The organism is Mastigocoleus testarum BC008 (genome assembly GCF_001456025.1).
In the GTDB taxonomy this organism is placed as follows: domain Bacteria; phylum Cyanobacteriota; class Cyanobacteriia; order Cyanobacteriales; family Nostocaceae; genus Mastigocoleus; species Mastigocoleus testarum.
In genome coordinates this window covers 1-165,914 of sequence record NZ_LMTZ01000083.1, presented here as the reverse complement: position 1 = coordinate 165,914, position 165,914 = coordinate 1, and the positions used below count along the sequence as shown (strand labels likewise).

The following is a 165,914-nucleotide window of genomic DNA, read 5'->3' as shown; positions in this document are numbered from 1 at the left end:
TTTTTTACTCTTTTATTATTGATTTATTTAAGTAATTACCGATTGTGACAGTTAGAGTGCGGAAGATGGGTTTTATCATATGAGCTAGAGATAGCACGCTTGCCATCAGCTGTAATTGCCAAAGCATTTATCCAATCAGTATGCCCGAACAAAAAACTTTGATACTTGTCTTCTTCTTTATGCAAATTCCATAACTTTAAATTGTTATCGTTTGTAGCACAAACAACCCATTTCCCATCTGGTGTCATTGCTATTGCAGTAATTGTCTTAGCTTGAGTTTCCAGAACTCGTTTACATTCCCCATTTTTTAAATCCCATAACCTAAGCGTGCCATCCTTTGAAGCAGAAATAGCTTGTCGACCATCTGCTGTGACAGCTAAATCTGTAATCATATCGCTATGAACTTCGGGAAGGAAATTACATTCCAAATCATTTAAATTTATAAGCCATAAAATGTTATCTGATGCAATGAGAATAGATTCTTCACTATTTGTTATAAAAGCGATGCTAGTGGCTGGAAGGCTTTGATGAATAGTGAGTTTGCATCTGCTATTAGTTTTATGTCTCAGATCCCATACTTTTAGTTTGCCATCCAAGGAAGTTGAGACAGCTTGTTTCCCATCTGGAGTTAAAGCAAGAGCAGTAACTATGTCGTGGTGACCAGTGAGTTCAAGTTCACACTTCCCGCTACCTATATTCCATAATTTGAGAGTTTTGTCCTCAGAAGCAGAGATAGCGATAGCCTGTTTACCATCTGCTGTAACAGCTAAAGCCCTGACTGTATCATTATGTCTTTCAACAGATAATTTGGACTTTTGATTGCTTAAACTCCATAACTTCAAAGTGTAATCATCAGAAGCAGCAATTAAGTCTTCACTGGTAGGAATTATTGCGACGGCGTTTGCCCAATCGCTATCCTTGAGTATGAGTTCACAATTTCTTTGTTTTAAATTCCATAACTTGAGAGTTTTATCTGTTGAACTTGAAACAACTCGCATCTGGTCAGTTAAAAATATTACAGAGCAAATCGAACCTTCATGAGCCTTGAATGTATGTAGACATTCAAAATTTTCCAAGTTCCATAATTTTAAGATTCCTTCTGCTGAACCGGAAATAACTTGTTTGTGTTTCTGGAGTACTGCAACAGTTTGAATTGCACCCTGATGACCTTGGAAAGTACCAATACATTTCCGATTTTCTAAATCCCAAAGTTTTAGAGTTGAGTCAGATGAGGCTGAAATCGCTTGCATTTGTTCGGGAAGCACCGCTAAAGCATTGATAGAAGCTTCATGCGCCCTCAAAGTGTATTTATATTCACGTTTTTCTAAATCCCATAATTTAATATTTCCGTCTGCTGTTCCTGAAATTGCTTGCATTCGTTCAGGTATCAACGCCACAGTATACACAGAACTTGTATTTTCTTTAAAAGTATGTATACATTCCTGTTTTTCTAAGTCCCAGAGTTTAATACTTCCGTCTGCTGCTCCTGAAATTGCTTGCATTCGTTCAGGAATCAACTTCACAGTATAAATAATCGCATTATGACCATCAAGTGTGCATATTTGTTCGCCTGTATTTAGATTCCATAGCTTCAGACTTGTATCAGATGAACCAGAAAGAACATACTTACCATCAGCAGAAACTGCCAAGGTTTTGACATGATCGGAGTGACCAGTAAAGATACGTAATAAAGCAGTGTCAGCTTGGTGAAGGCTAGGAGTAAGAGTACGAAATAGAGGAAAAGGAGGTTTCTGTTGGAGAAGGGTCTCGATCGTAGTAGATGTGTCTCTCATCAAGCGACCCTGTAGTTGACTCCACAATTGTTTGCGATCTTGCTCTAAGATGTGGGCACTGAGTACAAGAGCTTTTTGTATTAAACGTAGTTCTACATCATCTAAAAGATAATTGAAATCAGCAATCAAAGCATAAGTATTTATAATCTCTAATTTTTTCTGTAGCCAGTTAAAATCCAGCAACAGTTCTCGTAAATCTGTCTCACGACCAGCACTAAATAAATGATATGCAAGATACTTAAAGAAATAGCCATCATCCGGAACTGTATGCCAACCATTAGTAGATTTACTCCAATATGCTGCTAAAAACTCCTCATTTAAAGCTTTTAAATCGCTATCGCTAACTAAGCTACGTAAATATTTATATAGTAAATTGTGCATTGAAACTAATTGCTCAGCTGCATTACCGGTTCTTCGCAATAAGTCTTTGCGGGTCAATATTATAATTAAAAAATCCACATCTGGCTCTTCCATATCATGATGAGTTTTTTGCCACAGAGTTGCAAGTGCTGCTTCCGGAATAGATGAGCCTGAAGGAAATATACATAATTCCCGATAGCACTCAGCATATGTTTTATTTTCATCTGCTAAGGCATCGATGCTAATTTTAAGTAATTGATAAATGCTACCACCTGGACGATTCAGACGTTTTAACTTGGTTTCTTGTAAGGCATCCCGCAAACTTTTCCAGCGCATACCGTCTTTTATTTGCGCTCCACAAAGAGATAATGCCAAAGGCAAATAATCACATTGTTTTGCCACTTCTCGTGCCACGTTTGGTAAAGTTTCTACTTCTTGTCCAACCCATTTTGCTAATAGGTCTAATGCCTGTTCGTTGTTGAAAAAATTCAGTTTATACTCCACAGCACCTAAATCAGTGATGATTCTGGCATCACAAGTGGTAAACAAAAGACAACAGCCTTCTCCCAAATCATTAAACGCCTTCACTTGCTCTACACGCGACACATCATCCAAGACAATTAAACAAGCCTTATCTTGCAAGCCTTGAAGTTGCAATTCATGCAGGGAATTCTCTTGTCTCATGTCTAACCAGAATACCCCATCAGAAAATTGCTGTTGCACCTCCTTGTCACGAACTAGTGCAGATGCTAATACTGTTTTACCAATACCAGCCATTCCATGCACACCTACTTTATGAGATGATTGCAAATCAGTCTGTTTTTTTGGTGTAATTAATTGTTTAAGCCTTTCTATTTCTTGAGTACGCCGTATAAAATGAGGTGGTAGATCTGGGTAATATTTTTTATTCGATGTCTTTGGATGCTCCTCTAAAGCTTTAAGGAAAACCTTTCGAATTACCTCAGCATGTATCGTCTGATAAGTAAGATCACCAATGTGAATATCCTTACCCTGCCCAATATTGACAATGGAATTACCATATTGAAACGATATCCTTTCACTACCTTCGTAAGCTTGACGCAGGATTTCAATATCTTCATCGGTTGCAGTACCTGCTGTAAGTTTTTCAAAAATAACCTTAATTTCATCGGGGGTAGGCATTTATTATCCTTGTCACTTTACAGTAGTTATTTGTGATAAACATCACCAATGTGAAGACCGTGAGCTTCATTAATATTAGTAATAAATTTTCCATGCTGGTTTATAACATCAGCAATTTTATTTATCTTTTGCATCGCCTCAGATTTAATTTCATCCCATCCCTTATCGGGTAAACCTTTACCACCCCGCAGTTTTGTAATGACAAAATCTCCTGCATCCATATCAAAATGAGGGGTTTGCTTTGCGTCATATAACTGACGCGCACTTTCTGGTACAACCTTACCCAGATGATTCATGATGTTAGAAACTCGAACTTCTGTATCACCTGGTTTGTTACCCGCACCTTGCAAAGCTTCGAGAAAATGATAAGTGTAGATACTGCTAGAATCATCTTTAATCCAAGATTTTTGCTCGCCTTCCGATGATGTAAAAACGACTCTACCTTTACCTTGTTTCAAATTATCAATTAAGCTTTTGGATGGTGGAACTTCTACAAAACCTTGAGGAAGTTTAAAAGCAGGGGTAGTTTTACCTTCTTTAGATGTTGCCATACCTGCAGCATGACAGCTATCAATTACAACTAATAAACGTTCGGCTTGAATTTGGCGTAATGCATCGGTGAAAGTTTCAGCAGCTAATGCAGATTCTGTTAAGTCGAAAGGATCGATATCATGTTGTATCAGATAGTAGCTATTGTTATTCTCTTCGAGCCAACCATGTCCTGAATAGTAAACAAACACGGTAGCTTGAGAGTCAGAATCTGCTTTTGCTTTTAACCAATTCAGTCCTTCTAAAATACCTTCTTTCGTCGCATCTTGATTATTCAGCACCCGAATATGTTCTTCGTTATCAGGATAAGCACATAGTTCCGGATCGATTAAAGCTGCATAAATTGCTTGAGTATCTTTTACGGTTACTGGTAATGACAAATTACTATAAGCAGATTCCCCGACGCCAATTAATAGTGCATAACCGTGAGTAAATTGTTCGCTCATTTCTGTGTTACTGATTAAGTTTATTTAGTTTTTTGCTCTTTCCAATGCTTTTACCCAGAACTAACTGAGAAGTTACATGACCTATATATAATAAATAATACAAACAGCTAACAGCACTTTTGATTGTTGTCATATCTCCCAACGTTTAGCAAAATGCATGACTTGTGTAGATATCAATGAGTTCTAATGAAGAATTAAGAGCCATTTTTGACCGTATCGCTGATGGGGAAGAAACCGAGGACGATATAAAGACCCTGCGGAGAATTTTGCGCTTGCGTGACGGTTCAATACAAGTGGGTAAGGATATCGTCAATATTGCAGATGGTAGAAATATTCAGATTGGCGATCGCATTTATTACGGTACAGATGCTGAAACTATCAAGGAAGTATTGCATTTAGTTCTGCAAGAAAAGCAAAAAGCTAAACGTCCCCGAAATGAAAAACTGTTGCTCCAAGCAGTGAAAGAAGAAGTTAAAGCCCGACTAAAGGGGTCTTTACACAATGCAGTATTAATAAATTTGGGTAAGGAAGCTCAACCGGAACAAGTAAAATGTCCTTGGAGTTCAGATATTAAAATTGGGAACCGCAAGCGTGAACCTATCCCCCACAGTACCAGTATTTTAGAAGTTTTTGAGCAAGAAGAAATTGCGGATCAGTTACTGATTTTGGGGGATCCTGGTGCTGGGAAAACTACTACAATGTTAGATTTAGCTGAATCTTTGATTGTACGAGCTCAAAAAGAAGCTGATTATCCAATTCCGGTGCTGCTTAATCTCTCCAATTGGAAAGATGACGAACAGTCGATCCATAAATGGTTAGTATTAGAACTAAATTCAAAGTATGGGGTGCGTCAGGATGTTGGTACTAACTGGGTAGATGAGGCTAAATTGCTACCAATGCTTGATGGTTTGGATGAATTAGAATCAATTCGTCAAGAACCATGCGTGCAGAAAATTAATGAATTTTTGCAAAGTGAATCGCGATCGCAGTATTTGGTTGTGTGTAGTCGTCGAGAAGAGTATGAGAAAGTTGTTCGACAACAAATAGAAAATGATGAGCAGGATTTAGAGGAGACTTCACCAAAGCAGGAGACACGCTTACATCTGAATGGAGCTATTGTGCTGCAACCACTTACAGATGAGAAAATAAAAACATATTTAGCGCAATTAAACCAAATAGAATTTTGGGAAACCCTGCAAGATGATGCAGAACTATTAAGACTCCTAAGAAAACCCTTATTTTTGTCGATTTTAGGATTTATTTCCTTTGATAAAAATTTATCTCTTTATGAATGGGGAAAACTGACACCAACTAAAGAACGAATTCAATCCCTTCTCGATGCTTACTGGGAAACTGCTATTGGTAGAGAGCTTGTAACATCACAAATGGAATCGCAGGGACTTAAGAGTCTTAGTTATCGAAATAAAAATCCTCCCAGTAGAAGGAAAACCCGTAAATGGCTAGTTTATTTGGCGCAGCAGTTACAAGAAGAGTCCCAAACTGAGTTTTTGATTGAAGAAATGCAGCCTTATCTTTTTCTTAAAAAAAAGCATCATCAATGGCTGTATTGGTTTCTACTTTTTGCTATTAATACATTATGCGTCGGAATCATTTCTACAAGTGCTTTATTACCATATTTTCAGCCACCTAATAATTTCGTAATTATCCAAAATATCTTTATCGGCTTGTTTGGCGTTTTCATGTTGACAGCAGAAACTAAAGCAGATGGAGTGCGGTTAATAGAATATCCTTGGATTCATCTATTTTGCTGGCTCTTCAAACGAGATTTACCAAAAGAATTTAAGCAGCACGTACCTATAATTCATGATATCGATCTTTCTCAGAAATTAAAGATAAGAATTCCATCACTACAAGAAATTGAAAGATATTTTATATTTCCACTGAAGGGATTGTTCTTAGTTCATTCCAAATTTTCATTGATGCCGATAGTAGTGTTGATGTATGGAACGCATATGATGTCAGCCAAAATAATGTATGTGATTGGAGCAAAAAAGAGAGGATTAAAACAAAGAGAAGATATTGTACAGATAAGTCTAAATGTTAATTCACAAATGAAAGAGTTCCGCCAATCATCTTACTCTCATCATTATTTAATATTTTTATTAACAATCAATTATCTTGAATTTATTGAGCAACAAGGAGGATTTTTACTAAACTTTATATTGAATCTCATAGGAAAAATATTTTCCGTATTTTCCTGTGGATTAATCGCTCCTTTTATCTTTATATCTTTATTTTTAGTCAAGCCAATTGAAAACAGTAATATTCCAAACCAAGGTTTCTACGAAACACTAAAAATTGCATTAATTGTAACCTGGATTCAGGGTTTTTATATTTACTATATTATCTCCTCGAATATAAAACAAAATATTTGGAGTACAGCTATTTCTTTTACTCTTTGGATTTTGCTAAGTTTTAGTTTCTCATCTTTAGCTAAACATCTTTCTCTTCGCACCATTCTTTACTGCAATGGCTACATTCCCTGGAACTACGCCCACTTTCTCGACTATTGCACCGAACGCTTATTTCTCCAACGTATTGGTGGACGCTATCGCTTCATTCACCGACTACTACAAGAGTATTTTGCAGCAATGACTTTGTGAAAATTACCCAGTTATTGTAAATAAAAGTTTATTTTTTATTCCCAAATTTTTTGCATATTAAGTACAAATCCAGATAATACACTTTCCCCCGACAAAGTTTGAGGTAACTTTAAAATCTCAATATCTTGTCCCGGACGATAAATTTCTACTTCCTGTTTTTTGCGATTTATCAACCAACCCAAACGACAACCATTGGCGATATATTCTTGCATTTTGTTTTGAGTTTTCTTCAAACTATCATTAGGTGAAAGTATTTCAATCACAAAGTCAGGACAAAGGGGAATAAATTTTTCTTTTTGTTCTTTACTCAAAGTATCCCAACGAGATTTTTCCACCCAAGAAACATCGGGAGAACGGTCAGCACCTGATGGTAAAGTAAATCCAGTTGATGAATCAAAAACTTCCCCAAGTTGCTTTTGTTCGTTCCATAACCATATCTGAGCATTAATATTGGAGTTAGTTTTTCCTGTTTCTCCTCCCGTAGGTGGCATTATAATTAAATCTCCTTGGGTATTGCGTTCTAGTTTTAAGTCAGGGTTTGCTTGACACAGTTTATAAAATTGCTCTGGGGTGAGCTTAATTACAGAATTTAAGTTTAATGTGAATGATGTCATAGCAGTCTTTCCTATCTTTTTATTGGCGATGAATGCGATCGCTAAAAATCTACCTTTATTTTGTTCTAGATTTTTTAGGACTTACGCACTCGTTAGGAATTTTCATTAGCGGATCCGTAAGGTAGCGGCTCCGTAGGTAGCGCAGCTATAGCTATAGCGTGACCGCAAGGTCATTGGTTTGGGATTGCTATTTCCTAACGGAAACGCTATAGCTGCGCTACGTACCGAGCTGCTAACCTATCGTCGCAATGACTACAATTAAGTTGTCTGTGGGTAAGTCTTATTTTTGTTCTGAGGGGTATCGACATTATCCTTCATCCTGAACGAACGAGGTTTACTGCATTTAAACTTTCTTAATTTCTCATCAAACACATCTTTTTCTGCACGAGCTATACTCGTAATGAGCATGGCTGTAAGTAGTAAGGAGAAGGAATATGACTGAGTCGGTGGTTCGCTTCATAGATCAAACCCTGAAAATACGGCTTACAGAGGTTTCTGCATTTACACAGACTTTCTTGCATTAGACATCCATAGAAAATAAATAATGTAGAGATGTATCATGCTACGTCTCTATCAGGATTTTGTGGGAAACGTATAATTCTTTTCCTGCAGATGTCTTTTGAGTTGCGAATGTAGTCTGAAGTTAAAATACCTCTGTACAGCCATCTCTACAAAAGGCTTTACATAGAGGAAAACAATGAATTTAGAACTACTTGGCTGGAGCAATTGGTTTGCTTCTAGCTTTGAGCAATTGGCTATGGAAGGATATTTTCTGGCTAGAGTTGCTCAAGAATATAAAGGTGGCTATCTTTTATATGCAGAATTTGGTGAAATAGCAGGTGTACTAGCAGGTAAACTTCGACATGAAGCGACATCTTCTCAAAATTTACCAGCAGTGGGTGACTGGGTTGCTGCTACCCAACCAAATAATTCGACTCAAGCAATTATTCACCAAGTTTTACCCCGTAAAAGTAAATTCTCCCGCAAGGTTGCGGGTGCTAAAACACAAGAACAAATGATTGCAACCAATATTGATACGGTATTTCTCGTATGTGGGTTGGATGATAACTTTAACTTGAGACGGATCGAACGCTATTTGGTGCTGACCTGGGAAAGTGGTGCAAATCCAGTCATTATCCTCAATAAAGTGGATCTATGCGAATTTTGGGAACAAAAAGTGCTGGAAGTAGAAGCGATCGCTCCAGGAGTTCCAATTATTGCAATCAGTGCTATTACTTTGCATGAACGAGGATTGGAAATATTGCAACCTTACCTACAGCTTGGACAAACCATAGTTTTACTTGGTTCTTCGGGTGTGGGTAAATCAACTCTAACCAATCAAATTATTGGAAAAGAGGTTCATGTGGTGCAGACAGTGCGTCAAGGTGACAGCAAAGGTCGACATACTACCACTAGTAGTGAGTTACTTTGTTTACCTTCTGGAGCATTATTAATAGATACACCAGGAATGCGAGAACTCCAATTGTGGGATGTACAAGACGGTTTGCAAGAAACCTTTGCAGACATTGAAACACTCGCGGAGCAATGTCGTTTTCGCGACTGTCAACATCAACATGAACCGGGTTGTGCTGTTCGAGAAGCACTTGCAGAAGGAATTTTAGACCAGAAGCGTTTTCTGAATTACCAAAAACTGCAAAAGGAAAAAAATTACCTCGCCAGAAAGCAAAATCAGAGAGAATCTCTCAACACCAAAGCCAGATGGAAGCAGAGAACTAAAGCAATACGAAACCATCACAAACGGTGAAGTCAGTTATCAGTGAACAGTTAACAATAATCAAAAAACTGATAACTGACAACTGATAACTGATTAAACCTTCGCAGGTTCAGCAAAGCGGATTTTCAGATAATCTTCTTCCATTTTTGCTCCTGCAGGTTGTAGTGCAGCTAAAGCCTGGGGTAGAACTAAATTGCGTCGATGATTACCAATAGTAATATTTAATTCATCGGCGCTTTTACTCAATTGCACTTGCTCTTTGGGAATCCCAGGTAAGTATAATTCCAAAGTATATTGTTCGTTATTTTGCACAACTCTGATAGTAGTTTCTTTGTAATAAACTTGGGTGGGATCTTCTTCTTTATAAAGAGTTTCTTTGAGTCTTTCTAAAGCAGCCATACCACACATCTCTTCCGAGAATAGAGGAACTTCTTTCACCGGTAAAGGAAGGAAGTTATCGTGAATTTCCTGACGATAATGTTGCTGATTTGCTTTCCAACGTTGGAAAAATGGGTCTTGAACTTCGTCAGGAATAATCCGATTTGCAATCACTAAATCTGTTGCTACATTGTATAAACTTAAATAAGCATGGGCGCGCAATGATTCTTTGATGACCATTTTTTCTGGGTTTGCAACCAGACGTACTGAAGTTTGATTGTTATCTGTTAACACTTTTTCTAGTGCTTCAATTTGCTCGTAAAATTCATAAGGAGCATCCATAACTTCTTTATCTGGTAGGGAAAACCCAGCAATCGGTTTAAACAAAGGTTCAACCAAAGGTCTGAGTGCTACCGAAATATTTTGGAATGGTTTGTAGAAACGGCGCATGTACCAACCGCCAACTTCCGGTAAACTTAATAGCCGCAACGCCGTACCTGTAGGAGCGGAATCAATAATTAGTACATCAAAATCACCTTCATCATAATGACGCTTCATTCTTACCAAGCCGAAGATTTCATCCATTCCCGGTAAGATTGCTAATTCTTCCGCTTGTACCCCTTCTAGACCCCTTGCTTGTAAAACTTGGGTAATATAACGCTTTACAGAACCCCAGTTTCCTTCTAATTCTTGCAATGCATCTAATTCCGCGCCCCATAAGTTGGGGCGAACTTGCTTGGGTTCATGTCCTAGTTCAATATCAAAACTATCTGCTAAGGAATGAGCCGGATCCGTACTTAAAACCAACGTTCGATAGCCAAGTTCCGCACAACGAAGTCCAGTCGCAGCAGCAACGGAGGTCTTACCCACTCCTCCTTTACCAGTCATCAGAATTACGCGCATGAATAATTTGCCTGAGATATCGTTTACATTTATTTACATTATCGACTGTTTAAGGAAAAGAAATGCTGTTTTAGTACATCAAAACGCGAACAATACCAATAATCAATATGAGAAACGATTAAATTTTCCGAATTTGTCTTTAATTCACTCCAGCCAGAAATTGAAATTCGGGGTTTCCAAGGTAGGGGAGTATTCCAGCTTAAAGTCCACTCAGTTTTAATAAAATCTTTCTCTTGGCGGATGCCATGTACGTCCATTTTGATATTTAAAAACCAAGTTTGAATAAACTGAATCATTTTTTTATAGCGTTCAAGACCGCGAAACTTGGTCATCGGATCTTGAAAATAAACATTATCAGCGTAGATGCTATAAGTTTGATCTACAGGAAATTTTTTGTAATCTGCTTTGAGGGTTTCAATGATGTCCATGATTTTGGGGATAGGGGATTGGCGACTGGGGATAGCACTGCATGCCCCCGCGACTGGAGCTTGGCTATAGGGGATTAGGGATTGTGACGCGACAGCGTCATATGATAATGAGTAATTGATCGCTGTTAAGTAAGTAGGCAAGAAAAAAGTAAACTATGTAAAGAAATATAAAATACTCGTATTTGGCTCGTAGTAGCGCTTTAGCGCTAAAGCGCTATTACAAACAAGTTATGATTTTTCTTACTAACCTACTTAACTGTTAACTGTTAACTGACAACTGATTTCAATCCACATCGTTCCAAAGTTGTTCTAATCGACGTCGCCAAGCCCCCAATACTTGTTCTCGTTCCTGTGAAGTTTGTTCTCGATCACCCATCAAACCTTCAGCATAAAACCGATCTAAGGTTTGCATTGTTGCTTCTAACGACTGTCCTTGAATTTTTGCAGTTGCAATAATTCGCCGGATACGGCTTTCAATCAGATTATTGAAAACATCATTTATACCAGCCTGCTGCAAAGAAACAAGACGCGTAACAGCACTCTTAAAATCTTCAACAGTCAAACTTTCCCTGGTGTGCTGAAAAACTCCCCAAATTACACCTTGATTTAAGGCGTAACGAACTTCCTGGGTATCATCGAAGTTTGCTTCTAAAAATTGTTCTAAAAAAGGCTGTGCTTCCTGAAATGTCAAAATCGGTAACAGTAGTCGCAACCAACTTTCATCTTCAGAAAGCAAAACCAATAGGCGAAAACTAGGCATTTCTACTTGCCAAGAGCCGCGTTCAACTACATTGACTGTAGTTGTACCAAATAACTCTTTGAGAGTATCCGTAATTTCTGAAGGTGTCATATGATGCTTACTTGTTCCTACCTCCAGACTATCGTTAAAATTAACCTATTTATCATCTTTATCTTTTTAAAAGTTATACAGTAAACTCAAAATTCAGGGCTTCAGTGATGGGATAAAGTAAACAGAAAACAGAGAAAATAAATAACAATTAACTCCATCGCCTATCACCTATCATCAGTCATTCAGCCTAACTGTTTCTTTTATAAATCAAAAATACTGAACCAATTGGACCCAGATTTTCTAGGTAAACTTTATTGTTGTAATAAAGTCCTGGAGACATTCCACCATCAAATAGCATTCCCTCTTGAATCTTGCCTAAACAGTTATTACGAGCAATACCTTTTAAAACATCATCAAACATATGAGGTAGAAGTTCTCGATTCGATGAGGATATTTCAATGGATGAATTTGCTTTAGCATCGTTTACTAACAAAATGACATAGCCTTTATTAGTAATCGCAGCCATCGAGCGATTTATTGCTCCCTTACAAGCTAGTTCCCCTAAAGCCTGACAAATATCTTTAAATCTACCGTTAATGTAAAATCTGCCATTTCCCCCAACTACATTGTAATTTAAACTTTCACTGTTTCTTCTACCAACTTTTATCGTTGCTCTTCTCTGGCTTGGCTTCCCCCCTGAAATTCCAAAGGAAGAACGTTTATTTTTAAATGCTCCAGAATATTCTACTCCCCGGGAGATGTTTAATCCTTGGGGTTTATTTTCAGTATCAATATAGTCAGCATTAATAGCTGCTAGAGGTAATCTTCCATTTAATTTGGCGTTTTCCTCATTGACAAGCTCATAAAATAATTTGGGTACATATTCTTTCTTAATTTTACCGTGATTAGTTTTGCTATAAATTTTATGGTTTAAACCAACATTAACTTTAAAATCTAATTCCTCAGACTTGGGATTTAAAATAATTACATGATTAATTCCTTTCTCATATTGCTCGCCCAAATTATTGGTTTTTATGAAGGCAATGCTAGAATTTTTATCCTTACCAAAACAATATTCTTTTGAATCTTTTTCTTGAATTTCTTCTTGATTATTTTCTTGATTGCTTTCTATCACTTCTGTTTCAATCGGAGCTTTTTGAATCCCTTGACTGTCAGCAATTTCAATATTTTCAATATTTTTACAACCTGTAAATAAATTTAGGATAACTGCTGTTATCAACCATGAATAAAATATATTTTGCTTAGACATATATTAATTTTACTGAGAGATTAATCTAAAGATTTAGTTATTGCACAGAGGTTTAGCATTTTAAGTATCTACACGATCTATGGATGATAATACTAATTGAGAAATTTCTAAATAAAAAAATATACTTATTTATTCAAGAAGGCGTAGGTCGATGTGCTGTTACAGGTAAAAATTATCTTATTGTCAGTTTCTCTGTGGAAATCCAAGTCTTGAGGCTCTGATTTAACGAAGGAAGAAGGAAGGAGGAAGAAGGAACCCCATTAATAAATTAAGGGGATTTGATAAGGAAAAAGTTTATATTTCTCCAGAGGCGAAGCCGTCGCCGCAGGCTCTTAATAGAATTAAGGGGCTTGTATCCCTTTTGGTCGTAAGAAAGAAGGATTAATTTACATACAAATTTATTACACTTCTTCCTTCTTCCCTCTTCCCTCTTCCTTCCGACGTAGTCGGTCATGTTCTCTTAATTACTTATTATTAAATCTGCAGGGGAGAAAGGAACAGTGATGCATCAGCAAAACGTCTCCCTAAGCGAGAACCCAAAGCCCCCCGTCCGGCGTAGCCACCCTGCAGGGTGGGAATACGCACCAAGAGAGGGCAAAAAGGAAGAAAGAGTTTCCAGTTTTTCGCACATGTATAGGAATTATAAGTATTTACCGAACTCTTTACTTGCGTATAACACCACAGTATTTTCTATTCTTATGTAGAAAAATGTGAGAAAACAAAAACCGCTACAAAATATTCTGTAGCGGTTTGAAAATAAAGTTCAATATCTGAATTTTTGTTAATCTGAAATCTCAAATTTTAAATCTCAAATCTCACATTCCTTCAGCAAAAATTAGGAAAACCATTCTAAAACAGCTTCTTCCTTAGTATTGGTGTGACGCGAGGGTGTTTCACGATTGAACTTCATGTGAATTGAACGGGTTTGTTCACCATCAACTGCAACAGCTTTAATTGGATAGTCAATTAAACCGTCTTGGAAGGACATCTGGAAGCGGAAAGTTCCGTCGGGATTGAGTTGAATTTGGCGATCACCAATGGTTACTGTAGCATCAGGTTCGGTAGCACCGTAAACAATCAACTCCGCATCAGCAATTAACCAGAACTTGCGGGGACGAACTGGTGGTGCAGAAGCAGAAAAACCAACACCAGACATATTTAAGCCTGATACATTAGGCTGCGCCCACATACCAACGCCGGAGGGGAAGATGTAGGAACTAATTGCTTGCTCTGGAGCCATTGAGCCAGGTACGTGGTGCATAGAACCAAAGATAGAACCAGCAACTCGCATTGCTTCAGCAGATTCTGCCATACCAAAGATTTGGTCGTAAATCTGGTTACCGGTAGTAACACCAGGTTCTGGTTGTTTCTTGGAAGGAGGTACGAGTTCGTATTTAGTCTGACCGCGTAAATCTTCTTCGAAGTCAACGGTAATGAAAATATCTTCAATCCAGTCGGAGGGATAAACAGGAGGAGTGTGGACTGTTGCAGAACGAGCCAATACTAACCAGCGACCGTCAGCACAACGATAACCAATGTCAATCACATAATCGCGATCGCTTACTGGAATAGGTATGTACCATTCTCTCGCTAACTCATCAGAAGGATATTCCTGAATGCTGTGGGGGCTTTGGTGTTCTAAGTCGATGTCGGTAACATCATAAATTCTTAGGGCGAGTTGTTGTCCTCCCTGTCTTCTCAATTCTTCTTTATGCTCGTTGGGTACATCCCAGTAAGCATAAGCCCATTGAGGATCGCGAGGCATTAAAACAATTCGACTTTCGCCGTAACCTGCGGGTAAATCGTTTAGTCCTTCATCAACATCAGCAAGGTTACCACCAGTGCGATCTACTTGACCCAACTCAAATTTTGCTGCTTCCACGGTTTCTTGTGCCTCCGGCGAACGAGATTGATTAACAGAAATCTTTTTGCGTTCTACTTCTTGAACTGCTGCTAATAGCTGCGCTTTTCGCATCCTGCTGTAGCGGGAGACGCCATATTCACTGGCAACTCTACGTAGTTGCCTCAATGTCATCTCTTCTAATGGTGGGCGTTCTTTTGCCATGAATTCGGTCTCCAGTATTTTAGGAACGGTAAATTCGTTATTATTTACCCCAGTTCAGCATACTTCGATAGATTTTCCATCTATCTCAGATAAACTCTCGATTTGACGAATCCTGGTTTTTTATGTGCTTATTTTAGATAGGCTTATAAATCGGCAAACTTTTAAACTAGGTGTCTAAAGTTACTAAGTATTAGGTGCCATCCAACCTGTTTGCGGTTTCTTAACTAGAGATTAATCGCCCCCATATCTCCTTTCATCAACCATCTTTAGTGCGAACAGGAGTAGAGTTTGTATATTTTCTCGGTTAAGGATTTACTCTTTTGTGATTCCTACTGATGCCAAAATTAGCACTTCACTTTCAGGAACGGAGTAAAACTGTCGTTAAATAAATATTAACCAGCAATGCCACCGAGGGATCAAGGGGGTTGAGGAGTCTTTTTGACTCCTTGAACGGACTTATAAGCCCTTGAGGGATTGTTAAGTCATCAAATCATGACATTTTATCCCTTGAAAGCTGACTAAACACCCCTGAATAGCTTAATTTGTCATGATTGCATGACAATAATAGTAATACTGCGGTTGCGAGGGCGGAATCACCTAGTATTTACCAGTGATGAGATGGCGATCGCGCTACTTTATTATTTGATGATATATTTGCCGCATTAATAGCAGTAATAATACTAACTAATGTATTAACGAGGTATAAAAAATACTTGTAATTTGAGTCGCCTAATTTAACCTAGTACTGTCAAAACTGGAAATTTAAAAATCGATAGCTTATTTTCTGCAAAAAAATCGAGTCGCTAGACAGGGGCAATAAGGAAAAAAGAAAGGAATGTAAAGGAAAACCTAGAGGCATAAAATACTACAAAAAATCATTCCCAAACGCGCAGACTACACGAAAACTGAAGTCGCCGTTGGATTTGTCGCGCCCAACAGATCTATTGACGTTGAGGCGGAACGCGGAACGGCAGTAATTAGGATAGTAGATCCAGGAACCGCCCCGCAGTACGGCACGACCTGTTACCCGAGAAAAATTATTATTCTCACTTAGCCAAGCACTACCATCTGTCGGCGCACCATTATAGTCTAAATGCCAATCATCAAGACACTATTCCCAAACGTTACCGTGCATATCGTATAGCCCAAAGGCATTAGACACAAAGCTACCCACAGGAGTTGTTCCTTGTCCAACAAAGGGAATTAATGATAATAATGATGCCTCAATGTTAGGCTGACAGCTTGCCAACTCAGTTGTAATTGTTTCGCCAAAGTTAAATGGAGTAGTTGTGCCTGCCCTACAAGCATATTCCCATTGTGCTTCACTGGGAAGAGAATATTGTCTTCCAGTATGATTTGACAGTCTGGCACAAAATTCAACAGCGTCATACCAGGAAACTTGTTCTACTGGTCTGTTATCACCTTTGAAATGAGAAGAATCTGGTTTTAAATCGCAGTTAACTCTGGGTAATCCTGCTACGGCTTTCCATTGTTTTTGAGTTACAGGATGTTTACCCATCCAGAATGATGGAACTCTTACTTCGCGTTGTGGGCGTTCCGAATCACCGCTACCTTCTTCCGTTTTTGGTGCACCCATTATAAAACTACCACCAGGAATCCAAACCATTTCTAAAGAAATTTGATTCCCCAGTTTTTCAGTAAAATATTGATTTCCGTGGTAATGATAATTAATTGATTTTGTTTCTTTTGTGATGGTTGCAAATTTAAATGTAAAAGTATTTATTTGAGGAGAATTTTCAGCTTTCCCTAATACTTTCGAAGATTCTGTGACAGGTTGATAATTATTGATTTGGGGGAAGTTTTCAGGTATTTCTGGGACTTTTAGAGATTCTGTAATGGGTTGATTCTTTTGAGAATATTGTGTATTAGATTTTGGATTTTGATTATTATTTTGCGTTAATAAATTATTATATTTTCTCTGTACTTCTTGCAATTGAGGATTACCACTATTTTGTTTAATTGCACCAGAAATCAGTTCTGTTAATCGACCTTGTGCCTCAAAAACTTTCACTAAGTTAAAAGCGATCTCAATTTAAATCTTCACCCCCAGCCATTTCATGTAAGTTCTCACCAAATCGATCTTGTAGCATTATCGCTAATTTAGTTTCAGTGAAAAAAGCACTGCATAATGCTTCTCTTATTTGTTTGAGGAGATAACCAGGAACTTTTACATAATTCATTGATAGCTACTTGAATATCTATAAAAATATCAATTACTACTGTAACTGTATTTAAGTAACTACATTACTTTGAACAAAATTTTCACAAACTTTGCTTTCGAGTTTTATATTCTGATTATCTGAAAAGCTTTTGAAAAATAGTTTTTGTGTAATTATTACAATTATTCTTGTTTTTTAAACCGATATTGACCCTTGTAAAGAATTTTCAAATTGAATCGCTACTATAACTTCATTAAAAACTCTTTGAAACATATCTTGGTCATTTAATATTTGTTTTTAGCCTAAACAAGTAGGTGATAAAAACAGGTGTTTATTTCCCTCACAGTCATCCCATCCATTTTTTAATTCTATCCGTTGCTCAATCTGTCCACATTTACAACGAACCACTAAAGAAATGTTATTAGAAAATTTATTAGTTACTTTTTTCTAAATTATTGATAACCAAATCATAAAATACATTAATCAATCATTCTTGCTCACAGTACTAAGCACTGACATCTCTTGAATTCGCCATGCATTATTGACCTTTACCAAATCATATTTAACACGGATAGTTTCGTTGTAAGACTGTCGGTTATTGATTTGACCGTTTTGATAAAACTTGGCTGCTTCGGTCACCGATGCAACGACACTAGCATTCTTTTCATCAATAGGAGTGACTTTTAAACTAGTTGAATCTAATCTGTGTTGGAACATTCGATAGCGATTCGCTGCTTTCTCCTGACGCACGATTCTTTCCCATTGCGACAACGACTGACCAGTCAAAGCTTGTCTTAAACTATCAATATCGTGTCTTTGTCCCAAAGCACGGGTTTTTGCAAGTAACCAATTACGAATTACAGTTTCAGCAGTACTTTCGCTAAAATCTGGTGACTTGGGTTCCTCGTTTAAACGGGGAATTTCTACAGGTGGTTGATTAATTGCAATTGCTAACTGTTCTTCTGGTTTAGCTGTTGGTGGAGGCAAAATCTTTTTTATCCATCCCAAAGCAGTACTTCCCAACAAGAAAATTAAAGCTACTCCAGCAACCGAAGCTAATAGCAATCTAATTCGGCGATCTATCCCAACCGAAATGTAACCAGAATTTGGTCTTTGCAAATTACCCTGATGGATATTTCCTTGGTGAGTATCTGAGGTGCGGGAATTAGTTCGAGTACGCTGACGCCTGGATGTTGCAGTTGCTCCAGAATTTGTATTCTTTGAACTGTTTAAATGCGAACCGTTTAAGTGGGAACCATTTAAATGTGAACCGGAAATGTTTGAATTTGATTGAGTTTCCCGACTAAATCGCTCTCGAGTATCTGTAGGTACAGATGTTCTGTGTATGTTACCGTTGCCGTTATTTGTCTGTAATGATTTTCTTGAAGAATTGGAAGAATAAGAATTAGAAGAATAAGAATAATCTTGTCTTTTTGAATTTTGATGTTCGGAAAATCTCTGGCGATCAGAGTTATTAATCTCCTGGGATTGTCGATAATTTACATTTCTACTATTGGGACCTTGAGAAGTATTTGCTCGTGCAGTTTTATGGGTTGAATTTTGATATGTGGAATTTTGATGTTGAGAATTTTGATATTGAGGATTTTGGTGTTGAGAATTTTGATTATTAAGCTTCCACTCTTTTCTTACTTCTCGTTCCACAGGTAAAGCTTCCAAATAAGCTTGCACTTGTGAATCAGCAAAATAATCTTTCAGGGAAAACTGTTGTGTTACTAGGTCGCGAAAATGGGCAAACACTTCATTTTGTAACCATCGCTCGCTGTAAAGACAAAGCCCTGGTAACAAGTCAGGAGAGTTTTGGGAATTCTCGCGGATAAAAGCTAAAGCTTCATACTCTTGAGAAAGTTCTAAAGCATAAATTGCTTCTTCTGTTTGTCCCAATAATAAAGCACATAGAGATTGCTCCAAATGCACATCTTGACGCTTTCCCAAACTCATCAGCATTTTCTTTCCTTGACGAATCAATGCTGGTTGACGTTGGGCAAATCCGCGTGCTATCAAAGCATAAACAGCTAAGTAAGTTGCTACTGCAGAAGGACGCCTACTTTCGGCCTCAAATATTTTTTGTTGTTCGGCAGCCGTTAAATAATGACGTAACTGCTGAATAAAACGTAGGAAATCATCAATATTTAATCCAGATCTATCATCCCCATCGCCGTCTATTCCGTGACGTTGCTCTAAAACCTCTTCTAATAACCGCAAACCCTGCTGTCTTTCGGCTTTTTTCTCTAAAGGTAAAGCTAGTAACTCCAGAATTCGATAGGGACATAACCGGTCGAGATCCGATTGAATTTCCGCTTGAATGTTAGGGAACATATTTTCCCGATACAGAAGTTCTCTACCTGTTTCTAAAGAAGTCGCAGCATTTTCATGATTACCTTGTTGCCATTCTTCCCGACCTAATTCCAAACAAGCAAGAGCAACAGTGAGGACAATATCAGGACGTTCACCGGGATCGAATCTGGGTGTATCTTGAGTTAATTGTCTATCTAAAGCTTGGGATACTGAATTGTTAGTTATATAAGGACTACCCAACTTTAAAACAAGTTCGTATTCTCCTAACTCTTGAAGAATCAATAAAGCACCTACGAGTTCATCTTCGGCAATTTCTATATTTAAAGATTGAGGTTCTGTATTGCCAATATTATTTTGTAGCCGTTCCTCAACAGCCACTGTACCGTCGGTTGTATCATCCGGATAATATGAATTTGATAGATATAGTCGATCGTAGGCTTTACGATCTTTCGGATTAGATAAAACCACGTAAGCTTCTTCTATGAGTTGTTTGCGAGAATCTATTGCTGCTTGGGAGTATTCGCGACGTGGTAATCCGACCATACGATCGCTATAAGCTTGCCGCAACTGTTCCTCACTTGCCGCCAATGGTAGTCCTAAAATTCGGTAGTAATCTAGCGGAATTCGCACAGCCTATTTCCCCTGCAGCGCGATCGACATAAAAAATTTACCTATAGTCTTTTTGGTTTATAAAAATTTACTTTGTTACGCCGTGCCACAATAATAACGCTTTACCCACGTATCACAAGTATTTACTGTAACAACCTCATATTCATTGCTACTTGAAAAATAATTAATCTGGATAGTACGTGGAAGCCTTATGTAATGGTGTATGGCGTTCATTTATCTAGATATTTTATTTATAAAAAACTGTGGTTACATAACTTTCTTCGAGAATTTCATAATTTCATAATTTCATAATATTTACCTCCTGCAGTTTTTCAGCTTACGGTATAAATAATGCACTTACATAAGTATGGTTATATATTTTTGAGTTGATAGATATCTAGATTTCAACTGTGAAGCTGAAGCTTGATATAGCGTACTTTTAACTCAGGGAACATCAGGATAAGTTTACATAATTAAAGCTGATGCTATGAGAAACAAATATTACCATTTAATGAAGTGCTGCGCAATCACCTAGAGAGGTATCTAAATTTTTGCTAGTATTTTTAAGGCTTTTAGTCTCTGAAGCTCTGAGGGTTTGAGGTTTTTGGGAAGGCAAGATTGAAATTTTAATATACACGATTTAAGTTTTATGACTTGAATCTGCCTATTCAAGCTTGATTACTTGTTGCTTAAATTTATAGGTAGTTCAAATTTATAGCTTCAAAGGTTGACTTAAAGATTTACAGATAAAGCTGAAATTACCAAAGCTCTTAAGAATAAACAAAAATGCGATTGACGATGATTCTTAAGAGCATTGAGATAAAAATACTGAGTTTAATCTATATCAGATGGGAAATATGACTGGAGCTAAATAATTTATGACTTAAATTTATGACTTAAGGTTTGTGAATTAAGGTTTTAGCTTAAGGTCTTATAGCGGATTGCAACTAAGTGAGGTACAGTTCAAAAACTGAAAGTCAGTTATAAAGCAGATTCTACTCCTGACTCCTGTCTTCTGACTCCTGAATTCTGCTGTATATTGTTCCAAAACTTTTATTGGAAGTAAGGTTTGCGTAAAAACCGATGGAAGTGAAGACGGACATTCGTCACAATGCGTCGTAATTCTTCATTCAACTGCAAGTTACTTCCCTCAAGTCAACTCTTGTAAATATATTGCATACGACTTGACGATCATTTTTTCTTATCTCAATTATTAAGCCAAACTAGATTGAAAAAACAAATAAATAAATTATGATTGATAACTACAATTGATTGAAACGGGTCAAACTGTGGGAAATCGCAGCTAAAAATCAATAAAATTAGTTTATCTAAAATGGTAACTTTAAATTTTATAGGGGAACTGGAGAAATAATGGTTCAAGAACGCACACTACCGAACTTTAATGCAGCCACAGCCCAGATAACCAAACAGGAAGGATTGCGGTTATACGAAGACATGGTTTTAGGGCGTGTGTTTGAAGATAAATGCGCTGAAATGTATTACAGGGGCAAAATGTTTGGTTTTGTCCACCTTTACAACGGTCAAGAAGCGGTTTCAAGCGGTGTTATTCAAGCAATGCGACCCGGTGAAGATTTTGTTTGTAGCACCTACCGCGACCACGTACACGCCCTCAGCGCCGGTGTCCCAGCAAAAGAAGTCATGGCAGAACTTTTTGGTAAAGCCACAGGCTGTTCTAAAGGACGGGGTGGGAGCATGCATATGTTCTCTGCTGAGCATAAACTCTTGGGAGGTTACGCCTTTGTCGCCGAGGGAATTCCCGTTGCTGCAGGTGCAGCCTTTCAATCTAAGTACCGGCGTGAAGTTTTGGGTGATGAAAATGCCGATCAGGTCACAGCTTGCTTTTTTGGCGATGGGGCTTGTAACAATGGTCAGTTTTTTGAAACCTTAAATATGGCAGCATTATGGAAACTGCCAATTATTTTTGTGGTAGAAAATAATAAGTGGGCAATTGGTATGGCTCACGATCGCGCTACTTCCGACCCAGAAATTTACAAGAAAGCCAGCGTATTCAACATGGTTGGAGTGGAAGTCGATGGAATGGATGTCTTAGCAGTCCATGAAGTGGCAAAAGAAGCTGTTGCTCGCGCTCGGGCGGGAGAAGGTCCTACACTAATTGAAGCTTTGACTTATCGTTTCCGGGGTCATTCCTTAGCGGATCCAGATGAAATGCGGACCCAAGACGAAAAAGAATATTGGTTTTCCCGCGATCCAATTAAAAAGTTTGCAGCTTATCTTCAAGAGCAAAATTTAGCTTCTCAAGGAGAAATCAAAAGTATTGATAAGAAAATTCAAGAACTTATTGATGAAGCAGTAAAATTTGCTGAAAGTAGTCCCGAGCCAGATCCTAGTGAACTATATCGCTTCATATTTGCTGAAGATAATTAAAAAATTGGGTAATGGTTAATTAATTGGTAATGGGTAATGGGTAATGGGTAATTGGTAATTTGTAATTACCAATTCCGAGTCTGTGCTCCCTAATCCCCAATCCCCAATCCCCAATCCCCAATCCCCATATGCCGCTTGCGGCGCACGCAGTGCTATCCCCAATCCCTAATCCCCAATCCAAAAAAAAATCGTGTTTTCTATTTCTCTTCAACAGAAACAGTACAAAACTTATATCCTCAGCGATCGGACTACTGATTCCGAGTTGGAAGTTGTTCCGGAACGTGGTGGTATCATCACAAAATGGCGCGTTGGGGGTAAAGATATTCTTTACCTGGACGAACAAAGATTTGTAGACCCACAATTAAGCGTGCGTGGTGGAGTTCCAATTTTATTCCCCATTTGTGGCAACTTACCCGATAATACCTACACTTACGAAGAGCAACAGTACACCCTCAAACAACATGGTTTTGCTCGTAATTTACCTTGGAAAGCCCAAGGAATTGTTAGTGATGAAGGAGTAAGAATTAAACTAACTCTCAATAGTTGTGAGCAAACAAGGTCAGTTTATCCATTTGATTTTAGCTTGTGCTTTACTTACAAAATTCATGGTGAGACCTTAGAAATTCAGCAGTGCTATTCTAATCTTTCTAATTCTGCACCAATGGTATTTTCCACTGGTTTCCATCCATATTTCCTAACTACCGATAAAACTCAGCTACAGTTTGAAATTCCTTCATCGGAATATCAAGACCAAAATACCAAGGATATTCACAAGTTCAACGGAAAATTTGACTTCGAACGAGATGAAATTGATGTGGCGTTTAAGCAATTAAATAGTCAATCAGCTACTACTATCGACCATAGTCGTAAATTGAAATTAAAATTCGATTACGATGATACCTTTTCAACTTTAGTTTTCTGGACCCTTAAGGGTAGAAACTTTTATTGTTTAGAGCCTTGGAGCGCTCCACGTAACTCTTTAAATACTGGTGAAAGTTTAATTACTCTGGAGCCAGAAGCTGACTACTTGGCTACTTTTCGCTTGACCGCAAATTTTTTCTAGATTTTTTTCAAAATCTTTTACCAAATTTGAAAAGTTTATGCTATTATTCGATAGTCGCTGGTTGAAAACGAGAAATCAATTGAAACCAAATAGTACCATATATTTAATGGTAACTATTATGAAAGTGACAAATTCAGATCTAATAGATATAAATTTAATAGGTCAACGGGTCGCTAACTCAACGGTAGAGTACTCGGCTTTTAACCGATTAGTTCTGGGTTCGAATCCCAGGCGACCCATATGAAAATCAAATCCAAACTATTTGTTTTGAATTAATTGTGATTTTAAGATATTGATAGTTTTTAAATATTCTGATTTTGCGTATTTTTAGGCCAAAAAACATTAATTTTGCAAGGTTCTAATTATGTAAGAGTTTTGAACTAGAAAATTTTAATCTGGAAAATATGAGTTCTACAGAAAATAAATTTACAAATATGAATCTACAGAAATAAATCTATAAGGTTTTAAGGGGTCGTCAAAGCGTTTATCCTTGTCCAGCTTAAACTTGCTTAACAGAAGTACACGTGACTAGTTATAATTTCCTATAAGTTGAAAATTATCTTAAGATAAACTTAAGTATTACGCTCGTCTTATAAGGACTAGCTAATCACGACATTAGGAGGAATATTTATGGCGCTCGTACCAATGCGGTTGCTGTTAGACCACGCTGCGGAGAATGGTTACGGCATCCCGGCTTACAATGTCAACAACATGGAGCAGATCCAGGCAATTATGCAGGCTGCTAACGAAGCAGATAGTCCAGTAATCCTCCAAGCATCTCGCGGTGCTCGGAAGTATGCCGGAGAAAACTTCCTGCGTCATTTGATTTTAGCAGCAATCGAGACCTATCCACATCTTCCCGTTGCTATGCACCAGGATCATGGTAATAGCCCAGCGACTTGCTACTCTGCAATTCGCAATGGCTTTACCAGTGTGATGATGGATGGTTCCCTCGAAGCTGATGCTAAAACACCAGCAAGCTTTGAGTATAACGTCGCAGTCACCGCCGAAGTCGTGAAAGTGGCTCACTCGGTTGGTGTAAGTGTTGAAGGAGAATTAGGCTGTTTGGGTTCTCTGGAAACCATGCAAGGAGACAAGGAAGATGGACATGGTGCTGAAGGAGTTCTCACCAGAGAGCAACTACTTACCGACCCTGATGAAGCAGTTAGCTTTGTTGAGCAAACACAAGTTGATGCATTAGCAGTTGCAATCGGTACGAGCCATGGTGCTTACAAATTTACTCGTAAGCCCACTGGTGAAATTTTAGCAATCAGCCGAATTGAAGAAATTCACCGTCGTTTACCCAATACTCACCTCGTGATGCATGGTTCCTCTTCCGTGCCTCAAGAGTGGTTAGATATGATTAACCAGTACGGTGGTAAGATTCCTGAAACCTACGGCGTACCTGTTGAAGAAATTCAAAAGGGTATCAAGAGTGGTGTGAGAAAAGTTAACATCGATACTGATAACCGCTTAGCTATCACAGCGGCGTTTAGAGAAGCAGCAGCGAAAGATCCTTCTAACTTCGATCCTCGCCACTTCCTCAAGCCTTCAATCAAGTACATGAAGCAAGTTTGTCTCGATCGCTATCAAGCGTTTGGTACTGCTGGTAATGCTAGTAAGATTAAGCAAATCTCTCTAAATGATTTTGCAGAGAAGTATTCTAGCGGCGAACTTGATGCTATAACCAAGAAAACTGCTAAAGTTTAGCTTTCGCCGTACTTAGGTAGGTAGAGACACTCGATTGGTAGTGTTTCTACTTCATTGAGGATTTAAATCTAATATTTGAGCAAACCTGGAAATTTTGAAGTTCCCGGGTTTTTTGTTTTTTATTAAAGGGAACAGGAAACAGCGCAAATACCTCGTGCCTTTTCAAAGAAGTGCGGAAAAGAGTCAAGTCAGAATTTCCTGTTCCCAGTTCTCTATTCCCAGTTCTCTAAAACTTCAGTAAATCGCTACGAATCCAGCCTTGATTTCCTGAATCCTTAGATTCTACTTGAAACCAAGCATAGCCATCATCACTTCTCTTTTGTTGAAGAATTTTAACTAGATCGCCATTTTTGGCTGCATAGAGAATAGGAGACTGAATGGATGGATACAAACGAACATTAACTTTTTGTCCAGAAGTTTGGGTAGAAACAGATGCGGAAATGTTGGATATAGTTTCCCATCTCAATACAATTTTGGGCGAATCCTCTCGATCTGCTAAATATGCTCTTCCTGAAATCTTAGCTGTTGAAGATATTAAGCCACCTTTGATGTATTTATTACCACTAAATCGGGCCAATACGTATGTCGGTTGACCTAGATAATGTTTTTTACGTGGGAGAATCAAATTATGCCAGCCATTTGTTTTGCGATCGCTGACAATAATCGAACTCCCATATACACCACCGATCTGGGATACTAAGCGATAATTATTTCCTACTGGCTGAAAGATAAAAATATGACATTCATCAGAATTACACAACTCAAGATTTTCTAAATAAACAATAGCTTCTTTTTTACCATCACCATTTAGATCTACTTTGTTGTAGCTGTATTCTACACTTTCTTCTAAAGGAGTTATTACGTCTTCGTTTAATAGAGCTCTATCTAATCCATGTTCTCGTCTATTCTCAGAGGTGTAAGATGTGATGTTGAATTTTTGAGCGATAAGATTCTGTTCATGGAAAGAATTAATTGTATTTATTAAATCTTCTACTTTAAAATTTTGTTCAGTGTTACTACTAGTTACTGCTTGACTTGCTCGAACATTACCCAAGAAACTAGCTAGAACGCCCAGAGTAATAAACTTAGCCTTTGCAGATAACCTTAGAATCATGAAGTAATCGTAAAATAAATCACAATGTTATTTTATGTGTTAAAAAAAAAACAACAAGTATTCGTAACAACATTTATACAATCCTTTAACTTTAGTTACCAGTTAGTATTTATCACTGGACTTTTAAATAAATAGAGCTTAAACGAAGATAATGAGGAAAAAGTACTAAAAACTATCCCATATGCCGCTAAGAACGCGCGACATTTAGCTGTTAGCGGCTAGCGTAAGCCTACCGGACCCGCAGGTAAAGGCTCCGGATCCGTAGGTAGGCAGCTATAGTTATAGCCTCTAGCTATGGGTATTGCACCATGTGTTCACGTAGTGCCTTCAAAACGCGTGGCGTAGCCAAGTTCAGCAAAGCTGCCTCTTATACCAAATCCGATTTTTAAAACCCCTTTATATTTTTTGGGATTTCCCCCACACTTCTCACACCTCCCACACTTCCCTCTCTCATTCTAAAAAGGGGTAATTAACCCGGACTTAGTATTACAGGGGGCAAAGCTGCGGCGGCACGCAGCGCTATCACCGAGGGGAGGTTAGACTAGACGCCCATGTTCAGCTTTGTCTATATTTCTAGTAGGTATTTAAAATTTCTAGAATACACGATGTTGTAAACTAGGCATTTGTCTGCGTACCTGTTCAATTCTGGCAGGATTAATTTCAGCAATTGCAACTCCTGGTTTTTCACCAGCATCAGCTAAAACTATTCCCCAAGGATCGATAATCATCGCATGTCCGTGGGTTTGACGACGGGCATAGTTAATTCCTGTTTGGGCTGGAGCGATTACATAACAGGTATTTTCAATTGCGCGTGCTTGTAATAATACTTGCCAGTGGTCTTTGCCGGTAAAAGCAGTAAAGGCTGCCGGGACAAAAATAATATCCGTACCTTTTTCAGATAAGTGTCTGTATAATTCAGGGAAACGTACATCATAACAGACAGATAGTCCGATATTGCCAAGTGTTTCAGAAGAATAAACAGAAGGCAGTTCGGTCCCCGGCATTACTGTAATCGATTCTCGGTAGGTGTTACCATCAGGAACATTCACATCGAATAGATGAGCTTTTTGGTAGCGGGTTAGTTCTTGACCGTTAGGATCGATTAATAATGCTGTATTGAAAACTTTGTCTTTCCCTTCCACAGGTACCGGAAAACCACCACCCAATATGTTAACTTGATACCGCTGTGCCATTGTTTTGAGAAATTTCTCGGTTTCCCGAGCAATTGTTTCGGCTTGCGCTAGCTTCTTTTGATCTTCTCCCATAAAAGAAAAATTTTCTGGTAAGCCAACAAGTTGAGCGCCTTGACGAACTGCTATTTCAATTAATTCTTCCGCTTGTACCAAATTTTCTTTTAACTCAGGTACGCTGGTCATTTGAATGGCGGCGGCGAGATAAGACTTCATAGATCGAATAATTAAAGCGTGGAATATTCAAGAAATTATTCTTAGGACTTATGCCACCCAGGAAGCGTCCTAACAGAGGATGCTCTATCGAATATCAAGGGTTATATAAGGTTTTTGCTTCTCCCAAGCCCTCATATTTATTCGACTCTGTGCATAAGTCCCGATTATAAGAGAATATCCTTAATTTAGAAATTTTCCGAACTTGAAAATTGGGGATCGACAATCGGTACAGACAGACTACAAATTGTGAAGGAAAAATGAATAATTATAAATTAGTTATTCAAAGATTTAATTTTTCTGGTTACCTGATATTTTCTAGTGTCGTGATTTTCACTTCTATTTTCAATTTTTATGCGATTATCATTCGAAGAGTTCATATTTAATTCTGCTAATATATCTTGCTTGATTTTTTCCATCTCATCTCTTCTCACAAATTTTCTCACTTCAACAATTTGAGTATTATCCTTTAACAAAATATAAACAGTCAGAATTCCATATTCTTTACTCATTTCTTTTAGTCTCTCCAAACTACTTGGGATTCTGCTATTTGGTTGATAATCCCTTGAGTTGAAATGCTCAGTAGTTTGAAAATCAAAGCGAATAACTTTAATCGAATTTACTTCTACGAGATTATCTATGACTTCAATAAACATTATGTTAGCCTCCCGCGCTCCCTGTAGATTTGTATGGTATAATATCCACACTTAAACACTACAAAAGACTGCATTTATATTAATTTCTTCTACATCAACATACCTTATTTTGTTAACAGAGAAAATAAGGTATGTTGTAAATAAAAGTAACTATTTTGTTTAGATAAGTAGAGTTAATCAAAAATTTAATAGGAAGTGTTTTGATTTTGGGATGTATTTTAAAAATTAATTGATATCTGCAACTTACATAAAGTAGGTATTCATTCGAAATATCTGGGATAAAAATTGTTTCCTGTTAGGATTAATTTGCTTGTTATTATTCACCATCCGGTTTATGGGAATACTAGATTTCAGAAACAACAGCTAACAAAAGTAGTAGTTTGGGGTAAAGGTCTAGGGTTATTTGTGAGTTATTCAATAGTCTAAAAACATAGTGAGATGTGAATGTATCTTCCAAGCCAGAGGAAGGAACTGAATTTGAGATTGTATTTCCGCTCCAATGTGCACAGCTATTTTAATAAAGCCAAGCCAAATAGTGAGTGTTAACGAATATCTAATTTGTGGGAATCATAATGAGGTGTAGAATTACTGCGCACTGCTTCTATGAGAGAAGTACATGGCTAAGCTGCAACAAGGTAAAGCATAAATGAATATTGTGTGTCGTTCTCCGATTATTCCCGGATATCAAATTCGCGAACAACTTTATGCAGGTTCAAGAACAAAAGTATATCGAGCATTGCGAGAACAAGATTCCTTGGCTGTAGTTATAAAACTCCTCAACTCTGAATATCCAAGCTTCAACGAATTATTGCAATTTCGTAACCAGTATGCGATCGCCAAGAACCTCGATATTCCCGGTGTCATTCATCCTTTATCATTGGAAACTTTTGGTAATGGTTATATTCTAGTGATGGAAGATAAGGGGGAGATATCATTAGATGAATATATCAAAACCCACAGACTTTCCTTAGTTGAATTTTTGTCTTTAGGAATCCAGTTAGCTGATATTCTCCACAATCTTTACCAAAACAAGGTAATTCATAAAGACATCAAACCAGCAAATATTCTCATTGACCCCGAAACGAAACAGATTCAATTAATTGACTTTAGTATCGCTTCATTACTTACTAAAAAAACCCAAGAAATCAAAAGTCCTAATCTATTAGAAGGGACTCTGGCGTATATTTCTCCGGAACAAACAGGAAGAATGAACCGAGGGATAGACTACCGTAGCGATTTTTATTCCCTTGGAATAACCTTGTTTGAAATGCTCGCCGGACAGTTACCATTCATATCTGACGACCCGATGGATTTGGTACATTGTCATATCGCTCAACAGGCATTTAGAATATCAGACATTAAATCAGAGATACCAGAAGTCATCAGTGAAGTGATTAGTAAGCTGATGGCGAAAAATGCCGAAGATAGGTATCAAAGTGCTTTGGGGTTAAAGCACGATCTAGAGACTTGTTTGTACCAATTAAAGGATAGTGGTGAAATTAGATATTTTGAAATTGGTCAGCGGGATGTGTGCGATCATTTTTTAATTCCCGAAAAACTTTACGGACGGGAAGTGGAAGTTCAAGAATTATTAGACGCTTTCAAGCGTGTTACCAATGGTAGTTCAGAAATAATGTTGGTAGCTGGATTTTCGGGCGTTGGTAAAACTGCAGTAGTGAATGAAGTTCATAAACCAATGACCCACCAACGAGGTTACTTTATTCAAGGAAAGTTCAACCAGTTCAATCGCAATATTCCTTTTTCTGCCTTTGTCCAAGCCCTACGAGATTTGATGGGACAATTATTATCAGAATCAGATTCCCAACGACTCAGATGGTGTACTCAGATTTTAGAAGCTGTTGGTGAAAATGGCCAAGTTTTGATTGAAGTGATTCCAGAACTTGAAGCTCTAATTGGTAAACAACCACCTGTATCGGAACTATCGGGAGCAGCTGCACACAATAGATTTAATTTGTTATTCCAAAATTTTATTGCGGTTTTTGCAAAAGCCGATCATCCACTGGTGATATTTTTAGATGATTTGCAATGGAGTGATGCAGCTTCAATGGAGTCCATCAAAATTCTTATGAGCAATAGTCATCTGCTGCTGTTAGGAGCTTACCGGGACAATGAAGTCTCTTCCGTACATCCATTAATGGCCCTGTTAGAGAAGTTCAAACAAGCAGAAGTGGTCATTAATACAATTACTCTCCAATCTCTTAGCTTTGATGATACAAGTCGCTTAGTTGCTGATATCTTGAATTGTTCAACCCCGTGCACGGATAAGTCAGTTTCGGCGCGATCGCGTCCCCTTACTGAATTTATTTTTCGTAAGACACAAGGTAATCCCTTCTTCACGACACAGTTGCTCAAGGCTTTATATCAGAACGGAAATATTAAATTTAATCGCGATGACCACTATTGGGAATGGGATTTGACGCAAATCGATGCATTATTCCTTACCGATGATGTGGTGGAATTTATAGCTGCTCTATTACAGAAATTATCCCCAGAGACACAAAAGGTTCTTAAATTAGCAGCTTGTATTGGCAATCATTTCGATTTGGAAACATTGTCAATTGTTTATAAAAAATCATACTATCAAACTGCCAGAAATTTATGGGAATCACTGCAAGAAGGATTAGTAATACCTCAGGGTGAGATTTATAAATTTTTTTCAGATGATTTTTTTACATTTGAATTTGACACAGAAAAATATGTTAATCAAGAAAGGTCAGGGAAAATTTTTTACAAATTTCTACACGACCGAGTACAACAAGCTGTCTATACATTAATTGAAGATAATCAAAAGAAGTCAGTTCACCTAAATATTGGCCGTTTATTACTGTCAAATCTTCAGTGTAAATCTCAAGAAGAAAGACTATTTGAAATAGTAGATCATTTAAATTTGGGACACGAATTAATTACTGAAGAACGCGATATAATCGAACTGATAAAATTAAATATTCATGCAGGTGAGAAAGCCAAAAAATCAACAGCTTATGTTGCATTTAGAGATTATTTGAGAATTGCTCAAGAATATATTGGGAAGAGTGGATGGGATGATAACTATGAACTATCTTTCAATATTCATAGATTACTAGCAGAAGCTGAACAACTAAATGGTAATTTTCAGGAGTCAGAAAATTTAATATTATTATCCTTAGAAAAAGCACAAAAAAAATTAGAAAAAGCTGATTTATATAATCTTTTTATAATTCAATATACCATGATGGGTCAAGGTATCATGGCAGTAGATATTGGAAGAAAATCACTGCATTTATTCAAAATAAATTTACCGTCGACAGAAAATATTGAAAAATCTCTGCATAATTCTTTCCAGAATGTAACTTCAAAAATTCGAGATATTTCTTTTCAATCTTGGCTTGAATTACCAGAATCCACTGTTCCACAGCAAAGAATATGTCTTCAGTTATTAAATAGTCTTTTAGTCCCTTCTTATATCTCTCAACAAGAAAAGCTACATTTTTGGTTAGGGACGAAAATTGTAGAACTTTCTTATCAATATGGTACAGTGCCTGCTTCTGCTTACGGCTTTATTGTTTATGGAATGTTTTTAGGAACGGCTTTAGCTAATTATAAATTAGGGTACGATTTTGGATTATTGGGATTAAAATTGAGCAGAAAATATAACAAGTTAGATGATATTACCCAAGCTTGCTATATCTTTGGCAATAACGTCTATGCCTGGAATCAACCCCTCCAAGGAAGTGAGAAAATATTTGATGAGGGAATTCAAGCTGGACTAGCATCTGGAAATTTTCTATTTTTGGGCTATATTCTGATTTATAAGCTATTAAATCCATTTTATCAGGGAAAAAATTTAGAAGAAATTATATCTAATTTGCCAGAGTGTTTGTTATTTGTGCAAAAAAATAATCATCAGGTTGGAGAGGATTCAATCCTGGCACTCGATATGATAATAATGAACTTACTTGGACATACAAGTTCATTGGAATCATTCGATATTGATGGCTGCAGCGAACAAAAGTATCTAGAGAAATGTCAGAATAATCAAAGTACTTATGCACTCTGTCATTACTATATATTGAAGTCAATGTTGCTTTATTTATATGATAGAGTAACAGAATCCCTCTATTATTCTGAAGAAACAAAAAAAATAATTGCAGTCTTAGCCGCCAAATATCAGGTTGCAGTTCATATTTTTTATTATTCTCTAAATATTATCAGTCTTTATTCAAAAGCTTCAAAATCTCAACAAGAAAAATATTGGCATAAATTATCTGAGAACCAAGAAAAAATGAAACTTTGGGCAATGAATTGTCCAGAAAACTTCCAGCATAAATTTTTGTTGCTTGAGGCAGAAATAGCCCGTGTTACTGGGAAAAAAATCAAAGCAGTAAATTTATACGATCACGCCATTGGTAAAGCCAAAGAAAATAAATATCTTCAAGAAGAAGCTTTAGCTAACGAATTAGCAGCTAAATTTTACTTGAGTTGGGGTAAGGATAAAATTGCTGCGGTCTATATGCAAGGGGCCTGTTATTGTTACTCCCGTTGGGGTGCAAAGGCTAAAGTTGACCACTTAGAACAACAATACCCCTATCTGCTAGCAACTATCCTTAAGACTAATAACCTCAATATTAAAAATAGTGCAAACATAACTTCTACATCTATCGAAAATGTAATTAGAACTAGTAGCAGCCAGAATTTATCGTTAGATTTTCCGTCAGTAATGAAAGCAGCACAAGCTATTTCACAGGAAATTGAGTTAGAGAAACTGTTAACAACTTTAATGGAAACAGCGATCGCAAATGCTGGAGCCCAAAGCGGTCACCTTATTCTTTGTCAAGATGATAATCAATGGTTTGTAGTTATTCAAGCTGATAATAAACCTAAGCAAGTAAGTACATTTCAAGAGCAAGTACAAGGAGAACAGATACAGCATTTAGAAATCCCCCTCAAGCGATACCAGAAAATTCCCCAAAGTTTAATTGATTTGGTTAGATGCACCCAAAAAACAGCTGTTTTTGAAAACTTGAGTTCAGTAGTCCAATTTGCTGGCGACCACTATATAGTTACCCACAAACCCAAATCAGTTTTATGTATTCCAATTATTCGGCAAAAAAAACTCATCGGTATTTTATACCTAGAAAATAATTTGACCTTGGGTGCTTTTACTCTGGATCGAATCGAAATCCTTCAACTTTTGACTAGTCAAGCTGCAATCTCCATTGAAAATGCCCGGTTGTATCAGAAAACTGAAAATTATTCCCAAATTCTCAAATCCGAGGTGAAGCGAAAGACTCGAGCTTTGAACCAAAAAGCCCAGGATTTAGAACAAGCTTTGAGAACATTGCAGCGAACTCAAGCACAACTAATTCAAAATGAGAAAATGTCATCTTTGGGTCAATTAGTTGCAGGGATTGCTCACGAAATAAATAATCCCATTAGTTTTATTGAAGGTAATCTAAGTTATACAAAAAGTTATATCGAAGAAATGATAAGTTTGCTGGGACTTTATCAACAGGAATATCCCCAGCCAAGTTCGGTAATAAAAGGAAAGTGTGAGGAGATTGACCTGGATTTTCTATTTGAGGATGTGACTAAAATCATCAAATCTATGGAATCAGGTAGTAATCGCATCAAGCAAATAGTTTTGAGTTTACGTAACTTTTCTCGTTTGGATGAATCTGCAATTAAAGCAGTAGATATACACAGCGGGATTGAAAGTACTTTATTAATTTTACAAAATCGTTTGCAAGGTTCAGAAAATCAGAGAGAAATTAAAATAATCAAAGAATATTGTCATAATTTACCAAAAATAACCTGCTATCCCAGCGAACTCAATCAAGTTTTTCTCAATATCATCAATAATGCAATTGATGCGATTCGAGACAATACTCAAAGGGGTGAAAATCCAGAAATAGGGATTCGTACTAAAGCGATAGATGAAAAGTGGGTAAGTATAGGGATTGCTAATACAGACAGTACAATTCCAGTGAATATTCAAGAACGCATTTTTGAACCGTTTTTTACAACAAAAGCAGTTGGTCGGGGTACAGGTTTGGGGTTATTTGTGAGTTATTCAATAGTCCAAAAACATGGTGGAATTGTGAATGTATATTCCAAGCCAGATGAAGGAACTGAATTTGAGATTATACTTCCGCTCCAATGTGCACAGATCTGAGTTTCCAAGTATTGTTAGTAAACATATGTGTCATGGGAACACTAAAAAGGTGTAAATATGCTTCATCCAACTTCTTTTGGAGAAGTAATAGTCAAGCAGTAACAGAATTAAGGTATCAATGACTACCGTACTGTGTTCCCCAATTATTCCCAAATATCAAATTTGCGAACAACTCTATCAAGGTTCGAGAACAAAAGTATATCGAGCAATCCGAAAGCAAGATTCCTTACCTGTCGTCATCAAACTTCTTACCTCTGAATATCCTAGTTTTAACGAATTACTACAATTTCGTAATCAATATTTTATTACAAAAAAACTCAATGTTCCTGGCATAATTTCCCCTTTATCATTAGAAACCCATGGGAATGGTTATATCCTAGTGATGGAAGATAAAGGAGAAATATCTTTACGAGAATATATCAAAAATAATAATTTATCTCTTATAGAATTTTTATCAATTGCAATTCAGCTAACTGATATTCTCTACCAACTTTACCAAAACCTTATTATTCACAAAGATATTAAACCTGACAATATTTTAATTAATGCGAAAACAAAACAGGTTAAATTAATTGATTTTAGTATTGCATCTTTGTTATCAAAGGAAACCCAAGAAATAAAAAATCCCAATATTTTAGAAGGAACTCTCGCTTATCTTTCTCCAGAACAAACAGGAAGAATGAATCGAGGAATTGACTACCGTAGTGATTTTTATTCTTTAGGTATAACATTTTTTGAATTATTAACAGGAGAGTTACCATTCAAATCTGATGATGCAATGGAACTAGTGCATTGCCATATTGCACAAACTCTTCCTTCAATTGACAATGGTAATTTAGCAGCTAATGCTGAAAAGATCCCCCAGGTACTATCAGATATTGTCACCAAGTTGATGGCAAAAAATGCGGAAGATAGATATCAAACTGCTTTGGGGTTAAAGTATGATTTAGAAAACTGTTTGAAACAACTTCGAAGAACAGGAAAAATAAAAGACTTTCCAATTGCTCAAAAAGATGTTTGTGACCGATTTATTATTCCCGAAAAACTTTATGGTAGAGAAGCTGAAGTTAAAATATTATTGGAAGCATTTAACCGAGTTTCTGGGATAGAAAATAACTCTAATAACCATACTCTAGAAAAATATGCTAGTAGTTCTGAACCGAGCGACAGTCAATTAAAAAGCGAACTAATGCTAATCGCAGGTTTTTCTGGTATTGGGAAAACAGCGGTAGTCAAGGAAGTTCATAAACCTATAGTCAAACAACATGGCTATTTCATTAAAGGAAAATTCGACCAGTTCAATCGCAATATTCCTTTTTCTGCATTTGTGCAGGCGTTTCGGGATTTAATGGGGCAATTATTGAGTGAAAGTGATGCTCAATTATCAAGTTGGAAACATAAAATATTACAGGCATTAGGTGAGAATGGACAGGTAATTATTGAAGTTATTCCCGAACTAGAAAAAATAATTGGTAAACAACCTTCCGTACCAGAACTATCCGGTAGTGCAGTACAAAATCGGTTTAATTTATTATTTCAAAATTTCATTCAAGTATTCACTAGTAAAGAACATCCTTTAGTTATCTTTCTAGATGACTTACAGTGGGCAGATTCAGCATCTTTGAAGTTGATGCAATTACTTGTGGGTGAGTTAGAAACCAGTTATTTATTGATGATTGGTGCTTACCGAGATAATGAGGTTTTTTCCGCTCATCCATTAATTTTGACTTTAGATGGATTGAAGAAGACAGAGGCAAAAATTAATACAATTATCTTAAAACCTTTGAGTAAATCAAGTTTAACTCAATTGGTGGCAGATACTCTTAGCTGTAATCCTAAATTAGCCCAACCATTAACCGACATAGTTTACCAAAAAACCCAAGGCAATCCATTTTTTGCGACTCAATTTATCAAAGCACTATACGAGGATGGATTAATTTGCTTCGATTCTCAGGCAGGATACTGGCAATGTGATATTACTAAAGTACGAGAAGTAGGACTAACTGATGATGTAGTTGAGTTTATGGCTACTCAATTACAGAAACTTCCAACCGTAACTCAGGATATCTTGCAGTTAGCAGCTTGTATTAGCAATCAATTTGACTTAGCTACCCTAGCAATGATTTCAGATAAATCTGAAATTGAAGCGGCAGATGCTTTGTGGGAAGCTTTGCAATCGGGATTGATTGTGCCAGAAGGTGAAATGTATAAGTTTTATCTTAGGAATGATGGGGAATATCCACATACCAGCAACACCAAAAAAATCACCGAAAATGTATCTTACCGTTTTCTGCACGATCGCGTCCAACAAGCTGCTTATTCCCTAATTCCTGACAAGCAAAAACAAATAACCCACTACCACATTGGACAGATCCTCCTAGAAAGTATGTCTTCTGAAGCCAGAGAAGACCGGATTTTTGAACTAGTTAATCAATTGAATCATGGAACTGCTTTAATTATTGACGAAAAAGAGCTAGATGAATTAATCCGACTCAACCTCCAAGCTTGTCGCAAAGCTAGGAATGCTAGTGCCTATCAAGCTGGTCTTGAATATGCCAAGATTGGATTATCTTTGTTGGGGGACAAGGTTTGGCAGGGGCAGATTATTCCATTATCTTCATCTATGGATAACCCTGGAAATATCCCATTAACGGAAGATTCCACGATCAAAGAAGGAAAGTATGAAGAGAGTCTAGAATTTCATGAACTCGCTGCTGAATTGGCTTTTCTTTGCGGTGAATTCGAGGTAATGGAACAATTGATTGAGGCGGTCATCAAACATGCCGAATCAATACTAGAACAGGTTAATATTTACTTAATTCGAATTCAGGCAAATATTTCCCAGAATAAATTGACCAAAGCTATTGCGATCGCACAAGAGTTATTGCAACAGTTGGGTGTTAGTTTTCCGGAAACAATTACCCATAAAGAAATTCAAAATACGATTGCAGATATTGATAAACTAATCGACGGTCGAAAAATTGAAGATTTTGCTCATCTTCCAGTCATGAGCGAGCAAGAAAAAATAGCTATTGTTAGGGTTGCTAATAGTGTCATACCTATTGCTTGTATCTGTGGTTCTCCTTTGTATCCATTACTAGTTGTACTGTCAGTCAAACTATCGATTCAATATGGGAATATATCAGCTTCATCTGTTGCCTATGCTAGCTATGGCATTATTGCTTGTACACTCAAACAGGATGTTGATACAGGAGTAAAATTTGGTCAGTTAGCTCTTCAGGTTTTCTCGCAACTGGATGCTAAAGCCATCAAACCTGCGATATTTAATGCAATGGGGTTATTTATCCTACACCGTAAATCCCATCTTAAAGAAACATTACCGCTTCTGCAAGAGGGTTACAAAGTTGCACTCGAAGTTGGAAACCAGGAAATGGCAGGATATAATGCCAAAGCTATTTGTTTTCATTCTTTTTGGTGCAGTCAAACCCTTGGAGACCTAGAGCAAGAAACTCGCGCTTACTGCAATGGTTTGGTGAAATTGAATCAATTAGCTACTGCTGGTTGGTGTCAAATTTATTGGCAAACTATTTTAAATTTGTTGGGTCGTGGAGGACAGACAGCGAATATTTTGTCTGGAGAAGCCCTCCAAGAAGGAGAATTTTTACCTCTGCTAGTAGAAGCCCATGACTTTTTTGGATTATTTATATTCAATTTATACAAACTGATGCTTTGTTATTTGTTTGGGGAAATTGAAGCTGCTCAAAATCATGCAATTGAAGTCAGGCGCTATTTACTTGCTGCAGTTGGAATGGTTGCGGAACCAGCGTTTTATTTCTATGATTCTTTGAGTATTTTAGCTACTTTAAGTTCAGAATTGGAACATAAACCAGAGGTGTTTGTGCAGATAGAAGAAAATCAGACCCAATTGCATCAACAATGGGCACGCTATGCTCCTATGAATCACCAACATAAGGTAGATTTGGTAGAAGCAGAAAAATGCCGAGTCTTAGGACAAAAAGCAGAAGCGATTGATTTATATGACAAAGCAATATCCGGAGCTAAAGCCAATCACTACCTTCAGGAAGAAGCAATAGCTAAAGAGTTGGCGGCTAAATTTTACCTCGACTGGGGTAAAGAGAGAATAGCTGCAGATTATATGCAAGAAGCTTACTATTCCTATGCTCTTTGGGGAGCTAAAGCCAAAACTGATGACTTAGAAAAATGCTATCCCCAATTACTTGTCCCCATATTACGAAAGCAACATAATCAAATTAGATCGAGTGAAGCTACTTTCGAGCAGGGTAATCTATCTTCTTTTATCAATCAAACTCTTCAAACAACCTATTCAAGCAGTAGCACTATTTCCCAAGCTCTAGATTTTGCTACAGTGCTTAAAGCTTCACAAGCATTATCAAGTGAAATTCATACAGAAAAATTAATTTCTAAGTTAATGCAAGTGGTAATGGAAAATGCTGGGGCGCTCAAATCTGCTTTAATATTGCTCAAAGATAGCACTGCTATTCTCAAAGCATTAGCTACCCCTGAGCGGGGTGTAGAATTAGTAAACATACCATATCAAGAAAGTACAGATATTCCTACGACAGTACTTAACAATGTCAAACGTAGCTTAAAAATAGTGGTATTAGATGATGCTATACAACAAAACGATTTTTTGGCTGATTCATACTTAAGACAGCAACAACCTAAGAGTCTACTTTGTATGCCAATTTTGAATCAAAGTAAATTAATTGGGTTGTTATATCTAGAAAATAAATTAACTACTGGCGCATTTACACGGGATCGTGTTTCAGTTTTGAATTTGCTTATAACCCAAGTAGCAATTTCCCTAGAAAATGCCCAACTTTATGGCAAATTAGAAGACTATTCCCATACCTTAGAACAAAAAGTTAGCCAGCGTACCCTTCAACTAACACAAAAAGCAACTGAATTAGAGTCTACCCTAGAAAAACTTTACTCGACTCAAGCCCAACTTATTCAAGCTGAAAAAATGTCTGGTTTGGGGCAATTAGTTGCTGGTATTGCTCACGAAATTAATAATCCGATCAACTTTATTTACGGTAATCTGACCCCAGCAACTGAATATGTAGAGTCATTAATTGAATTAATTCATTTGTACCAAATATCCTATCCTCAGCCTTTACCAACCATTCAATCAAAAATTGCAGATATAGAACTGGATTTTTTGATTGATGATTTACCAAAACTGCTTGCTTCGATGGGAATAGGGGCACGGCGTATCAGTGAAATTGTTCTTTCATTGCGGAACTTTTCTCGCTTAGATGAAGCAGAAATGAAACCCGTCGACATTCACTCCGGAATTGATAGCACTCTTTTAATTCTGCAACATCAATTTACTTCAAATTCCCAACATGCAGAAATTGAAATCATTAAAAAGTACAAGCAAATTCCAAGAGTATACTGTTATGCTTCTGAATTAAATCAAGTATTTATGCATGTTATCAGTAATGCAATAGGTGCTTTGCTCCAAAAAATGGAGAATACCTCAAACTTTGATAAACCAAGAATTACTATTTGCACTTCACTTAAGGAGGACAGTAAGGTATTAATTAGTATTGCTGACAATGGTATTGGTATAAATAAGGCTATTTTAAATAAAATATTCGATCCATTTTTTACTACAAAGCCTGTTGGTAATGGCAAGGGTTTAGGACTATCAATTAGCTATTCAATTGTGGTAGAAAAACATGGTGGTAATTTGAGTTGTATTTCATCACCTTCAGAGGGAACAGAGTTTCTAATTGAGTTACCTCTCAAACAATAAAATACACAAACATATTTAATTTAATTTAATTTAATTTAAGCTTTTGGTAAATAAACCAAAATTGGATTAGCACAATTAACAGAATTACTTCCAATAATACCAATAATAATCGATGAAATATCAAATCATTTAGCCAAAAAATGTAAGTTTTTATGGGTAAAAATTTATGAATCGTTCTAAAAAAATATCTTTGCGACTATTGCTAGTTTTACCCTTTATTCTCCAAGTTTTCGCTGCCGTGACATTAACGGGGTGGTTATCCCTCAGAAATGGACAAAAGGCAGTTAATGAAGTTGCAGGTCAACTCAGAACTGAAGTAAGCGATCGCATTAAGCAAAGAGTTTTTACTTACCTCAACGATCCCCATCTGGTTAATGCTGTGATTGCTGAGGCTATGGAAGAAGGTCTGGTAGATATTAAAGATTTACCTGCCCTAGAGCGATATTTCTGGCGATTGGTAGATAAAAGAATTGTTAATTATCTTCAGTTTGGTAGTGCAGAAGGAAATGTTGTTGCAGTTGAACGCTGGAAAGATAATAAATTAGTAGCTAGATATCGAGATCCTTCCACTGCGCCGATTCGCGAGGTATACAGCCTCGATAGCAAAGGAAACCGTATCAAACTGATAAAGTCTAAAAAATACGATCCTCGAACTCGTCCATGGTACATCAGTACAGTTAAAGCTAACGGTCCTTTTTGGAGTCCATTTTATTCACGAGCAGCAACAAAAACTAAGGATCCTGTAGTTGCAACTTCACCTACTCACCCTATTTATGATAAATCTGGAAAACTGTTAGGGATTGTTCATAATCTCTTTGAAGTTGGTCAAATACGTGATTTTTTAGCAAGTATCAAAATTGGTCGTAGGGGACAAACCATTATTATTGAAAGAAATGGCAATATGGTTGCTAGTTCAAAGATTAAACAACCATATATTGTAAAGGGTAAGAAAGTTGGCAGAATAAACGCTGTAGATTCCAAAGATCCTATTATTAGCGCTACAGCTAAGTATTTATTTCAATACTTTGGTAACCTTAAAAATATCCAAAAAAGTCACCAATTAGAATTTGATTTTCAAGGTGAACGTCAGTTTATTGAGATATTACCTATTAATGATGGGCGAGGTATTGATTGGCTGAGTGTGGTTGTTGTTCCTGAATCTGATTTTATGGAACAAATTAATGCTAATACACGTACGACCATTTTATTGTGTTTTGCTGCTCTGGCTGTTGCCAGTATCTTGGGTATTTTTACTTCACGTTGGATTACAAAACCGATTTTGATCTTGAGTCAAGCTTCAGAAGCGATCGCTGCAGGTAAGCTAGATCAAAATGTTGGTAAATCCCAAGTCAACGAGATTGACATATTAGCCCAGTCTTTCAATCGCATGGCAAGCCAATTGAAATCTGCGTTTAGTGAACTGCACCACAGCAAGGAAGTGTTAGAACAACGGGTCGAAAAACGCACTCAAGAATTAAAAATAGCTAAAGAATCCGCAGATGCAGCCAACCAAGCAAAGAGCGAATTCCTTGCCAATATGAGTCATGAGCTGCGAACTCCTCTCAACGGTATTTTAGGCTATGCCCAAATTCTTAGTCGTGTCAAAACTTTTTCTGAAAAGGAACGGCATGGTGTCGGTATTATCCAACAATGTGGTACACATTTGCTGACTCTGATTAACGATATCCTCGACCTTTCTAAAATCGAAGCCCGTAAGTTGGAGGTTATTCCTAAAGCACTATACTTTCCCTCTTTACTCCAAGGTGTTGTGGAAATTTGTCGGATCCGAGCTGAGCAGAAAGGGATAGATTTTATCTATCAGCCAGATCCTAATCTACCTGAGGGAATTTACACCGATGAAAAACGATTACGTCAGGTGTTAATTAATCTTTTGAGTAATGCAATAAAGTTTACCCATCAAGGTTCCGTGAGCTTCAAAGTCGAAATAACTCAAAAACTCGAAACTAATTCACAGTATATTAACTTTCAAGTTGAGGATACGGGAGTAGGAATCTCCTCTAGCGAGCTAGAACAAATATTCCGACCATTTGAACAAGTTGGTGAGCGGTGTTCTCGCTCAGAGGGTACAGGTCTTGGTTTAGCCATTAGTCAAAGAATCGTTGAATTGATGGGTAGTAAAATTCAAGTTACTAGCCAAGTTGGAGTTGGTAGTAGTTTTAACTTTGAAATTGGCTTAAAACTTGCTGAAAATTGGACACAGCAACTGTCAATTAACCGCAGTCAAAAAATCATAGGTTATAACGGATCGCCTCGTCATTTACTAATTGTTGATGACAGATGGGAAAATCGTTCAGTTTTGATGGAATTACTCAAGCCACTGGGATTTGAAATTAGTGAAGCAGAAAATGGTAGAGAAGCTTTGGTTAAAGCTAAACAGCAGCAATTTGATTTGATTATAACTGACATCATGATGCCAGTAATGGATGGTTTTGAGATGCTCAAGCAATTACGTAATGATGAAGATATCAAACATTTAACTGTGATTGTTTCTTCAGCATCGGTATCAGAATCGGATCAAAATAAAAGCTTAGATGCAGGTGGTGATGATTTCATACCTAAACCTGTTAATGCTGAAGATTTATTTTCGTTATTATCTAAGCATCTCCAATTAAATTGGATCTATGAGGAAAATGAGGTGGAATTCAATTCTATCATCAGCGAAGATGAAGATGATGATGCACTACTTACTGCACCTCCATCGGAGGATTTACAAATACTACTAGATTTAGTCCAAAATGGTTTGTTGCTTAAATTAAGTAAAACTGCCGAACAAATGGGAAAAAATAGCGATCGCTATTTGCCATTTACAAAAAAAATTGCAGAGTTAGCTAAGCAATTTCAAGTAGAAAAACTTGAGATATTATTACAGAAATATATTAACTTGGAAAAATCCTAAAGCTATTCTAATTCAAAATATCAGGGGTTTACTTATAATTTTATCGGGAGTAATAAGATTCAATTTCTGGCTATTGTTAGCAGTTATGTAGTTTATGGGAACAATTAGAGAGTATAGCAACCCTAAATGAATCATGAATGAAATTTTAGTATTAGTAACAAATAGTACTATTATCTTACTCAGTAGCTAATAAGGAGTGAGATAATAGTACTAAATATTTATATATTATTATTTCTCACAAATGATTTAGGATTACTATATAAAGTTGTAAAACTATTGAATAAAATTGAATATAATAAAACCGAAAACTTATTTTAAAATCAAAAAATTAAAAAACAAGCTTATTATAAATAAACTTATTTCAAAGCAAATTTATATTTAATAACTCTTAAATTTATCTAAATTATGACTACAGAATTAATAGAATCAACTGGACTGATATTGATAGTTGATGATATTCCGACTAATCTAGATGTCCTTTCTGAAACCCTCAGTGCGGTGGGCTACGATGTGGCGATCGCTATTAGTGGACAGCGAGCCCTGAAACAATTAGAGCGTAAATTACCAGACTTAATTTTACTGGATATAAAAATGCCTGATATGGATGGTTTTGAAATCTGTGAAAAAATCAAAGCAAATCCCAGAACATCTAATATTCCTGTTATTTTTATGACAGCTTTAACGGACCTAGAGAGCAAAATGAAAGGATTTCAACTAGGGGCGTTAGACTATATTACCAAGCCATTTCAAGAACAAGAAGTATTTGCCAGAATCAAAACTCATCTACAGTTAAGAAGACTAACTCAAGACTTAGAAAAACAAGTTGCTCTTAAGGTCGTTTCATTACAGCAAGCCAAGCAAGCAGCAGAAGAAGCGAATATTGCCAAGAGCCAATTTCTTGCTAACATGAGTCACGAACTTCGTACTCCCCTCAACGCAATTTTAGGGATGACTGAAGGACTACAGGAGGGAGTTTTTGGTGAAATTAATCAGCAACAAATCAAAGCTCTACAAACTATAGAACGTAGTGGCTCCCATCTCCTGGAGTTAATTAATGAAATTCTCGATGTTGCTAAAATTGAGTCGGGTCAGCTAGAGCTAGATTTGACACCCACAGCTATAGGTCCACTATGCCAATCAAGTCTGACTTTTATCAAACAACAAGCTCTAAAAAAATCCATCCAATTGGAAATTAAACAATCCTTTCATTTACCTGAAATATCCGCAGACCAACGACGTATCCGTCAAGTATTAATCAATCTCCTTAGTAATGCAGTCAAGTTTACTTCGGAAGGGGGACGCATTACATTAGAGGTTAGTCTTCATCAGGGTATTGCTGACCCATATATGGCCAATTCCTTGCCTCAAACTTACTTACGAATAGCAGTAATTGATACAGGTATTGGTATTGCCCCAGAACATATCAAGAAATTATTTCAGCCTTTCGTTCAAATCGATAGCGCTTTAAATCGAAAATATGACGGAACAGGCTTGGGTCTTGCACTTGTTAAACGCATTGTTGAACTTCATGGAGGACATGTGGGAGTAACTAGTGAGGTGGGAATTGGTAGTTGTTTTACACTCGACCTACCCTGTAATAACACTTCTATACAATCTTTTACTAATCTAGAAAATTCTAACAGTAGTAGTTTAGGATTCCGCCAGCCCGAAGAGGAACTATCTTCCTTAATTTTGTTAGCTGAAGATAATGAAGCGAATATTAATACTATTGCCAGTTATCTAAAAGCTAAGGGTTATCGCCTTGTTTTGGCAAGAAACGGACGGGAAGCAGTTACTTTAGCCCGTTCGGAAGTCCCAAATTTGATTCTGATGGATATTCAAATGCCAGAAATGGACGGTCTAGAAGCTATGGAACATATTCGTTGCGAACCCGATCTAATCGATGTACCAATTATTGCTCTCACAGCCTTAGCCATGAACGGCGATCGAGAACGCTGTCTCGCTGCTGGAGCCAATGATTATCTCAGTAAACCCATCAAGTTGAAAAATCTCCTCAACAGCATTCAGCAATTGTTATCAAGTAATTAATTGAATATGGAAAAGCAACTTCTAGTAGGTAATTGGATATGAAAATTAAAAACAAGATTATCTACGGTTACGCACTTGCTTTGGGAATAGCTGTCTTGGGAACAGGAACGGGATTATTCGTAGGTAACTATTATCAACAACAAGCATTACGAGAACGACAAAATGCTTCTCAGCAAAGAAAGCTTCTGAGTACATTGGAAGTCGATATTTTATATAATCGTCCAACTAAGCAACTGGTACCCCATCTAAAAAAACCTCAAGCTTTTCATCGGGAAGGTATGAAGCTTATTCAACGAATTGATAAAATTCAGAACACCTTGGCTATCTACAATCAATTCGGAAAATCTTCTACTCTAAAAGGTTTACAACCACTACTTGATGATTATGCAATAACTGTTGAAAAGTTTGCACAGCAATTACGATATTTTGTTCCCAAGGTTAATACCTTATTACTTGCTTCACCAAATAATAGCCAAAAAGCAGAAAAAAATGTCTTAAATTTGGTAAAAAGTAAGGAATTTACAGATTTTATTGAATTTCCCGATCGATTAACAGAGTTTTATGAATTAGCGGAAAAACAGGAAAATACTGCTGAAATTAGTTTGCTAAAAGCTGAAGCAATTCGTACTCAAATTATTATTGCAGGTTTGAGCATCTCAATTGCGATCGCTATTTTCCTTGCCTTACATATTAGTAGAACGATAGCTCAACCAATTCAAACTTTAAATAAAATCGCCTTACAAGTCACAAGAGAAGCTAACTTTGATCTGCAAGCACCCATTGAGACCAAAGATGAAGTTGGATTATTAGCTTCTTCCTTTAATCAACTGATTCATTGTGTCAACCAACTTTTACAGGAACAGCAAATCTATACCAAAAAACTCGAACAAGCAAAAGAGAGCGCCGATGAAGCTAATCAAGCTAAGAGCGAATTTTTAGCTAATATGAGTCACGAGCTTCGTACTCCCCTCAATGGTATTTTAGGTTATGCACAAATTCTTCGTCGTTCTAAAGCAGTAAAAGAAAAAGAACGTCATGGCGTTCAAATAATTTATCAATGTGGCTCCCATTTGCTGACATTAATTAATGATATTTTAGATTTATCCAAAATCGAAGCTCGCAAACTAGACCTTGAACTCAAACAAATTCACCTTCCCTCTTTCTTGCAAGGAGTTGTGGAAATTTTTCGCGTGCGCTCTGATAAAAAAGGTATTGAATTTATTTACCAACCCGATGATAACTTGCCCACAAGTATCTTAGGAGACGAAAAACGACTGCGCCAGGTATTAATAAATCTTTTAAGCAACGCCATCAAATTTACTACGAAAGGTAGTGTAACATTTACAGTTGAGCTTGTGGATAGATGTGCAGGAGAAACACAACAACCTATCGCCTCGATTCGGTTTCAAGTGGAAGATACGGGAATTGGTATAGCTCCTTATGAACTAGAACAAATCTTTCAGCCTTTTGAGCAAGTCGGCGATAAAAAACGTCGTGCAGAGGGTACAGGTTTAGGTTTGGCGATTAGTCAAAGAATCATTGAACTAATGAATAGCAAAATTCAAGTTCAGAGTGAATTAGGTGTAGGTAGTAATTTTAACTTTGAAGTGGGCTTAGCAATTTTTCATGACTGGGAACAACAGATTTCAGTAAGCAATGGGCTACAAATTATTGGTTATGAAGGTCCACCTTACCATCTTTTAATTGTTGATGACCGATGGGAGAATCGCTCAGTGTTGGTGGAGTTACTAAAACCCCTTGGCTTTGAGGTTACCGAAGCAGAAAACGGTCAAGAAGCATTAATGAAAGCTAGACGACAACGTTTTGATTTAATACTAACTGACATTATGATGCCGGTAATGAATGGCTTTGAAATGCTAAAACATTTACGCAGTGAAGATAGTATTAAAGATTTAACTGTCATTATCTCATCAGCATCGGTCTCAGATATGGATAGACAGATGAGCTTAGATGCAGGTGGTAATGATTTTCTACCCAAACCAATCCATACAGAGGATTTATTGACCCTGCTGTCTCAACACTTACGGTTGAATTGGATACATAGTAAAGATGAGAGATATTATACTGCTATTTTCAGTAAAGATGATGATGAGCTAATTGTACCTCCCTCTGAAGATTTACAAATATTATTAGAGTTAGCACAAGATGGTTTGCTATTGAAGCTAGGGAAAATGGTTGACCAAATAGGTCAAAAGAGCGAACGCTATTTACCTTTTACTGAGAAAGTTTCGGAGCTAGCAAAGGAATTTGAAGCAGATAAAATCGAGATACTTATTCAAAAATATCTTTCCCTTGAAAAACCTTTAAATTCTCTCAAATCATGAACACAGAATTGATAGGGCTTATCTAGTTGCTATTAATTGCAAGTATCTATTTTATGTACCTAAATCTTATATAAAAGTTTTGTTCATATATTTTTTATAGGTTTTGTCCGTAAATACTATTTAAAAATACAAGTTAAATACTTTTAGTAATTCAGGATTATAACTCATGGAAAAACCATCTATTTTAGTTATTGACGATGAACCTGATAATTTTGATGTTATCGAAACCCTCTTGAGTGTCAGTATTGATAATGACAAAGCCTCTTTGATAAGTAATCAAGGCTACGATCTAAATTATGCTGCCAGCGGACAAGAAGCGATTGCATCTTTAGACACATTCCAGCCCGATCTGATTTTATTGGATGTAATGATGCCAGGTATGGATGGTATTGAAGTTTGCCAAAGAATAAAAACGATGTCTAAATGGCAAGCAACTCCCATAATTATGGTTACTGCTCTGACTGCTAAAGCAGACTTAGCTCACTGCTTAAAATCGGGTGCAGATGACTTCATTAGTAAACCAGTAAATCCTCTTGAACTACGTGCTAGAGTTCAGTCCATGTTAAGGATTAAACAACAGCATGACGAACTGCAAAACTTACTTAAATTTCGAGAAGATATGGCGAACATGATGGTCCACGATCTACGAAGTCCGCTTACTTCTATTTTATTTGGTTTGGAACTTCTCAAAAATCCACTATATCCTCAGGAACAACATAAGTATCAAATAAATCAAATTCATTCTTCGGCGCGAGCATTGCAAGCATTAATTGATGATTTGCTCAAAGTTGCTCTGTTAGAATCGGGTAAAATTTGTTTAAAGCGTAAAAAAGTTAATATCTATAATCTCGTACAGTCTGCTATTTCAAATTTTAAAGCGATCGCATCTCAAAAAAATCAGTTACTAGTTAGTCAATTGCTAGATAAATCTAATCAGGAAGTCTCTGTTGATTTTGCTATGATGCATCGAACATTAGATAATCTTCTATCAAATGCTATTAAGTTTTCTCCACACAACAGCAAAATTGTAGTGAATGTGGAATTCCCTAATTCTAACAATTGCAGAATTCAGGTTATTGACTCTGGACCAGGTGTTCCTGATGGTTTATCCCAAAAGATTTTTGATAAATATGAGGTCGGTAATTTAATGTCAGGTGTTTCTCAAATAGGATTGGGTTTAGCCTTTTGTAAAATGGTTGTTGAAGCCCATGGAGGTAATATTTGTGTAAAAAACAATCAACCACAAGGAGCTATTTTTGAAATTAGTTTAGCGGCATAGTAGCATTGACTACCATATAAATGGATTAACTTGATATTGATTAAACCTGCTAACGTGTTTATGCTTAACTCATTAACAGGTTTATGGGATGAGTTTTTTAATTTTAGAGTTGTCTGATGCACTAGAAATTTATTTGAGAATTTTCGTCTTCTGGATTAGCTTAACCAATTGCTTTAAGCTCAGATACAACAAATACGTATCTCTTACCAGTTTCAACTCCCTCTACTAATTTGAAACTACCAACAACAGAAACATTTGCATCTTCATTAAATTTATCTTCTAGATTGTTTGTTTTCAGATCTAGTTCGATAGTCGATTCTAAGCCATATCCTGTTGTCTCTCCACCTATTGCGAACAATCTGACTAGGTTTCCTGATAATTTCACTTCTTCTGCAGACATTTTAAATTTTCCCATTTTCTTAGTCTCCTTTTATGTGAATATTTCTAAGGGTATTCATTAAACACTTAAGCGTCTTGGTCCGGGCTCAAACAGATTAGCAACTTTAAAAGATGCTGCACCAATTTCCTTGAGAGAGAAAACAATATCAACGCTGTGTGGAACAACTCGACAAAAATCGGGTTTCACACGGACGAAGGTAACGATTGGAGGAGATGATTCTTGGAGTTGGATTTTGAAGTCGCTTTTGTCGGTGCAACCAGTACTAGTCACTGTAATAGTTGCAGTAGTGTCGGTGAGAACAAGTCCATGTAGAGTTTCAGTCATTTGATTTTCTCCTTAGTAAAAAAGATAGAGCCTGTTGTTGAAAAAAATCCTGGTATCAGGATTCGACTTTTTGAGCAGTTCCATAAAGAAAGATTGATTGATACTGCTGTAGTTGTCCTGTGGTGTTAGTAGGAATAAAACCTGGACGCTGAGATAGGATTGCCAAGGTTGTAATACTACTTGTCAAAGATTTTTCGGGTAAGTTAATCGTTGGTAGTAATAGGGTCAAACTTTCAAAACCTTCATCTGCTAAATTACTTTTTAGTGTGACTGTAACACTCTGACCGAGGTTAGTCTCCTCGCTTCGAATCTCCTCTCCTTTGAAGGAAAGAGTTTTATCGTTTTGAGAATAGGTTAATAGTGGGACTCCAGCAATACTAGTTGCAGAATAGCTGATTTTTGTATTGTAGCCAGTCAGTTCAAAGAGGTTGGGTTGTAAGATATTGTTTTGCTGATTCATGACGGTTCTCCGTCGTTAACGGAGTTTAGAGTATATTTAGCAACACATTTAGCACCTGTAGCGCAGATACAGCGTATTCTTTTTCACGCTGTCTCTATCGGATAGTTTGATTTTTTGTTTGTCCAGTTTAGAAACGAATCGAGAAAAACTAGGGAAGTTAAGAAAGTTAAAAGTTAAGAAAATGGAAATCTTATAGCGCTACGCGCAAGTAAAAAGTAAAAAGTCAGTCTAAGGCTATCACCTCGCTCCGCTAACGTAGCGTGTCCGTAGGACATAAGCCTAATACGTATGGATTTTAGGGTTAATATATGTCCTAACGTAACTTCGTAGTGCTATGCTGCCATAATTTCTGTTCGATAAATAATCCCCACACCACAGATAAATAAAAAGGTTTGGTAAAAAGGTTCACCAAACCAATATTGTTGATATTGCGGCCAAATGCTTGGGTCACTCATTCATAGTTGTTGGTAGTTTGAACTTAGGCAGTTAAGATCGAGAACGGTGTTGGTCTGTCGGTTCTAACTGCTCAAATTTTTTGTTGATTTCCAACTCTTGAGCGCTACAAATAGCTTCTAAATCTATTACTCGTTCCTGTATTGTTCGAAACTTATTGGTTAATTCGTCAATTTCTCCTTTCTGCCGACTTCCACTACGCCAAGCTACTACCGTAGATATGCTAGCCCCTAAAATAACAAATATTGGCAGTATGATAGCGTCGTCTGTCATGTCTATCATCGGAATGCAAACAGCCATCATTGCTGTTGCACAGCCCCAAATAATAGCAACGGTAGCAATTAAGGCGCTATTTCCTCCTGATTGACGTTTCAGATTCATGATGTAAATTATTTTTGTTTTATTTATTATTGTAAAAATTTTATCTGAGACTTACGTCAAGGGGTCAATAACTTTTTTCTCTGATTTACTGTCCTTTGAATCTATTACAGTATTTCATAATGTCGCAGCTTGAAAAATTTGCTCGACAGTTAAATGGCGAATTCTTCAAATGTTAGTGTTTTAGGTAATGTTTGGGTCATGGGTAAGAGTGTTTTTTAATAATTCTAGAATCTTTCATAGCTGGAAACTTATAATATTGGGCTGAAATTTACAATTCCAGGTGGGATAAAGGTTATCAGAATTAACTTGTGTTTTGGCTTTTGTTAAAGATGTTGGTAGTGACAAGCTTTACTCATGAGGGCTTGGGTAAATACATGACAAGTAAAAATTAAATTGCCCAAGCTCCTCCAATTATGCATCATCCATTAGCTCGTCAGTACCAGCTATCGCTTCAGGAAAGGAATTATTCCTTCTAAATTCCTTCATCTATTCCTATCTGATATGTGTGATATATTTATACTGGCAGCATTTTTGCTTTGCCAAAAATATCGAGGAGCAAACTCTCAGGATTGATTGAATTTCATCAACCCTAATTTTTGCTATTCAAATGAAAATGTCCGGTTTCCCGGACTAATCAACGTAAAAAAAATTGAAACTAAAAATGAAGCGAGATAAATTAATTATTCTCTTGCTGGTTATTGCTTTGTCCCCTATTGGCATTGCTCTTATTAATCCCAGCACGAATACTAGGTTATTGAAAATAGAAATCTTGAAACTTGTAAATGTCTACTATGAAGAAGGAGTGTGAAAATAAACATTTAAGGAGGAGTTTAACTTTAAACACTTTTTATCACAACTGTGTATCTGGTGGATGTCCACCACGCAACTTCATTAGACTATATAAGTATAGTCCAATGTATTAACAATCGTCAACAAATATACCTTGCATATGTTCAATAAGGTTAGGTTAGGTAATGCCCACATTGTTGGAGAATAAGGATTTTAGCTCTTATTTCTCTCAATAATTTTGTTATGAAATTTTGAAGTTGTGGCAACCATTTGTGCTTATAAATAATAGCAATGACGAAAATTGAATGATTCTGATAACTTGCAGCAATGTCATTTAGCCCAAATTTCCACCTTGAAATAAATTTCCAGGCTCATAGACTAAGTACGTTAAAACGCACTAAAACCCTTGCATAGTCTGATTTATCAGACTTTATTTATTAGCCTGGGATTTTAATCCAAGGCGGTTATTGAGAATGCTACAAGATATCGCATGATTTGGACTTTAAGGATAAAAGTTCCTCAAGCGGCTATTGGGGCGCTTCTAGCTTATGCAATGGGTGCTGGTACTGTTTACGCTGTAAGCAACAATTCCCAGAGACAAGAATCATTGCAAAGTCAAAAAATTGAGCAGATTATCTGTACTTAGGGAGAATCCCACGGCTGACAACCGTGGGAAGCATCAATCAAATCAGCAATGTGAATTGAATTCGTAATCTCAAATTAATCCAAATCTTTTCGTAATCTCAGATTACTTCCCATTACCATTACTATTACCGTTACCATCACCATTCATCGCCAAAACTCGGTCAGCTAACTTGTCAGGAACCTCTTGTAAATGGTCGTATTCCCAACTGAAAGAACCAACACCTAAAGTTTGCGATCGCAACTCGACGATAAAGTCTTGCATTTCGGCTTTGGGTAAATAAGCAGTAATGCTATCCCAACCTTGCCAATTTCCTACAGCTTCGTAACCCAAGATTTGTCCCCGTCTTCCACTTAATAGTTGGAGAACTTTTGAGGTAAATTCACTGGGAGTATTTACTTTAACTTGCAGAACCGGTTCAAGGAGGGTTGGCTTACATTTCGGCATTCCGGTTTGCATCGCGGCTCGCGCAGCTTGTTTAAATGCTTGTTCGGAACTATCTACACTGTGGTAAGAACCATTGGTGAGAGTTACCGCAACATCAACAACAGGAAAACCTAAAGGTCCATTGCTCAGGAATTCCCGTACACCTGTTTCCACTCCGGGAATATATTGTTTGGGAACTACACCACCAACGATAGTTTGTTTAAAATTAAAACCTTCGCCACGGGGGAGAGGTTTGATATCTAAATAGACATCGCCAAACTGTCCGTGACCGCCACTTTGGTGTTTGTAGCGACCGTGAATAGAATCAACGGGTTTGCGGATCGTTTCTTTGTAAGCAACTTGGGGCATATGTGTAGACATCGGTAAGTTATACTTACGCCGCAAACGGTCTAACGCAACTTGCAAATGAATTTCGCCCTGTCCCCAAAGAATAACTTCGTGGGTGTCGCCATGTTGTTCCCAAGCTAAAGATGGATCTTCTTCTAATAATTTACCGATCGCACTACTGAGTTTAACTTCATCTTTACGATGTTCGGGAGCGATCGCCAAAGCGTAAACAGGTCTAAGAGATTCAGCCTTGGGTAGTTCTTTTACAGATTCTTTATCAATAGATAGAGTATCGCCAGTGTAGATATTATCCAAGCGACTCAGAGCAACAATTTCTCCCGCTTCAGCTTTTCTGAGTAGCTTTTGTTGTTGTCCAGTGAGGCGATAAATTCCGCCAGCCCGAACGCCATTTAAAACCATCCCATCAGTTAAAGTTCCTCGCCAAACTCTAACTAAAGAAATTTTTCCACCTTGGGGAGTGTAGTAAGTTTTTAATACTTGGGCTATGGGAGTATTAACATTTTGCCCAAGTTGGCGACGTTGCGCAGTAGTTTCAGGTTCTGGGGCTTCTTGGATCAACGCTTCCAGTAGCGGGCGTACCCCATAATCCTGTTCTGCAACCCCGAAGAAAACCGGTACAACTAGATCTGCTCCTAATTCTAGTTTTAAGTCTTTAAGGATTTCCTCTTGGGGTGGTTCAATATCTTCTAAAAGTTTTTCAAGTAAATGGTCATCAAAATCTGCTAAGGCTTCTAACATATCTTCCCTAGCAGCGCGTTCTTCTGCTTTAAGTTCTTCCGGTAACGGGATCTGTTGTGCAGGTGCGCCGGAATGATATAAATACGCTTGTTCACTAACTAAATCTATAAAACCAGTCAGCGCCTCACCTTGCATAATTGGGTATTGATGGGGAACAAGGGGACGACTAGAAACTGTTTTGAGGGCGTTTAATACTTCAATAACATGATTATTTGCCCGATCCATTTTATTTACGAAGATAATATGGGGAATTTCCCAATCATCTAAGAATTTAAATAGGGGGGCTAAAGTCAGAACTCGGTCATTAGCGGGCTCGCAAACAACTATTGCAGCGTCAACTCCTATTAAAGCATTGTAGGTTTCTTGGGCAAACTCTACATTTCCCGGACAGTCAATAAAGGTAAAATTAGTGTCTTCATACTTGGTGCTAGCAGCGCTTACTTCTACGCTCATATTGCGAGCACGTGCTTCTGTGGAGCTATCTCCTACTGTATTACCTTCTTTACAGCTGCCTTTGCGGGAAATTGCTCCTGTAACAAATAGCAAACTTTCCAACAAGGTGGTTTTGCCACTTAAATAGGGACCGACAATTGCTACGTTACGCGAACCCGATTTGACTTTTTCTTGCATAAAACCTCCTTGGCGCATCACGCACAAACATTGGTTTTACCCCATCTATAATTTCAGGGATAAAATACTTTTGTTTGAGAACGATCTCGCTGTCATTTCTGAGATTATCTCGCTTTAATCTGAGATTATCTTGTTTTTTATCATTGCAGGTCAAAATCGTATTTTCTTGTAAGATTTACTGCAATCCCGGTTAAGTATTACAAATATTTTTATATAAAAATGAAGTTAGGGAATATTTTCGGCTGTATCAAAATCTAAGTATAGATAAATCAAAATTAAACTAAAACAAAACACACACCAAACTAAAACAATAACTATTGAGTCTAAACAACTATGCGATTACTACTTCATAAATATGAGTTTTATACTCGCTCTAGTTTTATCTTGTTCGGTGGTTTAATATCATTGGCAGCAGCTTTATATCCTAGTACTGCAATTTCTGCTTCTTTGCTGCAAACCTCAAATCTTAATCGCAATGCTGTTATCAAACCAAAAAATTTAGAAATATTAGAAATATCATTAGAAACAAGAAAAAAAATCGAGAAGCAAATCATAGCACAATATGTTGGAAGAAGTGCAGAAGATTTTCTCAACGAAGGGTTACAATTAATCCAAACACAACAGGTTCCACAAGCTATTCAGGCTTTTCGTAAAGCAACAGAACTCAACCCAGATTTAGCCCCAGCCCAATACAACTTAGGATTAGCATTGCGACAGTCAGGACAATTACAACCTGCAGCTACAGCCTTTTACAATGCGATCCAAGCAGATCCAAAATTTACTCTAGCCTATGCTAATTTGGGAGGAGCTTTATTGGAAGGAGGAAATTTTACTCAAGCAAATAGTTTCTTACAAAAGGCATTAGAACTAAATCCCAAAGAAGGTATTGCTCACTACAACTTAGGATTGTTATACAAACAACAAAGGGATTGTAAGCGTGCTATTTCAGCTTTTAGAAAGGCAATGAAGTATAGTAAAAAAGCTCCGGAGCCTGCATATCATACCGGTTTATGTTATCTACAACAGGGCAGAAAAAAAAGGGCAAGAAATTATTTCCGTCGGGCAATTAAAATCAATCCTCAGTATGCAGAAGCCCACTACAGTATGGGAAGTATGCTGTTTGACCAAGGTAAATTAGAAGATGCTTTAAAAGCATTTAGAAAATCGGCGGAAGCTAATAATAATTATGCTGATGCTTATTACGGAGCGGGGATGGTATTTATACGATTAAACCAATACCCCCAAGCTGCACAAGTGTTGCGATACGCAAGAGATTTATATGCAACGAACGGAAATAATCAATGGGCTCAGCGAGCAGGACAATTACTGGAACAAATACAAACTAATAACTCTCAACGCCGCTAATGGGTAATTATAATACTGTGAAAATCAAATAGATCGCGGCAAAATAAAGACATAATTAAATGTTTTGATTAGGGATATGGAGGAGGCTGGTGTGTTTCTTGATTTCATACAATGCATTTCCTTTTGTAACTGGTACCCTTCATGAAAAAGCGCAAGAAAAGTCGATTCATGTTTTGCGATCGCTGGATTGACAGAAATTGGATTGTTGGTAGTATGGAAACCTTTCAGGATTTAATTGTGATGGTTTTATGCGGCAGCATGTTTGCCGTGATGCTATTGCAATTGTGGGGGATTTTTCGTGCTTTATCCCAACCTCTTAATTACAAACAGGTGACGGCTCAAATCCTATTTATTCTGATTTTGGTGGAATTATTCCGACTACTTGTAGTTTATTTGCAAGAACACAGTATCGCGGTGGGGGTAGCAGTAGAAATTGCAATAGTTTCTTTGCTTAGGGAAGTTGTTGTACATGGAGCACTGGATATATCTTGGGTTCAAGCGTTATCAATCTCCGGTTTATTGTTTGTCTTGGGTGCATTACTCGTGGTATGTGCCAAAATACCACATATGGACTGTATGAGTGCTCAAACTAGGTTTTGTCCTTCTTTCCCACCGGAATCTGGTTCATCCCAACACAGAAATTCAGAATTACAGAAATCCAATCGCGAAGCTCTTAGGTAACAAAATAGAGTTTCGTTAAATGTGGGGGAAATTTTCCCCACTTTTTTGTCGAGTTATCAGTTATCAGTTATCAGTTATCAGTTAATGCGCTTGTAAACTTATACCAATTCAATAAATCATTGCAACAGATTACTCCGTAGAGACGCGTTAGCTGCTAACGCACACGCAATACTTACGGTAGACTTTGCTAGGCGCTAACGTTTATGGCTAACAAGTTTAACCAATAAATTACTCATTACTCATTACTCATTACTCATCACTCATTACTCATTACTCATTACTCATTACTTGTTACTCATTACTCATTACTTGTTACTCATTACTCATTACTCATTACTCATTACTTGTTACTCATTACTTGTTACTCATTACTCATTACTCATTACTCATTACTTGTTACTCATTACTCATTACTCATTACTTGTTACTCATTACTCATTACTCATTACTCATTACTTGTTACTCATTACTCATTACTCATTACTCATTACTTGTTACTCATTACTTGTTACTCATTACTCATTACTCACAAAAACCTTTGGATCCAATTTTTTGTGTGCACAAATTCTATTTGAGCATTTCTTGCTGCACCTTCATCTTCCGGATAATTACCTATCATCCAAGATAAATCTAAGTCGACATCATAATCTAAAGATGCCAAAAATATCATTCCTGCTCCTGGTTTGCGGAATGCGTATTTTTCTTGCAAATGTAACTCACTTGCTTTTAAATACTTAGAAATTTTGACTGCTCCTTGACGAGTTACCCGCCAGCAGTTAATTCCTTCGGAGTGAGAGCAAAAATAAATTGCACGTAATTGTGATAGTAAAGATAAAACATGCTGCATCTTTGCAATTATGTGATCGAGATGCTTGAAAGGTTCGTCAGTATCTAGATCCATTGATTCCCAATCTGCTTGATTACTAATTCCTATCATTAACCAGGACGGTTCTTGGTTTTGGTAATAATTAAGCGCAATTTCTACACCTGGTAAAACTTTTACGTCTTGAGGATGTTCCTTCAAAGAATCACTAGCAATATTTGTTGTCAGCGTTTCATTGATATTGAAAAAAATAGCTCTTTTCATGTATTTACCTCACCAGTTTAATTTGTAACCGCAGTCATAAAAGTTTGAAAACTACCATTGAATTTACTTATCGATTGATCTAGTAATTGCTTATATATTTGTTGGGAATTTATTTATTGAGTTATTAATTTATTGACTTATTGATTTCTTATTGACTGATTTCAAATTATTTCTAGGCGCATATAGGTAAATTATTTACTGAGTGCGGATAATTATTTGCTATGAAAATAGTCACCTTAAGATTGATAATGTTTTATGTACCCAATTACTAAATAAACAAATTCATGGCAAAAGCAATTTGGAATGACACGGTTCTAGCACAAAGTAATGACACTATAGTTATCGATGGTAATCATTACTTTCCCCCTGATTCAGTTAATAAGCAGTATTTAAAAGAAAGTAATAAACATACTATTTGTCCTTGGAAAGGTACTGCTAACTATTACGATATAGAAGTTAACGAGCAAATAAATAGAGATGCTGCTTGGTTTTATCCCAACGCTAAGGAAAAAGCAAAACATTTTGAAAACTATGTTGCATTTTGGCGTGGTGTAAAGGTTGAAGCTTAACAAGCTGGCATAAATGGGAACATTTATGTATTGTTTATATCTTTGTAGAAAGATTCAGTTGTTTTGATGCTGGTGTTGCTGACAGATGTTCCCACAAAGTACTGATGCTAGTACCTATCAAAGTTATTTTCAAGTCAATTAAAATATTGAAAATTCCTAAGCAGCCAGCATTTATTTTCTTCAATTCTTACAATTGAAACTCATAATACAATCCTGATAAAGATATACACCTGAGGGATATATTACTGAACTTGGTAAATGCACAGATACAAAAATATAATTTTTGAAAAAGAGCTAAGGATTTCTTTCTACTTCGGAAATTTAGATTTATAACCTGGGATTCAGAATTTCATATTCAAAAAGTGTGACGAAGAATCTAGCTTTAATTATTTGGATTAACCAGCTAAATATTCGTAGTTGGTTTTTAATCATTTGATGCTTTACGTCTACTCAAAAATTCAAACACAACTCTAAAAAGTATCTAACGCTGCCAGCTTACTAGATGCACTCAGAGAAATCCAGTCTCTTTACGAACAATATAAAGAGATATTTTCAAATAATTGAAATTTTGTCGCCTAGGACACTTACAGTAACAAATTTAATCACTTCGTGCAACTTCCCTTGGTATTTTTAAGAAGATTAAATAACTGTTACAGAAAACAATAAGGTATAGTATTAGACTAGACAAATCGAGTGAGAAGTCATAGCAATAATTAAGTCATGTTTGGGAATCAAATAAATTGAGGCTTGTTATTGACCAGCAAACTTCAAAGCAAACTTTAAGTAGACAAACCTTAAATGAAATAAATACAAATCTACTAGAGAACTCTAGTTTATGAAGTTTTTGATTGGGCGAAAATTTTTACTTGGTGCAATTATTGTTAGTGCTTTGCTTGGGAGTATTACACCAGTATCAGCAGCAAATTCTGCAGTTGAGTATCGACAGTTAGGATTGTCATATCGACAACAAAGACGCTATTCCCAAGCAATTGCAGCGATGCAAAAATCAGTAGAACTCGAACCAGAAAATGTCATGGGACGAGTTAATTTGGGTTGGACACAACATTTAGCGGGGAAACAACAAGATGCAGCAATTTCTCTGTGGAAAGCAATTTTTCTGCAACCACTATTTGTTCCCGCTTACAATGCATTAGGAATTGTATACCTAGTTGATGGTAATTTACCTTTATCAGTTACAGTTCATACTTGGGCTGCAATTCTCAAGCCAAATAATGAAATTGCGTATTTCAACTTAAGTTTAGCGTTACACAGACTCAAAATTTATCCTTTAGCTATTGCTGCTGGCAATCGAGCTACTATCCTGGAACCAGATAATCCCCATCCCTTAGTTGCGAGTGCAATTTCTTACTGGGATAGTGGCGATCGCATTTTTGCACACAAAGCTTATCATCAAGCAATAAAATTGGATTCCAGATACAAAAAAACTACATTTCTGAGTTACTTGAAACAAGCAGCATTTACGCCAGAACAAATTCAAGTCACAAAGGAAATATTAAGACAAATTAGCGATCGCCAAATTTAAAAATTGAGAAAATACTTCCTGCTGTTCGTGGGAAATCCCATACATAGCTTCTTCTCGCAATTCTACAGCCAGTTGTGGCAGTACGCTCTGTAACTCTTTTCCTGCATCTGTGAGAAAAATACGCCATACCCGGCGATCGCGAGAATCTCTTTTACGAAAGATTAGATCGCGTTCTTCCATTCTATCGAGTACGCCGGTTAAAGTTGCTCCTACTTGTTTAAGTTTTTCACCAATACTAGAAGTAGATAAACCATCTTCTTCCCACAAACAACATAAAACAATCCAGTGAAAAGGAGTTAAACCATATGGTTCTAGTCGTTCGGAGAATCTACGAGCAAGGAGTTGAGAAAGCAGCTTAACTCGGTAACTTAAACTATATGGAGCTCGAATTTCCTGCCAAGATTCCAAGGGTTCTAGTTTATCTGATTGGGAAGCCATTAGGTGAATTAATACACTTAAAGATAATTATTTGTCTTTTGGCAAAACTTGAACTAATTTATACTTTTTTATACTGCCAATCACACGAAAATCCTGAGAGAAGTTATTTATTTGTTTTGCTTTGATCCATGTGTAGCTATAATCTTCTAATTCGGCAGTAGTTGTAACCTGACGACCTGGAAATGGTGTATAAAAGTTTATTAGTACTCCAGTTTTGCCCCCGACCTGTAAAAAGTTAACTGAATTATTTGCTAAAACCTGAGCGATTGATGGTTGCTGAATAAAATTTTTGAAATCGGTGTTGTAGTCTCCTAATAAACCGATACTACCAGCAACAGCTAATGTTAACCAAACAGGAACTAGCCAAGCAGCTAACCAGTAATTAGCCGAGAATAACTTTTTACCATAGTAATAACGACCAATCCATACCAAGGGTAAAATTAACCAACCAGTTCCCAATATTAATGTCAGAGTTGCATATTTACGAATATCTCCATTAATCCAAATGAAAACTACAATACTGGCTAAGAATAATATTCCTCCTAAAATACCAAAAATATAACTCAGAGCTTGAGGCAAAATTTTTATCAGCTGATACCCTTTAGAAGAGTACTTTTTAGAACCTAAAGTTTTGGTATTTAAAGTTTGAGCATCTAAGGCTGGAATATCTAAAAGCGCTAATGGAAAACGAGATTGTTGATTTTTCCTACTAATATTATTTGGCTTAAATTGATTATTTTTGTTTTTATTATTTTTCAGTTTTTCATTTATTTTTAAGTTATAAATTTCAATTAATTTGCTTAATCCTACTGCTGCAAGCAAGGCAATAAATGGATAAATTGAAAGACTATAATGAGATAATCTTGTAGAAAATAGAGTTAGTTCGCTAAGTATGACGATTGGAGTTCCAACCAATATCAATTTATAGTCTTTGACTGGCGATTTTATTACTAAAAATGAACCAAAAATAGCGAATAAACTCCAGGGGAAAGACTTAATTGGAACGTTCCACAAATAATATCCAATTCCATTTCCATAACGTTCTGTGGAACTCAGACGTGCTGCAAAATTAAATAATTCCTGCCAACTTTGTTCGCCATAATGTAACCAGCTTAAATATACCCAAATTAATGTTGGAATCAATCCAACAATAGCCCCTAGATATATTGTGGGGTTTTTTAAATGCTTGTGGCGATGATTCTCAATAATTAAATAGGGAAATAAAGCACTGAAGGGAACCAAAATCATAAAGCTTCTGAGTAAGAAGCCTAAAGTTAAACATAAACCAAAAACTGAACCCCAAATATAACTAATTTTTGATTTTTCTTCCGCTTGAAGTAAGGCAAAAATCGCCAGTAAAACCAAGAAAATATAAGGTATATCAGGCGTTCCTAATCGACAATATTGCAACCATAGGAATTCTACAGATAAAATTACTCCTGCCAACCAAGCAATTTTTGGGCTGAGCAGAATTTTACCGATTTCATATATTAGTAAAATGCTGATGACTCCCAAAATAATACTCGGTAAACGAGCACTAACTTCACTTATACCAAACAAGCGAAAAGCACTTGCAACTAACCAATAGTAACCAGGAGTTTTATGGTGAGGATTGTCCCAGGGATTTATCCAGTCCCCAGAGTCTACCATTCGGCGCGATCGCACAGCATAAAGTCCCTCATCATGAGCCATTAAACTCTGTTGCTCGGAGTTGAATAGTAAAAGTGGGAGAACCCAAAACAATAAACTTAAATAAGGAAATCCTCTCCATTTCCAGAGAAATTGGTAAATATTTTGGATAGAACTGATTAGCGAAACCATTAACTTCAAATCACCTGAAACTTTTGAGAATAATTTGTAAAGTTATATGACGTATATTTAAAATATATAAAGCATTCGACTACATACAAAATGTCGCTTGCTTCGTTAATAGCTTTTTACAACTTCTTATTCGCAAATAACAAGGGCTTTGATGTAAAAAGCAAAGATGTTGATAAACCAGAGTACTTTTCTCGAGCATTTATTAAACAAGTGAGCGTTAAATGTTAACAATTTTAGTAATTTGACTTTTAAAAGCTTTGAACTTTGAGTTGTGAACTTTGAGTTGTGAACTTTGAATTTTGAACTGTGGACACTGAGATTATATGCTGCTAAGACCAAATCAACGTACCAAATTAGACGATACAGACGATAAATTATTTTATGACTATCCGCGCTTTGTCACCCATGTAGACGAAGGCTTCATCAAACAATTAACAGACTTATACTCTCAGCGCCTAAAATCAAATACTCGAATATTTGACATGATGAGCAGTTGGGTATCCCATCTTCCTCCAGAAATGGAATTTGCTCATATTGAAGGACATGGACTCAATGCTGAAGAATTAGCACGGAACCGATGCTTAGATAATTACTTCGTGCAAAATTTGAATGAAAATCCCAAATTACCCTTAAAAGACCAGGAATTTGACGCTGTCCTCAACTGTGTATCCGTGCAATATTTACAATACCCAGAAGCTGTATTTTCGGAAATATATCGGATTCTTAAACCAGGAGGAACCGCAATCATCAGTTTTTCTAATCGGATGTTCTTTCAAAAAGCAATTCAAGTGTGGCGAGAAAATTCCGAAGCAACAAGGGTAGAGTTAGTTAAGCGTTACTTCAAATCTGTAGAAGGATTTAGTTCTCCAGAGGTAATTATTCGCCGAGCGAGTGTACCTAATTTATTCCAATGGTTGAATACAGGTGGTGGCGATCCGTTCTACGCTGTAATAGCCCAGCGAGATTTTTAATATTACAGAATTTGGGAGACAGAAGTTTAGAAGTAATGAGTAGTGAGTAGTGAGTAGTGAGTAGTGAGTAGTGAATTTTATACTTGAATTTCTGCTTATTGCTTGTGAGTTAGTTACTTGCAATCTTCTGTAAGCGATCAGTAATTAAAAGTTAATACTTGAGTGAGTCATATCACTACCCATTACCCATTACCCATTACCCATTACCCATTACCAATTACCAATTACCCATTACTTAAACGAGAAAATTACAGTATTTAACACTTAATCAATCAATTAATTAATAAAATATAAATTTTACGTCTCTTTTCCTCGTAAAGTGTTCGCTATTGGCTGAAAATACAATTATTCAAGGTATAGGAAGTAAAAAATATGCTTGTTAAGCGTGGAAAACAAATACTAGCTGCATTACTAATTTCCTTGTTGTTACTGACAACAACAACAGCTTGTGCGACTAAAGCACCAGGGCGTTTTGACCAAGTACAGCAGGAAAGCAGTCGTCAAAGAAGTGGTCAAGCAGTTGCAAGAGATGCAACTCAAGGTAGTGAGTTTAATAAATTCTTTCCTAAAGCTGCAGATGGATATCAACGGGTATATACCCAAGAGAAAAAAGGTTTTGCTCAAGCTAAATTGAAGAGAGACGGTAAAGATGTGGCGCTGTTATCAATTTCCGATACTAGTAGCAATCCTGCAGCTGCAACAAAGTATTCCAATAGCGATAAAACAATTATCGGATATCCCGCCGTTCTAACTGGTAATACTAGAACATCAATACTGGTTGATAACAGATATCAGGTAGCAGTAATTTCTAGAGACCCCTCATTTACGGCTAGCGATCGTGAAGATTGGATCGAAAGATTTAATCTTAGGGGACTAGCACAACTCAATTAAGTGCTGTCCGATATATTTTAATCAAGCCAACCATAAAGTAATCAGGAGACTACTGTGAGTAAACCAATTTTTGAATTGGTAGATGAACTACCAACAGGCGGCTTGACCGTTTCCATGCTTAATTCCCTAGATTTCGCTATGCCGGGGAAGTGGGAAAATGTAGTTGGCTTTGTCAACACTATTAAGCATATTACCGGAGAAACAGACGAAAGTTTAATTCAAGCAATTGGCGAACGGGCTATATATCTTTATAATGATCGTTCTCAAGGTTATCAGCGGGCTATGTGGCTTTACCAAACCGTTGACAGCACCGATAAAATGTTGGGTACGGCAGCTTTAGCAAATAAAGTTGGGGAAAAAATACCACTCCTAGGTTTTTTAAATCGAATTACACCCAAACCTGATAAGGCTCAAACTATCGATCTTTCCTTGAAACTGGTGGCTGAATTATTAGCTTTTTGCCAGATTAACGGTATCCCCGGCGATAGCATCGGCGATTTTGTTGGTTCCTTGGGTGAATATAGTGGCGAGTCTTTAATGCGGATGGTCGCACTAGTTTGTGTGGATGGTTTGATTCCTCTCGGTCCAGACTTCATTAAACAAACCCAATCTTTTCTCAGTCGTACATCTCCCCAAGAATTAGAGGAAAATAAAACCTTTGATAATCTTAGGGAAGCAATTCCAGGTAAAACCGCTGAGGGTAAACTTAATTTTATTGGTTCAAGCTTTGATTCTGTCAAAGGTTGGATGTCTGGTTTAGTATCGTCTCAGGATTTAACTACTGACAAAGTTGCTAATAGGATCCAGAATTTTGTTGATGTGGCTGACAGTAAATTAGACTATCTTGCTGCATTCTTAGATTTGAGTACCAATTACTATGAGCACACGGGAACTCAAACCCTCGCCAGACGTTTAATCGAACGTGCATTTGCGGAAATTTAAATTATTCAGCCATTTTCGAGCGACTCACTTTCTTGTAATTACTGGTAATGGGTAATGGTTAATATAAAATTTCGAGTAAATTTTTGAGCTGCAGTTACTAACCTAAATTTTCACCCCAGACCATCGAGTAAATAGAGTGTCGAATATATATATAAAGCATGTAAGAGTGTTATTCAATGGCACTCTTATTTTTTTGGGTGCTTTCTATTTTAATTTGTCTTTAGCTAAGGGCTTTTCTAAGCTATATATTTACTACGCTAAGCTTTAAGTGTTTATATCAGCTACAAAGACTAATTTTCAACAAAAATTCTCCAAAAAATTGATTGATTCTGAAAAATTTTGACGAAATTTATCATTTTTTTGGATTATGTCTAAATATTCAACAAATAACTGCCCGATTTAAATTAAGTACTATTTCGGTTTGAGATTGGGTAAGAAATTTAATATCTTGGCGTTATGTCTTTTGAAATCCTTGGCTTTTAAGCCATCACTAATTAAATAAACTAGAAAATTTTAATAAATCAATCGCCAATCTCAATCCGGGTTTATTCTCAAAGTACGGGTCATGATAGACAAGTGATTTTTCGTGTAAAGTTTTCAGCATAAGATTTTCAAAGTCATGAGATTTTCCGCACAAAACTTTTAGCACAAAATTTGTAACTTGTCGCCATAGATATTTTGATTGGTAAAGGTAGCGTCTTAGTCTGACACACTATAACGTTGGCGAATTTAAGCTTGTATCTTTATGTACGTGATATGAGCAAGTTTCGTGTACCTTTTTTCATTCCTTAAAAAATGAATGAGCATCACTCAACTAATATACAACCCGTTCGCCAATAGAAATGAAACCGAATGTATGGTGATTATTCATTCAAATAATTGTGTGAGCAAGATATAAGGTGCCCATGCCTACCACCATAGTTAATAACGAACTTAAGCACGAAATTTGGCAATTTTTGCGGGAATATCAGCGAAATCCTTCTGCCGAGATTCGTAACAAATTAGTGCAACTTAACTTTGGATTAGTGAGAAAAGAAGCTCACTATTGGATAAATCAATGCCAAGAAAACTACGATGATTTAATTCAAGTAGGCTCCTTGGGTTTAATTCGGGCGATTGAAAAATTTGAGATTTCCAAGGGTCATGCATTCAGTTCTTTTGCAATTCCCTATATTCGCGGTGAAATCCAACACTATCTGCGAGACAAGGGTGTTACTGTTAGAATTCCTCGACGTTGGTTAGCACTACAACAACAAGGTATAAAAGTTTCTCGTTCATTACGAGAACAATATAACCGCCAACCAACTGACTCTGAAGTCGCAGCAGCATTAGAAATTTCCATATCTGAATGGCAAGAAATTCAATTAGCTTGGGCTAACCGCGCGCCTCTAAGTTTAGATGTACCAGTGCAAGATGGAGATGATAGTTCTGCTTGCTTGGGAGAGTTAGTTCCTGATCGCCAATACCACAGTTTCCAGTTAGCGCAAGAGGACCGAATTCGTCTACAACAGTCGTTGGTACAACTAGAAAAACGTACTAGAGAAATCTTGGAGTTTGTTTTCTTTCAAGATTTAACTCAAAAACAAGTCGCAGAGCATCTTGGTATTAGTGTAGTTACTGTTTCTCGTCGTGTCAAAAAAGGATTGGAGTCTCTGAAAACAATAATGATTGGAACCGATGATTAGTTATGAAATAAAGTATCCAGGCTAAACTTAGAAAGGAATTTTGATAGACTCTACTCTCATTCATAACCTTTGAGGTGGGGTCTCAATCATTGGTAAGATAGGAAATTTATTAAAGATATCCTGATTTGGATTTGGATGGATATTCTTTCCCAAACATCTCAAAATTATCATTAAGGGATAGGGAATAATCAGCCAGTATTTTAACTGATTGTAAAAGTCTTATTTGCAACTTTTGACTGCCAGAAAATTAGGTTATAACAGTGACAGGTTTTGCTTTTAATACAAATCTGACTGACAAACCTATTAACAATAAGGCTTTTGAGAACAGCTAATGGGCAAAAATTTAACAATCTTAGTTGCAACTATCCTGGCTTTGGCGATCGCTGGATGCTCTTCCGGAAGTGAAGAAGCTAATAATTCAAATGAAGGTGAGGAACAAGCTCAAAAAACGGAACAACAACCGTTTAATAATCCTGTTGTAGCTCCTAAAAAAAATACTCCTGATTTACCGACTGTAATTACAAGAACGCCAAATTTAATTAGTTCTACTGATAGCACCGAAAGGGCAAATATTGTTGCAAAGGGACGAAAAGACCCATTCGCAAGAATTATATCCCCCATAATTCCTACTGCGCCAAAAGAGACTGATGAAGTAATTGTTGCGCAAGGACAACAAAAACAGCAAAAACCGGTACCGAGCTTACCACCACTTAGACCAAAGAGAAGTCGGGTTATATCTGCTTCTACCGGACCGAATTTAAAACAAAAATTATCCACAAAGATTGCGAACAGGAATTCAAAATCAAAACAAGCAACAAAGATAGCTACCACAAAGGTACCAAAACCAGTTTCCGTAGTACCAAAAACTTTACCAGCAGTTCTTCCTCAACCCGACCTTACTTCTGTGTTACCACCCCCACCTCAACCCGAATTAGCAAGAGCGGTGGAAGTTACAGGAGTTGTTTTAGTTGGTGGTAGAGCACAAGCTATTATCAAGGTTCCTTCTGAGCCAACTAGTAGATATGTGAGTTCCGGTGCTAGACTTTCCAATGGAGTATTTGTGAAGCGCATCGAAGTTAATGAGGGTTCCGATCCAGTGGTTATTCTGGAACAATATGGTATTGAAGTAGCCAAAATGGTTGGAGAAAAGAGTACATCTCAAAGTATCGAAGCTTCCCTAAATGTCCCGTCTCCATCCCAAATTGCTACCGGTTCTACCTAAAAATTTCTATTATGTCGACAATTAAAGAGAAAATAGAATTTCCTGATTTACCCTTAGCTGTATATCGGGAAGTCGCCGCACATTTACGTCAAGTAGATGGAGTGAAAATCGATTTAATTCCTCAAACTTCCACCGAGTTTGATTACAACCAAAGTCAAATTGCTGGTTTATGGCTCGAGCATGACGAAAATCTCGATCCACAAAGTCGGCTATTAGTAGACAAAATTTTGGCTTATTATCGAAATCGCCATAGTTGTTAAAACCAAAAAATAGGTAAACAAGATTATTCATTTTTGGAAAGTCCCTAAGACTTTCCCTCTTACCTAATTAGTTTCCATAAGGGTGCATTATGAGGATTTTTTACCATCTCTACTTTGGCATTATGTTGTTGTTCGAGGATTCGTTGAAAATCTTCTCTCGGATAATGTAAGAATATGTCGCTAAAACCATCAGCTATTTTTTGAACTTTTGGATCGGTTATCGACTGGAACTTAACTTTTGGTTCTAGTAAATAGCTAAGAGATATTATATTACCAGCTTTAAAGTCAGAAGTCTCGCTGACTAAAAGTGGTGAATTTGCTTGATTGATTATTTTGGCTATGTAATGGTTGTGATAGCTAACTTTCTTATTCCACCAAGTTTCAGATTGAGAGCTTACTGTACAAGAAATAACTGCACCAGAAATTAGGACAAGCATTATTCCTCGCCATACCTGCTGTCTTAATATATTTACAGCAGAAATTTTAGTAGCAAATAAGTAAGCTACTGCTAATTGAATACCTATGTAAACAGGTACAAAATAACGACTTTCAGCTGAACGAATCCCCCCAAAAATTAAATCTGGTGCAATTAGAAACAAAGGCGTAATTCCAATCAGTGCCAAAATAAATAACCAAACCTGTTGGGTAGTATTGCGATACAGAAAATAAATGCTATATCCTACCAAGAACAACAAAAGTGGTGGCACTAAATAAGTAAATGGATGTTCAATATCCAGACCAAAATCCAGGAAGATACAACTTAAGTGCAGACCCCAAATTTTGAACAAAAATAATATCGGTGTTTTTATTGTTGTCCAATGTGTTTGTTGCTTGACTCTAGTGAAGTTAACAATAATAACTAAAAACCAAGGGATGAAAGCTATAACTCCTACAAGAGATGCAAGCAGATAAGCTGTAAAAGTCCTAGTAATCCTGTACCCTTCAGTTGCAAATACATAGACACCATGTCCAATAGCAACAAATGCAGAAAATAGAAAAGTGTAGAAGCTTAGCACCAAACTGACTGCATACATACTCCAAGACAAAATCGGCAATTTTGTGTCTTGATTTTTTGTTTGACGTATAGCTCGCAGTAGTGCAGCACTTGATAGCAAAATGGTAACTGTCCAGAGACTGTACTCACGTGCTTCTTGGGCGTAGAGAACATGAAAAGGAGAGACAGTGAAAATTGCAACAGCAACCCACCCCACCAGTGAAGACTCGAATAATTCCAGGCTAAGCCAATAGATGCTAGGAAAAACTAGTAGGCTTAGAGCAGCAGATAAGCTTCTAGTCACAGTAACAGAACTACCAAAGAACTGCATCCAAAATCTCACCATTAGGTAATAAAGTGGTGGATGTTCGGGATGTTTTATCAAAGCATCAATCGTGTCATTTAAGTTTTTCTCAGGACTAAGGCGTTGATACTTCTGTAAATCTGCTATGCTAATAACATTACCATTGAATACTTGTTCGCCCACTTCTTTGCCTGTGTAACCAGAACTCCGCATTGAGGTGTAAACTTCATCGTGCCAGTAGACTTTGCGATCTAAATTGACGAAACGAAAAAAAATTCCTAACACTAGTAAGGAAATTATGAGAATAAGTAATTTTCTTTGAGGAAGCGGCCTAGAAATATTAAGCTTAGTCACAGAATTAAACGTCCTTGTCAGATATTCAGGGACGTTTTTTAGCGTAATACAGAATTATGTTAAGCATATCCCCGTTTTCTAAACGGGGGATTTAGCCTTTGTCCAAAATAGGACTCGACAAGGATTACTTAAAGACCTATATTTAGTCCGCAAGATTTACGTAAGCCTTTCTTAGGGAGTATTTATTTAGTATAAATTATGTCATTATCTTAGAAAAAGATTGTGGATACAGTAATTGTCATGAGTAAGACTTGGCAATTGTTTAGAAGCTTTGGATTGGGTGCAATTCCGATTTTGAAACTCAGAGAATCTTTACTTCAAGATGCTGAGCTAAACCAAAATTACTTAGTACTTATAGTCAGTTCTTGTCTAATTGCAACTTTCGGATTGTTAATTAACAGTACTGCTGTAATTATCGGTGCAATGATTATTGCTCCTTTAATGTCGCCGTTGAGAGGATTGTCATTCGGCACTTTAGAAGGAGATATAAGGCTTTTACGCAGTAGTTTCTTATCGATCGCTATAGGGAGTCTTCTAGCGATCTTCTGCTCTTGTTTAGTAGGTATAATCCTTGGCTTACCCCAGTTAGGTTCTGAGATTTTAGCAAGAACCCAACCAACTTTAATCGATTTGTTAATTGCAATTGTTGCAGGTGGAATTAGTGGTTATTCTAAGATTCGTCCCTCTATTGGGGATGCGATACCAGGGACTGCGATCGCAGTAGCGCTAATGCCACCTCTTTGCGTTGTTGGCTTATTGCTTTCCCAGGGAGAATGGGATTCAGCTTGGGGGGCAATGTTACTATACCTTACCAACCTCATTGGTATTAATTTAGCTTGTTTAAGCGTTTACGTTTTAGGTGGATACGCTAGGAGTAACGAACTGGGTAGAAGTCTTTCTTGGGGGATTTCTTTTATTTTGATTGTCATGCTCGCTATTCCCTTGGGAATTAGTTTTTGGCAACTAATTAGTCAAGCTAGAGTTAATGAATCGGTGGAAAAGATTTTAGTAGCTCGTTCTCTCGTAGATCGCCAAGACGTAGAAGTAATCGATTTAGATATTAACTGGCGCACTAAGCCACCTATAGTACAACTAAATGCAAGAGCTATTGAACCAATTACACCTAAAGAAGTTGCAATGGTAGAGGATTTGTTAGAGCAAGAACTTGAGCAACCCTTCACTGTTGTTTTTGATGTAACACCTTCTCGACTGGTTAAATCTGAAAGGTAAATGCAGGTAACGATGGGTCAAATGTAATTTTTAACACACCTCATTTCAAATTCATAATTGATTAATTCATAAGTCATTAATTCACAAGTCATTACAAACGTTCTTGCAAATCGGTCAGGGACGTTTTTTGTACAATCTTTAAGTTTAAGGAAAGATTTTTCTTTAAAAGTCGTTGAAAATACTTATTTTTTGACTGATGAATCTATTCCCATCTTGTATGGTAAATAAAGTTTTTCCTCCAAACTCCTTATCCGTAATGACTTAACCTCGGACAAAAAGTACTAAAAGCTACCAATTACCTTCATTTAATCAGCGTTTTTGCAGTCACAAACAAAATCATTCACATTCAGTCAAGCTAACCATACACTTTAAATCAAATGAAAATAATGCAAAAGCTGTTTTAAATTGCAATTGACATCAATAAAAATGGATGTAAGTATAATTTAAAACTACTTATTAACTAAAGATTTTAATATAAAGTAATTAAAACTGCTTACTAGTTAGAAGTTTTGATATAAAGTGACTAATTTACAAGTGAAGAAGTTAAACTGACAGACAAGTTAATTTAACATATCAATCTGTGCCATAACTGTCTAAACATCACTGACAATGAAAGACTGGCAATTTCTCATACAGAAACAGGGCGAACACTCTTGGAATCCTTTGGAATCGACAAAATTAGAGATTTCGGCGGGAAAGTACAGGCTGGTGGCTCGCTCAAATCTTGCCAATACGGATGTAGAAGTGCGAGTTACGCATTCATCTACATTGGAGATTCCACCAAAACGTCGCGTACAAAAACGAACTTGTCGTACTAATGCAGATGGTTTAATGGCGGTGATTCCTTTCACTTTCTTTAAACCCGGTCTTTGGGAGATACAATGTTCTGGCGATTTGATGTCGGATATTCTCGGTCAATCTTGGCAATTTCGTATAGAGTTAGAAGTCTTACCTCAAGATATAGATACAAAAGTTGAGAATTCCTCCGCCCCAGAAATATCTGCAAACGATAATTCAGCAACCATAAGCCAGAATTCTGACGAACAAACCCACAGCAGGAAAATACTCAATGCTGTAAAACACGCTAAAAAATCTCTTTTAGTTCCTACTTCTACTTCAGTCAATGCTTCATCTAAGCAAGTAGATCGAGATTTGGATGAGACGAACTTAAACTCGTCTATAACTGATAAGAATAAAATTTCTACGAAAGAAAATAATATAAAAGAAATTACTATATTAGATAAGCAGACAGATGCTGTTCGTGATGCTGAGACAGTATTAGTAAGCAAAGAACAAACAAAAGAACAAACAGCAGAAAAACAAAACTGTCTAAATAGTAAAGAGGTAAACGATCCAAATATCTCCGATCGCAATGAGATAGCAGAAAATACTTCCAATGATGATGACGATTTATCTTCTACAGCCTTAGCGATTGTACCGCAAACTAGTTTTGCGGTAACTGAGTTTGAATTAGAAACAGAAGGTTATACGATTATTGACGCACCTGTAAGCCCGGTTTGGCTTAAGAGTGATTCAGTAGAACATATTTTACAAAACTTAATAGATTTAGCTTTACCAACTGAGGATTATTTACTTACTCCTGAGCTGGAGATTGATAATTCTGTTGATTTAGCTCCAACATTACCCTTACAGTTAACTTTAGCCCAAGAAAACTACGTAATTAATTGGGGAGAATATCTCACTGTTGAAGGAAAGGTTCAGCTAAAAGAAATTACCGCTCCAAGTTGTGGTGAAAATTCTTGTGACGAAAACTTAAATGTTGGTGAAGGCTCTGATTTAGAGAGTGTTACTGCAGGAGAAATTAAAATTGAACTGCGATCGCCATTGAATGGGGAATTACTACACGAAGTCAAGCAATCTTTACCAAAAAAAATATTACCATTTGAGATTGCTTGTTCAATTAAAATCCCGTCTGAGTGCGAATCAAAACTAATTTTAGCCAGCATTAGTTTATCTGGGATGTTGGGAGCAATTGAAGAAGTAGTTATTGGAGAAGCTGAAATTTTAGCTACTCAACCTTTTACTATTACAGCTAATATTACAGAATTATTAGCAGTTGCAAATTCAACTCAACGTAAGGAACTTGCTTCTCCTGAAGCACCAGTTTTACAACTAGCAGCTGGTGATGAGAATAAAGCTTCTGATTCAGATTCCCCCAATCTCAATTTAGAACTTTTAAATCTGGTTAAATCGATTCAGCCCTCAAATTCAGAATTTGAGAATTCGGAATTAATATCTAATTCAGTTTCTACAAATTCTATCTCTACAAGTTCAGTTTCTATAAGTTCTCCATCTAAGGTAAAATCTGCACCGAAATCGATATCCTATCGTATTTCTCAAAGACCAAGGTTGACGAATTCACAACAGGATTTGATTAGCTCTACCCATTCAGAACATTCTTTAGATTGTACCGAAGCCAAAAGCACGACTTTTCCTTTTTTGAGACGTCTTCCAGTTTTGGTTAATGAAGAAGAACTTGTAAATCAAGATTGCGATCGCGATTTTGATTCTACTGATTTACCTTTAGATAATTTGAAGTACGAAAGTTTTGATGAACCTTTGAACGATCCATCTTTACAAATTGGACAGACTGAAGTAGTTCAAGAAACCAATCGACTTCAAGAAACCAAACAAGTTCAGGAAAATGAAATTGATGACAAACATTTTCCTTTATCTGCATCAAACTTTGATAATTTAGCTGAAAAGTCAGAATTGGAGATCACTTCAGACCAAGAAACAACCAGTAATCTTTCCTCAGAAACAAATTTATCTGAGATTTTATCCAATCTTACAGAAACTACTTCTGCAGAAAATTTACACTCTTCTCCTTTAATTCGTCAATGGATGGAAAGTCACGGACATATTCCACCCCAACTTACTGATAACTTACATCAACGGGAGAACACCGAAATATTTTCGACCATTGAAATCGATTTTCAGACTAGCGAACATAATTTCATCGAAGCACCTGAAGCAGCAGATAATAGGAGTGAAGAAACAGCACCTACTTCTTTCCAATCAGTTTCTTCCCAGTCTGTCTTTTCTAATTCACGTGACCTACAAACTGAGTCGTCCCCTCACATCTTACAATTAGCAGCATCATATGCTCAAAGTAAAGTTGAATCAACCTTCCTTGCAAAAGAAATTGTTGTAGATGACATTGAACCGGTTGAAGTAGAAACTCAACTCAATACCCAATCTCATCCCCTATTACAACCATCCATAACACCAGGAACTTCTTTGGGAGAAATCTCATTTGTTGAAACACTACCTACACCAAAGCTACAAATACCCCAAGGAGAACTAATATCTGGTACCTCAATTAGAGTAAGGGTACAACTTCCTAAAGTTGAGGAGCAGGTTGCAGTCAAACTATGGTTAGAAGACTGTCAAACACGTTCTTTACTATCAGGTCCTCACCTAATAACGAATTTACTTCCCCATCCAACAAAAGGATTGGAAGCTATGACTTTACTGCATATACCATTTGGTTGTTTAAAAATTCGGATTGAGGCGATCGCAATAGATTTACTGACTCAGCAAGAAAGTCATAAATTCTCGATTATGAGAGAGGTGATTCCTCCAAATTTACCCAAAATTCGATTGGATGAATTAACGCAAATATAGTAATTGGTAATTGGTAATTGGTAATGGTTATTACGATTAAAGTAACGTTCTTAATTTTATTATTTTTGGTGTTATACAGGTTCTAAAAGCCTTACTTTTGAGGCTCTATCAACTAATTCAATGGAATAACCATTAGAAAAAGCAGATGAAAAATCTTCTAAGTGCGAAACTAAAATGATACGTTTTAGTCGATGTTGCAATTCGTTAAGTTCTTGAATCATATCATCGCGCCCATTTTTATCTAAACTACCAAAGCCTTCATCGATAATGACTGATTCTATTTGACGCGTGCTTTGTCCTGCATATTGACCAATAGCTAGTGCTAAACTAACAGCAACTCTAAATCGCTGACTACCACTAATTTGAGCTATTGGTGTGGGGTAGGGTCCTACTTCTTCGTTATATGCTTGTAAATCTAGTGCTTTGTTAGAGTCACCAGCTGATTTCTCTGCTTCTGCACGTAATTCTAATCTCATTTTTCCCCGAGATAAACCGTCTAAAATCTCATTAGCAAGCTGCACAATAGTTTGTTCTGCATCGCGTAGTAATTTCAATTGCAGACCTTGTTTCCCATTACCTAGCAAATCGCAAAGTATTTTGTATAAGCTTTGGTTGCGTTCTAGCTCAAGTTTTTTTTCTTCTAGTTGCTGGTAATGCTCGCATTTGTTATTCAGTTGATTTAAGTTATTTTGAGCATTCTGTCGATTGACATCAAAGGTATCTCGCTCGGATTTTGCAGTTGTAAGTTCTTGCTCAATTTCTTGGATAGCGCGTCTTGCTTCGCTAGGTAATTGTTCGATCTGGTTAGTTATTTTATTAATTTGTTGTTGGAGAAAAGTTACCTGTTGGCTGGCAATATTTAATTGGTTGGATAAATTCTCATACTCCGTTAGTACTTTTCTTTCACTATCTAACTCTTCTAGCTTTTCTTCATCTATGTTTGTTACTGATTCTTGCCACTGAGGTGGTAAGCTTTCTGAATCAGACTGTAAGCGGCGTTGAGTCTCATTTTGAGAACCTTTTTTATCGCTTAAATTTATTTGGTGATTTTGTAATTGACGTGACTGTATATCAAATTTTTCATTAATTTTTTGAGAATTTTGAATATTTTGCTTTTGCTCTTTATTCAATGATTTCAGGAATGTTTGTAGTTCTTTTTGTGATTCTTGTAATTTATTTTTTTCACCACGTGCTTTTTGAGCATCAGATAGTGATAAATTTTTTTCAAGTTCGATGAACTGTTTATTATAGGTTTGATATTCTGTATTTAATATTTGCCATTCAGAAAATTGATTGCGTAGACTTTTTAAATTTTGGGTATGAACTTTTCGGTTTATTAACTGTATATTTAACTCTTCTAAATCTGCTTCTGTTGGGTAACTAGTATCAAGCCAACCTAAATCATCATCTATTTGATATGGAGACACATTTACCTGATAAGTTACTGGTAAGTTGCTAAATGCATTCTTTATTTGTTCGGTATACTGTTTAATTTCTCGTTGTGCTTGATTCAGCTGATTTTGCTTTTGGTGACAATCTTTATTATTGACTTGAATTTGTTTGTTTAAATCATCCAATTTTCTTGAGAGTAAATTAAGATTATCCTGCGCTTTGTGATGTTCGTTATTCAGACTAGTTAAATTAGCTTTAGCCTCTGCTAACTGATTATCTAGACGTGATTTTTCTAATTGAGCGTGTTCGGGTGTAATCTCTTGTCCGCATAATTCACATATGGGTTGATGAGATACTTCTTCAAAATTATCGCGTTTACTAGAAGCAGCTTTATACTCAGTTTCAATACGAGTTATATTGTGAGATAAATTTTTCTCAGTTTTACGAGCATTTGCAACATCAGTATTTAGTTCTTCTTGTTGGATTTGATATTGTTCTAACTGAGTTTGCAAATGCTCTAAATTTTTATGCGTTTCTTCTTGTTTTTGTACAGCGTCTATTAATTTAATACGTCCCTGAGCTAGCTGTCTTAACCAAGGTAATGTTTTTGCGATCGCATCTAATCCTTTTTCTTCTGACTCTGCTTTTTGCAATAATTCCTCTAAATCAGAAGGAAAAACAGTTAAATCTTGTTTTAAATCTTGTAATTTTTTTTGAATCGACTCTAATTGTGATAGCTTTTCAACTAAAGGCGTTAATTCAACTAACTGTTCGGCAATATTATTACTATCCTTTTGTTGATTTTCAATTTTTTGGTTTATTTCTTCTATTCGCTTATTAATTTCATCTTTCTCTGCAGATTTTAAATTTAAATCATCTTTTACTTGTTGACATTTCCGGTTAAGTTTTTCAATCTCGTTCTCGTTATCAGTAATGCGTTGACGTTGTTCAATAATAGAACTCAGTAGGGGTAGTACAGTTTCTAGTTCTTTGTAGCGCGTGAATTTTTGTTCTATCTCGTCAGTACGGGTTATCAATGCTTGATATTTTTGTAGTTCGCTTTGCTGTTCTAAAATTTGGGAATTTAGTTCTTCCCATCGTCTAGATTGCTCAAGTAAACTTCCCAAACTATCGACTTTGTTCTGCGATTTTTTCCAATTCTCCTCAGTTAACTTTCGGACTTCTTGAGCCGCATTTAATTCTGCATCACTTACTTTATCTGATGATTCCAATTGTGATTTAAGACTTTTTACGTGTCCTTCACAATCTTTACGACGAGCATCTGCTAATTTATGTAACTTGTCGTATGCTGTTAAATCTATTAATTGTTTGAGTATTTCGTAACGTGCAGATGGCGCAGCTTCAATCAATTTGTCACTTTTACCTTGAATGAGTAGTATGCATGATGTAAAGGCTTTATCGTCTAAACCAATAGCGCGTTTAACCCAATCTTTAAAACCTGAATCACTGTCTGTATTTGCTACTGGTTTATTGCCAGAATTTCCTTTTGATGACGAATCAATACGAAAAACTTCTCGTGTCGCTTTTCCACGTCTGGGAACTATTCTACGAATACAATACGCCTGTCCATCAATAAGAAAATCAAATTCAACAGTTAACGCATCAGCTTGATGATTAATTAAGTCTTTTTGAGTTTTTGAACTTCCACCGCGATGACTTCCATATAAAGCAAATCTAATCGCATCAAAAATTGTTGATTTACCGACACCATTTGCTCCTGATAGTACCCACAAGGGAGCGCCATCAAAAGTTAACACTTGACCTTCACGATAGCTCAGAAAATTTTCAACATAGACTCGAACTGGAATCATATTTCTACCTCAGAATTATTTACAAATTGTTCATCAGCTAATAATTGTTCTGCCAATTTCAATACAGCATCTTTGTCTTTATGTCCTGCTAATTGTTGCTGTAAATAGGTGCGTACAGTTGTTGCTACATCTTGTCTATCGGCAATTAAAGTAGAAAGTTTGGGAGATATTGATATACCATCAGGAACTATTTTCCGATCCCACCAACGGGGGAAGATTTTATCCAGTTCGCGACAAATTGCATCCCGGTTATGCTCGCCTGGTTTGTAGGTTAATTTGTAATCAACTAAAGCTCTGTCTAATTCTGAATATTTATCTTTGAGGCTAGCAATTTCTTCTGGATTGTTAATTTCGATGCGATATATTGGTGTAGCGTTAAGTGGTAAACATACAGGTTCTTCAGTCCGACCTCGAGCATCAATTTCAACTAAAACAACACTTTTTTCATCATCTCTTTCTCCATAGTCCAGACGCTCAATGCTACCGGAATAACGCACATGGGTAGTACCAGCTAAAGCTTGTGGTTTGTGAATATGACCGTAAGCAGCATAAGCCCAATTTGTAGGAATGTCTCCTGCTTCAAAAACTACATCTTCAGTTTCACTGATGCGATAAAGATTATGTAGCTCGCTTCCACGAATATGTGCGTGACCAACTAGTACGCTTGGTAATTGAGGCTTAACGTATTTATTCTTCATACGGTCAATTCTTTCAAGCATAGCCGTATGAAGTGAGATATTTTTCTCACCCATACTTTTGTAGTTTGTCTTTTCATCTTTTAAATAACGTGACGAAGTTGGGTAAGGTGTCAAAACAAATTGGACTTTTTGACCAGCTTTATCTTCTAGTAGTAAGTAAGTCGGTTTTGCTGCTAAATAAAGTCTTCCGGTTGGTCTCGAACCTGATTTTTTCGGGTCTATTGGATCGGCGAGGTCAAGAGCAAGACTCATTAAATTAAAAAAAGCTTCATTATCGTGATTACCACTGATGGTGACAATTGTGCCACCATCTAGCAAAAATGGCTTGAATACCTTATTTACATCCCCAACAGCAGATTTTAATTCATCGAGACGGTTGTACTGACTAAATAAATCGCCAGCAACAACCATTACATCTACTTTGTATTCGTCTAAGTATTTGGCAATTTCTTCTAAACGTTTTACGATGTCGCCTTGGCGGGATATTCGCCCCAACTTATCGTTTAAATGCCAGTCAGATGTGTGTAAAATTCGCATCTTATCTCCCTGCTAAAAAGTAGCAATATCATCGTCGTCTTCTTCTACGCTTGTTGCTTCCACATCGATCGCGGGATTACCTGTTGCTTCTTGAGGATTCATAGCCCAAGGAGGAAGTGGAACTCGAACGTGCATCGGTTCGTTGTCCTGAATCACCATTTTTTCGCTAACAGTGAGTTCTGCTGCTTTGCGCTGGTTACTTTTACTCAAAAAACGCCAGATTGATTGGGAAAGTTCGAGACTTCCGCTACGACCAATGACACGAATACTTGCGTTTTCAATTACTTTTTCGGAAACCTTTGAGGCTTGTTGTTGAGCGCCGAGTAAAATGATTCCTTGCGATCGCATTTCGGCTGCAACAGTTTCTATCAGTCGGGTAATTGGATCTTTGGAACCACGGGGAGCAAAACGGTTAAGTTCATCTAAAGCAATTAAGTAAACTAAACCTTCAACCCGATTGGTTCCAGTACGCTCGTTGATTAATTGTTGGAGAATTGTGGCGACAACAAACCTTTGTAAAGATGGAATCCGTGTCAGAGCGTTTAAATCAACAACCATCGGGTCTGTTGTTTGTCGTTTTCCTAAGTCCAGGGGATTACCTTTTTGGTCGTTACGTCGAAGTATGCCATTTGCTTCATTTACTAATAAGAAAAGTTTGCGCCGTAACTTACTCCAAGTAGCTCTGTGATGGTCGGGGGATAATTGATCGCGATTTCCTTTATCTGACACCCAATCTAAAAGTTCTTGAAAAGTTCGAGGTAGATTAGATGATTGACTTCGTAAACTGCGCGTGACACTACCATCTTTTTCCAGCTTTTCATCTGTCAGGTGAGCTTCCAAATCTAAAACTAAAGCTCTAAAGTTATCATTAACGGAGTCATCATCAGCAAATAGGTAACTAAATAAACCTTTTTCAATAATGTTGCTCAGACTCCAACTGTAAGACTGCACTTTACTACGACATCCGGTTGTAACTGCTGTATCTCCACTGGGAATTTGTGGAGCAAAAAAGCTCGCATTTTCAAAAGGTCTTGGTTCTTCGACACCCAATATTTGCCAGTCCGTACGATGTTCTTCTGGTTTATACTTATTACTCCAACGATTAATATGAAATAAATCGTAGCCTTTAACGTTGAGAATGATAGGGACTACTATTAAGGGATTTGGATCCGATGGATATTCTTCAGCACGACGACGGGCTTTCCGTAATAATTGGTAAATAACAAATAACAGAAAACTGGATTTTGTTCCTCTACCGGCGACACCGTTAACATTCATATGACCGCCATTAATACCCAGTAGATAATCCAGGTCTATCATTCCCGGTCCTGCGATCGCGCTTCCACCGTTTTTGATCGAACCAACTGCTAGAGAATTATCAATTTCATCTGCTCTGTAAGCACGTCGAGCATCATTCTCATCCCCTAAGAAAACTGAACTTTGTTCTAAGGGTGGAGCTAAAACAGGAGGTTCAGTACGTAAAATTGTTGCAGTGGCAAAAGTAACACCTTCACTGCGAAACTCTGGTTTGTAATCAACATCGCCGTCAAAAGCGTCAAATTCTTCGCCGATATCTTTTTTACGGCTTTGTCGGTAAACCTCTTCTACGATTGCGTAAAAATTTATCACCTTACCGCCAACATGACTTTCAGTACGAACTATTTGAGTTTTTTCCACCAACTCGTCTCGTCGTACCCAAAAATGAAACTCTTCTGAGGTCGATTCTTTGTGGGGTGGTGATGCTACTTTACCGATAATTTTGGCACCAGTACCAGGAGTACTACTAGATAAATTTATTTCTTCGGCGTTATTGGTCTGAGATATATTTCTATGAGAACTATTCCCATGAGAACCATTTCCATTGATATCAAATTCCGGAGTTAATACTTCATCACTCATATTAGTTATTTATTTTGATACTTTATAAATGTGTTAAACGATAAAAACGATTTGACAAGATACTTAATGGTTGAAAAAGAGAACCTAAACTCTCTTCCGCTCGCACAATCGGATGTAAAGAGATCGCAGCACGTCCGTAACTACGCTCTCGACAACGGTACTCATATATAGTTCGGGATAACTTATCCACAAAATCCCAATCATGCTTGTGATGTTTCTCAAACCAAACTTTTGACGCTTCCACGCGAACAATTCCCGTAGTGGGAGTTGTCCCACCACTTCCAGAAAGACGAACAAACCAAGAAATAACATCACACCATCCTTTTGATATATTAAAAACTGGTGTGCGTTGACCAACTTCTAGCCCGTAAAGAACCTGTATTCCTTTAATATGCAAGTAGTTTTGGCGCTGGGTTTTAATCACACCAAAAACTGGTGATTTGTCGATATCAAAATCTCTCGTTCTTGATTGCAATAGTCCATCTATCACAGTAGGTTCGCCACTACCATGGGAAAACGCATATCCTTCTAACGCTTTCATTTCCGTGTTAGATTTCTCGTTGGTTCGCTTTCGCATAGTTTCAAAATCGTAGGAAGCTATCCCACCAGGAGGGCGAACTGTTAGTAAACGAAATCCATTATCTTGTAAAGCAGCAGCAAAACTTTCTACTTCCGTCCAAGGGAAAAGGTCTACAGCCATTGAGACTACACGATCAACAACCTCAAATTCGCGCCGACATTCCCCATTTTCTACCCGCATGGCGATACTACCAATTTGGGAAAGGCGGATTGGAACTAATTGACCGCTGGGAGAACGCACTGAAGCGATGGTTTCCCCCACATCTTTACCATCTATAAAGTGAGTTGGTCGTTCGCTCCATTTACTAGGTCGCCATTTGGGTGAAGTATTTAAATTAATTGGCTCCCAATCAACTGCACGGGGTCTTACTTCATAATTTAAATTCACGTTTTCTGGAATTTGCTCTAAGTCTTCATCAGTTTCTTCTTCCACAAAAGGAAACTGTGCATCATATTGCTCGACACGACAACCGCCATAGTTTTTAATAAAATCTAATCCCATTTTTTTAGATATATCTATCTTATTTTTCAGTTATTTCTGAATTAGCATTTAAGAGTATTTCCGGTAATTGCAAATCTTCTAAGCGTCGTTTCATTGCTTCCTCACTGACTAAAAACTCGGTAGCCAATCGTTTAGCCAAAGCATCTCTTTTTCTAGCAAATCGACCGCAAAATTTTTTAGCTAAAGTCAAACAAGCTGTTGCTGGAATTAGAAGTTCAGCAGCAAATCGATCTGCTTCTTCTTCCATTTGTTTCTCATCTATCCCAAGACGATCGAGTACCACTTGTATCCCATTCGTAAAAGTAAATTCTGCCGTTGATTCGTCTTTACTGTCCTGAATTTCGTCATCATTTTCCTTTTCAACGTATAAACCTTCTGTTAAAATCAGAGGCTCTTTAGAAATATTTTCTTGGTGACTTTCCAGTAAAGGAAGAAAATGTAACAAGTAATGTCCCAATTCATGGGCTGCTGAAAATCTGCGGCGCGATACAGGAGCTAGATAGGGCTTTTTTTCGACTAAAATACAGCCATAAAAACAACCTTGATATTCCAGTAAATACAAATAACCAGCTAACCTTAAATTTGGATTTTCGCGATCGCTAAAAGGTGGTTTGTGTCCTGTTTCCGTTTCTAGAAACTCGGCAACATTTTTTATTGTCATATCTTTGATTTCTGCGACCCGAATTGGGTAACTTCTAATCAGGTCGTACAATGGGATAATACCCGGTTTAAGATTTTCTAATTCCAGCCCAGCTTCTTGATATACCATTTCTACAGACTGGGAAATGGCAGCACGGCGATGTTCAAGTATCATTTATGTTCGATCTATTCCAGTATCATTTTTAGTTTTTTTATTGATTGGTTGACGATTATTCGATAAGGTTTTGTATCGACCTTTTTGTTCGCGGGCTGCTGCTAATTGACCCCTACTGTGGCTGCGTCCCATAGATAAAGTAATAGCAGTATCTCGAAACATATCCAAAAAGCGTTCGCTAGCAGTTATTCCTAACTCAAGTGCTAATTTTCTAACTGCTTGAATACTTAGTTTGACTGGTAGTGGAACAGAACTGTCAATTAATTTAGTAATAACATCTCTATCTGCAGATGGTACGCGGTTGATATCATGTAAACGTTGAACAACATCACCAACTGTTATTGCTTTTTCTTCTTCGTCAATATCTTCAAAAACTAAAGGTTTGTCATCTTCTTGAATAACTTCAAATGCACTATGCAGATGCTTATGAAGCAAACCTCTAATAATTTGTGCATCAACAGCGATTGGCGTTAATTCTTCTTCTTCTTGGTAAGCTGAGTTAATTTCCGTAATAATTCGTTCTAATTCAGGGTCATCACAAGCAGCATCAAGTATTTGGGCTACTACTTCCATCTCACCTCGATCTAAAGCTTGCACATATAAATGAATAGCTTTCTCACGGGAGTAGGGGTGCTGAATTTTATTTCGTTTTCCCATCTTATTTGCCCTCCTCTAGCGAATTATTGCTTTGGGCATAAGCTTGACGCAATTGCGCGATCGCACGATGCTTTTTAGTGTAAGCTGCTCCTACGGTTGTCCCTAATGCCGCTGCTAAAGATTCTCCATCCAAACCTTCAACAAAAGCTAATTTAAGTACTTTTCGATAACTGTCATTTACCAAAGACAGCAAATACTCCAACATTTCAGGATCGGATGAATTTGATGAGTGGTACAATATCCCTAAAATTTCTTCTTCTGGGATAGAACCTGAATTTTGCTGTCTGATTTTACGAACTTGAGGAAGTTCTGCTATCGGTGTAATTCGCTTATTATGTTGGGTTTGTTGACGTTTCCAGCGTTGTATTTTTTTCGCTGCAATACCTAATAACCAAGGACGAGCCGAACGACTAGGATCAAATTTGTCAGCTTTTTTGAGAGCAGTCTCAACCGTTTCGTGTAAAACTTCTTTTGCTATTGTCTCTATAGAATTGCGATCGCAACTTTTACCCAACTTGTAGCCGAATTCTTTTATCACTCGACTTACGTAAAGTTGAATGGTATTTTGAATAAATTGCGATTCTTCCTGAACGGTCTGACATAGCAACTGCTGCTTCTGGAGAAGTTCAGGGTCGTATGATGGTTCAACAGATTGTCTTAATTGTCGTTTCAATGCGACCTCCCAAACATCACCCCTGACATATAATTGCCAACAAGGCGATCAGTTCTTACAGTCGCAACGAAAAAAAATTCCGCACTTTGCACATTCAATATCCTCCAAATATTCTTTCTAATATTGAATTGCCACAAGGTCACTAGAATCTTACATTCACAACCAAATTTTTTTTGGTGTTGTTTGACATTTAGCAATCAAACCTCAAATAGCATGTTGTATTTAATCTAACCAAATGAATCAAGCATTGCAAGGTCTATTTGCTTCTAACCTAGTTTACGGACTTATTGGTGGGTAAATAGAGCTTGAATACAAAGTGCTAATTCGGTGTATTTAAATAACTGTTAAAAACCCTGCGTACATATGCGCAACATCAATATTGAAGTGTTATGAAATCGAGCCGATGTATGCAAAAGTTTATCATATGTTAAAAATCTGAAATAATTTCCAAAACTTCGCAAAATTTGGAGTAAGCTCCTTTTAGGTATCACAGTCTAATTTAACAGGAAAACTTACTATGGCAGCATCTTTTTTGCCTTCTGTTTTAGTTCCCCTCGTTGGTCTAGTATTCTCTGCCGCTGGTATGGCTTATATGTTACTTTACATGGAAAGTGACGATATTTCATAAGCTAATAGGCAAGCAGTTAGAAATTTTGAATTATGTTAGGTTTCAACTTCCAATTTTATTACTGCAATCGTAATAACTTACAGTAACTCACTGTGAGATTATTGCTTTTGTCATAGAAGTTGATATAACATAACGTTTCTAGAGACGTTGGACTCCAGCGTCTCTAACTTATCTATGTTTATATTTTCTTTAAAAAATTAGACTTAAAAAATTAAGCTTTAAAAAATTGGGCTTTAAAAATTAGACTTAAAAAATTAGAAGTTATACAAACATTTTTGACAAACTGAAAATCCCCCAAGGAAGTGGGGGAGCTTCAACACCGCCTATCCAAAAGAGACAGACGGTTTCTAATAACAGTTTTTAAACAGTCGTGCTTAAAAATCAGTCTAAATATATATAGGCTTTAACTTATACCGAAGAACCAACTCCAGCATAAGCTCCGTAAAAGAAAATGCCTAAAACAGTAATTACGCCTAACCCTGCGACCGTAGCTACGATCCAAAGGGGTATTCTGCCACCTCCAGACACTTTTTTCTCCTCCCTATATTAAAAAGTCAACACTGAGTAAATTACTCACAACCAAGATTGAATCAGTGGCTGGAGTTTCCTGTCTCAGGAAAAGCCAAATTATACACATTACCAAAATGTGCCACTAGTCAGGTGGTAAGTGACTCATTTTCCTTTTCTGGTTTTGCAACCTTTATCAGCTTTAAAGCCGAACCCAGGATTGTTGCCCTGCAATACAGGGGCAGTATTAATTATTGAAGACAGTTATTTTCGTCGCGAATTCCTTGAGGGAAGAACGCGTCGTTTAGTACACCTATTGTACCTTGCCTTGGTTTTGTTATCTGATAAATTACACAGATAAACATGACAAAGTGGCAAATTTGGTTGAATAATTACCAGCTTTGTTCTGTTAAATAAATATTGAATATCAACAGTTATTTCAATTAGTTAAAGAAGTAACTGGAAAACAGAATACCTAGAACAAACACTAGTAAAAGACCTAAGAAAAGAGAGGTCCGGTTTAGTTCTACTGGCACATTATTAGGATTGCTATTTCTATCCATTGAATTCTCCTAGCGTTGAATAAACTGCATTGCTGCAATTGCACCTAAAAAGAATACGGTTGGCACGCCTAGGGTATGAACAGCAAGCCATCTAACCGTAAAAATTGGATATTGTACTGGTTGATTAATGTTATTTCCGCTAGTCATAGTAAAAGCTGCTTATTACTTAATAAATTCGTCAACTCGTTTTTTCGCATCAAAGCGATTATCAACAATAGGCACCTGTTCTTGACGTGCTTGGGTAAAGTATTCATCTGGACGAGGTGTACCAAATGCATCATAAGCCAAGCCGGTGCTTACAAATAACCAACCTGCAATAAATAATGCTGGTATGGTGATGCTATGAATTACCCAGTAACGAACACTGGTGATAATGTCGGAAAATGGGCGCTCGCCAGTAGTACCTGACATGAGGATTTCTACCTTTATTTATTATTGATGATGTGTTTATTATCCTACAAAGTTTAGAAAGTGTTACAAGTCGCAACGATTTTCTCAGAAAATTAGGGGATAAATTTGAATTCAGGAGTCAGAGGTCAGGAGTCAGGAGTCAGGAGTCAGGAGTCAGGAGTCAGGAGTCAGGAGTCAGGAGTCAGGAGTCAGGAGTCAGGAATCAGGAGTCAGAAGTCAGGAATCAGAAGTCAGGAATCAGAATTTAGAAGTCGTAGAGACGTAGCACGCTACGTCTGTACAGAATTCAGAAATCAGAATGTGACTGAGGTTATGTAATATCTACGCTACTCTTATCCTAGCCGCTAACAGACACCCTAATGTAAAAATCAGGAGTTAGCAGATTTGAATTGCAAACAGCTGTGCTATTTTTGACTGAATTGTGGAATCTGTAACTAATCCATTCTGTTCTTTCTCTCAGAATCGAAACCCCAAAATTAATGAAACTCCAGAGTTAATTCTGCAGAATTAAGCCTCATCTCCCTCAGATGGAGCCACTTCTGATATGTCTGGGTTGTATTTGAGTAAGTAACCACCGCGATCGCCAATTACAAAGCCTTGTTTCTCAGATAAGAAAACCACTTTGAAAAAATTAGTGGGTACTTCTTCTACAAATCTATCTTTTTCCCAGGTTTGTCCGCCATCAGTACTGCGGAGTAAATTAGCACTACCACCACTGAGCCAAACTTCATCAGGAGTTCTGTAAGCTACGTCTAATAATCCCCAACTAGTGGAAAATTCTGGATATATTGGTTCTTGCCATTCTTCGGGATTATTTGGTTCGCTAAACTGAATTTGACCGCCACGGGCAAGCATCCATATTTGATTATCTCCTGTAAAGCCCATATTTTCTACTTTCCGGGAACTGTTTCGATTATGGGGCTGCCAAGTCTGCTGTCCGGGTTCCCAAGTAGAATAGAAGTTTCCTTTCGCTGAAACTGCAACGTATCTACCATCTGGGGAACGTTCCATATTTCTTACAATACCTACAGCACCTTCTACCTGTGCTTTCCAATTTTTACCACCATTATCAGTTTGATAAATTGCACCTACATCGGTAGCCATTTCAGCAGTGTTTTCAGCTAAAGCCACGATATTAACTGGAGTACCAGGTAATTTTTCACTTAGAATAACTTGCGACCAAGAGCGACCTTCATCAGTGGTGTGTAGCATCAAAGCAGGTTCGCCGACAATCCAACCTTCTTGACCATTAAAACTAATGGAATTGAAACGATAGTTCTCATCGCCTAATTCCAAATTAATTTCTTTCCAGCTATTACCGCCATCTTGAGTTTCTAAAATAGTTGAATTTGCTCCTACCAAGTAGCCATGCTCTAAATTTTGAGTAAAAGCAATATCTAGTATTTTCTCTTCTGTGGGTAGGGCAACTACATCCCATGGATTATAGGCGATAGATTCTACTTTAGAACAACCCACACATAAAAGAATAACCAAGAAGAATCCGAATAATTGTTGCCAAATTTTCTGTTGCCAAATTTTCTGCTGCCAAATTTTCATTGTACAAGTACTTTTGTATTGATTAGTTTTTCTAAAATTCTCTTAAGAGATAGGGACTTTTCGACAACTGAAAAGTAATATCCTGGAATGCTATGCAGTTTCCATATTTTTCGCAGGATTGAATTCGCAGGATTGAATTCGCAGGATTGAATTCGCAGGATTGAATTCGCAGGATTAAATTCGTAGGATTAAATTCGCAGGATTAAAATCTCAAAATCTAGTAACAAGTTCATCAAAGGCAGACAGTACTTAGCCTTTGTCATTTCGGTAATGACATAGAACTTTACTTAAAGACAGTATTGTTGTAAGGTGTAGCCGAACAATTGCCACTAAATATCAATTCTTCTGTCTTATTATTTTCTTTGCTATCTCATAAGTTTTGATTAAACTGCTGCTAATCGATTTTTGATGACAGCGATTATTAATTTAAACCATATAAACTGAGAAAGAATAAGAAACCAACTGCTAAAGCACCAAAAATCAAGATATTTTTTTGCCCTGGTGTTAATTGATTGACGCCAAAGCCATAGCCAAGATTTTCTTTAAAACCTGAGGCTTGACCTTCTGGTCCAACATTGGTAAAAGCTTTTTTTGGAGCAGCACACACCGGACAACGCCACTTGAAGGGTAGATCCTCAAAAGAAGTCTCTGGTGAAATATCATTTTTGTCGTCTCCCTTGAGAGGTTCGTAAATGTAACCGCAAGCACGACATTCATACCGGTCTAAGGCGTTTTCAACAGCTTGTTCGCTCATGGTTCCATGTAAAATTTACAACTTGCAAAAAAAATATTAAATATACGTTACAAATTATGACATAAATATTAGTTCTATATATCACTTATAAAACTAATCAAATATCCGTCCAGCAGCTTTTCCAGCATTCAATAAAGATGGAGCATATATAATGTGAAAGAACGTAACAAAGTTATTCTATTTATTCCGATCCTTATTCTTTAGAAGCTTATTGTGTTTGTCCTCAGCGGTTACGAGTACCTCCTAGGCTTTTTAATTCTCTGCAGCCTAGTACCAGCTTTAGCTTTATCAGCTTCCAAGCTCCTGCGACCCAGCAGTCGCAATCCAGAACGGCGTACTACTTATGAATCCGGGATGGAACCCATTGGGGGTGCCTGGATCCAGTTCAACATTCGCTATTACATGTTTGCCTTAGTGTTTGTTGTCTTTGATGTAGAAACTGTATTTCTATATCCTTGGGCAGTTGCCTTCCACCGTTTGGGACTGTTGGCATTTATTGAAGCATTAATTTTTATTGCAATTCTTGTAGTTGCCTTAGTTTATGCATGGCGTAAAGGAGCTTTGGAATGGTCTTAGAAACTAATTCGAAACAAGACATCATTAATCCGATTGAGCGTCCTCAAGTAACCCAACAATTGTCAGAAAACATTATTCTGACTACAGTTGACGATTTGTACAACTGGGCAAGACTTTCTAGTTTGTGGCCCCTGTTATTTGGGACTGCTTGCTGCTTTATTGAGTTCGCAGCTTTGATTGGTTCGCGATTTGATTTTGACCGCTTTGGACTGATTCCCCGTTCTAGCCCACGTCAAGCAGATTTGATTATTACGGCGGGAACAATCACCATGAAAATGGCACCCCAGTTGGTGCGGCTTTACGAACAAATGCCAGAACCCAAGTATGTGATTGCTATGGGTGCTTGTACTATTACTGGTGGAATGTTCAGCATCGACTCTCCTACTGCCGTACGTGGTGTTGATAAATTAATTCCGGTAGATGTTTATTTACCGGGTTGTCCTCCACGCCCAGAAGCGATTGTTGACGCAATTATCAAATTAAGGAAGAAGATTGCAGATAATTCAATGCAGGAGCGGGGCTTAGTCAAGCAAACTCACCGCTACTACAGCACCACTCACAGCATGAAGCCTGTAGAACAAATTCTAACTGGCAAGTATTTGCAATCAGGTACTCGCGAAACTCCACCGCAACAATTAACAGAAGCGATGGGAATGCCCGTACCCCCTGCTTTGATGACTTCTAAATCCCAGAAGGAGGTAAATCCAGGTGGCTGAAGAATCTAAACCAGCAGCAGAAACAGAAGCATCTATTGTAGAAGCAGGTAAAGTATCTCAGTGGTTAACGCAAAATGGTTTTGACAACCATGAATCTTTAGAAGCTGACCATGAAGGGGTGGAGATAATTAAGGTTGAGCCGGATTTATTGCTACCAATTGCAACGGCTTTATATGCCTACGGATTTAATTATCTCCAGTGTCAGTCTGGAATTGACTTGGGTCCAGGTAAAGAAATTGTAAGCATGTATCACTTGATTAAAGTAAGTGATAATGCAGATCGTCCAGAAGAAGTACGCGTTAAAGTATTTTTGCCTAGGGAAAATCCTAGAGTTCCCTCGGTTTACTGGATTTGGAAAACCGTAGATTGGCAAGAACGCGAATCTTATGATATGTACGGTATCGTTTACGAAGGACATCCAAATCTGAAGCGTATCTTAATGCCAGAAGATTGGATTGGTTATCCTTTGCGTAAAGATTACGTGTCGCCTGATTTTTATGAATTGCAGGACGCTCATTAGAGCTGATATTTTTTTCATAAGAGTAGGCAACCGAATAATTTTTCACAAGTTGTAGAGACGTAGCATTGCTACGTCTCTATGATGTTTTTGGGATTATTAAATGGTAGATAAAATACGAGTCTGTCTACGCCTCTAATTATTTAATTGCGACAAAATCTTGTAAAAATTAAGATATATCGCCCTGTAAAATACTTAGTTGAGACTTGTAAAGCAAAGCACAACTTTATTTTATGCTTCCTGCTTTTGCTTGTGTTTTAGTGTAGATACAGTTCCAAATACACCAAATCCTAACAAACCTAACATTGAAGTGGGCTCAGGTATTGACCTTTTTTTGGGTGTTTCTTGTTCTTCCCTGTAGTAAACGCTAATGTGGGATACATCTTTAGTATTTTTACCTTTGAAATTAAATGCAGCTTTTTCAAAAGGTGACTCCCAAGTACCAGAACTTACTGCATCATTAAGTTGATAACCTACAAGCTGTGTTCCTTGTCCAGATTTGAACACAAGCATGACGTCGTCCCAAGTACTTTTAATTACATTTGATATGTCCCAACTGCCTGATTGTCCGTCAGATGTACCTTTGTAACCACTGTTACTACCAATTTTGCCACCAAACATCCAATCAGTATTGCCAAAAAAGCCTGCTTCATTAACTGTGAGGGGTTTATTGGGACTTACGGAATCCTGGCTGAAATCGTTGCTAATGTCACAATTAGAAGCGCCTGTGACATTATCTGAAATGTCATAACTACCGGTGGTACAAGATCTAAAACCTGCTGCACTAGCTGGTGCTGAAATTACTCCAAACCCTAAGACTGTTGTTGCTGCTACTGCTGCTAAATTATGAAATAGTTTCATGTTCGCGACGTCTTTATTAAACTTCAGGTTGATAATTTTTTGCCTATGTCCCAGTGATAATCGAGAATTAGTTATAGGTGCAAGAGATAAATCAATACTTAAACCAAAGCTTTAAAAACTAGAACTTTCAAACAAAAATCCTGAGCAACTGGTACATGCGAAGTGCTATTTGTTTCTATAAAACAAGATTAAAGTAAGTAATATCAATGTCTTACAGAACAATATATAGTTTATTTTTTGTATTTAGCCGTATTTTTGATTAGGCTATAAATTTTTATTAAGGTCGAATGTTTAAAATATTGTTTCGGATTAGCTTTTATTAAGTTTTTGGATTTTCTGGCAATTTTGTATTTTTTGACAGAAAAAATTTGTTCGCGTATCTTATGAGTCGCGAACATCAGTTATCATTAAAATTAATTATATTTAGATACTATCTATATCAGTTCAAGTGAACTTTGTAGTCACGTATCCACAATGGCGCTTAAGTTCTATTCTTCTGCTTTCTCTTCTTGAGATTCTGACGAAATTTCTTCAGTTTCTGGAGTAGTTTCAGGCTCAGACTCAGCAGAAGCTTCTATCTCCTCCTTTTCTTTAGGTTTGGGTGGCTTAGGAGGACGAGCTAAAGCAGGATTCACATACTGCTTTTCTTCATCCTTGAAGGAAGATTTTCTGCCCTTACCTTTGGAGTTTTTACGATTTCCTCGTCGTTCCCGAGTTGGATTGGAACGCTCACCTGTGGGAGTGGGATTGGAATTCCCAGAATTATCGTCAGTCTTTAATTTTGGCTGACGATCGGATTTTTTGATTGGGCGTTCTACCATTTTGAATTTATATTAATTTGTTTTTATGATACACACCTTTGATGATAACAGAAACCCTAATAAGGACATTGCAATAGAACTTTTCTACCACTAGCAGTTTCCAGATTGTAGAGGTAAACGAATCAGTATTTCTGTTTATTGGCTAGGTTTAGAGTTAAGAAGATGTTTTAAGAGTCTCGTTTATTACCAAAAGTCACTATTGAGATCCCCCAACCCGCTAAAAAAGGGGGCAAAAGTCCCCCAACTCAGGGGAGGATTTAGGGGGAACCAAGATATTTTAGGTAAATAATATGACTTTTGGAACATTCTCTAAACTTTAATTTACCAAAATGTTTTTTCACAATAATAGAGTAACTCAAAGATAAACCTAGCCCAGGTTTTTTTACAGAGTTTCTGGTAGTAAAAAATGGTTTGAAGATTTTATTTTATATTCTGATGGAAATCCAATTCAGTTATTAGCGATGCAAATTTATATTACTCGTCAGATAGTTTTGGCAAATTATGTTGATGTATTTTTGTTTCCAGAAATTTGATAAGTTGTTAGGAATGTGGATTAAATAAAGTACAAAAGTAGGGTGCTGTTAGCGTCGCGTAACGCACCATTCCAAATTTCAGAATTACAGGTTATTAAATTCTCATTCCTTACGCATCTAATTTGTATATTATTTTATTCGATAGCGAAGTCTCAAACTTTCTTCAATAATGTCCTACGGACACGCATTAATGTAGTGTGACGCGTTATAGACAGCAAAGCTGTATGACTACGTCACGCAATACCTATAGCTGCGCTACCTACGGATCCGGTACGCTACGCTAGCAACGCTAACATCCGCTAGGATGCGGGCAAACATAAAGTGTTAGCAAGGTGGGGGGGGCGTAAGCACAGACACTTAAGTGTCTACAGCGTCATAACCTATAGCTGCCCTACCTACGGATCCGGTACACTTACGCTAGACGCTAATGACTTTTTACTTTTTACTTGCTGTTGTGCATTTTTAATGCACGACAGACAGCTTATCCCTTATTCTCCCATGCCGCGCCAGTCGCCGGAAGGTATAAACGCCGCCCAGTAGTAGGGATGTTCATATTGTTTTTTGGGTAAGTTTTCTTTCTGTGATATTGCTCCCCGCAGCATTTTTAATTGGGTTTGACGTAATGCTTCGCTGCGACCGGTTTTGGCTTTTGGATCTAACAGTTGCTGATAATAATTTGTCATTAAGTTTTTAGTTGCATTGTCTTCAACTTTCCACAAACTAATAACCTGACTTTCCGAACCAGCGATGACTAAAGCGCGACGCAAACTATAAATTCCTTCGCCGTTGGTAACTTGACCTTGACCGGTGTCGCAAGCGGAAAGAACCACCAGTTCAGTTCCCAACAAGTTTAAGCTTGATGTTTCTAATGCAGTAAGAATACCATTTTCATCCTCAGCACCACTTTTTAGTTCTCTCAAACCTGCAAGAACTAAACCGGAAAGCAGCAGGGGGTTATCAGTGAGGGTTTGGCGATCTAGTTCGGTTTGAGGGTTGGTTTCAAAAAAGCCGTGGGTTGCAATGTGGAGAACTTTTGGTGCTTGAACTTGTTTGACTGCTGCTTCTGTTGCTTTTCGACCGAGCAAAGGTTCAACATTTAACAATGGTGCTATCGCTTCAGCTTCTTTTCTGGTTCCTGGTAAAGGTGGGAAATTACTCTGGGATACCTTAATGGAAGGTTTGCGATCGGGGTTTTGGGAATTGTTATTGGGTTTTAGTTCGGGTTTCGGTTCGGTTGTTGGGTTAATTGCAACTGTTTCTCCAGGACGACTGAAGTTTGGATCGGCGATGATTATAGATGTTTGATTGGTGGATTTTTGGTTAGCAGATTCGCCATTGGGAGATTCGCCATTGGGAGATTGATTCTTTAATCTAATTAAATCCCTGCCAGAGGTAAGATAAGTAAAAGTATAGTTTTCTACGAGATATTGATTTTTTTCATCTACCAAGGCTTCAAAGGGAATCAGATTGAGATTACTGTCGGGAGAAATTAAAATTTTGCGGGTATTACCTAATAGTTTTCTCACTGGTTCCATGAGAATTTTATCTAGTTCCCGTCCATATTCTTTGACTAGAGAAATCTTAGTACCACTATCTCGCAGAGACAAACGAAAATGACCTAAAACCTGTTCAATTTCTTCTGCTCCACCTAAATCTATGCCTTGGGGTTCCTCTTGGGCAGATAAAATATATGCAGTATAACGAGCTTTACCCCATCGCTTGTCAGGCTTTGCTTTGGGATTAAAGGGTCTGTAGCGAAATATTTCCACCAAAGCTGTATCCGCAGGGATAAGTTTTTGAATTATTTCTACTGTTACGGGTTGGGATTGGATACGAAATTCTTTACTGCGATCGCTAAGCTGAGCTTGCAATGATTTTGCTCGTTTTTCCAGTTTTCCCACCTCAATGCGATATGCTTCTGGAGATAGTTTTAGTTTTTCTGGTTCATTAAAAACTAGGTTTGATAATTCAGTGTGGGCTTGGGATAGTTGCTTTAATAATGTCTTACTTCCTGGATCGTCGAGGCGCTGACGGAGAATTCCTTGGCTATCAGTGAGGAAATCTAAGATTCTTCCTTTGCGTTGTAATATTGTTTTTAGGGCTAAACGAGCAGCTTGGGGATTTTGTGGCGCAGAATTGAGATGTAGGGAAATAGTACCATCTGTAGTCCCAGAAAGTTTAGCTAAATATTGCCGCTTTCGACGTTCAAATCCTGGTGTAAGGTTGTAAGCCAGGTACCTTTCTTGAATTTCCAATCCTTGGGTTAAAAATTCAATAGCCTGATCGATCTTTCCTTGGCTATCGTACAGGAATGCTAAATTGTTCAAGCTAGTAGCCACATTGGGATGGTCGCCTTTAAACAGCCGCTTTGTCATCTGGAGGGCTTGTTGATAAAGGGGTTCGGCTTGGGGGTACCTTCCTTGGCTTGAGTACAGTGCTGCTAAATTGTTCAAGCTAGTTGCCACATTGGGATGGTCGCCATCTAAATTTTTTTGACGCAGAGCTAATGCACGTCGGGCTAGGGGAATGGCTTGTGCATATTTCCCTTGTTTCTCCAGTTGAATTATTTGTTGATTGAGTTTTTCTGCTTCTGCTAGTTCTATATCTCGGGGTAGTGCTTCTCGCCAAGTTAGTTGATATTTCCCTATTTCCCCTGGTTTACGGTTCATAACACCGATTGTGTAAGTACCAGTTTTGGGTAACTTAATAACTAATCTGGCATTTCTTCCTTCACCACTGTCATCATCGCTAGCAATTGGTTGATTTTCGTAAGGGTTTGAAAATGTGCTAGTTAAGAGTAGCAATCCAACCGGGGTATGACTGCTCGCCAGCACCGATAATAATTTTTAAGGGTCTATCCTGGGGAACTGTCCGTATGTCCTTCATTAGCATTGCTCATTTCAATTGCTAATTTATTCTTACTTTTTATCGCATCTAGCCAATTGCTAGCAATCGGCATTCGCCAACCAGTACCAAAGGCGCGATCAGTAATTTTCAAACCTGGAGGTGCTTGTCGGCGTTTAAATTCTGCTCGAGCAACCAATTGCACGACTCGTTCTACAACCACCTGCTCGTGACCTGCAGCAATAATTTCCCCTGTTGACTGATGTTTATTTACCAATCGCTCCAAAATATCATCCAATATTTCATAAGCAGGTAAAGAATCTTGGTCTACTTGATCCGGTTTAAGCTCAGCGCTGGGTGCTTTAGTAATAATATTTGTTGGGATAACTTCCTTTGGCGGTCTTTTGTGGGTAGTTTTTTGATTGTTTATTTTTTGATTGTTTATTTTTTGAATATTTATATTTTGAGTGTTTATTTTTTGAGTGTTCAACCAATTGCAAAGGGAATAAACCCGAGTTTTGGGAACATCAGCAATTACAGCCAAACCACCATTCATATCACCGTAAAGAGTACAGTAACCAACCGCCATTTCCGACTTATTACCGGTAGACAACAGCAAATAACCAAACTTATTGGTGATCGCCATTAATAAATTTCCCCGAATCCGGGATTGAATATTTTCCTCTGTCAAACCAAACTCTGTACCAGCAAATAGTTCAGCAAAGGTGCGATCGTAACCTTGCATTAAATCCCCAATCGGTAAAGTGCTACTATTAATACCAAGATTTTCTACCAATGCTAAAGCATCATTAACCGAATGGTCAGAACTGTAAGGTGAAGGCATTAAAACACCCAAAACATTTTCACGACCCAAAGCTTCTGCTGCGACTGCTGCAACTAGCGCCGAGTCTATCCCTCCACTCAAACCAAGCACAGCCTTAGAAAAACGACACTTACGAGCGTAATCCCGCACTCCCAAAACTAAAGCTTGCCAAATTTCTTCATCTTCGCAACTATACTCAGGTTCGATTCTAGTCGGTTGCAAATCTTTTGCTGCTTCATCGAATTCAACTACGACTAAATCAGTACCAAAACCACGAGCGCGACAAGTAACTTCACCCCGACGGTTTAAAGCAAAACTTCTACCATCAAAAATCAAATCATCATTACTACCAACTTGATTTGCATAGATAATTGGTAGCTCAAACCGCTGAGCGCTATGCTTCAACATATTTTCTCGAAAACCCTGTTTGCCAAGAGTATAGGGAGAAGCCGATAAATTTACCACTAAATCCACTCCAAGAACTGATAAATCAGCCCAAGGATTTATTTTGTAAGTGCGTTTACCCCAAAACTCTTCATCATTCCATAAGTCTTCACAGATGGTGACACCAATATTCAGACCATCTAAAGTAAAATAATTTGCCTGTAAACCCGGTTCAAAATAGCGGTGTTCGTCGAATACATCATAGGTAGGTAACAGTCGCTTATGAAAGATTTTTTGGATATTACCTGCTTCCAATAAAGCAATACTGTTAAATAAAGTTTTCCCACCATTACTTGCAGCATTGATATTTTCTGTAATCGTACCTACCAACACAGCAATATTTGGGGGAATTTCTGCAGCTAACTTTTGCAAACTTAGATTAGTAGAATCAACAAAACTAGGATTTAATAATAAATCTCGCGGTGGATAGCCACATAAAGATAACTCCGGCGTTAGCAACAACCGCGCATCAGCAGTATTCGCTTTCTGTGCAGCATGGAGAATCTTATCAGCATTTCCCTTTAAATCTCCAATAATTGGATTAATTTGAGCGATCGCAATTTTCATTATCAGTTATCAGTTATCAGTTAACAGTTACCAGTTAATGCGCAATACCTATAGCTGCGCTACCTGCGGATCCGGTACGCTTACGCTAGGAACGCGCACGCTATAGTTTTGTAGGGTGTGTTAGGCGTCAGCCGTAACGCACCGCGAGCGCTCACCGCATAATTAAATTACCCCAATCGCCAGTCCCCAGTCGCCAGTCCCCAATCCCTCAAATAAACACCAAAGGCTTATCTTTAAAAGGTGCAAAAGCATCTGCATCAAATTGATATAAACTAGCTGGACGTCCAGCACCTCGGGATACTTTAACCCCGGTATCATATAAAAAACCTAACTTTAGTAAACGGGCGCGGAAATTAGAATAGTCAGAGAAATTTTCCCCCAAAACAGTGGTATACAACTGATATAAATCATTTAAAGTAAACATTTTCGGTAAAACATCAAAAGCTACCGGAGAATATTCCAACTTATTTCGCAAACGACAATTTCCATAATTCAAAACTTCATTATGGTCAAAAGCGAGTTGTGGTACATCTTTAACTGGATACCACGCCACACCTGTGACACCATCAGTAATTAATTGTGCGTCTTCAAATCTCACCAAAGCAAAATAACTCACCGAAAGATAACGCACGCCATAACTATCACAAGCTTCCCTTGGATCGCGCTTCGGACCACCAAAAGTATATAACTGTTCCAAATAAAGATTATTAACTCGTATTTTTTCTGCCATAATCCGATAGGCAGCATCCTCAAGAGACTCGCCTTGACGTACTAAAGTCCCTGGAAGGCTCCAATAATTTGCAAATGGTTCTTGTTGCCGCATTACTAACAGAACCAATAATCGATTCTCAGTAATATCCACAGAAAAGATGACATTATCAACACCAACCTTGAAATCAGCCAAAGGTTGTTGATTTATTGCACTTGTAGGTTTTCGTTGCTGTTGTCCTGGCATTCGTATAAATGCTCAATAAGAATATATGCAGCGACAGATGGCGTCAGGTTTTCTAAATTACCATTTTTACGGTAATCTGTGGAGGATACATCTGGGCCAGTTAGATTAGCGATCGCAATTTCTCCACCAATACTTTGTATTGCTTGCAAACTGCTTTGATTAATCGCATATCCAGGTCGCGGCACTACTAATAATTTTACTTGCTGTAATAACTTCCTCGCCTGATACCAGCGCGGTAATTGAGCAACTAAATCAGAACCAACAACTAAAGTAAATTCGGTTTCGTCTCCCCAAAGTTCTCTAGCTTTTGCCAATGTTTCAATAGTCCTCAAGCTACTTAAATCTTGTTCTAAAGCAATGTTTCCTGGTGTTTTGAGATCTGTTTTGAGATCGTTAATTAATGATTCCAACATCGCTGCACGATGGGACAAACTTGCTTGATGGGACTTAAAAGGATTATCTGCAGCCCAAACCGCAACACGATCGTACTTAGAACACAACCAACTTAGAATTGCCTGATGTCCAGCAGTTGGCGGATCTGCGCTTGTACCAAATAAAGCAATTTTCATGATTGGGGATTGGGGATTGGCGACTGGGGATTGGGGATTGGGGATTGGCGACTGGGGAAAGTGTGGGGAGTGTGGGAGGATGGGGAAGACCAAATTACCAATTACTCATTACTCATTACTCATTACTCATTACTTCTTACTCATTACTTATTTCTTCTGGTTTTCTCACTTAACTGAATTAATGCTGGAGAAATTTCTACATTTGCAGTTCCTGGTTCGTTCAATTTTTTTGCTGATTCTGGCAAAGTTGCAACAGATAAAGTGGTTCTTTCACTAATTTGGGCGATCGTTTCCGACTTTGCTACTCTCTGACCTGATTTCATTATTAATTTTAATAATGGTTGTTGTATTAAGCCTTGAGAAAGGATTTTAGATTCTCCAGAAGTATCTTCGGTCGCTAAACTCAAACAGTCGGCTTGTATTTTTCCTGCTGATAAACAACGAAAAATCTGTTTGCGTCCTGGATAAGTTAACTTACCACTAGATTCTTTCATTACTGGAATACCATCAATTTCAACTAATTTATAAACTCCATTCACAGGTTCCCCAGTTACTAGTTTGGTTCCTATTCCATAACCATCTATTTGAGCACCTGCTGCTTTTAATCTAGCAATTTCCCATTCATCGATGTCGCCACTAGCTAAAATTGGTACATCTCCAAGTAGCGATCGCACTTTTTGAGATAATTCCACTAGATCTCCAGAATCTAACCTTACCCCGTTTAATTCAATTTCTCCTGAGTTTACTTTAGAAGCTAAGCGTTCAGCTGCAGCAACAGTATCATAAGTATCAATCAATAAAGGTGCGCCGGGAAAGTAACGATGGAAAGCTGTAAATGCCTTATCTTCACCACCTTCTATTGCTGATAGCGCCATTACCAAAGCATGAGCCATCGTTCCACTGGGTTGAGTTCCCAATAGTAAGGCTGCTAATACATTGGATGTAGCATCTAAACCACCAGCAAGTGCAGCCCGTGCAGCCCATAATGAGCCTTGGGGACTAAATGCTCGCCTGGTACCAAATTCTAATAATTTAGCTGATTTACCCGCGATATCGCGCAATCTTGCGGCTCGCGTTGCAATTAATGTCTGGTAATTGATTGCATTTAATATATAAGTTTCAACTAATTGTGCTTGCCATAAAGGCGCTTCTACTCGCAATATCGGCTCGTTTGCAAATATAACCGTTCCTTCAGGTACAGCCCAAACATCACCGCTGAAACCACCGGATGCTAACAACTGCCAAAATTCCTCGGGAGCTTTAGCAAAAATTCCCGTAGCTTGCAAAGCTTTAATCTGTCCTTCGCTGAAGCGCAATTTTTCTAAATACTCTAATACTTGCGCTAGCCCCATAGCAATCAAATAACCAAAACCTTCAGGTAAGCGCCTGACAAATAACTCAAAACTTGCACTTTTTTGTTCCACACCTTCTGCGTGGTAGCAAGCAGCCATTGTCAATTGGTAAAGGTCGGTCAGCAAACTATAGTCGTTACTATTTATAGTTAGTTCTCGATTCTCATAGCTTTGATTCTCACAATCTTGATTATCATTATTTATTTTTTGCCGCTCGTATTCATACACACGGTCAAACTTTGCGACATCTTTCATTTAACCCTTACCCCTCATTTTTAACGGGTTATCCATTTATGGTAGTTTTCACTATAATTAATGTCAACTGTTTCCTTGTAAGTTTAATGACAATTAGTTGGCTAAAACTCCTCACTCTTTGTTGCTTTTCCGATCTGTTATTTCAATTCCGCGTCTGGGTTGAATACTTTGGAAAAGTCTTTGGACGGGTAACAGTTGCGCTACTTTTGCAATATACAAACCAAGAATGCTCTAGTGCTTTGTCCCATTAAATATGATGGGTTGTAGAGACGTTGCATGCAACGTCTCTACCGAGTTTTGTGGTAAAACTGACAACTAATGGGACAGACCACTAGTACTGTGTCACACTAATTATGAGGAGTTAATAATGAGAATAAAAAGTTAGAGACGAGAATGCAGCTAGAAATATCTTTCGTCGAGGATTGAGTACTGTAGGGAATACGGAACCTTTGCGTTAGACGCGAGCAAGGCTTGGGGAGACTATATTAGCAACTTTTAGCTGAAACGGCGTAAAGAATTGGCAATGCGCTATCTCAAACAGCCCAACAATTCAATTCATGATGTAGCTTCATGATGTAGCATTTTTACTAGTGTTTTCGGAACCGAGTGCATTCCACCATGCATTCAAGCGTTGGACTGCTCAAAACCCCACGGGAGTAAGTATTGCTAGTCACGACTCATCTGACTTATGCTTAGCACTACTTGTGTGTTGACCATATACGCACACCATATATGGAACTAAATAACTGATAGTCGCAGAAATCCAACGCTCTTGATTCATTTTGCCTTTTATTAATGTTGTGCCGTGGTTGATTATAAATAAAATAGAACCAACTACAATTGCAACTTTAACTCCAATGGGAGCATAGTTTGGGTTAACTAGGCTAGCACCAAATTCTTTCAAATTCCTTTTCATAAATGAGTTAATCTTTGTTTTATTAAAGTACAGATATATTTGCTACACATAAGCAAAAAATATAAAATTAGCCTTTATTTGGATATACACATATTCCATATATCTGTATTTATCAGGAAAGGCAGAAGTTTGTACGCACTGCGTGAACGTAGGCAGAAGGCAGAAGGTATATGCCGTAGAGCTTCTGGCGACCGGAGGGAGCAAGGGTTTAAGACCCCCACCAAAATTTAAATTTGGTGGCTTGCAATTGGTAGTGGGTTGGAAGCCCCTACCATATTGCTCACTTCTGCCTTCTGCCCTCTGCCCTCTGCCTTCTTCACTAGACTCAGTAACAAGTAATCCGAGAGCTTAAAAGAAGCATGTATGGTAGCAGTAATGCGTTGCGGCGATAACAGCCGTAAATATAAAATTAAATACTATACTTGTTTTTCGTTAAGTTTTGTATTGATTACACCATTAATAGTATACAAAGCATTAATTATCTTTCTATAAAGAGTAAAAAGTTTTCTTGTCGCTACAGTATTTACCGATTATTGATTTCAAATAGTTGTGCGATACGTCTAACAGAATAGAAAGGTTAATTAACGGTAAAATAAATTACATGAATTTTCCCATAACTCCACATTTAAGCTAAAGCACGAATTAACAGCTTAAAATTATCTTGGAATCTCAATTCCAGTTCGAAGTCTTGAAAACAGGAAAATTTTACAAGCAATGACACAAAGCAAAAATGTGCTAGGGGAAAAACTCCAAGTATGTTGTACATCTCCAATGACGGGATTTTATCGTAATGGTAGCTGCGAAACTGGTCCCCAAGATTTTGGTAGTCATGTCGTTTGCGCTCAAGTTACCGCAGAATTTCTTGATTACACCAGATCGAAAGGTAACGATTTGAGTACACCTGTTCCAGGCTATAACTTCCCTGGTTTAAAACCTGGAGATAAATGGTGTTTGTGCGCTTCTCGCTGGAAAGAAGCCATGGAAGCAGGTTTTGCACCACCAATTGATTTATCAGCAACCCATGAGGCTACATTAAAGTATTTACCCTTAGAAATTTTGCAAGAACACGCAATTACCGGGAATGGATAAATAGTACCAGGACTTATGCAGTCAACAACCCACGGCTAAAAGCCGGTGGGCTTCTAGAAGCACATTAAAACTAAGTCAGTTTGCGATGGGGTTTGATTAACCACTGATGTCCACATTTTGAGTTTTGACATTCAAGCATTCCAGTATCCCAATTAATTGAAATCTTCTTTTCTCCACACTCCGAACAAGTATCAGTTACACTCATCTCAATAAAAACTTGACTACTGATTGTTTTACCGCAAACAATCTCCAATTTTCCGTAAACGTCTTTAACCTGCTCAAAATCTAATTTTTGTTTATCGAGCAAAAAGTTTATTGTTTCTGTCGCCTTATCTTTGATTATCTGGATATTACAAAGCAGTTCATTTATTTGCTCATTTCCCATCATTTTTTCTAACAGGGTACCATTTATTACTAAGAAGTTTTATTTCTAATACCAATTGCAAAAAATAATGCTACGCATTAGTTTCCTGTCTTGCGACTATTTACCATCCTGCGGGGTGGCTGCGACGGATGGAGCCTTTCGGCGGCGCGGGGTCTAGGCTGTTTCCTTCATTTGATAAATGTTCGGCTTACCGCGTTCTAAGTGTAGTAACCTTAAAATAAATTGGTATAAAAAATATCAGTAATAAATGGAATGTTAGCCTCTCATTATAAGGTTTACAATAAGTATGCGATTTCTCTGTGGTAAATGCGAATGAATACGAATAGAAGATTTGCTCAGTGATTTATGATTATTCTTGCTCTCACAGAATATTTATTTTGGCTAAATATTTAAATATTTAGTATTACTGCTAGCCCTAGGTTCAAAACTAATCCTTAAATATTACAATTACATCAAACTAAAGTATTTATCCAGTTAGCAAATATAAATAATTTGTTTTGATATATTTTTTGATTATTGGTTGAATTGTAAAACCCATTGCTTCTTCCTGCGAACCTTAAAATTGATACAAACCGATTACTATAGCTCGAATTCTTGAGGTGAGATACTTCAATCGCACGGCCATGAAATTTGGAAATATCAGGAGGTAAACGACCTCTAATTTTATTTACAAAATAGTTACCATCATTACTGTATGCATTAATTAATTTTTCAAATACAGCTTTTAAATTATTTTATTGATTTCACTACTAAGAATTCTTATCAGGTCGTCAAATAGCTTAGGTGCTAAATCCAAATACAGAAAAAGCACTCACTCTCATAAATCGACAGCCAATGCGTACATGGGGTTATTTCCACCGTCCTCCGATATAACTTATATACTTGATTGCTGCTTATTTATAGTCAATAAGAGTGTTAATACCTTTTATTGCTTTAAAATTTAACGTACACCGTAGATTATCAGTTGTAGTAACTTCTTTATAAATCTTAGGATCTGGGATATATCCAACGAATGATTGTAAGATTATCATTTTCGCTAGTTTCAAAATATCTAGAAGTTACGCATCATTTACGAATTTTCATTAGCGGATCCGTAAGGTAGCGGCTCCGCAGGTAGCGCAGCTATAGCTATAGCGTGACCGCAAGGTCATTGGTTTGAGATGAACCACACCTACAGTGAATGCTATTTCCTTGCGGAAATGCTTTGCTAACCTACCGTTGCAATGACTGTATTTAGGTTGTCTGCGCGTAAGTCCTGAATTATTGTTATTAATTTGGGTGAATCCAATGAAACACACTTTTAATATAGTACATAAGCACTATTTGCTAAGGGGCGTACTGCGAAAGTTGCGTAAATCCTGATACATGTAAGAGAAAGTGCATAAGTTTATTTGATTTGCACTTAGTAAATTTCAGAAATTAGTTCATTTGTCAATAGCCGAGTGAAAATAATTATCTAGCTTTAGTGTTGGAACTGGAGTATTCGGAAAATATATTAACTTCATAACAAATATAAAGACCGTCACACTATTCATCAAATAATACTCTTGTTTCTGCTTCAGTACCTTTATTTACAAAGTAGAGGAAATCATTTTGTAATTACTCAATATCTGATTTTTCGTTGAAATTTCTAACTCAGCATTATTTATTCATTAAGTATCTTTAACCATGGACACCATCTTTGAACCAATTAAAAGTAAACTGCACGAGATTGACAGTATTGACTATGGAAAACCACGCAAAAAAATAGTCATACTTGGTGCAGGAATGGCTGGTTTAGTTTCTGCTTATGAATTGTCTAAACTAGGTCACGAAGTAACGATCTATGAAGCTAGTAATAGAGTCGGTGGTAGGGTTTGGACAAAAAGATTTGCTGATGGTCAATATCACGAATTCGGTGCGATGAGAATTCCCGAAGCTCATGACCATACTAGATATTATGCAAAGGATGTATGTAAGTTAGACTTCCGTAGATTTGTTAACGATCACGACGAAGATGACGCTTTCTATTACATCAAAGGAATCAAGAGCCAACATAAGAAAGCTTTAGAGGAGTTAATTCCGAAGTTGAATTTAACTCTTGGAGAGAAAGAAATAGTCAAGAGAGCGATCGCCAACGATGAAAATCTACTGGTACTACTTGGTACTCCATTTGCCTCTTTGCTTGAGGAAATAAAGTCTAAATCAGAAGACTTAGAAGCATTGTTTGCTAAGGGTCCAATAACCAGCAGAATACAAGAACTCGACCAGTTATCACTAGGTGATTTCCTCAGAAGATTTGTTAATAGTCAAGATGCTTTAGATTTAATTGGTGCTATTACTGCGTTAGAAGTTTGGTGGGACAAAGCTGTAACGATGTTTCTTCGCGATGAAATTTCTCAGGAGCCTCGAGAGTCAAATCAAACTGGACTGTTGGACGAAATAGTTGGAGGTCTGGACTTATTACCCACTACTTTAGCTTCTAAGCTACAGGACAATGTAAACATTAACTATGGTCGTGAAGTAATTTCTCTCGAGAAACAGCAGGAAAAAATTCAAGTTGTTCTCAGGAACACTAAAGATAAAAGTGACATACAATCAATTGATTGTGATTATGTAATCTGCACTATTCCTTTTGCTGTTTTAAGAAGAATTAAACTAATTGGATTGAGTGAAGCTAAAAATAGAGCCATCAGAAATTTGAGTTATGCTTCTTCCATCAAAGTATTACTTCACTGCAGGGAAAGATTTTGGGAAAGTAAGTACAAAATTATTGGTGGAGGTTCGCAAACAGATTTAATTAATCGTTCCATCTATTATCCGTCAGATAATTTTAGACCTATGGCGGTTCGTAAAATGAGTAAAACTAAAGGATTACATACGTCATTTGTCCGATACGACCGAGAAGTCATTGATAAGGATGTTAGTAAAGGTCCTGGAGTCTTACTTGGAAGTTATTCTTGGGGTGCAGATGCAAGAAGATTAGGTACTTTACCCCATAAAAAAAGAGAAGAAGTTGTGAAGAATACAATCGCTAATTTTCATCCAGAAATAATGGAAGAGGGTATGGTCGATGATAGCGCTTCAATGTTTTGGGATGAATATGACTGGGCTGGAGGAGCATTTTGTTTTATGAATCCTGGAGATTTTGTCCGATATTATGAAGACACTATTGCTCCAGAAGGAAAATTGTTTTTTGCTGGCGAACATTGCTCTCTGGATCAGGGCTGGATTCAAGGGGCGATAATCTCAGCTTTAAGAACAATCAAAGACATTGTCAGTCAGTAAAAATTAAACTGTAGTTTTGAGTTAGGAATGTGGATTAAATAAAGTACAAAAGTAGGGTGCTGTTAGCATCGCGTAACGCACCATTCCAAATTTCAGAATTACAGGTTATTAAATTCTCATCTTTATTCTTGGCTTAAGCCTGAAAAATCAAATAACTGAGTATCTGCAAGATGGGAAGGCGTGACATTTTGTGTGCTGCGGAATAAACTGTCAATTCTTCCAGGATATGCTTGTTCCCAAGCCTGAAGCATTTGCTTTATTTGCGCTCTTTGTAAATTCTCTTGAGAACCACAAAGGTTACATGGAATAATCGGAAACTCCTTAATCTCTGCATATTTCTGGATATCATGCTCCGGACAATATGCTAAAGGTCGAATAATCACATTTTGTTTGTCATCACTTAGGAGTTTGGGAGGCATAGCTTTAAGCTTACCTGCATGAAACATATTTAAAAATAAAGTTTCGACAATATCATCTCGATGATGTCCCAAAGCAATTTTTGTTGCACCTTCTTGATTAGCAACTCGGTAAAGAATTCCTCTGCGCAAGCGCGAACATAAACCACACATGGTTTTTCCTGGAGGAATCACTTCTGTAACGATGCTGTAAGTATCTTCTTCAATTATTCGGTACTCTACACCCAAAGATTGCAAATACTCTGGTAAAACATGTTGGGGAAATCCTGGTTGCTTTTGATCTAAATTTACCGCCAGAATATCAAAATTTATGGGAGCGCGACGTTGAAGACTCAGCAATATGTCGAGCATTGTGTAGGAATCTTTGCCGCCAGAAAGGCATACCATAACTTTGTCACCATCTTCGATCATATTGTAATCGCGGATAGCTTTTCCGACTAAACTACGCAGGCGTTCCTCTAATTTTTTGTAGGTTTTTGAGCGAACAACCTTTGTCGCTTCCATGTTGTTTCCCCTTAGTTTAACGATCACTATTCTAGTTGAGTTATTTCTTAGCAGGCAATTTATTAGAGTTAGTTTCTGGAAACACTCAAATTTTCACAGGCTGAGTTGTGTTTTAAACTTCAATAAGTTAAAAATTAAGCTCGAATACTGATACTTTTAACCCGGACAAATCAGAACCGGAATGGATCTCTAAGACATCTTCCGAATCCGAAAAGCTCCCTAAAACACCATCAACGCCATAGGATTTGATACTAGCTTCATTTTTGCTTTTCGACCTACATCTTAAAGCCCAAATTTTATTAGGATTTCAAGTCATTTGCCACTTATATATTTTTGTAGTGCTCGTAACAGTTTAGGATAGAGGATACGACTCAAAAGTTTTTGAATGCCAAAAGTTGGGGCTCAGACAATTTGCGATCGCAAAGTTTGAATTCAAATGTCAATCACTTAAAGAGTAACTTATATCTTTAAATGCAGTTGTGCATGACTCGGTATAATAAGGAGGGGATTTTGACCGATCTTAAAGAGAGTTTAATTAAATCAGCCGATATTAGCAAACTTGAAGCAGAATATGCGACAAAAAGTCCGCAAGAAATTCTCGCCTTCGCTCTAGAGCAGTTTGACAATATTTCCATATCTTTCAGCGGTGCGGAAGATGTTGTTCTGGTTGATATGGCATCTAAAATCAAAAAAGATATTCAAGTATTTTCCATCGACACAGGTCGTCTGCATTCGGAAACCTACAAATTTATCGACAGGGTAAGAAAGCAATATCGCATTAAAATAGATGTAATTTTCCCCGATTCAACAGAAGTCGAAAATCTAGTCAGAGAGAAAGGATTATTTAGTTTTTATGAGGATGGTCACAAAGAATGCTGCGGTATTCGTAAAGTGCGTCCACTACGCCGCAAACTAGCCCATCTCGATGCTTGGATTACAGGTCAACGCAGAGATCAAAACCCTGCCACTCGTGCAAGCGTTCCTGTAATTCAGATTGACTCAGCTTTTTCGACTGCAGAACGTACTCTAATTAAATTCAATCCGTTAGCTAATTGGACTTCAAAGCAAGTTTGGCAATATATTGAAGCTAACAATGTTCCTTACAACCAGCTACATGACAAAGGTTTTGTTAGTATTGGTTGCGAACCCTGTACGAGAACTGTTTTACCACATCAACACGAACGTCAAGGTCGTTGGTGGTGGGAAGAAGCAACAATGAAAGAATGTGGTTTCCACTCGATGAATACAGCACAGAATAATTAATCTTTCAAGATTGGTAATGGGTAATAGGTAATCGGAAAAGTAATTACCAATTACCAATTACCATTTACCAATTACCACTACTTATTTTGTTGATTAAATTTCAATTTTTTGCCTTTTTGCCATTCTTGTAGAAATAATCCAGACCAGATAATAAAACCAATTAGAGATAATCCAGCGATCGCATCACACCAAATCAACAAATGCATCTTGACCGACATTGGAATTACCATTGGATACAGGTAGTGTCCCGGACTGGAAACGCTAGTAATGGAATAAAAACCCAGACACAGGTAAGACCACCAAAAAAGTCCTTTCCGATATAGCCAATAACCCAATAATCCAAAAGGTGTCATAAGAATCAGAGTGGCAAAAACTCCTACTGTCGTAAACCATTCGGGTTCGGGGTATTGCTCGACAAAGATAGCATTATCCGTGTAGTGCAGCGTTGTAGAAATTATGTTAAGAGCTACCAAAATTAGTAGTACTATTTGAGTATTATTTTCGGGTTTCACGTGTTTGTATTAACCTAGTTTAAATTAGCCATTTCTAACACGATAAAACCTCATGGAAAAGTAGTATATTACCCAAATAGGTAGATTGTTTAACTGGAATCAACAATTCTATTTGCATTTTATTTCAAAAATTTATAATTGATTTCAAAATTTATAATTGATTTCAAAAAATTATGAAAAAACTTTTCTTAACTATTTTGGCATGCGGCATATTTATTACTCCTGCTTACGCAAGTCCTATAATCAGTAATAATAAAAAAGATGGGATACTAAGATTCAAAAGTATCTACAGTGTTCCAGAAACAGCCCAGCGCTTTGAATCTTTTGCCAAAGAGCAAGGTTTAAACATTGTTGCAAAAGTTGACCACCAAGCAGGAGCAGAATCTGTAAAGCAAAAGCTACGCCCAACTCGGTTAATCATATTTGGTAATCCTAAAGCCGGTACGCCTTTAATGCAGTGCAATCAAAGCGCAGCAATAGATCTACCACAAAAAGCACTTATTTGGGAAGATGAAAAAGGGCAAGTATGGCTTGGCTATAACAGTCCAAAATATCTATCTTTCCGCCATAAGTTTAAGAATTGTGGTGAAGAAGCTGTTCAAAGAATTGAGAATGCTTTGAATACTCTAGCTCGAAAAGTAACTAAGTAGATATTACTTAAAACTTATTCAAAATTAAAATAGCTACATTAACAAAATCCCAAATAACTACTTACTACATACTATGCATATTACAATCGTCAAAAAGATAACATTGAATGGTAACGATTGTCCTAAGTCTGCCAAAGTCCTCAAAGAACTAAAAGATTTGGGATTAATTGACCAAATTAATGAAATTATAGTTGCTGACGAGCGCGAACCATCAAGTGAAGGATTTGCTTTAGCGTCAAAATATAACGTAGAAGCTGCACCCTTTTTTATCGTCACTGATGATGATGGTTCTACGCGCGTTTACAAGGCATATCATAAATTTCTTAAAGAGATTTTTGATCGAGAAGTGTCTGAAAGTGACGAAATTTCTGAGATTATGGCTCAAAATCCCGATCTTGATTTTATCTGAGGATTTTAGGAGTTCTATTAGTCACACTTGCAAATATAAAATACTTCAAAACAAAAAATACCTCTGTGCCATGGGGACAACTGTAGCGGGTTCGCAGGTTAATAATTCACCATCTGCTTTTACTTCATAGGTTTCTGGATCGACTTCGATATTAGGTAAGGCATCATTTAACTTCATATCCCTCTTGCTCAAGTTACGAGTTCCAGAAACTGCGATCGCTTTCTTTTGTAGACCAAGTTGACTAGGAATTCCCCTTTCCAGGGAAATTTGGGAAATGAAAGTCAATGAAGTCGCGTGACGCGCTCCTGCAAAACTACCAAACATTGGTTGCATGTGAACGGGTTGTGGTGTGGGAATACTTGCATTTGCATCCCCCATCTGCGACCATGCGATAAATCCACCCTTAATAACTATCTCCGGTTTCACCCCGAAAAAAGCCGGACGCCACAAACATAAATCAGCTAATTTCCCTTCTTCCACCGAGCCCACATACTCAGAAATGCCGTGAGCGATCGCCGGATTAATTGTATACTTAGCTACATATCTTTTTGCCCGAAAATTATCTGCTCTTTGTTCTTCTCCTTGAGGAATTTTAGATAAATTACCCCTCTGAACTTTCATTTTATGGGCTGTCTGCCAAGTACGAATTATGACTTCACCAACACGTCCCATTGCCTGAGAATCAGAAGCAATCATGCTAAAGGCTCCGAGATCGTGCAAAATATCTTCTGCAGCTATGGTTTCTCTACGAATGCGGGATTCAGCAAAAGCAACATCTTCTGGAATTGCAGGGTCGAGGTGATGACACACCATCAACATATCCAGATGTTCGTCTAAAGTATTTAAAGTATAAGGACGGGTAGGATTAGTAGAAGATGGCAAAACATTAGCTTCCCCACAAACCTTAATGATATCTGGTGCGTGTCCGCCCCCTGCACCTTCAGTATGATAAGTGTGAATGACCCGGTTTTTGAAAGCAGCGATGGTATTTTCTACAAAACCTGCTTCGTTGAGAGTATCAGTGTGAATTGCAACTTGAACATCATATTTATCAGCAACACTCAAACAAGTATCGATCGCAGCAGGAGTAGTTCCCCAGTCCTCATGCAGTTTTAAGCCCATCGCTCCGGCTTGCAATTGTTCGACTAATCCCTGAGGTTGACTGCTATTACCTTTACCCAAAAACCCTAAGTTAACTGGAAAAGCATCAGCAGCTTGCAGCATTCGGTAAATATTATTAGGACCTGGGGTACAAGTAGTAGCATTTGTGCCAGTCGCAGGACCTGTACCGCCACCCAACATTGTAGTAATTCCAGATGCGATCGCAACTTCGATTTGTTGGGGACAAATAAAGTGAATGTGGGAATCAATACCACCAGCTGTCAGAATCATTCCTTCACCAGCTACAGCTTCGGTTCCGGGACCAATAATAATATCTACATTATCTTGAATATAAGGATTTCCAGCTTTACCAATTTTAAATATTTTGCCGTCTTTAATGCCAATATCTGCTTTAACGATACCCCACCAATCGAGAATTAAAGCATTAGTTATTACCATATCAACAGCACCATCACTGTTAGAGATGGGAGATTGTCCCATTCCATCGCGAATTACTTTACCGCCACCAAATTTTACTTCTTCACCGTATTGAGTGAAATCTCGTTCGACTTCGATAAATAATTCTGTATCAGCAAGTCGGACGCGGTCGCCGACTGTGGGACCATAGGTTTCAGCGTAAGCACGCCGTGACATTCGGTAGGGCATAGAAAAATAAGCTCGGTTAAATCACTTTGAATATTTTTGAGCATATTCAAGGATATAGTGAGAATTATTTGTATAAATTTATAATTTCATCTGATAAATTTATGACTACAAGATTTAAGTTTATAAAATTTAAATCTTTATTGCTGACACTATCTAATTTATTGTTAAGACTTTCTCAAAATTCAATAAAAGCCGAGTCTAGTTAATACTAATAGGGATTATTCACTAACAAGTTATTTAGTCAGAAACGCAAGTATGTAATAAATTAATACCTAGTTCTTCTCTCCACTGAGACAAAGGCTTCTCCCAATTTGCTTCCCACTTTTGAGCAAATAATGGTTTCACTTTAGAGCCCATCGTATACCCAGAAGTAAGCTGTTCTAACAAAGTTCCAAGTAATTCTGGACTTTGAAAAATAGTTCTAAACAATCCTCCAGCTAATAATATCACTGGCATAGGTAAACGGGTTTGAGCAAGACTAAATGATTGAATTCCTAATTCTCCCATCTGACTTGTATCAAATCCTGTTACTACATGCCAGATATCATGAGTTTGCCTCATGCGAAAAAGAATATAGCTGATGTCATCTTCAATTTTTATCTTACGATAGGAACCCGGTGTAAAACCTAATTTCTTCATATGAGAAGCATATATATAACCTAAAGATTCTTCCGGATATTCCAGCAAAACATCTAGATTTGGTGTTGCTCCGACATAACGTTCGTTGATTATTTCCTCAACTTCTGGTTTTGTCTTGAGGTAATTTGCGGCTAATTTAGTCGCATTGTTATATCGCATTCCCTCCACAATATCGAATACAGATTCGACTTGATTAAGATTCATCCAAAGGGAAATAAATCCCCTTATTACCATCAAAGATCTCAAGTTTAATCGTGGTAAGGCTGTTAGCAGCATATGGCACTTCCAAGTACATTAGTTACTATTCAAGCTGGAGTAAAATGCACCAGCTGAAAATCTGTAATGTATAAATACTCTATGGGAAATGCTAATTTCGAATTTTTTGATTCTATTGGAGAATATTATTTTCAATAACTTGAAAAATGGCAACAGAAGTTGTTGCAGCATCATACAAGTATTGCTACATGTATGTTAGTACTTGTATGTTAGTGCTTATTTTAATGCCATGCTACGTCTTGGAATCACACTTCTAATTCCACCTTTAGCACCGGTAACATCACTCTTATAACGCGGAATAATATGAATCCCGGCATGCATAACATTTTGTCCCGCATCCCGATTGATATTCATTCCCACATTAAATCCATCAGGTGCAAATTCTTTAGCGATCAATGCTTGCACTTTATTTACCATCAACCAACAAGCAGCTTGCTCTTTAAAGGCTAAGTCAAAATAGTTACTTATATGTCGTTTAGGAATAACTAAAACGTGACCTTTACTTGCAGGATAACCATCATACATTGCATAAGCTGTGGCAGATTCGGTCAATAGTTTGAGATTTTTATGCGGATTACAAAATATACAGCGTTCTGATGAATTAATTTGTTGATTGTAGTGAGTATATTCATAAAACTCACAATTATCATTTAAATATACAGTCTTAAAGGGAAGCTTAACGATACATTGGTAGGTTGGTTTTTTATGGACATAATGTTCTCGAAAACCTTCTTTGATAATATCTCTCCTCACCGCGTAGTAAGCTTTACCTCCAGGTTTTAATAAATGTGATACTTCCATTAAAACATTCGCTTGTTCTTCAGGGAATAAAACATTCAAAACATAACAACAAATTATTGTGTCAAATTTACCATAGGGGTATTGAGAAAAATAGTATGGATCGTACCCAATTATATCCAATCCTTTTGCTTTTAAGAGCTTTACATCATTTCCAAAGCCACAGCCAAAGTCCAAAATTCTACCTTTTAGTAGTTGTTTTCTTAATAAAAAGTTTGCAGGAAATGATAATTTAGTCCTTTCTATTGCTGTAAGGTGACTGAATTCATTATTTCGGTTTTTCATTTCTTCTTATAAGTAGTTACTAATAGGTTATGAATAGTAGATAAATTTAATACCGATTAGTAATTACTCGACATCACTACTAACAACATCACAAATATGTAATCATTTATAATCTTGTTCAAAACATAGCCTATAATGCTACTTAAAATACTCCGTAAATTTTCGGCATTTTTGTGATTAACTTGTTTTAATTTAAATAAATTATGTGGGTATTGCTTAAGATTTATCTTCTATTTTGCAAGTATTGTGGATATTTCACGCTGAAGAACACGGCAATCAAACCAGCTGATATTTAATTTCTATAGTGGGGTCTTTAAAAGTATCAAAAATTCTTGTATTTAAATGAGGTCTTATTTTAAAACCAGTTGCGACAAAATTCTGAGTAGCTGTGTGATTATGTAATATCAATTCCTCACAATTTCCCATATTTCCTTACTTCAAAGACATACTTTTTATCACAGATTTAACTTTAAATATTTAGTTTACTGATTGAGTGTTCCAAAAATACGAGATAGATATGAGAATATATCCTCTGGGAAACAAAAAAAATTCTGAAGTAAAAGCAACATCTATGATACGTAAGATCACCACGAGAGAACAGCGTCTAATTTCACTTTATAAAAACTGGGATTTTGGCATGACACCAAAGCAGTTCTACACAAAATGGGGTGTTACTTATAAAGATATTGCTCAAATTTGCGATCGCTCTGATTCTACTGTAAGAAATTGGTTTAGAAGTAATTCTGATAAGCACTACCCAACAAAAAATGATTTACTTCACCTTGCTTTAATGGATTTCTTGCTAGAACATTTCGAAGAAGTCCCCGAAAATATTTTGCAATGGTTAAACATAGATAAATTACCACATGCTTAATGTATGTGGTTAGAAGTTATATTGTTTGAATTTACATGATTTTAAATACTTACAAGCATGTAATGGATAGAGGCAAAAACTTTGTCATTGTTTGTCATTGAATCGATTCATGGTAGATTTTAATGCGTTTATAACTATGATTGTGCTATCGGAGAAAAAAATATAGAATCAAGCATAATATATACTGAAAAACTATATTTCTATAAATTATTTCTCCCTAAATTTGTCAAATAATCACTACTTAGATATTCTTCTATTAATATCGCTTGCTCAATATGGAATAATTTCTTGGAAATAGTTTTAAGTTTTGAAATTATAAGTTATCCAGTTATAACTTATGAAGTATTTGGTTGAATATTCTGATTATTTTACGAATTAAGAACCAAAAACTCTAACGTTAAAAAATTTAAAAAAATACTCTTTAAATGCAAATTTAAACATTAAATCAACTTAAACTGAATTTAGGAAATGCATAGTAATATCAATGAGACAACTGTATTACGTCAGATAACAAAATATATCCGTCAAAAGTTAGAATTAAAAGTCATTTTGACCGCTGCTGCTGCAGATCTGCGTTTATTCCTGGGAATTGATAGGGTAAAAGTCTGTAAGTTTAACCTGGATGGAAGCGGTGAGGTAATTGCTGAATCTGTAAATGATGATGGTTTACCATCTATGCTGGGATTACATTTTCCTGGTGATGAAATTCCTGCTGAAACTCGTGAGTTATATCTTAAGGTACGAGTGCGGTCAATTGTGAATGTTGACACTAAAGAAATTGCTCAAAGCGCACTATATGATTTGGAAACGGCAGAGATCCTTTCTGAAGAAATTTGCTATCGTGCAGTAGACCCATGTCATTTGGAGTATTTGACAGCCATCGGTGTCAAATCATCTGTTGTCTTACCTATTTTATATGATGGAAAACTCTGGGGTTTATTAGCATGTCACCACAGTAAACCACGTTTGATTTCAGAAGCAGATCTGGAATTGGTTCAAATGGTTGTTGAGCAAATTTCAGTAGCAATTGCTCAAAATACTCTTCTCTCCCAAGTACCAGAGAGAAATCTTAGAGAAAATAGTATCAAGCATGTCGTTACTCTATTGCATTCATTATCTACGGTAGAATTACAAGCTGCTTTGGCGCAAGCTATTGTTGCATTTGGTGGTTCTGGAGGTAGGCTTTGTATTGCTAAAAAAAGTGAGGGAAACAAAATTGACAGCTTTATAGACTGTCTGGAAAATTCCAGCGACAGTCTCAAGCTTTATACCCATGGTAAACAGCCTGTAATGCCAAAACTAGCAAAATACCAATTGATGGAACAGTATAGTGTTTGGCAAGAATATTATAAATCTGGTGATTATGATATTTGGGCAATTTCAGATATATATCAAGTTCACGAATTACGCTTTTTGCAGGTTGCTTTTCAAGGTTCTCAAGTCTGTAGTCTCTTAATGATTCCACTCCAGTATCGTCAGCACTTATTGGGATATTTAAGTATTTTTCGCAACAAATTAGAGCGAGAAACTTTTTGGGCGGGAGAGTTTGAATCAGATCAAAGACAATTATACCCTCGCCAATCTCTTAATGCTTGGCGAGATACCACTAAGACTCTATCTTGTGAATGGAGTGCAAAAGAAATTGACTTAGCCCGCGAAATTAGTAAACAATTTGCCTTTGCAGTTCAAGAATATCAACTACAACAAGAATTCGATAAGCAAACTGATAACTTGCAGAATACGATGCAAAAACAGCAGGCATTAGTAAAAGCTTTGACTAAGATGCGACAAATTCCTTGGACCAGATAAAGAGCAGAATACAGGAGTTAAGAATGGAATAAGCTTTACGCCTAAATTTTAGCTATTTATCTATACCTTACTTACCTGCTATCTGCTATAAGATCCTTTCAATATCAACAATAGATATTGAAGGGAATTTATTAATTTTTATTGTTATTTATTTTCAATAAAGATTTAAGAGCTAAATACCTTTGATTCGTTATCCCCGAAAGCGAGGAAATATAAAGATACCTCAACTATCTTCAATTAAAATTTGTCTATTTTATGCAAAATGCTTGACATTTATTGAAGTATTTACTTATTCGGGTTTAATACTACATAAATTAGTTCAATGTCTGTAATTTTTTGCTAGTATTACATGTTGTTTGCTAAGTGAAAAATAACTCACATGAATGGTAATTTCGACCTCCCAGAGAAACAGCTACCCTTTGGTAAGACATAAATTGTCGCTTTCGGCTATTTCTTTTTGTCTAATATGTATATATTTGTATAATAACAAGTCAAAATACTGATTTTATAAGCCTTTACTTGACTCAAATATAGCAGTTCGATTAAGAAATCAAGGGTTCTTAAGTACATAGTATTTCACTTTTATAGTTGCAAATCAGAATACGACTTTTCTCATTGATTGCAGCTAAAAGTAACTGTCGAATTTTTCCGCTTTTTATAAAATAGCGTTAAATTATAATGACTATAGAAGATACGTTATCTATTCTAGACGAAGTTTTTCACCCCGACCGTTTAAGCGTTGTTCAGGAACAAGTATTCCGTAAATGTTGGGAAGGAAATACTTACCAAGAAATTGCTAACACTTGTGGTTATGATGCTGATTACATTCGGAGTGTTGGTTCTCAATTATGGCAAAAGTTATCTAATGCTTTTGGGGAGAAAATCACCAAAAATAACTTTCGTTCAGTTCTCAGGCAACAGTTTCAAAATAGACTAGTACCGACACATGAAAAAAGAGAACTAGAATTTCCTAAAGGTATAGTACCTTTAAACTCCCCATTTTATATAGAACGCGTTCCTGGTGAATCGCTGTGCTACGAAACAATTTTACAACCGGGGGCTTTGCTGCGAATAAAAGCACCATTAGAAATGGGTAAAACCTCATTGATGGTGAGGATTCTGGAAAAATCTAGACAATTTGGGTACTACACGGTTGCATTAAGTTTCCAAAAAGCTGACGCCAAAGTTTTTACTGATTTGGATCGCTTATTGAAGTGGTTTTGTAGCGCGATCGCTCACCAATTGGGTTTGGAAGGAGAGCAATATCAACTCGAGCATCATTGGAGTTCAATTTATGGGAGTAAAAGCAACTGTACCCATTACTTTCAAGAATTTTTATTACCAGCCCTAAAAAGACCTCTTGTGTTAGCCCTGGATCGAGTTGATGAAGTATTTCGTCACTTGGAAGTTGCTGATGATTTTTTCAGCATGCTGCGTTCTTGGTATGAGGAAGCTTCCTACGGAACCCAAGGGAGTGAGGTGTGGCGCAACTTACGATTAATTATTATCCATTCTACAGAAGTTTACATTCCTTTAGACACCAATAAATCTCCTTTTAATGTAGGAGTTGCAATTGAATTACAGACATTCAAATCCGAACAAGTCTATAAGCTTGCTCGGTTACATAATTTAGAATTATCACCACAAAGGCTAAAGCAGTTTATGCAATTGTTGGGCGGTCACCCTTTTTTAGTTCGCCTAACCTTGTACAACTTGGCATTAAGACATATAACCTGGGATTATCTTGTAAAATCTGCAGCGACAGAATCAGGCATTTATCGCAGTCATCTACGTCAACTTTTAGGATACCTCCAAGAGGATATGGAATTAATTTCAGCCTACGAACAGGTTCTAAAATGTACGGGACCTGTAGAATTGGAACAAATGCTAGCTTTCAAATTAAATAGTATAGGCTTAGTATCTCTTCTAGGTAATGCTGTAATATCTAGGTGCGAACTGTATCGGCAGTATTTCCGTCAGCATATTAGAACTTAGAAATCGAGCTAAACCATTGAAATTTAATTTGCGACTCATAAGCACAACGCTTCACAAAAAGATTACTGGACAAACCAAATAATGATAATCTTCCCTTATAAGGGGGTTTATTTAAATTTTTTGCTGATACCAAGTCGCGGTCTATTTTGGCTCGACTTTGTAGTGCTATTTAATTGAACTCACCTTGAACTAATGGCGACCGAAAAGTTAACAAATTACCAATATCAAGTAGGTGGGCGTTTACCAATTGATGCTCCGAGCTATGTAATACGAAAAGCTGATAAAGAACTTTACCAAGCTTTAAAAGCTAAAGAGTTTTGCTATGTACTCAATTGTCGTCAAATAGGTAAATCCAGTTTGCAAGTGCGAGTAACCCAGAGGTTAATGAATGATGGTGTTGCTTGTGGTGTTGTTGATTTGTCTGGTCTTGGTAGTCATAATACAACCGAGAAACAATGGTATGCCGATATAACCCTATCTTTAGTTCGTAGCTTAGGACTGAGTCAAAAGTTCAATTTGCGTAAATGGTTGGAAAAACGTCAATATATTTCGCCAGTCAGTTCTTTGGGTGAGTTTTTGGAAGATGTTCTACCTACTCTAATTCCACAACCAATAGTAATTTTTATCGATGAGATTGATAGTACTTTAAGCCTACCTTTCAACACCGACGATTTTTTTGCACTGATCCGTGCTTGTGTTCAAAATAAAATTATCACTTTCACCTTGTTGGGAGTTGCAACACCTTCAGATTTAATTGCCAACAAAAGTAGAGCTCCTTTCAATATTGGTCGGGCGATTGAACTAGGTGGATTTACTTTTGAAGAAGCCCAACCATTAATTAGGGGTTTGGTGGGGAAAGTAAAAAATCCTCAAGAAGTGCTCAAAAACATATTAGCTTGGACTGGCGGACAGCCATTTCTAACTCAGAAACTATGCCGCCTAACTGTTAAGTACTATGCCCAAAAAATAGGTACTCCCAATATCATTTCAATTTCTGAACTGGTTAAAAATTATATTACCGATCAGTGGGCATCTAAAGATGAGCCACCTCATTTACGTACTATTAGCGATCGCTTCCAAGTCAATACTAAAAAAACTGGACGCCTATTAGGACTTTATCAGCAAATCATAGACCTAGATTCGATATCAGCAAATGAAGCAATTGACGAACAAGTCGAATTATTACTTAGTGGATTAGTTAAAAGACACAACGGGCGAATAAAAATTTATAACCGCATCTACGAAGAAGTATTTGATAGAAACTGGGTAGAAAAACAATTAGCAAAACTCAGACCTTATTCCGAATCATTGAAAGCTTGGTTAAATTCCGAACGCAAAGATGAGTCACAATTATTACGAGGTTTATCTCTAGAAGAAGCCCAAGCTTGGTCAAACGAACATAGTTTGAATTATTTAGATTATCAGTATTTAGCTGCTAGCCATGTAGTAAACAATCGGGAAGTTCAAAAAATTGAAATGGCTCGCACTCAAGAAGCTGAGGCGCGATTGGCAAAGCAGCGAGAAGTTTCTAAATTACAGAGAATTTTATTAACTTCAGTAAGCACTGCATTAGCTGTCTCTGCTACGTTGGGAATGGTAGCTTTCTTTCAGTTCCATAGAGCACTAGTTAACGAAATTAAAGCAATAATTGCTTCTTCAGAGGAATCCTTTGCTTTGAATCGAAGTTTAGATGCTGCGATCGAAGCCTTAAGAGCAAGGCAAAAATTGAAAGGTTTATATTGGAAAGATAAAAAACTTCAGAATCAGGTAGAAGAAGTACTTTTACAGGCAGCATACCAGGTAAAAGAGAAAAATATCTTGTCTGGACATACAGGTGCAGTTTATGACGTTGCTTTTAGTCCTGATGGTAAATTCCTTGCATCGGCGAGTCGAGATCAAACCATCAAGCTCTGGCAAATGGATGGTACCCTAATTAAAACCTTTGAAGGTCATGGTGATTGGGTTAGAGGAATTGCTTTTAGTCCCAACGGGAAATACATTGTTTCTGCAAGTCAGGACGGAACGGTCAAACTTTGGCAGACAAATGGGACTTTACTGAACACTTTCAAAGGTCATAACGCTGGAGTTAACAGTGTTGCTTTTGGTAAAAAATGTGAACTCATTGTTTCAGGTTCAGATGACAATACTGCGAAGATCTGGGAAACTGATGGTACTTTATTGAGAACTTTAGAAGGACATACCGATCAAGTTAGGGGAGTAAATTTTAGTCCTAATTGTCAGCTTATTGCTTCGGCTAGTGGAGATGGTACGATCAAAGTCTGGAAAATTGACGGTACTTTATTAAAAACCCTTAAAGGTCATAACTCTGGTGTTAATAGAGTTGTTTTCAGCCCCAATGGTAATATTATTGCCTCATCTTCCGATGATAATACTGTTAAACTATGGCAAACCGATGGCAAAGAGATATATACCTTTAACAAGCATGAAGCAGGAGTTGACGGTCTCGCCTTTAGTTCGGATGGTAAAACTATTGCTTCAGCATCCGACGATCACACTGTTAAACTCTGGAAACTTAATGGAAGTTTGCTCCGCAGCCTAGAAGTGCATAATGAAGAGGTGAGATCTGTTGCTTTTAGTCCTGACGGAAAAGCTATTGCTTCAGCTTCTGAAGACAGTAGAATAGAAATTTGGCGACCAAACGAGACTTTACTAACAATATTGGCTGGACATAACGATGAAATCGAAAGCGTAGAATTCAGTCCTGTTAAGATCAGATCTCCAGAAGGAATAGATCGGATTATTGCCTCAGCTTCTGATGACAAAACCATAAAACTTTGGACTTCCCAAGGAAAACTGATTATGGTTTTAGAAGAAGATAAAAATAAACTTGGAGGCCACAGTGATAAAGTTGAGGATGTTGCTTTTAGCCCTGATGGCAAATTAATTGCTTCTGCATCTGAAGACAATACTGTTGGGCTATGGAAATTTGATCGTGAAGATAATAGATATTACTTCTTATTAAGCCTAAAAGATCATAGGAATGAAGTTGAAGGTGTAGCTTTTAGCCCCGATGGGGAAATTATTGCTAGCGCTTCCGACGATCAGACTATAAAACTTTGGAAACCTGATGGTACTTTGCTAAAAACTTTGTTAGCACATAGGGCTAGGGTAGAAGAAGTAACTTTTAGTCCTGATGGCAAATTACTAGCTTCAGCAAGTGGCGATCATACTGTCAAAATTTGGAGCATTGACGGTCAATTACTCCGTACCCTTGAAGGTCATACCAGGGGTATAGATGATGTTGCCTTTAGTCCTGATGGTAAATTAATTGTATCTGCAAGTGAGGACAAAACCCTCAAGCTATGGAATCTTCATGGGAAAGTAATCAAAACTTTTAGGGGTCATACGGGTCGAGTTAGAGCAGTTGCTTTTCATCCCACAAAAGATATGATTGCTTCTGCAAGTGGAGATGCCACTATTAAACTGTGGAAATTAGATGGTTCTTTGGTAAGAACTCTTAAAGGACATAATGATGGAATTAATGGAATTTCTTTTAGCCCAGATGGAAAAAGACTTGCTTCTGCAGGTAACGATAATAAAGTAATTTTATGGGATTTAGACAAATTTCTTCAAATTGAACCTGTATTACAGCACGTCTGCAATTGGATCGAAGATTATTTGAAAACTAATGCAGAATTGGAACAGAAAGATAGACACTTATGCGATGACATTATTAAATAAAAACAATACATTTTTACTAAATATTGTCAAGCAAACTATATAAAGTTGGTTGTGTTGCAAAAAAATATTTAGTTGCAATAGTCTAAGCTTATTGACTGATTTAGCTATATTTTAACTAATTTGTTCAGCGCGTTACGGCATTGCTAGAAGCTAAAAGAATCTCATATGACATTGAATATATTAGTTCTCATCTGCATTGTTCAATTAAACTTATGGGTATGAAAATCCTTGTCACTGGCAGTTCTGGGCATCTAGGCGAGGCGCTAGTTCGTACATTGCACGACGCTAATCATGAGGTCGTCAGTCTGGATATTAAGCCATCACCGTTTACGACGGTGGTTGGATCGATCTTCGATCGCGAATGCGTCAGAATTTGTATGAAAGGTGTGGGTACTGTCTATCATGCCGCAACGTTGCACAAGCCTCATGTTGCCACTCACAGCATGCAAGAGTTTGTCGAGACGAATATTCATGGAACTTTGGTTTTGCTGGAGGAAGCTGCCGCCTGTGGAGTGGCATCATTTGTGTTTACCAGCACAACGAGCGTATTTGGTAACGCCCTCAGACTCCCACTGGGAACACCAGCTGTTTGGGTTACAGAGGAAGTAACCCCGATTCCCAGGAACATATATGGTGTTACGAAGACGGCGGCAGAAGACCTTTGTCACCTTTTCTATAGGAAACGGGGTCTTAATTGCGTTGTTCTTCGCACGTCTCGATTCTTCCCAGAAGAAGATGATGACAGGGTTCAGCGCCAATCTTATGACGACCAAAATGCGAAAGCTAATGAGTTTCTTTTTCGACGTGTCGATTTGGAAGATGTCGTTAGTGCGCACCTTTTGGCCAGCGAAAACGCCTCATCAATCGGTTTTGGGAAATACATTATCAGTGCAACTACGCCCTTCTTGACCGAAGACCTTACTGAACTGCGAACCAATGCACCGCGCGTGTTGCGAAAACGAGTTCCTGAGTACGAGCAAATTTACCAACGCTATGGATGGAAGATGTTCCAAGGGATTGATCGAGTCTATATCAACTCCAAGGCGCGAAAAGACCTAAAGTGGGAACCAAAATACAATTTCACTCATGTGTTGAGCCATCTGAGAAAGGGAACCGATCCGCGAAGCCCGCTTGCTAGAGTTATAGATTCGAAGGGCTATCACTCGGTCATATTTGATGAGGGACCATATCCTGTTGAGTGAATGGTCGCTTCTTGATGGCGGATGCAAGGGAAGCCAAAAGTGTACCAGTGACTATTACATACAGCATCTTTGCAATTGGATCTAAGATTATTTGAAAACTGATGCAGAGTTGGAACGGGACGATCAACACCTATGTGATGACATTATTTAAATTTAGTTAGCTTTCAGGGTCAAGAAATTTCATTATTGCTTGTCTCATATTTTGCACCTCTCAGTACAAACCCAGGTAAATTCAAAATATGCGTGATAACGCTACCTAATTATGATGAGTTTTTATTGATAGACCAAGGGTTTTAGCTTTTTACTGAGTAATACAATTGCATAAACTTTTATTGGTGTAATATATAAGTTGTTTGGCGTTGGTCAGTGTGTAATGCTTTTGGTGCAAATATCTAGGAAAAATTAATGTTTTAATAACTTAATTTCTTGATTAGCATTCTCTATTGAGCAACGACAGTTGTTTTACCTTGTTAGGTTTTTCTAACTACGGTATGTGACCGCACTCATTAATAAAGCAGAGTTCGATATTACCCTGCAATGCAGAACCACCTGAGCCCCGTTGGTCGTATAAAATACAGTGAAAACGGGAAGTAAAACTTTCGGTAAATGGAAGAAAATAAGGGATTTTCCAGTACCATGATCGCACCACAATATTTGACCGTCGGTGGTCTTGAGAATATTTTCTTTCCACATAAGTAATTTACGCTGCGCTTTTTATACGCTTCAAATATTTATGATACTGCTATTACGGTTTCTAGCAGTGCCGAAAAAAATCAAAGTATCTATTAAATGTGAGTTGTAAGACGCAATATAAACCTTAACAATAAAAGAAATAACCAATCTTTTAAGATCTAAAGTATGAGCTTCCGTGACGAGTTTAAACTTCTGCTACGCGCCCGTTATCCTTTGCTTTACATTGCTACCTATGAAGAGGAACGGGTGGAAGCTGCTATTCGGGAAGAAGCGACCAATCAAGGTAATCGCCCGATTTATATCTGGGATTTTGTTGATGGTTACCAGGGTAATCCCAATGACCAAGGTTTTGGGCGGCGTAACCCATTACAAGCTTTGGAATTAGTAGAAAAGTTATCTCCAAATGCACCAGCGGTGTTTATTTTGCGGGACTATCACCGATTTTTAGAAGATGTAGCGATTGCGCGCAAACTACGTAATTTTGCCCGCCTTCTTAAGTCACAACCGAAAAATATTGTGCTGTTGTCGCCGCGCATTAATATTCCTGATGATTTGATGGAAGTTTTGACAGTGGTGGATTTTCCATTACCAGCCAAGACAGAAATAAAAACTGAGATCGAACGTCTGTTAGCTTCAACTGGTACTTCTCTGTCTGCGAAGTTTTTGGATGACTTGGTAAGCTCTTGTCAGGGTTTATCTATGGAGCGTATTCGTAGAGTTTTAGCACGGGCGATCGCATCCCACGGAGAATTACAACCAGAAGATGTGGAATTAGTATTAGCTGAAAAGCGCCAAACCATTCGCCAAACCCAAATTTTGGATTTCATTCCTGCCACAGAACAAATTTCTGATATTGGTGGTTTAGATAACCTTAAAGATTGGTTATTGCGCCGGGGTGGAGCATTTAGTGAAAAAGCCCGACAATATGGTTTACCCCATCCCCGTGGTTTGCTATTAATCGGAATTCAAGGAACTGGTAAATCTTTAACTGCAAAGGCGATCGCCCACCATTGGCATTTACCACTTTTACGCTTGGATGTCGGACGTTTGTTTGCTGGATTAGTCGGTGAATCGGAATCCCGGACGCGACAGATGATCCAGGTAGCTGAAGCCCTTGCTCCTTGTATTTTGTGGATAGATGAAATAGATAAAGCATTTTCTGGACTTGGTAGTAAAGGAGATGCGGGAACTACTAGCCGAGTATTTGGAACATTTATTACTTGGTTAGCAGAAAAAACCTCACCTGTATTTGTTGTTGCCACCGCTAACGATATCCAAGCTTTACCACCGGAAATATTGCGTAAGGGAAGATTTGATGAGATATTTTTTGTCGGTTTACCAATTCAGGAAGAACGCAAAGCAATTTATGAAGTACATTTAACTCGCTTACGTCCTCATAACATCAAAAATTATGACATTGAAAGATTAGCCTATGAAACTCCTGATTTTTCTGGAGCCGAAATCGAGCAAACTTTAATTGAAGCAATGCATATTGGCTTTAGTCAGAATCGAGACTTTACCACCGATGACATTTTAGAAGCTGCTTCTCAAATTATTCCCTTAGCAAGAACAGCCCAAGAACAAATTGAAAAATTACGGGAGTGGGCTGCTGCAGGTAGGGCGCGTCTAGCTTCAAAACATAATCCTTTGAGTGACAGAATACAGCAACAGTTACAGTAAGAATTACTTAGGGGAACTCGCTAAAAAATTAGTAATAATTAACCCTCCAATTTACAGGAGGGCTAATTATTAGTTAATCCTTCAAAATCTAGGGGATTAAAAGCTGTAAGACGCTTTCAGCAAGCAAAAGAACTATATCCAGACGGTGTTGTCAGCAAAGGTACATGGCAGGTATATTGTCAAAGCTGTTGTCACAAAAGGGAAGAAAGTAGGAACTTACTTCGGTCGAGTATTGTGCCGTAAAAGTGGAAGTTTTGATATTGCGACTAAAACAGGAAGAGTCGCCGGGATTAACTATAAATTTTGTATTTCAGTTCACAAGAAAGATGTTTATTCTTACTCGTTTTAAAAGCTTTTCAGGGGCAATAAATTACCCCGTCGTTTTTCCTCCCAGTTATAAATGGACTGGGCTTCCTAACTCCCGCAAGGTCTTTGTGAGTATGTTCTAATTTCTATATATCGAGAGAAAATTCTGAAATTTCAACCAAAAAAATAGATGCTTATATACGTAGCATGCTGCAAAAATGTAGGGTGTTACCTTTACCGTTTGGTTGAATGTGGAACAGATACAGAAAATAACTCTTCTAAATTTATAATTCCCAATTTCTACTTCCTAGGCTGAAATCTTAAACCCTTATCCCAGGACATATACTGAAAATTGATTTTATGTACTTTTATTGGGGGGACGGATTCGAGTGCAAATGCAATAATAGGTGAGAAATTAAAGTGGATAACACAGCAGTTAATGGCTAAGCCTTTAACTCATTAATAACTTGATGGTGTTGAAGATATGATTTTTGTCAACATACTAAAGTTTCTGTTTGGTTTTGCTTTAGCCATTGCTATTTTAGCTGGTGGTAGTGTGGTTGCTGCGCTTTACTTTATTAACCGAAATGCCGTAACCCCCAACAAACCAACGTTCGATAATGATCGACCTCCAGCCATAACTGCAGGGGTAAAACCAGGAGAATCAGCATTTACCACTACTTCTAAAGCGAAGGAGAAAAAAAATACAAAATCCCAAAATACACCATCACAAAAAGATAAACAGTCAGCAGAAGAAGAAAAATCTTCACAACCTTTGCCACCAGGGGCTTACAACGCTCGGGTAACATGGCCACAAGGTTTAATTTTGCGTTCTGAACCCAACACAGATGCCGAATCTGTTGGTGGGGTGGGTTTCAACAAAAAAGTTATTGTTTTACAATCCAGCCGAGATAAAGCTTGGCAAAAAGTTCGAGTAGTAGATACAGATGAGGAAGCTTGGGTAAAAGGTGGTAACACTAAACGTATTGATGAATAATTAAAATAAAAGCCTAGTAAAAAAAATCAAATAAAAAACGGGGGTTACAGCATTGCTGTATCCCTATATATTTTAGGTATCTTGTTATGATTCAATAGTGATATTTTCAATTTTAAATTTTAGGCTTGAAATAGAAAATAATTTGGATATTTTACTTGTAGCGATAGCTTCACGAAAAGATAACTAAATTTATAAAAATTCTATTAATGTAAATAACTAATATTAATTGAGATTGATAGTTAAACTTATCTATACTCAAATGTCATATGAATAACTATTTGGTATATATTATCTATAAGTTTAATTAAGCATTCAATATTAACAACTAACCGACTCAAGAGTAAATAGCAAGTTACCTAAATACTGATACTGTATATTTAAAAATATCATAATTGCTTCGTAAATCGAACTAGATATTTCGGAGATAATGTTTCACTTCCAATTGCCTAAAATACTGTCGAAAATACCACATAAACTAAAATTGCCAACGGTAATATTTGCCGTTATATTAGTTCTTCTATTTACTTCGATGCCACATGCATTGACAGAGCAGCCAGTTACCTTAAATATGCTGATGACAGCCCCGGATGCTCAACCTTGGAAAACAGGAATAATCAAAGACTTTGAAGCAAAAAATCCAGGTATTCGTATCAATATAGTTGAAGGTCCAAATTCAACTAATCTATTAGAGGATCTTTACACTTCTGCTTTTATTTTAGGTGATTCGCCTTATGATTTGGTGAATATGGATGTAGTTTGGACTCCAAAATTTGCAGCAGCTGGATGGTTATTAGATTTAACAGATAAAATTTCTTCAGATGAATTAACAGCTTTCTCTGAAAAAGATGTAGAGGGAAGGCGTTACCAAGAAAAATTATATGGAATTCCCATGCGTTCCGATGTAGGAATGCTTTATTATCGCAAAGATTTACTTGAAAAAGCAGGGTTTGCAGCACCACAAACTTTTTCAGATCTAATGAAAATTTCCCAAACATTACAAAAGGGAAATAAGGCGAAATGGGGTTACATTTGGCAAGGCAAACAATATGAAGGACTAGTTGCAATGTTTGCAGAAGTTCTACAAGGTCATGGAGGATTTTGGGTTAATCCAGAAAATTTGGAAGTGGGATTAGACCGACCAGCAACTATTGAAGCAATTAAGTTTCTCAAGCAAACGATCGCAGATAAAGTTTCTCCAAGTGGTGTAACCACATATCAAGAAGAAGAAACTAGAAGATTATTTCAAAGTGGACAGGCGGTTTTTTTACGGAATTGGCCTTATGTTTGGCCCCTTGCGAATACAGATGATTCTCCACTTAAAGGTAAAATAGCAATCAAACCAATGCTTGCAACTCCTAATAATACGGGTGGAGCTTGTTTGGGAGGATGGGCACTAGGAATTTCTAAATCTTCCAAACATCCTGAAGAAGCTTGGAAAGCAATTAAGTATTTCACTTCTGAAGCAGCGCAACGTAAGTTTATTTTAGAAGCTGGTTTTGTACCAAGTAGGCGTTCTTTATTTACAGACCCAGAAATTGTTAAAAAATATCCCCACTACCCAACACTTTTAAAGGTTGTAGAACAAGCTGTTTTACGTCCCCCAATTCCTCAATATGCCCAAGCATCAGATATTTTACAACGCTATTTGAGTGCTGCATTAACTAATAGAATGTCACCAGAAGCAGCTATGAATGCCGCAGCAAATGAAACTCGGCAATTATTAGGTGAAAAAGTTAATCAAAGAATATCAATTGCAGATGGCGAATTAAATGTACAAGAAATAAGTGAAGAGAAATCCGCAAACTTACCTCAAAGATTAATATCAGAAAGACCAATATTAGAAAAACCGGTATTAGAAAGGCCAGTATTAGAAAATACAGATTTATCTCCATTAGAGGAAGTCATACCCACACTACTGGAAGAAAAATCATTCACACAAGATGACGCACAAATTCAAGATATAAAAAGCATCGATTTATTCCAGGAAGAAATACCTGTCACACAACCTCAAGAGAAAAATTTAAACATACAACAGAGTTTAAGCACACAAAAATATGGAGCATTACTATTAACCACTAACTAACAATTGCAACTCTAATCTAAAAATTACACACTAACGATCGCAAACTAAGTCTAAACAACTAAAGCTCGCATATAAATTACCTAAGTTCGGTAATAAATAAGAAAAATGCAAACCATCCGAAGTCGAGAACAGCGAACTGCCTTAATATTTTTACTACCTGCTTTAATCTTACTTTTGCTCGTATTTGGTTATCCAATAATTCGTGCTTTTTGGTTAAGTTTATTTACAAAAAATTTGGGTACCGAACTACAGCCAATCTTTGCAGGCTTTGATAATTACATACGAATGGTAGGAGATGGTCGTTTTTGGAATAGTTTGTGGACAACTACCATTTTCACCACAGCATCAGTAATTATTGAATTACTCTTGGGATTAGGTATCGCCTTAGTCCTAAATCAAAAGTTTGTTGGAAGAGGTGTGATGCGCACCGTCGCAATTTTACCCTGGGCTTTACCAACAGCATTAATTGGTTTAGCTTGGGCGTGGATATTTAACGATCAATTTGGCGTTGCTAATGATATTTTATTACGCTTAGGTTTTATAGATACTGGTATTAATTGGTTGGGAGAACCAACATTAGCAATGGTAGCAGTAATATTTGCAGATGTTTGGAAAACCACCCCATTTATTAGTATTTTACTTTTAGCTGGTTTACAATCGATTTCACCAGATTTATACGAAGCTCATTCTATAGATGGAGCATCTTCTTGGCAAAGTTTCCGCCAAATAACTTTACCATTATTGATGCCACAAATCTTGATTGCAATGTTGTTTCGTTTTGCTCAAGCTTTTGGAATTTTTGACTTAATTAAAGTTATGACTGAGGGTGGTCCTGGTGGAGCAACAGAGGTTGTGTCGATGTATATTTACTCTACCGTTATGCGCTATTTGGACTTTGGTTATGGTGCAGCGCTAGTAGTCGTAACATTTTTATTATTGATTTTTGCAGTTGTACTAGCAAGCTTACTGCTTAAAAATTTACGTTCTCGAAGTTCGCAATTTTAATTATCAGTTAATGCGCAATACTTACAGTACGCTTACGCTAGACCGCGCACGCTTTGCTAATAGTTTAAGTAAGTAGGCGAGAAAAAAGTAAACTATGTGAATAAATATAAAATATCTGTATTTGGCTCGTAGTAGCGCTTTAGCGCTAAAGCACTACTACAAACAAGTTATGATTTTTCTTACTAACATACTTATGGCTAACGCCACGCCCTTACGGGCTACAGTTACCAATTAACAATTACCAATTACCAATTATCAGTTAGTAAATTTTCAATTATCCCAAACAAATGACTTCAGTTTCTCCTAAATATAAAATTAATTCTGAAGAAAATAATACTACAAAAAATGTAGGCAGAAAAATATTATTATGGCTTGCCGTGGTTCTAATTACTATTTTTTGCCTTGCTCCTGTAATGTGGCAATTATTGACTTCATTTAAAACTAAAGAAGCTATAGAAGAAGTTCCTACGGCTTATTTTACTCTGAGTTTAACTTGGAAACATTATATTGATTTATTTAGTAGGCGTCCTTTTTGGCTTTATATACTAAATAGTGCCCTTATTTCTTTTGTTTCAACAGCCTTTGCATTAGCTGTAGGAGCACCTGCGGCTTATGCATTAGCTCGTTTACGTCCATGGGGTGGCAAAGTTATTTTGGCTGCTATTTTAATTGTAACTTTGTTCCCTGGCATTTTATTATTCTTAGGCTTATTAGAAATCATTCAATGGCTACATTTGGGTAATAATTATTTGGCATTAATTATTCCCTATACAGCAATTAATTTGCCACTCACAATTTTAGTTTTACGTAGCTTTTTTGAACAACTTCCTAAAGACTTAGAAGATTCAGCACGAATTGATGGTTACAACACGGTGCAAATGTTAGTTTATATTTTGCTACCAATGACTGTTCCAGCGTTAGTAACAACAGGAATTTTGACATTTATTTTTGCTTGGAATGAGTTTATTTTTGCTCTAACATTTATTACTCGGGAAAGCATGAAAACTATTCCCATCGCTGCAGCACAATTGGGTGGTGCATCCAGTTATGAAATACCTTATGGTTCTATCGCCGCAGCAACAGTTGTGGGAACTTTTCCTTTAGTTGTATTGGTATTATTTTTCCAACGAAAAATTGTTCAAGGTCTTACCGCTGGAGCTGTTAAGGGTTAATTTATCAGTTTATGGCTAACGCCACGCCCTTACGGGCTACAGTTACCAATTACCAATTACCAATTACCAATTACCAATTATCAATTACCTGTTACCAATTACCAATTACCAATTACCAATTATCAATTACCTGTTACCAATTACCAATTACCAATTACCAATTACCTGTTACCCATTAACGATTACCAATTTCAAAATGTCTAAACTTGAATTGAGAAACTTAAATAAGACTTACACATCAAAAATTATCCCAGTAAAAGACGTTAGTTTGATGGTTGATGATAATGAATTCCTTACTTTATTGGGTCCAAGTGGTTGTGGAAAATCTACCACTCTACGAATGATTGCGGGTTTAGAAGAACCAACTCGCGGTAAAGTCATTCTGGGAGGTGAAGATATTACTTTTAAAAGACCTGGCGATCGCAACATGGCGATGGTTTTTCAAAGTTATGCTCTTTATCCTCATATGACGGTACATGAAAATCTATCATCTGGACTGAAGCTAAAAAAAGTTCCTCGGGCTGAAATTCAACAACGCGTAGCAAATGTTGTGGAACTTCTTGGTTTAAAAGAATTACTACATCGCAAACCAGGTCAATTATCAGGAGGACAAAGACAACGAGTCGCAGTTGGTCGAGCATTAGTACGGCGTGCTGAAGTATATTTGCTGGATGAACCATTGAGTAACTTAGATGCACTACTTAGAGAAAGAGTTCGTGCAGATCTCAAACAAATATTTGCAAGGGAAAAAGCACCAGTGGTTTATGTAACCCACGACCAAACAGAAGCAATGACTTTGTCTTCTAAGGTCGCAATTCTGAATAATGGTTATATCCAACAATTGGATCCACCTGAACGAATTTACAATCATCCAGCTAATTTATTTGTTGCTGGTTTTGTCGGTAGTCCGCAAATGAATTTACTAAATCTACCCTGTAAAGGTCGCAGTGCAATGCTGGGTGATTTTCAGATTCAATTACCAGATATCCCTACCGTACCATCAGAAATTGTTCTGGGTATTCGTCCAGAAAATGTTCGTTTAGTAACTTCCGATGATGACAAACAGATAATTCAAGGAAAGGTTTTTCTAGTGGAAAACTTGGGAATGCACAACTTAGTAAGCATCCATGTAAAAAGTTCTCATTCTCCAGCATTAACAATTCGTGCGTTATTACCAACAGATCAAAGTTGGGATAGTAAGGAAATAAAACTAGTATTACCTCCCCAAAATATTCATTGGTTTGATGTGGAGTCTGGTGATATTTTAAGGTGATTTTTGATTAGGAATTGGGAATTAGTAATTACTAATCGATCATTGATATATAATTAGCTATTTATTTTTTTCTAAGAATTCTTTTAACGACTTCTCTACATTTGGTTGTCGGAGGTATACTTCTGCAGCTTCGATCAAATTATTTATATTTTCTTTACTAACATCATCAATATCATCACTCAATCGTTTACCAGTTAACTCTCGATCTAATTTAAATTGTAAACGTAATAGTCTGGAGCGAACCATTTGATCGGTTATATATTCGCATACATCTGCCGATCCATCTAATGCTACACCTATTAATGGTTGTGCCCATTGTATTAAACCCCAATGATGAGCTTTTTCAAAAGGGATGATTCGCGTTCTATCCCCAGTACCTAAAGAAAGTACAGTAATGTTTTCTAAGGAATGACCCAATCTCAAAGCTTCTGCTACAGCACATGCAGATGGATTGTTTGCTGTTACACCACCATCAATTGCTGAATAAATCGTTTTAATTGAATATATAGAATTTTGAGTGGGTATTTGCTTCCAGGCTTTATCTAAAATAGCTTTTCTGGGACGCCCTATATATTTCTTGATTTTACGAGTTTGACCACTTCCAGGACCACTAATAATTTTCAGTAATGTATTGTTATATATATTATTTGTACATGAAGCATCTTCATCTAAATAGATGTTATCTATCGATGCTTTGTAAACTTGACCATTTATTATTTTTTCTAATTTATGTGCGGGAAAATATGTTGGTGCAGAGGCAGAAGAAACACAAGTCTCCCATAAGGGAATATTCCCATAACCTTTATCTTGACGCCAACTTTTAAAAACAATTGGCTTTCTTTCAATCGTATCGTAAGCAACTATTAATAATAATGGTGAAGGGATATCAAAAATAGTTTTATCGCCAAAAACACTTTTTAATACTTGAGTTAAACCTCGATCTGAGTACTTGGGTGCTGATACTCCATGCTTAAAAATTAATTTTATTCTTTTAAGTGAAAAGCGACTCTGGTAAGGAAATATTAGTGAACTGTTCTCTTTGTAGAATTCTACTATTTTTTCGCTTCTAATCCCTGTAGCTATAGCTGCAGCTAAAATAGAACCTGTAGAAGTTCCTGCAATTAAATCAAAATACTCATTTAATGGTTGCTCAATTTGCCTTTCAATTAATGAGAGTATTTGTGCTGTTACGACCCCTCTAATACCACCGCCATCTAAGCTCAAAATCCGAAAAGGCATGGTTAATAATTACCTTCTAGTTTTAAAGTTGAATTAAAGTTGAATGATATATTCTTATTCAGCTTAGTATACAAAAGTTTAGTATACAAAAGTGTGATTTCTACTAAACGTGTTTTGGAAAGATACTTTTATTTTGTATTGGTTTTAGGTAAAATAAAAACCCATTTTTTAGAGTATAATTAGAGATTATATAAACCAAAATAAATATCTTTTGCAAAGACAAAATACACTAATTTTACACATAACTATAGATACTTGTAACATATAATAAATTTCTATTATATAGTATGCCTGAAGAAATATTATTCATAGTATTTAGTATTACAGCAAGGTTAATAAAATACAATTCATGACGATGATATAAATGCCATAATTACTACATAATAAAATTAATTATTCTCTACTCTTGAAGAGTTAATTTCAAGATAAAAATAATATCAATTATAGTAGATAAAATCTACCTATTTGAGATTTGTATTAATACCAGTAAAATTACAACTATTCAGTTCAATGGAAAAACAAACAAATAGAAATTTAGCCAAGAATTATTTGCATTCTTGGCTGTTCTTATCTCTTATTGGTGATATTTTCTAGGTATGTAAAGAAGAAGAATTTTTATTTTGACTTCATATTTACATTTACCAAAACTTCTTGATTCATATTTGTATCTTCTTGTTTAGAGGTAAATTTACCTTTCCAATTCACATTAGAAGCAACAGAGATATTAGAAGTAATCGGCATTAATTTATCGAGCATTATTTGGTATTTTCCCTCTCCATTACCTTTATAAGATTGAAGAGTTAGTGCGGCGCTGGGTGGTAGTCCTGGTAAAGTCACTTTTTGCATTGCTTGGGCTTGTTGGTCAACTTTAGCCTGGAGAGTTGCAACACCATCTTTAATATCCAATAGTTTGTATGTTTGTGTTTGGATGATATTTATACCGCTAAAACCAACCTTATTGGTTACGACCCATTCAGCTCCTTTACCCACAGCTTCTTGAGGAACAGGAGAAGATACTTTACTGAGGGAATTACTGACTTGTTGCATCATCTGTTTGAGCATTGGATCTTTAATATCAGATGCAACCAAGTTAAATTTTTTGGGATTACCACGATTATCCATCACTCCAGAACCCTTCATTCCCTTAAGTTGTGCAAACTGTTTTCGCATTGCTTCAAGTATTTGTGGTTGGACATTGGGGTCTTTAATGACATCTATGTCTGAATAGGAGAAATCGTAGCTAATATCTCCATTCGGTTCCACCTTATTAACAACAGTATTAACGGTTACTTCAGTAGCAGGAATATTAAAAGCTGGTACTGGCTTTCCATCAAGTGACATTTTCATATTGGTTTTTGTCATCATCACTGACTGCTGTTTGCTACCAGCGACAGGTTGAAAGCGCAATTTTTGTCTGGGTTCTGCACCACGATTGAGTAATTTAACTTTAGATGCTTGGGGACTTTTTAGTTGGGGTTGTTCAGAATTTTCTGTATCTGTAGATACGTTTGGTGATTTTTGTTCTGCTCTTGGTTGTGCGTGTGCGGGGGTTTGTACATACTTGATTCCAGTCCCTAGTAGCAAGCAAATTATTCCACCAGCAAATAAACTCTTCTTCATAGACCTCACCATATGCGATATATAGTTGTAAATTTTGTAGTCAAAGATAACATCGACTATAAAATTTATTTGTGAATATTTACCTTAAAACTTTGCAATACACTCTATACCTGTTTTCAAAACAACAGGAGCTTGTGAAATTTTGAGCAATCGAAAGTAGATGTGTTTAAAAACAAGTAAATCTTTACTATCGCTTTGCATCGGACTTATCTGATGGCATATTATTTCGCTGGTTCGCTATTTTTAATAAGTTTATGAGCATTATCGTCTTTGGCAGCATAAATAAAGACTTAGTGGCGACAGCACCTCGGTTACCACTAGCAGGAGAAACGTTGCTAGGACGAGATTTTTTTAGTGTATCCGGAGGTAAAGGAGCAAATCAGGCTGTTGCGATCGCGCGTTTGGGAATTCCAACCCACATGGTGGGACGTGTTGGCGCTCAAAGTTTTGGTAACGAGCTGATTGCGAATTTACAAGCTGCTGGTGTGGAAACTGAAAATGTCTTTGTCGATGAAACCGTTAATTCTGGCGTTGCAATTATTACTGTTGACGATGCGGGTGAAAATCAAATCATTGTCATACCAGGTGCAAATGGAAGGGTAGATCTGGATGATGTCGAACGATTATCCCGTTTATTACCAACAGCACAAGCGCTTTTACTGCAATTGGAAATTCCTATTCCTGCAGTTTTAGCAGCAGCAAAAGCAGCTCGAGACAGGGGTGTAACTGTCATTCTTGACCCAGCACCAGCACGATCTGATATTCCTGAAGAACTCTTATCCCTGGTGAATATTATGACTCCGAATGAAGTAGAAGCCGGACAGTTAGTAGGTTTTACTGTTGATGGGGAAGAGTCAGCCCACAGAGCAGCAGATCTGTTATTACAAAAGATGACCAGGGGTACCAATAAGTTCAACAATGTTAATTTGAAATGCCTACTGATAAAACTTGGCGAGCGAGGAGTTTATTGTGCGACCCCCGACCAAAGATTTTTTCTTCCTGCATTTCCCGTTTCAGCTGTTGATACAACTGCTGCTGGTGATGCTTTCAATGCTGGTTTTGCCACAGCATTAGCCGAGGGAAAATCTTTAAAAAAAGCAGTGGTTTGGGGCGCTGCAGCAGGTGCTTTAGCTACTACCAAGCCGGGAGCACAACCTTCTCTCCCTGATCGATTCATCTTCGATAAGTTTTTGCAAGAACAAGTCAGCGACTATTAGGGTGTCAGGCTTGAGGTGTGATTTCGCAATTCTACGCAACGAAGGCTATATTTTTGTTTCGATATTATTACTGTAATAAAAATCCTTGAAACTAAAACCAGTTTCAAGGATTTATGTATGCCAGGAACGAGACTTGAACTCGTGACACGAGGATTTTCAGTCCTCTGCTCTACCAACTGAGCTATCCCGGCGGACGTATTTGAATTTACGATTATTAACAATAGCAAAGGTCACAGAATTTTGCAAGCTTTAGCGAAATTTTTTTTTAGATTCAAGATTTTGAGACGAGAATTATTTTGGAGCACAATTCATTACATCAAATAAATTACTTTATCCAACCCAAAATATATGTAATAAAAAAATTATATCTAACCAAATTAATGCAAGCTAATATCAATACAGTTAAGCTTAATAAAAGTAGCTTGTTACTTTAAATATTTTGTTTTTGTTCTGTAACTGTTTTATCATACAAAAATAAGTATTGCTCAAATTTCAAGCAAAAATACATTTGCATAATTAATTTAAGCATTATTCAATAGAAATATTACTTTAAATACGCGTAAATAAATTTACAGCTTAGATTAACAAATAACTACTATTTTTATAAGATTGTCGTTAAAAACATTGCTTTTTACACTGATTGGATTAATAATATTTCTCAATAAAATCATGGCTGTAGAGAGTATTTTGTCATACAGCTAATATTCAGTGTGAGGAATAAAAATATGAAAAAAGTTTGGCAATCTTTGCTTACTAGTTCAGCAATTTTTGCAGCGATCGCGAATTTTGGGACTATAGCATCAGCAAATGAAATATCTGCTGCAACAGAATCTCAAACAGAGTCAAATTCTGTGATCGTCAATCCAGAAGTTCACATTGAAAGTGCCAAACAAGATCGACTCATGGCACAAGTTACCTCCGTATCTCAACTATCAGACGTACAACCAACGGATTGGGCATTTCAATCACTACAATCCTTGGTAGAACGTTATGGCTGTATCGCAGGATATCCCAACAGCACTTATCGCGGAAATAGAGCATTGACAAGATACGAATTTGCCGCAGGATTAAATGCTTGTCTCGACCGAGTAAATGAATTAATTGCAACTGCTACTGCTGATGCAGTTAGTAAGGAAGATATTGTTGCTCTGGAAAGATTACAAGAAGAATTTTCAGCAGAGTTAGCAACATTACGCGGTCGTGTAGATGCGGTTGAAGCACGTACAGCAGAACTAGAAGCAAATCAGTTTTCAACTACATCCAAACTCGAAGGAGAATTGGTTGTGGGTATAACTGATGTGTTTGAAGGAAACACAAATGATGATAATACAGCCCTAGGAGCTAGAGCGCGAATTAACTTCGTTAGCAGTTTCACTGGTAAAGATACCCTTTACACTCGAATCCAAACTAATAATATTGTTGCCCCCGATCTGGGTACTCCAGAAGGTGGGTTAGCCTTTGCTGGCGATACAGGAGACAATGATGCAGCTTTAGATGCTTTATGGTACAGTTTTCCGCTGACTAAAAAAACTAACGTTATTGCCATCGCCAATGCTGGTGCAGCAGATGATGTAGTCGATACAGTTAACCTATTTGACGGTGACGGTACAGAAGGTGCTTTATCTACCTTCGGTACTCGTAACCCAATTTATGGAGCAATGGATGGTTCTGGTGTTGGCGTTACTCAGGAATTTGGTAAGGGCTTATCTTTAAGTTTGGCTTACTTAGCGGGTTCTGCTAGCGATCCAAGTACTGATAATGGTTTATTTCAAGGGTCTTATGGAGCATTGGCGCAACTTACCCTAGAGCCTAGCGACCGCTTCAAAGTTGGTTTAACCTACATTAATTCCTACAACCAATTTGGAGGTGCAGGAAGTAATGCAGCGACTTTAAACGTTACATCACCTATAGACAATGCAACTAATCTTGCAGATACTCCATACTCGAGTAATTCTTATGGCGTTCAAGCTTCTTTAGGTCTGAGTAAAAACCTAGTATTAGGCGGTTGGGCTGGTTATTCAAATGTACGCAATCTTTCAACATCTGCAGCCTTCCCCGATCGCGGTCAAGCGGATGTCTGGAATTGGGCTGTAACCCTTGGCTTACCAGATTTAGGCAAAAAAGGCAACTTAGGTGGTATAATATTCGGTATGGAACCAAAAGTTACCGATTCAAGTATTGATGGTTTAAATGAGGATCGCGATACCTCTTATCACATTGAGGCATTCTATCAGTACAAAGTTAATGACAACATTAGTGTAACACCAGGAGTCATCTGGCTCACAGCCCCTGACCACAACAGCAACAACGACGATATTGTAATTGGAACTTTCAGAACAACCTTTACTTTCTAATCAGCAACTCAAAATCTGAAATTACAAAATCTGAAATTACACAATCTGAAATTATTTTTGGCATTTTATTTCTGACATTAATTTATCAAGATCTAGAATTTTACTTCCTTGACTCTTGATTGGAGAAGAGAAAGTAATTTTCAGTCTCAAGTCAAGAAATAAATACTTTGTCCTCAGAGGAATAAAGAAAGACCAGCCTACCACAGCTGGTCCGTAAAATAACCTTTTCTTAACGTTGTCTTCTCAAAAGAGTTAAACCTTATCCGGCGCGTTCCCAAAACGCATCGGGTAATGTTTCTTAACAATATTGTAACAGGCAACACAGATTTTTAGTGAAAATTTATCAAAAAAAGATAAGAGAAACTAAATCAACCTCTATCTTTAAGAAGAATTTACTTAGGATAGGGGGTTTTAGATTGGCAATTGGGTACTGGCGACTGGTGATTGGGTGAGTTTGCGCCGAGCAGAATTTAGTTGCAGCAATTGCGAGCGCTGGTAATTGGTATCTCATACTAAATCCGGATTAATTACCCCTTTTCAGAATGAGAGAGGGAAGTGTGGGAGGTGTGGGAAGTGTGGGGGGAAATCCCAAAAAATATAAAGGGGTTTTAAAAATCGGATTTGGTATCAATCTCCACTCGCTGTAAGGCGCGGACTCACCCCAATCCCCAATCCCCATATGCCGCTTGCGGCGGCACGCAGTGCTATCCCCAATCCCTAATACCCATATGGCTAACGCCACGCTATGCTAACGCCGTAAGGCGCGGGCTCACCCTAATCTCCCTCAACTAAATACGGTTTACCCCAAATAACCTGCTCTTGTTTATAAATCGCAATTCCCGGTTTCGCACCTTTAGGCTTATAAACATATTTTGGCTGGGTGTAAACCACTGGAACTTGTTTACTTTGACGACTGCGACTGTGATAAGCTGCGAGATTTGCAACAAATTGTAAATCTTCTGACTTTGGTGTAGTTCCAGCCTCCAATCTAAGTAGTACATGACTTCCAGGAATTTCCTGAGCGTGGAACCACAGATCGTAATCACCTGCTATCTTGAATGAAAGTTGATCGTTTTGGCGGTTGTTACGACCAATTAAAACTTCAAAACCGCCTGGAGTGTGGTATTGATGAAAATTGGTACTAGCTGTTTGAGTAGAACTGCGACGACGATATTCTGTATCTTCTAAATATTTTTGTCCCACTAACTCTTCACGAATCTCTTCCAAAGCTTGTAAATCTTCCGTACTTTGGTAATTATTTATTTGAGAAATAGATGCTTCAACTTGCTCTAAATAATTAATTTCATCCTTGACTTCTAAAAGTAAAGGTTCAACTGCAAAGCGAGCACGTTTAAGTTTTTGGTGTTTTTTATAAAGACCTTGGGCATTTTGAACAGCATTTTTATCGGGTTCAAGCTTTATCTTCACTGGTTCCCCGTTTTCAAAGTTAGGTAGAACCATCTTTTGAATTCCCGGTTTCCACTCATGCAGATGAGCCATTAATAAATCAGCTTTTTGACGATATTCATCTGCTCGATCGGATTGCTGCAAACGTTCCTCAAAGTTTTGCGCCTTCACACGCAGTTTGGTCAAAAAATTGTTGATTTTCTGATTTAATTGATGTTGCAGTTGGGAAAAAGCTTGTTGATTGAGTTTTTCCGTATAGTATTTGTCGATCAATACTTGGATATCTTGAACGGGTTCAACTCCACCCCAACCAAGAACTGTATATCCAGTTTTTGTCAAAGCCGGATTAAAGCTTTCTTGCTCCAAAGATTGCAACCAAACTCGCCAAGTTTGAAAAAGCTTTTGCCATTCCTGGGATGTTAACTTATCAGTATGAGTTTGAGGATTAATCTCCGATACTTGCAACATTGACTCAAGTAGTGATGGCGATATCCCGCGATAAGTCTTAAGTAATTGACGTTTAATACTTCCTGGTACTAAACTTACTCGTTCCCACCAACGCTCAAAAGGCTCACTTAAACTGGGAATACTGTTAGTTAAAGCAGGTGGAGCTTCATATAATTGTCCTGTGAGTACGGAACGGACGCTAGATTTTTGTTGACTGATTTGATGGGCAACAGTAATAATTTGATTGTTTGCATCGGTAAGAACCATGTTACTGTACTTACCCATAATTTCCACATATAGGTGATACAGTGGACTCTCATCGGGACGACGAGCAAATCTTAAATCAATCGCCCGCTCCCAAGGAGCAATAGTTTCTATTTCTATTAATGCCAAACCACCTAGTTGATGTACCAATTGTTGACTAAAAGTAAAAGTGTCTGGTTTTCGTGGTGGTGGTTCGCCAATACAAATTCTCGCAGCTTGAGGATGGCGAGAAATATCTAGCCAACTTCGCCCTTTGAGAGTACGCAACGCAATTGCAATAGTATATTTATCACGTTGGTGAACCTGTTCTAAACGTGATGGAAGCCAGCGATCGCGAATATCGCTGCAAACAGCTTTGAGAGTTGTATAGTCAAAAGTCTGCACGACGATCGCTCATATAATTACAAGTTTTAATGTTTAGTATAACTTTGAAGTAAGCTAACCCACGGCTTTTTAGTTGACATATATAATTTTTTTGCTGCAACTGAAGTCAATATCTAAAATCTCAGTACAGGACAAAAACTTACAAAAGTAAACAGGAAAAGGATTTCATAGAAATAACTCTTAATCACTAATATTCGTCTATCACCGAGACTGTCGAGTGAGAATCTCTTGGCAAATGTTTAAGGATTTATAGCTCTATATCCATTGCTCGACTTACCTTGTAGAATTTTTTTTATTCATTTTTTTTATTTATTCAGAATACCTGAAAAATGATAGAAGAGGGATATCTCAGGGGGTATCGAAATAGGAGTCCTACAATGATCGTAATATCTCAAGTAAACATAGGGTGATACTTTTGTTTTTGAAAATTTTCACATCGCCTTACATAAGATATTAACAAATGAAAATTCAATAGCTTAGAAAGGTTTTTTAATGTTTCAAGATCAAATAGGTACGTTTAAAAATTTACGTATTTTCGTTTCATCAACTTTTCAAGATTTACATAAACATAAGACGGCTATATTGAATTCTATAAACTCATTAGTTTCCTTCAGTGATGATGAATTCTACTGGCCAAAAGACGAATATTATTCTCATGGAAACTTCACAGATAGAGTAAAAAAAGCAGACTTACTCATAATAATTATTGCACATAAATACGGGTATATTCCAAAGGATATGGAGTATAGTGCCATTGAAGTTGTATACAATACAGCAGTAAAAAATAATATCCCCATTCTTCCTTTCATTATTGATGATTCTTATGCCTGGCCTCCGGCACTATTCGATTTTGAGCACAGGGAGAAGCTGAAAAAATTCAAAGCTAGAATCAAGGAAGCTCAATCGGTTAAGATTTTTTCAAGCCCTGATAATTTAGCAGGGCTTGTAACTGAAGCCATAGTTGATTTTGTAAATAAACATACTGGCATTAAGCTGATAAAATTTCCGGATTATGTTTCTCTTAAAGAGATATCTCTACATACTGAAATTACTCAACTTCCTGATATAAACATTTTACTTGGAAGAGCAGAAGATAAATTACTTTTTCTCCTTGAGATTAATCGTTCCAATGGATTAAATAATTTTTATGACAAACTTCATATTAGTAAACCAGATTTAACAGTAGAATTTCCGGATGCTATTTTTAATGAACTGCTTGTATCACTTAGCAAGCAAAAACGAATATATACTGTACATATGAAAAATGGTCAATCGGAAGAATTGTTTGTTAGTCAAAATAATTTATCTAATCTTTTTGAATCTTTGTTTTTTCGCATAGTTGATAGCTGTTCTTTATCAAATAAAAGAATAAAAACGAGAAGCAGTCTGATTTCTGAATCAGATTCAACCCTATATCAAGAAGAAGAACTATACGACAGAGATATTATTACTAACCCAGAAGTTATTGATAAAGTAAATAAAGCGGAAAAAGTTGAAGAATATGGAAATTTGGAATCTGTGGGAGGCTTAAATCGATTTCTCGGAATATCTCTCAATGACAATAAGTTATATTCTGTAGGTAAACAAAATGGTAAATGGGTAGAATGGCATCCTTTTATTTTAGAGTCACTTGAAGTAAACCTTCCGGATGTTTTCTTCAAACCCAGTATAAATTCTATTGCCGACCCATTAGAAATAAACCTTCCAAAGTCTCACTTCAAATCCGCATTAAGTATAGAAGATAAGAATATTACGATTAAACCAATTAGCTTTCTTGAAGAGTATCTCACATACAATGCTATGGAATATTTTTCCGATTATGGCGAATTCGTAAAAGAGATAGATTTTTACTTAGCTCGGCAATCGGTAGGCAATTTATTTCTCAAGATAGCTCAATCTATTGAGGATTATCATAAACAGAAAGTATTAGTACATGCGGATATTAAGCCCTCTAATATATTACTGTCTAGTGATGGACCAATAATTATAGATGGGTTTGATATAGCTGAAGGTGAAATTGCTCCAGGTTGGACACCAAATTGGTCTGCTCCAGAAGTAATTATGGGCGATCCTATTTCATTCAAATCTGATGTTTACTCATTGGCTAGGATAATGACTGATATTACAGGTGGTTATTTACTTGGTGAGGTGCGTAAACTTATGATACCTGGATTTTATGGAAGTTATAATACTGAAATTGATGTATTTTACAATCCCATTGTGCATATACCTTTACGAAGACACACTTTAAATAAAGAAGGAACCATAGAATGGAAACAATTTCTTCAGAGTTGTCTGCGTTTCGATCCTAATGAACGATTAGATATGAGCAAGTTTCTGTCTACTTTAGAAAAACTTTTAAGTAGTTATCCACTCAGAAACCGAATTAAGTTTCAATTGAAAAGTAAAATTTTTGCTGCCACTTTACCTAATGGTAATCATGTTGTTACACGAGTAATCTCAGATATATTTGAGCAGAATAAACCAGAATCTTCTAAAACTGTTACAAATCAGACGCATGTTCCATTAGACATTCCAACCACAGTAGACCCCTTTAATTACTGACTTTTCACGACATGTAGAAAAGGTAATTATCTGATTTTTTATTACTTTTTCAGCAGACCATAAATAATAGGATATTGTAGGTAATCAAGGTATTTTTTAACTCTTTATTATCGAAAAAATAATCACTAAAAACCCTTTTGTGAAAGTTCGGGTACAGAATTTGGGTTATAGTACAGAATGTAGCTTATAAGTCTTCGCGTGAGAAGAAACCTAGTGGTCTCAACACGAGTCTGGCAAAAGGTCCCCAGCAACTTGAGATATTAGGAGCCATAAAAGTTGGAAGGTGCCCTAAAGGGGCATTAATATTAAAAGTAATTTCTCGATAATACAACCACTGTTTAGTCAACATTCCTTTTCGCCAGCCAACCTGCTCACCAAACTTTTCATAGTCTCTCCCAACACTTTCCCAAATGCGCTTTTGCACGCTAAACCCGAAGCGCCTATTACTATTTTGTATCCAAAGTTGATTTATAGTACGGAGATCGTTACAGGGGAAATTATCGATGGATTCATTATTAAACCACCCTTGCTTCTCTCTATCGGCTGCTTTCAGCATAACAGCAAGAGTTTCCCGATCCGCTTCTTTCCATTGTTCAGCTTTCAGTAAATCTTGAAGATATGTATAGTCGATATTGTGTTCGCTACTAAGTTCATTTTTCCAGGTATTTTGAGTTTCAGTAATTAGTAGCTTCTCTATAGTGAACTCATTTAAGACTTTTTTTTTAAAACTGGTATCACTCCTTGTGAAATATTTTCCATTTCAATCGCAACTATGGCTTCATCAAAGGCTCTTTGAAACACATCTTTATTACCTGAATTTTTGTAACTCAACCCATCATAAAATCCTCTAGCGAACTCAATCGCTACTCTTTCTTTGATTGAATTATTCATACCAATTACATAATCGATATACTTGCTAATTGCTTCAGCAGGTTTTTCTGAATAACAAGCATTAAGCAAAACACATTTCACATAATCAAGATGCAATTTAAACAGAGATGTCAAAGCTTTTGGTGAAACAGGCTTATTATTTCCCACTTCATCTTCTAACAGTAATATGCCATCTTCCAAGCAATGTCCACAAAAATGAACAATTTGAGGCTGTTCTTCTGCAATAGCTCTACGAATATCTTGAGGACGGACAGCAGTTCTTGTCCTAATGTCAAATAAATCCCGTTTATTTGCTCTGCGGATAGCATCCTCAATTTCTCTAATTTCTTTATCCAAGCGGAGTCCGTGGGGAATTGCTGCTAAAATTAGGATTTTTTGTTGCTGAGTACTTTGTTGAATTGGAGTCTTAGGAGAAGGGACAGATAGTATTTCTTGATGATGATTTGCTAACAATTCTTCACCAATAGCTTTTAAACTTGGATTTCCAGGATTTGACTTACGTGCGGTATTAATTAAATCTTCAATCCAATTCTCAGCTTTTGATACTTTGATTAAATTAAAGACAATATCTTGTAAATTACTACCACCTACAATTATATCTAGACTTTTATCTAATTCAAAATATAACATTTTTTCCAGTGATGCCTTATCAGGAAAAGCATCCATTAAAGCATCCATTAATTTCCTATATTGTTGACCAGATAAATTCATCTTTTTTAATATAATTTATATCTAATCGAAATATTATTCGGCATTTTTAAAATCAGGAGGTTTTGCCTGGAATCTACTCACTTTCAGGATTCAAAGCGTTTGAGTAAACTACTTGCCGTCCTTACTATTACATTATATTGGGCTGTCCTAATTGGTAAATGGTTGCACTAACATAAACCTCTAACGATCAAAAAGCACGATCATAGAGCCAAAAGCATTTTTTGTTATGGTTTTGACTATCTTCCTTCCATTCTTCTAAATATTGATGAAAAAATGGCTTCTTTTATTCACACTCTACAATTTTTATCCTGTAATAAGATCTAAAACATCAAAAATCTAAAATATCAAAAGTAAACGGTAAAAGGTAAAAAGCAGTTCTTAGCTTTGCCTTTTAGCCATTACCGATTTTTGGATTATTCAGTTTTTTATTTTACTTCTCAATTAAACTTGGAGCATCTGCCGGTGTTATGTTTGAGATTTCTGTGTAAAGGTCACTCAACTGATGCGCTACACCATTCCAACTAAACTTAGTCTCAACTCGCTTTCTTCCTGCTTGACCCAACTTATCTCGCCATTGCGAATCAGAAATAATACGATCAATTGCGCTACAAAAAGCTTCCACATCTTTGGGTGGAGCTAATAAACCTGTTTCTTCGGGAACAACAGTAAACTGTAATCCTCCCACATCACTTGCGACAACAGGTGTCCCACTCGCCATTGCTTCAATTGCAACTAGACCAAAAGGTTCGTAATGACTCGGAACAACGCATACATCAGCTGCAGCGTAATACAATGGTAAATCTTCCTGGCTCAAACGACCGGGGAAACATGTCACCTGTCTCATCCCCAACTCATCAACAATATTTTCTATTCGTTCCCGTTCTCTACCATCACTTTGACCGGGACGACTACCACCAGCAATAATTAATTTGAGATTGGGTGAGTTAAATAAATTAGATTTTCGTATCGCCCGTACTAAAGTTTCTATACCTTTTCGGCGGTCGAAACGTCCTACATACATAACTATTTCTTCATCGAGGCTAAATTTCAGTTCATTACCTACAGTTTGAGCTTTACTTCTCAATTTAGCTCTTGCTGCTGCTTTATCAACACCACCAAAACGTTCAATATCTGTACCGCAAGGAATAATATCAATTTGACCTTCACTTGAGACCCAAGAACGCATGTGTTCTTCTTCTTGAGGAGAAGTAGCCACTATTCTCTCAGCTGTCTCTAATACATTTTTTTCTACTTCCAAGCGAGTATTGGCAATTAGGGGGACTTTATTAACAGTATTGTACTTTACTGCCCCTAAAGAATGATATGTATGAATTTGCTGACTTCCCTGAATTTGTTTCAATTGCATCCCAACCCAAGCAGATAACCAGTAATTGGTATGAATTAGGGGATATGTAAAATCATTTTCTTGCTGAAATTTCAGCAAATTATCCACAAATTCAGGTAGGTAATCAAAAATATCATCTCGTGGAACAAAATCTGTCGGACCAGCCTTCAAACGAATAGTTCGGCAATTCTCTGTATGCTCAACAATATCATCTTGTTGTGCATTTACTTTACGGGTAAACATATCAACTTTCCACCCTAGTTTCGCCAGTGCTTCACCCACGTGACGGACGTAAACATTTTGTCCTCCTGCTTCTTCTTTTCCTACCTCAATTGCAGGATCTCCGTGAACTGAAATCAAGACGATACGTTCTTCCGTTCTGGAGTTCATAGCCTTCCGATCCTCGATTTAAAGAGGTTTAAACTAGCGCCAAAGTTTCACCTTTGCCGTTCAACCTCAGTTGTCTATTTGTTCTAAGTAATATTTATTTTAATTTAAAACGTCTAATAAATTTACATTTTCGTTACTTTAATAACTTATGTGTTAACTATATTAAAAGATGCAAATTATACTTCTAATCCAATAATTTTGCTCAACTTTTATTTCCATCTTAATCTCAAAAATACTTGTAAAGTCTAATCATTATTACTTGTGGGGATATCGAACTATATATCTAATTGATACTTTTATTGTTTTTTTATACATTTAAACAAAAAATATTTAAAGTCTAAAAAGCAACTTTTAAAATAGTGTTATCACTTACTTGATTTGTACTCATAAAATGATTACTTGATGTCTTTATAAAAATTTATATTTTTTTAACATAATACCTTAATAGTTTTGATAAATAATATGATTAATTACCTCTTGGCCCTAGTGTATAAAATTTACGCTCTATTTATCGTGTTTTAATTAGCAACAAATCATACATTAGCTTAAATTCTCAACAGCAGGTTTCTCATTTATAATTATCATGACAACTGAAATGTCTTAAATTTTTCCGCTTTTCAGAAGCTAAAGATGATATGTGAATACGGTTCCTTAACGAAGTAGCATATGAAAACATATGCCAAAACCTCTTCTCGATCACTTCGAGACGCTTTCAGCGAACGCGGAACGCCTCTTAGGCATTTATCGCACCACCCAAGAAGAGATGTTAGCCAAATTATAAATTTTAAATATCAAGCTTGTAAGAAGAAATTATATGGTGGTGTGGCATTGAACGAAAAAAGCCCACACACCAATCTCCGAAAAATGTCTATTCAGAAAATTCCAGTTTGAACCAAAATGATATATTTGGGGTTCATAAGTTCTGACTCTATCAGCTTTACAGCACTCCCGTTAACTTTAAAGGCAGCACTCAAGCATCACATATACTTTAAAAAACAAATTATTGGATTTTTATATCAAGAAAAAATGATATATACCTGTAAACCTTATATAAGATAGATATTTTTAGATCGCCTTTGACGAAAAATTCTCTTATTTGGAAATATAAAAGTAACATTTTAGACAATAGATATATCTATGCATCAGTAATTTATGAACTGAGACTAGACATCTATTAAATAATCAGAAGTAAATAATCAGAAGTAGGTAAATATTTAAATTTTTCATTCGTTTTTAACTATTAAATTAAAAATTAAAAATCAAAGACAGAAAATACTTTGATTTTTAATTTTTAATACCCCAAGAAAACAAATTAATTTGTTGCTTGTGCAGCTAACATCTCCTTGAGTTTTTCTAGTTCTGCAGCCCAGCGAGGGTCTGGACGAACTGCATCGGAATCATGACTAGATGAAGAAGTCTCTTTTGGTGAATTACGACGAGATTTCTTCCCTTTCTTACCTTCTTTTTGAGGGCTACCAGCACCACTCGATGCTTTTGCAGCTTGTTCCTCGTTGTTTTCCTCTCCTTTGCTACGAGGTAGTGCCTTTTCGACTTTAATCGCAGTTTCTTTAAACATCTGACCATTATATTTTTCAATAATTTGGTCAGCTTTCTCATCATTATTGACTGTAATAAAGCCAAAACCACGGCATTTTCCAGTCTTACGATCTTTAATCAGTTTAGTTGTAACTGCATTACCTTCTTCGGCAAAAATTGCTTGTAGCTCTGACTTATCTATTACTTCTTTCGGCAAATTGCCTATGTAAAGGCGAACAGACATTTACTAGACCTCCACGGTTGAATAAACACAAACAGGTAAAAACAAAATTGGCTTTGACTGTTGCTACGTGCCTTTTGATAAATATTGCCATAAACCAATATCTTTTACTCCCAACTGCCAACTTTTTCAACACAGTTTTTTAATGGGATTGAGCTTGTTTTAGGCAGAAGCGCGCACAACGCTCATAATACCTTTATTCTATGARTTTTTAGTTTAAAAGCCTTCCATTCACTACCAAAAAATACTTAACTACCTTAATTCAGGGAATCAAACACCATTCCCTACAATATCACGCTATCCCAATTGCAGCTAGTTCAACTCACACATTTTGTTGCTTGAAATTTAAATATTGTACTATAAAATACATTTTGTCCAAAATCTAATATTTCAGAAACAAAAACCAGCCATCGGCTGGTAAATTCACTGCTGTGTTTGGGGAATTTAAAAGCAACTATTGGCGTATACAGTCTCAGAGATAGCTAAATTATATATATATCTAAAACTATTGTTAATAAACTTAACACTTCAAGGCATAATGTGCAACTTTTATTTATATATAGTCCCAAGCAATTTTAAAAATCCAGAACTGCAAAGTCGTGAGAGATTAAATGAGAATGGACTACTGTAAGTAAATTAGGGTTATTGAAATAACCCGAAGCTATCCTTTGAGAAAGATATAAGCACCTAAAGCAGTAAAGATGAAAGCAAAAATCATGGACCATATCGGATGAAGTCCATTAATCTTTTTACCACTTTGAGTTTTTAATATTTGAATATCAACCCAAGGTGTCGCACCCCGTCGCAACCAACCGCGAACTATGACTTGTCGACCGATAAAGTCCTGAGGATTAACTCCTTGTCCCAACCAGGAAATATGGTGTAATCGGAGCAAACCTCTATTAGTTTGTAAAATCAAATCTTGTCCTAAATAATTACTGGTACCACAACGACCAAGCAATTTCCCAGCAAGTAAAACAGCATTACTATCGATTGGAAGCGAAGCTGGGTTGTTTAAAACGTCGATAAAATTTTCGTTAGTTTGGGCTGAATTGGGTTTAATTTCAGGGAAGAACTGGTTGATTCTAACTAAAGTTCCAATGCTAAAACCAATTAAAATACAGCCTAAGAGGAAATTCCAATCATCATATATCCACTTTAGATTCAAAACCTCAACAGTATAAGCAATTTGCCACACTAACCAAATGCCAAAACCTAATACCAAGCCTAAAGGAATTCCCCACCATGGTGCCATACCAATAAAAAAAGACTGATGTCGAATTTGCAATGGTTGTTGTTTTTCTATACTTAGCTCTGTTTCCAAACGCCACTGACGAGCAATTTGACATAGGCGTTGAATGCGATGTCCTGTGAGAGGATGACTGCTATTAGCAGCAAACCACCAACGATAGGGATTAAGATATTCCCACATTAAATAGGACTCGAGAGCAATGTGGGGTGCGGTACTCCCCAAAGATAAACTTTGTTTGTGTCCCAGTGGTAAAAGTAAATTCAAGCTTTCTAGCAAATAACTAGTTTTTTCTTGTTTTTCAATGTCTCCAGCAATTCCAATTGCCATTTTAAGTAAAGCACGAATTGCAGCGTTGGGGTGACCTGTAATTTCTGCGGCGCGGCGATCGCTATAGTAATGACGTAACTGGGAAAACCATAAACTGGTACCAGTCAACACATACCAAATACAGTAAAAGAAATTGGCGAAAACCCCTAAAAAGGAACGTCCAATTTTGTTTGGTAACCAGTCCCCCCAACCGGAAATAATTTGGTACAAACCATAAATCGGTAGAGTCACCAACAGGTAAAGGGAGGTTAATCCAACATCACCATAGGTAATATGTCCCAATTCCATTCCATAAACTGCAGCTATCTCATCATTTTCTAGTTGGTCTAAGAGTCCTTGAGTAACTACAATCCTAGCGGTGCGGGGCAAATGTCCATAGGAATAGGCAAATGGAGCAGATTCTTGTAAGACAAATAACGGGGGTAATTTCCACCCTCTTTGCTGACAGTAACGTATTAATAGTCGATTAGCTGCAGGGCTATACCTGTTTAGTTGCTCTTTTTGTAAAGTTTGCTGGGGATAAAACTTACTCAATAAGATATCCAATAACCAAGGAGAAGCTATAGCAAGAACAATAACAACTGCTAGTAAGAAGTAAATTGGATCGTAATAAAGAAACTGTAATGATTCCACAAACGGCAACCAGTTTAAAAGATAATTGACTGATTCCATCAATAAAACCAGTAAAAATCTCATTGTCCAGAACAATGCAACCGATGTTAGAACCATCACTACCCTCAGGAGAAGCAGTTTAGGTTTCGGTAAAGGTTGCCACATTTTTGCTTTTGGTGCTTTTCGCCAGTGGACAGTTACTCCCCTAACTGATAGTTCGTTACTAGATTTAGTTTCTTCAAATGCGACGGTAGATTCTTGTTCATTGTTGGTTTGATTATCTTCAGGTTTATTTTCCCTGGTTTGATGATTTATCTTATGTTGCTGCCTCAGGGATTTATCTGTGTGAAATATATCTTGACTACTTTCACTGTCTGGTACTTCAACCACATTAGAAGTATCCTGAGTTACAAGCCGTGATGAAGATAAATTCTCCTCAAGCAGGTTAGAAGCAGAAGCTGAATTATCAAAAGGAATAAAACCCGTGGCTTCAGGTATATTTTCTGCTTGATTCTTTGATGTTAATTGTTCTTTAGAACGCTTAGCCCGCAGTTTTTTTAAGGAAAGATTCGCCCATTCTCTCACTTCTTGATTATCACTTTCACGCAGATCTTCACACAGAGAAATGGCTGTGCTAACTTCACCGGTCCGGGAATAAGCCACAGCTAGCCCGATTGTTGCTTGTAAAACATCGGAATAATTAGTTGACTGACTGATGAAGCCATCTAATATAGTTATTGCGGCTTGGTAATCTCCCTGTTTGAGAGCATTTAAACCAGACTGAAGTGATAGTTCGGAATGTGATGGCATTGGAACTGTAACTCAATTATTGGACACAGCCACCCATTATTTTGACCTTTTGGGTAACTCTTAGTCTACTAACAATAGGAGGGTAAAAAACTGGTAATTTCTAGCAAAAGCCCAAAATATAACCATCAGCCACATGGATTTAAATTGAGTTTTCAATCTAAATGCTGATAACTTTTTTGCCCAGAATCACACGATCTAATTACTTAAGGAAATATTACTCAGCGGGAAAACCAAAAATAAATATTCCCAAAATATTCTCATAATCATAGCTTTACTTGCAGGATGCGATCGCACTCCACCTTAAACAGGCTAAAAACCCAATACTAAAAACTCAATATTCTATTTACATTTATTGGAAATCGTCAATAACTTGAAATGCAGAGTAGTCAAGTAGGTTATGCAGTAAATAGACTGTTAGCCGGAATTCATTTTTATTATTTGGGAATCAATTCATAGTTTGGCAAAAGTGGGCGAAGGTCGCCCTTGATAATTCGCCTTTAGTCGTTCGCCCTTAATAATTTGCCTTTAATACTTATGCTTTGGTGGGCTGTTTCCCAGAAACAACTGGAGCAATATTATTTAATTTTAATTCTGAATGATCTTGCTGTAATTGCTGACAATTCCATTCGTTACGGAACAGTAATACCGGACGTCCCATACTATCTTTGACAGTAGTTGTATTGAATAAACGTCCCACTTTCTCCAAGGCTTCCCAACCACCTTCAACCCAACGGGCGACACTGTAGGGTAATGGTTCTAATCTTGTTTCGATTCCATATTCTTGAAGTAAGCGAAATTGTACTACCTCAAGTTGTAACTGACCGACTGCTGCTAAGATTGGGTCACGCTTAGCTTCATCTACGGAGTACATAATCTGTACTGCTCCTTCTTCTCGCAATTCTGAAACACCTTTCTGAAATTGCTTGAATTTTGAAGGATTGGGGTTACGAAGTACAGCAAATAACTCAGGCGAAAAATAAGGTATTCCCTCATATTCAAGCTTTTTACCGGTATATATTGTGTCACCAATTGCAAAAACCCCAGGATTATTTAAACCAATTACATCTCCAGCATAAGCGTACTCAATCGATTCTCTTTCTTGGGCAAATAATTTCTGTGGTCGGGAAAGACGCACATTTTTACCAGTACGGGCGTGATTTACCGTCATATCTTTCTCAAATTTTCCCGTGCACACCCGAATGAATGCTACCCTATCCCGGTGTTTTGGATCCATGTTCGCCTGCAACTTAAACACAAAACCGGAAAAATCTGGGTATGTTGGTGAAATTTCACCCAAGGTACTTTGACGTGCGGTGGGCTTGAGAGCATATTCAAGAAAATACTTTAAAAATAACTCCACCCCAAAATTAGTCATCGCACTTCCAAAGAAAACAGGTGTCATTTTTCCTTGGTGCACCAAATCCAAATCTAGTTCTGGTCCAACACCTTCAATAAGTTCTAATTCATCTTTAAGTTGATAGTAAAGTTCTTCTTCTATCAGTTCTTCTACTCTTGAATCGCCCAATTCTAATACATTTTCTAAAGCTTCACGGCTACCGTGGGCGCTCCTTTCAAATAAATGTATTTGCCTCCCGTTGCGATCAAATACTCCCTTGAAGCGATCGCCCATACCGATCGGCCAATTTACAGCATAGGTCATTAAACCTAATTCTTGCTCGATTTCGTCAAGTAGTTCTAAAGGTTCCCTTCCGGGGCGATCAAGTTTATTAACAAAAGTAAAGATGGGTATACCCCGCATCTTACAGACTTCGAACAGCTTTCTGGTTTGTGGTTCCAAACCTTTTGCTGCGTCAATTAGCATCACAGCATTATCTGCAGCAGCCAAAGTCCGGTAAGTGTCTTCACTAAAATCTTGGTGTCCGGGAGTATCGAGTAAATTGATATGGGAATTTTGGTACTCAAACTGGAGCACAGTGGAAGTAATAGAAATTCCTCTTTGTTGCTCCATTGCCATCCAATCAGAAGTTGCTTTGCGCTGCGCTCTTCTCGCCTTCACAGAACCAGCTTCGTGAATTGCTCCTCCGTATAACAGCAACTTTTCTGTCAGGGTTGTTTTTCCCGCATCAGGGTGGGAAATAATCGCGAAATTACGACGCCTGTCTACCTGTTGAGTAAGTTCTGACTCAAGTTCAGTTGACATATTAGTTGACATAATTTGAGTTAAATGTTTATGAGATGCGTTACTTTAATTAAATTAAATTTTCCTACCTAAAGCTGGAGTTTTTATCTTAAGACAACAAAGCTCGTGCTAGTGTCTTAATATTGTCAAAAATCAGCTAAAAATCGGAGAATCGAATGTACGACACGGAGAGCCGAAGATTTTTATCAGCACTGTGTCATGGCGCTATTTTCTTTAGTTGTTTGGTATTATCAATCGGCGTACCTTTTTTCATCCTGTTTATTAGTAACGACCCAATGGTTAAGAATAATGCGAAAGAAGCTATCAACTTCCACTTTAATGTATGGCTCTATTTCCTGATTATTACACCTTTGGTTTGGGTCACCCTTGGTTTGTTAGGGATACTATATGGGGTCTGGTTACTTCTCCATTGGGGGCTTACTATTTGGGCGTTGTTTAACGTTCTAACGAATCCAGATAAACCTTTTCGCTACCCTTTTATTTTCCGTCTTATATAACCCAAAAGCTACAGGTTCGAGCGGAAGTCAGCTAGTATTGAACTCAAAATTTTAACCGAAAAAGTAAATTCACCACGAATCGATAATCAATATTTTTCTGTTTGCATCCTTGGCAAAGGAGTTTAACTTATGAAACTCAAGGCATCAATTCAAACAGTAAATTAAAATTTCCAATTCAAAAAGTAAATTCTGTATTTATTGCAGGTGGACAGCAAATTAAGTGGCAAGTATTCTGGTGTCAGTAAATAATATTTCCAGATATATTAAGTTTTGAATTGGGATAGAGATTATTTAGTGTTAGCAGAAAATTTTTCTGTTATATTCTCTCCGAGCGATAGTTATAGTAAATACTTTTCCAGTCCTTAAAGTAATTGAATGCATTTCCCACATAAGTGTAAAGGAATATAAAGATAGGTTTGGAAAACTAATCCCTTAGGTCACACTGATACCTAAGATATAGAATTTAGCCGATAGTGGAAATTTATTTACTTCTCTAAGATTAGTTTCCTGGAGCTAATTTTCTAGGTTAGTTTCCTGAGGCTAATTTTCTAGGTTAATTTCCTGAGGCTAATTTCCTGGGGTTATTACTTAGGTTTATTTTGACTGATCATAATTAACTATTCACCCAAAAACTATTCACCCAAATTGCTAGTTATAGGCAAAATTTTTGAGATTATCTCATATTCTCCCTAAACTGCCCTTAAAAAAGGCGAGTTTGAATTAATTTTCTCCCCTATTAGGGGGTTCAGGGAAATCTAAATCTGACAGACTTGTAACTAGTGACTTACGTTATTTCCGGGAAACACAGCTCCAATCAACAGTTCTCGTAGCGATAAATTTACCTGATGGCTGATAGATTGATGCTTTGTATTCTGCTTTGATCGATTTTTTAACATTTCAGCTTAACACTCTGACTGTAAAATACAAAATTGCCCTACAACTCTCGATCTAAAAAATTGAGCAGTAGGGCAGAGGCAAGTTAAGCGCTGATTCCAGTCTGTCCGAGTAAAGCGAATTTCTTGCTTTATCATGTGACGCTTTATTTATTGTCCGCTCTAGCTTTTAGTTGATAAAATTTTATGTTTCCAACTCATCGACCTCGTCGTTTGCGTACCAGTTCTCTACTACGCCAGATGGTACGAGAAACAATACTTACAACAAACGATTTAATATATCCCTTATTTGCAGTTCCAGGAGAGGGAATTGCCAAAGAAGTGAAATCTATGCCTGGGGTATATCAGCTATCTGTAGATAAGATAGTTGAAGATGCCAAAGAAGTTTATGACTTAGGAATTCCGGCAATTATTTTGTTTGGGATCCCAGATGAAAAAGATGATGATGCCACTGGCGCATGGCATGATTGTGGAATCGTACAGAAAGCATCTACTGCTGTTAAAGAAGCAGTACCCGAATTAATAGTTGTTGCTGACACTTGTTTGTGCGAATACACCAGTCACGGTCATTGTGGTTATTTGCAAGTTGGAGATCTAAGCGGACGGGTTTTAAATGACCCAACCTTAGAATTATTGAAAAAAACTGCGGTATCTCAAGCTCAGGCTGGAGCTGATATTATCGCTCCTTCAGGAATGATGGATGGTTTTGTGCAAGCTATCCGTGCAGGTTTAGATGAAGCTGGTTTTCAGGATACCCCTATCATGTCCTATGCAGCGAAGTATGCATCATCTTATTATGGTCCATTCCGAGACGCGGCTGAATCGGCACCCCAGTTTGGCGATCGCAGAACTTACCAAATGGATCCAGCTAACGCCCGCGAGGCAATTAAAGAAATCGAATTAGACATTGCTGAAGGTGCGGATATGCTTATGGTCAAACCGGCTTTATCATATATGGATATCATCTGGCGAGTTAAGCAGGCTTGTAATTTACCAGTTGCAGCATATAACGTTTCCGGAGAATACTCCATGATTAAAGCTGCAGCCCTCAATGGCTGGATTGATGAAGAAAGGGTAGTGTTAGAAACTCTAACTAGTTTTAAACGTGCCGGAGCCGATTTAATTTTGACTTACCATGCTAAAGATGCTGCTCGTTGGTTAAGTTAAATCCAGGGCGAATACAACCAATAAGTAATAATTCCAAATTATCAATCTCTCGAACGCAGCTATAACAGGTTTAATTTGACGGGCGATCCAAGCAATTTGGGTTAGAAGCCGCCAATCATAACTTGTGTAGTGGTGAATCGAGAGATTGAACTTATTTATGTAGATAGGGGATCGATAAATTCATATTCACCGGACTATAGGATGTTATTTTCTCCATGTCTTTTATCCATATCTTTTATAAATTACTGATGAGTAATAATAAATGAGAAATGTCTATTTTTTTATTGCCACTGTGAAAATACTATTATCTACAAAGATGATTTTTAAAATTACTATGAAGTTTTCGGTATAATCCGCAATAAATTTGCCAGGAAGTACACTGATGGCTTATAAAATAATATAGTTAAAAAAAAATTGTCGATTGACTATTTTTGTCGATTGAATGACCGATTTAATAAGCCAATTCTGTTGTAATAAAGAGGGAGCAATTAGGTATGGATATGCAAGTCCTGAGAGAACGGGCGGGTCTTAGCCGGACTGAAGTAGCCTTCAGGCTTGCAATAAGCGAAACTAGTGTTCGCAATTGGGAAGCAGGACGTACTGAACCAACCATGACACCTAAGAAATATTTGGAAGCTATACGCCTGTTTAAATGCACGCCAGAAGAGTTGGCAACGGCAAGTGAAAAGTCTATAAATCAAAGACATAAGCGTAAACCTGGTAGACCCAGGAGATACCCAGAAAACGGTGTAAGTCAGTCTCCGGCTATTAGTCAGATGAGTGATTCACCCATTTATACTCCAAATATTTAGTCTTAATTTTTTAGTGCTTCGAGCTGATTTTATCTATATATAATTTCAGTTTGTAATGTTTGCTTCCCATCAAGCATGTCTGAACAATTTTAAGTATTGAGAAAAGTAAAAAAATAGGTTGAGCAGTATAAATGTGATCTTAAAGGTTACTTATTTATCTGCTTGATAAGTAAGGTAGACGTTTTTTAGCGTCTATTTTTTTTTGATATTAGAATGCAAGTAACTGTTATTAGTGATGTTGCCAAAGCACTGTAAAGGATAAAAATCAAAAATTAATTAATGGGGCAGGTGTAATTGATAAGATAAATAACTAGTGAAAAGATTTGTTTCGTATGAAGTACTTTTGATGAAGTAATTTTTTTGAGTTGGAAATTTTAACAGTAACTCTTAACTTAACTGTATGATTAAAGCTTCAGAAAGTGTAAAGTAGAGAATTTTTACCAAATTTGTTTGAAGTCTGAGTATGGGAAATTTTAGATACATTGCTCAGAATTACAAGGGCGTGACAAATATAACTACTTACGTACTTAACAGCAGTGCAAATTTTGTGATAAATTTTTCGTTCAGTAAGTCCTACGACAACCTTGAAACACCAAAATGTAATTTATCCTGCATTCTCTTTCTAAAACATAGCGTTCGTGCAATTGGAGTTTCTTTAACTAAGCTAACATCATTAAAGCTTGTTTGATGTACTAATAACAGCAGGTTAATACTGGTATTTTCAACCTTAGTTGTCTGTATAAAGACATATCGCTGACGATATTTTCAGCAGATGCACGATAAGATTCTAAAACTATAGGGTAAATAAAAGGTCTCATGGCTCAAACTATATTCTTTAATGCTCTGCGAGAAGCAATTGATGAGGAAATGGCTCACGATCCAACAGTATTCGTTCTTGGTGAAGATGTTGGTCACTATGGTGGTTCTTATAAAGTAACCAAAGATCTTTATAAAAAGTATGGAGAATTGAGAGTTTTAGACACACCCATTGCTGAAAATAGCTTTACTGGCTTAGCTGTTGGAGCAGCCATCAATGGTCTGCGACCAATAATTGAAGGTATGAATATGGGTTTCTTGCTTCTAGCATTTAACCAAATTGCCAATAATGCCGGAATGCTACGTTATACATCTGGAGGAAACTTTAAAATTCCAATGGTAATTCGTGGTCCTGGTGGTGTAGGAAGACAACTAGGAGCAGAACATTCTCAACGTCTTGAGGCTTACTTCCAAGCAGTACCTGGGCTGAAAATTGTTGCTTGTTCTACGCCCTATAATGCTAAGGGTTTGTTAAAGTCTGCGATCCGCGACAATAATCCAGTGTTATTTTTCGAACACGTATTACTTTATAATCTTAAAGAAGAATTACCAACAGAAGAATATTGGCTGCCGTTGGATAAAGCAGAAATAGTTAGGCCAGGGAAAGATGTCACCATTTTAACCTACTCCCGCATGAGGCATCATACTCTACAAGCATTGAAAACCTTAGAGAAACAAGGTTACGATCCAGAAATCATTGATTTGATATCTCTTAAACCGCTAGATTTAGAAACTATTGGCAATTCTATCCGCAAAACCCATCGAGTTATTATCGTTGAAGAGTGTATGCGGACTGGCGGTATTGGTGCTGAATTAATCGCCTCCATCAACGAACGCTTTTTTGATGAATTAGACGCACCAGTGGTAAGACTTTCTTCCCAAGATATTCCTACTCCTTACAATGGGACTTTGGAAAGATTGACAATTGTGCAACCAGAACAAATCGTAGAAGCAGTAGAAAAAATGGTAGCTTTGCGCGTTTAAAATCGGGGACTAGCGACTGGGGATTGGTGAATAGTACCGCTGCGCGGAAGTCAAAAGACGTCCTCCGGACACGCTTTGCGAACAAAACAGACTGCGCCCGTAGGGCGTTAACGCAGTGGTGGGGCGTAAGCATGGGGCGTAAGGTAAGCACAGCAAAAGTCAAAAGTATTGTCTTATCTAGCTTTTAACTTTTATGAATAGTTGCTTTATTCCGCCGACCTGCACTAGTAAGAAATATTAAGTTGAGAAAATTACTGGTTTCATTTCTAATTCCTGACCCCTCATTCCTAATTTTCATATTGTGTTATGCACACTTGGGTGTATTGGGACGCTAACATGCTACGTATGTCTAAGATACACTACCAGTTAAGAGAGTGGGAGCCATCTAGGTGCTAGCACCAATCCCTTATCCCCGAGTTCCCACGGAGAACCTACACCCGGTTCCTGAAACGATTGCTATGCTTACGTCTGTCAGGACGTATTGTTATACCAATCCCGGTTCTACTTGAGAAAAAGTTATGATAACCTTTGTTACACAATTGAAGGTATGCAAAGACAAAAACCGCTATTAATTTTAATTTTTGTATTGGTCTTTGCCGCTATTGCGGTACTCGTAAATTTTAATGTACCCCTTGGACTAGACTTACGAGGTGGTTCGCAGTTAACGATTCAGGTAAAGACTACCGAGAAAATCAAACAGGTTAGCGAACAGGATTTGGAAGCTGTTCAAACAGTTCTGGGAAATCGAGTCAATGGTCTTGGTGTTTCCGAACCAGTCATTCAGTCGGTGGGAAATAATCAAATCTTGATTCAATTACCCGGAGTGGATGACCCCCAATCAGCAGAAAGAGTTTTAGGTACAACTGCACAACTAGAATTCCGACGTGAAAACCCTGAAAAAATAAAACTTTTAACAGTCAGACAGGAAGAACTGAGAGAACTGCTGACTAAACAACAAGATTTGCAAAAAAAAGAGGATAAAGCCGCAATTGAAGCAAACCAAGCCAAAATTGCTGAGAAACAGAAGCAAATTCTTGAAGGACAACAACAACTATTTGAAAAAACCGAATTGACCGGTGAATATTTAACAGATGCAATAGAAGAACCACTTCGTGCTGGTGGTGCTTGGGCTGTTGCAATCAGATTTAATAATAAGGGAGGTCAATTATTTGCTGACCTCAGTCGGGAAGCAGCCCAAAACTCTACTAGACTGGGCATTTTCCTTGACGATCAATTAATTAGTGCACCCAGTGTTGGTCCCGAATATAAAGATACTGGAATCACTGGAGGTAGCGCTCAAATTTCTGGGAGCTTCGATTCTAAATCGGCAAAAGAATTGGCATTGCAATTGCGTGGGGGTTCATTACCTTTACCGATTGAAATAGTCGAAAATCGTACTGTTGGCGCTACTTTAGGGCAAGATAGCATTAAAAGTAGTATATTTGCTGGTTTAAGTGGTTTGGCTTTAGTTTTGGTATTTATGGTTTTCTACTATAGACTACCGGGGCTGATTGCTAATATTGCTTTAATTATTTATGCTTTACTTACTTGGGCTTGTTTTGCTTTATTAGGTGTAACTCTTACACTACCAGGAATTGCTGGTTTTATCCTTAGTATAGGAATGGCAGTAGATGCTAATGTTTTGATTTTTGAACGTACCCGGGAAGAACTACGCGCAGGAAAGAGTCTGTATCGTTCTGTTGAATCTGGTTTTTATCGAGCATTCTCCAGTATTTTAGATAGTAATGTTACTACACTAATTGCTTGTTTGGCCCTGTTTGTTTTGGGTGCAGGTTTTGTTAAAGGTTTTGCTCTTACCCTGGCGATTGGGGTATTGGTGAGTATGTTTACAGCAGTTACTTGTTCTCGGACATTGATGTTCTTGGCTATTACTATACCTTCATTGCGGAAACCGGAAATATTTTGTCCCAATCTTCCTAGTTCGAAAAAGGCAGAGGTAGCTTGATGAAAATTAGTATAAATAAATCACGACCACTTTGGTGGGTTATTTCTGCTGTCATTATTATTGCCGGTGTGATGTCAATGGTAATTTCTTGGCAGCAAATTGGTTACCCCTTGCGTCCCGGCTTAGATTTTGTTGGTGGTACCAGATTACAGGTAGAACGAGACTGCAGCAAACCTGAGAATTGCAAACAAGCAGTTGATATCGCTACAGTCAGGGAAGTTGCAAAAGAACAAGGACTTGGGAATAGCAGTATTCAAATTAGTGGTAAAAATGGCGTCTTGATTCGGAGTAAAACTCTGAATGTTGAAGAACGGAGCAAACTACAAACTGCTTTGAGTGAAAAGATTGGTGAATTTGACCCCAAGAAAACACAAATAGATACTGTGGGTCCAACTTTAGGGCGGCAATTATTTTCTTCTGGAATTAAAGCTCTAACCGCAGCATTTATTGGTATTATTATTTACTTAGCCTTTCGATTCCAGTTGGATTATGCTGTGTTTGCTATTGTCGCAATATTTCACGATATCTTAATCACTGTTGGAATTTTTTCAATTTTAGGTTTGGTTGGAGGTATAGAATTAGATAGCTTATTTATTGTTGCATTGTTAACGATTACGGGCTTCTCGGTCAACGATACCGTAGTGATTTATGACCGAATCCGCGAAACACTGAAAAATGATTCTGGGCGTCCAATTGCGGAGGTAGTGGATGATGCTGTCAACCAGACCTTACCTAGATCTGTAAATACTACACTAACAACATTATTGCCATTGTTTGCCATTTTTCTATTTGGTGGCGAAACTCTGAGAAATTTTTCTTTGGCATTGATTATTGGTTTTGCTATGGGAGCTTATTCTAGTATTTTCATTGCTAGTACTCTTTTAGCCTGGTGGCGCGAACGTTATCAACAGGAAGCAATTCTGGAAAGTAATCAGTCTGTTGATGCTTAACTTTAACTTTAACCTTAGAGGAGAAGTCTTCCATGCAGATTATTGCTCATCCAGAATAAAATCTGTGAACAAAAGGATCCTGAGACCTTGGGAAAATCCTATAAGGAAGAAAGCAGCAAGTTAAACGTCAATTTTGTACAAAAACGTGCAATCTTGTATAAATTTTATGGAGCAGAAGAGAAGTTCAGCAAACGGAGAAAGGGTTGGTAAATTGAAATTTGCGAGAATTAACACTGGTAAAGCAAACCTACTGCGAATTGATTACTCAAATTTTGAGTTTTAAACCCTAACCCAAGCATAATCTTCTCCTCTCCTTTATAAATATGGAACAACAACCCAAACAAAACTCAATTAATCATGAGGACAATTCCGATCCTGAGTTCGAGCGACAAGTTCAAAGGTTATACGAACTAACTGTCTACAGTAGATGGCTACTAATTGTATTTGTCTGGCTAACAATAGTACCTATCTGCTTGTGGAATTTACGTATGGAAATTGCACTGTGGAAAGAATATTTTACATTTGCAGCAGTTAGATACGGACTTATATCCCATCCACTTGCAGCCTTAGGATTAGCTTTTAGCGTCGGAATGATACTCGCAGTTTTGATCTGGCAAAGTCGCAATATCTTGTTCGGTCTGTCATCTGAAGAAAAAAAGCTTTTGGAAGATCGGGTTTGGCGGATTCGCAAACAAGGCTCCAACCATCCTTTATGGAAATGGATTTGTAACTAAATACAGATTTTCTTTAGTTTTAATTTTTTTAGTTTTAATTTTTTTAAAGATATATTTAGATAAGTACTATATAGTGCTTGCTGGAAGTGCTCTTAAAAGGTATTTGATATGAAATCTACTCAGATTCGCTTTAGCGATCGCAAATCTGACATTGACCTCGTGCAACTGCAAAAACTATTTAATCTTGCAGCTTTCTGGGCAGAAAATCGAAAGGTTAGCGACCTGAGTACTGCAATTGCTAATAGCCAACCAGTGGTTAGCGTATGGGATCGAGCAAAAATGATCGGTACTGCTAGAGCAACTAGCGACGGAATTTACCGGGCTACAATCTGGGATGTTGTTGTTCACCCAGAGTATCGTGGTATTGGTTTAGGAAGTAAATTAGTGGAGACTATTCTGAGTCATCCTCACATCAGAAAAGTAGAAAGAGTATATTTAATGACTACTCATCAGCAAAGCTTCTATGAAAAAATTGGTTTTCAGCAAAATTCCACAACTACAATGCTACTTTATCAAGATGCAGAGGAAACTAATTTTCCGACTCAGTTGCTAGAGACTCAACTTCAGAATTCGCTCGGGGGATAGATACCTGAATTCTTGTTAAAGTATCTACTTCGTGATGATTTTCAGGCAAAGATATAACTTCCAATTTGCCCTTCATAGTGTCCAATAAAGTTTGATTCAGAAGCAATTTCATTCCTGAAGAAGTTCTCCCATCATTTTCATTTATGGTTATTGCCTTGCGCTCTGAAATATTACTCACTTGAGGCTGTTGTTTAACAGATGAAATTAATCCTACTGGCTCTTGATCGAGTAATGCATGATTTGGCACATCTAACCATATGTGTATCATGTCATTGTTGATGGAGTTTATAGCAGAAAGACAAATCTTACCTTCCTCCATATGGGCGATCGTAGTTGAAACTAAGTTATTCAAAACTTGACGTAACCAGCCCTTATCAGCAAAAGCATAAATTTCTGGTTGTGGTGACTTAACTGTGAAGGGAAAATTGCGATTTGCCGCCAGCATGTAATTTAATTCATAAACTTCTTGGAATAGTTTACTAATGGGAACTGGTTGCGTATCTAGTTTATTTGCACCATAATCAGCTCTGGCTACCTTCAAAATCTCATCAAGTAATTTCAATAATATTAGAGCCCGTTCGTGAGCCTGAGAAATAAACTCCCGCTCTTCCGATGGGCTTTCACACAAGTCTTCTAAAATAAGTTGATGTAAGCCTATTAATCCATTAAGGGGCGATCGCAACTCGTGGGTAACTCGAGCTAAAAATCCACCCTTAAAGTCGCTCATTTCTTGAGCCATTTGATAAGCAAGTTCATTATATTCGTCCGTATTATTTATTGTTGATTTAGCCAATAAATCTTTTGGAACAGATGAATTGTTATCCCAAGTTTTTTTTTGCTTACTTAGATTTTGAATGAGTTTACTAATACCCAAACCAAAAATTAATCCTATAAGTAAATATATCCAGTTATCCCAACACATAATTCAATAACTATTAATCCATTAAATGATTATTCTTTTAAATCTTGAAGTAGGAAGCATAAATATTAAAAACTGTAAATTTTAAAAACTGTAAATTTTAAAAACTGTAAATTTTAAAAATGCTGGCAGCCTTTAGTCTATCTTTTCCCGTCAGGGCTATCTAATTATAATCAGTTGCGACCAAAATTTTAATTTCAGATTAATAGGTTAATTCTAATCAGGTGAAAGAATAAAGTCGAATAAATAATATTCAAAATACAAAATACTTACGTATCTAAAATTACCGAGCCTTCGCGTAATATTTTCCAATTATTCCCGTCCCATTTTGCGACTGTAGAGGGTTGACCCGTACCCATTTCTAATTCAAGTGGCACTTCCTGGGGAGATAAAGTAAGTACATTAGGAAATGTTGCTGCTATTTCAGCCATCCTTCGCAAAGGCGGTTGCCCCGATAAATTTGCACTAGTGGTTGCTAAGGGTCCGGTTTGTACAAGAATTTTGCGAGCAATTTCACTATCTGGAACTCGAACGCCAATTGTAGTGGGATCGGTAGGGTTGAGAGATGCAGGTATTTTTTGTGATGCCGGAACAACTAAAGTTAATGCTCCAGGCCAGTAATTTTGTGCGATCTGATGCCAATTGTCTCGCTCGAAATCGGCGCTTACGTAATCCCAAAGCTGAGAAATATTTGCAGCCATCAGAATCAAAGGTTTCTTTAGACTGCGCTGTTTAGCATTAAATATTAGTGATGAAGAGCTTGGGATTGTTGCCAATGCCGGCACGGTGTCCGTAGGGAAACTAGCTAACTGACCAGAGCGAATACCAGAAACAAGTAAATCAAAAGAAACTAATGGCATATTTGTCAATACAAAAATTATTATCAATATTAAGATTACGAGAATATAATCTCAAGAAAATAAAATACTAATAAAAATAATTGATACCAAAACTGATAATAGTTAAAAGCGTATATAGTAATCGTATTTGATTTATAAACGGGTGACTCCTGTAGAGACGTTGCAGAGCCTGCAGCCTCGGTGCTACCCCTAACGAAAACTTGGACAAAACTGCCCAGCCTATCTCCTTACGGAGACGCTACGCTAATGCTGCGCGGGGGTTTAACGCGTTGCAAAAATGGGTTATTTGTATAAAATCCCCCGCGCAGCAAGCCAAAATTAGTGGAAATACAGGGTAACTTTGGGTAAGGCTGGGCAGTTTTGTCGTATCCCCTCAAAATTCCGGGGTAAGGAGTTACTCAGGTATCCATGACCAACCAAAAGGATTAGAAGAGGACT

At 37.1% G+C, this 165,914-nt stretch carries 120 protein-coding genes, 2 tRNA genes and 1 pseudogene; 59 read left to right on the top strand and 64 right to left on the bottom strand.

What is annotated here, in order from left to right; genetic code table 11:
- Nucleotides 1-35: 35 nt before the first annotated feature.
- Nucleotides 36-3,314, bottom strand: a complete 3,279-nt coding sequence (locus tag BC008_RS13370) for an NB-ARC domain-containing protein (RefSeq protein ID WP_027845296.1) — start codon at nucleotides 3,312-3,314, stop codon at nucleotides 36-38.
- Nucleotides 3,315-3,340: 26 nt separating this feature from the next.
- Entirely contained in the window at nucleotides 3,341-4,309 is a 969-nt protein-coding gene (locus BC008_RS13365) for a caspase family protein (RefSeq protein ID WP_027845295.1), read from the bottom strand.
- A gap of 176 nt (nucleotides 4,310-4,485) precedes the next feature.
- On the opposite strand from BC008_RS13365, the gene BC008_RS51310 reads away from it, so the two are divergent.
- A complete protein-coding gene (locus tag BC008_RS51310; RefSeq protein ID WP_027845294.1) occupies nucleotides 4,486-6,933 on the top strand; it encodes an NACHT domain-containing protein in 2,448 nt (815 codons plus the stop codon).
- A gap of 35 nt (nucleotides 6,934-6,968) precedes the next feature.
- Here the strand turns inward: BC008_RS51310 and BC008_RS13355 are convergent, their stop codons facing one another.
- The gene (locus BC008_RS13355) at nucleotides 6,969-7,547 is read right to left on the bottom strand and encodes a Uma2 family endonuclease (protein ID WP_027845293.1); all 579 of its coding nucleotides are present in this window, start codon (nucleotides 7,545-7,547) and stop codon (nucleotides 6,969-6,971) included.
- A 697-nt stretch (nucleotides 7,548-8,244) separates the two neighbouring features.
- Between BC008_RS13355 and rsgA the strand changes: the two genes are divergently transcribed.
- A complete protein-coding gene (gene rsgA, locus BC008_RS13350) occupies nucleotides 8,245-9,312 on the top strand; it encodes a ribosome small subunit-dependent GTPase A (protein WP_027845292.1) in 1,068 nt (355 codons plus the stop codon).
- Nucleotides 9,313-9,375: 63 nt separating this feature from the next.
- Here rsgA and BC008_RS13345 read toward each other — a convergent pair whose 3' ends face one another.
- From BC008_RS13345 to BC008_RS13315, 8 genes are all read right to left on the bottom strand, one after another.
- Nucleotides 9,376-10,563, bottom strand: a complete 1,188-nt coding sequence (locus BC008_RS13345) for a TRC40/GET3/ArsA family transport-energizing ATPase (RefSeq protein ID WP_027845291.1) — start codon at nucleotides 10,561-10,563, stop codon at nucleotides 9,376-9,378.
- 38 nt (nucleotides 10,564-10,601) lie between these two features.
- Nucleotides 10,602-10,991, bottom strand: a complete 390-nt coding sequence (locus tag BC008_RS13340) for a DUF2358 domain-containing protein (RefSeq protein ID WP_027845290.1) — start codon at nucleotides 10,989-10,991, stop codon at nucleotides 10,602-10,604.
- Between the two features lie 283 nt (nucleotides 10,992-11,274).
- Nucleotides 11,275-11,841, bottom strand: a complete 567-nt coding sequence (locus BC008_RS13335) for a hypothetical protein (RefSeq protein ID WP_027845447.1) — start codon at nucleotides 11,839-11,841, stop codon at nucleotides 11,275-11,277.
- A gap of 187 nt (nucleotides 11,842-12,028) precedes the next feature.
- Nucleotides 12,029-13,051: a phosphodiester glycosidase family protein gene (locus BC008_RS13330; RefSeq protein WP_027845446.1), complete on the bottom strand. Its 1,023-nt coding sequence runs from the start codon at nucleotides 13,049-13,051 to the stop codon at nucleotides 12,029-12,031.
- Nucleotides 13,052-13,886: 835 nt separating this feature from the next.
- A complete protein-coding gene (locus tag BC008_RS13325) occupies nucleotides 13,887-15,116 on the bottom strand; it encodes a DUF4912 domain-containing protein (RefSeq protein ID WP_027845445.1) in 1,230 nt (409 codons plus the stop codon).
- A 1,111-nt stretch (nucleotides 15,117-16,227) separates the two neighbouring features.
- Complete coding sequence (locus BC008_RS52700) at nucleotides 16,228-17,148, bottom strand: SUMF1/EgtB/PvdO family nonheme iron enzyme (protein WP_063800760.1); 921 nt, start codon at nucleotides 17,146-17,148, stop codon at nucleotides 16,228-16,230.
- 16 nt (nucleotides 17,149-17,164) lie between these two features.
- The gene (locus BC008_RS49455) at nucleotides 17,165-17,317 is read right to left on the bottom strand and encodes a hypothetical protein (protein ID WP_161938103.1); all 153 of its coding nucleotides are present in this window, start codon (nucleotides 17,315-17,317) and stop codon (nucleotides 17,165-17,167) included.
- A 462-nt stretch (nucleotides 17,318-17,779) separates the two neighbouring features.
- Nucleotides 17,780-20,242 carry an IMS domain-containing protein gene (locus BC008_RS13315; protein ID WP_027845444.1) on the bottom strand — a complete coding sequence of 821 codons (2,463 nt, stop codon included), beginning with the start codon at nucleotides 20,240-20,242 and terminating at the stop codon, nucleotides 17,780-17,782.
- A 1,350-nt stretch (nucleotides 20,243-21,592) separates the two neighbouring features.
- On the opposite strand from BC008_RS13315, the gene pdhA reads away from it, so the two are divergent.
- The 4 genes from pdhA to fba all read left to right on the top strand — a co-directional run bounded on the left by pdhA (nucleotide 21,593) and on the right by fba (nucleotide 25,400).
- Complete coding sequence (pdhA, locus tag BC008_RS13310) at nucleotides 21,593-22,627, top strand: pyruvate dehydrogenase (acetyl-transferring) E1 component subunit alpha (protein WP_027847037.1); 1,035 nt, start codon at nucleotides 21,593-21,595, stop codon at nucleotides 22,625-22,627.
- A gap of 190 nt (nucleotides 22,628-22,817) precedes the next feature.
- Nucleotides 22,818-23,690 (top strand): aldose epimerase family protein, encoded by an 873-nt coding sequence (locus tag BC008_RS13300; protein ID WP_027846659.1) that lies wholly within the window; start codon nucleotides 22,818-22,820, stop codon nucleotides 23,688-23,690.
- A gap of 167 nt (nucleotides 23,691-23,857) precedes the next feature.
- Nucleotides 23,858-23,929 (top strand) — tRNA-Lys (locus tag BC008_RS13295).
- Nucleotides 23,930-24,320: 391 nt separating this feature from the next.
- Nucleotides 24,321-25,400 (top strand): class II fructose-bisphosphate aldolase, encoded by a 1,080-nt coding sequence (fba, locus tag BC008_RS13290; RefSeq protein WP_027846658.1) that lies wholly within the window; start codon nucleotides 24,321-24,323, stop codon nucleotides 25,398-25,400.
- A gap of 226 nt (nucleotides 25,401-25,626) precedes the next feature.
- Here the strand turns inward: fba and BC008_RS13285 are convergent, their stop codons facing one another.
- The 3 genes from BC008_RS13285 to BC008_RS13275 form a co-directional block, all read right to left on the bottom strand.
- Nucleotides 25,627-26,514 (bottom strand): SH3 domain-containing protein, encoded by an 888-nt coding sequence (locus tag BC008_RS13285; RefSeq protein WP_036268733.1) that lies wholly within the window; start codon nucleotides 26,512-26,514, stop codon nucleotides 25,627-25,629.
- Between the two features lie 593 nt (nucleotides 26,515-27,107).
- A complete protein-coding gene (locus BC008_RS13280; protein ID WP_027842676.1) occupies nucleotides 27,108-27,920 on the bottom strand; it encodes a carbon-nitrogen hydrolase family protein in 813 nt (270 codons plus the stop codon).
- Nucleotides 27,921-28,192: 272 nt separating this feature from the next.
- Nucleotides 28,193-28,573 carry a hypothetical protein gene (locus BC008_RS13275; protein ID WP_027842675.1) on the bottom strand — a complete coding sequence of 127 codons (381 nt, stop codon included), beginning with the start codon at nucleotides 28,571-28,573 and terminating at the stop codon, nucleotides 28,193-28,195.
- Nucleotides 28,574-29,219: 646 nt separating this feature from the next.
- Here BC008_RS13275 and BC008_RS13270 point away from each other — a divergent pair.
- The 6 genes from BC008_RS13270 (at nucleotide 29,220) to BC008_RS13245 (ending at nucleotide 49,099) form a co-directional block, all read left to right on the top strand.
- Nucleotides 29,220-34,745 (top strand): trifunctional serine/threonine-protein kinase/ATP-binding protein/sensor histidine kinase, encoded by a 5,526-nt coding sequence (locus BC008_RS13270; protein WP_027842674.1) that lies wholly within the window; start codon nucleotides 29,220-29,222, stop codon nucleotides 34,743-34,745.
- Nucleotides 34,746-34,863: 118 nt separating this feature from the next.
- Nucleotides 34,864-40,509: a trifunctional serine/threonine-protein kinase/ATP-binding protein/sensor histidine kinase gene (locus BC008_RS13265; RefSeq protein ID WP_027842673.1), complete on the top strand. Its 5,646-nt coding sequence runs from the start codon at nucleotides 34,864-34,866 to the stop codon at nucleotides 40,507-40,509.
- Nucleotides 40,510-40,675: 166 nt separating this feature from the next.
- Entirely contained in the window at nucleotides 40,676-43,426 is a 2,751-nt protein-coding gene (locus BC008_RS13260; protein WP_027842672.1) for a hybrid sensor histidine kinase/response regulator, read from the top strand.
- A gap of 405 nt (nucleotides 43,427-43,831) precedes the next feature.
- The gene (locus BC008_RS13255; RefSeq protein ID WP_027842671.1) at nucleotides 43,832-45,475 is read left to right on the top strand and encodes a response regulator; all 1,644 of its coding nucleotides are present in this window, start codon (nucleotides 43,832-43,834) and stop codon (nucleotides 45,473-45,475) included.
- Between the two features lie 38 nt (nucleotides 45,476-45,513).
- Complete coding sequence (locus BC008_RS13250; RefSeq protein ID WP_058183531.1) at nucleotides 45,514-47,820, top strand: ATP-binding protein; 2,307 nt, start codon at nucleotides 45,514-45,516, stop codon at nucleotides 47,818-47,820.
- 166 nt (nucleotides 47,821-47,986) lie between these two features.
- On the top strand, nucleotides 47,987-49,099 hold the full coding sequence (locus tag BC008_RS13245; protein ID WP_027842670.1) for a hybrid sensor histidine kinase/response regulator: 1,113 nt from the start codon (nucleotides 47,987-47,989) through the stop codon (nucleotides 49,097-49,099).
- Between the two features lie 160 nt (nucleotides 49,100-49,259).
- Here the strand turns inward: BC008_RS13245 and BC008_RS13240 are convergent, their stop codons facing one another.
- The 5 genes from BC008_RS13240 to BC008_RS13225 all read right to left on the bottom strand — a co-directional run bounded on the left by BC008_RS13240 (nucleotide 49,260) and on the right by BC008_RS13225 (nucleotide 51,117).
- The gene (locus BC008_RS13240; protein ID WP_027842669.1) at nucleotides 49,260-49,514 is read right to left on the bottom strand and encodes a hypothetical protein; all 255 of its coding nucleotides are present in this window, start codon (nucleotides 49,512-49,514) and stop codon (nucleotides 49,260-49,262) included.
- Between the two features lie 42 nt (nucleotides 49,515-49,556).
- Nucleotides 49,557-49,823 carry a hypothetical protein gene (locus tag BC008_RS13235; RefSeq protein ID WP_027842668.1) on the bottom strand — a complete coding sequence of 89 codons (267 nt, stop codon included), beginning with the start codon at nucleotides 49,821-49,823 and terminating at the stop codon, nucleotides 49,557-49,559.
- Between the two features lie 55 nt (nucleotides 49,824-49,878).
- Nucleotides 49,879-50,283 carry a hypothetical protein gene (locus BC008_RS13230; protein WP_058183532.1) on the bottom strand — a complete coding sequence of 135 codons (405 nt, stop codon included), beginning with the start codon at nucleotides 50,281-50,283 and terminating at the stop codon, nucleotides 49,879-49,881.
- Between the two features lie 332 nt (nucleotides 50,284-50,615).
- Nucleotides 50,616-50,738 carry a hypothetical protein gene (locus BC008_RS52075; protein ID WP_268768216.1) on the bottom strand — a complete coding sequence of 41 codons (123 nt, stop codon included), beginning with the start codon at nucleotides 50,736-50,738 and terminating at the stop codon, nucleotides 50,616-50,618.
- Nucleotides 50,739-50,769: 31 nt separating this feature from the next.
- A complete protein-coding gene (locus BC008_RS13225; RefSeq protein ID WP_058183533.1) occupies nucleotides 50,770-51,117 on the bottom strand; it encodes a hypothetical protein in 348 nt (115 codons plus the stop codon).
- A 1,279-nt stretch (nucleotides 51,118-52,396) separates the two neighbouring features.
- Here BC008_RS13225 and BC008_RS49450 point away from each other — a divergent pair.
- On the top strand, nucleotides 52,397-52,552 hold the full coding sequence (locus BC008_RS49450; RefSeq protein WP_161938104.1) for a hypothetical protein: 156 nt from the start codon (nucleotides 52,397-52,399) through the stop codon (nucleotides 52,550-52,552).
- Between the two features lie 102 nt (nucleotides 52,553-52,654).
- Here the strand turns inward: BC008_RS49450 and BC008_RS13220 are convergent, their stop codons facing one another.
- Nucleotides 52,655-54,712 (bottom strand): elongation factor G, encoded by a 2,058-nt coding sequence (locus tag BC008_RS13220; protein ID WP_027842667.1) that lies wholly within the window; start codon nucleotides 54,710-54,712, stop codon nucleotides 52,655-52,657.
- Between the two features lie 333 nt (nucleotides 54,713-55,045).
- On the opposite strand from BC008_RS13220, the gene BC008_RS13215 reads away from it, so the two are divergent.
- A complete protein-coding gene (locus BC008_RS13215; protein ID WP_027842666.1) occupies nucleotides 55,046-56,077 on the top strand; it encodes a tetratricopeptide repeat protein in 1,032 nt (343 codons plus the stop codon).
- A gap of 141 nt (nucleotides 56,078-56,218) precedes the next feature.
- Nucleotides 56,219-56,758 (top strand): phosphate-starvation-inducible PsiE family protein, encoded by a 540-nt coding sequence (locus BC008_RS13210; RefSeq protein ID WP_027842665.1) that lies wholly within the window; start codon nucleotides 56,219-56,221, stop codon nucleotides 56,756-56,758.
- A 526-nt stretch (nucleotides 56,759-57,284) separates the two neighbouring features.
- Here BC008_RS13210 and BC008_RS48300 read toward each other — a convergent pair.
- Complete coding sequence (locus BC008_RS48300; RefSeq protein WP_058183534.1) at nucleotides 57,285-57,845, bottom strand: HAD family hydrolase; 561 nt, start codon at nucleotides 57,843-57,845, stop codon at nucleotides 57,285-57,287.
- A gap of 284 nt (nucleotides 57,846-58,129) precedes the next feature.
- On the opposite strand from BC008_RS48300, the gene BC008_RS13200 reads away from it, so the two are divergent.
- Together BC008_RS13200 and BC008_RS13195 are read left to right on the top strand one after the other, a co-directional pair.
- Nucleotides 58,130-58,414 (top strand): DUF427 domain-containing protein, encoded by a 285-nt coding sequence (locus BC008_RS13200; protein ID WP_027846277.1) that lies wholly within the window; start codon nucleotides 58,130-58,132, stop codon nucleotides 58,412-58,414.
- Between the two features lie 835 nt (nucleotides 58,415-59,249).
- The gene (locus BC008_RS13195; protein WP_027846276.1) at nucleotides 59,250-59,957 is read left to right on the top strand and encodes a tetratricopeptide repeat protein; all 708 of its coding nucleotides are present in this window, start codon (nucleotides 59,250-59,252) and stop codon (nucleotides 59,955-59,957) included.
- Here the strand turns inward: BC008_RS13195 and BC008_RS13190 are convergent.
- Entirely contained in the window at nucleotides 59,928-60,395 is a 468-nt protein-coding gene (locus tag BC008_RS13190) for a MarR family winged helix-turn-helix transcriptional regulator (protein WP_058183535.1), read from the bottom strand. The genes BC008_RS13195 and BC008_RS13190 overlap by 30 nt on opposite strands.
- Nucleotides 60,396-60,422: 27 nt before the next feature.
- Nucleotides 60,423-62,216 carry an ArnT family glycosyltransferase gene (locus tag BC008_RS13185; RefSeq protein WP_027846275.1) on the bottom strand — a complete coding sequence of 598 codons (1,794 nt, stop codon included), beginning with the start codon at nucleotides 62,214-62,216 and terminating at the stop codon, nucleotides 60,423-60,425.
- Between the two features lie 323 nt (nucleotides 62,217-62,539).
- Here BC008_RS13185 and BC008_RS13180 point away from each other — a divergent pair, with 323 nt between their 5' ends.
- From BC008_RS13180 to BC008_RS13155, 6 genes are all read left to right on the top strand, one after another.
- A complete protein-coding gene (locus BC008_RS13180) occupies nucleotides 62,540-63,187 on the top strand; it encodes a class I SAM-dependent methyltransferase (protein WP_027846274.1) in 648 nt (215 codons plus the stop codon).
- 372 nt (nucleotides 63,188-63,559) lie between these two features.
- The gene (locus BC008_RS13175) at nucleotides 63,560-64,078 is read left to right on the top strand and encodes a hypothetical protein (RefSeq protein ID WP_027843481.1); all 519 of its coding nucleotides are present in this window, start codon (nucleotides 63,560-63,562) and stop codon (nucleotides 64,076-64,078) included.
- 54 nt (nucleotides 64,079-64,132) lie between these two features.
- Nucleotides 64,133-65,020, top strand: coding sequence for a hypothetical protein (locus tag BC008_RS13170; protein ID WP_027843482.1), 888 nt, complete (start codon nucleotides 64,133-64,135; stop codon nucleotides 65,018-65,020).
- 905 nt (nucleotides 65,021-65,925) lie between these two features.
- Nucleotides 65,926-66,705, top strand: a complete 780-nt coding sequence (locus BC008_RS13165; protein ID WP_027843483.1) for an RNA polymerase sigma factor SigF — start codon at nucleotides 65,926-65,928, stop codon at nucleotides 66,703-66,705.
- Nucleotides 66,706-67,036: 331 nt separating this feature from the next.
- Complete coding sequence (locus BC008_RS13160; protein ID WP_027843484.1) at nucleotides 67,037-67,927, top strand: hypothetical protein; 891 nt, start codon at nucleotides 67,037-67,039, stop codon at nucleotides 67,925-67,927.
- An 11-nt stretch (nucleotides 67,928-67,938) separates the two neighbouring features.
- Complete coding sequence (locus BC008_RS13155; RefSeq protein ID WP_058183536.1) at nucleotides 67,939-68,187, top strand: hypothetical protein; 249 nt, start codon at nucleotides 67,939-67,941, stop codon at nucleotides 68,185-68,187.
- Between the two features lie 59 nt (nucleotides 68,188-68,246).
- On the opposite strand, the gene BC008_RS13150 is transcribed toward BC008_RS13155, so the two are convergent.
- Nucleotides 68,247-69,839, bottom strand: a complete 1,593-nt coding sequence (locus tag BC008_RS13150; RefSeq protein ID WP_036265550.1) for a glycosyltransferase family 39 protein — start codon at nucleotides 69,837-69,839, stop codon at nucleotides 68,247-68,249.
- Nucleotides 69,840-70,061: 222 nt separating this feature from the next.
- Here BC008_RS13150 and BC008_RS13145 point away from each other — a divergent pair, with 222 nt between their 5' ends.
- Nucleotides 70,062-71,069, top strand: coding sequence for a TIGR00341 family protein (locus BC008_RS13145; protein ID WP_201026115.1), 1,008 nt, complete (start codon nucleotides 70,062-70,064; stop codon nucleotides 71,067-71,069).
- 609 nt (nucleotides 71,070-71,678) lie between these two features.
- The gene (locus BC008_RS51305) at nucleotides 71,679-74,717 is read left to right on the top strand and encodes a hypothetical protein (RefSeq protein WP_058183537.1); all 3,039 of its coding nucleotides are present in this window, start codon (nucleotides 71,679-71,681) and stop codon (nucleotides 74,715-74,717) included.
- 71 nt (nucleotides 74,718-74,788) lie between these two features.
- Here BC008_RS51305 and BC008_RS13135 read toward each other — a convergent pair whose 3' ends face one another.
- The 7 genes from BC008_RS13135 to BC008_RS13105 are packed head-to-tail and all read right to left on the bottom strand — an operon-like array spanning nucleotide 74,789 to nucleotide 84,300.
- On the bottom strand, nucleotides 74,789-77,941 hold the full coding sequence (locus BC008_RS13135; protein WP_027843489.1) for an AAA family ATPase: 3,153 nt from the start codon (nucleotides 77,939-77,941) through the stop codon (nucleotides 74,789-74,791).
- A complete protein-coding gene (locus BC008_RS13130; protein WP_027843490.1) occupies nucleotides 77,938-79,176 on the bottom strand; it encodes a metallophosphoesterase family protein in 1,239 nt (412 codons plus the stop codon). Before BC008_RS13130 ends, BC008_RS13135 begins: the two co-directional genes overlap by 4 nt.
- Before the next feature lie 12 nt (nucleotides 79,177-79,188).
- Nucleotides 79,189-81,075 (bottom strand): ATP-binding protein, encoded by a 1,887-nt coding sequence (locus BC008_RS13125; protein WP_027843491.1) that lies wholly within the window; start codon nucleotides 81,073-81,075, stop codon nucleotides 79,189-79,191.
- A gap of 22 nt (nucleotides 81,076-81,097) precedes the next feature.
- Nucleotides 81,098-82,156: a hypothetical protein gene (locus tag BC008_RS13120; protein ID WP_027843492.1), complete on the bottom strand. Its 1,059-nt coding sequence runs from the start codon at nucleotides 82,154-82,156 to the stop codon at nucleotides 81,098-81,100.
- Nucleotides 82,157-82,175: 19 nt separating this feature from the next.
- Nucleotides 82,176-82,970, bottom strand: coding sequence for an ImmA/IrrE family metallo-endopeptidase (locus BC008_RS13115; RefSeq protein WP_027843493.1), 795 nt, complete (start codon nucleotides 82,968-82,970; stop codon nucleotides 82,176-82,178).
- Nucleotides 82,971-83,627: a hypothetical protein gene (locus BC008_RS13110; protein ID WP_027843494.1), complete on the bottom strand. Its 657-nt coding sequence runs from the start codon at nucleotides 83,625-83,627 to the stop codon at nucleotides 82,971-82,973.
- 1 nt (nucleotide 83,628) lies between these two features.
- Nucleotides 83,629-84,300 carry an RNA polymerase sigma factor gene (locus BC008_RS13105; RefSeq protein WP_027843495.1) on the bottom strand — a complete coding sequence of 224 codons (672 nt, stop codon included), beginning with the start codon at nucleotides 84,298-84,300 and terminating at the stop codon, nucleotides 83,629-83,631.
- A 517-nt stretch (nucleotides 84,301-84,817) separates the two neighbouring features.
- On the opposite strand from BC008_RS13105, the gene psaI reads away from it, so the two are divergent.
- The gene (gene psaI / locus BC008_RS46415; RefSeq protein ID WP_072207711.1) at nucleotides 84,818-84,928 is read left to right on the top strand and encodes a photosystem I reaction center subunit VIII; all 111 of its coding nucleotides are present in this window, start codon (nucleotides 84,818-84,820) and stop codon (nucleotides 84,926-84,928) included.
- Nucleotides 84,929-85,336: 408 nt separating this feature from the next.
- Here psaI and BC008_RS46410 read toward each other — a convergent pair whose 3' ends face one another.
- The 4 genes from BC008_RS46410 to psbE form a co-directional block, all read right to left on the bottom strand.
- Entirely contained in the window at nucleotides 85,337-85,456 is a 120-nt protein-coding gene (locus BC008_RS46410) for a photosystem II reaction center protein J (RefSeq protein ID WP_072207712.1), read from the bottom strand.
- 422 nt (nucleotides 85,457-85,878) lie between these two features.
- Nucleotides 85,879-85,998 (bottom strand): photosystem II reaction center protein L, encoded by a 120-nt coding sequence (locus BC008_RS46405; RefSeq protein ID WP_072207713.1) that lies wholly within the window; start codon nucleotides 85,996-85,998, stop codon nucleotides 85,879-85,881.
- 9 nt (nucleotides 85,999-86,007) lie between these two features.
- Nucleotides 86,008-86,145, bottom strand: coding sequence for a cytochrome b559 subunit beta (gene psbF / locus BC008_RS13090; protein ID WP_058183539.1), 138 nt, complete (start codon nucleotides 86,143-86,145; stop codon nucleotides 86,008-86,010).
- 15 nt (nucleotides 86,146-86,160) lie between these two features.
- A complete protein-coding gene (gene psbE, locus BC008_RS13085; protein WP_058183540.1) occupies nucleotides 86,161-86,409 on the bottom strand; it encodes a cytochrome b559 subunit alpha in 249 nt (82 codons plus the stop codon).
- Nucleotides 86,410-86,441: 32 nt separating this feature from the next.
- Between psbE and BC008_RS46400 the strand changes: the two genes are divergently transcribed.
- On the top strand, nucleotides 86,442-86,657 hold the full coding sequence (locus BC008_RS46400) for a hypothetical protein (protein WP_161938105.1): 216 nt from the start codon (nucleotides 86,442-86,444) through the stop codon (nucleotides 86,655-86,657).
- Nucleotides 86,658-86,916: 259 nt separating this feature from the next.
- On the opposite strand, the gene BC008_RS13080 is transcribed toward BC008_RS46400, so the two are convergent.
- Complete coding sequence (locus BC008_RS13080) at nucleotides 86,917-87,966, bottom strand: photosynthesis system II assembly factor Ycf48 (RefSeq protein WP_036269430.1); 1,050 nt, start codon at nucleotides 87,964-87,966, stop codon at nucleotides 86,917-86,919.
- Nucleotides 87,967-88,387: 421 nt separating this feature from the next.
- Nucleotides 88,388-88,720: a rubredoxin gene (locus tag BC008_RS13075; protein ID WP_027846561.1), complete on the bottom strand. Its 333-nt coding sequence runs from the start codon at nucleotides 88,718-88,720 to the stop codon at nucleotides 88,388-88,390.
- A 213-nt stretch (nucleotides 88,721-88,933) separates the two neighbouring features.
- On the opposite strand from BC008_RS13075, the gene ndhC reads away from it, so the two are divergent.
- The 3 genes from ndhC to BC008_RS13060 are packed head-to-tail and all read left to right on the top strand — an operon-like array spanning nucleotide 88,934 to nucleotide 90,532.
- Entirely contained in the window at nucleotides 88,934-89,296 is a 363-nt protein-coding gene (gene ndhC / locus BC008_RS13070; protein ID WP_027846562.1) for a photosynthetic/respiratory NAD(P)H-quinone oxidoreductase subunit C, read from the top strand.
- Nucleotides 89,287-90,012 carry an NADH dehydrogenase subunit K gene (locus tag BC008_RS13065; protein ID WP_027846563.1) on the top strand — a complete coding sequence of 242 codons (726 nt, stop codon included), beginning with the start codon at nucleotides 89,287-89,289 and terminating at the stop codon, nucleotides 90,010-90,012. The genes ndhC and BC008_RS13065 overlap by 10 nt, the downstream gene beginning before the upstream one ends.
- Entirely contained in the window at nucleotides 90,005-90,532 is a 528-nt protein-coding gene (locus BC008_RS13060; protein ID WP_027846564.1) for an NAD(P)H-quinone oxidoreductase subunit J, read from the top strand. The genes BC008_RS13065 and BC008_RS13060 overlap by 8 nt, the downstream gene beginning before the upstream one ends.
- A gap of 228 nt (nucleotides 90,533-90,760) precedes the next feature.
- Here BC008_RS13060 and BC008_RS13055 read toward each other — a convergent pair whose 3' ends face one another.
- The 8 genes from BC008_RS13055 to nrtS form a co-directional block, all read right to left on the bottom strand.
- Complete coding sequence (locus BC008_RS13055; protein WP_153009566.1) at nucleotides 90,761-91,390, bottom strand: PEP-CTERM sorting domain-containing protein; 630 nt, start codon at nucleotides 91,388-91,390, stop codon at nucleotides 90,761-90,763.
- A gap of 488 nt (nucleotides 91,391-91,878) precedes the next feature.
- The gene (locus tag BC008_RS13050; protein ID WP_027846565.1) at nucleotides 91,879-92,211 is read right to left on the bottom strand and encodes a hypothetical protein; all 333 of its coding nucleotides are present in this window, start codon (nucleotides 92,209-92,211) and stop codon (nucleotides 91,879-91,881) included.
- A gap of 1,021 nt (nucleotides 92,212-93,232) precedes the next feature.
- Nucleotides 93,233-95,578, bottom strand: coding sequence for a CHAT domain-containing protein (locus tag BC008_RS13045; RefSeq protein WP_058183541.1), 2,346 nt, complete (start codon nucleotides 95,576-95,578; stop codon nucleotides 93,233-93,235).
- A gap of 20 nt (nucleotides 95,579-95,598) precedes the next feature.
- Nucleotides 95,599-97,422, bottom strand: coding sequence for an NAD+ synthase (locus BC008_RS13040; RefSeq protein WP_058183542.1), 1,824 nt, complete (start codon nucleotides 97,420-97,422; stop codon nucleotides 95,599-95,601).
- A 208-nt stretch (nucleotides 97,423-97,630) separates the two neighbouring features.
- Complete coding sequence (locus tag BC008_RS13035; RefSeq protein WP_027847043.1) at nucleotides 97,631-98,377, bottom strand: NUDIX hydrolase; 747 nt, start codon at nucleotides 98,375-98,377, stop codon at nucleotides 97,631-97,633.
- Nucleotides 98,338-98,946 (bottom strand): nicotinate-nucleotide adenylyltransferase, encoded by a 609-nt coding sequence (locus BC008_RS13030; RefSeq protein ID WP_027847042.1) that lies wholly within the window; start codon nucleotides 98,944-98,946, stop codon nucleotides 98,338-98,340. Before BC008_RS13030 ends, BC008_RS13035 begins: the two co-directional genes overlap by 40 nt.
- A gap of 143 nt (nucleotides 98,947-99,089) precedes the next feature.
- A complete protein-coding gene (locus tag BC008_RS13025; RefSeq protein WP_082650538.1) occupies nucleotides 99,090-100,553 on the bottom strand; it encodes a nicotinate phosphoribosyltransferase in 1,464 nt (487 codons plus the stop codon).
- 670 nt (nucleotides 100,554-101,223) lie between these two features.
- Nucleotides 101,224-101,469, bottom strand: coding sequence for a nitrate/nitrite transporter NrtS (gene nrtS, locus BC008_RS13020; RefSeq protein WP_058183543.1), 246 nt, complete (start codon nucleotides 101,467-101,469; stop codon nucleotides 101,224-101,226).
- 714 nt (nucleotides 101,470-102,183) lie between these two features.
- On the opposite strand from nrtS, the gene BC008_RS13015 reads away from it, so the two are divergent.
- Nucleotides 102,184-102,558, top strand: a complete 375-nt coding sequence (locus tag BC008_RS13015) for a DUF2237 family protein (protein ID WP_058183544.1) — start codon at nucleotides 102,184-102,186, stop codon at nucleotides 102,556-102,558.
- Nucleotides 102,559-102,628: 70 nt separating this feature from the next.
- Here BC008_RS13015 and BC008_RS13010 read toward each other — a convergent pair whose 3' ends face one another.
- Nucleotides 102,629-102,946, bottom strand: coding sequence for a hypothetical protein (locus tag BC008_RS13010; protein WP_036267955.1), 318 nt, complete (start codon nucleotides 102,944-102,946; stop codon nucleotides 102,629-102,631).
- A 1,665-nt stretch (nucleotides 102,947-104,611) separates the two neighbouring features.
- Here BC008_RS13010 and BC008_RS13005 point away from each other — a divergent pair.
- Entirely contained in the window at nucleotides 104,612-106,210 is a 1,599-nt protein-coding gene (locus tag BC008_RS13005; RefSeq protein WP_027846050.1) for a flavin monoamine oxidase family protein, read from the top strand.
- A 122-nt stretch (nucleotides 106,211-106,332) separates the two neighbouring features.
- Here the strand turns inward: BC008_RS13005 and ttcA are convergent, their stop codons facing one another.
- Entirely contained in the window at nucleotides 106,333-107,130 is a 798-nt protein-coding gene (gene ttcA / locus BC008_RS13000) for a tRNA 2-thiocytidine(32) synthetase TtcA (RefSeq protein ID WP_027843304.1), read from the bottom strand.
- A gap of 510 nt (nucleotides 107,131-107,640) precedes the next feature.
- Between ttcA and BC008_RS12995 the strand changes: the two genes are divergently transcribed.
- Nucleotides 107,641-108,393, top strand: a complete 753-nt coding sequence (locus BC008_RS12995) for a phosphoadenylyl-sulfate reductase (RefSeq protein WP_235595854.1) — start codon at nucleotides 107,641-107,643, stop codon at nucleotides 108,391-108,393.
- A gap of 77 nt (nucleotides 108,394-108,470) precedes the next feature.
- Here BC008_RS12995 and BC008_RS12990 read toward each other — a convergent pair whose 3' ends face one another.
- The gene (locus tag BC008_RS12990) at nucleotides 108,471-108,905 is read right to left on the bottom strand and encodes a hypothetical protein (RefSeq protein WP_027843306.1); all 435 of its coding nucleotides are present in this window, start codon (nucleotides 108,903-108,905) and stop codon (nucleotides 108,471-108,473) included.
- Nucleotides 108,906-109,078: 173 nt separating this feature from the next.
- On the opposite strand from BC008_RS12990, the gene BC008_RS12985 reads away from it, so the two are divergent.
- On the top strand, nucleotides 109,079-109,555 hold the full coding sequence (locus BC008_RS12985; RefSeq protein ID WP_027843307.1) for a DUF302 domain-containing protein: 477 nt from the start codon (nucleotides 109,079-109,081) through the stop codon (nucleotides 109,553-109,555).
- Between the two features lie 73 nt (nucleotides 109,556-109,628).
- Complete coding sequence (locus tag BC008_RS12980; RefSeq protein ID WP_027843308.1) at nucleotides 109,629-109,964, top strand: hypothetical protein; 336 nt, start codon at nucleotides 109,629-109,631, stop codon at nucleotides 109,962-109,964.
- A 45-nt stretch (nucleotides 109,965-110,009) separates the two neighbouring features.
- Here the strand turns inward: BC008_RS12980 and ureC are convergent, their stop codons facing one another.
- The 3 genes from ureC to BC008_RS12965 form a co-directional block, all read right to left on the bottom strand.
- On the bottom strand, nucleotides 110,010-111,731 hold the full coding sequence (gene ureC, locus BC008_RS12975) for an urease subunit alpha (RefSeq protein WP_027843309.1): 1,722 nt from the start codon (nucleotides 111,729-111,731) through the stop codon (nucleotides 110,010-110,012).
- A gap of 237 nt (nucleotides 111,732-111,968) precedes the next feature.
- Complete coding sequence (locus tag BC008_RS12970; RefSeq protein ID WP_027843310.1) at nucleotides 111,969-112,646, bottom strand: Coq4 family protein; 678 nt, start codon at nucleotides 112,644-112,646, stop codon at nucleotides 111,969-111,971.
- A gap of 216 nt (nucleotides 112,647-112,862) precedes the next feature.
- Nucleotides 112,863-113,729 carry an HIT family protein gene (locus BC008_RS12965; protein WP_027843311.1) on the bottom strand — a complete coding sequence of 289 codons (867 nt, stop codon included), beginning with the start codon at nucleotides 113,727-113,729 and terminating at the stop codon, nucleotides 112,863-112,865.
- A 517-nt stretch (nucleotides 113,730-114,246) separates the two neighbouring features.
- On the opposite strand from BC008_RS12965, the gene BC008_RS12960 reads away from it, so the two are divergent.
- The 5 genes from BC008_RS12960 (at nucleotide 114,247) to BC008_RS12940 (ending at nucleotide 123,311) form a co-directional block, all read left to right on the top strand.
- Nucleotides 114,247-114,603, top strand: a complete 357-nt coding sequence (locus tag BC008_RS12960; RefSeq protein WP_235595855.1) for a helix-turn-helix domain-containing protein — start codon at nucleotides 114,247-114,249, stop codon at nucleotides 114,601-114,603.
- A gap of 468 nt (nucleotides 114,604-115,071) precedes the next feature.
- A complete protein-coding gene (locus BC008_RS12955) occupies nucleotides 115,072-116,412 on the top strand; it encodes a GAF domain-containing protein (protein ID WP_058183545.1) in 1,341 nt (446 codons plus the stop codon).
- Between the two features lie 678 nt (nucleotides 116,413-117,090).
- Nucleotides 117,091-118,407, top strand: a complete 1,317-nt coding sequence (locus tag BC008_RS12950; RefSeq protein ID WP_027843313.1) for an AAA-like domain-containing protein — start codon at nucleotides 117,091-117,093, stop codon at nucleotides 118,405-118,407.
- A 192-nt stretch (nucleotides 118,408-118,599) separates the two neighbouring features.
- Complete coding sequence (locus BC008_RS12945) at nucleotides 118,600-122,109, top strand: WD40 domain-containing protein (RefSeq protein WP_027843314.1); 3,510 nt, start codon at nucleotides 118,600-118,602, stop codon at nucleotides 122,107-122,109.
- A 218-nt stretch (nucleotides 122,110-122,327) separates the two neighbouring features.
- Nucleotides 122,328-123,311, top strand: a complete 984-nt coding sequence (locus BC008_RS12940) for an NAD-dependent epimerase/dehydratase family protein (protein WP_027843315.1) — start codon at nucleotides 122,328-122,330, stop codon at nucleotides 123,309-123,311.
- Nucleotides 123,312-123,795: 484 nt separating this feature from the next.
- Here the strand turns inward: BC008_RS12940 and BC008_RS48285 are convergent, their stop codons facing one another.
- On the bottom strand, nucleotides 123,796-124,002 hold the full coding sequence (locus BC008_RS48285) for a hypothetical protein (RefSeq protein WP_153009567.1): 207 nt from the start codon (nucleotides 124,000-124,002) through the stop codon (nucleotides 123,796-123,798).
- Between the two features lie 167 nt (nucleotides 124,003-124,169).
- Between BC008_RS48285 and BC008_RS12935 the strand changes: the two genes are divergently transcribed.
- The 8 genes and pseudogenes from BC008_RS12935 to BC008_RS12905 all read left to right on the top strand — a co-directional run bounded on the left by BC008_RS12935 (nucleotide 124,170) and on the right by BC008_RS12905 (nucleotide 132,520).
- The gene (locus BC008_RS12935) at nucleotides 124,170-125,684 is read left to right on the top strand and encodes an AAA family ATPase (protein ID WP_027843316.1); all 1,515 of its coding nucleotides are present in this window, start codon (nucleotides 124,170-124,172) and stop codon (nucleotides 125,682-125,684) included.
- A 145-nt stretch (nucleotides 125,685-125,829) separates the two neighbouring features.
- A complete protein-coding gene (locus tag BC008_RS46395) occupies nucleotides 125,830-126,033 on the top strand; it encodes a hypothetical protein (RefSeq protein ID WP_072207715.1) in 204 nt (67 codons plus the stop codon).
- 441 nt (nucleotides 126,034-126,474) lie between these two features.
- Nucleotides 126,475-126,987: an SH3 domain-containing protein gene (locus BC008_RS12930; RefSeq protein WP_036265408.1), complete on the top strand. Its 513-nt coding sequence runs from the start codon at nucleotides 126,475-126,477 to the stop codon at nucleotides 126,985-126,987.
- A 427-nt stretch (nucleotides 126,988-127,414) separates the two neighbouring features.
- A pseudogene (locus BC008_RS12925) lies at nucleotides 127,415-128,716 on the top strand (ABC transporter substrate-binding protein); the annotation flags it as partial.
- Nucleotides 128,717-129,175: 459 nt separating this feature from the next.
- Nucleotides 129,176-130,075 (top strand): carbohydrate ABC transporter permease, encoded by a 900-nt coding sequence (locus tag BC008_RS12920; RefSeq protein ID WP_036265410.1) that lies wholly within the window; start codon nucleotides 129,176-129,178, stop codon nucleotides 130,073-130,075.
- A gap of 287 nt (nucleotides 130,076-130,362) precedes the next feature.
- Nucleotides 130,363-131,247 (top strand): carbohydrate ABC transporter permease, encoded by an 885-nt coding sequence (locus BC008_RS12915; protein ID WP_027847096.1) that lies wholly within the window; start codon nucleotides 130,363-130,365, stop codon nucleotides 131,245-131,247.
- A gap of 3 nt (nucleotides 131,248-131,250) precedes the next feature.
- A complete protein-coding gene (locus BC008_RS48280) occupies nucleotides 131,251-131,451 on the top strand; it encodes a hypothetical protein (RefSeq protein ID WP_058183549.1) in 201 nt (66 codons plus the stop codon).
- The gene (locus BC008_RS12905; protein ID WP_027845831.1) at nucleotides 131,444-132,520 is read left to right on the top strand and encodes an ABC transporter ATP-binding protein; all 1,077 of its coding nucleotides are present in this window, start codon (nucleotides 131,444-131,446) and stop codon (nucleotides 132,518-132,520) included. The genes BC008_RS48280 and BC008_RS12905 overlap by 8 nt, the downstream gene beginning before the upstream one ends.
- Nucleotides 132,521-132,577: 57 nt before the next feature.
- Here the strand turns inward: BC008_RS12905 and BC008_RS12900 are convergent, their stop codons facing one another.
- Both BC008_RS12900 and BC008_RS12895 read right to left on the bottom strand, forming a co-directional pair.
- Entirely contained in the window at nucleotides 132,578-133,759 is a 1,182-nt protein-coding gene (locus BC008_RS12900; protein ID WP_027845832.1) for a patatin-like phospholipase family protein, read from the bottom strand.
- 615 nt (nucleotides 133,760-134,374) lie between these two features.
- The gene (locus tag BC008_RS12895) at nucleotides 134,375-135,379 is read right to left on the bottom strand and encodes a hypothetical protein (protein ID WP_027845833.1); all 1,005 of its coding nucleotides are present in this window, start codon (nucleotides 135,377-135,379) and stop codon (nucleotides 134,375-134,377) included.
- A 254-nt stretch (nucleotides 135,380-135,633) separates the two neighbouring features.
- Between BC008_RS12895 and rbsK the strand changes: the two genes are divergently transcribed.
- On the top strand, nucleotides 135,634-136,596 hold the full coding sequence (rbsK, locus tag BC008_RS12890; protein WP_027845834.1) for a ribokinase: 963 nt from the start codon (nucleotides 135,634-135,636) through the stop codon (nucleotides 136,594-136,596).
- A 118-nt stretch (nucleotides 136,597-136,714) separates the two neighbouring features.
- Here rbsK and BC008_RS12885 read toward each other — a convergent pair.
- Nucleotides 136,715-136,787 (bottom strand) — tRNA-Phe (locus BC008_RS12885).
- Between the two features lie 534 nt (nucleotides 136,788-137,321).
- On the opposite strand from BC008_RS12885, the gene BC008_RS12880 reads away from it, so the two are divergent.
- Nucleotides 137,322-138,950, top strand: coding sequence for an iron uptake porin (locus BC008_RS12880; RefSeq protein WP_027845835.1), 1,629 nt, complete (start codon nucleotides 137,322-137,324; stop codon nucleotides 138,948-138,950).
- A 774-nt stretch (nucleotides 138,951-139,724) separates the two neighbouring features.
- On the opposite strand, the gene BC008_RS12875 is transcribed toward BC008_RS12880, so the two are convergent.
- On the bottom strand, nucleotides 139,725-141,452 hold the full coding sequence (locus BC008_RS12875) for an Rqc2 family fibronectin-binding protein (RefSeq protein WP_027843065.1): 1,728 nt from the start codon (nucleotides 141,450-141,452) through the stop codon (nucleotides 139,725-139,727).
- A 492-nt stretch (nucleotides 141,453-141,944) separates the two neighbouring features.
- Between BC008_RS12875 and BC008_RS12870 the strand changes: the two genes are divergently transcribed.
- A complete protein-coding gene (locus tag BC008_RS12870) occupies nucleotides 141,945-144,017 on the top strand; it encodes a protein kinase domain-containing protein (RefSeq protein WP_027843064.1) in 2,073 nt (690 codons plus the stop codon).
- 184 nt (nucleotides 144,018-144,201) lie between these two features.
- Here the strand turns inward: BC008_RS12870 and BC008_RS12865 are convergent, their stop codons facing one another.
- The 6 genes from BC008_RS12865 to prfC all read right to left on the bottom strand — a co-directional run bounded on the left by BC008_RS12865 (nucleotide 144,202) and on the right by prfC (nucleotide 154,293).
- Nucleotides 144,202-144,648 carry a GUN4 domain-containing protein gene (locus tag BC008_RS12865; RefSeq protein WP_407657054.1) on the bottom strand — a complete coding sequence of 149 codons (447 nt, stop codon included), beginning with the start codon at nucleotides 144,646-144,648 and terminating at the stop codon, nucleotides 144,202-144,204.
- Nucleotides 144,649-144,725: 77 nt separating this feature from the next.
- Entirely contained in the window at nucleotides 144,726-145,619 is an 894-nt protein-coding gene (locus BC008_RS12860) for an effector-associated domain EAD1-containing protein (RefSeq protein ID WP_027843063.1), read from the bottom strand.
- Between the two features lie 430 nt (nucleotides 145,620-146,049).
- Nucleotides 146,050-147,354 carry a glycosyltransferase family 4 protein gene (locus tag BC008_RS12855; RefSeq protein WP_027843062.1) on the bottom strand — a complete coding sequence of 435 codons (1,305 nt, stop codon included), beginning with the start codon at nucleotides 147,352-147,354 and terminating at the stop codon, nucleotides 146,050-146,052.
- A 1,312-nt stretch (nucleotides 147,355-148,666) separates the two neighbouring features.
- Entirely contained in the window at nucleotides 148,667-149,134 is a 468-nt protein-coding gene (locus tag BC008_RS12850; RefSeq protein ID WP_027843061.1) for an RNA recognition motif domain-containing protein, read from the bottom strand.
- Nucleotides 149,135-149,792: 658 nt separating this feature from the next.
- Nucleotides 149,793-152,132, bottom strand: a complete 2,340-nt coding sequence (locus BC008_RS12845; protein ID WP_027843060.1) for a M48 family metalloprotease — start codon at nucleotides 152,130-152,132, stop codon at nucleotides 149,793-149,795.
- A 532-nt stretch (nucleotides 152,133-152,664) separates the two neighbouring features.
- On the bottom strand, nucleotides 152,665-154,293 hold the full coding sequence (gene prfC / locus BC008_RS12840) for a peptide chain release factor 3 (RefSeq protein WP_027843059.1): 1,629 nt from the start codon (nucleotides 154,291-154,293) through the stop codon (nucleotides 152,665-152,667).
- 155 nt (nucleotides 154,294-154,448) lie between these two features.
- Between prfC and BC008_RS12835 the strand changes: the two genes are divergently transcribed.
- The 8 genes from BC008_RS12835 (at nucleotide 154,449) to BC008_RS12800 (ending at nucleotide 163,697) form a co-directional block, all read left to right on the top strand.
- Nucleotides 154,449-154,790 carry a DUF4870 domain-containing protein gene (locus BC008_RS12835; RefSeq protein WP_027843058.1) on the top strand — a complete coding sequence of 114 codons (342 nt, stop codon included), beginning with the start codon at nucleotides 154,449-154,451 and terminating at the stop codon, nucleotides 154,788-154,790.
- Between the two features lie 1,079 nt (nucleotides 154,791-155,869).
- Nucleotides 155,870-156,850, top strand: coding sequence for a porphobilinogen synthase (gene hemB / locus BC008_RS12830; protein ID WP_027843057.1), 981 nt, complete (start codon nucleotides 155,870-155,872; stop codon nucleotides 156,848-156,850).
- Nucleotides 156,851-157,344: 494 nt separating this feature from the next.
- The gene (locus BC008_RS12825; RefSeq protein ID WP_027843056.1) at nucleotides 157,345-157,662 is read left to right on the top strand and encodes a helix-turn-helix domain-containing protein; all 318 of its coding nucleotides are present in this window, start codon (nucleotides 157,345-157,347) and stop codon (nucleotides 157,660-157,662) included.
- A gap of 816 nt (nucleotides 157,663-158,478) precedes the next feature.
- The gene (locus BC008_RS12820) at nucleotides 158,479-159,462 is read left to right on the top strand and encodes an alpha-ketoacid dehydrogenase subunit beta (RefSeq protein ID WP_027843055.1); all 984 of its coding nucleotides are present in this window, start codon (nucleotides 158,479-158,481) and stop codon (nucleotides 159,460-159,462) included.
- Nucleotides 159,463-160,009: 547 nt separating this feature from the next.
- Nucleotides 160,010-161,428, top strand: coding sequence for a protein translocase subunit SecD (gene secD / locus BC008_RS12815; RefSeq protein ID WP_027843054.1), 1,419 nt, complete (start codon nucleotides 160,010-160,012; stop codon nucleotides 161,426-161,428).
- The gene (gene secF / locus BC008_RS12810) at nucleotides 161,428-162,378 is read left to right on the top strand and encodes a protein translocase subunit SecF (RefSeq protein WP_027843053.1); all 951 of its coding nucleotides are present in this window, start codon (nucleotides 161,428-161,430) and stop codon (nucleotides 162,376-162,378) included. The genes secD and secF overlap by 1 nt, the downstream gene beginning before the upstream one ends.
- 323 nt (nucleotides 162,379-162,701) lie before the next feature.
- Nucleotides 162,702-163,112: a hypothetical protein gene (locus BC008_RS12805; RefSeq protein WP_027843052.1), complete on the top strand. Its 411-nt coding sequence runs from the start codon at nucleotides 162,702-162,704 to the stop codon at nucleotides 163,110-163,112.
- 108 nt (nucleotides 163,113-163,220) lie between these two features.
- A complete protein-coding gene (locus BC008_RS12800; protein ID WP_058183546.1) occupies nucleotides 163,221-163,697 on the top strand; it encodes a GNAT family N-acetyltransferase in 477 nt (158 codons plus the stop codon).
- On the opposite strand, the gene BC008_RS12795 is transcribed toward BC008_RS12800, so the two are convergent.
- Both BC008_RS12795 and BC008_RS12790 read right to left on the bottom strand, forming a co-directional pair.
- The gene (locus BC008_RS12795) at nucleotides 163,642-164,619 is read right to left on the bottom strand and encodes a sensor histidine kinase (RefSeq protein WP_027843051.1); all 978 of its coding nucleotides are present in this window, start codon (nucleotides 164,617-164,619) and stop codon (nucleotides 163,642-163,644) included. The two genes, BC008_RS12800 and BC008_RS12795, sit on opposite strands and share 56 nt — an antisense overlap.
- Before the next feature lie 266 nt (nucleotides 164,620-164,885).
- Entirely contained in the window at nucleotides 164,886-165,476 is a 591-nt protein-coding gene (locus BC008_RS12790; protein ID WP_027843050.1) for an L-threonylcarbamoyladenylate synthase, read from the bottom strand.
- Nucleotides 165,477-165,914: the final 438 nt, after the last annotated feature.

What these genes read in the sequence shown, in the direction of transcription:
- BC008_RS13370 (WP_027845296.1), bottom strand. Translation starts at nt 3,314, where the DNA reads ATGCCTACCCCCGATGAAATTAAGGTTATTTTTGAAAAACTTACAGCA.
- BC008_RS13365 (WP_027845295.1), bottom strand. Translation starts at nt 4,309, where the DNA reads ATGAGCGAACAATTTACTCACGGTTATGCACTATTAATTGGCGTCGGG.
- BC008_RS51310 (WP_027845294.1), top strand. Translation starts at nt 4,486, where the DNA reads ATGAGTTCTAATGAAGAATTAAGAGCCATTTTTGACCGTATCGCTGAT.
- BC008_RS13355 (WP_027845293.1), bottom strand. Translation starts at nt 7,547, where the DNA reads ATGACATCATTCACATTAAACTTAAATTCTGTAATTAAGCTCACCCCA.
- rsgA (WP_027845292.1), top strand. Translation starts at nt 8,245, where the DNA reads ATGAATTTAGAACTACTTGGCTGGAGCAATTGGTTTGCTTCTAGCTTT.
- BC008_RS13345 (WP_027845291.1), bottom strand. Translation starts at nt 10,563, where the DNA reads ATGCGCGTAATTCTGATGACTGGTAAAGGAGGAGTGGGTAAGACCTCC.
- BC008_RS13340 (WP_027845290.1), bottom strand. Translation starts at nt 10,991, where the DNA reads ATGGACATCATTGAAACCCTCAAAGCAGATTACAAAAAATTTCCTGTA.
- BC008_RS13335 (WP_027845447.1), bottom strand. Translation starts at nt 11,841, where the DNA reads ATGACACCTTCAGAAATTACGGATACTCTCAAAGAGTTATTTGGTACA.
- BC008_RS13330 (WP_027845446.1), bottom strand. Translation starts at nt 13,051, where the DNA reads ATGTCTAAGCAAAATATATTTTATTCATGGTTGATAACAGCAGTTATC.
- BC008_RS13325 (WP_027845445.1), bottom strand. Translation starts at nt 15,116, where the DNA reads ATGGCAAAAGAACGCCCACCATTAGAAGAGATGACATTGAGGCAACTA.
- BC008_RS49455 (WP_161938103.1), bottom strand. Translation starts at nt 17,317, where the DNA reads ATGAATTATGTAAAAGTTCCTGGTTATCTCCTCAAACAAATAAGAGAA.
- pdhA (WP_027847037.1), top strand. Translation starts at nt 21,593, where the DNA reads ATGGTTCAAGAACGCACACTACCGAACTTTAATGCAGCCACAGCCCAG.
- fba (WP_027846658.1), top strand. Translation starts at nt 24,321, where the DNA reads ATGGCGCTCGTACCAATGCGGTTGCTGTTAGACCACGCTGCGGAGAAT.
- BC008_RS13285 (WP_036268733.1), bottom strand. Translation starts at nt 26,514, where the DNA reads ATGATTCTAAGGTTATCTGCAAAGGCTAAGTTTATTACTCTGGGCGTT.
- BC008_RS13280 (WP_027842676.1), bottom strand. Translation starts at nt 27,920, where the DNA reads ATGAAGTCTTATCTCGCCGCCGCCATTCAAATGACCAGCGTACCTGAG.
- BC008_RS13275 (WP_027842675.1), bottom strand. Translation starts at nt 28,573, where the DNA reads ATGTTTATTGAAGTCATAGATAATCTCGTAGAAGTAAATTCGATTAAA.
- BC008_RS13270 (WP_027842674.1), top strand. Translation starts at nt 29,220, where the DNA reads ATGAATATTGTGTGTCGTTCTCCGATTATTCCCGGATATCAAATTCGC.
- BC008_RS13265 (WP_027842673.1), top strand. Translation starts at nt 34,864, where the DNA reads ATGACTACCGTACTGTGTTCCCCAATTATTCCCAAATATCAAATTTGC.
- BC008_RS13260 (WP_027842672.1), top strand. Translation starts at nt 40,676, where the DNA reads ATGAATCGTTCTAAAAAAATATCTTTGCGACTATTGCTAGTTTTACCC.
- BC008_RS13255 (WP_027842671.1), top strand. Translation starts at nt 43,832, where the DNA reads ATGACTACAGAATTAATAGAATCAACTGGACTGATATTGATAGTTGAT.
- BC008_RS13250 (WP_058183531.1), top strand. Translation starts at nt 45,514, where the DNA reads ATGAAAATTAAAAACAAGATTATCTACGGTTACGCACTTGCTTTGGGA.
- BC008_RS13245 (WP_027842670.1), top strand. Translation starts at nt 47,987, where the DNA reads ATGGAAAAACCATCTATTTTAGTTATTGACGATGAACCTGATAATTTT.
- BC008_RS13240 (WP_027842669.1), bottom strand. Translation starts at nt 49,514, where the DNA reads ATGGGAAAATTTAAAATGTCTGCAGAAGAAGTGAAATTATCAGGAAAC.
- BC008_RS13235 (WP_027842668.1), bottom strand. Translation starts at nt 49,823, where the DNA reads ATGACTGAAACTCTACATGGACTTGTTCTCACCGACACTACTGCAACT.
- BC008_RS13230 (WP_058183532.1), bottom strand. Translation starts at nt 50,283, where the DNA reads ATGAATCAGCAAAACAATATCTTACAACCCAACCTCTTTGAACTGACT.
- BC008_RS52075 (WP_268768216.1), bottom strand. Translation starts at nt 50,738, where the DNA reads ATGAGTGACCCAAGCATTTGGCCGCAATATCAACAATATTGGTTTGGT.
- BC008_RS13225 (WP_058183533.1), bottom strand. Translation starts at nt 51,117, where the DNA reads ATGAATCTGAAACGTCAATCAGGAGGAAATAGCGCCTTAATTGCTACC.
- BC008_RS49450 (WP_161938104.1), top strand. Translation starts at nt 52,397, where the DNA reads ATGATTTGGACTTTAAGGATAAAAGTTCCTCAAGCGGCTATTGGGGCG.
- BC008_RS13220 (WP_027842667.1), bottom strand. Translation starts at nt 54,712, where the DNA reads ATGCAAGAAAAAGTCAAATCGGGTTCGCGTAACGTAGCAATTGTCGGT.
- BC008_RS13215 (WP_027842666.1), top strand. Translation starts at nt 55,046, where the DNA reads ATGCGATTACTACTTCATAAATATGAGTTTTATACTCGCTCTAGTTTT.
- BC008_RS13210 (WP_027842665.1), top strand. Translation starts at nt 56,219, where the DNA reads ATGAAAAAGCGCAAGAAAAGTCGATTCATGTTTTGCGATCGCTGGATT.
- BC008_RS48300 (WP_058183534.1), bottom strand. Translation starts at nt 57,845, where the DNA reads ATGAAAAGAGCTATTTTTTTCAATATCAATGAAACGCTGACAACAAAT.
- BC008_RS13200 (WP_027846277.1), top strand. Translation starts at nt 58,130, where the DNA reads ATGGCAAAAGCAATTTGGAATGACACGGTTCTAGCACAAAGTAATGAC.
- BC008_RS13195 (WP_027846276.1), top strand. Translation starts at nt 59,250, where the DNA reads ATGAAGTTTTTGATTGGGCGAAAATTTTTACTTGGTGCAATTATTGTT.
- BC008_RS13190 (WP_058183535.1), bottom strand. Translation starts at nt 60,395, where the DNA reads ATGGCTTCCCAATCAGATAAACTAGAACCCTTGGAATCTTGGCAGGAA.
- BC008_RS13185 (WP_027846275.1), bottom strand. Translation starts at nt 62,216, where the DNA reads ATGGTTTCGCTAATCAGTTCTATCCAAAATATTTACCAATTTCTCTGG.
- BC008_RS13180 (WP_027846274.1), top strand. Translation starts at nt 62,540, where the DNA reads ATGCTGCTAAGACCAAATCAACGTACCAAATTAGACGATACAGACGAT.
- BC008_RS13175 (WP_027843481.1), top strand. Translation starts at nt 63,560, where the DNA reads ATGCTTGTTAAGCGTGGAAAACAAATACTAGCTGCATTACTAATTTCC.
- BC008_RS13165 (WP_027843483.1), top strand. Translation starts at nt 65,926, where the DNA reads ATGCCTACCACCATAGTTAATAACGAACTTAAGCACGAAATTTGGCAA.
- BC008_RS13160 (WP_027843484.1), top strand. Translation starts at nt 67,037, where the DNA reads ATGGGCAAAAATTTAACAATCTTAGTTGCAACTATCCTGGCTTTGGCG.
- BC008_RS13155 (WP_058183536.1), top strand. Translation starts at nt 67,939, where the DNA reads ATGTCGACAATTAAAGAGAAAATAGAATTTCCTGATTTACCCTTAGCT.
- BC008_RS51305 (WP_058183537.1), top strand. Translation starts at nt 71,679, where the DNA reads ATGAAAGACTGGCAATTTCTCATACAGAAACAGGGCGAACACTCTTGG.
- BC008_RS13135 (WP_027843489.1), bottom strand. Translation starts at nt 77,941, where the DNA reads ATGATTCCAGTTCGAGTCTATGTTGAAAATTTTCTGAGCTATCGTGAA.
- BC008_RS13130 (WP_027843490.1), bottom strand. Translation starts at nt 79,176, where the DNA reads ATGCGAATTTTACACACATCTGACTGGCATTTAAACGATAAGTTGGGG.
- BC008_RS13125 (WP_027843491.1), bottom strand. Translation starts at nt 81,075, where the DNA reads ATGAGTGATGAAGTATTAACTCCGGAATTTGATATCAATGGAAATGGT.
- BC008_RS13120 (WP_027843492.1), bottom strand. Translation starts at nt 82,156, where the DNA reads ATGGGATTAGATTTTATTAAAAACTATGGCGGTTGTCGTGTCGAGCAA.
- BC008_RS13115 (WP_027843493.1), bottom strand. Translation starts at nt 82,970, where the DNA reads ATGATACTTGAACATCGCCGTGCTGCCATTTCCCAGTCTGTAGAAATG.
- BC008_RS13110 (WP_027843494.1), bottom strand. Translation starts at nt 83,627, where the DNA reads ATGGGAAAACGAAATAAAATTCAGCACCCCTACTCCCGTGAGAAAGCT.
- psaI (WP_072207711.1), top strand. Translation starts at nt 84,818, where the DNA reads ATGGCAGCATCTTTTTTGCCTTCTGTTTTAGTTCCCCTCGTTGGTCTA.
- BC008_RS46405 (WP_072207713.1), bottom strand. Translation starts at nt 85,998, where the DNA reads ATGGATAGAAATAGCAATCCTAATAATGTGCCAGTAGAACTAAACCGG.
- psbF (WP_058183539.1), bottom strand. Translation starts at nt 86,145, where the DNA reads ATGACTAGCGGAAATAACATTAATCAACCAGTACAATATCCAATTTTT.
- psbE (WP_058183540.1), bottom strand. Translation starts at nt 86,409, where the DNA reads ATGTCAGGTACTACTGGCGAGCGCCCATTTTCCGACATTATCACCAGT.
- BC008_RS13080 (WP_036269430.1), bottom strand. Translation starts at nt 87,966, where the DNA reads ATGAAAATTTGGCAGCAGAAAATTTGGCAACAGAAAATTTGGCAACAA.
- BC008_RS13075 (WP_027846561.1), bottom strand. Translation starts at nt 88,720, where the DNA reads ATGAGCGAACAAGCTGTTGAAAACGCCTTAGACCGGTATGAATGTCGT.
- BC008_RS13065 (WP_027846563.1), top strand. Translation starts at nt 89,287, where the DNA reads ATGGTCTTAGAAACTAATTCGAAACAAGACATCATTAATCCGATTGAG.
- BC008_RS13055 (WP_153009566.1), bottom strand. Translation starts at nt 91,390, where the DNA reads ATGAAACTATTTCATAATTTAGCAGCAGTAGCAGCAACAACAGTCTTA.
- BC008_RS13050 (WP_027846565.1), bottom strand. Translation starts at nt 92,211, where the DNA reads ATGGTAGAACGCCCAATCAAAAAATCCGATCGTCAGCCAAAATTAAAG.
- BC008_RS13040 (WP_058183542.1), bottom strand. Translation starts at nt 97,422, where the DNA reads ATGAAAATTGCGATCGCTCAAATTAATCCAATTATTGGAGATTTAAAG.
- BC008_RS13035 (WP_027847043.1), bottom strand. Translation starts at nt 98,377, where the DNA reads ATGCCAGGACAACAGCAACGAAAACCTACAAGTGCAATAAATCAACAA.
- BC008_RS13030 (WP_027847042.1), bottom strand. Translation starts at nt 98,946, where the DNA reads ATGAAAATTGCTTTATTTGGTACAAGCGCAGATCCGCCAACTGCTGGA.
- BC008_RS13025 (WP_082650538.1), bottom strand. Translation starts at nt 100,553, where the DNA reads ATGAAAGATGTCGCAAAGTTTGACCGTGTGTATGAATACGAGCGGCAA.
- nrtS (WP_058183543.1), bottom strand. Translation starts at nt 101,469, where the DNA reads ATGAAAAGGAATTTGAAAGAATTTGGTGCTAGCCTAGTTAACCCAAAC.
- BC008_RS13015 (WP_058183544.1), top strand. Translation starts at nt 102,184, where the DNA reads ATGACACAAAGCAAAAATGTGCTAGGGGAAAAACTCCAAGTATGTTGT.
- BC008_RS13010 (WP_036267955.1), bottom strand. Translation starts at nt 102,946, where the DNA reads ATGATGGGAAATGAGCAAATAAATGAACTGCTTTGTAATATCCAGATA.
- BC008_RS13005 (WP_027846050.1), top strand. Translation starts at nt 104,612, where the DNA reads ATGGACACCATCTTTGAACCAATTAAAAGTAAACTGCACGAGATTGAC.
- ttcA (WP_027843304.1), bottom strand. Translation starts at nt 107,130, where the DNA reads ATGGAAGCGACAAAGGTTGTTCGCTCAAAAACCTACAAAAAATTAGAG.
- BC008_RS12985 (WP_027843307.1), top strand. Translation starts at nt 109,079, where the DNA reads ATGAAAAAACTTTTCTTAACTATTTTGGCATGCGGCATATTTATTACT.
- BC008_RS12980 (WP_027843308.1), top strand. Translation starts at nt 109,629, where the DNA reads ATGCATATTACAATCGTCAAAAAGATAACATTGAATGGTAACGATTGT.
- ureC (WP_027843309.1), bottom strand. Translation starts at nt 111,731, where the DNA reads ATGCCCTACCGAATGTCACGGCGTGCTTACGCTGAAACCTATGGTCCC.
- BC008_RS12970 (WP_027843310.1), bottom strand. Translation starts at nt 112,646, where the DNA reads ATGCTGCTAACAGCCTTACCACGATTAAACTTGAGATCTTTGATGGTA.
- BC008_RS12965 (WP_027843311.1), bottom strand. Translation starts at nt 113,729, where the DNA reads ATGAAAAACCGAAATAATGAATTCAGTCACCTTACAGCAATAGAAAGG.
- BC008_RS12960 (WP_235595855.1), top strand. Translation starts at nt 114,247, where the DNA reads ATGAGAATATATCCTCTGGGAAACAAAAAAAATTCTGAAGTAAAAGCA.
- BC008_RS12955 (WP_058183545.1), top strand. Translation starts at nt 115,072, where the DNA reads ATGCATAGTAATATCAATGAGACAACTGTATTACGTCAGATAACAAAA.
- BC008_RS12950 (WP_027843313.1), top strand. Translation starts at nt 117,091, where the DNA reads ATGACTATAGAAGATACGTTATCTATTCTAGACGAAGTTTTTCACCCC.
- BC008_RS12945 (WP_027843314.1), top strand. Translation starts at nt 118,600, where the DNA reads ATGGCGACCGAAAAGTTAACAAATTACCAATATCAAGTAGGTGGGCGT.
- BC008_RS12940 (WP_027843315.1), top strand. Translation starts at nt 122,328, where the DNA reads ATGAAAATCCTTGTCACTGGCAGTTCTGGGCATCTAGGCGAGGCGCTA.
- BC008_RS12935 (WP_027843316.1), top strand. Translation starts at nt 124,170, where the DNA reads ATGAGCTTCCGTGACGAGTTTAAACTTCTGCTACGCGCCCGTTATCCT.
- BC008_RS12930 (WP_036265408.1), top strand. Translation starts at nt 126,475, where the DNA reads ATGATTTTTGTCAACATACTAAAGTTTCTGTTTGGTTTTGCTTTAGCC.
- BC008_RS12920 (WP_036265410.1), top strand. Translation starts at nt 129,176, where the DNA reads ATGCAAACCATCCGAAGTCGAGAACAGCGAACTGCCTTAATATTTTTA.
- BC008_RS12915 (WP_027847096.1), top strand. Translation starts at nt 130,363, where the DNA reads ATGACTTCAGTTTCTCCTAAATATAAAATTAATTCTGAAGAAAATAAT.
- BC008_RS12905 (WP_027845831.1), top strand. Translation starts at nt 131,444, where the DNA reads ATGTCTAAACTTGAATTGAGAAACTTAAATAAGACTTACACATCAAAA.
- BC008_RS12900 (WP_027845832.1), bottom strand. Translation starts at nt 133,759, where the DNA reads ATGCCTTTTCGGATTTTGAGCTTAGATGGCGGTGGTATTAGAGGGGTC.
- BC008_RS12895 (WP_027845833.1), bottom strand. Translation starts at nt 135,379, where the DNA reads ATGAAGAAGAGTTTATTTGCTGGTGGAATAATTTGCTTGCTACTAGGG.
- rbsK (WP_027845834.1), top strand. Translation starts at nt 135,634, where the DNA reads ATGAGCATTATCGTCTTTGGCAGCATAAATAAAGACTTAGTGGCGACA.
- BC008_RS12880 (WP_027845835.1), top strand. Translation starts at nt 137,322, where the DNA reads ATGAAAAAAGTTTGGCAATCTTTGCTTACTAGTTCAGCAATTTTTGCA.
- BC008_RS12870 (WP_027843064.1), top strand. Translation starts at nt 141,945, where the DNA reads ATGTTTCAAGATCAAATAGGTACGTTTAAAAATTTACGTATTTTCGTT.
- BC008_RS12860 (WP_027843063.1), bottom strand. Translation starts at nt 145,619, where the DNA reads ATGAATTTATCTGGTCAACAATATAGGAAATTAATGGATGCTTTAATG.
- BC008_RS12855 (WP_027843062.1), bottom strand. Translation starts at nt 147,354, where the DNA reads ATGAACTCCAGAACGGAAGAACGTATCGTCTTGATTTCAGTTCACGGA.
- BC008_RS12850 (WP_027843061.1), bottom strand. Translation starts at nt 149,134, where the DNA reads ATGTCTGTTCGCCTTTACATAGGCAATTTGCCGAAAGAAGTAATAGAT.
- BC008_RS12845 (WP_027843060.1), bottom strand. Translation starts at nt 152,132, where the DNA reads ATGCCATCACATTCCGAACTATCACTTCAGTCTGGTTTAAATGCTCTC.
- prfC (WP_027843059.1), bottom strand. Translation starts at nt 154,293, where the DNA reads ATGTCAACTGAACTTGAGTCAGAACTTACTCAACAGGTAGACAGGCGT.
- BC008_RS12835 (WP_027843058.1), top strand. Translation starts at nt 154,449, where the DNA reads ATGTACGACACGGAGAGCCGAAGATTTTTATCAGCACTGTGTCATGGC.
- hemB (WP_027843057.1), top strand. Translation starts at nt 155,870, where the DNA reads ATGTTTCCAACTCATCGACCTCGTCGTTTGCGTACCAGTTCTCTACTA.
- BC008_RS12825 (WP_027843056.1), top strand. Translation starts at nt 157,345, where the DNA reads ATGGATATGCAAGTCCTGAGAGAACGGGCGGGTCTTAGCCGGACTGAA.
- BC008_RS12820 (WP_027843055.1), top strand. Translation starts at nt 158,479, where the DNA reads ATGGCTCAAACTATATTCTTTAATGCTCTGCGAGAAGCAATTGATGAG.
- secD (WP_027843054.1), top strand. Translation starts at nt 160,010, where the DNA reads ATGCAAAGACAAAAACCGCTATTAATTTTAATTTTTGTATTGGTCTTT.
- secF (WP_027843053.1), top strand. Translation starts at nt 161,428, where the DNA reads ATGAAAATTAGTATAAATAAATCACGACCACTTTGGTGGGTTATTTCT.
- BC008_RS12805 (WP_027843052.1), top strand. Translation starts at nt 162,702, where the DNA reads ATGGAACAACAACCCAAACAAAACTCAATTAATCATGAGGACAATTCC.
- BC008_RS12800 (WP_058183546.1), top strand. Translation starts at nt 163,221, where the DNA reads ATGAAATCTACTCAGATTCGCTTTAGCGATCGCAAATCTGACATTGAC.
- BC008_RS12795 (WP_027843051.1), bottom strand. Translation starts at nt 164,619, where the DNA reads ATGTGTTGGGATAACTGGATATATTTACTTATAGGATTAATTTTTGGT.
- BC008_RS12790 (WP_027843050.1), bottom strand. Translation starts at nt 165,476, where the DNA reads ATGCCATTAGTTTCTTTTGATTTACTTGTTTCTGGTATTCGCTCTGGT.